The sequence below is a fragment of the Kitasatospora sp. NPDC097605 genome, assembly GCF_040302725.1.
GTDB lineage: Bacteria > Actinomycetota > Actinomycetes > Streptomycetales > Streptomycetaceae > Kitasatospora.
Genome location: NZ_JBEOSF010000001.1, coordinates 1 through 225373, shown reverse-complemented (window position 1 = coordinate 225373; position 225373 = coordinate 1). Strand labels below are relative to the sequence as shown.

At 75.1% G+C, this 225373-nt stretch carries 199 protein-coding genes, 1 tRNA gene and 3 pseudogenes (1 of these 203 cut by a window edge); 105 read left to right on the top strand and 98 right to left on the bottom strand.

What is annotated here, in order from left to right:
- The 5 genes from ABTX81_RS01015 to ABTX81_RS00995 form a co-directional block, all read left to right on the top strand.
- Nucleotides 1-48, top strand: the end of a protein-coding gene (locus tag ABTX81_RS01015) for an SflA family class IV lanthipeptide (protein WP_350540782.1). 120 nt of this gene lie to the left of the window's left edge; the window shows 48 of its 168 coding nt (coding positions 121-168); the start codon falls outside the window, past its left edge; its stop codon occupies nt 46-48.
- A gap of 140 nt (nt 49-188) precedes the next feature.
- Nucleotides 189-2753 carry a class IV lanthionine synthetase LanL gene (gene lanL, locus ABTX81_RS01010; RefSeq protein WP_350540781.1) on the top strand — a complete coding sequence of 855 codons (2565 nt, stop codon included), beginning with the start codon at nt 189-191 and terminating at the stop codon, nt 2751-2753.
- Nucleotides 2754-2844: 91 nt separating this feature from the next.
- Nucleotides 2845-2916: transfer RNA gene (locus ABTX81_RS01005), tRNA-Glu, on the top strand.
- An 83-nt stretch (nt 2917-2999) separates the two neighbouring features.
- The gene (locus ABTX81_RS01000; protein WP_350540780.1) at nt 3000-3956 is read left to right on the top strand and encodes an ornithine cyclodeaminase family protein; all 957 of its coding nucleotides are present in this window, start codon (nt 3000-3002) and stop codon (nt 3954-3956) included.
- Between the two features lie 134 nt (nt 3957-4090).
- Complete coding sequence (locus tag ABTX81_RS00995; protein ID WP_350540779.1) at nt 4091-4738, top strand: 2'-5' RNA ligase family protein; 648 nt, start codon at nt 4091-4093, stop codon at nt 4736-4738.
- A gap of 35 nt (nt 4739-4773) precedes the next feature.
- On the opposite strand, the gene ABTX81_RS00990 is transcribed toward ABTX81_RS00995, so the two are convergent.
- Complete coding sequence (locus ABTX81_RS00990; protein WP_350540778.1) at nt 4774-5127, bottom strand: VOC family protein; 354 nt, start codon at nt 5125-5127, stop codon at nt 4774-4776.
- Nucleotides 5128-5185: 58 nt separating this feature from the next.
- Nucleotides 5186-5311, bottom strand: a complete 126-nt coding sequence (locus ABTX81_RS00985) for a hypothetical protein (RefSeq protein ID WP_350540777.1) — start codon at nt 5309-5311, stop codon at nt 5186-5188.
- A gap of 142 nt (nt 5312-5453) precedes the next feature.
- Here ABTX81_RS00985 and ABTX81_RS00980 point away from each other — a divergent pair, with 142 nt between their 5' ends.
- Complete coding sequence (locus ABTX81_RS00980) at nt 5454-6182, top strand: 2OG-Fe(II) oxygenase (RefSeq protein ID WP_350540776.1); 729 nt, start codon at nt 5454-5456, stop codon at nt 6180-6182.
- Nucleotides 6172-6753 carry a hypothetical protein gene (locus ABTX81_RS00975; protein WP_350540775.1) on the top strand — a complete coding sequence of 194 codons (582 nt, stop codon included), beginning with the start codon at nt 6172-6174 and terminating at the stop codon, nt 6751-6753. The genes ABTX81_RS00980 and ABTX81_RS00975 overlap by 11 nt, the downstream gene beginning before the upstream one ends.
- Before the next feature lie 103 nt (nt 6754-6856).
- Here the strand turns inward: ABTX81_RS00975 and ABTX81_RS00970 are convergent, their stop codons facing one another.
- Both ABTX81_RS00970 and ABTX81_RS00965 read right to left on the bottom strand, forming a co-directional pair.
- Nucleotides 6857-8089, bottom strand: coding sequence for a serine hydrolase domain-containing protein (locus ABTX81_RS00970; RefSeq protein ID WP_350540774.1), 1233 nt, complete (start codon nt 8087-8089; stop codon nt 6857-6859).
- A 190-nt stretch (nt 8090-8279) separates the two neighbouring features.
- Entirely contained in the window at nt 8280-8489 is a 210-nt protein-coding gene (locus ABTX81_RS00965) for a hypothetical protein (RefSeq protein WP_350540773.1), read from the bottom strand.
- A gap of 383 nt (nt 8490-8872) precedes the next feature.
- Here ABTX81_RS00965 and ABTX81_RS00960 point away from each other — a divergent pair, with 383 nt between their 5' ends.
- Nucleotides 8873-12325, top strand: a complete 3453-nt coding sequence (locus ABTX81_RS00960; RefSeq protein ID WP_350540772.1) for a tetratricopeptide repeat protein — start codon at nt 8873-8875, stop codon at nt 12323-12325.
- 158 nt (nt 12326-12483) lie between these two features.
- The gene (locus ABTX81_RS00955; RefSeq protein WP_350540771.1) at nt 12484-13641 is read left to right on the top strand and encodes an N-acetylmuramoyl-L-alanine amidase; all 1158 of its coding nucleotides are present in this window, start codon (nt 12484-12486) and stop codon (nt 13639-13641) included.
- A gap of 62 nt (nt 13642-13703) precedes the next feature.
- Here the strand turns inward: ABTX81_RS00955 and ABTX81_RS00950 are convergent, their stop codons facing one another.
- Complete coding sequence (locus ABTX81_RS00950) at nt 13704-14828, bottom strand: PLL family lectin (RefSeq protein WP_502892680.1); 1125 nt, start codon at nt 14826-14828, stop codon at nt 13704-13706.
- A gap of 149 nt (nt 14829-14977) precedes the next feature.
- Here ABTX81_RS00950 and ABTX81_RS00945 point away from each other — a divergent pair, with 149 nt between their 5' ends.
- A complete protein-coding gene (locus ABTX81_RS00945; protein ID WP_350540984.1) occupies nt 14978-15625 on the top strand; it encodes a DNA alkylation repair protein in 648 nt (215 codons plus the stop codon).
- 22 nt (nt 15626-15647) lie between these two features.
- Here the strand turns inward: ABTX81_RS00945 and ABTX81_RS00940 are convergent, their stop codons facing one another.
- The gene (locus ABTX81_RS00940; protein WP_350540769.1) at nt 15648-16775 is read right to left on the bottom strand and encodes an oxidoreductase; all 1128 of its coding nucleotides are present in this window, start codon (nt 16773-16775) and stop codon (nt 15648-15650) included.
- A 154-nt stretch (nt 16776-16929) separates the two neighbouring features.
- On the opposite strand from ABTX81_RS00940, the gene ABTX81_RS00935 reads away from it, so the two are divergent.
- Entirely contained in the window at nt 16930-20148 is a 3219-nt protein-coding gene (locus ABTX81_RS00935) for an AfsR/SARP family transcriptional regulator (RefSeq protein ID WP_350540768.1), read from the top strand.
- Nucleotides 20149-20155: 7 nt separating this feature from the next.
- On the opposite strand, the gene ABTX81_RS00930 is transcribed toward ABTX81_RS00935, so the two are convergent.
- The 3 genes from ABTX81_RS00930 to ABTX81_RS00920 all read right to left on the bottom strand — a co-directional run bounded on the left by ABTX81_RS00930 (nt 20156) and on the right by ABTX81_RS00920 (nt 24131).
- Entirely contained in the window at nt 20156-21814 is a 1659-nt protein-coding gene (locus ABTX81_RS00930) for an AMP-binding protein (protein WP_350540767.1), read from the bottom strand.
- Nucleotides 21815-21930: 116 nt separating this feature from the next.
- Entirely contained in the window at nt 21931-22521 is a 591-nt protein-coding gene (locus ABTX81_RS00925) for an isochorismatase family protein (protein ID WP_350540766.1), read from the bottom strand.
- A gap of 143 nt (nt 22522-22664) precedes the next feature.
- Complete coding sequence (locus ABTX81_RS00920) at nt 22665-24131, bottom strand: MFS transporter (RefSeq protein WP_350540765.1); 1467 nt, start codon at nt 24129-24131, stop codon at nt 22665-22667.
- Between the two features lie 157 nt (nt 24132-24288).
- On the opposite strand from ABTX81_RS00920, the gene ABTX81_RS00915 reads away from it, so the two are divergent.
- Complete coding sequence (locus ABTX81_RS00915; protein WP_350540764.1) at nt 24289-24753, top strand: MarR family winged helix-turn-helix transcriptional regulator; 465 nt, start codon at nt 24289-24291, stop codon at nt 24751-24753.
- Nucleotides 24754-24869: 116 nt separating this feature from the next.
- Entirely contained in the window at nt 24870-25940 is a 1071-nt protein-coding gene (locus ABTX81_RS00910) for a TIGR03617 family F420-dependent LLM class oxidoreductase (protein ID WP_350540763.1), read from the top strand.
- 158 nt (nt 25941-26098) lie between these two features.
- Here ABTX81_RS00910 and ABTX81_RS00905 read toward each other — a convergent pair whose 3' ends face one another.
- Together ABTX81_RS00905 and ABTX81_RS00900 are read right to left on the bottom strand one after the other, a co-directional pair.
- Nucleotides 26099-26791, bottom strand: coding sequence for a ScbR family autoregulator-binding transcription factor (locus ABTX81_RS00905; RefSeq protein WP_350540762.1), 693 nt, complete (start codon nt 26789-26791; stop codon nt 26099-26101).
- Between the two features lie 179 nt (nt 26792-26970).
- Nucleotides 26971-27375 (bottom strand): RidA family protein, encoded by a 405-nt coding sequence (locus tag ABTX81_RS00900; protein WP_350540761.1) that lies wholly within the window; start codon nt 27373-27375, stop codon nt 26971-26973.
- Nucleotides 27376-27569: 194 nt separating this feature from the next.
- Between ABTX81_RS00900 and ABTX81_RS00895 the strand changes: the two genes are divergently transcribed.
- The gene (locus ABTX81_RS00895) at nt 27570-28166 is read left to right on the top strand and encodes a C40 family peptidase (RefSeq protein ID WP_350540760.1); all 597 of its coding nucleotides are present in this window, start codon (nt 27570-27572) and stop codon (nt 28164-28166) included.
- 14 nt (nt 28167-28180) lie between these two features.
- On the opposite strand, the gene ABTX81_RS00890 is transcribed toward ABTX81_RS00895, so the two are convergent.
- On the bottom strand, nt 28181-28678 hold the full coding sequence (locus ABTX81_RS00890; RefSeq protein ID WP_350540759.1) for a MarR family winged helix-turn-helix transcriptional regulator: 498 nt from the start codon (nt 28676-28678) through the stop codon (nt 28181-28183).
- Nucleotides 28679-28745: 67 nt separating this feature from the next.
- Here ABTX81_RS00890 and ABTX81_RS00885 point away from each other — a divergent pair, with 67 nt between their 5' ends.
- The gene (locus tag ABTX81_RS00885) at nt 28746-29156 is read left to right on the top strand and encodes a VOC family protein (protein ID WP_350540758.1); all 411 of its coding nucleotides are present in this window, start codon (nt 28746-28748) and stop codon (nt 29154-29156) included.
- Here ABTX81_RS00885 and thrS read toward each other — a convergent pair.
- The 3 genes from thrS to ABTX81_RS00870 form a co-directional block, all read right to left on the bottom strand.
- Nucleotides 29150-30460: a threonine--tRNA ligase gene (gene thrS / locus ABTX81_RS00880; protein WP_350540757.1), complete on the bottom strand. Its 1311-nt coding sequence runs from the start codon at nt 30458-30460 to the stop codon at nt 29150-29152. The genes ABTX81_RS00885 and thrS overlap by 7 nt on opposite strands.
- A gap of 219 nt (nt 30461-30679) precedes the next feature.
- Nucleotides 30680-31411 (bottom strand): leucine-rich repeat domain-containing protein, encoded by a 732-nt coding sequence (locus ABTX81_RS00875; protein ID WP_350540756.1) that lies wholly within the window; start codon nt 31409-31411, stop codon nt 30680-30682.
- Nucleotides 31412-31482: 71 nt separating this feature from the next.
- Nucleotides 31483-32403, bottom strand: a complete 921-nt coding sequence (locus ABTX81_RS00870) for an SMP-30/gluconolactonase/LRE family protein (RefSeq protein ID WP_350540755.1) — start codon at nt 32401-32403, stop codon at nt 31483-31485.
- Nucleotides 32404-32494: 91 nt separating this feature from the next.
- Between ABTX81_RS00870 and ABTX81_RS00865 the strand changes: the two genes are divergently transcribed.
- Entirely contained in the window at nt 32495-32953 is a 459-nt protein-coding gene (locus ABTX81_RS00865) for an Lrp/AsnC family transcriptional regulator (protein ID WP_350540983.1), read from the top strand.
- Between the two features lie 67 nt (nt 32954-33020).
- On the opposite strand, the gene lpdA is transcribed toward ABTX81_RS00865, so the two are convergent.
- A complete protein-coding gene (lpdA, locus tag ABTX81_RS00860; protein WP_350540754.1) occupies nt 33021-34433 on the bottom strand; it encodes a dihydrolipoyl dehydrogenase in 1413 nt (470 codons plus the stop codon).
- Nucleotides 34434-34598: 165 nt separating this feature from the next.
- The gene (locus ABTX81_RS00855; RefSeq protein WP_502892688.1) at nt 34599-36089 is read right to left on the bottom strand and encodes a M28 family metallopeptidase; all 1491 of its coding nucleotides are present in this window, start codon (nt 36087-36089) and stop codon (nt 34599-34601) included.
- Between the two features lie 230 nt (nt 36090-36319).
- On the opposite strand from ABTX81_RS00855, the gene ABTX81_RS00850 reads away from it, so the two are divergent.
- The 3 genes from ABTX81_RS00850 to ABTX81_RS00840 all read left to right on the top strand — a co-directional run bounded on the left by ABTX81_RS00850 (nt 36320) and on the right by ABTX81_RS00840 (nt 38538).
- Complete coding sequence (locus tag ABTX81_RS00850; protein ID WP_350540753.1) at nt 36320-36499, top strand: antitoxin; 180 nt, start codon at nt 36320-36322, stop codon at nt 36497-36499.
- Nucleotides 36500-36758: 259 nt separating this feature from the next.
- Entirely contained in the window at nt 36759-37244 is a 486-nt protein-coding gene (locus tag ABTX81_RS00845; protein ID WP_350540752.1) for a cation:proton antiporter regulatory subunit, read from the top strand.
- Between the two features lie 7 nt (nt 37245-37251).
- Nucleotides 37252-38538 (top strand): cation:proton antiporter, encoded by a 1287-nt coding sequence (locus tag ABTX81_RS00840; RefSeq protein WP_350540751.1) that lies wholly within the window; start codon nt 37252-37254, stop codon nt 38536-38538.
- A 55-nt stretch (nt 38539-38593) separates the two neighbouring features.
- On the opposite strand, the gene ABTX81_RS00835 is transcribed toward ABTX81_RS00840, so the two are convergent.
- Nucleotides 38594-38785, bottom strand: coding sequence for a hypothetical protein (locus ABTX81_RS00835; RefSeq protein ID WP_350540750.1), 192 nt, complete (start codon nt 38783-38785; stop codon nt 38594-38596).
- A 73-nt stretch (nt 38786-38858) separates the two neighbouring features.
- Here ABTX81_RS00835 and ABTX81_RS00830 point away from each other — a divergent pair, with 73 nt between their 5' ends.
- Together ABTX81_RS00830 and ABTX81_RS00825 are read left to right on the top strand one after the other, a co-directional pair.
- The gene (locus tag ABTX81_RS00830; RefSeq protein WP_350540749.1) at nt 38859-39482 is read left to right on the top strand and encodes a TetR/AcrR family transcriptional regulator; all 624 of its coding nucleotides are present in this window, start codon (nt 38859-38861) and stop codon (nt 39480-39482) included.
- A 50-nt stretch (nt 39483-39532) separates the two neighbouring features.
- The gene (locus tag ABTX81_RS00825; protein WP_350540748.1) at nt 39533-40885 is read left to right on the top strand and encodes an MFS transporter; all 1353 of its coding nucleotides are present in this window, start codon (nt 39533-39535) and stop codon (nt 40883-40885) included.
- A gap of 73 nt (nt 40886-40958) precedes the next feature.
- On the opposite strand, the gene ABTX81_RS00820 is transcribed toward ABTX81_RS00825, so the two are convergent.
- From ABTX81_RS00820 to ABTX81_RS00805, 4 genes are all read right to left on the bottom strand, one after another.
- Entirely contained in the window at nt 40959-41288 is a 330-nt protein-coding gene (locus ABTX81_RS00820) for a hypothetical protein (RefSeq protein WP_350540747.1), read from the bottom strand.
- Between the two features lie 118 nt (nt 41289-41406).
- Nucleotides 41407-42234, bottom strand: coding sequence for a hypothetical protein (locus tag ABTX81_RS00815; protein ID WP_350540746.1), 828 nt, complete (start codon nt 42232-42234; stop codon nt 41407-41409).
- Nucleotides 42235-42254: 20 nt separating this feature from the next.
- The gene (locus tag ABTX81_RS00810) at nt 42255-42455 is read right to left on the bottom strand and encodes a hypothetical protein (protein WP_350540745.1); all 201 of its coding nucleotides are present in this window, start codon (nt 42453-42455) and stop codon (nt 42255-42257) included.
- Between the two features lie 39 nt (nt 42456-42494).
- Nucleotides 42495-43859 carry an MATE family efflux transporter gene (locus ABTX81_RS00805; protein ID WP_350540744.1) on the bottom strand — a complete coding sequence of 455 codons (1365 nt, stop codon included), beginning with the start codon at nt 43857-43859 and terminating at the stop codon, nt 42495-42497.
- A 191-nt stretch (nt 43860-44050) separates the two neighbouring features.
- On the opposite strand from ABTX81_RS00805, the gene ABTX81_RS00800 reads away from it, so the two are divergent.
- The 7 genes from ABTX81_RS00800 to ABTX81_RS00770 all read left to right on the top strand — a co-directional run bounded on the left by ABTX81_RS00800 (nt 44051) and on the right by ABTX81_RS00770 (nt 50026).
- Nucleotides 44051-44593: a PadR family transcriptional regulator gene (locus ABTX81_RS00800; protein WP_350540743.1), complete on the top strand. Its 543-nt coding sequence runs from the start codon at nt 44051-44053 to the stop codon at nt 44591-44593.
- A gap of 252 nt (nt 44594-44845) precedes the next feature.
- Nucleotides 44846-45703, top strand: coding sequence for a class I SAM-dependent methyltransferase (locus ABTX81_RS00795; RefSeq protein WP_502892687.1), 858 nt, complete (start codon nt 44846-44848; stop codon nt 45701-45703).
- 116 nt (nt 45704-45819) lie between these two features.
- The gene (locus ABTX81_RS00790; RefSeq protein ID WP_350540741.1) at nt 45820-46452 is read left to right on the top strand and encodes a phosphatase PAP2 family protein; all 633 of its coding nucleotides are present in this window, start codon (nt 45820-45822) and stop codon (nt 46450-46452) included.
- Between the two features lie 106 nt (nt 46453-46558).
- On the top strand, nt 46559-47539 hold the full coding sequence (locus ABTX81_RS00785) for an acyltransferase domain-containing protein (RefSeq protein ID WP_350540740.1): 981 nt from the start codon (nt 46559-46561) through the stop codon (nt 47537-47539).
- A gap of 206 nt (nt 47540-47745) precedes the next feature.
- Nucleotides 47746-48636 carry an isocitrate lyase/PEP mutase family protein gene (locus ABTX81_RS00780; protein WP_350540739.1) on the top strand — a complete coding sequence of 297 codons (891 nt, stop codon included), beginning with the start codon at nt 47746-47748 and terminating at the stop codon, nt 48634-48636.
- The gene (locus ABTX81_RS00775) at nt 48633-48929 is read left to right on the top strand and encodes a hypothetical protein (RefSeq protein WP_350540738.1); all 297 of its coding nucleotides are present in this window, start codon (nt 48633-48635) and stop codon (nt 48927-48929) included. The genes ABTX81_RS00780 and ABTX81_RS00775 overlap by 4 nt, the downstream gene beginning before the upstream one ends.
- Complete coding sequence (locus ABTX81_RS00770; protein WP_350540737.1) at nt 48926-50026, top strand: bile acid:sodium symporter family protein; 1101 nt, start codon at nt 48926-48928, stop codon at nt 50024-50026. The genes ABTX81_RS00775 and ABTX81_RS00770 overlap by 4 nt, the downstream gene beginning before the upstream one ends.
- On the opposite strand, the gene ABTX81_RS00765 is transcribed toward ABTX81_RS00770, so the two are convergent.
- Together ABTX81_RS00765 and ABTX81_RS00760 are read right to left on the bottom strand one after the other, a co-directional pair.
- Complete coding sequence (locus ABTX81_RS00765) at nt 49995-50696, bottom strand: ribonuclease FAU-1 family protein (protein ID WP_350540736.1); 702 nt, start codon at nt 50694-50696, stop codon at nt 49995-49997. The genes ABTX81_RS00770 and ABTX81_RS00765 overlap by 32 nt on opposite strands.
- 187 nt (nt 50697-50883) lie before the next feature.
- Nucleotides 50884-52842 carry a glycerophosphodiester phosphodiesterase family protein gene (locus ABTX81_RS00760; protein ID WP_350540735.1) on the bottom strand — a complete coding sequence of 653 codons (1959 nt, stop codon included), beginning with the start codon at nt 52840-52842 and terminating at the stop codon, nt 50884-50886.
- Between the two features lie 294 nt (nt 52843-53136).
- Between ABTX81_RS00760 and ABTX81_RS00755 the strand changes: the two genes are divergently transcribed.
- The gene (locus tag ABTX81_RS00755; RefSeq protein WP_350540734.1) at nt 53137-53679 is read left to right on the top strand and encodes a hypothetical protein; all 543 of its coding nucleotides are present in this window, start codon (nt 53137-53139) and stop codon (nt 53677-53679) included.
- Nucleotides 53676-53915 carry a hypothetical protein gene (locus ABTX81_RS00750; protein WP_350540733.1) on the top strand — a complete coding sequence of 80 codons (240 nt, stop codon included), beginning with the start codon at nt 53676-53678 and terminating at the stop codon, nt 53913-53915. The genes ABTX81_RS00755 and ABTX81_RS00750 overlap by 4 nt, the downstream gene beginning before the upstream one ends.
- 34 nt (nt 53916-53949) lie before the next feature.
- Here ABTX81_RS00750 and ABTX81_RS00745 read toward each other — a convergent pair whose 3' ends face one another.
- Nucleotides 53950-54492 carry a TetR/AcrR family transcriptional regulator gene (locus ABTX81_RS00745; protein ID WP_350540732.1) on the bottom strand — a complete coding sequence of 181 codons (543 nt, stop codon included), beginning with the start codon at nt 54490-54492 and terminating at the stop codon, nt 53950-53952.
- Between the two features lies 1 nt (nt 54493).
- On the bottom strand, nt 54494-55195 hold the full coding sequence (locus tag ABTX81_RS00740) for a type 1 glutamine amidotransferase domain-containing protein (protein ID WP_350540731.1): 702 nt from the start codon (nt 55193-55195) through the stop codon (nt 54494-54496).
- Between the two features lie 282 nt (nt 55196-55477).
- Between ABTX81_RS00740 and ABTX81_RS00735 the strand changes: the two genes are divergently transcribed.
- On the top strand, nt 55478-56386 hold the full coding sequence (locus ABTX81_RS00735; protein ID WP_350540730.1) for a LysR family transcriptional regulator: 909 nt from the start codon (nt 55478-55480) through the stop codon (nt 56384-56386).
- A gap of 7 nt (nt 56387-56393) precedes the next feature.
- Here the strand turns inward: ABTX81_RS00735 and ABTX81_RS00730 are convergent, their stop codons facing one another.
- The 7 genes from ABTX81_RS00730 to ABTX81_RS00700 form a co-directional block, all read right to left on the bottom strand.
- Nucleotides 56394-57398, bottom strand: coding sequence for an SAM-dependent methyltransferase (locus ABTX81_RS00730; protein ID WP_350540729.1), 1005 nt, complete (start codon nt 57396-57398; stop codon nt 56394-56396).
- Nucleotides 57395-58015, bottom strand: coding sequence for a cysteine hydrolase family protein (locus ABTX81_RS00725; RefSeq protein WP_350540728.1), 621 nt, complete (start codon nt 58013-58015; stop codon nt 57395-57397). The genes ABTX81_RS00730 and ABTX81_RS00725 overlap by 4 nt, the downstream gene beginning before the upstream one ends.
- On the bottom strand, nt 58012-59139 hold the full coding sequence (locus ABTX81_RS00720; protein ID WP_350540727.1) for an isocitrate/isopropylmalate family dehydrogenase: 1128 nt from the start codon (nt 59137-59139) through the stop codon (nt 58012-58014). Before ABTX81_RS00720 ends, ABTX81_RS00725 begins: the two co-directional genes overlap by 4 nt.
- Nucleotides 59140-59198: 59 nt before the next feature.
- Complete coding sequence (locus tag ABTX81_RS00715; protein ID WP_350540726.1) at nt 59199-59732, bottom strand: EF-hand domain-containing protein; 534 nt, start codon at nt 59730-59732, stop codon at nt 59199-59201.
- A gap of 164 nt (nt 59733-59896) precedes the next feature.
- Nucleotides 59897-60778, bottom strand: a complete 882-nt coding sequence (locus tag ABTX81_RS00710) for a hypothetical protein (protein ID WP_350540725.1) — start codon at nt 60776-60778, stop codon at nt 59897-59899.
- Nucleotides 60775-62685 carry a GMC family oxidoreductase gene (locus ABTX81_RS00705; protein ID WP_350540724.1) on the bottom strand — a complete coding sequence of 637 codons (1911 nt, stop codon included), beginning with the start codon at nt 62683-62685 and terminating at the stop codon, nt 60775-60777. The genes ABTX81_RS00710 and ABTX81_RS00705 overlap by 4 nt, the downstream gene beginning before the upstream one ends.
- A complete protein-coding gene (locus tag ABTX81_RS00700; protein WP_350540723.1) occupies nt 62682-63110 on the bottom strand; it encodes a hypothetical protein in 429 nt (142 codons plus the stop codon). The genes ABTX81_RS00705 and ABTX81_RS00700 overlap by 4 nt, the downstream gene beginning before the upstream one ends.
- 325 nt (nt 63111-63435) lie before the next feature.
- Between ABTX81_RS00700 and ABTX81_RS00695 the strand changes: the two genes are divergently transcribed.
- On the top strand, nt 63436-64236 hold the full coding sequence (locus ABTX81_RS00695) for a DUF4389 domain-containing protein (protein WP_350540722.1): 801 nt from the start codon (nt 63436-63438) through the stop codon (nt 64234-64236).
- On the opposite strand, the gene ABTX81_RS00690 is transcribed toward ABTX81_RS00695, so the two are convergent.
- The 5 genes from ABTX81_RS00690 to ABTX81_RS00670 all read right to left on the bottom strand — a co-directional run bounded on the left by ABTX81_RS00690 (nt 64199) and on the right by ABTX81_RS00670 (nt 71084).
- Entirely contained in the window at nt 64199-65344 is a 1146-nt protein-coding gene (locus ABTX81_RS00690; protein ID WP_350540721.1) for an FAD-dependent monooxygenase, read from the bottom strand. The two genes, ABTX81_RS00695 and ABTX81_RS00690, sit on opposite strands and share 38 nt — an antisense overlap.
- Nucleotides 65341-67332, bottom strand: coding sequence for a LodA/GoxA family CTQ-dependent oxidase (locus ABTX81_RS00685; RefSeq protein ID WP_350540720.1), 1992 nt, complete (start codon nt 67330-67332; stop codon nt 65341-65343). The genes ABTX81_RS00690 and ABTX81_RS00685 overlap by 4 nt, the downstream gene beginning before the upstream one ends.
- Before the next feature lie 171 nt (nt 67333-67503).
- On the bottom strand, nt 67504-69372 hold the full coding sequence (locus tag ABTX81_RS00680; protein WP_502892686.1) for a S8 family serine peptidase: 1869 nt from the start codon (nt 69370-69372) through the stop codon (nt 67504-67506).
- 216 nt (nt 69373-69588) lie between these two features.
- Nucleotides 69589-70344, bottom strand: a complete 756-nt coding sequence (locus ABTX81_RS00675) for a thioesterase II family protein (protein ID WP_350540718.1) — start codon at nt 70342-70344, stop codon at nt 69589-69591.
- A 107-nt stretch (nt 70345-70451) separates the two neighbouring features.
- Nucleotides 70452-71084, bottom strand: coding sequence for an AAA family ATPase (locus ABTX81_RS00670; RefSeq protein WP_350540717.1), 633 nt, complete (start codon nt 71082-71084; stop codon nt 70452-70454).
- Between the two features lie 338 nt (nt 71085-71422).
- On the opposite strand from ABTX81_RS00670, the gene ABTX81_RS00665 reads away from it, so the two are divergent.
- The 4 genes from ABTX81_RS00665 (at nt 71423) to ABTX81_RS00650 (ending at nt 74501) form a co-directional block, all read left to right on the top strand.
- Nucleotides 71423-71608 carry a hypothetical protein gene (locus ABTX81_RS00665; protein ID WP_350540716.1) on the top strand — a complete coding sequence of 62 codons (186 nt, stop codon included), beginning with the start codon at nt 71423-71425 and terminating at the stop codon, nt 71606-71608.
- Nucleotides 71609-71780: 172 nt separating this feature from the next.
- Entirely contained in the window at nt 71781-72596 is an 816-nt protein-coding gene (locus tag ABTX81_RS00660) for an aldolase (RefSeq protein WP_350540715.1), read from the top strand.
- A gap of 1 nt (nt 72597) precedes the next feature.
- Complete coding sequence (locus ABTX81_RS00655) at nt 72598-73488, top strand: dihydrodipicolinate synthase family protein (protein ID WP_350540714.1); 891 nt, start codon at nt 72598-72600, stop codon at nt 73486-73488.
- Between the two features lie 101 nt (nt 73489-73589).
- Complete coding sequence (locus ABTX81_RS00650) at nt 73590-74501, top strand: phytoene/squalene synthase family protein (RefSeq protein WP_350540713.1); 912 nt, start codon at nt 73590-73592, stop codon at nt 74499-74501.
- A 13-nt stretch (nt 74502-74514) separates the two neighbouring features.
- Here the strand turns inward: ABTX81_RS00650 and ABTX81_RS00645 are convergent, their stop codons facing one another.
- The 4 genes from ABTX81_RS00645 to ABTX81_RS00630 all read right to left on the bottom strand — a co-directional run bounded on the left by ABTX81_RS00645 (nt 74515) and on the right by ABTX81_RS00630 (nt 82385).
- Nucleotides 74515-75090, bottom strand: coding sequence for a helix-turn-helix domain-containing protein (locus ABTX81_RS00645; protein ID WP_350540712.1), 576 nt, complete (start codon nt 75088-75090; stop codon nt 74515-74517).
- An 83-nt stretch (nt 75091-75173) separates the two neighbouring features.
- Nucleotides 75174-76169 (bottom strand): ABC transporter ATP-binding protein, encoded by a 996-nt coding sequence (locus tag ABTX81_RS00640; protein WP_350540711.1) that lies wholly within the window; start codon nt 76167-76169, stop codon nt 75174-75176.
- 67 nt (nt 76170-76236) lie between these two features.
- Nucleotides 76237-79068 (bottom strand): hypothetical protein, encoded by a 2832-nt coding sequence (locus ABTX81_RS00635; RefSeq protein WP_350540710.1) that lies wholly within the window; start codon nt 79066-79068, stop codon nt 76237-76239.
- Entirely contained in the window at nt 79065-82385 is a 3321-nt protein-coding gene (locus ABTX81_RS00630; RefSeq protein WP_350540709.1) for an FtsX-like permease family protein, read from the bottom strand. Before ABTX81_RS00630 ends, ABTX81_RS00635 begins: the two co-directional genes overlap by 4 nt.
- Nucleotides 82386-82724: 339 nt before the next feature.
- Here ABTX81_RS00630 and ABTX81_RS00625 point away from each other — a divergent pair, with 339 nt between their 5' ends.
- Both ABTX81_RS00625 and ABTX81_RS00620 read left to right on the top strand, forming a co-directional pair.
- On the top strand, nt 82725-83441 hold the full coding sequence (locus tag ABTX81_RS00625) for an ABC transporter ATP-binding protein (RefSeq protein WP_350540708.1): 717 nt from the start codon (nt 82725-82727) through the stop codon (nt 83439-83441).
- A gap of 112 nt (nt 83442-83553) precedes the next feature.
- Nucleotides 83554-83880, top strand: a complete 327-nt coding sequence (locus ABTX81_RS00620) for a putative quinol monooxygenase (RefSeq protein WP_350540707.1) — start codon at nt 83554-83556, stop codon at nt 83878-83880.
- A gap of 91 nt (nt 83881-83971) precedes the next feature.
- On the opposite strand, the gene ABTX81_RS00615 is transcribed toward ABTX81_RS00620, so the two are convergent.
- A complete protein-coding gene (locus tag ABTX81_RS00615; protein ID WP_350540706.1) occupies nt 83972-84907 on the bottom strand; it encodes a CAP domain-containing protein in 936 nt (311 codons plus the stop codon).
- 82 nt (nt 84908-84989) lie between these two features.
- A complete protein-coding gene (locus ABTX81_RS00610) occupies nt 84990-85940 on the bottom strand; it encodes a DUF5996 family protein (protein WP_350540705.1) in 951 nt (316 codons plus the stop codon).
- 390 nt (nt 85941-86330) lie between these two features.
- Between ABTX81_RS00610 and ABTX81_RS00605 the strand changes: the two genes are divergently transcribed.
- The 10 genes from ABTX81_RS00605 (at nt 86331) to ABTX81_RS00560 (ending at nt 100671) form a co-directional block, all read left to right on the top strand.
- A complete protein-coding gene (locus ABTX81_RS00605) occupies nt 86331-87368 on the top strand; it encodes an agmatine deiminase family protein (protein ID WP_350540704.1) in 1038 nt (345 codons plus the stop codon).
- Between the two features lie 30 nt (nt 87369-87398).
- Nucleotides 87399-88841, top strand: a complete 1443-nt coding sequence (locus ABTX81_RS00600; RefSeq protein WP_350540703.1) for a M20/M25/M40 family metallo-hydrolase — start codon at nt 87399-87401, stop codon at nt 88839-88841.
- Nucleotides 88842-89209: 368 nt separating this feature from the next.
- Entirely contained in the window at nt 89210-90469 is a 1260-nt protein-coding gene (locus ABTX81_RS00595; protein ID WP_350540702.1) for a phosphatidylserine decarboxylase family protein, read from the top strand.
- A 64-nt stretch (nt 90470-90533) separates the two neighbouring features.
- Entirely contained in the window at nt 90534-91391 is an 858-nt protein-coding gene (locus ABTX81_RS00590) for a hypothetical protein (protein ID WP_350540701.1), read from the top strand.
- 180 nt (nt 91392-91571) lie between these two features.
- Nucleotides 91572-92738, top strand: a complete 1167-nt coding sequence (gene wecB / locus ABTX81_RS00585) for a non-hydrolyzing UDP-N-acetylglucosamine 2-epimerase (RefSeq protein ID WP_350540700.1) — start codon at nt 91572-91574, stop codon at nt 92736-92738.
- A 122-nt stretch (nt 92739-92860) separates the two neighbouring features.
- Nucleotides 92861-93382, top strand: coding sequence for a MarR family winged helix-turn-helix transcriptional regulator (locus ABTX81_RS00580; RefSeq protein WP_350540699.1), 522 nt, complete (start codon nt 92861-92863; stop codon nt 93380-93382).
- Nucleotides 93383-93504: 122 nt separating this feature from the next.
- The gene (locus ABTX81_RS00575) at nt 93505-93984 is read left to right on the top strand and encodes a hypothetical protein (RefSeq protein WP_350540698.1); all 480 of its coding nucleotides are present in this window, start codon (nt 93505-93507) and stop codon (nt 93982-93984) included.
- Between the two features lie 65 nt (nt 93985-94049).
- On the top strand, nt 94050-94928 hold the full coding sequence (locus ABTX81_RS00570) for an NmrA family NAD(P)-binding protein (RefSeq protein ID WP_350540697.1): 879 nt from the start codon (nt 94050-94052) through the stop codon (nt 94926-94928).
- Nucleotides 94929-95297: 369 nt separating this feature from the next.
- The gene (locus tag ABTX81_RS00565; RefSeq protein WP_350540696.1) at nt 95298-99233 is read left to right on the top strand and encodes a Pls/PosA family non-ribosomal peptide synthetase; all 3936 of its coding nucleotides are present in this window, start codon (nt 95298-95300) and stop codon (nt 99231-99233) included.
- A gap of 94 nt (nt 99234-99327) precedes the next feature.
- Nucleotides 99328-100671: a M1 family metallopeptidase gene (locus ABTX81_RS00560; RefSeq protein WP_350540695.1), complete on the top strand. Its 1344-nt coding sequence runs from the start codon at nt 99328-99330 to the stop codon at nt 100669-100671.
- Nucleotides 100672-100699: 28 nt separating this feature from the next.
- On the opposite strand, the gene ABTX81_RS00555 is transcribed toward ABTX81_RS00560, so the two are convergent.
- Nucleotides 100700-102013 (bottom strand): YhgE/Pip domain-containing protein, encoded by a 1314-nt coding sequence (locus ABTX81_RS00555; RefSeq protein ID WP_350540694.1) that lies wholly within the window; start codon nt 102011-102013, stop codon nt 100700-100702.
- A 151-nt stretch (nt 102014-102164) separates the two neighbouring features.
- Complete coding sequence (locus ABTX81_RS00550) at nt 102165-103913, bottom strand: carbohydrate binding domain-containing protein (protein WP_502892679.1); 1749 nt, start codon at nt 103911-103913, stop codon at nt 102165-102167.
- 168 nt (nt 103914-104081) lie between these two features.
- On the opposite strand from ABTX81_RS00550, the gene ABTX81_RS00545 reads away from it, so the two are divergent.
- The 3 genes from ABTX81_RS00545 to ABTX81_RS00535 all read left to right on the top strand — a co-directional run bounded on the left by ABTX81_RS00545 (nt 104082) and on the right by ABTX81_RS00535 (nt 107493).
- Nucleotides 104082-105461: a serine hydrolase domain-containing protein gene (locus ABTX81_RS00545; RefSeq protein WP_350540693.1), complete on the top strand. Its 1380-nt coding sequence runs from the start codon at nt 104082-104084 to the stop codon at nt 105459-105461.
- Between the two features lie 353 nt (nt 105462-105814).
- A complete protein-coding gene (locus ABTX81_RS00540; RefSeq protein WP_350540692.1) occupies nt 105815-106678 on the top strand; it encodes a GNAT family N-acetyltransferase in 864 nt (287 codons plus the stop codon).
- Nucleotides 106675-107493 (top strand): lysophospholipid acyltransferase family protein, encoded by an 819-nt coding sequence (locus ABTX81_RS00535; RefSeq protein ID WP_350540691.1) that lies wholly within the window; start codon nt 106675-106677, stop codon nt 107491-107493. The genes ABTX81_RS00540 and ABTX81_RS00535 overlap by 4 nt, the downstream gene beginning before the upstream one ends.
- A 394-nt stretch (nt 107494-107887) precedes the next feature.
- On the opposite strand, the gene ABTX81_RS00530 is transcribed toward ABTX81_RS00535, so the two are convergent.
- Complete coding sequence (locus ABTX81_RS00530; RefSeq protein ID WP_350540690.1) at nt 107888-109471, bottom strand: MFS transporter; 1584 nt, start codon at nt 109469-109471, stop codon at nt 107888-107890.
- A 156-nt stretch (nt 109472-109627) separates the two neighbouring features.
- Between ABTX81_RS00530 and ABTX81_RS00525 the strand changes: the two genes are divergently transcribed.
- From ABTX81_RS00525 to ABTX81_RS00515, 3 genes are all read left to right on the top strand, one after another.
- Nucleotides 109628-110311, top strand: coding sequence for a TetR/AcrR family transcriptional regulator C-terminal domain-containing protein (locus ABTX81_RS00525; protein ID WP_350540689.1), 684 nt, complete (start codon nt 109628-109630; stop codon nt 110309-110311).
- A 100-nt stretch (nt 110312-110411) separates the two neighbouring features.
- Entirely contained in the window at nt 110412-111419 is a 1008-nt protein-coding gene (gene pip / locus ABTX81_RS00520) for a prolyl aminopeptidase (protein WP_350540688.1), read from the top strand.
- A 98-nt stretch (nt 111420-111517) separates the two neighbouring features.
- The gene (locus ABTX81_RS00515; RefSeq protein WP_350540687.1) at nt 111518-113068 is read left to right on the top strand and encodes an esterase/lipase family protein; all 1551 of its coding nucleotides are present in this window, start codon (nt 111518-111520) and stop codon (nt 113066-113068) included.
- Between the two features lie 12 nt (nt 113069-113080).
- On the opposite strand, the gene ABTX81_RS00510 is transcribed toward ABTX81_RS00515, so the two are convergent.
- Nucleotides 113081-113692: a MarR family winged helix-turn-helix transcriptional regulator gene (locus ABTX81_RS00510; protein ID WP_350540686.1), complete on the bottom strand. Its 612-nt coding sequence runs from the start codon at nt 113690-113692 to the stop codon at nt 113081-113083.
- A gap of 94 nt (nt 113693-113786) precedes the next feature.
- Here ABTX81_RS00510 and ABTX81_RS00505 point away from each other — a divergent pair, with 94 nt between their 5' ends.
- Nucleotides 113787-115109, top strand: a complete 1323-nt coding sequence (locus tag ABTX81_RS00505; protein WP_502892685.1) for an MFS transporter — start codon at nt 113787-113789, stop codon at nt 115107-115109.
- Entirely contained in the window at nt 115106-116113 is a 1008-nt protein-coding gene (locus tag ABTX81_RS00500; protein WP_350540684.1) for a YdcF family protein, read from the top strand. The genes ABTX81_RS00505 and ABTX81_RS00500 overlap by 4 nt, the downstream gene beginning before the upstream one ends.
- A gap of 121 nt (nt 116114-116234) precedes the next feature.
- Here the strand turns inward: ABTX81_RS00500 and ABTX81_RS00495 are convergent, their stop codons facing one another.
- Nucleotides 116235-116777, bottom strand: coding sequence for a PaaI family thioesterase (locus ABTX81_RS00495; RefSeq protein ID WP_350540683.1), 543 nt, complete (start codon nt 116775-116777; stop codon nt 116235-116237).
- A 199-nt stretch (nt 116778-116976) separates the two neighbouring features.
- Here ABTX81_RS00495 and ABTX81_RS00490 point away from each other — a divergent pair, with 199 nt between their 5' ends.
- From ABTX81_RS00490 to ABTX81_RS00475, 4 genes are all read left to right on the top strand, one after another.
- Nucleotides 116977-118530, top strand: a complete 1554-nt coding sequence (locus ABTX81_RS00490; protein ID WP_350540682.1) for an extracellular catalytic domain type 1 short-chain-length polyhydroxyalkanoate depolymerase — start codon at nt 116977-116979, stop codon at nt 118528-118530.
- 94 nt (nt 118531-118624) lie between these two features.
- Nucleotides 118625-119308 carry a DUF6445 family protein gene (locus ABTX81_RS00485; RefSeq protein ID WP_350540681.1) on the top strand — a complete coding sequence of 228 codons (684 nt, stop codon included), beginning with the start codon at nt 118625-118627 and terminating at the stop codon, nt 119306-119308.
- Nucleotides 119309-119391: 83 nt separating this feature from the next.
- Complete coding sequence (locus tag ABTX81_RS00480) at nt 119392-120843, top strand: hypothetical protein (protein ID WP_350540680.1); 1452 nt, start codon at nt 119392-119394, stop codon at nt 120841-120843.
- A 460-nt stretch (nt 120844-121303) separates the two neighbouring features.
- Entirely contained in the window at nt 121304-121810 is a 507-nt protein-coding gene (locus ABTX81_RS00475; protein ID WP_350540679.1) for an ATP-binding protein, read from the top strand.
- 13 nt (nt 121811-121823) lie between these two features.
- Here ABTX81_RS00475 and ABTX81_RS00470 read toward each other — a convergent pair whose 3' ends face one another.
- Nucleotides 121824-122462, bottom strand: a complete 639-nt coding sequence (locus ABTX81_RS00470) for an endonuclease (RefSeq protein WP_350540678.1) — start codon at nt 122460-122462, stop codon at nt 121824-121826.
- 73 nt (nt 122463-122535) lie between these two features.
- Between ABTX81_RS00470 and murQ the strand changes: the two genes are divergently transcribed.
- Nucleotides 122536-123441: an N-acetylmuramic acid 6-phosphate etherase gene (gene murQ / locus ABTX81_RS00465; protein WP_350540677.1), complete on the top strand. Its 906-nt coding sequence runs from the start codon at nt 122536-122538 to the stop codon at nt 123439-123441.
- Between the two features lie 126 nt (nt 123442-123567).
- Here the strand turns inward: murQ and ABTX81_RS00460 are convergent, their stop codons facing one another.
- The 6 genes and pseudogenes from ABTX81_RS00460 to ABTX81_RS39575 form a co-directional block, all read right to left on the bottom strand.
- Entirely contained in the window at nt 123568-123699 is a 132-nt protein-coding gene (locus ABTX81_RS00460; RefSeq protein ID WP_350540676.1) for a hypothetical protein, read from the bottom strand.
- Between the two features lie 147 nt (nt 123700-123846).
- Entirely contained in the window at nt 123847-124083 is a 237-nt protein-coding gene (locus tag ABTX81_RS00455; RefSeq protein WP_350540675.1) for a hypothetical protein, read from the bottom strand.
- 199 nt (nt 124084-124282) lie between these two features.
- Complete coding sequence (locus ABTX81_RS00450; RefSeq protein ID WP_350540674.1) at nt 124283-125548, bottom strand: sugar ABC transporter permease; 1266 nt, start codon at nt 125546-125548, stop codon at nt 124283-124285.
- Nucleotides 125545-126333 carry an ATP-binding cassette domain-containing protein gene (locus ABTX81_RS00445; RefSeq protein WP_350540673.1) on the bottom strand — a complete coding sequence of 263 codons (789 nt, stop codon included), beginning with the start codon at nt 126331-126333 and terminating at the stop codon, nt 125545-125547. Before ABTX81_RS00445 ends, ABTX81_RS00450 begins: the two co-directional genes overlap by 4 nt.
- A gap of 117 nt (nt 126334-126450) precedes the next feature.
- Nucleotides 126451-127545 carry a sugar ABC transporter substrate-binding protein gene (locus ABTX81_RS00440; RefSeq protein ID WP_350540672.1) on the bottom strand — a complete coding sequence of 365 codons (1095 nt, stop codon included), beginning with the start codon at nt 127543-127545 and terminating at the stop codon, nt 126451-126453.
- Nucleotides 127546-127731: 186 nt separating this feature from the next.
- Nucleotides 127732-127896 (bottom strand): annotated as a pseudogene (locus ABTX81_RS39575) (helix-turn-helix domain-containing protein); the annotation flags it as partial.
- A gap of 193 nt (nt 127897-128089) precedes the next feature.
- Here ABTX81_RS39575 and ABTX81_RS00430 point away from each other — a divergent pair.
- A complete protein-coding gene (locus ABTX81_RS00430) occupies nt 128090-131983 on the top strand; it encodes a non-ribosomal peptide synthetase family protein (RefSeq protein ID WP_350540670.1) in 3894 nt (1297 codons plus the stop codon).
- Nucleotides 131984-132016: 33 nt separating this feature from the next.
- Here the strand turns inward: ABTX81_RS00430 and ABTX81_RS00425 are convergent, their stop codons facing one another.
- Both ABTX81_RS00425 and ABTX81_RS00420 read right to left on the bottom strand, forming a co-directional pair.
- The gene (locus ABTX81_RS00425) at nt 132017-132412 is read right to left on the bottom strand and encodes an ArsR/SmtB family transcription factor (RefSeq protein WP_502892678.1); all 396 of its coding nucleotides are present in this window, start codon (nt 132410-132412) and stop codon (nt 132017-132019) included.
- Nucleotides 132413-132511: 99 nt separating this feature from the next.
- Nucleotides 132512-132865, bottom strand: a complete 354-nt coding sequence (locus tag ABTX81_RS00420; protein ID WP_350540669.1) for a hypothetical protein — start codon at nt 132863-132865, stop codon at nt 132512-132514.
- Nucleotides 132866-133239: 374 nt separating this feature from the next.
- On the opposite strand from ABTX81_RS00420, the gene qcrB reads away from it, so the two are divergent.
- Complete coding sequence (gene qcrB, locus ABTX81_RS00415; RefSeq protein WP_350540668.1) at nt 133240-134892, top strand: cytochrome bc1 complex cytochrome b subunit; 1653 nt, start codon at nt 133240-133242, stop codon at nt 134890-134892.
- A gap of 81 nt (nt 134893-134973) precedes the next feature.
- On the opposite strand, the gene ABTX81_RS00410 is transcribed toward qcrB, so the two are convergent.
- The gene (locus ABTX81_RS00410; protein ID WP_350540667.1) at nt 134974-135351 is read right to left on the bottom strand and encodes a cytochrome C oxidase subunit I; all 378 of its coding nucleotides are present in this window, start codon (nt 135349-135351) and stop codon (nt 134974-134976) included.
- A gap of 350 nt (nt 135352-135701) precedes the next feature.
- Between ABTX81_RS00410 and ABTX81_RS00405 the strand changes: the two genes are divergently transcribed.
- From ABTX81_RS00405 to ABTX81_RS00360, 10 genes are all read left to right on the top strand, one after another.
- Nucleotides 135702-136127, top strand: coding sequence for a hypothetical protein (locus ABTX81_RS00405; RefSeq protein WP_350540666.1), 426 nt, complete (start codon nt 135702-135704; stop codon nt 136125-136127).
- A complete protein-coding gene (locus ABTX81_RS00400) occupies nt 136124-137197 on the top strand; it encodes a polyprenyl synthetase family protein (RefSeq protein ID WP_350540665.1) in 1074 nt (357 codons plus the stop codon). Before ABTX81_RS00405 ends, ABTX81_RS00400 begins: the two co-directional genes overlap by 4 nt.
- Before the next feature lie 147 nt (nt 137198-137344).
- Nucleotides 137345-138016, top strand: coding sequence for a cupin domain-containing protein (locus tag ABTX81_RS00395; protein WP_350540664.1), 672 nt, complete (start codon nt 137345-137347; stop codon nt 138014-138016).
- Nucleotides 138013-139161, top strand: coding sequence for a hypothetical protein (locus ABTX81_RS00390; protein WP_350540663.1), 1149 nt, complete (start codon nt 138013-138015; stop codon nt 139159-139161). Before ABTX81_RS00395 ends, ABTX81_RS00390 begins: the two co-directional genes overlap by 4 nt.
- The gene (locus ABTX81_RS00385; RefSeq protein ID WP_350540662.1) at nt 139158-140333 is read left to right on the top strand and encodes a hypothetical protein; all 1176 of its coding nucleotides are present in this window, start codon (nt 139158-139160) and stop codon (nt 140331-140333) included. Before ABTX81_RS00390 ends, ABTX81_RS00385 begins: the two co-directional genes overlap by 4 nt.
- 29 nt (nt 140334-140362) lie before the next feature.
- A complete protein-coding gene (locus ABTX81_RS00380; protein WP_350540661.1) occupies nt 140363-141202 on the top strand; it encodes a hypothetical protein in 840 nt (279 codons plus the stop codon).
- 50 nt (nt 141203-141252) lie between these two features.
- Nucleotides 141253-141825 (top strand): hypothetical protein, encoded by a 573-nt coding sequence (locus ABTX81_RS00375; protein WP_350540660.1) that lies wholly within the window; start codon nt 141253-141255, stop codon nt 141823-141825.
- Nucleotides 141826-141896: 71 nt separating this feature from the next.
- Nucleotides 141897-143633, top strand: coding sequence for an asparagine synthetase B family protein (locus tag ABTX81_RS00370; RefSeq protein ID WP_350540659.1), 1737 nt, complete (start codon nt 141897-141899; stop codon nt 143631-143633).
- Between the two features lie 64 nt (nt 143634-143697).
- Nucleotides 143698-145080, top strand: coding sequence for an aldehyde dehydrogenase family protein (locus tag ABTX81_RS00365; RefSeq protein WP_350540658.1), 1383 nt, complete (start codon nt 143698-143700; stop codon nt 145078-145080).
- Nucleotides 145081-145149: 69 nt separating this feature from the next.
- Complete coding sequence (locus ABTX81_RS00360) at nt 145150-145401, top strand: hypothetical protein (RefSeq protein ID WP_350540657.1); 252 nt, start codon at nt 145150-145152, stop codon at nt 145399-145401.
- 12 nt (nt 145402-145413) lie between these two features.
- Here the strand turns inward: ABTX81_RS00360 and ABTX81_RS00355 are convergent, their stop codons facing one another.
- Entirely contained in the window at nt 145414-147033 is a 1620-nt protein-coding gene (locus ABTX81_RS00355; protein ID WP_350540656.1) for an outer membrane protein assembly factor BamB family protein, read from the bottom strand.
- A gap of 144 nt (nt 147034-147177) precedes the next feature.
- On the opposite strand from ABTX81_RS00355, the gene ABTX81_RS00350 reads away from it, so the two are divergent.
- On the top strand, nt 147178-147834 hold the full coding sequence (locus tag ABTX81_RS00350; protein ID WP_350540655.1) for an NADPH-dependent F420 reductase: 657 nt from the start codon (nt 147178-147180) through the stop codon (nt 147832-147834).
- 106 nt (nt 147835-147940) lie between these two features.
- On the opposite strand, the gene ABTX81_RS00345 is transcribed toward ABTX81_RS00350, so the two are convergent.
- Together ABTX81_RS00345 and ABTX81_RS00340 are read right to left on the bottom strand one after the other, a co-directional pair.
- Nucleotides 147941-153472 (bottom strand): non-ribosomal peptide synthetase/MFS transporter, encoded by a 5532-nt coding sequence (locus ABTX81_RS00345; protein ID WP_350540654.1) that lies wholly within the window; start codon nt 153470-153472, stop codon nt 147941-147943.
- 103 nt (nt 153473-153575) lie between these two features.
- Entirely contained in the window at nt 153576-158585 is a 5010-nt protein-coding gene (locus ABTX81_RS00340) for a non-ribosomal peptide synthetase (protein WP_350540653.1), read from the bottom strand.
- A 580-nt stretch (nt 158586-159165) separates the two neighbouring features.
- Between ABTX81_RS00340 and ABTX81_RS00335 the strand changes: the two genes are divergently transcribed.
- Complete coding sequence (locus tag ABTX81_RS00335) at nt 159166-159603, top strand: YchJ family protein (RefSeq protein ID WP_350540652.1); 438 nt, start codon at nt 159166-159168, stop codon at nt 159601-159603.
- Nucleotides 159604-159622: 19 nt separating this feature from the next.
- Here ABTX81_RS00335 and ABTX81_RS00330 read toward each other — a convergent pair whose 3' ends face one another.
- Nucleotides 159623-160543, bottom strand: a complete 921-nt coding sequence (locus ABTX81_RS00330; RefSeq protein WP_350540651.1) for a polysaccharide deacetylase family protein — start codon at nt 160541-160543, stop codon at nt 159623-159625.
- Between the two features lie 204 nt (nt 160544-160747).
- On the opposite strand from ABTX81_RS00330, the gene ABTX81_RS00325 reads away from it, so the two are divergent.
- Complete coding sequence (locus ABTX81_RS00325; RefSeq protein WP_350540650.1) at nt 160748-161296, top strand: GNAT family N-acetyltransferase; 549 nt, start codon at nt 160748-160750, stop codon at nt 161294-161296.
- Nucleotides 161283-161831 (top strand): 2'-5' RNA ligase family protein, encoded by a 549-nt coding sequence (locus ABTX81_RS00320; RefSeq protein ID WP_350540649.1) that lies wholly within the window; start codon nt 161283-161285, stop codon nt 161829-161831. Before ABTX81_RS00325 ends, ABTX81_RS00320 begins: the two co-directional genes overlap by 14 nt.
- Nucleotides 161832-162503: 672 nt before the next feature.
- Here the strand turns inward: ABTX81_RS00320 and ABTX81_RS00315 are convergent.
- Nucleotides 162504-163391, bottom strand: a complete 888-nt coding sequence (locus tag ABTX81_RS00315; protein ID WP_350540648.1) for a carbohydrate kinase family protein — start codon at nt 163389-163391, stop codon at nt 162504-162506.
- 352 nt (nt 163392-163743) lie between these two features.
- Between ABTX81_RS00315 and ABTX81_RS00310 the strand changes: the two genes are divergently transcribed.
- The 3 genes from ABTX81_RS00310 (at nt 163744) to ABTX81_RS00300 (ending at nt 167214) form a co-directional block, all read left to right on the top strand.
- A complete protein-coding gene (locus ABTX81_RS00310; protein WP_350540647.1) occupies nt 163744-165243 on the top strand; it encodes a M1 family metallopeptidase in 1500 nt (499 codons plus the stop codon).
- A gap of 542 nt (nt 165244-165785) precedes the next feature.
- Nucleotides 165786-166307, top strand: a complete 522-nt coding sequence (locus ABTX81_RS00305) for a SigE family RNA polymerase sigma factor (RefSeq protein ID WP_350540646.1) — start codon at nt 165786-165788, stop codon at nt 166305-166307.
- A complete protein-coding gene (locus ABTX81_RS00300) occupies nt 166294-167214 on the top strand; it encodes a hypothetical protein (RefSeq protein ID WP_350540645.1) in 921 nt (306 codons plus the stop codon). Before ABTX81_RS00305 ends, ABTX81_RS00300 begins: the two co-directional genes overlap by 14 nt.
- Nucleotides 167215-167264: 50 nt before the next feature.
- Here the strand turns inward: ABTX81_RS00300 and ABTX81_RS00295 are convergent.
- Nucleotides 167265-167717, bottom strand: a pseudogene (locus ABTX81_RS00295) (serine hydrolase); the annotation flags it as partial.
- Nucleotides 167612-168382 carry a serine hydrolase domain-containing protein gene (locus ABTX81_RS00290; protein WP_350540644.1) on the bottom strand — a complete coding sequence of 257 codons (771 nt, stop codon included), beginning with the start codon at nt 168380-168382 and terminating at the stop codon, nt 167612-167614. The pseudogene ABTX81_RS00295 and the gene ABTX81_RS00290, both read right to left, overlap by 106 nt.
- 92 nt (nt 168383-168474) lie before the next feature.
- Between ABTX81_RS00290 and ABTX81_RS00285 the strand changes: the two genes are divergently transcribed.
- Together ABTX81_RS00285 and ABTX81_RS00280 are read left to right on the top strand one after the other, a co-directional pair.
- On the top strand, nt 168475-169356 hold the full coding sequence (locus ABTX81_RS00285) for an AraC family transcriptional regulator (RefSeq protein ID WP_350540643.1): 882 nt from the start codon (nt 168475-168477) through the stop codon (nt 169354-169356).
- Nucleotides 169357-169406: 50 nt separating this feature from the next.
- Nucleotides 169407-169655, top strand: coding sequence for a hypothetical protein (locus tag ABTX81_RS00280; RefSeq protein ID WP_350540642.1), 249 nt, complete (start codon nt 169407-169409; stop codon nt 169653-169655).
- Between the two features lie 39 nt (nt 169656-169694).
- Here ABTX81_RS00280 and ABTX81_RS00275 read toward each other — a convergent pair whose 3' ends face one another.
- The 3 genes from ABTX81_RS00275 to ABTX81_RS00265 form a co-directional block, all read right to left on the bottom strand.
- Nucleotides 169695-171311 (bottom strand): sigma-70 family RNA polymerase sigma factor, encoded by a 1617-nt coding sequence (locus ABTX81_RS00275; protein ID WP_350540641.1) that lies wholly within the window; start codon nt 171309-171311, stop codon nt 169695-169697.
- A gap of 184 nt (nt 171312-171495) precedes the next feature.
- Nucleotides 171496-172539, bottom strand: coding sequence for a CAP domain-containing protein (locus tag ABTX81_RS00270; RefSeq protein ID WP_350540640.1), 1044 nt, complete (start codon nt 172537-172539; stop codon nt 171496-171498).
- Nucleotides 172540-172693: 154 nt separating this feature from the next.
- Nucleotides 172694-173296 carry a GNAT family N-acetyltransferase gene (locus tag ABTX81_RS00265; protein ID WP_350540639.1) on the bottom strand — a complete coding sequence of 201 codons (603 nt, stop codon included), beginning with the start codon at nt 173294-173296 and terminating at the stop codon, nt 172694-172696.
- Nucleotides 173297-173554: 258 nt separating this feature from the next.
- Here ABTX81_RS00265 and ABTX81_RS00260 point away from each other — a divergent pair, with 258 nt between their 5' ends.
- From ABTX81_RS00260 to ABTX81_RS00240, 5 genes are all read left to right on the top strand, one after another.
- Nucleotides 173555-175141, top strand: coding sequence for an ATP-dependent DNA ligase (locus tag ABTX81_RS00260; RefSeq protein ID WP_350540638.1), 1587 nt, complete (start codon nt 173555-173557; stop codon nt 175139-175141).
- A gap of 211 nt (nt 175142-175352) precedes the next feature.
- Entirely contained in the window at nt 175353-175571 is a 219-nt protein-coding gene (locus ABTX81_RS00255; RefSeq protein ID WP_350540637.1) for a ferredoxin, read from the top strand.
- Nucleotides 175572-175657: 86 nt separating this feature from the next.
- On the top strand, nt 175658-176863 hold the full coding sequence (locus tag ABTX81_RS00250) for a cytochrome P450 (protein WP_350540636.1): 1206 nt from the start codon (nt 175658-175660) through the stop codon (nt 176861-176863).
- 174 nt (nt 176864-177037) lie between these two features.
- Complete coding sequence (locus ABTX81_RS00245) at nt 177038-177199, top strand: hypothetical protein (protein ID WP_350540635.1); 162 nt, start codon at nt 177038-177040, stop codon at nt 177197-177199.
- 215 nt (nt 177200-177414) lie between these two features.
- Entirely contained in the window at nt 177415-177711 is a 297-nt protein-coding gene (locus ABTX81_RS00240) for a hypothetical protein (RefSeq protein ID WP_350540979.1), read from the top strand.
- Between the two features lie 133 nt (nt 177712-177844).
- Here ABTX81_RS00240 and ABTX81_RS00235 read toward each other — a convergent pair whose 3' ends face one another.
- The 4 genes from ABTX81_RS00235 to ABTX81_RS00220 all read right to left on the bottom strand — a co-directional run bounded on the left by ABTX81_RS00235 (nt 177845) and on the right by ABTX81_RS00220 (nt 179668).
- Nucleotides 177845-178726: a hypothetical protein gene (locus ABTX81_RS00235; RefSeq protein WP_350540634.1), complete on the bottom strand. Its 882-nt coding sequence runs from the start codon at nt 178724-178726 to the stop codon at nt 177845-177847.
- 119 nt (nt 178727-178845) lie between these two features.
- Nucleotides 178846-179130 carry a DUF427 domain-containing protein gene (locus ABTX81_RS00230; protein ID WP_350540633.1) on the bottom strand — a complete coding sequence of 95 codons (285 nt, stop codon included), beginning with the start codon at nt 179128-179130 and terminating at the stop codon, nt 178846-178848.
- A gap of 43 nt (nt 179131-179173) precedes the next feature.
- Complete coding sequence (locus tag ABTX81_RS00225) at nt 179174-179410, bottom strand: DUF6296 family protein (RefSeq protein WP_350540632.1); 237 nt, start codon at nt 179408-179410, stop codon at nt 179174-179176.
- Nucleotides 179411-179428: 18 nt separating this feature from the next.
- Nucleotides 179429-179668: a DUF2277 domain-containing protein gene (locus tag ABTX81_RS00220; RefSeq protein ID WP_350540631.1), complete on the bottom strand. Its 240-nt coding sequence runs from the start codon at nt 179666-179668 to the stop codon at nt 179429-179431.
- A 145-nt stretch (nt 179669-179813) separates the two neighbouring features.
- Between ABTX81_RS00220 and ABTX81_RS00215 the strand changes: the two genes are divergently transcribed.
- Nucleotides 179814-181085 carry an MFS transporter gene (locus ABTX81_RS00215; protein WP_350540630.1) on the top strand — a complete coding sequence of 424 codons (1272 nt, stop codon included), beginning with the start codon at nt 179814-179816 and terminating at the stop codon, nt 181083-181085.
- On the opposite strand, the gene ABTX81_RS00210 is transcribed toward ABTX81_RS00215, so the two are convergent.
- The 3 genes from ABTX81_RS00210 to ABTX81_RS00200 form a co-directional block, all read right to left on the bottom strand.
- On the bottom strand, nt 181027-181554 hold the full coding sequence (locus tag ABTX81_RS00210) for a gamma carbonic anhydrase family protein (protein ID WP_350540629.1): 528 nt from the start codon (nt 181552-181554) through the stop codon (nt 181027-181029). The genes ABTX81_RS00215 and ABTX81_RS00210 overlap by 59 nt on opposite strands.
- Before the next feature lie 87 nt (nt 181555-181641).
- Entirely contained in the window at nt 181642-182805 is a 1164-nt protein-coding gene (locus ABTX81_RS00205; RefSeq protein WP_350540628.1) for a serine hydrolase domain-containing protein, read from the bottom strand.
- 332 nt (nt 182806-183137) lie between these two features.
- Nucleotides 183138-183272: a hypothetical protein gene (locus ABTX81_RS00200; protein ID WP_502892677.1), complete on the bottom strand. Its 135-nt coding sequence runs from the start codon at nt 183270-183272 to the stop codon at nt 183138-183140.
- A gap of 79 nt (nt 183273-183351) precedes the next feature.
- Between ABTX81_RS00200 and ABTX81_RS00195 the strand changes: the two genes are divergently transcribed.
- The 3 genes from ABTX81_RS00195 to ABTX81_RS00185 all read left to right on the top strand — a co-directional run bounded on the left by ABTX81_RS00195 (nt 183352) and on the right by ABTX81_RS00185 (nt 187872).
- Nucleotides 183352-185529 (top strand): TerD family protein, encoded by a 2178-nt coding sequence (locus ABTX81_RS00195; RefSeq protein ID WP_350540627.1) that lies wholly within the window; start codon nt 183352-183354, stop codon nt 185527-185529.
- 161 nt (nt 185530-185690) lie between these two features.
- Complete coding sequence (locus ABTX81_RS00190; protein ID WP_350540626.1) at nt 185691-186239, top strand: RBBP9/YdeN family alpha/beta hydrolase; 549 nt, start codon at nt 185691-185693, stop codon at nt 186237-186239.
- A 346-nt stretch (nt 186240-186585) separates the two neighbouring features.
- Entirely contained in the window at nt 186586-187872 is a 1287-nt protein-coding gene (locus ABTX81_RS00185; protein WP_350540625.1) for a glycerophosphodiester phosphodiesterase, read from the top strand.
- A 134-nt stretch (nt 187873-188006) separates the two neighbouring features.
- On the opposite strand, the gene ABTX81_RS00180 is transcribed toward ABTX81_RS00185, so the two are convergent.
- Complete coding sequence (locus ABTX81_RS00180) at nt 188007-190388, bottom strand: transglycosylase domain-containing protein (RefSeq protein ID WP_350540624.1); 2382 nt, start codon at nt 190386-190388, stop codon at nt 188007-188009.
- Between the two features lie 210 nt (nt 190389-190598).
- Complete coding sequence (locus ABTX81_RS00175) at nt 190599-191651, bottom strand: hypothetical protein (protein ID WP_502892676.1); 1053 nt, start codon at nt 191649-191651, stop codon at nt 190599-190601.
- Nucleotides 191652-191779: 128 nt separating this feature from the next.
- On the opposite strand from ABTX81_RS00175, the gene ABTX81_RS00170 reads away from it, so the two are divergent.
- On the top strand, nt 191780-192796 hold the full coding sequence (locus ABTX81_RS00170; protein WP_350540623.1) for an SPFH domain-containing protein: 1017 nt from the start codon (nt 191780-191782) through the stop codon (nt 192794-192796).
- Nucleotides 192793-193710 carry a hypothetical protein gene (locus ABTX81_RS00165; RefSeq protein ID WP_350540622.1) on the top strand — a complete coding sequence of 306 codons (918 nt, stop codon included), beginning with the start codon at nt 192793-192795 and terminating at the stop codon, nt 193708-193710. The genes ABTX81_RS00170 and ABTX81_RS00165 overlap by 4 nt, the downstream gene beginning before the upstream one ends.
- Nucleotides 193711-193767: 57 nt before the next feature.
- Here the strand turns inward: ABTX81_RS00165 and ABTX81_RS00160 are convergent, their stop codons facing one another.
- The 8 genes from ABTX81_RS00160 to map all read right to left on the bottom strand — a co-directional run bounded on the left by ABTX81_RS00160 (nt 193768) and on the right by map (nt 200918).
- Nucleotides 193768-195684: a tetratricopeptide repeat protein gene (locus ABTX81_RS00160; RefSeq protein WP_350540621.1), complete on the bottom strand. Its 1917-nt coding sequence runs from the start codon at nt 195682-195684 to the stop codon at nt 193768-193770.
- Between the two features lie 71 nt (nt 195685-195755).
- Nucleotides 195756-196598 (bottom strand): universal stress protein, encoded by an 843-nt coding sequence (locus ABTX81_RS00155; RefSeq protein WP_350540620.1) that lies wholly within the window; start codon nt 196596-196598, stop codon nt 195756-195758.
- Nucleotides 196591-197517, bottom strand: coding sequence for a universal stress protein (locus ABTX81_RS00150; RefSeq protein ID WP_350540619.1), 927 nt, complete (start codon nt 197515-197517; stop codon nt 196591-196593). The genes ABTX81_RS00155 and ABTX81_RS00150 overlap by 8 nt, the downstream gene beginning before the upstream one ends.
- Nucleotides 197518-197676: 159 nt before the next feature.
- Complete coding sequence (locus ABTX81_RS00145; RefSeq protein WP_350540618.1) at nt 197677-198207, bottom strand: SMI1/KNR4 family protein; 531 nt, start codon at nt 198205-198207, stop codon at nt 197677-197679.
- A gap of 61 nt (nt 198208-198268) precedes the next feature.
- Nucleotides 198269-198811 carry an SMI1/KNR4 family protein gene (locus tag ABTX81_RS00140; RefSeq protein WP_350540617.1) on the bottom strand — a complete coding sequence of 181 codons (543 nt, stop codon included), beginning with the start codon at nt 198809-198811 and terminating at the stop codon, nt 198269-198271.
- A gap of 136 nt (nt 198812-198947) precedes the next feature.
- Nucleotides 198948-199499 carry a hypothetical protein gene (locus ABTX81_RS00135; RefSeq protein WP_350540616.1) on the bottom strand — a complete coding sequence of 184 codons (552 nt, stop codon included), beginning with the start codon at nt 199497-199499 and terminating at the stop codon, nt 198948-198950.
- Nucleotides 199500-199521: 22 nt separating this feature from the next.
- The gene (locus tag ABTX81_RS00130; RefSeq protein ID WP_502892675.1) at nt 199522-199962 is read right to left on the bottom strand and encodes a DNA/RNA non-specific endonuclease; all 441 of its coding nucleotides are present in this window, start codon (nt 199960-199962) and stop codon (nt 199522-199524) included.
- A 188-nt stretch (nt 199963-200150) separates the two neighbouring features.
- Entirely contained in the window at nt 200151-200918 is a 768-nt protein-coding gene (gene map, locus ABTX81_RS00125) for a type I methionyl aminopeptidase (protein ID WP_350540615.1), read from the bottom strand.
- Nucleotides 200919-201204: 286 nt separating this feature from the next.
- On the opposite strand from map, the gene ABTX81_RS00120 reads away from it, so the two are divergent.
- Nucleotides 201205-201480, top strand: a complete 276-nt coding sequence (locus ABTX81_RS00120; protein ID WP_350540614.1) for a helix-turn-helix domain-containing protein — start codon at nt 201205-201207, stop codon at nt 201478-201480.
- 60 nt (nt 201481-201540) lie between these two features.
- On the opposite strand, the gene ABTX81_RS00115 is transcribed toward ABTX81_RS00120, so the two are convergent.
- The 4 genes from ABTX81_RS00115 to ABTX81_RS00100 form a co-directional block, all read right to left on the bottom strand.
- The gene (locus tag ABTX81_RS00115) at nt 201541-202311 is read right to left on the bottom strand and encodes an SDR family NAD(P)-dependent oxidoreductase (RefSeq protein ID WP_350540613.1); all 771 of its coding nucleotides are present in this window, start codon (nt 202309-202311) and stop codon (nt 201541-201543) included.
- 91 nt (nt 202312-202402) lie between these two features.
- Nucleotides 202403-202993, bottom strand: coding sequence for a TetR/AcrR family transcriptional regulator (locus ABTX81_RS00110; RefSeq protein ID WP_350540612.1), 591 nt, complete (start codon nt 202991-202993; stop codon nt 202403-202405).
- A 101-nt stretch (nt 202994-203094) separates the two neighbouring features.
- Nucleotides 203095-203391 (bottom strand): MTH1187 family thiamine-binding protein, encoded by a 297-nt coding sequence (locus ABTX81_RS00105; protein WP_350540611.1) that lies wholly within the window; start codon nt 203389-203391, stop codon nt 203095-203097.
- 100 nt (nt 203392-203491) lie between these two features.
- Entirely contained in the window at nt 203492-204979 is a 1488-nt protein-coding gene (locus tag ABTX81_RS00100; RefSeq protein WP_502892684.1) for a SulP family inorganic anion transporter, read from the bottom strand.
- 718 nt (nt 204980-205697) lie between these two features.
- On the opposite strand from ABTX81_RS00100, the gene ABTX81_RS00095 reads away from it, so the two are divergent.
- Together ABTX81_RS00095 and ABTX81_RS00090 are read left to right on the top strand one after the other, a co-directional pair.
- Nucleotides 205698-206237, top strand: a complete 540-nt coding sequence (locus ABTX81_RS00095) for a pyridoxamine 5'-phosphate oxidase family protein (protein ID WP_350540610.1) — start codon at nt 205698-205700, stop codon at nt 206235-206237.
- A 99-nt stretch (nt 206238-206336) separates the two neighbouring features.
- On the top strand, nt 206337-206825 hold the full coding sequence (locus ABTX81_RS00090) for a glutathione peroxidase (protein ID WP_350540609.1): 489 nt from the start codon (nt 206337-206339) through the stop codon (nt 206823-206825).
- A 54-nt stretch (nt 206826-206879) separates the two neighbouring features.
- Here the strand turns inward: ABTX81_RS00090 and ABTX81_RS00085 are convergent, their stop codons facing one another.
- A complete protein-coding gene (locus tag ABTX81_RS00085) occupies nt 206880-207800 on the bottom strand; it encodes a LysR family transcriptional regulator (RefSeq protein ID WP_350540608.1) in 921 nt (306 codons plus the stop codon).
- Nucleotides 207801-207896: 96 nt separating this feature from the next.
- Between ABTX81_RS00085 and ABTX81_RS00080 the strand changes: the two genes are divergently transcribed.
- Genes ABTX81_RS00080 through ABTX81_RS00070 form a run of 3 tightly spaced genes read left to right on the top strand, consistent with a single transcriptional unit; the run spans nt 207897 to nt 211278 of the window.
- On the top strand, nt 207897-208601 hold the full coding sequence (locus tag ABTX81_RS00080) for a succinate dehydrogenase cytochrome b subunit (RefSeq protein ID WP_350540607.1): 705 nt from the start codon (nt 207897-207899) through the stop codon (nt 208599-208601).
- Nucleotides 208598-210544, top strand: a complete 1947-nt coding sequence (locus ABTX81_RS00075; protein ID WP_350540606.1) for a fumarate reductase/succinate dehydrogenase flavoprotein subunit — start codon at nt 208598-208600, stop codon at nt 210542-210544. The genes ABTX81_RS00080 and ABTX81_RS00075 overlap by 4 nt, the downstream gene beginning before the upstream one ends.
- Nucleotides 210541-211278: a succinate dehydrogenase/fumarate reductase iron-sulfur subunit gene (locus ABTX81_RS00070; RefSeq protein ID WP_350540605.1), complete on the top strand. Its 738-nt coding sequence runs from the start codon at nt 210541-210543 to the stop codon at nt 211276-211278. The genes ABTX81_RS00075 and ABTX81_RS00070 overlap by 4 nt, the downstream gene beginning before the upstream one ends.
- 70 nt (nt 211279-211348) lie before the next feature.
- On the opposite strand, the gene ABTX81_RS00065 is transcribed toward ABTX81_RS00070, so the two are convergent.
- Both ABTX81_RS00065 and ABTX81_RS00060 read right to left on the bottom strand, forming a co-directional pair.
- Nucleotides 211349-213124 (bottom strand): sulfatase, encoded by a 1776-nt coding sequence (locus ABTX81_RS00065; protein WP_350540604.1) that lies wholly within the window; start codon nt 213122-213124, stop codon nt 211349-211351.
- Complete coding sequence (locus ABTX81_RS00060) at nt 213121-213723, bottom strand: PadR family transcriptional regulator (RefSeq protein WP_350540603.1); 603 nt, start codon at nt 213721-213723, stop codon at nt 213121-213123. The genes ABTX81_RS00065 and ABTX81_RS00060 overlap by 4 nt, the downstream gene beginning before the upstream one ends.
- Before the next feature lie 86 nt (nt 213724-213809).
- Here ABTX81_RS00060 and ABTX81_RS00055 point away from each other — a divergent pair, with 86 nt between their 5' ends.
- On the top strand, nt 213810-214778 hold the full coding sequence (locus ABTX81_RS00055; protein ID WP_350540602.1) for a formylglycine-generating enzyme family protein: 969 nt from the start codon (nt 213810-213812) through the stop codon (nt 214776-214778).
- 320 nt (nt 214779-215098) lie between these two features.
- The gene (locus tag ABTX81_RS00050; protein ID WP_350540601.1) at nt 215099-215416 is read left to right on the top strand and encodes a hypothetical protein; all 318 of its coding nucleotides are present in this window, start codon (nt 215099-215101) and stop codon (nt 215414-215416) included.
- Here ABTX81_RS00050 and ABTX81_RS00045 read toward each other — a convergent pair.
- Together ABTX81_RS00045 and ABTX81_RS00040 are read right to left on the bottom strand one after the other, a co-directional pair.
- Nucleotides 215413-216351 carry an alpha/beta fold hydrolase gene (locus ABTX81_RS00045; RefSeq protein WP_350540600.1) on the bottom strand — a complete coding sequence of 313 codons (939 nt, stop codon included), beginning with the start codon at nt 216349-216351 and terminating at the stop codon, nt 215413-215415. The genes ABTX81_RS00050 and ABTX81_RS00045 overlap by 4 nt on opposite strands.
- A gap of 104 nt (nt 216352-216455) precedes the next feature.
- Nucleotides 216456-217370, bottom strand: coding sequence for a DUF2797 domain-containing protein (locus ABTX81_RS00040; protein WP_350540599.1), 915 nt, complete (start codon nt 217368-217370; stop codon nt 216456-216458).
- Nucleotides 217371-217496: 126 nt separating this feature from the next.
- Here ABTX81_RS00040 and ABTX81_RS00035 point away from each other — a divergent pair, with 126 nt between their 5' ends.
- Nucleotides 217497-218858: a HEAT repeat domain-containing protein gene (locus ABTX81_RS00035; protein ID WP_350540598.1), complete on the top strand. Its 1362-nt coding sequence runs from the start codon at nt 217497-217499 to the stop codon at nt 218856-218858.
- Between the two features lie 69 nt (nt 218859-218927).
- On the opposite strand, the gene ABTX81_RS00030 is transcribed toward ABTX81_RS00035, so the two are convergent.
- The 3 genes from ABTX81_RS00030 to ABTX81_RS00020 all read right to left on the bottom strand — a co-directional run bounded on the left by ABTX81_RS00030 (nt 218928) and on the right by ABTX81_RS00020 (nt 221874).
- Entirely contained in the window at nt 218928-219515 is a 588-nt protein-coding gene (locus tag ABTX81_RS00030) for a rhodanese-like domain-containing protein (protein WP_350540597.1), read from the bottom strand.
- A gap of 56 nt (nt 219516-219571) precedes the next feature.
- Complete coding sequence (locus ABTX81_RS00025) at nt 219572-220327, bottom strand: TSUP family transporter (protein ID WP_350540596.1); 756 nt, start codon at nt 220325-220327, stop codon at nt 219572-219574.
- Between the two features lie 128 nt (nt 220328-220455).
- The gene (locus tag ABTX81_RS00020; RefSeq protein WP_350540595.1) at nt 220456-221874 is read right to left on the bottom strand and encodes a rhodanese-like domain-containing protein; all 1419 of its coding nucleotides are present in this window, start codon (nt 221872-221874) and stop codon (nt 220456-220458) included.
- Between the two features lie 117 nt (nt 221875-221991).
- On the opposite strand from ABTX81_RS00020, the gene ABTX81_RS00015 reads away from it, so the two are divergent.
- From ABTX81_RS00015 to ABTX81_RS00005, 3 genes and pseudogenes are all read left to right on the top strand, one after another.
- On the top strand, nt 221992-222708 hold the full coding sequence (locus ABTX81_RS00015; RefSeq protein WP_350540594.1) for a maleylpyruvate isomerase N-terminal domain-containing protein: 717 nt from the start codon (nt 221992-221994) through the stop codon (nt 222706-222708).
- A 154-nt stretch (nt 222709-222862) separates the two neighbouring features.
- Nucleotides 222863-225079, top strand: a complete 2217-nt coding sequence (locus ABTX81_RS00010) for a restriction endonuclease (RefSeq protein WP_350540593.1) — start codon at nt 222863-222865, stop codon at nt 225077-225079.
- A gap of 184 nt (nt 225080-225263) precedes the next feature.
- A pseudogene (locus tag ABTX81_RS00005) lies at nt 225264-225373 on the top strand (ABC transporter ATP-binding protein); the annotation flags it as partial.

The window sequence follows — 225373 nt, the reverse complement described above, 5'->3', positions numbered from 1 at the left end:
TGGGTCACCTACGTCCCCACCCGTTTCGAGTGCGGGCTCGACTACTGACCCGCACCGAGCGGTCCGATTAGGGAGGTGACCGCCTGGCGGGCGACCGCCGGGCGGTCACGCCGTTCCTGACCGGGAGGGGCCGGACTCGGCAGCACCCGGCGCAGCAGAAGGCGGATCGCGGGAGGGGTGGCACGGCGATGGCGACAGCGGCACCACAGAGCCGGGGAGCGGCCGAGGAGGTGCGGTCCCGGATCGCGGCCCACCTGGCCGCGCCGGCCGGCGCGCGCCGCCGGCTGCATTCCGGTGACGGCTGGCTGTACCTGCACGACCCCCGGATGCCGGCCCTCGCCCACGGCTGGAAGCTCCACCTCTCCGCCCGGCCCGAGCACCTGGCGCAGCTGGTCGACCTGGTGCTCCCGGTCCTGCTCCGGCACCGCTGCGACGCCAAGTTCGCCGCCGACGCCGCCGTGCTGGGGCGGCTCAACTCCGGACTGCGCGGCGCCGCCGCCGTCGGCAAGGCGGTCACGGTCTACCCGGCGCCGGGCGGGATCGAGGCGCTGGCGGCCGAGTTGGCCGAGGTGCTGGCGGGCCGCCCCGGCCCCCGGGTGGTCAGCGACCGGCAGGTACGGGCGGACGCCCCGGTCTACTACCGGTACGGGCCCTTCCGGGCTACCGGCGACGACCCGGAGCTCGTCATGACCGGTCCCGCCGGAGAGGCCTTCCCCGGCCTCGCCGCCGGCGCCTACCGCCAACCGCCGTGGGCGGCCGACCCGTTCGCCGCCCAGGCGCCGCGGCGGGAGTCGACCACCCGGGTCGGCGACGGCCGCTACCGGATCACCGCGGGGATCACCCGCTCGCCGAACGGGCACGTCTACCGCGCGGTCGAACTCGCCACCGGGCTGGCGGTGGTGGTCAAGCAGGCCCGCGCCTTCGTCGCCGAGGACCCGTCCGGCACCGACGCGCGCGGCCGGCTGCGGCACGAGCGGCGGGTCCTCGACGCGCTCGGCGGGGTGCCCGGAGTGCCGCGACTGGTCGACTACTTCCGGCACGGCGAGGACGAGTACCTGGTGAGCACCGCCTGCGGCCCGCGCGACCTGCGCCGCGACGTCCTGGTCTCGGGCCCGTACCCGCCGGCCGGTGGGGGCGCGGCCGGTCGGGACTGGTGGGCGCTGGCGCGCGGGCTGCTGACCGTGCTGGACGCGGTGCACGCGCGCGGGGTGGTCATGTGCGACCTCAAGCCCGCCAACGTGGTGCTCGACGGCTCGGGCGGCGCCTCGCTGGTCGACTTCGGCGTCAGCTCCCTGGCCGGCGAACGGCCCGAGGGCGCCACCCGGGGCTACGGCCTGCCCGGCGCCGCCGAGGCGCGGCCCGCCGACGACTACTACGCGCTCGGCGCCACGCTGCACTGGGCCGCCACCGGACTCGACCCCGTGGTGATCGACCCCGACCCGGCCGTCAACCGCGAGCGCACCCTCACCTGTCTGGCCGGCGCCCTGCCCCCCGGCGGGCAGCAGGCGGCGGACGCGGTGGTGACCGTGGTGGCCGGACTCCTGAGCCTCGACGCCGGGGAGCGGGCCTCGGCCGCCGCCGAGTTGCGCCACGGCGCCCCCGTCCGGACGGCCGGCCCGGACCGGCGGCCGCCGGCGGTGCGCGGGGATGTGCTCGGCGAGGCCGTCCGGCACACCCTCGACCGCTGTGTCCGGATGGCGCACGAGCTGGTGGACGCGGACCCCCGGGGCGGGCGGCCGCGCACCCTGCTGTCGCTCTACGACGGCGCCGCCGGACTCGGCCTGGAGCTGCTCCAGCACCCGGACCTGCCGGAGGTCCGCGCGGCGGCCGCCGCCCTCGCCCGGTGGACGGCCGCCCACCCCGCCCTCGACCGGCTCGGCCCGGGGCTGTACGACGGCCGGGCCGGCGTCGACCTCTTCCTCGCCCACGCGGCCCACCTGCTCGGCACCGAGCGGCCCGCCGGGACGGGCGGGCTGCTCGGCGACGACCTCCCGGCCGACCAGATCTCCGGCGCCGCAGGGGTCGGCACCGCCCGACTGCTGCTGGCCCGCTCGGCCCGCGCCGACGGCCGCCCGGAGGAGGCCGAACGGCACCTGGCCGTCGCCGCCGAATGCGCCCGGCGGCTGACCGACGGCCGCTCCACCGACCCGCGGGAGGAGCCCCACCCGGGGACCGCGGCGCTCGTGGAGGGCTTCGCCCACGGCCGGGCCGGTGTCGCCCACTTCCTGCTCGCCCTGCCCGGCCCGCACGCGGAGGACGCCCGGCGCCTCGTCGACGGCCTCGCCGCCGACGTCCCCCGGCTCGCGGCGGCCGCCGGCGACCCCGGCGCGACCCGCCGCTACGGCTCCTGGTGCCGGGGGCTCGCCGGCATCGGCTCCGTACTGGTCCAGGCCGCCCGCCAGTACCGTGAACCGGCCCTGCTCGACCGCGCCGCCGAGGCCGCGGCCGCCTGCCGCATGCTCGCGCCGCGGACGGGCGCGACCGGCCAGTGCTGCGGCCTGGCGGGCGCCGGCGAGCTGCTGGTCGACCTCGCCGCGGCCACCGGGGACGAACGCCACTGGCGCGCCGCCGAGGAGCTCGCGGGCCTCGTCCTGGCCCGCGGCGGCGGGCCCTGGGGCCGCCCGCTGCTTCCCGGTCGCGACCCCGGTACCGAGTCACCCGCCTGGGCCGTCGGCACTCCCGGTGTGCTCGCCTTCCTGCGCCGCCTCCACCGCCGGGGCGGTCCGCGCCCGGGCCTGCTGTTCCCGGTCTGACCCGGCGGATTTCAATTTCTGATCATCCGTTGGTACGTTCTTCCCGTCGAGAGGGCGGGCCGCGCAGGCGGCGGGAAGCCCGGTCGGCCAGGCGTCGGTGGTGCATTGGCAGCACGCCCGCTTTCAGCGGGAAGAGTTCGTTCGATTCGGGCCCGGCGCTCCATCCCCCGGGGGCGGCAACCGTATGGCGGGTGCCGCCCCTGTTTCGCGTCCGCCGTTCCCGGTGCCGGGAGGAGACCGCTCCCCATGACCCTGTTGCTCTCCCGGGCGGACGTCGAGGCCGCCCTGGACATTCCGGCCGTGCTGGCGGCGCTCGACACGGGCTTCCGCGCCGCCGGCCGGCTCCCCGCCGATCACCCGTCGGACGACCGACCGCCGGACGACCGACCGCCCACCGCCCGACGGGTGGGCACGCGCCTGCCCGGCCCGGGAACCGCGATGTGCCTCCTCCCCGGGCTGCTCCCCGACGTGCCCGCGTACACGGTGAAGGTCAACGCCAAGTTCCCGGCCGCCACCCCCGCCCTGCGCGGCATCGTCTGCCTGCACGCGCTGGCCGACGGCGAACTGCTCGCGCTCCTCGACTCCGCCTCCGTCACCGCCTGGCGGACCGGGCTGGCCGCCGCGCTGGCCACCCACGCGCTCGCCCCGGAGCACGCCACGACGGTCGCCGTCATCGGCGCCGGCGCCCAGAACCGGACCGTGCTCCGGGCCCTGCGCACCCTGCGGCCGATCGGAGAGGTGTACGCCTACGACCTCGACCCGGAGCGCGCCGCGGCCGTCGGCCGGGTCGCGCCCACCGCGCGGGCCGCCGTCGAGGCCGCCGACATCGTGCTCATCGCGACCTGGTCGCGCGAGCCGCTGCTCGACGCCGATGTGCTGCGACCCGGCCTCCACCTCACCAGCCTCGGCTTCGACGAACCCGGCAAGACCGAACTCTCCCCGGCCCTGCTGCGCGCGAGCCGCCTCGTCGTGGACGATCCCGCCCTCGCCGCCGCCTCCGGCGTCCTGCACAGCGCCGCCCTGGAGCCGGCCCTCGCCACCCCGCTCGGCGACATCCTGCGCGGCACCGCCCCGGCCCGCCCCGACGACCGGCCCACCGTCTTCGCCCCGATCGGCCTCCCCTGGCAGGACCTCGCCCTCGCCTGGCCCGTCTACCTCGCCGCCCGTTCCGACGCCGCGACCACCTCCTTCGCCTTCCACTGACCGCTGACCGCCCCTCACCCGCGCCGGGAGGCCTACTTCTGGGACCGCCTCCCCGGCGGCTACCGTTTCCAGGACACCGACCGCCCCGAACCCGACACGCCGACCCCGCCCGCTGTGCGACGGAGGAGACGACCGTGGAGAAGTTCGTTCCGAAGTTCCAGGGCGCGCCCTGGCCCGACGGCGCCCGCGTCCTGCACGTCTACGCCGTCCCCGATCTGGGGACCGACCTCGACCTGGCACGGCTGGTCGACGAGTGCCGAGCGGCGATGCGCCCCCACCCCATCACCCCGATGGACGACGGCACGCTGCACTGCACCCTCGACATGATCGCCGACACCACCTCCGACAGGATCACGGCCGAGGAGCGCGCCGACCTCGTCGCGGCCCTGCGGGACCACCTCGCGGGCACCCGCCCGTTCGAGGTCACGGCCGGCTCGCCGATCGCCAGCCGGGCCGGGGCCTTCCTGGACCTCTCCCCCGACCACGCCCTGTTCGACCTGCGCGAGCGCGTCCGCGACGCCATCCGCCGGACCCGTGGCCCCGGCGCCCTGCTGCACGACGGCGGCCGCCCGCACATCTCACTCGGCTACGCCTGGTCCGACGCCTCCTCCGACGCCCTGCAGTCGGTCTTCCGGCGGATCTCCCCCAGCCACGTCCCCCTCCGCATCCGTGACGTCCACCTGCTCGACGTCCGCTTCCAACAGCACCCCCGCCCCGGTGACGAGACCGCCTGGCAGCTCTCCTGGTCCCCGGTGGCGATCATCCCGCTCGCCCACGGCTGATCGAACGAACGCCCCACCGCCCCCGTCCTCGGCGGTCAGGCGGGCTGCCACAGCTCGATCCGACGGCCCTCGGGGTCGGTGACCCAGCCGAACCGGCCCACCCCCTCCATGTCCTGGGTCTCCTCGTCCACCTCCGCGCCCTTGGCCCGCAGTTGCGCGAGCATCGCGTCCAGGTCGCGGACCCGGAAGTTGAGCATGGTCTGCTGGTCACGGGAGCCGAAGTAGTCCGTCCCGGACTCGAAGGCCGCGAACACCGTCGGCCCGGCCTCCTGCCGCCACAGGCCGTGGTCGTCGGCGTCCAGACCGAGGCAGTCCCGGTACCAGGCGCTCAGGGCCGCCGGATCGGCGGCGCGCAGGAAGTAACCACCGATTCCCAGCACACGTTCCATGCCCGTCATCCTGCCAGGACGGGTGCCGGGCCGCCCGGCGCCGCTCCCGTCCCGCCGGTCAGCGGTCGGCCACCCGGTCAGCCACCCGGTCGGCGTCCGGAGGCCAGTAGCCGGTGGCCACGAGGTGGTCGACGATCCGCAGCCCCTCGGCGAACGGGACGGTATCCCGGTCGGGGTACTTCACCCAGGTCTCCCTCACGGCCACGACGATCCCACGGCCTCCGAGCCGGCGGAGCCCGAGGACCGATTTCCGCCAGCCCGGCGCGGGACCGCGGGCGCACAGTGGAGGGCGTGGGACAGGCTGGACGAGGAACCGGAGGCCGCACATGAGCGTGCACACGATGATCGAGACCCCCGCGCGGCGGGTCGACGGGGCCGACTGGGCGGCGATCTCCGAGGAGGTCGGGGAGCACGGCAGCGCGCTGACGCCGATGCTTCTCGACCCCGCCGAATGCGCGGAGGTGGCCGGGCTCTACGAGGAGGCCGAGCGCTTCCGGAGCACCGTCGACATGGCGCGGCACCGGTTCGGCTCCGGCCAGTACCGATACTTCCGGGAGCCGTTCCCCGCAGCGGTCGCCGCACTGCGGGAGGCGATCTACCCCCGGCTGCTGCCGATCGCCCGGGACTGGGCGGCCAAGCTCCGCCGGCCGGCGCCGTGGCCGGACAGCTTCACCGAGTGGCTGGAGCTCTGCCACTCCGCCGGGCAGACCAGGCCCACGCCGATCCTGCTGCGCTACCGCGCCGGGGACTGGAACGCGCTCCACCGCGACCTGTACGGCAGCCTGGTGTTCCCGCTCCAGGTGGTCATCGGCCTCGACGCCCCCGGGACCGACTACACGGGCGGCGAATTCCTGACCGTCGAGCAGCGGCCCCGGGCCCAGTCGCGCGGGTCCTCGACCACCCTGCCCCAGGGCCACGGCCTGGTCTTCACCACCCAGGACCGCCCCGTCCGCTCGGCGCGCGGCTGGTCGGCGGCGCCCGTGCGGCACGGCGTCAGCACCGTGCGCTCGGGCCTTCGCCACACCCTCGGCCTGGTGTTCCACGATGCCGCCTGAGCCGCCCGGCGCCCGCGGCGCCGCCACCCCGGCCGAGCCGCACACTGCGGCCGAACTCGACGTGCTGACCGGCCTGTTGCCACGAGGCGCGTCCGTGGTGATCGGGCACGGCCGCGACGGGGCCTCCACCGCCGCCGCCCGCGCCTTCGCCGCGCGGTGGCAGGCCGACGGCGGCACCGTGCTGGACGTCGTCGACTGGCCCGAGGAGGCCGCCTCCTGGCTGCGCCAGGCGCGCCGGTTCACCGCCCCCGCGCCGGACGCCTGGGTGGTGGCCGCCGGTCCGCGCGGCTGGGCGGGCATGAGCCGACGACTGCGGCAGAGCACCAGCTGGGACCCGGCGCGGACCGTCGGCTTCGCCTCCACCGGCAGTCCCCTCGCCGTCGCGCTCGCGGGCCCCGGCACCCTGGACGGGCTGCGCGGCGCCACGGCGGACGGCCGGACCTGGCAGATCGGCGGCGACGGCGACGGCGACGGCGACGGCCCGACGGGACCTCCTCCCCCGACGGCCACGCACCGCGCACGGACCAACTCCTCGAACCCCACGGCAAGCACCTCCCCGACCGGACCCTGAGGGCGCGGCGGTCGAGCCGCCGCACCCCCCTGCACCTGTATCGACGGAGCGACCGCCCCCCACGGGACGACACCCGTTCGGGTGAGTCCGGCCCGGAGTCCGCTCAGAGGACCTGCAGCGGGTGGTCCGGCGCGAGGCGCTCGACGATGCGCGCGGCGACCTCCTGCGCGGTGTTCCCGTCCGGGCTCGCGCAGCCCGTGGTGGTGCTGACGGCGACCGCCAGGCGGGTGTCCGGCTGGTAGGCCTCGATGGCGGCGTAGCCGGAGAACGACGGGTTGGACAGGATCCAGCCGTCGCTGACGATGACGCCCAGGCCGAAGTGCCGGGCCTCCGTCTGGAGCAGGCAGACGTCCTCCGGGCAGCCGTCGGCCGGCCCGGGCAGGCCGACGGTGCCGGGGTTCAGCTGGGTGCGGAAGGACTCCGGGGAGAGCAGCGCCCCGGTGCCGACGGCCTCGATGGAGCGCCCGAAGTCGCAGATGTCGGTGGCCAGCACGGCGCCCGGGGCGGTGGTCCAGGACGGGTTCCAGAAGGTCGACTCCTCGTAGCGGCCACGCCCGGTGGTGAAGGCGTGCAGCACGGGGGCGGGAAGGTCGGGGGTGAAGCGGTTGACGGTCCGGCGCAGGCCGAGCGGCTCGAAGATCCGCTGCTCCAGCAGGTGGTCCAGGCGGGTCCCGGTGATCTTCTCCAACGCCGCGCCCAGCAGGACGAAGTTGGCGTGGGAGTAGCTCCAGTTGGTCCCCGGCCGGTACCAGAAGGGGTGGCTGGTGGAGATGCCGACCAGTTCCTCCGGGGTCCACTGGCGGAACGGATCGGCGGTGAGCGCGTCCAGGAAGCCCTGGTCGGTGACGTAGTCGGCGAGGCCGGAGGTGGTGTCGCCGAGCATCCGCAGGGTGATCTCGTCGGCGTGCGGCACGTCCGGCAGCCAGGGGGCGATCGGGTCGTCCAGGCCGATCCGCCCCTCCTCGGCGAGCTGGAGCAGCACGATCCCGAAGAAGGGGAAGGCCATCGAGCCGGCCCGGAAGTGCATCGCGGGTTCGGCCGCGACGCCGGTCATGGACTCGCCGAGCGCGCCGGTGACGATCTCGTTTCCGTCCACGGAGACGCGCAGGAGCACCGCGTTCAGGTCGAGTTCCCGCTGGACCTGGCGGGCGATGTCCAGCACCTCGCGGGCCCGGGGGTCGGCAGCGGGGTCCGAGCGGACGCAGGCGGGCGAGGACGGGGGGATCTCGGCGAGGCCCTCGGCGGCGGCCGGCGGGCCGGCGGGGAGGGCGACGGCGGTCAGCGTCGCGACCGTCAGGACGGCGGCGGCGAGCGCCTTGGTGCGGGAGAAGGTCATGCCGCACTATGTGCGGACGCCCCTCCGCCGCCCGGCACAACACTCCGCGACGTCCTCCGAGGGGCCCAGTCGCGCCCCGCACGGAACGGCCGCGCCACCCGCCGCCGGCCGGTCAGGACGGTCACGTCGGCCGGGGCGCGAACACGGGTACGCCCCGGAGCCGGAGCTCCGGGGCGTACGACGGTCGGGATCAGCCGTTGGTGCTCTCGAAGAACTCCAGCCAGCTGGCGCGCGGGCCGATCAGGCCCACGGCGGCGGAGCCGGCCACGAGGCCCGACACGGAGGAGGAGGGCTGCTCGCCCGAGTCGTGCGCCACCGCGGCGGTCGGCGCGATCACGGCCGTCGCGGCGACGACGGTGGCGATCACGGCGAACTTGCGGAGCTTTCCACGAACCGACATCTCAGGTACTCCTTGATGGAAGGTCAGCAGTCTGCGCCGGACGCCTCGCGGGACGGCCGGGCGGCACACACGTTTGCACACGAACGCGCAGAACCGGCCGCTTTCGCAACCCGACGCGGGCCGACGGGCGAGAAGTTGCGCCGGAAGGGTGAATCCGGCCGGACGGCCGTGTTCTGACGTTCCATCACACCGAAGAACGGCCACCGGGACACATCCCGGCCACGACGGACGGCCGAAAGCGGGACAACCCCGGGGCCGATTCACTACGGTCGTCCTCACGACAGCGGCACCGGCGGCACCGGACTCGTGGTCGGCGGCCCGCCGGGTGGGCGGCAGGGGGTGGCATGGCACAGGCACGGAGGCGTCTGTCGCGTGCGGAGGCGGTGCGTCAGCGCACCGGTGCGCATTTCATCGGCCGCAGAGCCCAGCTGGCGCTGTTCGCCGACAACCTCGCCCGCGACCCCGATCCCGACTCCGGGCCGGACCCGGCCGACTTCCTGTTCCATGTGCGCGGGGTGGGCGGGGTCGGCAAGTCCACCCTGCTCGCCCAGTGGCGCGAGGCGGCCCGCCGGGCCGGGGCGCTCACCGCGCTGGTCGACGAGACCGATGTGCACGGGGTCGAGACGGCGCTCACCGCGCTCGCCCGCCAGCTCGCCGAACAGGCGGGCCCGCTGCGGGAGTTCGACAAGGCCGTGGAGCAGTACCGGCGCTCGCTGCAGGCCGCGGCGGACCGCGAGCCGGAGCAGCCGCCCGGCGGCGAGGGCGCCTCCCTGCCGACCCGGCTGGTGACCCAGGCGGCGTTCGGGGCTGCCTCGGTGCTGCCGGGCGCGGGCGTGGTCGCGGCGATGGCCAACCCGGACGCCGTGGCGCAGGGCGCCGAGCGGCTGATCGCCGGGGTGCGCCAGCGCCGGCGCGGCGGCGACGTCGAGGAGTCGGCGCTCAGCCGCGCCTTCGTCGCCGAACTCGCCCGGCTGAGCGAGCGCGAGCGGGACCGGGGCCGGCGGCCGTGGGTCGTGCTGTTCCTCGACACCTGGGAGCTGACCGGCCGCTACCTCGACGGCTGGCTGCGGGAGATCCTCGACGACGCGTTCGGCCCGCTGCCGCTGGAGGTGGTCTTCGTGCTGGCCGGCCGGGACGAGCTCGCCGAGCGCGAATGGGCGCCGTGGCGGCCGGTCCTGGTGGACGTGCCGCTGGAGGTGTTCACCGAGCAGGAGGCCCGCGACCTGCTGGCGGCCCGCGGGGTGACCGACCCCCTGGTGGTCGACGCGGTGCTGCGGATGTCGATGCGGCTGCCGCTGCTGGTCGCGCTGCTGGCGGCCGCCGACCCCGGCGCGGTCGAGGAGGTCGCCGACGTCGGCGCGGACATGGTCGACCAGGCGGTGGTGCGCTTCCTGCAGTGGATCCCCGAGCAGGAGCGCCGGGAGACGGTGCTGGCGGCGGCGCTCCCGCTGCAGCTGAACCAGGACCTGTTCGTCTGCGCCGTGCCGGACGCCGAACCGGCGGCCTGGGCCTGGCTGTCGGCGCAGCCCTTCGTGACCGGGCGCGGCGACTTCCTGCAGTACCACGCCGTGGTCCGCGCCAGCATGGTGCGCCGGCGCCGGATCCACACCCCCCGGGAGTGGACGGCCGCGCACACCCGGCTCGCCGAGCACCACACCGCCGCACGGGCGGGGGTCGAGCAGTACCTGCCGGCGGCCCGGCGCGGCGCCGATCCGCGCTGGCGCCGGCCGTTGCTGAACGAGCTGTACCACCTGCTCTGCGCGGACCCGCTGGCCCATCTCGCCCTGGCGCTGGAGCACACCGCGCGCACCGCCGGGGACGCGCCGGACGCGCTGGCGCCGTGGGCGGAGATGCTCAACCAGGCGGCCCAGGACAGCGACGACGCCGAGCTGGTCCGCTGGGCCCGCCGGATCCACACGGCGGCCGGCGGCGAGCAGCCCGTCCTGGAGACGCTCGACGCGCTCACCGGCCCGGGGCTGCCGACCCGGGTCCGGGCCTGGGCGCTCACCCACCGCGGCTACCAGTACTTCGTCGAGGACCGCGACGACGACGCGCTCGCCGATCTCGACCAGGCCGTGGCGATCGCCCCCGACCTGCCGCAGGCGCTCGCCTACCGCGGGCGGGTGCTCAACTGGCACGGCCACCACGAGCAGGCCCTGACCGACTTCACCGCCGCGCTCGCCCTCGACCCCGAGTACGCCTGGGCGCTGTCCCGGCGCGGCGAGGCCCGGCAGCTGGCCGGGCTGGTCGAGGAGGCGATGGCCGACTTCACCGCCGCGCTCGCCCTGGACCCGGACGACGCCTGGGCGCTGGGCTCGCGCGGGCAGGCCCACCGGCTCGCCGGGCGGCTGGAGGAGGCGGTGGCCGACCTCACCGCGGCCATCCTGCTCGACCCGGAGTACGCCTGGGCGCTCACCCAGCGCGGCGAGGCGTTCCGGATGGCGGGCCACCCGGCCGAGGCGATCGCCGACTTCACCGCGGCGCTCGCCTTGGACCCGGACGACGCCTGGGCGCTGAGCTCCCGGGGCCAGGCGTTTCGGCAGGCGGGCCGGCTGGACGACGCGATCGGCGACCTCACCGCGGCGCTGTCGATCGGTCCGGACAACGCCTGGGCGCTCGCCGAGCGCGGCGAGGCGCACCGCCAGGCGGGCCGGCCGGAGGAGGCGGTGGCCGACTTCACGGCGGCGATCGCGCTCAACCCGGAGAACGCGTGGGCGCTCGGCTCGCGCGCGCAGGCGCACCGGCAGGCGGGGCGGCTGGACGAGGCGATCGCCGACTTCACCGCCGCGCTGGCGCTCAACCCCGAGTACGCGTGGGCCGTCGGCGAGCGCGGTGAGGCGCACCGGCAGGCCGGGCGGCTCGACGAGGCGATCACCGACTTCACGGCGGCGATCGCGCTGGACCCGGAGTACGCCTGGGCGCTCGCCGAGCGCGGTGAGGCGCACCGGCAGGCGGGCCGGCTGGACGAGGCGGTGGCGGACCTGTCGGCGGCGCTGGTCCTGGACCCGTCGGACGTCTGGGCGCTGCGGGCGCGCGGCCAGGCGCACCGGCAGGCGGGCCGGCTGGACGACGCGATCGCCGACCTCACCGCCGTCCTGGCGGTCGACCCCGAGTACGCCTGGGCGCTGGCGCTGCGGGGCGAGGCGCACCGGCTGGCGGGGGACCTGGAGGAGGCGGTCGCCGACCTGACGGCCGCGCTCGCGCTCGAACCCGACGACGCCTGGGCGCTCGGTTCCCGGGGCCAGGCGCGCCGGCAGGCGGGCGAGGTGGAGGAGGCGGTCGCCGACCTGAGCGCCGCCCTCGCCCACAACCCGGACTACACCTGGGCGCTCGCCGAGCGCGGTCAGGCGCACCGGCAGGCCGGGCGCACGGCGCAGGCGGTGGCGGACCTGTCCGCCGTGCTGGACCGGGATCCGACGGACGTCGCGGTGCGCTGCGCGCTCGCGGCGGCGTTCCGGCACGACGGGCGGTTCGAGGACGCCCGGGAGGTGCTGGAGGGGCTGCCACCGGAGGTGGCGGCGTCCTCGACGGTGCTGGTGGAGGTGGCGGTGCAGCGGTTGCTGACGGAGGGTCCGGCGGCCGCGGCGCAGGCGTGGGAGGCGTTCGTCGGCTGTCCGTACGAGGATCCGGACGATCCGTTCGAGCCGGCGGTGCGCAAGCTGCTGCACGGTCTGGTCGCCGGGGACGGCGAGCCGGAGGAGCTGGCGCGGGCCTTCCTGGCGGTGCCCGGCGCCCGGGCGGCGCGGGCGGACGTCTGCCTGTACCTCGGCGAACTCGCGCGCGCCGGGGAGCCGGTGGGCGGGCGGGCGGCGGCCGCGCTGCGGTTCCTGGCGTAGCGGGCGGCGGATGCCCGTTCGGGCAGAGGCCCGATCCGACCTTGCCGCCGGGAACGACCACTTCGATACATTCATGATCGACTTCCGGGGCTTCCGAGGCTTCGGGACTTCCGAGCAGTCAGACCGCGTTCCCCGCACGCACCGAGAGCAGGATCCCGATGACCGACCCCAGCTCCGCCCTCAGCCGCCGCACCCTGGTGACCGCCCTCGGCGCCACGGCCGCCGCGCTCGCCACCGCGCCGGCCGCGCACGCCGCCGCCCCGGCGACGCCCACCGCCCCCGCCACGCCCGGCGCCCCGTCGCCGGCCGGGCCGGCCGACCGGACCGTCACCGTGCCGGCCACCCGGGCCCGCTCCGCGACCGGGCGAGCGGCCGCCACCGCGCGCACCGACTTCCCGATCCACTACGTCGGCGTCAGCTGGGACGGCCCCCGGCGCGGCGGCGCGATCCGGCTCCACCACGAGGGCACCGGCCCGGGCGCGTGGCAGCCGCTCACCGCGGGCTGCGCCGGCGGCCCCGACCTGCCGGGCGGTCCCGGCTCCGGCGCCGCCGCCACCGGCGCGGCCGTGCTGGTCCCGGCCGGCGGCGCCGTCGGCTACGACCTGCGGCTGCCGGACGGCGCCGCCGATCTGCGCGCCACCGCCCTCGACACCACCCAGGGCCCGGCCCGCACGGCCACGCTCTCCCCGACCGCGCCGGTCACCTTCTGCGGGGTCGAGTACCTGAGCCGCGCCGCGTGGGGCGCCGACGAGTCCAAGCGATTCAAGAACGGCGTCGAGAACTCCCCCGCCAAGTACTACCCGCTGCAGACCCTGACGGTGCACCACACCGACACCCCGAACGCGGACGCCGACCCGGCGGCCACCGTGCGGGCGATATACGAGTACCACGCCGTCACCCAGGACTGGGGCGACATCGGCTACCACTTCCTCATCGACGAGGCGGGCCGGATCTACGAGGGCCGCTGGTCCGGCGACGACGGCCTCCCGGCGCACGATGCCGACGGCAACGCGGTGACCGCCTTCCACACCGCCGGCTTCAACTCCGGCAACCTCGGCATCGCCCTGCTCGGCACCCTCACCGGCCAGGAGCCGACGGCGAAGGCCCGCCGCTCGCTGACCCTGCTGCTCGCCCTGCTGACCCGCACCCACGGTCTCGACCCGCAGGCCCACGTCACCTTCGTCAACCCGGTGAACGGCGTGACCAAGCCGGTCGACCTGATCAGCGGCCACCGCGACTGGCTGGCCACCGACTGCCCCGGCGGCACCATGTACGCCACGCTGCCCGCCCTGCGGGCCGAGGTCGCCGCGCTCTGACGGCACGGCCGCCGACCCCGGGGCAGGGCGTGAAGCGCCCGGCGCCCCCGGGGTCGGACGGCTCAGGGTGCCCCGAGCGAGGCCCAGCCCGACCATCCGCCGCCGTCGAGCTGCCAGATGTGCCGGACGGTCGCGTCGGTGCAGGGGACGAAGACGTGCAGCCGGTTGTCCCCGTCCTGGGAGACGGCCGGGTCGCCGGACGGCGTGGCGCCGATCGTGCCGCCGAGCGGCGCCCACTTCTCCCAGCCCTTCCCGACCGGCCGCTGCACGGCCCGCTGCACCGAGTTGTCGGTGCCGCGGGAGAAGACCTCCAGCCGGCCCTCGGTGTTCCGGGCCGCGGCCGGGTCACCGGCCAGACTGCCGCCGAGCGACTCCCAGGTGCCGGTCCATCCGTTGTTGGCGGCGGTCTGCCACAGGTGCCAGAGGGTGTTGTCGGTGAACCGGGCGAAGATCTCCAGCCGGCCGTCGCCGTTCTGGACCACGCCCGGATCGCTCGCCACGTTGTTGCCGCCGAGCTGGGGCCCGATCTTCCACCCGTTGATCAGCGGCCGCTGGTAGGCGTGCTGGATGTTGCCGTAGCCGTCGCGGCTGAAGACCTCCAGGTGGCCGTCGGCGTTCGGGGCGGGCGCCGGGTCACCGACCGTGGAGATCTGGATGGTCCCCCACGACGACCAGCGGTTGTCGGTGCCGGTCTGCCAGATGTGCTGGACGACGTTGCCCGTGCCGTGGACGAAGACCTCCAGATGACCGTCGCTGTTCTGGGCCAGCGCCGGGTCGCCCACCATGGAACCCTCCAGCGATCCCCACTCGCCCCAGCCCGCGTTGCCCCCGGGATTCTGCCGGATGTGACGGAGCGTGGCGTTCTCCCCGCTGTGGACGAAGACCCACAGGCGGCCGTCGGAGTCCGCACCGGCCACCGGGGTGCCGGTCACGGTGCCTTTGAGCGACTCCCAGGGCGACCAGTCCTCGTCGCCGTCGGGGGCCTTCTGCCAGATGTGGTGCAGGGCGCCGTCCCCGCCCCGGACGAAGACCTCCAGCCGGCCGTCCGAGTTCCGGCCGATCCAGGAGAGCGCGGTGCTGAAAGCGGTACCGACTGCCGTAGCCATGAGCTTCCCCTTTCCGGTGTGGCGAGTGCCGACCACCGGATGCCCACCGGAGATCCGGGGGCCGCGCACCAGGCCGTTCACCGACCCATCGGTTCGCCTCCGATCCTATCCTCACCCGAAGCCCCCGTACAGTCACCGTGCGTGACTGTCGGGGCGGCATCGTAAGGTGAAACGGCAGACCCGACGGACAGGAGGCCGAGGTGACGGTGAGCGAGCAGGTGGCCGGGGTGATGGCCGAGCTGGCCGAGCTGGAGGACCCGAGGACCCGCCGGGTGAACGAGCGGCACGGCGACGACCACGGCGTGAACCTCACCAAGCTGCGTGCCGTGGCCAAGCGCCTGGGGACGCAGCAGGAGCTCGCGCGGCGGCTCTGGGCGACCGGTGACGGCGCGGCGCGCCTGCTGGCCCTGCTGGTCTGCCGGCCCAAGGACTTCGGGCCCGAGGAGCTGGACGCCATGCTGCGCGCGTCCCGCACCCCCAAGGTGCGGGACTGGCTGATCGGCTACGTGGCGGGAAAGAGCCCGCACGCCGAGGAGCTGCGGTCGGCCTGGCTGGCCGATCCGGATCCGCTGGTCGCGAGCGCCGGCTGGGCGCTGACCGCCGACCGGGTGGCGAAGCGGCCCGGGGGCCTCGACCTCGACGGGCTGCTGGACGTCATCGAGGCGCGGATGCGGGACGCCCCCGACCGGCTGCAGTGGGCGATGAACACCTGTCTGGCCCGGATCGGCATCGAGCACGCCGAGTACCGCGAGCGCGCCCTCGGCATCGGTGAGCGCCTGGAGGTGCTCAAGGACTACCCGACCTCCCCGGGCTGCACCTCGCCGTACGCCCCCGTCTGGATCACCGAGATGGTCCGGCGGCGGCACGACGGGGCGTGAGCACCCGGGGCGGTCCCGACGTTCAGCCGAGGGTCGGATAGTCGGTGTAGCCCTCCTCGCCGCCCACGTACATCAGGTGCGCGTCGCGGATCGGGTTGAGCGGAGCCCCGGTGCGCAGCCGGGTGACCAGGTCGGGATTGGCCAGGAAGGAACGGCCGAGGGAGACCAGGTCGGCGCCCTCGGCGAGCAGGCGCTCGGCGGCGGCGCGGCCGCCGTCGGCGGGCAGCGGGCCGGGCCAGGGCAGCGCCGGATTGGCGATCAGCGTGCCGGACCAGGCGGCGCGAAGGGTGTGGAACAGCGGCTGGTCCGGGTCGGCGAAGACGAGGTGCAGATAGGCCAGGTCCAGGCCGTCCAGCTCGCCGAGCAGGGCCGGGTAGACCTCCTCGACGTCGTCCTCGGCCATGCCGTTGGCGGTGACCCCGGGGGCGATGCGCACCCCGACGCGCTCGGGGCCGACCGCCTCGACGACGGCGCGGACCACCTCGACGGTGAAGCGGATGCGGTGGGCGACCGACCCGCCGTACCCGTCGGTGCGGCGGTTGGTGCGGCCGGAGAGGAACTGGTGGAGCAGGTAGCCGTTGGCGGAGTGCACCTCGACCCCCGCGAAGCCGGCGTCGACCGCCCGGCGGGCCGCGGCGGCGAAGTCCGCGACGGTGGCGCGGATCTCCTCCTCGGTCAGCTCGCGCGGCACCACGGTCTCCCGGTGCCCGGACGGGGTGAAGACCGTGCCCGGCAGCGGGACCGGCGAGGGGGCCACCGGGTGGATCCCGGTGGTCTCCGGGTGGCCGACCCGGCCGCCGTGCTGGAGCTGGAGGAACATCTGTCCGCCCGCGGCCCGGACCGCGTCGGTGACCGCGCGCCAGCCGGCCACGTGCGTGCCGTCGTGGATGGCCGGGATGTTGGGGTAGGTCGCGCCGACCGCGTTGGGCGTGGCGGCCTCCGCGATGATCAGACCGGCCGAGGCGCGCTGGGCGTAGTAGGTGGCCATGATCGGCTCCGGCACGCCCGTGGCACTCGCCCGGTTGCGCGTCATCGGGGCCATCACCAGGCGGTTGGCGAGCCGCAGCGGGCCGAGGCGGGCGGGCTCGAACAGCGGGGAGTCCGCCGCGCCGGTGGCGGTGGCCGTCCGAACCGCGGTGTCGGTGCTCATGATCGTGCTCCTTCGTCGTCCTGCCGTCGTCCGTGCCGCCGGCTTGCCGGTACGACCCTCCCGCGGCCCGCTTCGGGTCCGCTGATGCTCGGCTGACGGTCCGCCAGGAGGACGTCCCGACCGGCTGATGATCATGCTGTGTAGGGTGTGGCCCATGAGATTCGGGGTGCTCGGGGCGCTGGCGGTGTGGGACGCCGACGGCGAGCCGGTCCGGGTCCCGGAGACCAAAGTGCGGGCCCTGCTCGCCGACCTCCTGGTGCACGAGGGGCGGCCGGTGCCGCCCGACCGCCTCGTCGACGACATCTGGGGCGACGCCGTCCCCGCCAACCCCGCCAACGCACTCCAGGCCAAGGTCTCCCAGCTGCGCCGGGCGGTCGGCCGCGACCGGGTGACCCATCACCCGGCCGGCTACCGGCTGCGACTGGACGACGCCGAGGCCCAGCTCGACGCGGCCGCCTTCCGCGCCCTCACCGCGCGGGCCCGGCCGGTCGGCGAACCACGTGCCCGGGCGGCCGTCCTGGCGCAGGCGCTGGACCTGTGGCGCGGGCTGCCGTACGCCGACTTCGCCGACGAGGACTTCGTCCGCCCCGCCGCCCAGCGGCTGGCCGAGGAGCGGCTCACCGCCCTGGAGGAACTGGCCGAGGCGCGCCTGGAGTTCGACGACCCGTCGCTGCTCGCCGAGGCCGCCGAACTGGTCGAGCGCCACCCGCTGCGCGAGCGGCTGCGCGCCGTGCAGATGCGGGCCCTGTACCGGGCCGGACGCCAGGGCGAGGCCGTCGCCGCGTACGGCGCGCTGCGCGCCGCGCTGGTCGACGAGCTGGGCCTCGACCCCGGGCCGGAAGTCGCGGCGCTGCACGAGGCGATCCTGCGCCAGGACCCCGCCCTGCTGTCCGCCGCACCGACCACGCCGGCCGCGCCCCCGGCGATCGCGGTGCGGACGGCGCCGGAGCCGGGACCGTTCCACCGCTCGCAGCTGCCGGCCCCGCGAACCGCGCTGGTCGGCCGGGGCCCGGCCCTGGAGTCCCTGACCGCCCTCCTGGCCACCCAGCGCCTGGTCACCCTGACCGGCCCCGGCGGCGTCGGCAAGACCCGGCTCGCCCTGGCCCTCGCCCACCGCCTCACCGACGGTCCCGGGGCGGGCGTGCCGGACGGGGTGCGGCTCGTCGAACTCGCCGCGCTGCCCGCCGACACCACCGACCTCCCCCGGGCGGTGGCCGCGGCGCTCGGCATTCGGGAGGGCGCGGAGCCGGCGCCGGCGCCCCTCCCCCACGCCACCGACGGCCCGTCCCGGGCGCTGGCGGCCGCGCTGCGCGACCGGCGGGCGCTGCTCGTCCTCGACAACTGCGAGCACGTCGTCGAGCAGGCCGCCGCCCTGGTCTCCGCGCTGCTGGACGCCGCGCCGGGCCTGCGCGTCCTCGCCACCAGCCGGGAGTCGCTCCGGCTGCCCGGCGAAGTGCTGTTCCCCGTCCCGCCGCTCGGCCCCGACGCCGCCGCGCGGCTGTTCACCGAACGGGCCGCCGCCGCCGCGCCCGGCTTCCCCGCCCACCCCGGCGACGGGAGCACCCGGGACGCGGTCGCGGAGATCTGCCGGCGCCTGGACGGCATCCCGCTCGCCCTCGAACTCGCCGCCACCCGGGTCCGCAGCCTGGGCGTGCACGAGCTGGCGGCGCGGATCGACGACCGGTTCCGCGTCCTCGCCTCCGGGCAGCGCGGCCTGCCCGCCCGGCAGCAGACCCTGCGCGCGGTGATCGACTGGAGCTGGGAGCTGCTGTCCCCGCCCGAGCGGGCCGTCCTGCGGCGGCTGGCCGTCCCCGCCGGCGGCTGCGCGCCGCCGGCCGCGGAGGCGGTGTGCGCGGGGGCGGGGGTCCCCGGCGACGACGTGCTCGACCTCGTCGGCCGTCTGGTCGACCGTTCGCTCGTCGAAGCGGCGCACACCGCCGACGGCCCGCGCTACGGGCTACTCGAATCGGTCGCCGCCTACGCCCGCGAACGGCTCCACGAGGCCCGCGAGTCCACGGCCACCGCGGACCGGCACGCGGCGTACTTCCGCGAACTGGCCGAACAGGCCGGGGCCGGGCTGCGCGGGAAGGAACAGGGACGGTGGCTCGCCCGGCTGGACGCCGAGGCCGCCAACACCCGCGCCGCGCTCGATCACACCCTGCGCTCCGGCGATCCTGAGGACGCCGCCCGCCTGGCCGCCGCGCTCTGCCCCTGGTGGCTGCTGCGCGGCCGGCTCCACGAGGCGCGCCGCACCCTCGCCACCGTCGCCGGCGCCGCCGCCCACCCCGAGATCGGCCTCCTGCACGACGCGTTCGCCCTGCTGACCGGCCACCGCCCGGCCGGCCCGGACCGGCCGGAGGCAGCCGTCGCCGACCCCGTCCGGCACGGCCGCGCCCTGTGGCTGTTCGGGTACGGCCTCCACCACGCGGGCGACCCGGCGGCGGCCCGGTCCGTGGCACTCCGCGCCCTGGACCTCTGCTCCCACGCCGCCGACCCCTGGGGCAGGGCCGCCGCCCGGTCGCTGCTCGCCCTGACCGCGCTGGCCACCGGCGACCTGGCGCGGGCCCGCCGGGAGGGCCGCGCCGCCGCCGCGGCGTTCGGTGGACTCGGCGACGACTGGGGCGTGTTGCAGACCGTCCCGGTGCTCGCCGCGCTCGCCGAGATCGACGGCGACCACGCCGACGCCGCGGCCCGGCAGAACGAGGGGCTGCGGCTCGCCGAGGAGCTCGGCCTGGCCGTGGAGGCCTCCGCGTGCCTCGCCGGCCTGGGCCGGCTCGCGCTGCTCGCCGGCGACTGGGCGCGGGCACGAGCGCTCCACGAACGGGCCCGGAGCGCCGCCGCCGGGCAGGGCCACCTGTTCGGCGAGGTGTTCGCGGTCATGGGCCTCGCCCTCGGGGCCCGCCGCTCCGGCGACCTCGACGCCGCCGAACACCACCTGCGGGCGATGCGCGACGACTATCCGTCCTCCACCGCCGGGAAGCACCTGATCGAGGTGGAGCTCGGCTTCGTCGCCGAACTGCGCGGCCGGCCCGCCGAAGCCGCCGCCCACCAGGCCCGCGCTGTCGCGTACGCCGAGGAGCTCGGCGAACCGCGTGCCCTCGCTCTCTCCCTGGAGGGCAGCGCCGGTGCGGCGGCGGCCACCGCGGACGCCCCGGGGTCCGCCCGCGCCGCGCTGCTCCTCGGCGCGGCCGACGCCACCCGTCGCGCCGCCGGCGCCCCGCTCCCGCCCGGTGAGCGCGCCGACGTCGACCGGATCACCGCCGTGGCCCGCACGGCCCTCGGCGCGGCCGGCTTCGCCGACGCCTACCGGCGGGGAGCGGCGCTGCCCCTCCCGGACGCCGTCCGCGTCGCGGGAGGAGCGGCCCCGCCGTGAGGACCGGTCAGGCGTGCTCGATCCCGGCCGCCCCGTCCAGGCCCAGCAGTTCGACGGCCCGCTGTCGCATCTCCACCTTGCGGATCTTCCCGGTGACGGTCATCGGGAACTCGTCCACCTGGTGCACGTAGCGCGGCACCTTGTAGTGCGCGATCCGGCCCGCGCAGTACGCGCGCAGCGCCTCGGCGGTCAGCTCGGGCGCGCCGGGCCGCAGCCGGACCCAGGCCATCAGCTCCTCGCCGTACTTGGCGTCGGGCACGCCGATGACCTGGACGTCCAGGACGTCGGGGTGGGTGAACAGGAACTCCTCGATCTCGCGCGGGTAGATGTTCTCGCCGCCCCGGATCACCATGTCCTTCAGCCGGCCGGTGATGTTGAGGTAGCCCTCCTCGTCCATCACCGCGAGGTCGCCGGTGTGCATCCAGCCCTCGGCGTCGATCGCCTCGGCGGTGCGGTCGGGCTGGTCCCAGTAGCCGAGCATCACCGAGTAGCCCCGGGTGCGGAGTTCGCCGGGCGTGCCGCGCGGGACGGTCTCGCCGGTCTCCGGGTCGGCCACCTTGACCTCCAGGTGCGGGCCGACCCGGCCGACGGTGGCGACCCGCCGCTCCAGCGGGTCCTCGGCGCGGGTCTGGGTGGAGACCGGGGAGGTCTCGGTCATGCCGTAGCAGATCGAGACGTCGCGCATGCCCATCCGGTCGACGACCTGCTTCATCACCTCGATCGGGCAGGGCGAGCCGGCCATGATCCCGGTGCGCAGGCCGGACAGGTCGTGCTCGGCGAAGCCCGGGTCGTTGAGCTCGGCGATGAACATGGTCGGCACACCGTAGAGCGAGGTGCAGCGTTCGGCGGCCACCGCGCGCAGGGTGGCGGCCGGTTCGAAGGCCGGGGCCGGGATCACCACGCAGGCCCCGTGCGAGAGCGCCGCCAGGTTCCCCATCACCATGCCGAAGCAGTGGTAGAACGGCACCGGCACACAGATCCGGTCCGCCTCCGTGTAGCCGCACAACTCACCGACGAAGTAGCCGTTGTTGAGGATGTTGTGGTGCGAGAGCGTCGCGCCCTTGGGGAAGCCGGTGGTGCCCGAGGTGTACTGGATGTTGATCGGATCGTCGGGGCTCAGCCCCGCCCCGAGGACGGCCAGCCGTTCGCGGTCGCCGCCCTCCCCCGCCGCCAGCAGCTCGTCCCACCCGGGCGAGCCGATCAGCAGAACGTCCCGCAGCTCGGGGCAGCGCGGACCGGCCTCGGCGAGCATCGCGGCGTAGTCGGAGGTCTTGAAGCTCGGCACCGCCACGACCGTGCGGATCCCCGACTGCCGCAGCACGTACTCGACCTCATGGGCGCGGTAGCCAGGGTTGACGGTCACCAGGATCGCGCCGATCCGGGCGGTGGCGTACTGGGTGAACAGCCACTCGGGACAGTTCGGCGCCCAGATCCCGACCCGGTCGCCGGTGCCCACCCCGAGCCCGAGCAGCCCGAGCGCGACCCGGTCCACCTCGGCGGCGAGTTCCCGGTACGTCCACCGCCGCCCGCTCGGCACGTCGACCAGCGCCTCCCGGTCGGGGAACGCGGCGACGGCGCGGTCGAGCGCGGTCCCGATGGTGTGGTCCAGCAGCGGCACGGAGGTGCTGCCGGCGCTGATGCTGGGAGACGGGGAGGGCGAGGTCATGGTGAGGGCTCCTGGACTCGTCCGGCGCAAGTCGCCCGAGTCTACGCAGACCGCCCCTCCCCGTCACCCACGCGCGCACCACCGATTTACGGCACCGCAGACCGGGAGATGCCTGGTCAGGCGAGGACGACGGGGGATCCGGTGAGGGCGACCCCGGCACCGCGCAGGTCCTCCAGGGCGGTGGCGGTGGTGTCGGCGGCGACCCCGGCGGTGTAGTCGAGCAGGACGCGGACGGCGAAGCCCTCCCGGGCGCCGTCCAGCGCGGTGGCCCTGACACAGTGGTCGGTCGCGATGCCGACGACGTCGACCTGCCCGACGTCGCGGGCGCGCAGCCAGTCCGCCAGCGGGGTGCCGTCCGCGGTGAAGCCCTCGAAGCCGCTCTTGGAGGCGGAGCGGGCGCCCTTGAAGAAGACCTCGTCGACCGCCCCGTCCGCCACGGCGGGCGCGAAGTCGGGGTGGAACTCGCCGCCCTCGGTGCCGGCCACGCAGTGCGCCGGGAAGGAGTCCCGGAAGTCCGGGTGGTCGGAGAAGTGCGGGCCCGGGTCGATGTGGTGGTCCCGGGTGGCGACGACGTAGTCGTACTCGCCGTCCGTCGCGCGGACCAGGCCGGCGATGGCGGCGGCCCGCCCGGCGCCGCCCCTGACCGGGACGCTGCCGCCCTCGCAGAAGTCCTTCTGCACATCGACGACGATCAGGGCACGGCCCACGGCGGCTTCCCTTCCCGGAGTGGCGGTCGGTCTCCGTATGGTCGCCGCCCCGGGCCCGGGGCGGCCGGTACCCGCGCCGACCGCTCACCCGTTCGGGCGCGGGCGCGGCGGAACCCGTCCGCCGCGCCCGGTGGTACGAACCGTCAGGCGGAGGCCGCGTCGCGCACGGCGGCGTCCTTCGGCGCACCGGTGGCGGCCTTCGGAGTGCCCGGCGCGGGCGGCACCGGGATGGTGGCGGCCACCGCCGCCGCGACCAGGGCCACCCCGCAGCCGATCAGCAGGCCGACCCGGAAGCCGGTCTCGGAGGGCAGCACATGGCCGCCCGTGCTGGTGGTCAGCTGGGCGAGCACCACGCCGACCACGGCGGCCGACACCGAGGTGCCGAGCGAGCGCATCAGGGTGTTGAAGCTGTTCGCCGAGGCCGTCTCGGACAGCGGCACAGCGCTCATGATCAGCGCGGGCATCGCGCCGTAGGCGAGGCCGACACCGGCGTTGCACACCAGCGTCACGATCAGCACGCCCCAGGTGGAGCCGATCAGCAGCATCGACAGCCCGTACCCGGCGGCGATCGCCAGGGCGCCGACGACCAGCGTGAACTTCGGGCCGCGCGCCGCCGAGAGCCGGCCGCCGAGCGGCGAGACGACCATCATCATCAGACCGGAGGGGGCCATCCACAGGCCCATGGCCAGCATCGACTGGCCCAGTCCGTAGCCGGTGGCGGCGGGCAGCTGGAGCAGCTGCGGGATGATCAGCGCCTGCGCGTACATCCCGAAGCCGACGAGGACGGACGCCGCGTTGGTCAGCAGCACCCGCGGCCGGGCGGTCACCCGCAGGTCGACCAGCGGCTCGGCGATCCGCAGCTCCCAGGCGCCCCAGGCCAGCAGCAGGACGACCGCGGCGGCGAACAGGCCGAGGGTGGTCCCGTCGGTCCAGCCCCAGTCGCCGCCCTTGGAGACCGGCAGCAGCAGGCAGACCAGGCCCGCGCCCAGGCCCGCCGCGCCGACCGCGTCGAAGCGGCCGCCGGCCGGCGGGGTGGCCGGCGCGGGGACCAGGAAGCGGATCATCGCGGCGATCGCCACGGTGAGGACGGCCGCGCCCCAGAACAGCGCACGCCAGCTGGCGTACTGGGCGACCGCCGCCGAGATGGGCAGACCGAGGCCGCCGCCGATCCCCATCGAGGCGCTGACCAGGGCGATCGCCGAGCCGAGCCGCTCGGGGGGCAGCACCTCGCGCAGCAGGCTGATGCCGAGCGGGACCACGCCCATGCCCATGCCCTGCAGTCCGCGCCCGACGATCATCGGCAGGACGGAGGAGGTCAGCGCGCAGATCACCGAGCCGACCAGGAGCGGGGCGCAGCAGGCCAGCAGCATCCGCCGCTTGCCGAGCAGATCGCCGAGCCGGCCGCTGATCGGTACGAACACGGCGGCCGAGAGCAGGGTCGCGGTGATCACCCAGGAGGCGTTGGACGCGGAGGTGTCCAGGATCTTCGGCAGCTCGCCGATCAGCGGGGTGACCAGGGTCTGCATGATCGCGGCCACCGTACCGGTGAGGGCGAGCGTGGCGACGATCCCCCTGGTCCGGTCGGGGGCGGTGGTCTGGGGGGATGGCATCGGCGGGGGCTCCTCGGGTCCGTGCGGCGGGCAACGGATATGCATCCTACACATGATATGCATGATGCATATCGACTCCCCTGGGCGCACGCCTGCCATACTGTGCGGAAACACCGCAGGTCAGGGCGCCGACGCCAGGGACGGGAAGGGCGACGTCATGAGCGGACCCAGCGAACCCACGGACGACGTGGCGTTCGAGTACATGGTGCTCAGCCGGCACCACTATCTGAGCCCGGCGGGCGCCCGGCCGCACGGCAGCCGGCTCGAACGCAGCGCCTACATCCTGCTCAGCCGGATCCGGGTCCAGGGCCCGATGTCGATCGGCGAGCTCAGCGACGCCTTCGGGCTGGACTCCTCCACCCTCAACCGGCAGACCGCCGCGATGACCCGGGCCGGGCTGGTCGAGCGGATCCCCGACCCGGAGGGCGGACTGGCCCGCAAGTTCCGCATCACCGAGGAGGGCGACCGGCGGCTCGACGAGGACCGCGCGGCGCACGCCCACGCCCTCGGTCTGGTGATGGAGGACTGGCCCGCCGAGGACGTCGCGGCCTTCGCCGGGTTCCTACGGCGCTTCAACACCGGCATCGAGCGGCTCGACGGGCGGCCCTGGCCCCGCCCCTGACACCGGCCGGCACCGCGTGCCACCGCTCTGCCTCCCTCCCCGCCGCCCGGCGCCGTCGCCCCGCCTCCCGGCACCGTCGCCCCGCCGGACCCCGCCGCCCACCAGGAGCCCGACCCATGGACCGCCCGCAGGCCCCCGCCCTCCTCCTCGACGCGCTCGCGCCCGCGCACCCGGCCGGCATCCTGGACGCCGCCGAACAGGCCGAACGGCGCGGCGCGGACCGGCTGGTGGTCTCCGAGACCGCCTACGACCCGTTCCTCCAGCTGGCCCGCGCCGCCGACCGCACCAGCTCCATCGAGCTGGCCACCGGAGTCGCGGTGGCCCTCGCCCGGACCCCGATGACCCTCGCCTACCAGGCCTGGGGCCTGCACGCGGCCTCCGGCGGGCGGGCCGTGATCGGGCTCGGCTCGCAGGTCAAACCGCACATCGAGAAGCGCTTCGGAATGCCCTGGGACCGGCCCGCCGCGCGGATGCGCGACTACGTGCACGCGGTGCGGGCGATCTGGCACAGCTGGCAGACCGGTGAACGGCTGCGCTTCCGCGGCGACTTCTACACCCACACGGTGATGACACCGGTCTTCTCGCCCGACCCGGTCCCGGCCGGGGTGCCGCGGATCCTGCTGGCGGGCGTCGGTCCGCTGATGGTGCGCACCGCGGGCGCGGTGGCGGACGGCTTCCTCAGCCACCCGTTCACCTCGGTCGACTACCTGACCCGCCAGGTGCTGCCGGCGCTCGCCGAGGAGCGCGCCCGGGCCGAGGCCGAGGGCGCCGCCTGGACCGGACGGCCCTTCGAGGTCGTCGGCAGCGTGCTCACCGCGACCGGACGCACCGAGGAGGAGCTGGGCGCCAACCTGGCCGCCATCCGCGAGCGGCTCGCCTTCTACGCCTCCACCCCCGCCTACCGCCCGGTGCTGGCCCTGCACGGCTGGGAGGACCTGCACGAGGAACTGCACCGGCTGTCGCTGCGCGGCCGCTGGCCCGAGATGGCCGCGCTGGTCGACGACCGGGTGCTCGACACCTTCGCCGTCACGGGCACGGTCGAGGAGGCCGCCGCAGAGATCCACCGCCGCTACGCCGGACTGGCCACCCGGGTCTCGGTCAGCCTGCCGGAGGACGCCGCGCCGGACCTCGGCCTGGACGTGCTGGACGCCCTGCGCGCGCTGGAGCGGCCGCCCGCACCGCGCTGAGCACCGCACTGAGCACCGTGCCGAGCACGGCGCACACCGCGGCCGCCCGGCAACGCCGTGCCACCGGCGGCCCGCTGACGGCCCGTCGGGCGGTGGCGGCTACGCTCCGCAGCCGCCGTACGGCGGGCGAGCCGCTCCCGGAAACCGGACGCGCCGTATCATTCGGCGTCCGCGCCGGCCCCGTCGTCGTCGACCTCGCCCGCCGCCGCGGCGCGCGCGGCCACCATCTCCGCGTACACCCGCGCGCCGCGGTCCGGGGCCAGGTCGAGGCAGGCGAGCACCCCGGGGACGGCGATGCTCGGCATCAGGTGCCGGTACAGGACGGAAACCCGCTCGGCGAGGTCGGCCCGGTTGGTGAACCGCTGCGACTGGAGCTGCACGCCCACCCAGGACGCCGTCATCAGCCCGGCCGTGTCGGCCGGCACCACCTGCGGCAGCAGCTCGCCGCGCTCGCCCGCGGCGACCAGCAGCCGCTCCAGCCTGGCGATCCAGCCCGGCGCGGCGTCGACGCCCGGCCGCCGGTCCGCGGCGTGGTCCACCGAGAGCCGCACACCGGCGCTGACCAGCGGGTCGATCGGCACCAAATGGGTGACCACCATCCCGGTGTCCACGAACTCCTGCAGCTTGCACGGGCGTTCCGGCACGGCCTCGGCCTCGAACTGCCCCTCGATGACACCCAGCGCCAGGTCGGCCTTGGAGGCGAAGTGGAAGTAGACGGCGCCCCGGGTGACACCGGCCCGGGCGACCACCTCGCCGATGGTCGCGCGCTCGTAGCCGAACTCGTCGAACACCGAGGCCGCGGCCTCCAGAATCAGCCGCCGCGTCCGCAGCGCCCGTTCCTGTCGCGCCACCACGACCACCCCCGCAACCACACCGAAACAAAACCAAACAGCCCGTATCTTACCGGGGCCGCCAGTCGCTCCGGCGACGCTCCCCGAGGCGGTCCCCGGGCACACCGCGTCAGGGAATCGTCAGAGGATACCGACCGGAGGGCCGCCGCGCCGGACCGGCTCCCCGGCCCCCGGGCGCGTCAGCCCAGCACGGCCACCCCCTCCACCTCGACGAGCTGGTCGTGGTACCCGAGCACGGAGACCCCGAGCAGGGTGCTCGGCACGTCGTGCTCGCCGAGGTACTCGCGGTAGACGTCCCAGACGGCCCCCAGGTCCGCCTGCCGGGAGGAGGCGACGTACACCGTGGTGCGCACCAGATCGGTGAGCGCGGCACCCTCGTCCTCCAGGACGGTCACCAGGTTGCGCATCACCTGGTGGGCCTGGCCGACGAAGTCGCCCACCGCCACCGTGCGCCCCTCGGCGTCCAGCGGGCAGGCGCCGGCCAGCCAGAGCGAGCGGACCGGCGCGTCCACGGCGGCCGCGTAAGCGTAGTCGACGGCCTGGGTGAGGCGGTGATTGCGGATCAGTCTGACGGAACTGCCCATGGGTCCCTCCCGGATGATCGTTCGGTCCTGCCGCGCCCCATCGTCGGGACCGCCCGTGGCACCGTCAATCGATTTCCGGCCCGCGACCGCGGCCGACCGGGGTCCACCGCCGGCGAATTCACCGGTGCGGGTGATGGCGGGGTGCCCGCCGTGGCCGGGATCCTGGTGGTTCGCCGACGACCGAGGGGGTCCCCATGCCGTTCCCGCACTTCCCCAGGACCTGGGGCCGCCGCCGGATGCTGGGCCTCGCCCTGGGAGCCGGCCTCGCCCCCGCCGTGGGTGCCGCTCCCGCCGCCGCCCTCCCCCGGTCCGCGGACGGCGAGGCCGCGCTCGGCCGCCGGGTGGTCGCGGTGGCCACCTCGCAGATCGGCGTGCCGTACGCCTGGGGCGGCGGGGACCGGCTCGGCGCCGGCCTGGGCTTCTGCGACGAGGAGAACGGCTATCTCGACGGCCAGTGCCTGGGCGAGAGCACGGTCGGCTACGACTGCAGCGGACTGTCGCTCTACTGCTGGTACCGGGCGAGCGCCGGCGCCGTCGAGCTGGCGCACTACACCGTCGCCCAGTTCCACCGCTCCGCCCCGGTGGAGCGCTCCGCACTGCTCCCCGGGGACCTGATCTTCTTCTCCCGCCCGGACGCGCCGCTGCACCACGTCGGCCTCTGGGCCGGCGACGGCGCGATGATCCACGCCGAGCACACCGGCACGCTGGTGGCCCGGCTGGAGGGCGTGTTCGACATCCCCCGCTGGTCCCGCGAGTTCGCCGGAGCCCGCCGCCCGCTGCCCCTCGGCTGACGCCCCCGCACGCCCTACGGTGCTCCCGGCAGGTGCGCGTGGACCCGGCCGAGCAGGTCGTGCAGCACCTGCCGTTCCGCCGGGCTCAGCGGGGCCAGCACCTCCTCCTGCACGGCGTACGCCTCGGCACGCAGTTCGGCGAGCAGCGCGCGGCCGGCGTCCGTGACGGTGACCGAGACGCGGCGGCGGTCGGCGGTGTCGCGGGCCCGTTCGACGTAGCCGGCGGCGGCCAGCTGGTCGGTGACCTTGGCCATGTCGCTGGGGTCCACCCGGAGCCGGCGGACCAGGTCGCGCTGCGCGTGCGGGCCGAAGTCGGCGAGCGCGGCGAGCACCGCCATGTCCCAGAGCCGAAGGCCCCGGCGGGCCAGCCGCTCGGCCAGCCGGCCGCGGGCCGCTTTGCCGGTGCGGGAGAGCAGATAGGTACTGAGGTCCAGCAGCGTCGGCGGCGTCGAAGCGTCGGCGCCAGGGGCAGGAACGGCGGGGACGTCGGGGGCGGATTCGTCGGAGGCCATGGGACAAGTCTAGGGTCCAGCCCTATAGTGGGTGGCAACCCACTATTTCTTTCGAGGAAGCCTCGCCATGGACGCCCCGTACCACCGCCTGCTCGTCGTCGACTTCCCCGCCTGCTTCGGCTTCTACGACGCCGTCCTGCCGCCGCTGACCGGCGCCGCCCTGGTCAAGGGCTCCCCCGAGGGCCCGTACGCCACCTGGGACCTCGGTGGCCGGACCGTGCTCTCGCTGTTCGACCGCGGCCGGCTGGCCGCCGCCGTCGGCACCGCCGCACTGCCCGGCGCACCGGTCGCCGCCGCCCAGGACGGCACGATGCTGGTCCTCCGGGTCGAGGCGGTCGAGCAGGCCCTCGCCCGCTGCCTGCGCGGCGGGGGCACGCCCGTCACCGGCCCCGCCGACCGCCCGGAGTGGGGGCCGGACCTGCGCACCGCCCACCTGCGCGACCCGGAGGGCCGGCTGATCGAGCTCCAGTCCTACTGACGGCCCGGCCCGCCGCCGGGGGCCCCGGGCTCGTCCCACAGTTCCGGGGCGCAGGCGCCGACCAGCGCGCCGATCCGGGCCAGCGCCTCGCCCACCGGCAGCGGGCCGGGCCTGCGGCCGTCGCGCAGGCGCAGCGCGAGCAGGTCGTCGGCCGCCTCCCGGGGGCCGATCACCGCCTGGTACGGGACCAGTCGCGCCTCCCGGATCCGGGCACCGAGGCTGCCCCGCTCGGGCCCGGCGACCTCCACCCGCAAACCGAGGTCCAGACAGCGCCCGCGCACCCGCTCGGCCCGCTCCCGCTCCCCCTCGGAGAGCGGCAGCAGCACCAACTGGGTCGGCGCCAGCCACGCCGGGAAGGCCCCGCGGTACAGCTCGATCAGGTGGGCGACCACGCGTTCGACGCTGCCGATGACGCTGCGGTGGACCATCACCGGGCGGTGCTTGGCGCCGTCCGGCCCGGTGTAGCGCAGGCCGAACCGCTCCGGCTGGTGGAAGTCGATCTGCACGGTGGAGAGGGTGGACTCGCGCCCGGCGGCGTCGGCGATCTGGATGTCGATCTTCGGCCCGTAGAACGCCGCCTCCCCCTCGACCGCCTCGAACGGCACGCCGGAGCGCCGCAGCACCTCGGTCAGCAGCGCGGTGGCCCGCTCCCAGAGCACCGGGTCGGCCACGTACTTGCCGCCCGCGCCCGGCAGCGAGAGCCGGTGGCGGACCGGCCGGATGCCGAGCGCGCGGTGCGCCTCGCCGATCAGCTCCAGCGCGGCGAGCGCCTCGTCGGCGGCCTGCTCGGGGGTGCAGAAGACGTGCGCGTCGTTCAGCTGGATGGCCCGCACCCGGGTCAGCCCGCCGAGCACGCCGGACGGTTCGGAGCGGTACATGCCGCCCAGCTCGGCGATCCGCAGCGGGAGTTCGCGGTGACTGCGGGCCCGCGAGCGGTAGACCAGGGCGTGGTGCGGGCAGAGGCTGGGGCGCAGCACGACCTGCTCGGCGCCCAGGTCCATCGGCGGGAACATGTCGTCGCGGTAGTGCTGCCAGTGGCCGGAGATCTCGTACAGCTCGCGTTTGCCGAGGACGGGCGAGTAGACGTGGCGGTAGCCGGCGCGCCGCTCGCGGCCGCGGATGAACTCCTCCAGGGCGTGCCGGATCGCCGCGCCGTCGGGCAGCCAGTACGGCAGGCCCGATCCGATCAGCGGGTCGGTGTCGAAGAGTTCGAGTTCGCGGCCGAGCCGGCGGTGGTCGGGGGCCGCTGCGGGCCCGGCCTCGGGCTCGGACGCGGGAGCGGCCGCGACGGGGTTGCTGCTCATGGCGGTGGTCTCCACTCGGGTCGGCGGGCGAGTGGACCGGTACGGCGAAGCCCCGGGGCACTCGCCCCGGGGCTTCGGACTAGGTCAGCAGTCAGCGCGCCGGGACTCTCTCCGGCGTCGTCGTGAGGACGGCTGCGGCGCGCTTCATACCGGTCACGCTAGCAGCCGAACCGCCCGGCGGGCGAGCGGTTTTCGGTGCGGGGCCGCCCGGCGCCGTCCTCAGTGCAGGACGTGGCAGCCGCGCGCCGCCAGCGCCACCAGCAGCGCGCGGTCCGGGTCGACCGCGTTCCACCGCAGGTCCAGTTTCTCCAGCGCGGGCAGCGCGGCCGGGTCCGCCAGCCAGTCCGGCAGGCCGGTGATCCGGTTGCCGCGCAGGTCGAGCCGGCGCAGCAGCGGCAGCCCGGCCAGCACCGGCGGCACCCCGGGGAGCGCGTTCTCGCGCAGGTCCAGTTCCCGCAGCTCGCCGAGCCCGGCGAAGGAGTCCGGCAGGGCGGTCAGCGCGTTGCCGCGCAGCCAGAGTTCGCGCAGCGCGCGCAGGCCGCCGAGCGATCCGGGCAGTGCGGCGAGCCGGTTGTGCTGGGCGCGGAGTTCCACCAGGCCGGCCATCGCGCCGAGGGCGTCGGGCAGTTCGGTGAGCCGGTTCTCGCCGATGTTGAGGTAGCGCAGTCCGGTGAGCCGGCCGAGCGCCGCCGGGAGCTCGGTGAGCGCGTTGTCGTGCAGGTAGAGGAAGTCGGTGAGGCCGGCGAGGTCGCCGATCTCCGGCGGCACCTCGGCGATCCGGTTGTGGCCGAGGTCGAGGGTGCGCACCCGGTGCAGCCGGCCGATGGCGGGCGGGACTTCGGTGATGCCGGTCTCCGCGAGGATGAGCACCGTCAGGTCGGTGCGGTCCCAGACCTCGCCGGGCACGGTTCCGAGGTGCCGGCGCCAGAGGTTGAGGATGGTGTCGTTCACCCGGTCATCCTGCCGCACCGCGGCCGGGGCGGCGATGAGACCAAGCCCCCGCAGATCGTGCCGGTCGAGCGTCACGGGTGGCGGCGGACGCGGTGGGTGCCGCTCATGGAGGTCACCAGCGAGTAGAGGGAGGTGGTGGCGGTGATGAAGAGGCGGTTGTTCTTGGGGCCGCCGAAGGTGAGGTTGGAGACGGGTTCGGGGACGAGCAGTCGGCCGATGAGGGTGCCGTCCTCGGCGTAGCAGTGGACGCCGTCGCCGAAGGCCGCCGCCCAGAGCCGGCCGTCGCGGTCGAAGCGGATGTTGTCGAAGCGGTTGCCGCGGCCCTCGATGTGGACCCGGTCGTTGCCGAGGGTGCCGTCGTCCAGGATGTCGAGGACGCGGATGTGGGCGGCGCGGCTGTCGGAGACGTAGAGGCGCCGCTCGTCGTGGGAGAGGACCAGGCCGTTGGGGCCGCGGAAACCGTCGGCGGCCAGCTGGACCTCGCCGCTGTGCGGGTCGATCCGGTAGACGTTGCAGGCGCCGATCTCGCTCTCGGCGCGGTGGCCCTCGTAGTCACTGGTGATGCCGAAGTCGGGGTCGGAGAACCAGATCGCGCCGTCGGAGCGGACCACGGCGTCGTTGGGCGAGTTGAGGCGCTTGCCCCGGTAGTGGCCGGCGAGGACGGTGAGGGTGCCGTCGTGCTCGGTGCGGGTGACGCGGCGGTTGCCCTGCTCACAGGTGATCAGACGGCCCTCGCGGTCGAGGGTGTTGCCGTTGGTGTGCCCCGCAGCCGGGCGGAAGACGCCGACCGCGCCGGTGGCCTCGTCCCAGCGCAGCATCCGGTCGTTGGGGATGTCGCTCCAGATCAGCTGCCGCCACGCGGGCAGGTAGAGCGGGCCCTCGGCCCAGCGGCAGTCGCCGTGGAGCTGTTCCAGCCGGCTGTCCCCGTAGGTGCAGGGCCGGAAGCGGTCATCCAGAATCTCGTACAGTCCGAACTCGATCTCACCAGACATCATCCATGTCCCATCACATGTCGCCGAACCTCGTTCCGATGATCGCGAGTATGGCAGAACGGAGTAGGGTTCCACCATGGCGATCGAGAATCTGGACGACACCGACCGGGCGCTGCTGGCACTGCTTCAGCAGGACGCGGGGCAGGCGTACGCGGCGCTCGGGCGCGCCGTCGGACTCTCCACCGCGGCCGCCCACGAGCGGGTGCGCAAGTTGCGCGAGCGCGGGATCGTCCGCCGCACCACGGTGGAGGTGGACCCGCGAGGTCTCGGGCTCGGCGTCCTGGCGTTCGTGATGGTCGAGTCGTCCGCGTGGATGGGCGACTCGGCGCAGGCGTTCGCCGCGATCCCGGAGATCGAGGAGGCGCACATCATCGCGGGCGCCGCGTCGGTGCTGGTCAAGGTGCGCACCGCGACCACCGAGCAGCTGCAGGACGTGCTGCGGCGCCTCTACGCGATCGAGGGCGTCAGCGGGACGCGGGCGACCGTCGTGCTGGAGTCCTTCTTCGAGCGGCCGCCCTCCCCCGCGCCCGCCGCGCCCCTCAAGCCCTGAGCGACGGGAAGGGCCCGCCCGGCGGGGTGGTCCCCCGCCGGGCGGGCCCGGCACCGGAAAGGTGCGATCACATGTTGATCATGTGGCCGGCCAGTCCGTGGACGGCCTCCTTGACCGCCTCGCCCAGGGTCGGGTGGGCGTGCACATTGCGGGCGACCTCGTGCACGGTGAGGTCCCACTGCTGGGCCAGCGTCAGCTCCGGCAGCAGCTCGGTGACCTCGGGGCCGATCAGGTGGGCGCCGAGCAGCTCGCCGTGGGTGTTGTCGCAGATGACCTTGACGAAGCCGGTCGGGTGGCCGAGGCCGTGCGCCTTGCCGTTGGCCGTGAACGGGAACTTGGCGACCTTGACGTCGTACCCCAGGTCGCGGGCCTGCGCCTCGGTGTAACCGAAGCTCGCGATCTGCGGCTGGCAGTAGGTGGCGCGCGGGATCATCGCGAAGTCCACCTCCACGGTCTCCGCGTCGCCGATGGTCTCGGCGGCGATCACGGCCATCGCCTCGGCGGCGTGCGCCAGCATCAGCTTGGCGGTGACGTCGCCGATGGCGAAGATGTGCGGGACGTTGGTCCGGCCGCGGCCGTCGACCGCGATCGCGCCGCGCTCGGTCAGCTTCACCCCGGTGGTCTCCAGGCCGTAGCCGTGCACCCGGGGGGCGAAGCCGATCGCCTGGAGCACCTTGTCGGCCTCCAGCACCTGCTGCTGGCCGTCCTTGGCGGTGACGGTGACCTTGACCTTGGCGGCCGGGTCCTTGTCGTCGATCGAGTCGACCCGGGTCGAGGTGAGCACCTGGATGCCGAGCTTGCGGTACTGCTTGGCCAGCTCGGCGGAGACCTCGGCGTCCTCCAGCGGCACCATCCGGTCGAGGAACTCGACGATGGTGACCTGCACGCCGTAGTTGTGCAGCACGTAGGCGAACTCGACGCCGATCGCGCCGGCGCCGGCGATGATGACGCTGCCCGGCAGCTCCTCGGTGAGGATCTGCTCCTCGTAGGTGACCACCCGGTCGCTCAGGCTGGTGCCGGGCAGCAGCCGGGTGGTGGCACCGGCGGCGATGATGCAGTGGTCGAAGGTGACGACCTCGAAGCCACCGCCGTTGAGCGCGACCTGCAGGGTGTGGTCGTCGACGAAGGTGCCCCGGCCGTCGTACTCGGTGATGCCGTTCTTCTTCATCAGGTAGTGGACGCCCTTGACCCGGCCGTCGGCGACCGTGCGGCTGCGCTTGAACGCCTCGCTGTAGTCGAAGGTGACCTGGCCCTCGACCTTGATGCCGAAGGTCTTGGCCTCCTTGGTGACGATGTGCGCGAGCTCGGCGTTGCGCAGCAGGGCCTTGGAGGGGATGCAGCCGACGTTCAGGCAGACCCCGCCCCAGTACTTCGACTCGACGACGGCGACCTTCAGGCCGAGCTGGGCGGAGCGGACGGCCGCGGTGTACCCGCCGGGGCCGGCGCCGAGGACGACGACGTCGTAGTGCGTGCTGCTCATGGTGCTGACTCCTCCGAGGGTGTCACGGTGTCGTGATCTCGGTGCCATGGTGTCAGGCCACCGCCCGGCGCACCCATCGGACCCCCGCCGTCTGCCGCCCGACCGGGTCCCCGGCCCGGCACGCCCCGTCCGCCGTGCGGGGCAGGGGTGCCGGGCCGGAGCGCGTCAGGCCTCGACCTCGTGCGCGTGGCCCTCCTGGAGGCCGCCGCCCTCGGTGCGCTGCGGCGGGACGGGGGCGCTCAGCGAGGAGAGGTCCCAGGCGTAGGTGCCCACCGAGTCCGCGATGACGTCGATGTTGACGTCGAAGGCCTTCATGTCCAGGTTGCGGAGGTCGTCGCAGGCCTTGTGGTAGCAGGGGTCGAAGGCCTGGCCGGCGGTCCCGCCGTACCTGGCGGCCTGGGCGGCGGTCTTGATCACCTCGGCGCCGGTGTCGGTGCCGCCGGCCGGGATGCCGGCGTCGATGAACGGGCCGTAGTCGGAGCGGCCGGTGAAGTCGGTGCCCTCGTGCGGCAGGCCGCGGCGGTCGAGGTAGTCGGTGATGTGCCGCTCCAGCTGCGCGGAGCCGTCCGGACCGGGGCCGGAACCGACGTGGTCGGAGTCGTCGCCGTCGTAGACGAACTGCGCGGAGTTGGGCGAGGCGATCATGTCGAAGTTCAGGTAGAGCTTGATCTTCTTCCTGTCGGCCTCGGAGAGCGACTTCACGTACGCCGCGGAGCCGCGCAGCCCGAACTCCTCGGCGGACCACCAGGCGAACCGGACCTTGTTCTTCACCGGGCGGTTGCCGAGGTTCTTGGCGACCTCCAGGATCCCGGCCGAGCCGGAGCCGTTGTCGTTGATGCCGGGCCCGGCCAGCACCGAGTCGAGGTGCGAGCCGATCACGACGGTGTTGTCCGGGTCGCCGCCGCGGGTCTCGGCGATGACGTTCCAGGTGGTGCGCTTCTCCATGTGGGTGCGGATGTCCAGGGCGACGGTGACCGGGCCGGCCGCCGCCTTGGCGGCGAGCGCCTGTCCGGCGGCCTGGGAGATGCCGCCGACCGGGATCCGCCCGAGATCGGGCTCGCCGAGGGTGCCGTTGAGGTCCCCCTCGACGTTGTTGTAGACCACCGCGCCGAGGGCGCCCGCGTCCGCCGCCGCGGCCTGCTTGACCGCGAAGCTGCAGCCGCCGCGCCGGATCAGCGCGATCCGGCCGGTGACCGCGCCGCCGGCGTAGTCGGCGGCCTCGCAGCCGGTGGTGGCGTCGACCGGGACGACCGCGAGCGCGGCGGTCAGGCCGTTCTCCGGGCCGCCGACCGAGTAGGTCATCGCCTTGATCGCGATGTCCTCGGCCTGCGGGGAGACCACCGAGAACCGCTCGGAGAGCTCCTGGAAGAACGTGTACTCGAACTCCTGCTTGGACACCTTGAGCCCGGCCCGGCGGGCCTGCTCGTAGACGTAGCGGGCGGACTGGTCGTGGCCGGCCGAGCCGGCCACCCGGTTGCCGCCGTTGCGGCGGGCGATCCGCTGCAGCGCCTCCAGGGTGTCGTGGGCGCCGTCCGCGCTGCTCTCCTGGGCCAAACGGGTGGCCAGCTTCGCCCCCTTCCGGCCCGGATCCGGATCGGCGGCGGCGCTGCCGGTGCCGACCAGCAGCAGCGGGGTCACCAGCGCCGCCACGGCCAGTGCGGCGCCCGCCGTCCGGCGGGTGGGGGCGGTACGGGCGCGGGGGTCGGCGGCCGGGCGACCGGTCCGAGCGTTCAAGGCTTGTTCCTTCCGACGGTCCGTGGGACTCCCGATTTGACATGTTCCGCGATGTCTTGCCAAGCCCGGCGCACAAGCTGACCGGATGCGGACACCCCGGTGTGCGGCGATGCTGGGAGAGGTGGGGCCGTCTCATCCGGGAGTGTGACCACATGTCCATGTTGGAGAAGCTCAAGAGCATGCTCAAGGGCCATGAGAACCAGGCCGAGAAGGGCGTCGACAAGGCCGGCGACATGGTCGACGAACGTACCCAGGGCAAGTACAGCGGCCACGTCGACACCGGCCAGGAAAAGCTCAAGGACCAGCTGCGCGACGACCAGCCGCCGCAGTAGCCCCTGCCGTGGACCCGCGGTAGCCCCGTCCGCTCACCCGGGCCGTCTCTCAGTCTCCGGCCCGCCGCCCCGGTTCGTGTGCGCGCTTCCCAGCACGCACACGGACCGGGGCTCTGTTTTCAGACTTTACATACTCATTACTATTAGTCCGGTTGCGCGTTCGCGTGTCACACGCGGTCAGGCGCCGGCGTCCCCTGCTCCGACGCGCCCGCGCCGCGCGCAGCCTCCTAGGAGCCCCCTTGACGAGAGGACAGCCGCCGTGTCGATCGCCCGTGTCCGGACCACTCCGCTTCCTGGTGTCGGCGTCCAGTACGACCTCACCACCCGAGAACAGCGGCACCTGTCCGTGATCGCCCACCGGGACGGCTCACGCAGTCTCAACGTCTACCGCTCGGACGACCCCGACGCCTGCTCCCAGGCCTTCCGGCTGACCGCCGAGGAGTCCGCCGCCCTGGTCGACGCCCTGACCCCGGCTCACCACAACCCGGCCATGCTGCACACCACCGACCTCGGCCTGGTCGCCGAGCGGCTCCCGGTCGACGGCGCCTCCTACTGGAACGGGCGGCTGCTGGGCGAGACCCGGATGCGCACCGAGACCGGCGCCTCGATCGTCGCCGTGCTGCGGCGCACCGGCGCCGTCCCCTCCCCCACGCCGGACTTCCGGCTGGCGGGCGGCGACACGCTGATCGTGATCGGCACCCGCGAGGGTGTGGACGCGGCGGCGACGATCCTGGAGCGGGGGTGATCGGGGGGTGCACACCGCGACTGTCTTCATCGAGCTCGGCTCGGTCATCCTCGTCCTCGGTCTGCTCGGCCGGATCGCCGGCCGCTACGGCTTCTCGCCGATCCCGCTCTACCTCCTCGGCGGACTCGCCTTCGGCACCGGCGGGCTGCTGCCACTGAGCGCCAGCGAGGAGTTCGTGGCGACCGGCGCCGAGATCGGCGTCGTCCTGCTGCTGCTGATGCTGGGTCTGGAGTACACCGCCGCCGACCTCGTCACCAACCTCAAGGCCCAGTACCCGGCCGGCGCGGTCGACTTCCTGCTCAACGCGATACCCGGCGCCGTCGCCGCGCTGCTGCTCGGCTGGGGCCCGGTGGCCGCCGTGGTGCTCGCCGGCGTCACCTGGATCTCCTCCTCGGGCGTCATCGCCAAGGTGCTCGGGGACCTGGGCCGTCTCGGCAACCGGGAAACCCCGGTGATCCTCAGCATCCTGGTGCTGGAGGACCTCGCGATGGCGGTCTACCTGCCGATCCTGACGGCACTGCTGGCCGGGGCCGGCCTGGTCGCGGGTTCGGTCACGCTGGCCATCGCCCTCGCCACCGCGGGCGCGGTGCTGTTCGTCGCGCTCCGCTACGGCCGGCTGATCTCGCGGTTCGTCTCCCACGACGACCCCGAGAAGCTGCTGCTGGTGGTGCTCGGGCTGACCCTGCTGGTGGCGGGCATCGCGCAGCAGCTCCAGGTGTCGGCGGCGGTCGGCGCGTTCCTGGTGGGCATCGCGCTCTCCGGCGAGGCCGCCGAGGGCGCGCACACCCTGCTGAGCCCGCTGCGGGACCTCTTCGCGGCGGTGTTCTTCGTCTTCTTCGGCCTCAGCACCGATCCGACCAGCATCCCGCCGGTGCTTCTCCCGGCCCTGCTCCTGGCCGTGGTCACCGCGTTCACCAAGATCGCGACCGGCTACTGGGCGGCCCGCCGCGCCGGGATCGCCGCCCGCGGGCGGTGGCGGGCCGGCGGGGCCCTGGTGTCGCGCGGCGAGTTCTCCATCGTCATCGCCGGCCTCGCCGTCACCGCCGGGATCGAGCCCGGCCTCGGCCCGCTGGCCACCGCGTACGTGCTGATCCTGGTGGTCACCGGCCCGCTCGCGGCCCGCTACACCCAGCCCGCGGTGGAACGCCTGGGCGGCGTGCTGGCCCGGCGCCGCCGCTCCTGGACGCCCGAGGCGCGGATCCCCGCGCAGGGCACGGCGGCGGACGGCGTGGAGCCGGTGGAGGATCCGCTGGACGAGCAGTCCGGTCAGCCGCTCGACGGTCTGTCGCGCTGACCCGATCCTGGACGGCGCACCCGCGCGCCGGTTCGACACCCTGCCCCGGGGCGGGTCACCGCTGGTGGTCCGCCCAGGGGCTCTTTCCGTTCCCGGCGCCCTCGCGCCCCGGTTCCGCGGCCCCGGCCGCCGGCCCGCCGCTGCCGCAGTGCTCGCAGGGCCCGGGGCCGGACCGCTCGTTTCGCAGCCGCCCGCACTCGTCGCACACCCGGTCCAGCCAGCAGGCCGGTTCGCCGCCCTCGTCCATGCCGCGATTGTGCCCCCCGCCCGGCCCCGGCGCGAGTAGACAGTGTCTACTCGATCTTGATAGACACTCCTCCATGACCGAACAGGACAACGCCACCGGCCTGCGCGCCCGCCTGGTCGCGGCCGGCGTGGAACTGCTCGCCCTGGAGGGCCTGCACGCGCTCACCCTGCGCGAGATCGCCCGCCAGGCCGGCGTCTCGCACGGCGCCCCGCGCCGCCACTTCGCCACCCACGCCGAGCTGCTCGCGGCCATCGCCCGGCACGGCTTCGGTGAGCTGGCCACCGCACTGGGGCTCCAGGACGGCGCCGGCCACGCCGCGACCGCCGGCCACGATGCCGCCGAGGCCCGTGCCCGGCTCGAACGGCTCGCCCACGGCTACCTGGCCTTCGCGGCCGAACAGCCGGGCATGTTCGAGCTGATGTTCCGTCATGACGTGCTGGCGGGCAGCGGCGCCGGGCTGCGCCGCACCTCGATGCCCCTGTTCGAGGTCCTCACCCGCCTGGTCGCCGTGATCCATCCGCCCACCGGCGAGGACTGCGCTTCCCCGGCGACGGTCGCGGCGGCGCTCTGGGCCAATCTGCACGGCCTCGCCCAGCTCCGGGCCTGGGGCAGCCTCGGCCTCGCCACCGGAAGCGACGCCCTCGACCCCGTGCTGCGCGCCACCCTCGACGCCCACCTCGGCCCGGCGGCCCGGTGAACGCCCCGGGAACGGTGAGCACGGCGGGAACGGTGAACGCCTCGGGAACGGTGAGCACGAGGGGAACGCGGCGGCTGACCCTCACCGGAAGCATCCTCGGCGCCGCGATCGTCGCCCTCGACGGGACGGTCCTCACCGTCGCCCAGCCGAGCCTCCAACGCGACCTGCACGCCTCCCTGTCCGCCGTGCAGTGGACCAGTACCGCCTACCTGGTCACCGTGGCCGCCCTGCTCGTCCTCGCCGGCCGGCTCGGTGACCGCTACGGCCACCGCCGGGTCTTCGCGATCGGGGTGCTCGGCTTCGGCGCCGCCTCGGCCGGCATCGGCATCGCCCCCGGCATCGGCTGGGTGATCGGCCTGCGGGTGCTCCAGGGCGCCGCCGGCGCGCTGCTCCAGCCCGCCACCCTCGGACTGCTGCGCGCCGTCCACCCGGCCGACCTGCTCGGCCGGGCGATCGCGCTGCGCACCAGCGCGATCGGGCTGTCGGCCGCCGCCGGACCGGTGGTCGGCGGCGCCCTGACCACGCAGTGGGGCTGGCGGTCGGTCTTCTTCCTGACCGTCGCACCGGCCGCGGTCGCCGGGGTGGCCGCGCTGATGGTCCGACCGCCCGTGGCCGCCGTCACCGACCGCGCCGGCGGGCTGGACCTGGCGGGCGCGGCACTGCTCGGCGCTGCGCTGGCCTGCCTGGTGTCCGCCCTGGCCGGTCTGCCGGACCGGGGCCCGACACCGGCCGGCGGGCTCGGGCTCGCGGCCTCGGCCGCGCTCGGCGCGGTCTTCGTCCGCCATCAGCGGCGCACCCGGTCTCCGCTGCTGCCGCCGGCCGTTCTCCGGGCCCCGGCGGTGGCCCCCGCGCTGGGCGTGCTGTTCGCCGCATCGGCGGCGCTCTCCGGCACGCTCTTCCTCGCCACCTACTTCCTGCAGGACGTGCTCGCCCTGGATCCGCTCGCCAGTGCCCTGCAAGCACTGCCGCTGGCGGTGGCGATGGTGGCCGCCGCGCCCGCCTCGGCGGCCCTGGCCCGCCGTCACGGGCCGCGTCGCACGGTCGTCGCGGGGATGTGCGCGATCACGCTGGGCGCCCTCGCGGTCGCCACCCTCCGGCCGGGCACCCCTCCGCCGGTGACCGGGGTGGCCTTCCTGCTGCTGGGCGCCGGCTTCGGAGCGGTGATGGCGACGGCGACGGCCGCACTCGTCCGCGCCGTCCCGGTCCGTGCCTCGGGCGTGGCGGGCGGGCTGCAGCAGACGGCGATGAACATCGGGCCCGCCCTCGGCGTGGCCGTGGCCACCACCCTGACCGCCGGCCGCCCCCTGGCCGACGCCCTCGCGCCCGCGCTCGCCGTCCTGGCCGCCACCGCCGCCGCCGGCGCGCTGCTCGCCGTCCGCCTCCCGGGCGCGCGTACGGCGTGATCGCCGCCCAGAGGGCTCGGCCCGGACGCGCTTTCGCGGCCGGGCCGAGCGGACGGCGGTGTCCGGTCCCCCGCTACTGCGCGGCGGGGAGGCTCACCGGCGCGCCGGCGCCCGCGCCGACGGGCGACCACTGCGCGTCCGTGCCGAAGGCGGCCCAGTTGGGGTCCATACCGTCGGCGGGCCACGTCGCCCCGGTACCGGCGGCGGACCAGTCGGCGTCCGCGCCCTCGGCGGGCCACGTCGTATCCGTGCCCAGGGCGGACCAGCCGGCGTCCGTTCCCTCGGCGGGCCATGTCGCGTCAGCGCCGACGGCGGGCCAGGTGGTGCCGGTGTCGGCGGCGGCGACGCCGGTCAGGCACAGGACGGTGGCGGCGGCAGCGGCCGCGCAGAGCAGTCGTCTCATCAGAAACCTCCTCGGTGGGGTGGGAACTGCGCCAAACAGTTCCCCTACGATCCGTCCGGGTAACCGGCCAATCGCATGACCGCGTCGCACCAGGAGCCCCGTGCGGCCGGGACGCGGATCAACGGCGGGCGAAGAAGGTGGCGGTGTCGCGGTTGCCGAGCCAGCGGAGGGTGAGCGGACAGTGGGACGCGGGGTACCAGTGGGCGGCGAGTTCGGCGAAGAAGGCCCGGTCGGCGCACATGCCACCGGAGCGGTCACCGAGGTAGAGGAGGCCGGGGCCGCGGTAGGCGCGCAGGGCGTCGGCGGCCATCGGATCGCGGTGCGGGGGCCAGAGCAGGGCGAGCACCCGGTCGGGGTGGGCGGCGGCGTCCTCGGCGGCCCGTCCCGGGCGGACCTCGGCGTACTGGAAGCGGTCGGTGAATCCGTTGCGCCCGGCGCGGGCCTCGGCGTCCGTGGCCAGGACGTCGACGCCCCGGGCGCGCAGCAGCCGGGCCCAGTAGCCGCTGCCCGCACCGGCCTCCAGCAGGCCGCGGCCGTCGAGGCAGTCGGCGATCCAGTCCACGGCGGTGCGCGAGGCCAGCGCCCAGCTGTAGATCCGGGAGAGCTCCTGCCGCCGGGGCAGCGGCGGGCCGAACCCGGCGGGGAGGTGGTCGAACACGTCGATCACCGGGCGCGCGCGGTCGCCGTGGCGCAGCGCCGGGTACCAGAGCAGCGGCACCATCTGCGGGTTGTGCGCGGCGAACTCGACGTCCCGCTCGGGCAGCAGGTCACCGAGTTGGCGGAACGGCCGGCCCCACCCGGGCAGGTGCAGCTCGGGCCGGCCGTCCCAGAGGCGGATCAGCCGCTCGGCCGTTCCGGCGACCAGCAGGGCGGTGGGGTCGCCGGGTGCGGCGGCACCGCCCGAGGGGTCGCCGGGACGTTCGGGCAGCACCGTCGGTTCGGTCATGCGCGCTGTCCGGTGGCCCGTCAGAGGGCCATGTGGTCCTGGACCGCGAGCCCGTCCGGCCCGTCGGCGGGCCCGGCGAGTATGCCCAGGTGCGCCTCCACGACGATGCCGGGAGCGCCGGCGGGCTCCTGGACCGCGCTCACGCCGCCCGCCACCGCGGCGGCGGCGAGCGCCGCGGTGGCGGCACCGATCAGGGCGGTGTGACGACGGCTCGGCTCCATGGGTCCACCTTCGGCTTCGGGAGATCGATCGTGTGCAGCTTAAGCAGGTGCCTTTCGTTCGCTCAAGCGGTTTTCTGACGCCGGATCAGGGCCGTCGCCGGTGGTCCCGTCCGCCCCGGCGGCCGGTCGGGGGCGGCGCAGCAGGTGGCGGAGCAGGGCGAGTTGCACGAGCGCTCCGATCGTCATACCGGCCCAGAGGCCGTGAACGCCGAGCGGTCCGGACAGGACGGCGCCGCAGGCGAGCTGGGCGGTGAGACCGAGCAGCACGGCGAGCACCAGCGGGCGGCCGGCACCGGCCGCCTGGTGGACGCCGCCGAGGGCGACCACCAGCGCGTAGGGCAGCAGGTAGAGGCCGGCCATCCGCAGGAAGCCGACCGCCTGCCCGGCCACCGCCGGGTCGTCGGTGAACAGCCCCGCGACCGGGACCGCGGCCGCCGCGCAGAGGACGGCGGCGCCGGCGCCGAGGGAGCCGGCCAGCCTGGCGGTGTCACGGCCGAGCGAGCGCACGGCCGGGGCGGAGCCGGCCCCGGTCAGGCGGGCGGCTTCGATGGCGGCGGCCTGCCGGAGGGCGTAGAAGGCCATGGTGACGATCAGCAGGACCCGGTAGCCGACCCCGTACCCGGCCACGGCGGCCACGCCGAAGGAGGAGACCAGCGCGAGCTGCGCCGTTCCGACGCCCATCCGCGCGGTGAAGTCCAGGCCGAACGGCGCGCCGGCGGCGGTGATCGCGCGGGCCTCGGCCGGCAGTCCGCCGGCCGGTGCGGGCAGCCGGTGGCGGCGCCGGAGCAGCAGGGTGACCGCGAGGGCGACGGCCCGGGAGGCGGTCAGCGCGAGCGCGGCGCCGGTCACGCCGAGCGCGGGGAACGGGCCGGGCCCGAGGATCAGCAGCGGGTCCAGGACGAGCAGCAGGGCGTTGGAGAGCAGCGCCGTCCGCATCGGCGTCCGGGTGTCGCCGACGCCCTTGAACAGCTCGTCGGCGACGCGCTGGCCGAAGAACAGCGCGAAGGCCGGGAAGGCCACCGTGAACCAGTCGGCGGCGAGGGCGGCGGCCTCGCCGTCCAGGAAGGCTCCGGCGAGCCGTTCGCGCAGCAGGAAGCCGGGGACGGCGAGCAGCAGGCTGCCCACGGCGCAGAGCCGCCAGGCGGCGCCGGCGACCCGCCCGGCCGCGGCCGGGTCGCCGGCGCCGTGGGCCCGCGCGAGTCGCACCGTCGTCCCCGAGGCGACCACCAGGACCAGGCCGAGCAGCAGGTTCTCCACGGTGCCGGCCAGGGTGACGGCGGCGACGGCGGGCCCGCCGAGCCCGGCCACCCAATAGGTGCCGATGACCGAGGCCACCACCCCGGACAGCAGTTCGCCGTAGACCGGTCCCGCCAGTGCGACGAGCCGCGGCAGGTGCCCCCGCATGCGTCCTCCCCCATGTCCCCGCGGTTCCCGCGGTCCGTCGGCGCGCCCTTCCGGCGCTACGCCTCGAATAGAGATACATCGAATCGATGCACATCGACAAGAGGTAGCATGACACCGCACGAGGGCGCGCGGCCATCGCGGCGCGCACGCCGGTTCGGACGGAACGCCACGACGACGGAAAGGCCTCGACCGTGCTGACGCTCGCGATCCTCGGATTCCTGTACGACGAACCGCTGCACGGCTATCAGCTGAAGGCCCGGATCACCGGACTGACCGGCCATGCCCGGCCGGTCAGCGACGGCGCGCTCTACCCCGCCATCACCCGCCTGGAGAAGGCCGGGCTGCTGCGCAGGCGCAGCGAGCGGGGCAACGGCGCCGTCCCCCGGCAGGTGCTGGAGCTGACCGCCGAGGGCCGGGGCGAACTGGAACGCCGGCTGGCCGATCCGGAGCAGGTCGAGATCTCCGACCAGATCCGCTTCTTCACCGTCGCGGCCTTCCTGGACCGGCTGGACGACCCGGCCCGGCAGGCCGCCGTGCTGCGGCGGCGGCTCGCCTTCCTGGAGGCGCCGAGCAGCTTCTTCTACGACGCCGGCGGCCGGCCGGTCACCGCCGAGCGGGAGCCCAACCCGTTCCGGCGCGGCATGCTGCTGGTCGCCCGCGCCTCCGGGGCGGCCGAGCGGGCGTGGCTGGCGGAGACGATCGCCGAACTGGAGCGCGCGGAGCCGAACGCCTGAACAGCGGTGGACGCTCCGTTCCCAAGCGGTCCCGGCGGGGTGCGGCGTGACTATGATGAGCGCCCCGCACCACGGCCGATCCGTCCGGTACCACGGCACCGCCGCGCGTGACCAGGGCACGGGCCCGCCCCGCGCCCGCTCCGTCCCGTCCCGAGGGAGACCGCCGTGTCCAGTGCCGAGACCGCCGCCTCCGGCCGGCCCGCCGCCGACCCGCCCGCCGCTCCGTCCACCGCTCCGTCCACCGCCCCGGGCATGCCCCGTCCGGCCGCGCACCCGGAGTCCATTCCCGGCTGGTTCTTCCGGCTCGACCAGGAGGCCTTCCGGCACCTGCTCACCGCCCAGAGCGCGGCCGGGCTCACCGGCGACATCCTCGAACTCGGCAGCTACCTGGGGCGCAGCGCCGTCCTGCTCGGCGACCACCTGCGGCCGGGCGAGCGGCTGACGGTCTGTGACCTGTTCGACTCCGAGGCGGACGACGCCGACAACGACGCCGAGATGGCGATGTCCTACCGGTCCTCGCTGACCAGGCGCGGGTTCGAGGCCAACTACCTGGCGTTCCACCCGGAGCTGCCGACGATCGTGCAGGCGCCGACCTCGGTGCTGGCGGACGGCCGCATCCCGGACGGCAGCTGCCGCTTCGTCCATGTCGACGCCTCCCACCTCTACGAGCACGTGACCGGGGACATCGAGGTGGCGCGCAGGGCCCTGGCCGAGAACGGGCTGGTGGCGCTGGACGACTACCGCTCGGAGCACACGCCGGGCGTGTCAGCCGCGGTCTGGCAGGCGGTGTTCACCGCCGGGCTGCGGCCGGTGCTGCTGACGCCGATGAAGTTCTACGGGACCTGGGGCGATCCGGAGCCGGTCCGCGAGACCCTGCTGGCCCGGGACTGGCGGGCCGAGGGGTTCACCGTCGACGAGGACACCATCGCGGAGCGGCGGGTGCTGCGGCTGAACAACGCCGCCGCAGGGCCGGCGGCGGCGCGCTCGGGCCCGCGCCGGCTGCTGCTGGACCTGCTGCCGCCGGCGGCCACCCGCACGGTGCGGCGCGGCCTGCGGGCGCTCCGGGACCGGCGCGGGGCGCGTCCGGGCGGGACCGCCGGACCGCGCTGAGCCGGCGCTTCCCGCGGCGGCGACGGCCGATCGGGGCGGACGGCCGGGGCCGGTAGTCTGTCGGTCGTGCACCGACCGACCGCCGCCCCCGGGCGCCGTCCCGCCCGCGTCCCGCGGTGAGCGCCTTCCTCCCGCCCGAGCCCCCGGCGTTCGCCGCCGCCTCGCCGCGCGAGCGGGCGGCGCGGGTCGTCACCGAGGTACTGGCGCCCGTCCCGCTGGTGATCGCCCTGCTGCTGGTCGTCGGCGCGCACGCCGCGGACGGCTGGACCGGGGTCGGCTGGGGACTGCTGGCGGCGGCGTTCTGCGGGGTGGTGCCGCTCGGCGTCGTCGCGCTCGGTGTGCGGCGCGGCGCGCTGACCGACAAGCACATCCGGGTGCGCCGCCAGCGGGTGGTCCCGATGGGGGTCAGCCTGTTCTCGGTGGTCGTCGGCATGGCACTGCTGTCCCTGCTGCACGCCCCGGCGGAGCTGGGCGCGGTGGTGGTGGCGATGCTGGTCGGGCTGGTCTCGGCGCTGGCCGTGACGGTGTGGTGGCAGATCTCGCTGCACAACGCGGTGGCCGGGGGAACGGCGATGGTCCTGCTGCTGGTCTTCGGTCCGGCGTCGGCGGCGCTGGTGGTCGCGGCGGCGGCGCTGCCCGTGGCGGCGGGCTGGTCGCGACTGGTGCTCCGGGCGCACACGCCGGCCCAGGTGGTGGCCGGGACGGCGCTCGGCGGCGTGTGCGCACTGGTGTTCACGCTGCTGCGCTGATCCCGCTGTGCGGACGCTCCCCGACGCTCGGGCGGGCCGCCGGTAGGGTCGGCCGGTCCGCCCGTCGACCCGGCGGGCGCGCCGATCCCGCACCGTGGAGAGCGCCGTGGAACCGCGACCGCCGCATCTGCCCGACGACCCGCACCTTCCGGCCGACGGCCCGTACCCGCCCGACGGCCCGTACCTGCCCGAGGACCCGTACCTGCCGGCCGACGAGGAGCTGGCCGAGGCGCTGCTGGCGCTCGCGGTGCCGTTCGAGGAGGTGAACGGCCTCCTGGCGGCCCGCGCCGGGCTGGCCCGGGACGCGGGGCTGCGGGCGCTCTTCGAGGAGGCGCTGCACACCCAGGCGCGGGCCGTCGGGACGCTCGGGGAGCCGTCCGGGCTCGACCGCGACTGGCCGGCCGGCGTCGCGGACGGCGCGGGGCTGGCGACGCTGCTCTTCGTCGCGCTGGCCCCGTGCACCCGGGCCCACCACCGCGCGCTGGGCGTCCCGCCGGAGGTGACCCGGTCGACACTGGCCGACCTCGGCCGGCAGCTCGTGGTGAGCCGGTGGCGCGGCCACGCCGGGCTGGGCAATCCGCGCTGGCTGACGCTGCACTTCCGGGGCGAGCTGTTCCAGTTGGGCCGGCTGCAGTTCCAGCGCCGGCGGCCGGCCGGGGCGGACGCCGCGGCGGCGGCGGTCGGCGGCGAGTGGAGCCTCCAGGTGCACATCCCCGACCACTGCGGGCCGCTCTCCCCCGAGGCGTGCGAGCGGGCACTGGACCGGGCCAGGGCGTTCTTCCCCCGGCACTTCCCCGGCGAGCCGTACCGGAGCGCCCACGTCTTCTCCTGGCTGCTCGACCCGCAACTCGCCGCCTACCTGCCGGAGGGCTCGAACATCATCCGCTTCCAGCGGCGGTTCGCCCCGCTGGTGCGGCCGGACCAGCCGCCGGTGCCCGAGGACCCCAATCCGCTGCGGTACGTCTTCGGCGACGTCGAACGGCCGCTGGAGTCGCTGCCCCGGGACACCGCCGTCCAGCGCGCCCTGGTCGACCACCTGCGGGCGGGCGGCCACTGGTACGTGTGCGGCGGCCGGCTCGCGCTCTGACACCACCATGGGCGGCATTCCCGTGAATTCATCGGACTTATCTGATGGATATGACCGCGTTAACTCCAAGGAGGGAAGTTCCTTTAAAGATTTGCCCACGGAACATTAAAGAGCGCATAGTGATGGCGTCTCAGTTGGCCCTTGGAATGGCCAATTTATGGCAAAGGACCGTGCACGTCCCGCACGGGCCCCTGGCAGACGAGGAGATGGCGTTGCGTCACGGGAACCTGCACGACCACTACGGGCAGCGGCTGCGCGAGCGGATCGCCGCCCCGGGGGCGACCCCGCTCATCGGTGTCTACGACATGTACTCCGCCTCCATCGCGGCCGCGCACTACGACGGCATGTTCGTCTCCGGCTTCGGCTTCGCGGCCTCCTACTACGGCCTGCCCGACATCGGCTTCATCGCCTGGCCGGACATGGTCGCCTTCGTCGAGCGGCTGCGCGGCGCCTTCCCCGGGCACCACCTGCTGGTCGACATCGACGACGGCTACGTCGATCCCGAGGTGGCGTGCCACGTGGTGCGGCGGCTGGAGCGGATCGGCGCCTCGGGCGTCATCCTCGAGGACCAGAAGCGGCCGCGCCGCTGCGGCCACGCCGACGGCAAGCAGATCCTGCCCCTGGACGAGTACCTGGAGAAGCTGGACCAGGTGCTCGCCGCGCGCACCGACCTCGTGGTGGTGGCCCGTACGGACGCCACCGAGGAGGCCGACATCCTGCGCCGGGCCGAGGCCCTCGCCGCCACCGACGCGGACGTGGTGCTGGTCGACGGGGTCCGCAGCGAGGAGTGGATCCGCCGGATCCGCCGGGTGGTGGGCGACAAGCCGCTGCTGTTCAACCAGATCGCCGGCGGCAAGTCGCCCCGGCTCTCGCTCTCCGAGCTGGGCGCGCTCGGGGTCGACGTCGCCATCTACAGCACGCCCTGCCTGTTCGCCGCCCACCAGGCGATGGACGAGGCGCTCGCCGGGCTCAAGGTGGCGGACGGACGGCTGCCGGCCTCCGCCGGGGAGCGGCAGCAGATCGGCGTGCGCGAGTCCACCGAGCTGCTGGAACGCAACATCCCGCGACCGCAGGCCCGCGAGGAGGTGAGCGTGTGACGGTCCGGACGGCGCGATCCCCCCGCCGGACCGCGGCGGCCGGACTGGCCGGGGCCTGGGCCGTGCTCGGCTGCGCCGTCGCACCGGAGGCGGCCGCCGCCGAGCGCAGCCTCATCACGGTGATCGACAACTCCCGGGCGGACTCGATCGTCGAGATCGACCGCACGGCCGACCTGCAGATCGGGCGCGGCTCGGCCGGCAGCGATCACGACGGCGCCACCGTCCTGGCGACCGGCGGCCTGCTGGGCACGGCCACCGCGCACCTGGAAGCGGAGGAGGGAGGCGAGGAATGACCACGACCCCACAGCACCGGGCACCGCCCGCGGCGCAGGCGCGGGGCCGTCCGCCGGGCGGCGGCGAGCGGCGGCCGTGGTGGCGCGCGCTCGACCCGTATGTGGCGGCGCTGGCCGGGGCGGTGGCGCTGGCGGCGCTGCTGCCCGCCACCGGGCGGGCGGCGCGCGGGGCGGAGGTGGCCTGCGACCTGGCGGTGGGGCTGCTGTTCTTCCTGTACGGCGCCCGGCTCTCCACCCGTGAGACGCTCGCCGGGCTGCGCCATCTGCGGTTGCACGGGCTGGTGCTGGCCTCCACCTTCGTCCTGTTCCCGGTACTCGGGTCGGCCGTGGCGGTGCTCGCGTCCGGCCCGCTCCCCGAGCAGTTGCGGACGGGCGTCCTGTTCCTCTGCCTGGTGCCGTCCACGGTGCAGTCCTCGGTGGCGCTCACCGGCGCCGCGCGGGGGAACGTCCCGGCCGCGATCTGCGCCGGCACCTACTCCAGCCTGGTGGGGCTGGTGCTGACGCCGCTGCTCGCGGCCTGGCTGCTGGGGGCCCGCGCGGTGTTGTCGGCCGACGGGCTGTTGCGGATCTTCGCCCAGCTGCTCGCGCCGTTCGTGCTCGGGCAGCTGCTGCGGCCGTGGATCGGCGGCTTCCTGGGCCGGCACCGCCGGGTGCTCGCCCCGGTCGACCGGGGCTCGATCCTGCTGGTCGTCTACACCGCTTTCAGCGGCGCGGTGGCGCAGGGCGTCTGGTCCACCGTCACGCCGGCCGCACTGCTCGGGCTGGGGATCGCCCTGCCGGCCCTGCTCGCGTCCACCCTGCTCACCGTCCGGCTCGGCGCACGCCTGCTGGGCCTCGACCGGGCCTCGGGGATCGCGGCGGTGCTCTGCGGCTCGCAGAAGAGCCTGGCCGCCGGTCTGCCGATGGCCACCGTCCTCTTCGGAGCGCAGGCCGGACTGCTGGTGCTGCCGCTGATGCTGTACCACCAGCTCCAGCTGGTGGCGGGCGCCCTGCTCGCCGCCCGCTGGTCCCGGGCGGCGGCCGGCGAGGAGTCGCCTCCTCCGGCCCGCGCCTCCCCCGGGGCCCTCACCTACCGGCCACCCCCACCGGCACCGTGAGCACGTCCGGGGGCAGGACGGGCAGCGGGAAGACGGGCGGCGCCGCCCAGGCGTCGATCCCGGACGCGAAGGGGCCCGCGCGGTCCTCCAGCAGCGCGAGCGCCCGTTCGCGGGCGCGCTCGACGAGTCGGTGGAGGGTGTCGTCGACCAGCCCGAGGCGTCGTGCCTGATCGTATTCGTCCTCGTCCTTCCAGCGGTGGGCGGACAGGTCGGGGTCGACGACCAGGTCGACGAAGAGGTCGAAGGTGTCGATGCCGATCGCCGTCCGGCGGTACGGGCGCTCGAAGTTGACGTACCAGCGCAGCGGTCGCCCGTCGGGGTCGAGAAAGCGATGCACGCTGAAGTACTCGTCCGAGGTGAAGTCGCTGAGCACCACGGTGTCGCGCCAGGTCCAGGGGGCCAGCTCCCAGCGGCCGGCGACGAGGTTCTCGATGCCCCGTCGGCGGGCCGTCGGGTCGCCGGTGCGCAGCGAGGTGATCCAGGTGGTCGGGGCCAGCTTCTCGATGCCGGGGCGGGCGGCGAGGGTGAGGGTGGCGCCGGTGTCGGCGAGGACGTACAGCGGTGTGGCCGACCAGATCCTCCCGCGCGCGATGTCCCGCAGGACGGCGGTGGTGCCCGGGGCGAACCGGGAGACAGGGGCCGATGCAGGGTCCGGGGAGGTGTTCGTCATGGCGGGAGTCTGGCAGTGTGCCTCCGCCCGGGCCCCGGGGTCGGGGGTGTATTCGTCGATCGGGGGATGGGAGGGCGGAGAGGTTGACGCTTCCGGGGCGTTTGCGGGAACGGCCCCGGAATGGCGGGGGACCTCGTACCGCGGTGGGCGGTACGAGGTCCCCTGGGAGGAGCGCCGGGTGCGGGGGTCAGCTCCGCGGGGCGGCGTCGAGGGTGCGGGCGTCGCCGGCGATCAGGCGGGCGCGGTCCGCGGGGATGCTGCGGCCGGCCTGGTTCTCGGCCCAGTGGGCGAGCGGCTGGTACTGGCCCTGGCCGAGCATCACGGTCAGGGTGGCGACGGCGTTGCGGTCGGCGCCCGAGGTGAGCACCAGCGAGGCCAGGCCGGTCGGGGTGGCCGCGACGGTGAACTCGGTGGTGGTCTCGGCGCGGCCGCCGGGGCCGGTGGCCTCGGCGCGCAGGGTGTGCCTGCCGAGCGCGAGCGAGGTGGTGTCGAGGGCCGAACCGGCCGGCAGGTCCTTGCCGTCCAGGGTGAGCCGGACGGTGTCGGCGCCGTTCGCCTGGACGGCGGTCACCGGCTGCTGGGCGCGGTCCAGGGTGGCACCGGCGGCCGGCGAGGTGATCGCCACGGTGGGCGCGGCCGGCGGGGTGGTGCCGGCGCCGCCCTGCAGCCAGGCGGAGTTCCAACCGGCCAGCTCGGCGGGGCGGTTGGTGATGATGCCGTCGACGCCGGCGGCGTCCAGGGCCTTCCAGCGGGTGGCCGAGTCCACGGTCCAGACGTTGACCGCGACGCCGGCCGCGTGCAGGTCCTTCACCACGCCGAGGCGGGGCGCGAGGGCACCGTCGGACGGGTTGTAGGCGGAGAGGCCGAGCTCCTTGGAGATGGCCACCGGGTCGGCGTCGAGGTCGCCGCGCAGCAGGCCGAGGGGCAGCTCGGGGGCCAGCTCGCGGGTGTAGCGCAGGGCGTCGACCTCGAAGCTCTGCACGAAGACCCGGCCGGTCATGCCGTGGTCGCGGATCTCCTTGACGATCCGGGCGACCTCGTCACGGCTGTGCTTGCCCTTGATCTCCAGCAGGAGGTTGCCGCCGCGGGTGCGCAGGTCCTCCAGCTGGGCGGCCAGGCTCGGCACCCGGGCGCCCGCGTAGGTCGGGCCGAACCAGGAGCCGGCGTCCAGCGCGTCCAGCTGGGCGGCCGTCAGGTCGCGGATGCGGCCCTTGCCGTTGGTGGTGCGGTCGACGGTGTCGTCGTGCAGCACGTAGGGGACGCCGTCCTTGCTGGGCTGGACGTCGTTCTCGATCCACTCGGCGCCGCCGCGCCGGGCGACCTCGTCGGAGTCCAGGGTGTTCTCCGGGGCGGCGGAGGAGGCGCCGCGGTGGGCGAACACGGTGAGCGGCGAGCCGGCGGGGCGCAGCCAGCCGCCCGGGGCGAGCGCGGTCACCTTGAGGTCGTCGAAGGAGACCTTCGCGCCGTTGACGATCAGGGCCTGGCCGCCGTCGGCGGTGCGGGCGACCTGGGTGGTGCGCATCACCTCCTTGCCGTCGAATATCCAGCGGGCGGTGGTGCCGTGCACCTCGACGGTGACGCGCACGTCGCGGCCGGTGCCGGCGGCGGTCGGCGCGGAGCCCGTGTTGGTGACGTTCCAGCTGTTGGCGGGGGTGCGCTGGGCGAACTCCAGGCCGTTGGAGGCGGTGGTGCCGGAGCGCATGGTCGCGATGGACCACGGGGTGGCGCCGCTCGCGGGGACGTCCAGGCCGAGGGCGGTCCAGCGGGCGGCGTCCTGGACGCTCTCGAAGCGGGCGGTGGCCTCGATGCGGAAGTCGTTGAGGTGGCGGCCGAAGGTGATCCGGCTCTGCTGGCCGGAGTTGGCGGAGGTGCCGACCAGCCGGCCGTTCTCCACCTTCCAGTCGCCCTCGACGGCGTTCCAGCCGGCGGGGAGGGTTGAGCCGGCGAAGTGCTCGTCGACGACGACCTCACCGGCGTCCGGGGCGGCGGCCGCCGCGACGGAAGCGGCGTCCGTGGGGGCGGCGGGCTCGGCGGAGGCGGCGCTCGGAGAGGTCAGGGCGACGGTGGTGAGGCTCAGTGCGGAGGCGACGGCGGCGGCCAGCAGACCGGTGCGACGTGCCCGGTGGGGGCGGTGACTCTGTGTCATGGGCGGCACGCTAGGGATGGTGATCGAACCGGAAGCCACCACTCCGAAAACCGCTCGTGACCATTGCGCGTGCGGTTCGTGGCGGTGGCGGATTCCTTGCGGTGAATGGCCGGTTCGCTTCCGCACAGTACCCCGGGCCAATTCTCGGGGGACCGCGCCCAGCCCGCCCGGCGGACCTGCGACGTTGCACTCCGTGCAACTCGGTGGACGCCGAGCCGCGCGCCGAGCCGCGCGCCGGGGGTCGCCCCGCCCGTACGCGCCCCCGCCGCCGGCACGCGCTCCGTCGGTCGGGGGATGCACCGCAACACCACCGCCCTGGCCGCCGTGCTGCTCGCCCTGCCGGCCGGGTTCCTGACCGGCACCGCGCTGCCGACCCCGGCCCCGGCGTCCCCGGCCGCCACCTCGACCCCCGCCCCGGTCTCCGCCGTGTGCGCGGCCCAGGGCACCCCGATCTCGGAGGCCTCCGGTCGCGCCATCACCGCCGCCTGCGGCCAGGTCGCCACCAGCACCTGGTACACCTGGGGTGGCGGCCACGGCCCCACCCCCGGCGCCACCTACGGCTCGGTGGACCCGAGCGACCCCGAGCGGTCCAAGAACGACCCGTACCCGATCGGCTTCGACTGCTCGGACTTCGTCCGGCGGGCGTGGTCGCAGGCCGTCGGTACGACGCCGTCGGGCAGAAGGACGCCGCCGAGATCTTCACGCTGCCGGGCCGGCGGCTCGGCACCGACACCGGCGCGCTGCGCCCCCGGCGACACGCCGGCGCCGTGCGCTTCGCCCCCACCGACGACGGCCGGCCTCCCACCACCGTGCACCAGACCTGGAGTTCGGGGGTGAACATCCGCCCGGCCCCGTCCACCTCCGACACCCCGGTAGCCGTGCTGCCCGGGCCCGCCACGATCCGGATCCAGTGCCAGGCGCACGGCGCGAGCGTGACCGCCGAGGGCCACACCAACGACGCCCGGTCCTACCTGCCGGACTACCACGGCTGGATCAGCAACCTCTACGTCCAGGGACCGGCCTGGCTCCCCGGCGTCCCCGAGTGCGCGTTCTCGCTGTCGCCGACCCCGTGACCGGAAGTACCGGGAGTACCGGAAGTACGGGAAGTCACCGACAGCCGCCGAGGCCCGCGCAGAGGGCCTCGGCGGCGCGGGCGAGGAGCCGTTCCGGCTCCCCCGCGCCTTCCAGGCCGGCGACCAGGGCGAGACCGATGTCGGCGGCGTCCTCGGCCTCGGCCACACCGGAACCGCGCAGGACACCGACGAGCAGCCCGCGCAGCTCGGCGGTGAACGCGGTGCACACCTCGCCGAACAGCCGGGCCTCGGCGTCGAGGAGTTCGGCGGTGTGCGGGGAGTCGCCGCGCAGCCGCAGCGCCAGGCCGAGCTTGGCCTCCAGCACGCCGCGGACGCGGTCGGCCGCCGGCGCCTCGCCGGCCGCGGCCGCCCGGGCCCGGCCGAGCGCGTGGGCGTGCAGGCGCTCGGCCAGGAGCCGGAAGGCGGCGTCCTTGCCGCCGACGTACTGGTAGAGCGCCGACCGCGACACGCCCATCTCGGCGGCGATGTCGTCCATCGTCGTCCGCCGCACCCCGTACCTGGCCAGACAGCTGTAGGCGGCGTCCAGGACCTCCTCCGTGCGGTCGGCGCCGGGCACGTCAGGCGGCCAGCTTCTTCAGCAGCTCGGCGGCGAGCGGAGCGGCCGAGGCCGGGTTCTGGCCGGTCACCAGGTTGCGGTCGACGACCACGTTCGGCGCCCAGGACTCGCCGGCCTGCACATCGACACCGGCCTCGACGAGGCGTGTCTCCAGCAGCCACTTGGCCTTCGCGGCGAACCCGGACTGGGTCTCCTCGTCATTGGTGAACGCCGCGACCCGGTAGCCCTTGAAGGCGTTGCCGCCGTCCTCCCCGACGGCGGCCAGCAGGGCGGCCGGACCGTGGCAGACCACGCCGAGCGGCTTGCCGGACTGCAGTGCGCGCACCAGCAGGCGACCGGAGTCGGCGTCCACCGCCAGGTCCTCCATCGGACCGTGGCCTCCGGGGTAGAAGACCGCGTCGTAGTCGTCCAGCCGGGCGTCCGCCAGCTTCATCGGGCTCTTGAGCTCCCCGGCGGCGGCGAGCGCCTCCGCGACCTTCCGCGCGCCATCCTCCCCGCCGTTGAACTCGGGGGCGAGGCTGGCGGCGTCGACGGTCGGCACCACGCCGCCCGGGGTGGCCACGGTCACGGTGTAGCCGGCGGCCTTGAACGCCTCGTACGGCGCGGCGGCCTCCTCGGCCCAGAAACCGGTCGGGTGCTGGGTGCCGTCGGCGAGCGTCCAGTGGTCGGCGCCGGTCATCACGAACAGGATCTTCTTCGACATGGAGTGGTCTCCAGATAGCCGGATTGTCGGATGGTCGGGTGGTCGGGTGGTCGGGTGGTCGGGTTGTCCGGTGGTCGGGTGGTCGGCTCGTGTCCGCGGCGACGTCCGCCGTGCACCTCCTGACGACGTGCACCCAGAACGTCAGCGCGGCCGATGACCTCGACGGTAGGCGCGCCCGACGGTCCGCACCAATCGGAAAACCGATACCGGACATCGGCCCGTGGATGGCTCGACCTGGCCCGACAAGGCCACAACCCGGATGGGCGCCTAGGATTGGCGCGCATGAGCGATAGGAATTCCCATGGATCGGGGCCGCTGGACCTGAACCAGCTGCGCACCTTCCTGGCGGTCCACCGGACGGGGTCGTTCACCGCGGCCGCGCGGCGGCTCCAGCTGTCCCAGCCGACCGTCACCGCGCAGATCCGGTCCCTGGAGGAGCGGCTGGGCCGGGAGCTGTTCGAGCGACGGCCCCGGGGCGTCGTCCCGCTCGCCCACGCGGACGAACTCGCCGCCCGGTTGGCGGAACCCCTCGACCGGCTGGCCGATGTGGCGGGCCCCGGACCCGAGCGCGCGCCCGAGCCCGTGCACCTGGCGGGCCCGGCCGAGTTCCTCTGCACCGTCCTGCTCGGCGTCCTAGCCCCGCTCACCGCCCAGGGCGTCCGGTTGCGGGTGGCCACCGGGCTGACCGATCCGCTGCTGGCGGAGCTGCGCGCGGGGCAGCACGACCTGGTGGTCGCCACCCGCCGCCCGCGCGGGCGCTCGCTGCACGCCGAACCGTTCACCGACGAGGAGTTCGTCCTGGTCGCCGCCCCGGCCTGGGCCGACCGCCTCGCCGGGGAACCGCTGCCGGACGCCCTGGAGCGGGCGCCGCTGGTGACCTACGCCGAGGACCTGCCGATCGCCCGCCGCTACTGGCGCCATGTGTTCGACCGCCGCCTCCAGGTCCGGGCCGCCGTCACCGTCCCGGACCTGCGGGGCGTGCTGGCCGCCGTGACGGCCGGCGCGGGCTGGACCGTCCTGCCCGGCTACCTGTGCCGCGCCGAGCTGGACGCCGGTGCCCTGCGGCTGCTCCACCGGCCGGAGGACCCACCGATCAACACCGCCTATCTGGTGCAGCGGCCGGGACCGTCCGCCAACCCGCATGTCGCGCTGGTCCGCGAGCGACTGCTGTCCGCGGCGCGGACCTGGTGACGCCCGCTCACCCCGACGCGGGCTCCGGGCGGCGGGGGCCCGGCAGCGGTCCGCGCGAGGCGAAGCTCCAGCGGTTGGCCGCGAGCGCGTCGTCCGGCTCGGGGCGGGGGCCGCGGCCGTAGTGGCGGGTGAACTCGAACGGGGTGTGGGTCGTGGTGGCCCAGCCCCGGGCGGCCAGGTCGGCGGCGGTGTCGGGCCGGGGCTCGTCGTCGAACAGGACGAGCAGGTCGATGCCGAGCCGGTCGCGGGCCGCGAGGTAGACGGGGTTGCGGCGCACGGCGGTGGGCTCCATGCCGAGCTTCACCTCGTAGGCGAGGCTGCTCCCGGCGGCGCTCAACCGGTCCACCGTGGCGATCAGGCGCCGCTCGGCGGCGGCGGGCAGGTAGAGCAGCAGGCCCTCGGCGAGCCAGGCGGTCGGCTCCCCCGGACGGAAGCCCGCGGCGGCCAGCCCGGCGGCCCAGTCGAGGCGCAGGTCGCAGGCGACCGGCACCCGCCGCGCCGTCGGCCGCGCGCCGATCCGGTCCAGGACCTGCTGCTTGAACCCGAGGACCCGGGAGCGGTCGAGTTCGAAGACGGTCGTGCCGGACGGCCAGTCCAGCCGGTGGGCCCGTGCGTCCAGCCCGGCGCCGAGCAGCACCACCTGGCGGGTGCCGAGCTGGGCGGCACGCAGCAGGTGGTCGTCCAGGGCCCTGGTCCGCAGCGCGAAGTAGCCGCCGAGGCGCCCCCAGAGCGGATCGTCCGCCCCGTCCGCGCCCGGCGGGACGTCCCGGGGGTGGAGCGGCCAGTGCGCGGACGCGCGGGCGGCGCGGACGAAGTGCTCGGCGAGCGGGTCCCGGGCCAGCGCGTCGGGGCGGCGGCTCTCGATCGCCCGGGCGGCGGCGACCAGCAGGGCGGTCAGTCCGACGCCCTCGTCGACACCGGAGCCTGCGGCGGCGGCGACACCGGTCGAGACACCGGTCGTTCCGGCGGTCGCGACGCCGGCGGTCGCGGGGGCGGCCGCGGTGGGGGTCATGGGCGCTCCAGGTGCTCGGGAAGCCGTGTCCAGACGGCGGGTCGGTCGTGGGTGGTGACGCGGGCGCCGTAGACGCGGCCCATGAAGCGCAGGACCTCCTCGTCCGGGTAGTGCAGGGCGGCGGTGCAGTCCCGGAGCACCGTCACATGGAGGCCCTTCTGGAAGGCGGTGCGCGCGGTGCTGTCCACGCAGACGTCGGCGAACACGCCCGCGAACACCAGGTGCCCGATCCCGCGCCGGGTGAGGTACGGGCCGAAGCCCTCGCCGAGGAAGGCGTCGAAGCAGGCGTACTTGGTGAACACCGCCTCACCGGGCGCCGGCACCACGCTGTGGAACTCGGCCCCCCAGCTCCCGTCGAGGCACTTGGGGCGCTTGCCCAGCGCGGCGTCCCGGTGGCGCCAGGCGGCGCCCTGGTGCTCGGGGTCGCCGAGGAAGCGGACGAAGAGCACCTCGGTGCCGTGCGCCCGCGCCGTCTCGACGGCCCGGGCGGAGTTGGCCGCCACGGTGGCCAGCCGCTCCGGATCCCCGGGGTAGCGGGCGGCGGCGACGGGGCCGGCGCAGAAGTCGTTCTGCAGGTCGACCACGACCAGCGCCGTCCGGTCGGTCCCGGCGCTCACGGGCGGTCCGCCGGCGTGGCGACGGGCAGCGGCGCACCGGCGGAGCGCGGGCCGCCGATCGGCGGCCGGGCGTCGGCGGCCCGCGTGGTCAGGGCGTCGAGCACGGCGTCGGCCACGGCGGTGGTGGAGTCCCGGCCGCCGAGGTCGGGGGTCCGTACGCCCCGCCGCTCGGCGGCGGCCAGGGCGGCCTCGACCTCGGCCACCGCGCCCGGGCACCCCGCGTGCCGCTCGGCGATCGCGGCGGCGGCGCGCAGGGTGGCGACGGGATTGACGGTGTCCTTGCCCGCGAGGTCGTCGGCGGAGCCGTGCACGGTCTGGTACTCCACCAGCTCGCCCAGTTCCGGGTGCAGGTGGACGTTCTCCGTGCAGCGGTTCTCCTGCCGCTCGCCGCCGAACCGGTCGAGCAGGACGACGTGCATGATGTCGGCCCATTCGTTGCCCGCCACGAGGACCGTACGGTCGCCGAGGCCGTGCGTTATCAGGTTGCGGTTGACGGTGTCGGGCTGGAACAGCCGCACCTCGACGCCGAGCCCGCGCGCGAGGTCGCCCACCCAGTCGTCCAGGGCGCCGTCGAGCAGGTGGAACTTGTAGGCCATCACCACCCGGGCCGGCCCGCCGTCGGGCCACTGCCGCCAGGCCCGCCGGACGGCGTACTCCAGCACCTTGCCGGTGATCTCCCGGCTGAACTCCATGGTGCGGGTGACCACGCCCGGGGTGTGCCGGTTCTCCCCGGTGTAGAAGCCCTGCGCCTCGTCCCTGACCAGCAGCAGCGCGGCGTCCCCGGCGGCGATCGGCTCGACCTTGACGGCCTGCAGGCGCCGGCGGACCAGGTAGAGCGACTGGGCGTTGACGGCCGTCCGGAAGACGGCCGTCGTGCCGAGCCGGGCCCGCTCGCGGCAGAACCGCTCGTAGTGGGCGGCGTCCTCCTCGGTCAGCGCGCGGATCCGCCCGGTGTCGCCCACCTCCTCGCGGAGCGAGACGTACGAGTGGTAGGTCCGCGGGGACCTGACGATCTCGATCCCGGCGCCGTGCAGGGCCGCGATCCGGTGCAGGGCCCGTTCGAAGACGGCCGCGAGCTCCGCGCCCGTACCCCGGCCCACGGCGAGTCCGACTGCTGTTTTCACACTGCTCCTCGGCTGGTCGTCGTTCGTCCGGTACGGGCGGGGGCCGCGGGCCGGACGGATCAGGTGGTCGGGTCGCCCACCAGCTGGTCGCCCGGGATGCCGGCCTTCTCCGGCGCGTAGTAGTCGCGGATGCCCTCCGCCCAGGTGGCGACCGGGATGCGGTCGTCGACGGTCGGTTCGAAGGCGTCGAAGAGGGAGTCGATGTTGGCGTGCCCGAAGCCGATCGCGGTCATCAGCGCGACGAACAGGGGGCGTTCGACCAGGCCGTCGCCGTCCGGGTCGCCGAGCGCGGCCAGGGCGTCGGCGAACTGTGCGATCGTCGGGCCGAAGCGCTCGGGCGACAGGACGAAGCCGCGGAACTCCTCCCGGGTCACCACGCCGTCCCCGTTGGCGTCCAGCTCGGTCTCCAGGGTCACCCAGTAGCGCCGGAAGGCTGCGCGGATGGCGTCCTTGGCCGCCTCGTCCGAATCCACCGCTGCCTCGACCACGCGCTTGGACATCAGGTCGAAGTCACCGATGTCGATCACACCGTTGCCGTTGGCGTCGAACAGGCGGAAGACCAGCTCGATCCGCTGGGTGGCCTCGGTCCGCATGTGCCGCTCCTTCTCTCCGTATGTCGGGGCGCCCGGCGCCCGATCGATCTCCCACTATCGGCGAGCGGCGGCCAAGCGGACGAGCCGCCGCCGCCTGCTTCACCTGATGGAGTGAAGTTCGCGGGCTCGCCCGTCAGTTGGCGCGACGCCGGGCCCCATCCGGGTCAGCGGACGTAGTAGGGGCGGTGGTGGGCGGCGACCGGGGCGGACTGGTACGTCCACACCCCGGAGGCGGGCGCGTCGCCGACCAGCCGGACGAGATCGGCGGCGGCCTCGCGGCTGCGGTCCCCCGGCTCCGGGGCCGGTCCCCGCCCCGACGCCGGCCGTCCGGGAGTGAGCCGGATCCGGTCGGCGGTACGGGCGTCGAGCGGGTGGAAGCGGTAGGGCTGGTGGACGGTCAGCGGGCCGGCGAGCAACCGCCCGTCGGGGTCGGTGCCGTAGCCGGTGACCGGGGTGTTGACGACCGGCTCGCCGTCCAGGCCGGCGAGGTCCGCCTCGACGGCGAAGAGCTCCTCGTCGTACCGCCGCAGGCCGTCCGGCCCGAGGCCCGCGCGGTGGCAGACGAAGGACCAGCGGTCGTGCACGGCGGCCGCGTTGAGCGAGGGCAGGACGGTGGTGAACCACCCGGGGTGCTTGGGTTCGGCGTAGAGCCGGGTGCCCGCGTCGATGGCGAGCGGGTTGTCGCAGAGCACGTGGAGGCGGGCGATGCCGAGCAGCCTGGTCTGGTCATGACCGCGGGCGTACTGGCCGTAGTCGACGGCCGGCAGCCGGTCGGCGGCGGACGTCGGGTGGGCGATGACGTTGATCTCCACCTCCTCGGTGATCCCGCCGCCGGTCGGGTACTGGGCGAAGTAGAGCTGGTAGTTGAGCGAGACGCAGGCCCGGCCGCCGAAGTCGGCGGCGGCCAGCGCGGGATGCCGGTCGGCGAGCAGGGAGCGCACCGGTCCGGGGTCGACCAGGAAGTCCACGCCGATGTTGTGCAGCGCGCCGTAGTGGAACGGCAGGTGGTACGGCTCCGGCACGGGCGGCAGCGGCAGACCGGTCACGAGGGCTCCCTGGACGACGACGAGGACGGGGACGGGGACGAGGACTCGGACGACGGGGACGGGGACGGGGACGGGGTGGACGGTGCCGGATCGGCGGCGGTGAGCCGGACGGGCCGGCGCAGCGCCGTCAGCTCGCGGTGGATGCGGTCGGCGCTGCGCAGCGCCAGCGCGGCCATGGTGAGCGAGGGGTTGGAGGTGCCGAGGGAGGGCATCGAGCCGCAGCCGACCGCGTAGAGGTTGGGATGGTCCCAGCAGCGCTGCCACTGGTCGACCACGGAGCCGCCCGGCGCGTCGCCCATCACATGGGTGCCGCCGGCGTGGCCGGCGCCCCGGTAGCCGTAGACCCGGCCCCGGTGTTCGAGGCGCCCGGGCCAGCCGGGGCCGGCGTCGTAGCGGGTGTGGTCCTCGGCGCCGAGCAGGGCGAACAGCTGGTCGGAGACGGCCCGGGCGGAGGCCATGCCGTCCCGGACGTAGCCGGAGAGGTCGTAGTGCAGGGCGGGGCGCGGCAGTCCGAGCCGGTCGCGGCGGCTGTGGTCGAGGGTGACCCGGTTGGCCGGGTCGGCGGGCTGCTCCAGTTCGAACTGGAGCGAGAACTGGCGGCCGATCCGGTCGCCGAGGCGCGCGCGGAGGTCCTTGCCGCGCAGCCCGGCGCGCAGCAGCCGCGCGGTCTCGACCTGCGGCGGACGGCCGGCCCAGGACCAGCCCCAGTTGCCGATCTCGATCCGGAAGGGGGCCCGGCGGGCGCGGGCCGGGCCGAACCGGAAGGCCTCCAGGCCGCTGGTGGAGCCCGGTCCCCGGTAGGGGCCGGTGGGCCGCGGCAGCAGGCCCCAGGTGAGCAGCGCCGGGTGGTCCATCAGATTGCGGCCGACCTGGTCGCTGCGGTTGGCGAGGCCGGAGAGGAGCAGCAGCCGGGCGTTCTCGATGGCGTGGGCGGCGAGCACGACCAGCCCGGCGCGGGCCCGGTGGGTGGCGCCCCCGGTGTGGTACTCGACGCCGGTGGCGCGGCCGCTGCCGTCGACGAGGACCCGGCTCACCACGGCGTCGGTGCGCAGCCGGACGCCGGGTGCCCAGCGGGCCTGGGTGCGCAGCGGGGTGTACTTGGCGCCGGTGGGGCAGACCGGGACGCACGCGGCGGCGCCCTGGCAGAGCGGACCGGCCGGGTGGGCCGGGGTACCGTCCTGGGGGTGGGCGCCGGCGGGCCGGGTGGGCGGGGCGTTGCGGGCGTGCGGGGTGGCGCTGACGGCGAGGAGGGTGTCCTGGTCGGCGGCCGGGTCGCGGACGGTCCGGCCGTCGAGGGCGCGGGCGACCGTGCGGTCGAGGTGGCTGGCCGGGACGGGGCGCATCGGGAAGGCGTAGTCGTCGGGGATGGGCAGGCCGACGGCGTGGCGTTGCTGGGCGGCGTCGGCGGCGACGCCGAGTTCCTGTTCGGCCTGGCGGTAGTACGGTTCGAGGTCCCGGTAGCCGATCGGCCAGGTGCGGCCGTGGCCGAGGTCGGCGGTGCGGAAGTCCTCGGGGTGCATGCGCGGGGTGAGGCCGGTCCAGAGCAGTCCGGTGCCGCCGTTGGCCCGCAGGTAGCCGCTGGCGTAGGGCAGCGGGCCGTGCTGGACGAGGTGGCCGGTGGCGGTGAAGCCGCCGTCGGGCAGGCCGGTCAGGTCGTCGACGTCCGGGGAGGGGGCGTCCGCGCTGCGCGGGTAGGGCGAGGTGGGGGTGCCGCCGCCGGCGGCCCGGTAGGCGGTCGCGGTCGCGGCGGCGCCGGGGACGGCGTGGCCGGCTTCCAGGACGAGGACGCGGTGGCCGTGTGCGCCGAGGCGGTGGGCGACCAGGGTGCCGGCGAGGCCGGCGCCGACCACGACCGCGTCCCAGGGGTGCTCGCCGTCGGCGTGGCGGTGCAGCGGCGGGCGGCTCACCGGTCGCCTCCGCCGTGCGGGGGCTCGGCCCAGCTGCCGTGTCCGGGGGCGGTGCTGCCGGGGGCGGCGCCGTGGAAGGTGCGCCACATCAGGCCCCGGTCGTGGGCGCGGGGCGAGGAGGGCGGTTCGTCCGGCCAGGCGCCGACGTACCAGAGGTGGAGCAGGGCGTGTTCGTCGCGGACCCGGTGGGCGAGGACGGTGCGGTGGTGCTCGCGCGCCATGCCGGTGTCGCGCAGTTCCGTCTCGTCGAAGCCGGTGAGCTCGGCGGAGGTGCGCAGGAAGGCGTCGAAGTCGGTGAGGTCCGTGCGGTCGGTGAGGTCGGTGAGGTCCGTGAGGTCCGTGAGGTCCGTGAGGTCGGCCGGGGCCGGCGGGCCGTCCCCGCCGACCGGGTCGGACAGGTGGTCGTGGTCGAAGATCGCCGGCAAACCGGCACCCCCCTGGTGAAAGCGCCCCGAACATGACAGTCGATCGGGCGGGGACCCGCTCGACCTCGGAGCGATGCTGCCCTGCCGACCGCCTCCGGAGGGGTTTCGACCGAAATCGTTCGGACCCGCTCGCTTCCTGTCCGTCGTGCCACCGATTGGCAGCTACCCGCTTGTCGGATCGGATGCCGAAATGACCGGAGCGGACCACCCGGACGCCCCCGAACGGAGCAGCGCGACGCGCGGGCAGCGGGGCGCGGCTGCGATGTTCGGGGTACGCGCGTCTTCGTCGCGCCGTCCGCCCGGTGCCGAGACCTGGAGGCCCCCGATGTGGCAGGCTCCCCCCGAAGCCGCCCGTTACCCGTCCGAGTGGCTGCCCCCGCTGGACCTGCCCGCCCCCGGGCCGCAGAACCGGCTGACCGTGCTGCTGCGGCTCCTGCTGCTGATCCCGCAGTTCATCGTGACCTGGGTGCTGTCGGTGGTGGCCTTCGTCGTGGCGGTGATCGGCTGGTTCGGCGCGCTGGTCCTGGGCCGCCTGCCCGGCTTCGCCGCCGACTACCTCACGGCGTACCTGCCCTACGAGACCCGGGTGAGCAGCTACCTGCTGCTGACCCACGACCGCTATCCGCCGTTCGCGTTCCGCACCCCCGACTATCCCGTCCGGGTGGAGCTGCGGCCGGGCGGGCTCAACCGTCTCGCGGTGCTGTTCCGGCTGATCCTGGCCATCCCGGCGGCCGTCGTCCAGGGGCTGCTCTTCGCCGGCTGGTGGGTGGTCGGCTGGATCAGCTGGCTGGTGGTGCTGATCCTCGGGCGGATGCCGCAGCCGCTGTTCGAGGCGACGGCGGCGGTCCTGCGCTACCGGATGCGGTACATGGCCTACCTGCTGATGCTGACCCCGGCCTACCCGAAGCAGCTCTTCGGCGACGAGCCCGGCTCGGAGCCGGGCGGGCCGGTGTCGGCGAGCCGCCCGCTGGTGCTGAGCGGCGCGGGCCGCGGCCTGCTGGTGGCCTTCCTGCTGCTCGGTCTGCTGTCGGGGGCGACCGGCTCCATCACCACCAACGTCGACTCGGACGACGACGAGGTCAAGCAGGTCACCGGCCCGCCGCTGCCGGGTCCGCCGGCCGGCTGAGCGCCGCGTCCGGGCCGGTCGGGTGGCGGCGCCGCCAGAACGGCCGGCCGGGCCAGCGCCGTTCGAGGCCGTAGTAGGTGGCGTGGTTGCGCCGGTAGGCGGTGACGACGTCGGCGACGGCCGCGGCGTAGCGGTCCAGGGCGCGCGGGTCGCCGGCCAGGTGGGCGTCCACCGCGAGGCCGGCGGCGCGGCCGGTGTAGAGGGCGGTGAGGATGCCCTGGGAGGAGAGCGGGTCGAAGGCGGCGGCGGCGTCCCCGGCGGCGGTCCAGCCGTCGCCGTGCACCCGGTCGAGGCGGGCGGTGTGGGCCGCCGCGCGGGCGGGCGCGGCCGAGGGCGGGAACGGGCGGGCCCCGGCGCGGGCGGCGGTGGGGCCGGTGGCGGCGAGCCGGTGGCGCAGCAACCGCGGGTCGGTGCGGGCGGCCGGCAGGTCGGCGTCGGTGAAGGTGACGAGCAGCAGCCGGCCGGCCGGCAGCGGCGCGCTGTACCACCAGCCGTCGGGGACGGCCTCGACCAGGGTGGTGCTGTCGACGGGGCCGGGGGCCGCTCCCAGCACCAGGTGCAGGCCGACCAGCCGGTCCCCGACGAGCCGGCGGGCGCCGTGGGTGGTGGCGACGGCGGCCCGGCGGCCGGTGGCGTCGACGATCCAGCGGCAGCGGACCCCGGCGCCGGGGCCGGCCGCGGGACCGCCGCCGTGCAGGGTGAGCGTCCAGCCGTCGGCACGCCGCCCGGCGGGGCGCGCCGTCGCCGCGCGGACCTCCGCCCCGGCCGCCGCGGCGGCCTCGCGCAGCCGCCGGTCGAACAGCGGCCGGTCGAGGTGCCAGCCGGGCCCGTGCGGGTCGCGGATGCCGTCGAGCGAGGCCGGCACCGCCGACCCCCACACCGAGCGGTTGGCGTAGCAGGGCAGGTGCCCGTCCCCGGGGACGGTCGCGGCGGCGCCGAGGTCGCGCAGCAGCGTCCGGGCGGCGGCGGGCAGTGCCTCGCCGACCGCCGGCGGCCCGCCGGGGGCGTCGGCGAGCAGGACGGCGCGCCCCCGGCCGGCCAGCGCGAGGGCGGCGGCCGCACCGGCCGGACCGCCGCCCACCACGACCACGTCGTACGACGGCGTCACGAGCCGCCCTCGGCCGGCTCCCCGGCGTCCTCGCCGAAGGGGTCGATCTTGCTGAAGTAGCCGATGACGACGTCCTCCGGGGCCAGGCCGGTGTGCTCCAGGACCGCGCTCGCCGTCTGCGCGACGAAGGCGTCCTGGGCGGCGGCCGCGGCGGGGACGTGGATGGCCATCAGGTTGCGGTTGTCGGAGACGCCCGTGAGGTCGAAGCCGGGGACGGACTCCACCTGGATCCGCTCCGGGAAGCGCCCGTCGCCCACGGTGTACGGGCGGACCTCGACGATGCCGAACTTGTACCACTCGGTGGCGGCCTGCATGAGCTGCTCGTCGTGGTCGGGGCTCTTCAGGCCGCGCAGCCAGGAGGCCCTCCGGGCGAACGCGGCCTCGCGGCCGTCCTCGTCGGTCTGGGTGATCTCCTTGTTGACGATCCGGAAGTCGCTCTCCTTCAGGACGTGGTTGGGCACCCGGGCGGGCCAGAAGGTCGGCAGGTAGGGGTCGTAGCGCGGGCCGAGGTTGTTGACGGACTCGTAGCCGGAGCGGCAGCTGGCGGTGTCGGTCTGCCAGGGCACGGCCATCCAGCGGGTCAGGTCGCCCGGGCCGGACTGGTGCAGCGGGCCGTCCTCGCCGAGCGCCCTGGCCTGGCTGAGCGTGTCGCCGTAGTCCGGTTCGACGGTGCCCTCGGCGCGCGGGCGGATCCGCAGCGGTCCGCTGTACATCGTGGCGTGCCGGATGGGCCAGGTGACCTCGCAGCCGGGGTGGAAGGCGTCGGCGAGGCAGAAGTCGAGCGCGGCGCGGTCCAGCAGGTCCGGCTGGTCGGCGACCGGAGCGTCCGCCAGGTGCTGCGGGAAGCCCGCCCACGGCTTGGTCTCGAAGTTGCCCTTCATCCACTCCAGCAGGATGCGGTCCTGGGTCGGGGAGAGCGTCAGGTACTGCAGCAGCGCGGTGCGGGCGGGCTTGCCCTTCATGCCGTCGCCGTAGATCCAGGGCCAGGGCACCGGGGAGATGCCGTCGCGGTTCGGGTCGCGCAGCGAGGTGTAGATCTGGCGGCGCAGCTCCTCGTAGGTGGCCGAGGGGTTGCCGAGCCTGGCGAGGTGGTCCGGGGCCAGGAAGTGCTCGGGGCCGCCGAAGCCGAAGTGGGTGGCGAAGCCCTTGTTCACCCATTGGAGTTCGCAGAACCGGTGCAGGATCGGCTTGACGTCGCGGTCGAAGTTGACGACTTTCGGCGGCTCCAGCTTGCCCTCGGTGACGAAGAGGTCGTAGAGCACGTCGTACAGGGTCCGCACGGTCTTGATGTCGGGCGCGTAGTTGGGCGGGGCGACCACCACCCAGGCCGGGTCGACGCGCACCGCCTTGCCGGCGACGGTGACGGTGGCGGTGACCGGGCCGTCGGAGGTGTCGTCGCACCAGCCGTCGTTGTTGCCGTAGTTGTGGAGTCCCTCGCCGTTGGGGCTGCGGGACGTGCCGAGACCGCCGAGCACCACCAGGCGGCCGGCCTCGTCGGTGTGCATCCGGCCGAGCGGGACGGGCTTGCCCAGGAAGGAGCCGCCGTCGAACGCCACCACGTCCTTGGTGCCCGCCGGCAGCTTCCTGGGGCCGGGGTCGACGACCAGCTTCGCGCGGTCGGCGCCGTGGAGCGCGGCGTTGCGCCGCTTCTCGGGCTTGTCCTTCATGTCGGGGATGTCCAGCGGGAGGCTGAACTCGTACCAGGCGGCCTTCTTGTTGGCCACGTGCACCGACCACTCGATCGTCACCTGCGGGTCGGCGACGGTCAGCTCGCGCACGGCCCGGCCGTCGGCGGTGTAGCCGTAGATCCGGAAGCGGGCGGCCTGGCGCTTGATCGCGCCCTGGTCGTCCTTGTAGAAGCCGGGCTGTTCGGCGGGCGGGTCCGGGACCTCCGGGCCGTAGAACCAGCCGTCGTCATGGGCGCTGTTGCCGACCCGGGCGATGCCGATGGCGGGGTGGATCCTGGCGTAGGCGATGTCGTCGGTCAACGGACGGTCCTCTTCTGCGGCCGGGGGCGCGCGGTCCGGGGGGCCGGATTGCCCCACTGTCCTGGTTCTTCGGTAGACGAACCAGGACAGTGGAGGGCGCACCCGGGTGAAGCGCGCGCCGCGCCGGGCGCCGTCCGCGCTGCCCGCCGGACGGAGTAACCGTCAGGGGGTTCAGAAGGTGAGGTTCCAGGCGTCGACGATGCCGACGTCACCGGAGGCGCCGTCCTTGACCCGCAGCTTCCAGGTGCCGTCGGCCGGGCTCGCGGTGGCGTTCACCAGGTAGGTCTTGGCGACGTTGTCGGCGCTGTCGCCGTTCGGGAAGTCCTCCAGCAGGTGGACGGTGCCGTTCGGGGCGACCAGGGAGAGGACCAGGTCGCCGCGGTAGGTGTGCTTGACGTCGACGCCGACCTTGAGGGTGGCGGGGGCGTTGCCGCCGACGCCGGTGACGGTGAGCGGGCTGTCCACCGTGGCGTTGTCGGTGATCGCCACGTCGGTCAGGGTCTCGAAGTACGGGCCGGCCGGCGGGGTGCCGCCGCCGACCGCCTTGAGCGCGTCGACCTGGCCCTCGCCGAAGAAGGCGTTGACGGCGGTGGTGCCGGTGCAGCGGCCGTCGGAGGCGGGGCAGGCCACGTCGTTGGCCTGGGAGGCGAGCCTGGCGCGCAGGTCGGCCGGGGTGGAGGCGGGGTTGGCGCTCGCGATCAGCGCCGCGACGCCGGCCACGTGCGGGGAGGCCATCGAGGTGCCGCTCTTGGTGCCGTACTTGCCGCCGGGCAGCGTGGAGTAGACGCCGCTCGCGCCGTCCCCGCCGGGCGCGGCGACGTCGATGACGCCGCGGCCGTAGTTGGAGTAGGAGGCCTTGGCGGTGCCGCTGCCCATCGCGGAGACGGTCACCACGCCGGGCAGTTCGGTCGGGATGTCCAGGCAGGCGTTGGTGATGGTCCGGGTGACCGGGGTGGAGTCGTTGGGGCTGGCGCTGTCGGTGGTCTTGTTGGCGAGGTCGTAGTTTGAGTTGCCGGCCGCGGCGACCTGCAGCGAGCCCTTGCCCTCGGCGTACTCCTGGGCGCGGCGGACGCCCTCGATGATGGCCGCCTGGTCCAGGTTGTCCGGGCAGTTGAACTGCCAGGGGTCGGTGTAGTAGCTGTTGTTGGTCACCTTGAAGCCGTGGTCGCCGGCCCAGACGAAGCCGCAGACGGTGTTCTCGGCGTAGAACAGCGTGCTGGTCGGCTCGGCGATCCGGACCGAGGCGATCTTCACACCGGGGGCGACGCCGATGACGCCCTTGCCGTTCTTCGCGGCGGCGATGGTGCCGGCGACGTGGGTGCCGTGGGTGTCGACGTCGCGCCAGGCGCCGGCGCGGGTGTCGGGCTTCCCGTACGCGCAGGAGACCGAGTCGGCGGCGTCGAAGTTGGGCGCGAGGTCCTGGTGCTGGTCGTCGACGCCGGTGTCGAGCACGCCGACCTTGACGGTGGGTGAGCCGGTGGAGACGGCCCAGGCCTGGTCGGCCTTGATCTGGGTCATGTCCCAGCGGTTGGTCTCGGTGAGGGTGGTGGCCGACTGGGCCGGGTTGGCGGGCAGCGCCGGGTTGTAGGCGTCGGCCGGCACGTCCGTGGTCCGGGTGGCGCCGACCTGCTGGATGCCGGGCACGGCGCGCAGCGCGGCGGCGAAGGTGCCGGCGGTGGCGTGGGCGACGACGACGCCGATCGCGTCGTAGCTCGCGAAGACGGTACCGCCGTTGGCGCTCACCGCGGCCTTGGCGGCGGCGACGCCGGCGGGGGCGCTGATCACCAGGTAGGCGCGGGTCCCGGCGGCCCAGCCGGCGGCGGCCCGGGGGGCGTTCGCGGCGGCCGGGGCCTGCGGGGCGGGGGCGGCGGCGGCCGGGACCGCGCCGGCCGGGGCGGCGGGCGCCGCGGTGGCCAGGGTCACCGGGGCGGCGGGCGCCGCGGTGGCCAGGGTCGCGGGAGCGGCCAGGGCCGCGGCGGCGAGGAGGGCGAGGGCGGCGGTGGGGCGGCCGGCTCGCCGGGATATCAGGCGGGACAACATCTGGGGCGACACGTGCGTCCTCCGATCGGCCCGTGCTTGAGGGGATCACACGGGGATTGAACGCAACATGCCAGAACCGTGAGCGCTTGGGGAAGGCTTTACGCATGACCCGTTGTCACAAACGTGTCAACTTCTGATGTCCCCGCCCCGGCTCGACCGCCGCCCACGCCGGTCACGGGTGCGGGCGCGGGCGGCGGCCGGGGCCCGCCGGGGTCGTCAGGCCCGCAGGTGGGCCGTCACGACGTCCAGCACCGCGCGGCGCTCCCGGGTCAGATAGAAGTGGCCGCCCGGGAAGACGTGGACGTCGAGGGCGGCGGTGGTGTGCCGGGCCCAGCCATGGACCTGCTCGACCGTCACCCTCGGGTCGGCGTCGCCGGTCAGGGCGGTGACCGGTACCGTGACGGTCTCCCCCGGCCCGGCGACGTACGTCTCGATGGCCGTGTAGTCGCCGCGCAGCGACGGCAGGATCAGCGCCTGCAGCTCCGGATCGGCCAGCAGCCGCTCGTCGGTGCCGCCGAGCCGGCCCAGCTCGGCGATCAGCCCCGCGTCGGACAGCCGGTGCACCCCGGAGTCGCGGGAATCGGACGGCGCCCGGCAGCCCGAGACGCACAGCCGCACCGGTCCGCCCACGCCGTCGCGCTCGAAGCGGCGCGCCACCTCGAAGGCGACCGCCGCGCCCATGCTGTGCCCGAACAGGACGAGCGGCCGGTCGGCCCACGGCCGCAGCTCGGCGAAGACGCGCTCGGCGAGCTCGGTCAGCGAGGCGACGGCCGGCTCCTCGATCCGGTCCAGCCGGCCGGGGTACTGGACGGCGAGCACGTCGGCGTACGGCGAGAGCGCGGCCGACCAGTCCCGGTAGAACCCGGCCGAGCCGCCGGCGTGCGGGAACATCACGACCCGGGCCGGCGCCGCGTCGAACGGATGGAATCGGCGGAACCAGAGATTGTCGGTGACGGCGGTGCGGCCGGACATGGGGGCACTCCCTCGCGGCTGACGGATCGACAGGATCATCTTCGGGGCACAGTCTCCCCGGCCGACCCGCACCCGCGTCAACCGTCCACCGGGCCCGCCGCGGCCCGTCAGCCCTCCGCCGCGGCGCCCGCGCCGGCTCCGAACCGCGCCTCGGCCGCCCGCGACCGGGAGGCGCCGTCCAGCAGCAGGACCGACGCCGCCTCGGGCACGGGGGTCGCGGCGGCGCCGCGGGCGTGCGCGGTGAGCGCGGCGAGCAGCCGGCCGAGGCCGCGCCGGTGCCGGGCGAAGGCCCGCCGTGAGGCCCAGCGGCCGCGCGCCCGCTGCCCGGCCAGGGCGGTGGCCTCGCCCACGTCGAGCAGCACGAGGTGCAGTCCCCTGCCCTGCCGGGCGGCCTCGCGGGCGAGCCAGCGGCGCATCCACGCCCTGCTGCCGCAGTCGTGCACCAGCAGCGGCCCGCCCCGCCGCACCGAGCGACGCAGCAGACGGAAGTGCTCCAGCCGCGCCCAGGGCCGGTAGACCGGGTACGGCAGGCGCTCCGGCATGACGGCGGCGCAGGCCTCGTGCACCGCCCGCGGATCGACGGTGGCGGCGCGCGGGGCGCGGGCGGACCAGCGGTGCAGCAGGGTGCTCTTGCCGCTGCCGGGCAGCCCGGAGACCACCACGACCGCGTCGCCCGGGTAGTGGACGGCGAACGGCGCGCCGTGCTCGCCGCGCAGGTCCACCAGACCCCGCGGCTCCATCCCCGCCTCCGCCGTCCGGCCCGCACCCGCGCCCGCACCCGGCGGGACCGCCCCCGACCCGTCCGCGACGGCCGACCTGTCCATGCTGCTCTCTCATCCCGTCCGTGTCCGACCCGGAACGATAACAATCCACGCCGCCCGACCCCCGCGCGGTTCCGGGTCGCGCCGCCGGCCGTCCCGCCGACGGGGCCGGCGCGCGCCGGCGCCGGCCGGGGCGCGCGGCGCGGTCCGACGCGCCGTTCGCGCCTCGTCCGCCCGCGGAGACTCGATCCGCCGGGCCGGTCTGCCGATGTTCCCGGCGACACGTCCTCACGCCGTCCCCTCTGGAGGCACCTTCCGTGACCTGGCTCCGCGTCCTCACCGCCCTGGGCATCCTCGCCGCGGCGGCGAGCGCCCTGCTCGTCTTCGCGCGCTGCACGGCGGCGGCCGGCGGCGGCCGGACCGCCCGGGACGCCCCCGGCGGTGATCTGCGCTCGGACGCCGAGCACTCCGGACTGATCCGCCGCACGGACGGCGACGACTGACCCGCCATCAGCACCTTCGCCCGACCATGCCGTCGACAGCAGGACACAAGGTGTCCTATGGTGAACAACGTGTTCAGCGGCTCGGTCCCCCCGGCCGCGGGGCACCGGCATGCCGCCCGCCCCAGGGGCCCTGCGGCACGCCGCCCCCACCGGACGAAGGAGAAACCCCGGCATGGCCGACACCATGACCACCGCCAAGGCGGACCTGGTCGACCTCGCACACCGCAGGATGCGCACCGCCATCCCCGACAACGGCTGGACCACCCGCCAGAAGCTCGCCCTCACCTGCCGGATCCTGTTCGACGCCGGCCACGACTCCGGCCTCGCCGGTCAGATCACCGCCCGCGCCGAACGCCCCGGCACCTACTACACCCAGCGCCTCGGCCTCGGCTTCGACGAGGTCACCGAGGACAACCTGCTGCTGGTCGACGAGGACCTGGAGGTACTGGAGGGCGAGGGCATGGCGAACCCCGCCAACCGCTTCCACAGCTGGGTCTACCGGGCCCGCCCCGACGTCGCCTGCATCATCCACACCCACCCGCCGCACATCTCGGCGCTGTCGATGCTCGAAACGCCCCTGGCCGTCTCGCACATGGACCTCACCCCGCTGTACGACGACTGCGCCTTCCTGGCGAGCTGGCCCGGCATCCCGGTCGGCAACGAGGAGGGCGAGATCATCTCCGCCGCGCTCGGCGACAAGCGCGCCCTGCTGCTCGCCCACCACGGGATGCTGGTGGCCACCGGCGGCGTCGAGGAGTCCTGCACCCTCGCCGTGCTCTTCGAACGGGCCGCCCGGCTCCAGTTGCTCGCCTCGGCGGCCGGCCGGATCCGGGAGATACCCGAGGCGCTCGCCCGCGAGGCCCACGACTGGACCTCCACCCCCAAGCGCAGCCAGGCCAACTTCGCCTACTACGCCCGCCGCGCGCTGCGGGCCGGCCACGGCGACGCGCTCGGCACCGCCGGCGCCCGCGGCGAGGGAGGTGCCTGAGATGGCCGGACCCGTCCTGGAGGGGATCATCGCCTACCCGGTGACCCCGTTCGCCCGCGGCGAGGCGGGCGGCGTCGACACCGCCGCGCTCACCGCCCTCGTCGACCGGCTGGTCGACGCCGGATGCCATGCCGTCGCCCCGCTCGGCTCCACCGGCGAGAGCGCCTACCTGGACGACCAGGAGTGGTACACCACCGCCGAGACCGCGCTCGCCGCCGTCGCCGGCCGGGTGCCCGCCGTGGTCGGCGTCGCCGACCTCACCACCCGCAACGCCGTGCGACGCGCCCGGTTCGCCGAACAGGCGGGCGCGGACGCGGTGATGGTGCTGCCGCAGTCCTACTGGAAGCTCGGTGAACGGGAGGTCGTCCGGCACTTCACCGAAGTCGCCGACGCCGTCTCCGTGCCGGTGATGATCTACAACAACCCGGCCACCAGCGGCGTCGACCTCTCCCCCGAGCTGATGGTCTCGCTGGTCCGGCGGGTGGAGAACATCACCATGGTCAAGGAGAGCAGCGGGGACGTGCGGCGGATGCACCGGCTCTCCCAACTCACCGACGGCGAGCTGCCGTTCTACAACGGCAGCAACCCGCTCGCGCTGGAGGCCTTCGCCGCCGGCGCGGCCGGCTGGTGCACCGCCGCGCCCTGCCTCATCCCCGGCCCGGTGCTCGCACTCCACCGCGCCGTGCGCGCCGGCGACCTGGACACCGCCCGCGAGGTCTTCTACCGCCAGCTCCCCGTCCTGGAGTTCATCCTGGGCGGCGGCCTGCCGACCACGGTCAAGGCCGGCCTGGGCCTGCTCGGGCTCGACGCGGGCGCCCCGCGTCCCCCGCTGCTGCCCCTCGACGAGCCCGGCACGGTCCGCCTCGCCGAGCTGCTCGCCGCCATGGCCTGAGACCCACCCGCACCGCCCGGGCACCGAATGGGTGTCCGGGCGGTGCGCTGGTTAGGCTCGGGCCTTTCGACGTGCGAGGGACGAGAGGAACGGTGGGCCGGGTGGGCAGGTGGGAGCGGGCGCTGGACGCGGCGGGGGTCCGGGAGCCCGGACTGCGGGCGGAGTACGGGCGGCAGCGCGAGCAGGTGACCCGCTACCGGCGGGAGGTCGCGGTGGCGGCCGGGCTGCTGCTCCCGGAGCGCACCGTGCCGCACGTGATCGCCGCGGCCGCGTTCATGCACCGCACGGACACCCTGCTCGACAGCGGGCCGGTCGAGGGCCGGCGGGAGGCCGCCGCCCGGTGGCGGCGGGAGGTCACCGAGGGGCTGGCCGCCGGCCGCGCCGACGATCCCGGGCTGCGCCCGCTGCTGAACAGCGCGGCCGCCCATCCGGTGCTGCGCGACCGCGTCCTGGAGTACCTCGCGGCGGCGGACGCCGACCTCGACTTCACCGGGTTCGACACCGAGGAGGACTACCAGCGCTACGTCGACGGGTACTCGCTGCCGGGCTTCATGGTGGTCGCCGCGCTGCTCGGCCCGCCCGGCGACCAGAGCGCCTACCGGGCCGCCTGCCGGACCTTCATCGACGGCAGCCAGCGGCTCGACTTCGTCAACGACCTCGCCGAGGACCTCGCGGACGGCCGGCTGACGATCCCCGCCCGGCAGCTGGAGCGGCACGGCGTCACCCGCGCCGACCTGGAGCGGGCCCGCGACCTGCCGGCCGTCCGGGCCCTGCTCGGCGAACTGCTCGACACCGCGGACCGCACCCTCGCCGAGGGACGGGCCGTCATCGGCCTGGCGCCGCCCGCGCACCGGCCGATGGTCCGCTGCGTCGTCGAGGTGGAGGCGCTCACCAGCGCCGCCGCGCGCGCCGACCTCCCGGCGCTGCTGCACCGCTCAGCGAGCCCGGCCAAGCCCGCCGCGCTGCGCCTGCTCGCCCGCGAGTACCTGCGGGCCCGCCGCCACCGCGGCTGAGGCCGCGCCGCGCTCAGGGCAGGGTGGGGACGCGGTCGCCGGGGCCGGACGGGTCGTCGTGGATCACCACGAGGATCGCGGCCGGCGCCCCGCCGGTGGAGCGGCAGCGGTGCGGCAGGGCGGCGTTGAAGTAGACGCTGTCCCCCGGCGCGAGGGTGACCGTCCGCTCCGGGAACTCCAGTTCGGCGGTGCCCTCGTGGACGAAGAGGAACTCCTCCCCCGCGTGCGACTTGAACGGCGCGTCGGCGGGCTCCAGCGGAGGGTGCATCATGAACGGCACCATCTGCTTGCCGGGCAGCCCGGTGGCGATGCCCTCGTAGCGCGCGGCGCCCGGGTCGGTCCGCCCGGCCATCGGGGTCCGCTCACCGGCCCGCACCACGGTGACCAGCTCGGGCTCGACCTCGTCCGAGAAGAGCCGCCCGACGTCCACGTTCAGCGCGTGCGCGAGCTTGAGCGCGGTGGAGATGGACGGGTCGCTGAGGCCGCGCTCCACCTTGGAGAGATAGCTCTTGGTGACGCCGACCTGCGCCGCCAACGCCTCCAGGCTGAGCCGGTTCTGCTTCCTCAGCACCCTCACCCGGCTGCTCATGGGCCGCCCCTCACCACCTGTCGCCACCGCGGAACGTTCCGGTCCAGTATCCCAGCCCCGGAGCGCCCGCCGGTCCGCGCCCGTCAGTGGCCTTCGAGGTCGTCGGGGCGCACCGCGATGTGGTCGGGGGCGAGTTCGACGGCGACCCGGTGCTCCATGCCGAGCGCCTCCAGGAACTTGGCCGGGAGCTGGACGCGTCCGGTGCGGTCCAGCATCACGTACTCGGTCTCGTTCACCGACTCCTCGCCGTGCTCGTCGGTGGTGGTGCGGCGGAGCACCTCGCTGCTGGTGCGGCCGTCGCGGATGGCGACGGTGCGGCGGACCTCGCCGGCCACCATCGGGTCATGGGTGACGATGACGACGGTGGCGCCGAGGTCGCGGTTGACGGTGCGGAAGGCCTCGAAGATGCTCGCCCCGGTCTCCGAGTCCAGCTCGCCGGTGGGCTCGTCGGCGAGCAGCACCGGCGGGTCGTTGGCCATGGCGACGGCGATGGCGACGCGCTGCTGCTGGCCGCCGGACATCTCGTTCGGCCGGCGGCGCGCGAGTTCGCCGATCTCCAGGGCCTCCAGCAGCTCGGCGACCCTGGCGGCCTGCCGGCGCGCGCCGCCGTTGGCCTTGCGGCCGCCGCGCAGCTGCATCGGCAGGGCGATGTTCTCGGCGGCGGTGAGGAAGGGCAGCAGGTTGCGGGCGGTCTGCTGCCAGATGAAGCCGACCACCTCGCGGCGGTAGCGCAGCCGCTCGCGCGGGGACATCTCCAGCAGGTCGCAGCCGGCGACGGTGGCGGTGCCGGCGGTCGGCACGTCCAGCCCGGCGAGGATGGTCAGCAGGGTGGACTTGCCGCTGCCGGAGGCACCCACCAGCGCGACCAGGTCGCCCTGCCGGATGGTCAGTTCGAGGCCCTGCAGGGCCTGCACCTCGACGCCCTGGGCGCTGAAGATGCGCACCAGCCTGTCGCAGACGATGGCGGCGTCCGCGCCGTGGGCGGCCCTGGGTCCGGCCGCGGCGGCGCGCGCCCGCTCCTGGAGTTCCTGGAAGGTGGGGGTCTGGGCGGTCTGCTGGTCCTGGGCGCTGCCGTTCACCGCGGCTCTCCTCTCGTCGGCGCTGTGCGGGTGGTGGTGTCGTGGTCGGGCCGGGGCGCTCGGGTCGTCACTGGTCCCCCGCCCGCAGTTCGGTGGTGATCTGGCGCCGGCCCGCGATCAGCGCCTCGGCGACGATGCCGGCCGAGACCAGCCCGGCGAGGCCGAACGTCGGCAGCAGGACCGCCGGGACGGAGACCGGCAGGCCGCGCGCGACGTCCGCGCCGACCAGGATCGACAGATCGAAGGAGGGGCCGAGCAGGGCGACCGCGGCGAGCGCGACGAGGCCGCCGCCGACGGCCGCGACCAGCGTCTGCGGCAGCGTCTCCACCAGGATCAGGCTCAGGCCCTGCCGGGGACGCAGGCCCATGGTGCGCAGCCGGGCGAGCACGGCGGTGCGTTCGGGAGCGGCCCGGACCAGGGTGAGCAGGGCCGCGATCAGGGCGAGCGAGCCCGCGCCGAGCACGGCGGTCCAGAACAGCCGGGCGGCGGAGCGCTGGAGCGGGTCGTCGCCGAGTTCGGCGGTGACGGCCGCGCTGGTGCGCACGGTGTACCCGTCCGGCAGGGCGCCCGTGCCGGACTCGCCGGCGGCGCGTTCGGTGCCGGTGACGACCTTCTCCCGCACCAGGCGCCGCAGCTCGCCCAGGTCGACGGAGCCGGTGGCCAGCCAGAGGTTGGCGCGGCCGAGTTCGGGGGCGAGGGCGACGGCCGGGCCGGCCGGCAGGACGACGAACAGCCGGTCGTCGCCCTGGAGGGCGGGGGTGGCGTCGACGGTGCCGGCGGTGGCGGCGAGCAGTTCGCCGCCGTTCGGGAGCCGCAGGCGGTTGGTGGGCGCCGGGCCCAGCTTCTCGGCGAGCGCCCTGGAGAGCAGGGCGGGCACGGGGGCGTCCGGACTCCCGGTGCCGCCCGACAGCGCGGCCGGGTCGAAGGCCCCGCGTCCGAGCGAGCGGGAGATCTCCGCGTAGGCGGCCGGGTCGGCGACCACGGCGAAGACCCGGGTGGCTCCGTTGTTGTCGCCGAGCACGAACACCTCGGTGTCGGCCCAGATCCGGGCGGAGGCGCGGATGCCGGGGAGCTTGGCCGCCTCGTCGGAGAAGTCGGACGACACGGTGACGCCGATCGGGACGACCACGGAGGCGTCGCCGCCGACGCTCAGCCGGGCGGCGGCGGTGCGCGCGGTGTCGACGGCGCCCAGGATGGTGGCGCCGAAGCCGGCGGTGGTGACGGCGAGCAGCAGTGCGAGCAGCGGCAGCACGGAGGGGAGTCCGCCGCCGGAGCCGCGGGCGGCGCGGGCCAGACCGAGGAAGCCGATGGCGCCGGGCCGGCGGGCGGTCGTGCGGGCGAGTGCGCCGAGCAGCAGCGGCTGGAGGCGGGCGAGCAGCAGACCGCCGGTGAGGGCGAGCAGCAGGGGGGCCGCGACCAGCAGCGGGTCCGCGCCCGCGCCGACGGGGGCCACGCCGCGCCGCCGGACCTCGGCCACGGCGGCGATCGTCAGCCCCAGGACGGCGAGTTCGCCGACCACCCGCCGCCGGGCGCCGCCGGGCCGGGGGCGGGACCAGAGCCGGGCGGCGCGCAGCGGCAGCGCGAGCAGGGAGAACAGGGTGACGGCCGTGGCGGCGAGCACCGCGGCGCCCCAGCGCGGCGTGGGCAGCAGCACGAGCGCGAGCACGGCGGCGAGGGTCGCGGCGGGCAGGACGGTCACGGCGCCCTCGGCGAGCAGGCGTCGCAGGACCCCGGTCCGGGAGCCGCCGCGGGCCTGGAGCAGGCGGAGTTCGGCGAGCCGCCGGTCGCCGGCGAGCGCGGCGGCCAGGCAGAGCACGACCACGCCGACGCCGGCCAGCCCGGCCGGGCCGATCGAGGCGAGCGGGGCCGCGGCCTCCTGCCGGGCGACGGCCTGGCGCAGCAGCGGGGGAAGCGGGGAGCTGATCCGCAGGCCGGGGCGGCCGGTGTCCTTGGCCAGCGCGTTGGCGGTGTGGCCGGTGAGGTAGGAGGCGAGTTCCCGCTCGGTCGCGGCCATCCGGTCGGCGCGCAGGCCGTCGACGTCGACGGGCAGCCGCCAGAAGTCCTGCGCGCCGGTCTGCCAGGTCTTGATCCGCTGGAGGGCGGAGGCGTCGACGAGTCCGGCGGTGTGCCAGTAGGCGGCGGGCCGCTTGCCGGTGGTGAACTTGAGGCAGGCCCGGTTGGGGCAGGGCAGGTCGCTCCAGTAGGGGTCGTTCTGGTCGGTGACGTCGACGATGCCGACCACCTTGGCCTGCGGCGCGGTGTCCTCGGCGGAGGTCGAGACGGTCTTCAGGATGTCGCCGAGGTGGATGCCGACGGTCTCCGAGACGTTGCGGCTGATCGCGATCGGGACGGGCCCGTCCGGCGCAGGGGGGCCCGGCCAGTCGCCCTCGGCGAGCGTCACGTGGTCGCGCAGGCCCTGCACGTAGAGCAGGGCCATGTCCGGGTCGGCCTCGTCGGGTCGGGCCAGGCCCGGATTGGCGAGGAAGCGCGCCTTGCCGCTGCGGGCGCCGTAGACCGGTCCGCCGGGGCCCACGCCGAGGATGCCGGTGCGCGCGACCAGCCGGGCGGCGTCGTCGTCGAGCGTCTTGGCGCTCTCGTTCAGCCCCCCGGCGTTGCCCGGGTCCCTGGGGTCGCCGCCGAGGTCGGCGGTGGCGAGGATGCTGGTCGCGGCCGGTCCCCGGTCGTGCAGGAAGTCGCGCAGGCCCTGGTCGGCGGTCCGGTCCAGCAGTCGCGGGAAGGCGGCCGCCAGGAAGACGGTGCCGAACGCGAGCACGGCGGTGAGCAGGGCGGCGAGCGGGGCCGCGCGCAGCCGGGTGCGTACCCAGGCGGCGGGGCGGTGGGCGGCCTGCGGGCCGGTGTCCGCGGGCCGGGCGGGCGCGGTGTCGGCCGGGCCGGTCACATCTCCTCCAGGTGACGCAGTCGCTGGGCCACATCGCGCCGGCGGCGGCCGCCGAGCAGGGCCGAGAGCAGGGGGACGGCGGCGATCGCGGCGGCCAGCAGCACGGCGGTGCCGAGCGGCAGGTCGACGACGGCCTCCGGGACGGGGCGGCGGGCCGCCGGGGTGAGGACCACGAGCGGCACGATCAGCCGGACGATCAGGGCGCCGAGGGCGAGGCCGACGACGGTGCCGAGGCCGACCAGGACGGCCTGTTCGGCGGCGGCGGCGCGGACCAGGCGGCGCCGGGGGGTGCCGAGGGCCAGCAGCAGCGCGGAGTCGCGGGCCCGTTCGCCCGCGGCGGCGGCCGAGGCGGCGCCGAAGCCGATCGCGGCGAGCACGGTGGTGACGACGGCGATGGCGGCGAGCGCGTTCTGCGGGGCCGCGCTGAGCGGGTCGCCGAGCAGGTCGGCGGCGACCTCGTCGCGGAGTTGGAGTCCGGGGGTGTTGGGGGCTTCGCGCAGGGCGGCGGCCGCCCGGGCGGGGGCGGTGTCGTCCGGGCCGGTGGCGGGCAGCCACCATTCGGTCGGGACGGGGGTCTCGCGTCCGGCGGCGGCGAGCACCCGGCCGACGGTGCCGAGGTCGACCAGCAGGGCGTTGTCGCCGACGACGGGCAGCGACTCGACCTCGCCGGTGATCCGCACCTGCACGGTGGCGAGGCCGAACGGCACCCGCACGGTCGATCCGACGGCGGAGCCGGTGGCGGCCAGGTAGCCGCGGGTGGCGACGCCGTCGATCTCGGCCTGCGGCCGGGTGCCGGCCGGGGTGATGACGGCGCGCCGGTTGCCGGCGCTGTTGGAGGCGGACGAGAAGCGCACGCTCAGCAGCCGCCGCTCGTCGGAGGGGTCGGCGGAAACGTCCACCCGGGCGTCGCGCGCGGTGCCGTCGCCGGTGTTGGCCCAGGCGAGGCCGGCGGGAACGGCGGCGGGGGCGGCGGGGCCGCTCGCGTCGTCGGCGGCGGCGAGCCGGCGGACGGTCAGCGTGCCGCCGTCGGCGGGTCCGAAGGAGAGGGTCAGGCCGATGACGGTCAGCGGCGCCGACACCGAGCCGGCGTTGTCGGTGAACGCGGCGAGGTCGGCGGTGGCGCGGCCCTCGCCGGAGGAGGGGATGCCCTTGAGCGGGACGACGAAGGAGACGTCGTGGCGGTCGCGCAGCAGCAGCCAGGCCTCCGGGGCCTTGACCGGCGGCGGGAGGGGCTCACCGGGGACGGCCCACCGGGGGTCGGGCGTGAAGGTGACCTCGGCCTCGATGCGCTGCGGGCGGCCGGGCAGCGGGACTCCGGTCCCGGCGCCGGTGGGCGCGGCCGCGGCGAGCGGGGTGAACAGCCGCTTCGGGTCCTGGCCGTCGAGCAGGTCGGGGCGGACCGGGACGCGCTCGGCGAAGGCCGCCGCGTTCAGGGCGAGGATCTGGCCGTGGCCGTTGTCGGGCAGGTACTGCTCCTGGCGGCTGACCGGGATGATCCGGTCGCCGCCGGGCAGGCCGGCGAACCGGCTGCCCTGGCCGAGCGGGGCGGTGTGGGCGCCGTGGATGCGCAGGCCGCCGGCGGTGACGAAGGAGGCCTGGTCCTGCTGGGAGGTGTTCCAGGTGGCGTGCTGGCCGAGCGCCAGGACGCCGGTGGAGACGCCGAGGACCAGCAGCAGGACCGGTCCGCTGGAGCGGCCGGGGCGGCGGGCGAGCTGCCAGCCGACCAGGGCGGGCCCGAGGCCGCGGCCGCGTGCGGCGATCCGGGATCCGAGCCGGGCGGCGAGCGGCAGCAGCCGCAGCGCCAGCAGGGTGCCGGCGCCCAGGGCCAGCGTGGGGGTGGCGATCAGGACCGGGTCGAGGCCGAGGTGGCCGTCCGCGTCCGGGGACAGCCCGCCGCTGTACTGGGAGAGCTGCTGGTAGGCGAGGACGGCCAGGGCGAGCAGGGCGAGGTCGGCGCCGGAGCGGGCCGCGCCGGCGGCCATCGCCTGGCGGCTGCCGGCCCGGCGCAGGACGGCGGCGCCGGCGCCGCGCAGCAGGGCGGGCACGGCGGCGAGCAGGACGCAGCCGAGGGCGCAGGCGATCGCGACCGGCCAGAGGGTCCAGTGCAGCGAGGTGTCCAGGGCCACGTGGCGCAGCGGGCCGAAGCCGCCGAGGACGCGCAGCATCGGCGGGGTGAGCAGCGGGGCGAGCAGGGCGGCGGGCAGCGCGAGCAGCAGGGCCTCGGTGGCGGAGAAGCCGCCGAGGCGCAGCCCGGAGGCGCCGCGGGCGGCGAGCAGGGCGTTCTCGGCCTGCTGGCGGCCGGCGATGAGGTGGACGACCAGCAGCAGGGCGGCGGAGGCCAGCACGATCAGCTGCAGGGCGCCGATCAGCAGGGTGGAGCGGGCGACCATGGCGCTGGAGTCCAGTTCCCGCAGCAGGTCGGGCAGTTCGGTGCGGGCGACCAGTCCGGCGTTCTTGTCGAGCTGGTCGCGGGCCGGGGTGATCCGGCCGCGCAGGTCGTCGACGGCGGTGGCGCCGACACCGGTGAAGTCGGCGTCGAGCAGCCAGCTGCGGCCGTTCTGCGGGATGCCGGCGGCGGTGAAGGCGGTGTCGTCGACGAGCAGCGGGCCGTAGGTGGTGAAGCCGCCGACCAGGATCTCGCGGCCCTGCACCGGGTCGAGCCGCCAGTAGAGGTCGGCGGGGTCGTTGGCGCGGTAGACGCCGGTGATCCGGACGGCGAGCGGCGCGCCGCCGTAGCGGTCGGTGAGCCGGACCTCGGCGGGGAGGGCGTCGGCGGCGAGGCCGAGACGGGTGAGCACGGCCTGCGGGACGGCCGCCTGGACGGGGCCGGGGTTGCCGGGCGCGGCGGCGGCGGGCCAGCTGCCGGCGAGCAGGCCGACGTACCGGCGGTCGAGGGCGGCGAGGAGGGTGAGGTCGTCCTCCTTGGCGGTGACGGGCTGCGCGGCGTCCGCACTGCCCGCCTGCTTGCCCGCCGGGGCAGCCGCGGCGGCTCCCGACGGCGCACCCGGCATGCCGTAGGAGCGGCTGCGGGACAGGCCGCGGCTCTCCGTCGGCAGGTCGCCGAAGAGGGCGCGGGCGTAGTCGCCCACCGCCGCGTCGTCCGTGGCCCGCTGGTCCAGCCCGTGCTCGGAGTTGACCACCACGGTGGTCCTCGGGTGGCCACGGCCCTGGAGGGCCTGGCGCTGTCCGACCTCGCCGACGGTGCGCTGGAAGGCGACCAGCGCCGTGAGCACTGCCGTCGTGATCAGTACGGTGAGCAGGGCGGCGGCGGCCAGGGGCAGTCGCCCGCGCAGACGGCGCACGACGAAGCCGAGCATCCTGTTCCTCCCCCGGTCCTCATGTCCTGAAGGTGTCCGCGCCGCGCCGCCCGGACCGGGCGCACGCCTCCCACTGCGCGGATGGGCGCCGCAGGGGCGCCTGGTGATCACCGGCACTTGATCACCGGATAGCGGACGATGCTGTCAGATCCGGTCAAAGAAAGGAAGGGACTTGCGCGAAGGATGAAAGTAATGAGCAAATGCTCCGATACCGCGGCCGGAGCGATCCTGACGGTACGTCAGATAGGCCGGTTTTGCGAAGCCATGAACACTTCAACGAATTCCCGGTGCCGTCCCGTCGGCGGGGCGTTCCGGGGCGCACCCAGGGGGGACGCCGCAATGACGCAGCAACCGGCCGGCACCGTGACCGCTCCCATGGTGGCCGTCACCGATGTCCACCGCAGTTTCGGCACCGGGGAACGGGCCGTGCACGCCCTGCGCGGCGTCTCCTTCACCATCGGCCGGGGCGAACTCACCGCGCTCAAGGGCCGCTCCGGCTCCGGCAAGACCACCCTGCTCAACCTGGTGGGCGGCCTGGACAGCCCGTCCGGGGGCACCGTCACCCTGGACGGCACCGACCTCGGCGGCCTGGACGAGGAGGGCCGGCTCGCGCTGCGCCGGGACCGGCTGGGCTTCGTCTTCCAGTCCTTCGGCCTGCTCCCGGTGCTCACCGCCGCCGAGAACGTCGGCGTCCCGATGCGGCTGCGCAAGGTGCCGGCCGCCCAGCGCGAGGAGCGCGCCCGCACCCTGCTGGCCCTGGTGGGCCTGGCCGACCACGCCAACCAGCGCCCCGGCGAGCTCTCCGGCGGCCAGCAGCAGCGCGTCGCCATCGCCCGGGCGCTGGCCAACGAACCCGACCTCATCATCGCCGACGAGCCGACCGGCCAGCTGGACTCGGAGACCGGCCGCGCGATCATGGAGCTGCTGCGCGCCGTGGTGCGCAGCGAGGGCGTCACCATCCTGGTCGCCACCCACGACCCCAATCTGATGGAACTCGCCGACCGGGTGGTCGAACTGCGCGACGGCCGGGTCGTCGAGGAGGCCACCGCCGGCTGACGCTCCACGGCCCGGGGGCTCCCGGGTCGCAGATCACCCGCCTGACCTGCGACGATGGTCATGGCGCCGCGCCGACCGGCCGCGTGCGCCGGTGGAACGAGAGGAAGCCTCCATGATCTTCATCACCGTCAAGTTCGCGGTCCGCCCGGAGCGTGCCGACGACTGGCTGGCCCTGGTCGACGACTTCACCCGGGCCACCCGCGACGAGCCCGGGAACCTCTTCTTCGAGTGGTCCCGCAGCGTCGAGGACGCCAACGAGTTCGTCCTGGTCGAGGCGTTCCGCGACGGCGACGCGGGCAAGGCGCACGTGGAGTCCGCGCACTTCGTCAAGGCGATGGAGGACATGTCCTACGCGGTGGCCGCCAAGCCGCGGATCGTCTCGATCGAGATCCCGGGCATGGACGGCTGGGGCGAGATGGGCGAGATCACCCCCCGGTGACCTGCGCGAACCGCCGAACGGCCGGTCGATCCCCGGATCGACCGGCCGTCGCCGTTCCCCGGCCCGTGGCGTGCGGACCGCGGCCGGCCTGCTAGCGGCCGGCGAAGTCGGCGTTCCAGGAGGCCGCGCCCACGTGGGAGAGGCCGACCTCGGTGTAGTTGCCGATCATGATCCCGAAGTGCAGGGACGAGTTGACCCAACCGTCGAAGGCGGCGTCGACGGAGGTCGGACCGTAGAAGGCGATCTCGCCCCAGCCCCCCGTCCAGGTGTATCCGAGGCTCTTGGCGACGGCGGCCGAGTCGCAGAAGTGACCGGAGACGTGGCGCTGGTCCATCTGGCCGGCGTTGCACCGGGCGGCCTGGGCGAGCGTGGCGTTGAGCCGCACCGGTGCCTTGCCGTACCGGGCGCGCAACTCGTTGAGGCGCTGGAGGAAGCGCTGCTCGGCGGAGGACGGCGGGGGGACGTCGGTGGCGCCCACCAGGTCGAACCGCTGGGACATGCCGCCGTCGCAGTTCTCGACGGTGACCTCGCGGTCCAGGCCCTGGTAGGTCAGGCAGCGGCCGGCCCGGGCGTTGTGCACATAGGTGCCGCCCTCGACCGCGTTCTCCAGGGTCCACTGCTGGTTGTCGCCCGCCCACCAGGAGATGAACTGCGTGCTCCGGCCGTCGTTGAGGTCCATCTCGATCACGCGCTCGGTGCCGTTGACGGAGCGGACGAAGTCGACCCGTCCGCCCGGCTTGTCGGAGATCCGGAACCGGGTGGAGGCGTCCTGGTAGCCGCGCGCGACGATCCGGGAGCCCTCCCCGTCCGCGCCGGCCAGCGCGTGGTGGTTCCGGTGGTCCTGGATGGTGATGGTCTGCTCGACCACGGCCGTGGACGCGGCGCGCGCCGGGGCGGCGTTGGCGGGGGCGGCGCTCGCCGGCCCGACGGACAGGATGAGCGCGCTCACGGCGACCGCGCACGCGGCGAGCGCCGTCCTCACCGGCCGGCCGCGGCGGCCGGCGGCCCGGGCGGAGGTGTCTGACACGGGGTTCTCCTTCAGCTCGACGGCCCGCGGCCGGTCACGGCCACGGGCCCGAGCAGGACACCAGGAGCGTGTTTACGGAAGGTCAGCGATCGGTGGACGTCCGGGCGGCCACCGGGTCGGTGATGCCGCCGGGCGAGGCCTCGCCGCCGGTGTTCCAGCCGGCGAGGCGGGCCGCGGGCTGGTAGACGGACTCGTAGAAGTCGAGGACGGCGGCGCGCGGATCCCGGCCGCCGCGGACCTCGTCGTACTCCAGGACGGCCAGGTGGCTGCCGCCGCGCTCGACCCAGCGGGCGGCCTCGGGCCGCAGCGGGCAGTCGGCCAGGCCGGCGGGTTCGGGCGCCGCGTAGGAGTAGAAGGCCGGCCCGGGGAAGGCGTCGTCGCCGAACCAGAAGCCGGAGCTGATGACCTCGCGGGAGTAGGCCTCGCGGGTCACCGGGTCGACGGTCGGGGGCTGGTCGATCGCGCGGCCGGAGAAGCGGGTGACGGCGATGTCGAAGGTGTGCCAGAAGTGGTGCACCGGGCTGATCTTCCCGCAGAAGCGGGCGGCGAACTCCTCCAGGACCAGGCCGACCTGGCCGAGCACCTGCCAGTAGCGGTTGACCCAGAACGGGTCGTAGGCGGCGTGCTCGGTGTCCTCGGCGAACGGCCGGCCGGCGTCGGGCAGGTCGAACGGGTGCGGGCGCGCGAGGGAGACCGGCACGCCGACCGCGGCGAGGGCGTCGAGCGTCCGGCCGTAGAACGACGCCACGGACTGCCCGGTGAGCGGGAACGAGGCCCGGCGGCCGTCCGAGGAGCAGACCACCAGCCGGTGGTCGACGAAGTCGAAGTCGACGCAGAACGTCCCGCCCCCGTCGGCCGTCGCCATCGGGCGGGTGGTGATGCCGCGCCCGGTGAGGTAGTACGGGACGTTCCACCAGTGGTTGCGCCGCACGCTGCGCGCCAGCCGGACCTTGCCGACGACCTGGGCGAACCGGTGCACCGTCGCCTTGGAGTCCTGCCACCGCGCCAGCGGGATCGGGGGGAACAGCTCCATGGCGTCCACGCTAGGCCCGGGGCCGCGGACCCGCATCCGCGCCCCGGCCCGCGCTCACCCGGCGTCACCGGGCCCAGGGAGCGGCGTCCGGTGGTCAAGTCCGTTGGGCGCTACCCCTGGTGACCGCCGCCGGGGCGGGTACCGCCGGCCACGCGCGGGACGGGGGCACCTCCGGGTGCGTCGACGGGCAGGCTTCCTACGATGGAAGGAGGGGGGCGCATGGGGATGGCGGGGGGCGAACACCATCGAGAACCAGGCTCGGCGAATTCCCCGCCGCTGCTTCGACGTCGGCGTGGAACCGTCCGCGTGGAACCGTCCACACGGGGCCGTCCGCACGGGGCCGTCCGACGGGACCGTCCGCGGGGTGCCGCCGAGCGGGACGGAGGAGCGATGAACGCCCGGGAGACCGGTACGTGGCGGATGCCCGCCGAGACCGAGCCGCAGGAGCGGACCTGGATGGCCTGGCCGGCCCAGTGGTACCCGCCGGATTCGCAGCCCGACGAGATGCGCGGGGCGTGGGCCAGTGTGGCCAACGCGATCCTGGACCACGGAGGCCAGCCCGTCACGATGCTGGTGACGGAGGAGGAGAAGGCACAGGCCGAGAAGTGGGTCCCCCGCGCGACGATCACCGTGGTCAGGCACGACGACGGCTGGGCCCGGGACACCGGGCCGACCTTCGCCGTCGACCCCAGCGGCACCCGGCTGGGCGCGGTCGACTGGGTGTTCAACGCCTGGGGCGCCCAGCCCTGGACCAGGTGGGCCTGGGACGACCGGGTGGCGACCGCGATCGCGAACCAGGTGAACGCCGAGATCATCCCGTCCGAGCTGGTGACGGAAGGGGGCGACATCCACACCGACGGGCAGGGCACGTTCATGGTCTGCGAGACGGTGAAGCTGGACCCCTACCGGAACCTGGGCTGGACCCGGGAGCGGGTGGAAGGGGTCTTCGAGGAGATCTTCGGCGAGTGCAAGCTGATCTGGCTCTCCCGGGGCCTGACCGCCGACTACTCGCCCTACGGCACCCGCGGACACACCGACATCGTCGCGACCTTCACCGCGCCGGGCCAGGTCCTCGTGCACAGCCAGGAGAACGAGGAGCATCCCGACCACGAGGTGTCGGACCGAGTCGTGAAGCTGCTGAGCGAGTCCACCGACATCCACGGGAAGCCACTGACGGTGACCAGGGTGCCGGCGCCGACGAAGCCGAAGGACGAAGCCGGGGAGTGGCTCGACTGGAGCTACATCAACCACGTGGTCTGCAACGAAGCCATCATCGCGTGCAACTTCGACGACGAGAACGACAAGCAGGCGAACGACATCCTCCAGAAGGCGTATCAGCGCGATGTCGTCGGCATCGACGCCAGGCCGCTGTTCGAGCGCGGCGGCGGCGCCCACTGCATCACCCAGCAGCAGCCGCGACTGAAGTAGCCGGCGCCCTCGTCCTGAGGAGGCGGGAACATGGGCAACGACGATCTGGCTGTCAAGATCAACCAGTTGAAGAAGGGCCTGATCGACGATCTGAAGGATTTCATCCAGATCCGGTCGGTCTACGACACGGCCGACCTGACACCGGTGAAGGCCGCCGCCGACTGGTGCCAGCAGAAGCTGACGGACCGGACCTTCAATCTGGAACACGTCCGCGTGGAGCAGAAGAACATCGGCGACGTCACCAAGAACGCCCCCCTGATCCATGCCACGTGCGGACCCGACGGCGACACCGCGGACCTGCCCACGGTGCTGCTGTACGCCCACTACGACGTCGTCAAGGCAGGTGAGTGGGGCGAGCAGGCGTGGCACCCGGAGTTCGTCGAGAACGACACCCGGCTGCAGGGCCGGGGCGCCGCCGACGACAAGTCGGGGGTCATGATGCACATCGGGGCGCTCCGCGCGTTCGAGGGCAAGCCGCCGGTTCCACTGAAGATCGTTCTCGAAGGGGAGGAGGAGTACGGCGACACCCTCGACGGCTACGTGCTGGACCCCAAGAACAAGGACCTGTTCACCGCGGACGTCATCGTCATCGCGGACAGCGGCAACCAGGAGCTCGGCCAACCGACCTTCACCACCAGCCTGCGCGGCGCGGTGGCGGTGGACGTCACGGTCAGCACGCTGCAGAAGCCCAAGCACAGCGGGGTGTACGGCGGCCCCGCGCCGGACGCCTTCATGGCGCTGGTGCGCATCATCGCCGCGCTCGTCGACGACAAGGGCGACGTCACCGTCCCGGACCTGGTCCGGGAGCACTGGGCCGGCGAGGAGCCCACGGAAGCCCACTTCCGGGAGGAGGCGGGAGTCCTGCCGGGCGTCCACCTCATCGGCAGCGACACGCTGGGGAGCCGGCTGTACGACCGGCCGTCCGTCAACGTCGTCGCGCTGAGCGGGCCGCCGACGTACAAGGACGGAGCCGTCAACCAGCTGACCGCGACGGCGAAGGCCCGGGTCAGCCTGCGCACCGCCCCGCTGGAGAAGCCGGAGGAGGCGATCGCCAAACTGAAGCGGTTCATCCGCCGGCCCGAACTCAACCCCTGGAACGCCACCATCACCGTCGACACGGTGGACACCGCTCCCGGCTTCCAGGCCGACACCACCGGGCACGGCTACGCCCTGGCCAAGCAGGCCATGGAGCACGCCTACCCCGGCAAGCGGACCCTGCTCACCGGCGACGGGGGCACGATTCCGCTGATCAGCGAGCTCCAGCAGATCAACCCCGGCGCGACGGTGCTCGTGATCGGCTGCCAGGAGCCGTTGTGCAACATCCACTCCTCGCCGGAGAGCGTGAACCTCGGCGAGTTCGCGGCGATGACCCTCGCCGAGTGTTACCTGTTGCGGAACGTGAGCCTGCCCCGGAGCGAACAGCCCGCCGGCCTGGAGGCCATGGGCCCGACAGCGGTGCCCGTGGCGCCGTAGCCACCTCCCGCGCCGGGCGCCCCCGACCTCTCCGGTCGGGGGCGTTCGGCCGCTCCACGGCGGTGGGCAGGAAGGGCGCTACGCCATTCGAGTGGCCGGTCGGGCGACTTCGCACCGTGCACGGGTGAGCGGTGGTGCCGGGAGCGGACTGCGCCGCAGGGCGGCCCGGGTGACGCCGTGTGAGCGCCGACAAGCCAGGACCGGCCAGCCCTGGCCACCCGCCCGCCCTTGTGCCTACGGTGGAAACACCAGGGCCCGCCCACTCTCCGCGCTCCGCCGGACACGGGCAGGGACTGCGGCTCACGACCGTCATGGAAAAGCAGCGGCCGCCCCGGGCGGGGCCCAGACATCCAACGGGTGAGGAAATCATGGAACTGTACTCCACGGTGCGCAAGGGCGGGTGGCTCCCGTCGGACCACGACGTCCTACGGCGTTGGCTGGACGACCTCATCGCGAGCGTCGACGGGGGCGGGGCCAGGACGGGGGAGCTGAAGCCCTCGGTCGCCGCGCTCCAGGATCTGATCAACACCGACCCGAAGATCTACATGCTCTTCAACGACATGCTGTTGCAGCTCTCCCACCGGGAGACGCCGACCGGCTTCCCCCAGGTGAAGGACGTCCCCACGCTGATGCGGCTGTTCAACGCGGCCATCCAGAAGGCGCCCGAGTTCGACAAGTCCGGACTCGTCGGCTTCCCCGTGAACGCGATCCTCAACTGGGCGATGGGCACCCAGGCCGGCTTCGCCGCGTTCCTCGACGACAAGGTGAACGCACACCTCAAGGCCATGCTCGACGAGTGGAGCGTGTACCTGAAGAGCCCCGAGTCGACGTACGTCCTGGACTCCGAGGAGGGCCACTGGTTCAGCGAGGACGCCCTCGCCGCGCTGAACAAGTCCGCCGGGGGAAGGTTCGAGGACCTCTACGTCTGCAACCCCAAGGACCCCCACTACGGCTTCACCTCCTGGGACGACTTCTTCACCAGGGAGTTCAAGCCCGACGCACGACCCGTCGCCACCGACCCGAAGACCATCGCCAGCGCGGCCGAGTCCGTCCCCAACCGACTGGCCCACAACGTCCAGGAGCTCAACACCTTCTGGCTGAAGGGCCAGCCGTACGCCCTCGACTTCCTCCTCGACGCCGCCCACAGGGGCCCCGACGAGCCGGCCCCCGGGACCTTCCAGGGCGGCACCGTCTACCAGGCCTTCCTCAGCGCCCTCAACTACCACCGCTGGCACACCCCCGTCGACGGCACCGTCGTGGCCGTCCGCAACATCCCCGGCACCTACTACTCGCAGACCCCCGCCGCCCTGTGCGACGTCGCGGCCCCCGACCTGTCGCAGGGGTACATCGCCCACCTCGCGGCCCGCGCGGTGGTCTACATCCGGGCCACGCAGCCGGACGTCGGCCTGATGGGTTTCGTCGCCATCGGCATGGCCGAGGTCTCCTCCTGCGAGGTCACCGTCTCCCCCGGGCAGACGGTCCAGCGCGGCGACCAGCTCGGCTCCTTCCACTACGGCGGCTCCACCCACTGCCTGATCTTCCGGCCGGGCGTGGACCTGACGTTCATCCCCGACGTCCCGGGCGACGCCAACGTCTACGTCAACGCCCCGCTCGCGACGCTGAAGTAGCTCCGCCGCCGGCCGAACGCCCCTGACCGGACGCCGCGGCCCGGAGCAGGCCGACCCCTTCGACGTGCTCGAAGGGGTCGGCTCGCTCCGGGCCGCCCTGGAGGACGGGCGCACCACCGCCGCCGAACTCGGCCAGGCCGCCGCCGACGACGACGGCTGGCTGCGGGCCTGGCGCGCCGAACGGCCCGCCGACCCGGACGACGCCGCCGTCCACGCGTGCGCGCTGGTCCGGCTCGCCTGGAAGCTGCGCGGCGCCGCGTTCGCCGAGTACACCAGCGAGGAGCAGGCCGAAGGCTTCCACCGGGTGCTCGGCGGGGCTCCCGAGGCCTGCGCCGAGGCGCGGCGGCTGGCTCCCGGGGACCCGGTCCCGTGGATCATCGAGCTGTGGGCCGGCATCGGCCTCGGTTACTCCCGGGAGGAGTTCGACCGGGTCTGGGCCGGCGTCACGGCGCGCGACCCGCACCACTACGCCGCCCACTACGCGGCGCTCCAGTACCACTGCGCCAAGTGGTACGGCTCCGCGCAGGAGGCCCACGCCTTCGCCGACCGGGCGGCCACCGCCGCCCCGGAGAACAGCCTGCTCGCCGGTCTGCGGCTGGTCGCCCTCCACGAGCACGAGCCGGACGGCGCCGAGGGCGAGCACTGGTCGACCCCGTACGCCCGCACCGCCGTCGACGACGCCCGCCGCGCGGTGGACACGGCGCGGCCCGGCGACGCCCGCGCCGCCGAGATCCGCCACCTGCTCGCCTGGTGCTGCACCATCACCGAACGCCCCGTCGAGGCGCTGAACCACTTCCGGCTCGTCGACGGCTACGTGGACGCGCTCCCCTGGCGCTACAGCGACACCCCCGCCGCGTCCTACTGCCACGTCCGCGCCATCGCCGCCAAGTACGCCGCCGACCAGCTGGCGGCCACCGCCTGACCGCCGCCGGCCGGTGCCGGCACCGCCTCCGCGGCGCCTGGTCGACGGACGACCGTCCGCCCGCGCGTTGGGCCACTGGGGGGACGTTGCCGTGGTCCCGATTCATTCGCCGTACTTCGCGGCCTTCGCTGTGGCGATACTGCACCAACGCAGCCCCGGCACCTCTCGAATCGGAGAACCATGTCTTCCGCCGATGTCGCCCTGGTCCTCGGAACCCGGCCGGAGATCGTCAAACTCGCCGGCGTCGCCCGGCTTCTCGGCAGCCAGGCCAGGATCGTGTGGACCGGCCAGCACTGGGACGCCAACCTCACCACGTGCTTCTTCGACCAGTACGGCCTGCCCCGCCCCCATCACCGCCTCAAGGGCGTCGGAGGAGAGGCCCGCGGCCGGCAGATCGGCCGCATGGTCGCCGCCCTCAGCGACCACTTCACCAGGCGGCCTCCGGCCGCGGCCGTCGTCCAGGGAGACACCAACACCGCCGCGGCCGGAGCACTGGCCGCGCACTGCGCGGGCATTCCCGTCGTCCACGTCGAGGCGGGCCTACGCTCGTTCGACACCGACATGCCCGAAGAGGCGAACCGGCGCGTGATCGCACCGCTCGCCGACCTGCACTGCGCCCCGACACCGGCAGCGGCCGCGCACCTGCTCCGTGAGGGGATCGAGACCGAGCGCGTCCTGATCACCGGGAACACCGTCGTCGAGGCGACACTCGAATCGCTGCCCACCGACGTCGAGGCCGGCAGGCTGCTGGCCCGGCACGAGGTGGACGAAGGCGCGTACGTGCTCGCCACCATCCACCGCCCGGAGAACACCGACGACCCGGTGCGCCTGACCCGGCTTCTCGACCAGCTCGCCGCCGTCGACCTGCCCGTGCTGATGCCCCTGCACCCGCGCACCCAGGCCGCGATCGACCGGCACGGCCTGCACCGGTCGACCGCCCGGCTACGCCTGATCGACCCGCTCGACCACGCGACCTTCCTGGCCCTGGCCCGGCGGTGCCGCCTGCTCGTCTCCGACTCCGGCGGCGTCCAGGAGGAATGCACCGTCCTCAAGCGGCCGCTGATCGTCGTCCGCAATTCCACCGAGCGCCCGGAAGCCGTCCGGGCCGGCTTCGCCCGCCTGGCCCGGCCGGGCCAGCAACTCGCGCTCGCCCTGCGCGAAGCGCTCTCCGACACCACCGCCGCCGAGCGCCTGGCCCAGCTGCCCTCCCCGTACGGCGACGGCAGCGCCAGCGACGACATCGTCGCCGCCATCCGCCACCGCTACCTCGTCCCCGACCCGGCGGCGGCCGCGCTGCTGCCGGCACCCGGCACCCACCCGGCACTCGCCGCCACGGGAGCGAGGTAGCACGCACCGCCCCCTTCCCGAGCCGGATGGCGCGGCCACGGCGCGATCCGCCGCGGCCGTTCCGGCGGACCGTCGCCCCGCGCCGCTTGACCCGGCATCTGATTAGCCGCCATATTACTTCCATGGCACAGCAGCACGAGGCCGGCGACGGCGCACCCACGCTCGACCAGGCCCGTCGACAGCTCTCCCGGTACGGCCTGTCGGCCGACCCCCAGGCGGTCCTGGTCGCGGCGCGGCTGATGGCCGCCGGGTCCCGGCTCGGCCAGGCCGGTGAGGCGCACTTCGCGCGCTTCGGCCTGTCCACCGGCCGCTACCGGCTGCTGGCCGAACTGGAGGACCACGGCGGCGAGAAGTCGCCCTCGCAGCTGGCGAGCGCGCTCGGGGTGTCCCGTGCGACCGTGACCGGCCTGGTCGACGGGCTGGAACGGGACGGCCTGGTCGCCCGGCGCCCGTCCACCGAGGACGGGCGGGGCAATGTCGTGGTGCTGACCGCGCACGGCGCCCGACGGCTGCGCGAGATGGCGCCCGAGCACTTCGAGCGGATGCAGGCGATGGTCGGCGGCCTCTCGGTCGAGGAGCGCACGCTCTTCCTCGACCTGCTCGCCCGACTGGTCGAGGGCATGTCCGCCCTGACCGACGACTGACCGGGCCTTCCACTCCCCCGCCCCCGGCGGCCCGCCCGGGCCGCGGCCGGGGCTCCTCATGCCCCCATGGTCAGCCACCTGAACACTTGTAATTAGCCTCCTAATCACTTGGAGCCGATCCCATGCCCGTCACCACACCCACCGAGCAGCGGCCGCCCGCCGCTCCCGCAGCCGCCCCGCCGCGCTTCGTCCTCTGGCGCGAGGTGCTCGTCTCCTACGCGGCGCCCGCCGTCACGGCCGGGGTCGGCGGCCTCGTCAGCCGGCAGCCCGAGCTCACGCTCGCGGCCGTCACCACCATCGCCGGCGCCTCGGCCACGGTCGCCGCCCTGATCGGCGCCCGGCACCGCCGCCGACCGGAGGGCTCCTGGGCGGAACGCGGACCGCGCGTGCTCGTCACGGCCCTGTTCGGCCTCGGCGCCGCCGCCCTCGCGCTGGCCCTCGGCCTGGCCGGCGCGCAGCTGCTGCCCCGGATCCCGGCCCTGGCCGACAGTCCATGGCCGGGCCGGCTCCGCTTCGACCTGCCGGTCTCCGCCGCGATCGCGGCGACCGCGATCACCTGGCGCTGGCGCGGCACCCGCCCCCGGCGCCGCCGGGCCCGCTGATCGGGCCGGCCCGGCACTCCGCGACCAGACCCCGCACCACCACTCCGGAAGAAGAGAGATCCCGCATGATCACCGTCATGGGCGCGTCCGGCGCCACCGGCGGCGCCACCCTGCGCAGCCTCACCGCCCAGGGTGTCCCCGTCCGCGCGCTGAGCCGCGACCCGGGCCGGCTGCTGGCCGGCCTGGACGCCCACACCCACCCCCTGGTCGAGGCGGTCTTCGCCGACGCCGACGACCCGGACTCGCTGGACACCGCCCTCAAGGGGACCCGGCAGCTCTTCCTGACCATGGCCAACGGCCCGCGGCAGGTCGGGTACGAGCTGCTCACCGCCGACCTCGCCGTGCGCGCCGGCGTGGAGCACATCGTCAAGGTCTCCGCACCGGCCGCCGAGCCGGACTCCCCGGTCGAGGTCTCCCGCGGCCACCACCTGATCGAGGAGCGGCTGCGCGCCCTCGGCGTCACCACCACCGTGCTGCGGCCGTACGCGTTCATGCAGAAGCTGCCGCTGCTCGCGCCCGGCATCGCGGCGGCCGGGCTGATCCACGGCGCGATGGGCACGGCCCGGTGCAACTACGTCGACTGCCGGGACATCGGCGACGTCGCCGCCACCGTGCTCACCCGTCCGGAGGCGGCCGGCGGCAGCCTCCCGCTCACCGGCGGCCGGGCGTACAGCCACCCCGAGCTCGCCGGGCTGCTGAGCGAGCTGCTCGGCCGGCCGGTGAGCTACGTCGACCTGCCGCCCGCCGAGTTGCGCGCCCACCTGGTCGCCCGCGCCGGGATGCCGGACTGGCTGGCCGCCCATGTGGTGGAGATCCAGCGGCTCGCGGTCGAGCGTCCGGAGGCGCCGGACGACGCCGCCGAGCGGCTGACCGGGCGGCCTCCGCGCACGCTGGAGGCGTTCCTCAAGGAGCACGCCGACCGCTTCCGCCACCCCTTCCACTGATCCCCCGGGAGGCCCGCAGGGCCCGCCGCACCCCCGTACGGCGGGCCCGTCACCCCGAAGGAGCAGCGTTCGATGTGGCATGGGTCACGGTCGGAAAATCGACCTGACGGTCCGTCAAAACGACTGATGGTTCGTCACATCCGACACACGGAGCCTCAGTTGTGAGCTGATAGGTCGTCAGATTCGGCCACTGTCGGGCCAGTTGGGCGGAGTGTCGGCCGATCCGGTGTTCACCGCCGCGGGCTACCATCGGTCGGGTTGTCCGCTCCGGCCCCGGAGTGGGGTCACCCGGACAGGCGAGTGCTCCCACCGCCCCCAAGGGTCGGACATCGATCGGGACGGGGCGAGGACAAGGAGCACACGGCAGCCATGACAGCCGAACCCAGCCGGGAACCGGGCCCGGACGCCGCCGAGCGGCCCGCCGCCGAGCAGGCCGAGAAGCAGGCCCGCTACCCCGGCCGCCCCGCAGCCGCCCCGCGCACCCTGATCGACATCCTCGACGCGACCGCCCGCCGGCACCCCGGCGAGCCCGCCCTCGACGACGGCCGCACCGTGCTCAGCTACCGCGCGCTGGCCGCCGAGGTCGAGCAGCTGCGCCGCCGCCTCGCCGCCGCCGGCATCGGCCGCGGCGACCGGGTCGGCGTCCGGGTGCCCTCCGGCACCAACGACCTCTACGTCTCCGTGCTCGCGGTGCTCGCCGCCGGCGCCGCCTATGTGCCGGTGGACGCCGAGGACCCGGACGAGCGCGCCCAGCTGGTCTTCGAGGAGGCCGCCGTCGCCGCCGTGCTCGGCGCCGAGCGCGCGCTCACCCCGGTCGGGCCGGCCCGCCCGCCGCTGACCGACCAGCCGCTCGCCGGACAGGCGCCCGCCGACCGGCGCCCCGCCCCGGAGGACGACGCCTGGATCATCTTCACCTCCGGCTCCACCGGCCGCCCCAAGGGCGTCGCCGTCACCCACCGCAACGCCGCCGCCTTCGTCGACGCCGAGGCCGCGCTCTTCCTCCAGGAGGAGCCGATCGGCCCCGGCGACCGGGTGATGGCCGGCCTGTCCGTCGCCTTCGACGCCTCCTGCGAGGAGATGTGGCTGGCCTGGCGGCACGGCGCCTGCCTGGTGCCGGTCCCCCGCTCCCAGGTGCGCTCCGGCGCCGACCTCGGCCCCTGGCTGGCCGAGCAGGAGATCACCGTGGTCTCCACCGTGCCGACGCTGGCCGCGCTCTGGCCGGCCGAGGCGCTGAACGAGGTCCGGCTGCTGATCTTCGGCGGCGAGGCCTGCCCGCCCGAGCTGGTCCAGCGCGTGGTCACCGAGGGCCGCGAGGTGTGGAACACCTACGGCCCCACCGAGGCCACCGTGGTCGCCTGCGGGGCACTGCTGACCGGCGAGGGCCCGGTGCGGATCGGCCTGCCGCTGGACGGCTGGGACCTGGTCGTGGTCGACGAGGCCGGCGAGCCGGTCGCGCCCGGCGGCACCGGCCAGCTGGTGATCGGCGGCGTCGGCCTGGCCCGCTACCTGGACCCGGAGAAGGACGCCGAGAAGTACGCGCCGCTGCCCTCGATGGGCTGGGAGCGCGCCTACCGCAGCGGCGACCTCGTGCAGGCCGACCCGGAGGGCCTGCTCTTCCTGGGCCGCGCCGACGAGCAGATCAAGCTCGGCGGCCGGCGGATCGAGCTCGGCGAGGTCGACGCCGCGCTGCAGGCGCTGCCCGGCGTGGCCGGCGCCGCCGCGGCCGTGCGCACCGCGCGCGGCGGCAACCAGCTGCTGGTCGGCTACCTGGTGACCGGCGAGGGCTGGGACCGCGAGCAGGCGGTGCAGCGGCTGCGCGCCGAACTTCCGGCCGCGCTGGTGCCGCTGCTGGCACCGGTCGACACCCTGCCGACCCGGACCTCCGGCAAGGTGGACCGCAACGCGCTGCCCTGGCCGCTGCCCGATCTGGAGACCGCCGGGCCGACCGAGCAGCTCTACGGCACCGAGGCCTGGCTGGCCGAGCAGTGGACCGAGATCCTCGGGGTGCCGGTGAGCGGCCCCCGGGAGGACTTCTTCGCGATCGGCGGCGGCAGCCTGGCCGCCGCCCGGCTGACCACCCTGCTGCGCACCCGCTACCCGAACGCGGCGGTGCTGGACATCTACCAGCAGCCGACGCTGCGCAAGCTCGCCCGCCACCTGGAGCGCACGGCCGCCGGCACCGGCGAGGCCCGCACCGTCGAGCCGGTGCCGGCCCGCGCCAAGCTGCTGCAGCTGCTCCTGCTGATCCCGCTGTTCACCGTGGTCGGCCTGCGCTGGACGGTGGCGCTGCTGGCGCTCGGCAACCTGCTCTCCCACCTGGACGGCTACGCCTGGGCCCCGACCGCCTCCTGGTGGGCGGTCGGGGCCGGCGCGGCGGTGCTGTTCACCCCGGCGGGCCGGCTCGCCCTCGCGGCCGGCGGCGCCCGGCTGCTGCTGCGCGGCCTGCGCCCGGGCAGCTACCCGCGCGGCGGCGGCGTCCACCTGCGGCTGTGGGCCGCCGAGCGGCTGGCCGAGGTGAGCGGCGCGACCTCGCTGTCCGGCTCCTGGCTGGTGCGCTACGCGCGGGCGCTCGGCGCCAAGGTCGGCGAGGAGGTGGACCTGCACGCGCTGCCGCCGGTGACCGGCATGCTCAAGCTGGGCCGGGGCTGCGCGGTGGAGGCCGAGGTGGACCTCAGCGGCTACTGGCTGGACGGCGACCGGCTGGAGGTCGGCCAGCTCAAGGTCGGCTCCGGCGCCGTGGTCGGCACCCGCTCGACCCTGCTGCCGGGCGCCCGGGTCGGCAAGCGGGCCCAGGTGGTGGCCGGCTCCAGCGTCACCGGGCACGTCCCGACCGGCCAGCGCTGGGGCGGCGCGCCCGCCGTCAAGCTGGGCCGCGCCGAGCGGAGCTGGCCCAAGGAGCGCCCGGTGCGCCGGGCCCGCTGGTCCGCGCTGTACGGGATCAGCGGTGCGGCGCTGAGCCTGCTGCCGCTGCTGCCCGCGGTGGCCGGCCTGGCGGTGCTGGCCCCGTTCGTCGACCCGGCGGACGGTCTGGGCGGCGCCCTCGGCGGCGCCCTGCTCGGCCTGCTGCCGGCCGTCCTGGCGTACGGGGTGGTGTACGCGGCGCAGCTGGTGGCGGCGGTGCGGCTGCTGTCCGTCGGCCTGGTGCCCGGGGTGCACCCGCTGCACGGCCGGGTCGGCTGGCAGGCCTGGACGGTGATGCAGCTGATGGACCAGGCGCGGGAGGTGCTCTTCCCGCTGTACGCGGGTCTGGTGACCCCGCTGTGGCTGCGGGCGCTGGGCATGCGGGTCGGGCGGCACGCGGAGGTGTCCACGGTGCTGGCGCTGCCGAGCCTGACCACGGTCGGCGACGGGGCGTTCCTGGCCGACGACACCCTGATGGCGCCGTACGAGCTGGGCGGCGGCTGGGTGCGCCTCGGGGAGGCGAAGGTCGGCGACCGGGCGTTCCTGGGCAACTCGGGGATGACCGCGCCGGGCCGGTCGGTGCCCAAGCGCGGCCTGGTGGGCGTGCTGTCGGCGACGCCGGAGAAGGCGAAGAAGGGCGGCTCGTACCTGGGCATGCCGCCGGTGCGGCTGCCGCGCTCGGCCGACCAGGCGGACCAGAGCCTGACCTACGAGCCGCCGGCGCGGCTGCTGTGGGCGCGCGGGCTGGTCGAGGTGGCCCGGCTGCTGCCGGTGCTGGCCTCGGGGGCGCTGGGCGCGCTGACCCTGGCGGCGCTGTCCTGGCTCTCCGTCGCGTGGTCCCCGGTGGCGGCGGCGCTGGTGTCCGGCCCGGTGCTGCTGGCGGCCGGCACGGCGGCGTGCGCGGTGGCGGTGGCGGCGAAGTGGCTGCTGGTCGGCCGGTTCCGGGCGGTGGAGCACCCGCTGTGGAGCGGCTTCGTGTGGCGCAACGAGCTGGCGGACACCTTCGTGGAGGTGCTGGCGGTGCCGTGGCTGGTCGGCGCGGTGCCGGGCACGCCGGTGCTGAACGTGTGGCTGCGGGCGCTCGGTGCCAAGGTCGGGCGCGGCGTGTGGTGCGAGAGCTACTGGCTGCCGGAGGCGGACCTGGTCACGCTCGGGGACGGGGTGTCGATCAACCGCGGCTGCGTGGTGCAGACCCACCTCTTCCACGACCGGATCATGCGGATGGATACTGTCGTCCTCCGCGAGGGCGCCACCCTGGGGCCCGGCGGCATCGTGCTGCCCGGCAGCACGGTGGGCGCGCGCAGCACGCTGGGCCCGGCCTCGCTGGTGATGCGCGCCGAGTCCGTGCCCGCCGACAGCCGGTGGCTCGGCAACCCGATCGAGGTGTGGCAGCCCACCTCCTGACCGCCGTCCCCCAGGGGGGCCGGCCGGGGTGCGCCCCGTCCGGCCCTCCGGCCGTCCCCCGTCCAGTCCCGTGTTTCCAGGAGCGTACGACCCGGTGAACCCCCGCCCGGCGCAGTCCCCGCAGCCCCCGCAGCCCGTCGCCCCGCCGGACCCCTACTTCCCGAACAGCGGTGATCCGCGCTACCGGGTGCACCGCTACGAGCTGGCGCTGGACTACCGGCCCGGCCCGAACCGGCTGGGCGGCGCGGCCCGGCTGAGCGCCGTCGCCGTGACCGCGCTGACCGAGTTCGCGCTGGACCTCGCCGAGTTCCGGATCGGCCGGGTGCTGGTGGACGGCAAGGCGGCCCGCTACACCCACCGGGCGGGCAAGCTGCGGATCCGCCCGCCGAAGGCGCTGGCGGCCGGCGCGGCGTTCACCGTCGACGTGCACTACACCGGCAATCCCCGGCCGGTGCGCAGCCCGTGGGGCGGCCTGGGCTGGGAGGAGCTGACCGACGGCGCGCTGGTGGCCAGCCAGCCGGTCGGGGCGCCGTCCTGGTTCCCGTGCAACGACCGGCCGGCGGACAAGGCGACGTACCAGATAGCGGTCACCACGCCGTCCCCGTACACGGTGGTGGTGGGCGGGCGGCTGCTGACCCGGACCACCGGCTCGTCCAGCACCACCTGGGTGTACGAGCAGTCCGCGCCGACCTCGACGTACCTGGTGACGGTCTCGATCGGCCAGTACCGGCCGGTGGTGCTGGCCGAGCACCCGCAGGTGCCGCAGACCGGGTACGTGCCGGAGCGGCTGGCGGGGGCGTTCGCCGGGGACTTCGGGCGGCAGCCGAAGATGATGGCCTACTTCGGGGAGGTGTTCGGCCCGTACCCGTTCGGCGAGTACACGGTGGTGGTCGCCGACGAGGAGCTGGACGTCCCGGTGGAGGCGCAGGGGGTGGCCACCTTCGGCACCAACCACCTGGGCGGAGGCTGGGAGCGGGAGCGGCTGGTCGCGCACGAGCTGGCGCACCAGTGGTTCGGCAACAGCGTGTCGATCGGCGACTGGAGCCACATCTGGCTGAACGAGGGGCTGGCGAAGTACGCGGAGTGGCTCTGGTCGGAGCGCTCCGGCGGGCCGGCGGCGGGCGCCCGGGCCGCGTACGCGCACCGGCTGCTGGCCGGGCTGCCGCAGGACCTGCGGCTGGCCGACCCGGGCCGCAAGCTGATGTTCGACGACCGGCTGTACCAGCGGGGCGGTCTGGTGGTGCACGCGCTGCGGCTGGCGCTCGGGGACACCGCCTTCTTCCGGATGCTCCGGGACTGGGCGGCGTTCCACCGGCACGGGGTGGTGACGACGGCCGACTTCCGCGCCCATGCCGCCCGGTACGCGCGGGGGCCGCTGGACGAGCTGTTCGAGGCCTGGCTGTGGCGGCCGGAGCTGCCGCCGCTGCCGGCGGGCTGAGGTCCCCCGCGGTGCGCCGTCCCCGGGCTCAGGCGAGCTCGGGGACGGCGCGGTGCAGGCCCTTGCGGTCGTAGTAGCGGGCCGTCAGGAAGCCGAAGAGCAGGGCCGCGACGGTGCCGATGCCGATCCAGAGCCAGGCCCGGGCGAGGCCGGCGTCGGCCTGGGCGTCGAAGAAGAGGATGGCGCGCACGCCGTCGGTGAGCTGGCGCATCGGTTCGAACAGCGCGAGGAACCTGTAGAACGACGGCAGGGCGTCCAGCGGCACGGTGGCGCCGGAGGACGGCAGGCCGAGCACGATGAACACGAACATGCTGACCAGCAGGCCGAGGCTGCCGAAGGCCGCGTTGATCGCCTGGACGCCGAGGCCGACCGCGCTGCTGGCGCAGACCGAGAAGATCCACAGCAGCGGCAGGTGCGCGGCGTCCATGTCGAGGATCACCACTCCGGCCAGCATGATGAGCGACGAGGTGAGCAGCGCCAGGCCGACCGACATCACGCACTTGACGGCGAGGGTGCTGGTGCGGCTGATCGGCACCACCGGATGGCGGGCCCGCCAGGGGCCGACCTCGTTGTCGGCGTAGCCGAGGGCGACGTCGACGCCGTTGCCGATGATGTTGGCGCCGAAGAAGCCGGCCAGCACCAGCAGCAGGGTGTAGTAGAAGGCGGAGAGCCCGAGGCCGCTGCGGTGGCCGATCGGGTGGCCGACGGAGGTGCTGAGGGCGACCGGGTCGGCGATCAGCAGCCGGGCCGCGTCGTCCAGGCCCTGGGCCTGCGGGAGGGCGGAGAGCCGGGCGCCGAGGGCCAGTGAGGCCTGGTGGACGGCCTGCTGGCCGATCTGGGCGGCGAGCGAGGAGCCGAGGCTGCCGACGCCCGGGTTGGTGTACTGGAGCACGGTGGGGCGTGCGGGCTTGGCACTCGCGCCGCCGAGGGCGGCGACCGTGGCGGTGAACCCGGGCGGCACCTGGAGCGCCCCGTAGAGCTTGCCGGAGGCCAGCTGCTGCTTCGCCTGCGCCTCGTCGAGCCGCCGCCAGGAGACGGTGTCCCCCTGGCCGGGGGCGGTGGCGATGCCGGTGACGAGCTGCTCGCCGAGGTTCTGCGGCTGTCCGGCGACGTCGGCGCCCCGGTCGGAGTTCACCAGGGCGATCGGCAGGTGGTGCAGGTCGCCGCGGGGGTCGAGGATGCCGCCGAGGTAGAGCAGCGACATCAGCAGGCTGAGCAGGCCGACCAGCAGGGCCGGGACGGCCCAGACCTTGGGGTTGCGGAGCACCCGGCGGGCCTTGACGCCGGTGGGCGGCTCGGGCCGGCGAGGCTCGGGAAGGGTCGGCTCGCGGTGGGAGGGCATGACGCTCCGTGGGGTGGGATCGCACAGACCCTAGGAGCGGGGCGGGAGCCCGGTGTGGCGCCACGCCGCCGGGGTCACCCGGCCGTGCGGCGGCGACGGCGCGGCCCGGCCCCTCCGCCGGGGGGCCGGGCCGCGGTACCTCGAGGGCGCGTCAGCCGGTGAAGCCGGCCGTGATGGAGGTGAACTGCCAGTCGTTCTGGGCGATGCCGGAGCAGGTCTCCTGCTGGCCGCCGCCCGGGCAGCCGCGGTCGCGGTTGACCGACCAGAAGGCCATCCGGGCCAGGTGGTGGCTGTTGGCCCAGTCGCGGATCGCCGTCCAGTTCTGGACGGTGGTGATCTCGCCGGTGTCGCTCAGACCGTTCATGCCGGAGATGCCGATGTGCGCGTAGGCGGTGGCGTCGTCCCAGCCGAAGACGGACTTCAGCTTGGTCTTCAGGCCCTCGGCGGCGCTGACCGTGGCGGCGTACATGTCGGTGGACGCGTTGCCGAAGTCGAACGGCATGATGGTGAAGACGTCGATGTCCGCGCCGATCGCCTTGGCCTGCTCGATCAGCCGGTTGCCGTAGTAGGTCGGGCCGCTGATGGCGGTGCCGAAGGTCACGATGGTGCGCAGACCGGGGTTGTTCTGCTTGACGATCTTGAGCGCGCCGAGGATCCGGTCCTGGACGGCGGTGTTCTCGAACTCGTCGGTGTTCTCGATGTCGACGTCGATCGCCTTGAGGCCGTACGCGTCGATCACCTTCTGGTAGGCGGCGGCGAGGTCCGCGGTGGTGGCGCAGTTGGGGCCGAGCTTGTTGCCGCTCCAGCCGCCGATCGACGGGACGACGTCGCCGCCGGCCGCGCGCACCGCGTTGACGGTGGCCTGGTCGACGCCGTTCAGCAGCGGCCGCTGGCTGTCCCAGGTGGGGTTGCAGCCGTTCTGGGCCAGGACGAACGCCAGGGTGAACCACTTGATGCCGGTGGCGTTCATGACGGTGGTGGCGGCCGGCGGGTTGCCCCAGCCGTTGTAGAGGTAGGGCGCGGCTTGCTTGAAGCCGCCCGGGGTCGGGCCGTTGGCGTCGGTGGTGACGGTCACGGCGGCGGAGGCGGCGGAGGCGTTCCCGGCCGCGTCGCGGGCCTTGACCGTGAAGGTGTAGGCGGTGGACGCGCTCAGGCCGGGGACGGTGGCGGTGGTGCCGGTGGCGCTCGCGACCTTGGCGCCGCCCTGGTACACGTCGTAGCCGGTGACGCCGACGTTGTCGGTGGCCGCGTCCCAGGCCAGGGTCACGCTGCCGGCGGACTTGCCGGTGGCGTGCAGGTTGCCGGGCACGGTCGGGGCCTGGGTGTCGGCCGGCGGGGTGCCGCCGCCGGGGCCGTCGAAGACGATGTCGTCGGCGTAGTAGGTGCCCTGGCCGTACCAGCCGTTGACGTAGACCTCGGCGCTGGTCTGGGTGGCGCCGGTGGTGAACGAGACGCTCAGCTTGCTGTAGTCGGCGGCGGAGGTCCAGGCGGAGCCGCCGCCGGTGACGCCGAGGTACACGTAGTTGCCGCGCACCCAGCCGGAGAGCGAGTAGGTGGTGTTGGGCTTGACCGCGACGGTCTGCACGCACTTGGCGGTGTCGCTCGCGGTGGCGGCGCCGGCGAGCGCCTTGCCGCCGCCGTGCACGGGGGTGGTGACGACCGAGCCGAGGCCGCCCGAGCAGGTCCAGCCGGACAGCGTGCCGGTCTCGAAACCGCCGTTGGTGAGCTGGTCGGCCGCGTGGGCGACGGTGGGCGCGGTGAACGCCGCGGCTGCGGCGAGCAGCGCGGCGGCGCCGGCGGCGGGCAGTCGGGTGCGCTTGTGCACCGATGACCTCCAGTGGGGGATGTGGGGGGTGGAGGTGCGGGGAGGGCCCCAAAATGGACTGGACCAATTGCTCATGTCAAGCGATGTCCGCCGGACGGACGGTGAGGGCGTGTCGGGCGGAGGCGAACCGATCGGGCGAAAATGGGTGGAACGACCCGCCGGGCCCGAACTAGGTTGGCCGCGGTGCCATGGCATTGCGGCACCAACCCGTGCGAAGTCGACCGAAAGACGTCAGAGGATCAGATGACCGACCTGTCCGACGAACTGCTCCCCACCACCCGCCGCGCGCTGCTGCACCGTCTGGCCGTCGCCCAGTCCGAGGGCCGCACCCCCTCGATGGTCGCCGCCGTGGTCCGGGACGGACGGCTGGTCTGGAGCGGCGCCCGCAGCATGGTCGACGGCCACGCGCCCACCACCGACGTGCAGTACCGGATCGGCTCGATCACCAAGACCTTCGCCGCCGTCCTCGTCATGCGGCTGCGCGACGAGGGCCTGCTCGACCTCGCCGACCCGGTCGAGCGCCACCTGCCCGGCACCCCCGCCGACGGCGCCACCGTCGCCCAGTTGCTCTCGCACTCGGCCGGCCTCGCCTCCGAGACCCCGAGCCCGTGGTGGGAGCGGACCGACGGCGCGCTGCGCCCGGCCCTCGCCGACCTCCTGGAGGAGGAGCGGCCGCGCCGCCACCCCGTCGGGCGGCTGCACCACTACTCCAACCCCACCTTCGCGCTGGTCGGCGCGCTGGTCGAGCGGCTGCGCGGCGAGCCCTGGGGCGAGGTGCTGCGCCGCGAGGTCCTGGAACCCCTCGGCATGGACCGCACCACCCTGCTCCCCGAGCAGCCGCACGCCGGCGGCTTCGCCGTCCACCCCTGGGCCGACGTGATGCTGCCCGAGCCGCTCACCGACAACGGCCTGATGGCCCCGGCCGGCCAGCTCTGGTCCACCGCGGCCGACCTCGCCCGCTGGGCCGCCTTCCTGGCCGGCGGCAACGAGAAGGTGCTCTCCGCCGACACCCTGGCCGAGATGCGCCGCCCCGCCGTCGCCCCGGACACCGACGACTGGACCGAGACCTACGGCCTCGGCCTCCAGCTGATCCGCCGCGACGGCCGCACCCTGTTCGGGCACGGCGGCTCGATGCCCGGCTTCACCGCCGGCCTGTGGATCAGCGAGGCCGACGGCCTGGCCGCGCTCGCCTTCGCCAACGCCACCCACGGTTCCCGCACCGGACAGGTCGCCACCGACCTGATCGCCATCACCGCGCAGCACGAGCCCCGGTTCCCCGAGCCGTGGCGCCCGCTGCCCGAGGTCGACGAGGAGCTCCTCGCCCTCACCGGCCCCTGGTACTGGGGCGCCGCCCCGCACGCCCTGCGGCTGGCGGCCGGGCGGACGCTGGAGCTCGCGCTGCTCGCCGACGGCGGCCGCGGCTCCCGGTTCCGCCCCGAGGACGACGGCACCTGGACCGGCCTCGACGACTACTACGCGGGCGAGACGCTGCGCGTGGTGCGGGCCGCCGACGGCTCGGTGAGCCACCTGGACATCGGCTCCTTCGTGTTCACCCGCGAGCCCTACGGCCCGGCCGAGGTCATCCCGGGCGGCCTCGACCCGCGGGGCTGGCAGGCCTACTGACCTCCCCTCGGCCCCGCCGCGCCCCGCCCCGCCGTACCCCGGCGGGGCGCGGCGCACCGGGGTCCCGGTCATGCCGCCGGCGAGGCTCCAGCAGAGTACCGCCCCCGGAATCCACCCCATCCGGCGGAGGACGGGGCGGCGTCCTGGTGCCCGGCAGATGACGCGCACGCGTCGGGTGGCCGCATTCAGCAGGTGCACATCTGCGCTCCGCCGAACCGCAACGTGGACGCCAGCCGACTTGGAGAGACATACGGGTGCCGGTTCGCAGTCCCGTCAACCGTACGGGCCTGGCCGGGCCGGTGCCACGGAAACCCCGTGGCCGCCGTCGTCCGTGCTGCCCTGGAGGGTCCGCCATGACCACTGTCCCTTCGTACGCTCCGTCCGCAGTCACCCCCGCCCCGGCCGCCGCGGTGCCCGCCCCGCGCCAGGAGGGCGCGGCCGGCTCCGCCTCGGCCGTCTACACCGTCTCCCTGGCCCGCGACGAGGACGACGTCCGTGCCGCCCAGCGGCTGCGCCACCAGGTCTTCGCCGACGAGCTCGGCGCCTCCCTGCACAGCACCGTGCCCGGCCTGGACGTCGACCCGTTCGACGAGTTCTGCGACCACCTGCTCGTCCGCGAGGGCGAGGACGGCGCGGTCGTCGGCACCTACCGCCTGCTGCGCCCCGAGGCCGCCCGCCGGGCCGGCCGGCTCTACTCCGACGGCGAGTTCGACCTCACCGGACTCGCCCCGCTGCGCGACGGCCTGGTCGAGCTCGGCCGCTCCTGCATCGCCGCCGAGCACCGCGGCAACGGGGCCGTGATCAACCTCATGTGGGGCGGCATCGCCCGCTACCTCGCCGACACCGGCAACACCTGGGTGGGCGGCTGCTGCTCGATCTCCCTGGACGACGGCGGCGCCACCGCCGCCCGGGTCCGGGACACCGTCACCGCCAAGCACCTGGCCCCCGAGCAGTACCGGGTCACCCCGCACCGCCCCTGGGACGCCACCGGCGTGGCGCGGGCCCGGAAGGCACCGCTGCCGGCCCTGCTCCGCGGCTACCTGCGGCTCGGCGCCTGGGTCTGCGGTGAGCCCGCGTACGACCCGGACTTCAACTGCGTCGACCTGTACGTGCTGCTCTCCCTGGAGCGGACCGACCCGCGCTACCTGCGGCACTTCCTCTCCGGCGTGGGCGGCGTCGGCACGGCGGCGGCGCCGGCCACGGAACAGGCCTCATGAGCGTCTGGCTGCCGACGGCCTCCTGCACCCCGGAGGCCTGCCTGACCGACCCCGCGCCCACCGTCGCCCTCCCCCGGCGGGTGCTGCGGCTGGCCGCCTGCCTGGTGGTGCTCGCGGCAGGGGTCGCGCTCTGCCTGCCGGCGCGGGCACTGCCGCGCGGGACGCGCGAGCGGCTCGCCCGGTTCTGGGCGCGCGGCCTGCTCGGCTCGCTGGGGGTCGCGGTGCGGATCGAGCCCGCCCCCGGGGCCGGCGCCGGGGACGGGGCGCTGCTGGTGGCCAACCACGTCTCCTGGCTGGACATCCCGCTGATCGCCGCCGCCCGCCCCGGCCGCTCGCTGGCCAAGACCGAGGTGCGCCACTGGCCCGTGCTCGGCCCGCTGATCGCCTGGGGCGGCACCGTCTTCCTCGACCGCGACCGGCTGCGCACCCTGCCGGCGACCGTCGCCGAGGTGGCCGAGGGGCTGCGGGCCGGCCGGCCCGTGATCGTCTTCCCGGAGGGTTCCACCTGGTGCGGCCGGGAGAGCGGCCGCTTCCGCCCGGCCTTCTTCGAGGCCGCCGTCCAGTCCGGCGCCCCGGTCCAGCCGGTGGCCATCCGCTACCGGCTGGCCGACGGCCGCCCCACCAGCGCCCCCGCCTTCGTCGGCGAGGACGGCCTGCTCACCTCCCTGGCCCGGGTCGTCGCCGTCCGGGGCCTGGTCGCCGAGCTGGCCTTCCGCCCGGCGCTCCCGGCCCCGCCCACCGACCCGGCCCACCCCTGGGAGGCCCGCAGGACCCTGGCCCGCACCGCCCAGAGCGCGGTGGAGGGAATCCGCTGAACGACGGCGGCCGAGGCGACCGAGGGGAGCCGTCCGGTGAACGCACCCCTTCGGCCGCCGCACGCACTCCCGGATCCCGCTGCTGCCGCGCCGGCCGCGTCCGACGGCCCGGTGGTCGAAGGACCCACGGCGGCGGCATCGGGTCCGAGGCGGAGGAGCCATCGGTGGTGGCCGGCTCCGAACTCGCCGACCTGCGACCCGTCCTCGACCAACCGCGCCAGGACACCTGGACCCGGCTGAAGCCGGAGCACCAGGGCACCGTGACGGCCGGCGCCATGACCGACTCCGGCCGCACGATCCAGGGCTGGAACCCCGCTGCGGGCAGCGCTGGACGTCCACGCGACCGCCGTCTTCCGCCGACCGGCTGTCTCCCTCCCCCGCGCGCCGTCCGTGCTCAGCTCGTCCGCGCCCGGCTCGTCCGCCCGCCCGCCGGGGTCTGCGCGCGGGAGCGGGCGGCGGGCGGCGCCGGCGGCCGGCCGGAGCCGCGGAGCAGCAGGGCGACCAGGACGGCGGCCGCCGCCAGGGCCGCCGAGCCGCAGCGCAGGGCGAGCTGGATGCCCTCGGTGAAGGCGTGCTCGACGGCCTGCCGGACCGGGGCGGGGACCGGGTCGCCCGGGGCGGTGGTGACGGTGGCCAGGGTGTCGGTGGTGCGGCCGAGGGCGTCCGGCGGGAGGCCGAGGCCGGTCAGCGAGGCGGTCAGCCCGGTCGTCAGGCGGTGGGTCAGCACGGCTCCGAGGACGGCGATGCCGAGGACGCCGCCGAGTTCGCGCAGGGTGTTGACGGTGGCGGAGGCGGTGCCCATCCGCTCGGGGGCGACCCGCTGGAGGACGGCGATGGAGACCGGGGTGAACGTCATCCCCATGCCCAGCCCGAGCACGAACAGCGTCCACAGGTACTCGGCGTAGCGGGCCTGCTCGCCGTACAGGGAGAGGCCGGCGAGGCCGAGCGCGCACAGCGCGGTGCCCAGCACCAGGGGAAGCCGGGGGCCGTGACGGCCGGTCAGCCGGGCCGAGAGGGGGCCGGCGACGACGATCATCGCCGTCATCGGCAGGCCGGCGAGGCCGGCGGCCGTCGGGGACCAGTCCAGTACGCCCTGCATCAGCAGCGGCAGGAAGAACAGCGCGCCGAACATCCCGAAGCTCACCGTGAACCCGCCGAGCAGCGCGCCGCCGAGCACGCCGTCGCGGAACAGCCGCAGGTCCAGCATCGGCTCGGCGATCCGCCGTTCGAGCAGGAGGAAGCCGGTCAGCAGCAGCACCGCGAGCACCGCCGTGGTGAGCACCCGGGGGTCCATCCAGCCGCGTTCGGGGCCCTCGACGAGGGTGTGGACGGCGGCGCCGAGGCCGGCCGCGGAGAGCACCAGGCCGCCGAGGTCGACGCGGCGGGCCCGGCCCGGGACCGCGGGCAGCACCCGGCCGGAGAGGACGAGCGCGGCTGCGCCGATCGGCACGTTGATCCAGAACACGCTCGCCCAGCCGAAGGCCTCGACCATGGGCCCGCCGACCACCGGGCCGACCGAGAGGCCGAGCGCGGAGACCCCGGACCACGTCCCGATCGCCCGAGTGCGCTCGCGCTCGTCGGTGAACACGTGCCGCAGGATCGCGAGGCTGCCGGGGGTCAGCAGGGCGGCGCCGACGCCCTGGAGCATCCGCGCGGCGACCAGCGCGCCGACGGTCCCGGCGAGCGCGGCGGCGGCCGAGCCGACCGTGAACAGGGCGAGGCCGAGCCGGAAGACGGCGGTGCGGCCGTAGCGGTCGCCGAGCGCGCCACCGGTGAGCAGCAGGGCGGCGAAGACCAGGCTGTAGCCCTCGGCCACCCACTGGAGGCCGGTGATGCCGGCGTCGAGGTCCCGGCCGATGCGGGGCAGGGCGTTGTTGACGATGACGTTGTCCAGCATGGACATGAACATGGTGATGCAGAGCGTCGCGAGCGCGAGCCGGCGGCGCCGGGCGCCCGCGGGCCCCTCGGTCTCCCCCATCGGATGGTCCTCCCGGTTCCACGGCCTTTTCGCCGGCCTGTTCGACAGTGAGTCCCTAACGGTGTTAGGGACCGGTTTCGACGGAGGACAGCGTGCACCTAACGGTGTTAGATTGCAAGTGCGATCGCAGCCCGCCCGAGGAACAGCGAGGGACCCATGCCGGCCGACGAGGACGACGACGCCCAGCCCGGACTCACCCGCGAGGCGCTCGCCCGGGCCGCGCTGCGGGTGCTGGAGCGCGACGGCCTGGCCGGCCTGTCGATGCGCAAGGTCGCCGCCGAGGTGGGGGTCAAGGCCGCCTCGCTGTACTGGCACGTCCGCAACAAGGAAGAGCTGCTGGACCTCCTCAACGACGCGTTGATGGCCGACGTCGAGGCCCCGCCGCGCACCGGCGACTGGCGCGTCCAGCTGCGCGGCTACTGCGAGCGCTACCGCGCCCACCTGCTCGGCCGGCGGGACGCGGCCAAGGTGGTGGCGGGCCGCCTCGCGCCCGGCCCCAACCTGCTGCACCTGATGGAGGACCAGCTCGACCGGCTGCGCGTGGCCGGGTTCTCGGCCGCCGACGCCGCCATGGTGTCCTACCTGCTCGGCGCGTACGTGCAGGGCTTCGTGCTCCAGGAGCAGTCCCCGATGGCGGCGGCCGAGACCACCGGCACCGGCCGGCGCGAGCTCGCGGACGCCGCCGCCGAGCGGTTCCGGGCGCTGCCGGCCGCCGAGTTCCCCCGCCTGGTCGCGATGGCCGACGACCTCACCGGACCCGATCTCGACGCCCGGTTCGCCTTCGGTCTCGAACGCATCCTCGACGGGCTGGCGGCGCTTCTCCCGTCCGAGCAGCGCTGACCGTCCCGGGCGGCGACCGAAACCCGTTCGACCGTCGCCGCCGGGACGGCTAGGGTCGCGGGGCGCCCGGCACGACAGGTCCCCCCGAGGAGGCACCCGCATGACCGTGTTCCACCCCTTCGGCGAGCCGTACGCGGAGGGCCTGCTGGACGTCGGCGACGGGCAGCGGATCCACTGGGAGGTGTCCGGCAACCCGGACGGCAAGCCGGCCGTCGTGGTGCACGGCGGACCGGGATCCGGGCTCAACGCCCGCAATCGGAAGTACTTCGACCCCGCCCGCTACCGGCTCGTGCTGTTCTCCCAGCGCAACTGCGGCCGCAGCGAGCCGCACGCCGCCGACCCGGCGACCAGCCTGGAGCACAACACCACCGCGCACCTCGTCGCCGACCTGGAGCGGCTGCGCGAGCACCTGGGCATCGAGCGGTGGCTGATGTTCGGCGGCTCCTGGGGCTCCACGCTGATCCTCGCCTACGCCCAGGCACACCCCGGGCGGGTGTCGGAGATCGTGCTCAGCGCCGTCACCACGACCAGGCCGGAGGAGATCGACTGGCTCTACCGGGGTGTCGGACGGCTGCTGCCCGGCCCCTGGGAGGCCTTCCGCGACGCGCTGCCGCCCGAGGACCGCGACGGCGACCTGCTCGCCGCGTACGACCGGCTGCTGAACGACCCGGACGAGTCCGTCCGCCGCGCGGCCACCACCGCCTGGGCGACCTGGGAGGACGCGGTGATCGCCCACGAGACGACGGGCTCCCCGAACGCCTACACGGCCCGGCCCCCCGAGGCGCTGACGGCCTTCGTCCGGATCACCGCGCACTACTTCTCCCGGCGGGCCTTCCTGGAGCCCGGACAGCTGCTGCGCGACGCGCACCGGCTGGCCGGCATCCCCGGCGTGCTGATCCACGGCGCGCTCGACCTCGACAGCCCCCTGGACACCGCCTGGGCGCTCGCCAAGGCCTGGCCGGACGCCGAGCTGACGGTGATCCAGGACGCCGGGCACACCGGCTCCCCCGCCACCGGCGAGGCCGTCCTCGCGGCGATCGAGCGCTTCGCCGACCGGTCGGCCCGCACGGGCAGTGACGGGCCCTCAACGGTCCGCAGCCAGGGGTGACAGGCCGGCGCCGGCCGCCGACACTGGGGGGAGAGGTTCCCATCCCAACGGGTCGGCCGGTGCCGGCCGGTGCCGGCCGCGGAGAGGGCAGGCCGGCCATGAGCACGCCGTCCGCCGGGCTCCCGATCATCTACGTCCGGGGATACGCCGGAGGCACCCCCGGGATCGAGAAGGCCGTGACGGATCCGTTCTACGGATTCAACCAGGGCTCGACGCACATCCGCGTCGGCCGCCAGGACAACCCCGTTCTCTACCAGTTCGAAAGCCCATTACTGCGCCTGCACCTCGACGAGGGCTACCACATCGTGGTCGAGGGCGGCCCGCGGGCGGAGAAGGAGGAGGCCCCTCCCCCGGAGAGCATCTGGATCCACCGCTTCTACGACGTCTGCTCCGGCAGCTGGGGCGGCCAGGCCCGGTCGTTCGACCTGGAGACCGCCGCCCGGGACCTGCTGAAGCTGATCGACCACGTGCGGGAGCGCACCGGCGCGCGCCGGGTGAACCTGGTCGCCCACTCGATGGGCGGGCTGATCTGCCGCTGCCTGCTGCAGAAGATCATCCCGGTCGAGCGCGGCCAACGCGCCACCGACTACGTGGCGAAGCTGTTCACCTACGGAACGCCGCACGGCGGCATCACCTTCGCGGTCGGCTTCGGGGTCCCGGAGGCGCTGCGCGACCTGTTCAACATCAACGGCTCCGACATCTTCGGCCCCGAGCGGATGTACCAGTACCTCACCCCGGACCCCGACCCGGACGGGCCGCCGGACGGCTGGCGGGCGGTGGACGTCCCCGACGACGACGGCAGCGGCGGGCCCGCGGACGCCGCCGGCCGCTTCCCGCTCGACCGGATCTTCTGCATGGTCGGCACCAACTCCCGGGACTACGACGTCGGACACGGCGTCTCGGCCGAGGCGGTCGGCCCTCGCAGCGACGGCCTGGTGCAGATCGAGAACGCCCAGGTCACCGGCGCCCACCGGGCGTTCGCGTACCGCAGCCACAGCGGCTCCTACGGGCTGGTCAACTCCGAGGAGGGCTACCAGAACCTGCGCCGCTTCCTGTTCGGCGACCTGCGGGCCGCCACCGATCTCGTCGATGTACGGCTGCCCGAGGAGGACGAGGTCACCTGGCAGGCGGAGGTCCGGCTCACGGTGCGCGGACTGCCGGTGCTGATGCACGAACGATCCGCCCCGCACTGGTGCCCGGTCCAGCTCTCCGACCCGACCGAGGCGAGCGTGCGGGCGCGGGCCGCCACCGCCGGGGACGGCGCCGTGCCGCTGGCGACCGCCTTCCTCGCCAGCCGGCTCCGTCCGGAGGAGGCGGGACCGCTGCGGTTCGTCCTCGACCTGAACCTGCTCTCGCTGCGCGAGACCCACGGGCTCTTCGGCTTCGGCGACCACCTGGAGCAGACCGCAGACTTCTCGGACACGCTGATCGTCGACGTGGACACCGGCGGCCCGCGGCCGGCCGCCTGGGCGCACTGGAACTCGGAGGTGCCCGGGGCGATCCGGGACCTCACCCCGACCGGCGACCCGCTGCCCGACGAGGACCCTCGGGCCGGCGCCTGGCTCGCCCACGTCCCGCTGCCGGCCACCACCCGGCCGATCCTCGGCCCGGACGCCCGGATCCGCCTGACCGTCGGGCCCTGGAACTGACGGGCCGGCGCCTCAGGCGTGCCGGCCCCCGGCCTCCTGGCGGTCGGCCCCGGTCCCAGCCCCAGCCCCAGCACCGGCCCCGTCACCGGCCCCGGCCTCCGGTGCCGGCTGCTCGGCGGCCAGCAGGACGCGGCGCAGCAGGTCGGAGAGCTGGCGCCGCTCGGCCGGGGTGAGGACGCCGAGCAGGCGCTGCTCCTCGCGGCCGACGACGTCCAGCGCCTTCCGCCAGGCGAGCCGGCCCGCCTCGGTGAGTTCGACGTCGACCCGGCGGCGGTCGTCGCTGGAGGGGGTGCGGACGAGGAATCCGCGCCGTTCCAGCGCCTCCAGACGGCCGGTCACCGAGGCCGGCGCCAGGTTGAGGTCGGCGCGCAGTTCGGAGGGGGTGGCCCGGCCGCCGCGGCCGGCCAGCCCGTGCAGGGTGTCGAACTCGTGCTTCTGCAGGCCGTAGTCGGCCACGCCCTGCTCGCGGACCCGGCCGAGGTGGCGGGTGAGCTTGCTCATCCGGGTGACGGCGCCCTCGACGTCCGGGTCGAGCTGCGGCAGCACCGGCCGCCAGCGTTCGACGTGGCCGTCGGTCCAGTCCCGGGGCCGGTCGGCCACCGCCCGGTGGGTCGCGCGTGTCATGCCCCGAGTCTAGGCGTCCGTGAGCTGCGGATTTCGGGCCGCTGATATTTCGTTGCCGAAATTTCGGTACCGAAATACAGTCCCGTCCGTGACCCTGAATCAGCACCCGCTACGACTGCGCGACTTCCGGCTGCTCTTCCTCGGCCGGACGGTCTCCACCCTCGGCGACGCCGTCGTCCCCGCCGCGCTCGCCCTCGCCGTCACCCGGGCGACCGGCTCCTCCGGCGCGCTCGCCCTCGTGCTGGGCTGCGCGATGGTGCCGCGCCTGCTGCTGCTCCCCCTGGGCGGTGTCGTCGGGGACCGCGTCAACCCCCGGCTGGTCGCGCTCGTCACCGACCTGGTCCGGGCCGCCGCCCAGGTGGCCGTCGGCCTCGAACTCCTCGCCGACCAGCCCCGGCTGGCGCCGATCGCGGCCGCCGAGGCGCTCGGCGGGATCGCCTCCGCGTTCGCCATACCGACGGCGACGCCGCTGGTCGCCGCCACCGTGGAAGGGCCGCAGCGGATGCGGGCCAACGCGCTGCTCGCCTCGGCCGCCAACGCCGCCCGGCTCGGCGGTCCGGCGCTCGCCGGGGTGCTGGTCTGGACGGCCGGCGCCGGCTGGGCGTTCCTGCTGGACGGCGCCTCCTTCCTGGTCAGCGCGGCGCTGCTGACCCGGCTGCAGGTCCGGCACACCCCCGGCGAGCGCCGCTCGCTGCGCACCGACCTGCTGCGCGGGTGGAGCGAGGTGCGCTCGCGCGACTGGTACTGGACGAGCCTGGTCGGCCACGGCGTCTGGAACGGCGCGGCCGCCGTCCTGCTCACCCTCGGCCCGCTGATCGCCACCCGGCGGCTGGGCGGCGAGGGCGTGTGGATCGCCATGACCCAGGCCGCCGCGTGCGGGGTGCTGGCCGGATCGCTGCTCGCCGGCCGCTACCGGCCGCGGCGGCCGGTGCTGGTCGCCAACCTGGGCCTGGCGCTGTACGCCCTGCCGCTGGCCGCGCTCGCGGTGGCGGCGCCGGCCCCGGTCACGGTGGCCGCGTACACCCTGGCGATGACGGGGCTCGGCTTCCTCAGCCCGGTGTGGCAGACGGTGGTTCAGCAGGAGTTCCCGCCCCAGGTCCTGGCCCGGGTGACCTCCTACGACTGGCTGCTGTCGCTGGCCGCCGCTCCGCTCGGGTACACGCTCGCGCCGCTGGCCGCCGACGCCTGGGGCAGCACCGGGCCGCTGCTGGTCACCGCCGCGCTGGTCGCGCTCGCCTGCGCCGGGACGGCGGCCGTCCCGGGCGTCCGCCGGGTCGGGCGGACGGGCGGAACGGACGGTGCGGGAAGCCCCGACGTCGCGGACGGAGAGGCCGAACCGGACATTTCCGGCATGCGGCCCACCGACCGGGAGGCCCCCGCCGACCCGGTCCGGCGGAACCCTACGATACGGGCATGATCGCCTATGCCCCCGCGGCCTTCTTCTTCCTCCTCTGCGGGATCGGAGTCCTTCGCGACCGCCGCCGGTTCAGCAACGCCGTCCTGCTCGGCATCGCGGTCTCCTTCCTCGCCCTCGCGCTGATCGCCGAGCTGCGCCGGGCGCCCACCCTGGTCGCCGAGCTGGCCGTGGCCGTGATCGCCCTGCTGCCGACCGCCGGCACCGTCGCCCTGGTCTGGTTCCTGCTCTCCAACGGGCTGACGATGATCCGCAAGGAGGGGTGGCGCCCGGCGAACCTGCTGTCGCTGCTGGCCGGCCTCGGCATCCTCGGGCTGATCGCCCTGTTCGCCGCGGCGGTGATCACTGACTCCGAGCGCCTCGGCATCCTCGCCGCGACGGCGCTGCTGGTGGTCGGCTACCTCTCCTTCCTCTTCGTCTGCTTCGTCGGCTACGCCTTCCTCTACCAGCGCCACCGGCCGCGCGGCGACGTCGACTTCGTGGTGGTGCTGGGCTCCGGGCTGATCGGCGGGGAGCGGGTGCCGCCACTGCTCGCCAGCCGGCTGGAGCGCGGCCGGGAGGTCTACGAGAAGCAGGCCGCGCGCGGCAACCCGCCGGTGCTGATCACCTCGGGCGGCCAGGGCCCGGACGAGAAGCTGCCGGAGTCCCACGCGATGGCGGACTACCTGGTGGAGCGCGGCTTCCCGGCCGAGCACCTGGAGCGCGAGGACCGCTCGCGAACCACCGAGGAGAACCTGCTGTTCAGCAGGACGATCATGGAGCAGGCCAAGCCCGACTACCGCTGCGTCATCGTCACCAACAACTTCCACGCCTTCCGGGCCGCCCTGATGGCCCGCAAGACCGGCGTCACCGGCCAGGTCTTCGGCTCGCCCACCGCCCGGTACTACTGGCCGAGCGCGACGATCCGCGAGTTCGCGGCCGTCTTCCTCTCCCACAAGCTGGTCAACCTGGGGATCTGCGGCTTCCTCGCCGTCGTCGGGCTGCTCGCCGCGACCTTCGGAGCCTAGTGAGGCGCTGAGCGAAGTGAAGCTCTGAGCGCCGCCCGAGTGCGGCGGCGCGGCCGACGGGCCCCGGTGGCCGTCCGCGCGTCCTGGTGCGCGGGTGACCACCGGGGCCCGTGCGCGTGCGTCAGCCGGCGCCGCGCGGGGCGAGGACGGCGCAGGTGGTGGTCGCGTGCGCGAACAGCCGGCCGTCCTGGCAGCCGAGGATCCGCGCCTCGGCGGTCGCCATCGTCCGGCCGACGTGCAGCGCGACGCCCTCGCAGCGCACCGGCCCCGAATCGGCGAACAGCGGCCGCACCATGTGCACGTTCAGCTGGGTGGTGGTGTAGCCGACGCCGGCCGGCAGCCGGCTCATCACGGCGCAGCCCAGCGCCGAGTCCAGCAGGGTGGCCAGGTAGCCGCCGTGGACGGTGTTCATCGGGTTGAAGAGGTGGTCGCCGAGCTCGCCCTCGAAGACGGCCGTCCCGGGCCCGGCCTCCACCAGCCGGAAGCCCATGGTGCTCCCGATGGCCGGCTGCGGGATCCGGCCGGCGATCATCTCCCGGAGGATCTCCTCGCCGGTGAGGTGCGGGAACGCGGAGATGGGCGGACCGGCCCGCCACTCGTGGGTGCGGGTGCGCGGCTCCCCGTCGGCCGACGGGCCGGCGGGATCGATCTCGAAGGTGGTCATGCCACCACCTTTTCCCCTCGCCCGGCGCGCGATCAAGGGTGACCCCGACCTCGTTCACGCTCCGCCCGGACGGCGCGCCATGGCGGCGTCGGCCATGTCCGGGCGGTCGAGGAGGGACGCCCGCCACATGGTGACGGGCCGCCGGCTGCGCCACGCTGCCCGACAGCGTCCGTGCTCCTCCCCCACCTTGGAGTCCCCGATGGCCGTGTCCCCCACCGTGTCCCCCACCGCGCCGCCCGTCCTCCGTTCCGCCCGCCGTTCCGCCCGCCGTTCCGTCCGGCCCGTGCGGCGGATCGCCGGTGCCCTGCTGGCCGCCGCCGCGTTCCTGCTTCCCGCGGCCTCCGCCCGCGCGGTCGCCGTCCCCGCCCCCTCCACCGTCTTCGTCCCCTCCGCCGTCCCCGCCGCGTCCGGCGTGTTCCAGCAGGTCACCGGTTTCGGCAGCAACCCCGGCAACCTGGCGATGTACACCTACGCCCCGGCCGGCCTGCCCTCGGGCGCACCGCTGGTGGTGGCCCTGCACGGCTGCGTCCAGAGCGCCGACGACTACTACCGGCACTCCGGCTGGCCGGAACTCGCCGACCGCTACGGCTTCGCCGTGGTGTTCCCGCAGACCGGCCCGGCCAACAACCCGCTCTCCTGCTTCCGCTGGTTCGACGCCGCCCAGTCCGCCCGGGGCGTCGGCGAGGCCGCCTCCGTGGTGCAGATGGCCGCCAAGGCCGGCTCGCTGTTCGGCTCGGACCGGCAGCGGGTGTTCGTCGCCGGCCTCTCCGCCGGGGGCGGCCTGGCGGCGGACCTGCTGGCCGACTACCCCGACGTCTTCGCGGGCGGCTCGATCGCCTCCGGCCTGCCGGCGCACTGCGCGACCACGCAGTCCGCGGCCTCGTCCTGCCAGAACAGCGACCAGGGCCTCAGCCCCGCCCAGTGGGCGGAGAAGGTCCGCCGCGCCTACCCCGGGTACGCCGGGCCGTGGCCCCGGGTGGCGATCTGGCAGGGCACGGCGGACACCACCGTCCGGCCGGTCAACGCCAGCGAACTGCGCGACCAGTGGACGGAGGTGTGGGGCATCGGCCGCACCCCGTCCGGCACCCGCAGCCTGCCCGGCGGCACCACCGAGACCAGCTATCCGGACGCCTCCGGCCGCACCGCCGTCGCCGTGTACTCGATCGCGGGCATGGGGCACGGACTGGCGGTCGCCCCCGGCGCGGGCACCGACCGGTGCGGCGCCACCGGCCCGTACTTCCTCGACACGATCTGCTCCGGTTACCACACCGCGCGGTTCTGGGGCCTCACCGGCGACGGACCGACCGTCCCCGAACTGCCCGCGCCGACCGGCCTGACGGCCACACCCACCGACGGCACCACCGTCGCGCTCGGCTGGCAGGCCGTCAGCGGCGCCGCCTCCTACCAGGTGTTCCGGGACGGCGTCCTGGTCGCGCGCCCGACCGGCACCGCCCACACCGACGGCGGGCTGAGCGCCGGCACCTCCTACGGCTACGCGGTGGCGGCGGTCGCCGCCGACGGCACCGTCGGCGCCCGCTCGGCCACCGTCACCGTCACCACGCCCGGCGGCGGCTCGCCGTGCTTCACCACCGACAACTACCACCAGGTGGCGGCCGGCCGGGCGACGCAGGCCGGCGGACTGGTGTCCGCACGGGGCTCCGGGCAGGCGATGGGCCTGTGGAACACCTTCACCGTGCACACCCTGCGGCAGACCGGCCCCGACTACTACGTCCTCGCCGACGGGCAGTGCTGACCCCAGTCACGCTTCCGCCGACGGCGGTGACTTTGACGAAAGGTTGACCTGCTCACGGCAGAACGTTGGGGGCGGCGAATCCTATGGTCAGCGCATGCCTCCACTGTCCGCCGGACGGACCGCCCCCCTTCCCGTCCTGCCGTACCGCAAGCCCACCCCCGGCCGCGACTACTGGGTGTTCGACGACGTGCTGCCGGACCCGGACGCCGTCCGGCGCCGCTGTCTCGACCGGAACGACTGGGCCGAGGGCTACCCCTACCGCCCGGAGACCTGGCCCGGGCTGCGGACCATGCCCGGCCTCGACGCGGCCGAACTGGCCCGGGTCGAGGCGCTCGTCCGCAAAGCCACCGGGGCGCCGCGGCTCTGGGTGCAGAGCGCCCCGGGCGGCGGCACCCTGAACCACAACTGCGTCCAACTCGTCGGCGCCGCCGAGTCGGAGCCGCGCCCGCACACCGACTCCCGGGCGCTCTGCCGCTACGCGGCCGTCCTCTACCTGAGCCCCGGCGCCCCCGAGGGCGCCGGCACCGGCTTCTACCGGCAGCGGTTCCCCGGCGGGCGCCTCGGCGGCAACCTGGTCACCGCCCCGCACAGCAACCTGGTCGAGGCCCTCGGCACCCGCCGCGTCCCCGCCGACGCCTTCACCGAGGACGTCCGCGTCCCCAACCGCTACAACCGCCTGCTGGTCTACCACGCCAACCTCATCCACAGCGCCACCTCGTACCACGGCCTGACTCTGGAGGACCGGCGGATGACGGCGGTCTTCTTCTGGATGGCCTGAGCTCGATGGCCTGAGCTCGATGACCTGACCTCGATGGCCCGAGCGTGGACGCGCGCCCGCCGGGGACCGGGCAGGATGTCCGGGTGATCACCGTGCTCCACCCCGACCGCGTCCTGTGCGGCCTCGCCGCCAACCCCGCCCTGCCCGCCGAGCCGGTCGACCGGCTGATCGCCCTCGCGGCGGCCACCACCGACCCGTCGCTCGCCGAGGACCTCGCCCACGAGCTCACCGACCGGGAGGGCCTCGACCGTCCGCAGCTGCTGGCACTCGCCGCAGCCGGCGAGGACGCCGCCGCCTGGCTCGCCCAGGACGGCCGGCTGACCGCCGGGGACGTCGACCCGGAGGCCCGGCCCGACGCCGCGCTCGCCCTGCTGGAGCGCGGCGAGGGCCGGCCGCACTGGGCGCGGCGGTTCGCGGCCGACCCGGACCCCGGGCGGCGCGGACGGCTCGCCGGCTGCCCCGACCTGCCGGACGACGTGCTGCGGCGCCTCGGCGAGGACCAGGACCCGGACGTGGTCGCCGAACTCGCCCTCGCGGCCCCACCCGCGCTCACCGCGCAGCTCGCCCGCCACCCGCACACCGCCGTCCGCCGCGCGGTCGCCTTCAACGACCGGACGCCGCCGGCGGTCCTGGCGGAGCTGCTCACCGGCGACGACGGGTCCGGCCGGGAGGGGATCACCGTCGCCGTCCTCGCCCACCCCGCCCTGCCCGCGTCCACCGCCGCGGGGTACGCCGACGACCCCTCACCGCTGGTGCGCGCCGAACTCGCCGCCCGCACCGATCTGCCGGCCGAGCCGTACCGCCGGCTCGCCGCCGACCCGGAACCGGTCGTGCGCCGCGCGCTCGCCGGGAACCCGGCGATCGACGAGGAGGTGATCCGCGTCCTGGCCGAGGACGAGGACGGCGACGTCGGGCGGCAGCTGTGCCGCCACCCACGGCTGCCGCTCGACGTGCTCACCGGACTGGCGGCCCGGGCTCGGAGCCTGCCGATCCTGCTGCCCCGGGTCGCGGCCGCCTCCCCCGCCGAGGTCGCCGAACTCGCCGTCTCGGCGGAACCGGCCGTCCGGATGCTGGTCGCCGAACGCCGCGACCTGCCACCCGCGATCCGCGACGCCCTGGCCGCCGACCCGGACGCCGAGGTGCTGAAGGCGATCGCCCCGCACCCCGGCCTGCCCGAGCCGCTGCTCCGCGCCATGCTCACCCGGCACGGCGTGCGCGTCGCCGCCCGGATGGCCACCAATCCGGACGCCTCCCCGGCCCTGCTCACCGACCTGGCCCACCACCGCCCGCCCGTGCGGAAGGCGCTCCGCGAGATCGCCCGCCATCCCTCGGCCCCGCCGCCCGCCCTGGCCGCCTGCCTGGCCGACGGCCAGGCCCGCCCGATCGCCGCAGCCCACCCGTCCCTCCCCCGGTCCCTCCTCCTCGACCTGCTCACCGGCGACCACCCCCACCTCGCCGAAGTCGCCGCCGCCCACCCGTCCCTCCCCACCGAGATCGCCCGCGCCCTGGTCACCCACCTGACCCCCACCCCCTGATCCGCCTCCGCTCGCCACCCGCCGATCCGCCTCCGACCACTGATCCCCGGGTCGTATCACGGCGACCACTCAGCCGCCCCCGGACCTCCCCATCTGCCGAACCAGCCCACTACTATCGCCCACCCGAGCGTTACGGCCGAGCCCCTCCCCGTCGGGCCGGATTCCCTCCTCGGCTGCCGTGCTCACGGCCGGCTCGCAGAGGTGCACAGGTGAAGGGTGAGGATGTGGCCGTGGTCGAGGCGCCCGGGCCGGAGCCGGAGTGGGAGACCGCGTCGTCATACCAGCGTGGGACGCGCAATCCCTCGTTCCGGTCCGGGTGAAGCGATCGGAGGAGGACACTGATACGGCGCTCGGTGTCGGCCGTGAGGCACCCGCGTTCACGGCGGGAGGAAACGGGCTTCGACCCCGGCGGTAAGGTGGCGAACGGGACGGCTGCTGGGACATCGGGGAGGGAAGCCGGTTGCCGAAGCTTCACATCATCACCGGTGCGCCGGGGGCCGGGAAGTCGACGCTCCTGCGGCACCTGGGGGCGTACCCGTTCGGCTGTGCCGACTTCGACGAGCTGCCGGAGCCGGACGGCCGGCTGCTCGGGGTCGACATCACCTCTCCCCCGGCGAGCCCCGTGTGGCCCGCCTACAACCGGCTCTGGGTGAGGATCGCGGCCATGATGCTCCGGGCCGGCGGGCCCGTCGTGATCCTCTGTCCCCTGACGCCGGGCGAATGGCAGGACGCGTCCGGGGACGCCGTGGAGCCGCCGCGCGCCGTCTGGGCACGCCTCGACTGCGCCGACGCGGACCGACGGGACCGCCTCGCCGCCCGTGGGTGGGATCCGGACCGGATCGAGGACGCGGTCAAGGACGCCGAGGAACTCCGGTGCATGGTGGAGCGGGAGTTCACCACCACCGGCCGGAGTCCTGCCGAGGTCGCCGCCGCCGTGGCGGCCTGGACCACCGACGGCTCGGAGTAGCACTCCGCACGGGCTACGCCGCGAGCAGCTCGCCGGGGCGCGTGTGGCTCAGGCTGGCACGGGTGAGGGCGGCGGCGAGGCGGGCGAGGTCGTCGGGTGGGGTCAGGGCGGCGAGGGTGGAAGGGGTGTCAGGCAGGCCGAGGTCGGCGGCCGCTCGCAGGGTGCGCTCGTCGAAGGAGGGGCGCAGGCTCGGCCAGACGGCCTGGGCCTCCCGGCAGAAGATGCCCGCGCCGACCGGGCCGATCCGGGGGAACTCGCGGAGCAGGTCGGCGATCCGGGCCGGGTCGCCGTCGGCCTCGTCGCGGAGCCGGCGGAGGTCGCCGTGCCAGCGGTCGAGCAGCAGGTCGGCGCCGCGGCCGAGGGCGGTCGCGGTGCTCTCGTCGTAGCGGACGTAGTGGGCGCGGCCGAGGGCGTCCACCCTGGCCTGCCAGCGGGAGGCGGCCATGGCCTTCGGGGTGCGCAGGCCGGCCGCGGAGAGTTCCCGCGCGGCCGCGACGGCGAGGTCGGCGCTGATCCGCACCGAGCTCAGCGTGGTGAGCACCAGCAGCCGGTAGAGCGGGGCCGGTGTGTCGCGGAGCGTGATGCCCGCCTCGTCGGCGTAGGTGCGGCCGAAGCGTTTCAGCAGGGCGGCGACCGTCTGCTCGTGGCCCATGGCGGGCCTCCCTTCCTGGCCTGCCTGGCACCTGCCCGGGTTGGCGGCGGTCATGCGCGGGGAGGGAGGCGGTATGGAGAACGCCGATCGTCCGGCCACCGAGGAGGTGCGCCCGGAGTGGGCCGGCCTCGACCGGCTGGGGACGCTGGAGCTGCTGCGGCTGCTGAACGCCGAGGACCGCACGGTCGCCGGGGCGGTGGCCGGGCAGCTGCCGCGGATCGCCGCCGTGGTGGACGCGGTCGCCGCGCGGATGGCCCGGGGCGGGCGGCTGGTCTACGCGGGCGCCGGGACGGCGGGGCGGCTCGGGGTACTGGACGCGAGCGAGTGCCCGCCGACGTTCAACACCGCCCCGGGCCAGGTGGTGGGGGTGATCGCGGGCGGCGCGCCGGCGCTGGTGCGCGCCGTGGAGGGCGCGGAGGACCGCCCGGAGCTGGCGGCCGCCGACCTGGACGCGCTGGCGCTGACCGGCGAGGACACCGTGGTGGGCGTCTCCGCCTCCGGCCGCACTCCGTACACGGTGGCGGCCGTGCGCCGCGCCCGCGCCGCCGGGGCGCTGGGCGTGGGGCTGGCGGGGACCGCCGGGTCACCGCTGGTCGCGGCCGCCGACCTGGGCATCGAGGTGGTGACCGGGCCGGAGGTGCTGGCCGGTTCGACCCGGCTCAAGGCGGGGACGGCGCAGAAGCTGGTGCTGAACCTGCTCTCCACGGCGGTCATGGTCCGCCTCGGCAAGACGTACGGGAACCTGATGGTGGACGTCCGCGCGGGCAACGCCAAGCTGCGCGAGCGGGCGCGGCGGATCGTCGTCGGGATCACCGGCGCGGACGAGGAGACGGCGCGGCGGGCGCTGGCGGCCACCGGCGGCGAGGTGAAGGACGCCGTCCTCGTCGTGCTCACCGGGGTGGACGCCCCGTCCGCCGCCCGGCTGCTCGCCGCAGCGGACGGCCGGCTGCGCGAGGCCCTGGAGCTGGCGCGGGGCTGAGGCGGGCGGACCGGCGCACTGGCGCACCGGCGTACCGGCGTACCGGTCAGGAGGGTGAGCCGGCCCTCCAGCCGCTCGATCCTCCCTCGGAGCTCGGCGCACCGCGCGAGCCCGCCGGCGGCGTCCTCAGGTCCCGGCCGTGGCGCCGGTCGCGGTGGTGACCGCGCCGAGCGCCACCTCGGCGGCCGTCGCGGTCGCGAACAGCGCGGTGCGGGCTCCGCGCTCCGGTCGGCGGGTGAGCCGGCGCACCACCGTCATGTCGATCCCTTTCCGTGGATGCCACGCCGGGTCGGAGGGCGTCTCCGACCGGCGGTGATCACCCTGCCGGACAGGGTTCGGGGGCGATTACCCCGGAGGTCATGCTCGCGCCGCCGCCACCGGACGGCGCCGCGCCGCGGCCGGCGGTCAGACCTCGTGGGCCTCCAGCCAGTGCAGCAGGACGGTGCGCTCGGTCTCGGTGCCGACCCGGCTGGCCGGGTCGAGCGCCCAGTGGCGGATCCGGCGCAGCGTCTCCGCGTCGAGGTCGTGGTAGAGCCGCCAGTGGGCCTGCGGGTGGCAGTCGGCGTCGCGGGGTTCGCCGCACTCCTGGCAGTGGGTGAAGAAGGCGTCGACCAGACGGTGCACGATCGTCTCGACGGGCATGGGCGGCGTACGTCCTCACTCACTCGGCTACCGGGCTTCGCTGCTGGGGCCGCCCGTCCGGGTGGAGCGGCGGGCCCGTCATTCCAGGGTGCGGGCCCGGTCCGACGGGCGGCAGGGACCAACGTCACCTCCGGGACGGGTGGGGCCCGGTCCCCGTGGGGGTGGGGACCGGGCTGTTCGGGGTGGCGGGGCGGCCGGTTCAGCCCCGGCCGGCGGACTTCTGGGTGCGCCGGGAGACCGAGTCCAGCACCACGGCGGCCAGCAGCACCGCGCCGGTGATCATGTACTGGATGGCCTGGGCGGCGTGCACCATGTCCAGCCCGGTGGTGATCGACTGGATCACCAGCATGCCGAGCAGGGCGGACCAGGTGCTGCCGCGGCCGCCGAACAGGCTGGTCCCACCGATGACGGCGGCGGCGATGGCGCTCATCAGGACGTTGCCGCCGCCGAGCAGCTTGTCCGCGGAGCCCTGCTGCGAGGCGATGAACAGACCGCCGAGGCCCGCCAGTGTCGCGGAGGCCATGAACACCGCGATCCGCACCCGGGCGACGTTGATGCCCGCCCGGCGGGCCGCCTCGATGCCGCCGCCGACCGCGAAGACCTGCCGGCCCCAGGCGGTGCGGCGGAGCACGAAGTCGGTCAGCACGACCACGCCGAGCAGCACCACCAGCGGCAGCGGCAGACCGCTGTCCTGGTTGAGCGTCCAGGCGCCGGCCAGCGCGACCACGGCCAGCGCGCCGGTGCGCAGCGCGATCTCGCCGGCCGGCCGGGCGGGCAGGCCGGCGGCGGTGCGCCGGCGGGCGGTGAGCAGCTGGGCGGCGAGGAAGCCGCCGACGGAGAGCACGGCGAGCAGCCAGGCGAAGACGATGTCGCCGTCGCCGAGGAAGTGGTTGTCCAGGTGGGCGACGACTCCCTCGTTGAGGTTGTTGACGGTGCCGAGCCGGCCGAGCACATAGTCCTGCAGGCCGCTCCAGGCGAGCATGCCGGCCAGGGTGACGACGAAGGCGGGCACGCCGATCCGGGCGAAGAAGAAGCCGTGCAGGGCGCCCATCGCGGCGGCGGCGAGCAGGCCGAGCAGGATGGCGAGCCATTCGTCGACGCCCTGCCGCACGGCGAGCACGGAGGTGATGGCGGCGCAGGCGCCGGCCACCGAGCCGAGCGAGAGGTCGATCTCGCCGAGCAGCAGCACGAAGACGACGCCGACCGAGATCAGGCCGTAGCCGGCGATCCACTTGGTGATGTTGGTCAGGTTGTCGGCCTGGAGGAAGTGGCCGGTGACGCTCTGGAAGACGACCGCGATCAGGATCAGGCCGAGGACGACGGGCAGCGAGCCGAGGTCGCCGCTGCGGATCCGGCGCCGCAGGTCCTCGGCGTAGCCGGCCGCGCCGCCGCGGCGCACCAGCAGGCGGGGGTCGGCGGCGGGGGCCGGGGCGTTCCCGGCGGGGGTGGTCCGGCCGGTGCTCACTGGGTTTCCTCCGCGATGCGTGCCTGTTGCCGGGTGACGGCGTTGTCGGTGGCGCCGGTGATGGCGGAGATGACCTCCTCGGACGAGGTGCCGGCGACCGGGAACACCCCGTTGTTGCGGCCGAGCCGCAGGACGGCCACGGTGTCGGCGACGGCGCGGACGTCCGCCAGGTTGTGGCTGATCAGGATGACGCCGAGGCCGCGTTCGCGCAGCCGCTCGACGAGGTCCAGGACCTGCGCGGTCTGCTCGACGCCGAGCGCGGCGGTCGGCTCGTCGAGGATGACGATCCTCGGGTCGCCGACCAGGGCGCGGGCGATGGCGACGACCTGGCGCTGTCCGCCGGAGAGGGCGGCCACCGGGATCCGGACGCTGGGGATGCGGATCGACAGGGTGTCCAGGAGTTCCTTGGCGCGCCGTTCCATGGCGACCTCGTCCAGGGTGGCGCGGCGGCGCAGCTCGCGGCCGAGGAAGAGGTTGGCGACGACGTCGAGGTTGTCGCAGAGCGCGAGGTCCTGGTAGACGGTGGCGATGCCGAGCGCCTGGGCGTCCTGGGGGCGGCCGATCCGCACCGGGCGGCCCTCCCAGCTGATGGCGCCCTCGTCGACGGGGTGGACGCCGGCGATCGTCTTGACGAGGGTGGACTTGCCGGCGCCGTTGTCGCCGACCAGGGCGAGGACCTCGCTGGCGTGGACGTCGAGGTCGACGGCGGTGAGGGCCTGGACGGCGCCGAAGCGCTTGGAGACCGCGCGCAGCGCCAGTACGGGCGCGCCTGTCACGTGAACCATCTCCTGCGGGGTGTGCGGGGCGAGGAACGGGCTGGGCGAGGAACGGGCTGGGCGGGGAACGGGCACGCGCGGGCGGCCCGGTCGGGCGCTCTGCCGCCCGCCGGGTCCGCCCGGGCGTCACTGGAGACCGGCGGCGGCGCAGGCGGCGGCGTAGTCGGCGGTGCAGATCTCGGCGACCCGGTAGAGGCCGTCGGCGATGACGGTGTCCTTGATGTCGGCCGTGGTCACGACCTTGGGCTCCAGCAGCTTGGCGGGGATGCCCTGGTCGGTGGCGCTGTCCACGCTGCCGGTGGCGATGCCCTTGACGTCCTTGCCCCGCAGCAGGTTGACGGCCAGTTCGGCGGCGCTCTCGGCGAGCGGCTTGTACGCCTTGTAGATGGTGTAGGCCTGGTCGCCGGCGACGATGCGCTGGATCGCGTCGAGGCCGGCGTCCTGGCCGCCGACCGGGACGCTGATGCCGGCGGCCTTGAGCTGGGTGATGATCGCACCGGCCATGCCGTCGTTGGCGGAATAGACGGCCTGGAAGCCGTCCTTGCCGAGCTGGGTGATGGCGGCGCCCGTCTTCTGCCCGGCGACGGTGGGCTTCCACTCGCCGGACTGCTCGTAGACCACCTTCTTGACCTTGCCGTCGAGGACCTTGTGGGCACCGGACTTGAAGAGCGCGGCGTTCGGGTCGGCCTCGTCGCCGTTGATCATCACGATGTTGGCCTCGGCGGCCCTGGCGCCGAGGGCGTCCAGCAGGGCCCGGCCCTGGAGTTCGCCGACCTTCTCGTTGTCGAACGAGACGTAGGCGGCGACCGGGCCGGTGGCCAGCCGGTCGTAGGCGATGACCTCGACGCCCTTGGCCGCCGCCTCCTTGACCCACGCCTGGGTGGACTTGGCGTCGAAGGCGTCCAGGACGATCACCTTGACGCCCTCGGCGATCAGGGTGTCGAACTGCTGCTTCTGCTTGGCCGCGCTGCCCTCGGCGTTGCTGTAGCGGACCTTGCAGTCGGGGCAGAGCGAGGCGACCTTGGCCTCGATGAACGGGCGGTCGAAGGACTCGTAGCGGGTGGAGGAGGCGTTCTCGGGCAGCAGCAGGCCGATGGACCTGGTGTCTCCGGAGTCCGCGCCGTCCTTCTTGTCCCCGCCCGCCTTGCCGCAGGCGGCAAGGGTCAGGGCCATCGAGACGGCGGCGGTGGCGGCGAGGGCACGACGCGTCGTTGCGTTCATGGGAAGCCTCCGTGACAGGGCCGCATCAACGCGGCGAGGTGGCAGGAGTTAACCCGGACATGTCATATGGCGTCAATAAGTAAATCCGCTCCCGGGACGATCCCGACCTGTTCGTTGTCTTCGTGAACGCCGACGGCCTGTTGAAACCTGGAGGATCCTCCGAGGATTCAAGAGTTTGATCATCCGTCAGCGAAGTTGGGCGAAGTCCGCGGCCATCCGTTCCCGGTAGCGGCCGGGCATCGTCCCGAACTGCCGGCTGAAGGCGCGCGACAGCGCGTACGGGGTCGCGTAGCCGACCCGGCGGGCGATCGCCTCCAGCGGCTCGGCGGTCTGCTGGAGCCGGGCGGCCGCCCGGCCGACCAGCAGCCCTGACCGGGACGTGCCCGGGACGCCCGGGACCGGGGCGCGGGCCGGCCCGGGCGGAAAAGCGGGCCGGGTAGCGGCCCTCGCCCCAGGCGGTCGGGACACCGGGCGGCCGACCTTGGAGGTCACGCCCGGTCGGCGCACCGGGCGGCCGTATCCGCCCGACCCAGGGAACCCCCTCATGACCGCAGAGTCCGTCCTGTCCGCCGTACTCCTCGATGCCCGCCGCTCCCGCTGTCTGCCCGACCTCCTCCGCGCCCAGGCCGCCGCCCGACCGGACGCCACCGCCGTGACCGGCGACGGCGGCCGGCTCAGCTTCGGCGAGCTCGGCGCCGCCGCCGACGCGCTCGGCGGGCGGCTGCACCGGCTGGGGGTGGCCGCCGACGACTGCGTCGGCCTGTACACCGAGCCGTCGCTGGAGCTGATGACCGGCGCCTGGGGCATCCTGCACGCGGGCGCCGCCTACCTGCCGCTGTCCCCGGAGTACCCGCAGGAGCGGGTGCGCTGGATGATCGAGTCCAGCGGGACCCGGGTGATCGTCACGCAGGAGCACCTGCGGGCCCGGCTCGCCGAGCTGGTCCCGCCGGGCACCCGGATCGTCGTCGCCACCGACGTCCCCCAGGACGCGGAGCACCCCGACGCGCACCCCGACGCGCACCCGATCCCGCACCAGAGCCAGGGCCCCGCCGACCCGAGCCCGGAGACGCTGGCGTACGTCATCTACACCTCGGGCTCGACCGGCCGCCCCAAGGGCGTGATGATCGAGCACCACAGCATCGTGTCCCAGCTGCGCTGGCTGGCCGAGGCCGGGCACCTCGGCCCGGACACGACCATCCTGCAGAAGACGCCGATGAGCTTCGACGCCGCCCAGTGGGAGATCCTGGCGCCCGCCGCCGGCGCGCACGTGGTGATGGGCGCGCCGGGCGTCTACCGCGACCCGGAGGCGCTGATCGACACCGTGCTCGCGCACGGGGTGACCGCCCTGCAGTGCGTGCCCACGCTGCTCCAGGCGCTGCTGGACACCGAGCGGCTGACGGAGTGCACCACGGTGCGCGGCCTGTACTCCGGCGGCGAGCCGCTGTCGGTGCGCCTGGCGCGGGCGCTGACGGCCGCGCTGCCGGGCGCGGAGCTGGTCAACCTCTACGGCCCCACCGAGTGCACCATCAACGCGACCGCCCACCGGGTGGACCCGCAGGCGCCGGGCGACGCGGGCGGATCGGTGCCGATCGGCGTGCCGGTGGACCGCACCGGCTGCTTCGTGCTGGACGAGGAGCTGGCGCCGGTGGAGGTCGGGGCGGTGGGCGAGCTGTACATCGGCGGCGTCCAGCTGGCCCGGGGCTACCTCAACCGGCCGGACCTGACGGCGGAACGGTTCGTCGCCTCGCCACACCTGCCGGGCGAGCGGCTGTACCGCACCGGCGACCTCGCCCAGTGGAACCCGGACGGCACGCTGCAGTGCGCGGGCCGGGTGGACAACCAGGTCAAGCTGCGCGGCTACCGGGTGGAGCTGGACGAGATCGCGCTCGCGATCGAGGAGCACACCTGGGTGCGCCGGGCGGCCGCCGTGGTCACCGACGACGCGCGGACGGGGCACCGGAACCTGGTGGCCTGCGTGGAGCTCAACCCCAAGGAGGCCGCCCTGATGGACCAGGGCAACCACGGCGGCCACCACCAGTCCAAGGCGAGCAAGCTCCAGGTGAAGGCGCAGCTGTCCAATCCGGGCGTGCGCACCCCGGCCGAGCTGGCCGGGCGGCCGGTGGTGGAGCTGCCGGGGCGCCGGGAGACCGGGCGGCAGCGGCGGGAGACCTTCGCCCGCAAGACCTACCGCTTCTTCGAGGGCGGCCCGGTGACCGGGGAGGACCTGCTGGCGCTGCTCGCCGCCCCGCGCCCGGCGGCGGCGCCCGTCACCCGCGAGCACGACCTCACCCTCGCCGAACTGGGCCCGGTGCTGCGCTGGTTCGGGCAGTTCCACAGCGAGGAGCGGCTGCTGCCGAAGTACGCGTACGCCTCCCCGGGCGCGCTGTACGCCACCCAGCTGTACCTGGAGACGGACGGCTCGCACGGCCGGGCCGCGGGCGTGTACTACTACCACCCGGTGGAGCACACCCTGGTCCGGGTCGGCGAGGCCGCGCCCGGGGGCGTGCCGCTGGCGCTGCACTTCCTGGGCCGGCGCGGCGCGATCGAGCCGGTGTACCGGAACAACATCCAGGAGGTGCTGGAGTTCGAGACCGGCCACATGCTGGGCGTGCTGGAGGAGGTGCTGCCGGAGTACGGTCTGGCGGTGCGTCCGCTGGGCCACGAGCCGGACGTGCAGCACCGGCTGGACGTCGCCGAGGAGGACTTCTACCTGGGCAGCTTCACCGTCGTCGCGGACGACGGGCGCCCGCCCCGGGACGACACCGAGCTGTTCGTCCAGGCCCATCCGGGCGGGGTCGAGGGGCTGCCGGCGGGCCTGTACCGGTACGGGGGCGACTCCGCGGGCGGCGAGCTGGTCCGGATCTCGGACGAGATCGTGGAGTCCCGGCACGTCATCGCGATCAACCAGCAGGTGTACGCGCGGGCGGGGTTCGGCGTCACGGCGGTGAGCCGGGCCGCCGAGCCGTGGCTGGAGTACATCGGTCTCGGCACCCGGCTGCACCACCTGCAGCGCAACGCGCTGGGCTTCGGGTTCATGTCCTCGGGCTACAGCTCGAAGAGCGGCCACCCGCTGCCGTCCGCCCGGCGGATGGAGGCGGTGCTGGCCGGGTGCGGGATCCCGGGCGGGGCGTCGTACTTCTTCCTCGGCGGGCGGGTGAGCGAGGAGCAGGTCCGCAGCGAGGGCATGCGGGAGGACGCCGTGCACATGAAGGGCCCGGCGGAGCTGATCAGGGACGAGCTGGCGGCGGTGCTGCCGGACTACATGGTCCCGAACCGGGTGCTGGTGCTGGACGAGCTGCCGCTGACCGCCAACGGCAAGGTGGACGCCAAGGCGCTGGCGGCCGCCGAGCGGGTGCGGGACGCCGGCACGGGCGCGCCGTTCGTGGCGCCCTCGACGCCGACCGAGCGCCGGCTGGCCGGGGTGTGGGCGGCCGCGCTGAAGTACGAGGCCGTCTCGGCGGCGGACGAGTTCTTCGCGGCGGGCGGCAACTCGCTGATCGCGGTGGCGCTGGTCAACCGGGTGAACCGGGAGTTCGGCACCCGGCTGCCGCTCCAGGTGCTGTTCGAGTGCCCGGGGCTGGCGGACCTGGCGGCGCGGATCGACGCCGCCCGGGCCGGCGGGGCGGCGGACGCACCGGTCTCCCGGCTGGTGCCGCTGCACCGCGACGGCGCGGGTGATCCGGTGTTCTGCTGGCCGGGCCTCGGCGGCTACCCGATGAACCTGCGCCCGCTCGCCGGGCGTTCGGGCCGGCCGTTCTACGGGGTGCAGTCGCACGGCATCAATCCCGGGGAGACGCCGTACCCGACGATCCGGGAGATGGCCGCCGCCGACGTGGCGGAGATCCGCCGGGTCCGGCCGCGGGGCCCGTACACCCTGTGGGGGTACTCGTTCGGCGCCCGGGTGGCCTTCGAGGCGGCCTGGCAGCTGGAGCGGGCCGGGGAGCGGGTGACGGACCTGCTGCTGATCTGCCCCGGCAACCCGGAGGTGCGGCGGGCCGACGGGGAGCGGTACGGGCGCGAGTCCTCCTACCGCAACCCGGGGTACCTGACGATCCTGTACTCGGTGTTCGCGGGCTCGATCGCCGGGCCGGAGCTGGAGCGGTGCCTGGCCGAGGTGCGCGACGAGGCCGGCTTCGCCGCCTTCGTCCACCGGCTGCTGCCGGACCTCGACGAGGAGCTGATCACCCGGATCGCCCGGATCGTCGGGGAGACGTACGAGTTCGAGTACAGCTTCCGCGAGCTGGCCGAGCGGCGGCTGTCGGCCCCGGTGACCGTCTTCAAGGCCACCGGTGACGACTACTCCTTCATCGAGGGCAGTTCCGGCTGGTCGGCGGACGCGCCGGGGACGGTGCGGCTGGCCGGCGACCACTACGGGGTGCTGCGGGAGCCCGGTGTGGCGGAGCTGGCCGCCGCGATCGCGGCCGTGTCGCACGGCTGACCCGCCCGCACCGGAGCGCCGTCCGGGGCCCGGCTACCGGGTCCCGGACGGCGGCGGCCCGGGCGGCGCCGGCTCGGACGGCGGCGCCTCGGCGAGGGCCTTGATCCGGGCCGGCCGCCGCTCCCAGTCGGCGGCGAGGCCGGCCATCCAGCGGGCCGTGTCGTCCAGGGCGGCCGGGCGGACGGCGTAGCGCACCTCGCGGCCGGACCGGTGTCCGGCGACCAGGCCGGCGGCGTCCAGCACCGCGAGGTGCTTGACCACGGCCTGCCGGGAGACCGGGAGCCGCCCGGCCAGGGTGGTCGCGGTGGCCTCGCCCTGGGCGGCGAGCAGGTCGAGCAGCCGGCGGCGGGTCGGGTCGGCGAGGGCGCCGAGCACGCCGTCGACCATCTCGCCGCCGGGGCTCCGGTCCATCGTCGCGGCGTCGTCCATGGGGCTGCTCCTCGGCCGTCACCGGCAGTTGCCACCAATAGTTGCAACCTCATGGTTGCACGTGGCCGGGACCAGGGGCAATCCGGCGACCGCCCGGGGTCAGCCCCACCACTGCTCGGGGACGGCGGCCGGCTCGCGCTCCGCCGCCTCCGCCCCGTCCGGCGCGGCGGCCGCCCGGACCGGACCGCCGGTGACGAGCAGTCCGTCGGGGCCCTCCTCCGCCAGCCGGTAGCCGGACTCGCGCAGCACCGCGGCGACGGCGCCGGTGACCGCCGCCCGGATGCCCTCGGCGGGCGGCGGGTCGCCGGCCGCCCCGTCGGCGGGCGGCCAGCCGATCACCACCCCCCGCGGGCCCGGGTCGATCCGCAGGCCCGAGGGCCCGCGCCCGGTGTCGAAGCCGGCCCTGGTCAGGTCGGCCGTCACGTCCTCGAAGAGTTCCCGGTGTTCCACCATTGGCGCAGCGTAGGCCCGGTCCCGCACCCTCCCCGGGCGCGGCACGCGCCGAAACGCTTCTCCGTGCCGCCAACAGCACCCGAGCGCAGCATCGGCGTCGCGGCCGGGCCCCGGACCGGGGCGGCGGGCCCCCGGACGGGCCGACACGAGCGGCCGGACGGGCCGATGGACGTGCACAGTCGGCGCGCTCCCGACAGCATGACAGAGTAAGCGCTCCATCACTTTGAGCAACGGGGCGGCGGGTCGCCGGATCCGCGCGCCGGCCTGCCCGGCACCCCCGTATCGAGAGGTCCGATGATCACATCACTCCATCGGCCGGCCGTTTCGCGGCCGGGCGCCCGGGTCGTGCCGCTGCGGACGCCGGGGAGCCCGTCGTGAGGGCCGAGCAGCAGCCGACCCCGGGACCGGTCACCAGTACCCGCGCGGCGCCCGCCAACAAGGCCGAGGCCCTCGCCGACTGGACCGACGGACGCCTCGGCATCTACGCCCTGTCCAAGTCCAACCTGCGCAAGATCTTCCCGGACCACTGGTCCTTCATGCTGGGCGAGATCTGCCTCTACACCTTCCTCATCATCATCCTGACCGGCGTCTGGCTGACCCTCTTCTTCGTGCCCTCCATGGGCGAGGTGACCTACGAGGGCAGCTACATCCCGCTCAAGGGCATCCGGATGTCGGAGGCCTACGCCTCCACGCTGAACATCAGCTTCGAGATCCGCGGCGGCCTGCTGCTCCGCCAGATCCACCACTGGTCCGCGATCGTGTTCGTGGCCGCCATGTTCGCCCACATGTTCCGGGTCTTCTTCACCGGCGCGTTCCGCAAGCCCCGTGAGATCAACTGGCTGTTCGGCGCGGGCCTGCTGATCCTCGGCATGTTCGACGGCTTCATGGGCTACTCGCTGCCCGACGACCTGCTCTCCGGCACCGGCATCCGGTTCATGGAGGGCGCGGTGCTCGCCGTGCCGATCATCGGAACGTACTTCGAGATGTTCATGTTCGGAGGCCAGTTCCCTGGCTCCATCATCATCCCGCGGCTCTTCACCGTGCACATCCTGCTGATCCCGGGCATCATGCTGGGCCTGCTGGTGGCCCATCTGATCCTGGTCTTCTACCACAAGCACACCCAGTTCGCCGGGCCCGGCCGGACCAACGAGAACGTGGTCGGCATGCCGCTGATGCCGGTCTACATGGCCAAGGCGGGCGGCTTCTTCTTCCTGGTGTTCGGCGTGGTCGCGGCGATGGCCGCGATCGCCACCGTCAACCCGATCTGGGCCTACGGCCCGTACCGCCCGGACCAGGTGTCCACCGACGCCCAGCCGGACTGGTACATGGGCTTCTCCGAGGGCCTGATCCGGATCATGCCGGGCTGGGAGATCGGCCTCTGGGGCCACACGCTCGTGCTGGGCGTGTTCGTCCCGCTGATGATCTTCCCGCTGGTGCTGGTGGCGATCTGGGCCTACCCGTTCCTGGAGGCCTGGATCACCGGCGACAGGCGCGAGCACCACATGGCCGACCGGCCGCGCAACGCGCCGGTGCGCACCGCGTTCGGCGCCGCCTGGATCACCCTCTACCTGATCCTGCTCGCCGCCGGCGGCAACGACCTGCTGGCCACCCACTTCCACCTGTCGATCAACGCGATCACCATCGCGGCCCGGATCGGCTTCTTCATCGGCCCGGTGATCGTCTTCGTGATCACCAAGCGCTGGTGCCTGGGCCTGCAGCGGCGGGACAAGGAGAAGGTGCTGCACGGGCGCGAGACCGGCGTCATCAAGCGGCTGCAGCACGGCGAGTTCGTCGAGGTGCACGCGCCGCTGCCGCAGGACCGGCTCTACACGCTCACCTCGCACGACCAGCCGCAGCCGGTCGTGCTGCCGCCGGAGGTGGACGAGAACGGGGTGGCCCGCAAGGCGTCGATCTGGACCCGGACCCGGGCCAAGCTCTCCCGCGGCTTCTACGGCGAGGGCGCCCAGATCGCCAAGCCGACCGCCGAGGAGCACCGGGAGGTCGGCAGCGGCCACGGCCACCACTGAGGACCGCGCGCCATGCGCACGGGCCCGCCGCGCACCCCGAGGGGTGGGCGGCGGGCCCGTGCGCATGGCGCCGGCGGTGCGTCAGGCGCGCAGCGCGACCGGGAGGACGGCGAGCAGCGCCGCGGCGAGGGCCACCGACAGGCAGACCACCGCCCAGCGGGCGCAGATCCGGCGGCACTCGGCGCGGTAGCGGGCGGCCAGTTCGCGGCAGCGGCCGACGGCCCGGTCGACGACCTCCTCGGCGTACCGGAGCCGGTCGTCGGCGTAGGCGCGCTCCAGTGCCTCGCGGTCGTCCGCCGGGAGCCAGCCGAAGCGGTCGGCGAAGGCGCGGGCGTCCCGCTCGGCCGCCGCGACCTCCGCCTCCCAGGCGAGGTAGCCCTCCAACCTCGCGATCTCCGCTCCGGTGTCCACCACCGACCGGACGTTCCGCGCCTTCGGCGGACGCTGCCTGCCACCCATGACCGCTCCCTGTCCCGTGCCGTGCCGCGCCGTCCCGTCCGGGTTCCCCACGGGTCCGCGACCAGGCCATCACTACCAGTGACCGGACGGTGGCCGACGGTCGACTCGCCGGACCGCCGCGGCACGCCCCCGGGAGCCGCCCGACCAGCGGGCGGCGCACGGTCCGCGTCGCACGCCGGGGCGACGGCGGCGCACCACGGCACGCGCGCGCGGTGGGCACCACCCCGTGCCGCCATGGACACGCTCCGCACACAGCCGTGTACCATCGGCGATCGAGGCGGCGCCCTGCCCGGCGCCGGACCGGCCCGTCGTCCCCGGCCCCGTCCGGGACGCGAACCAGGAGGTCAGCCATGCCCGACGCCGGTCGGTTCAGCGAGTTGGGCGAGCAGGGCTCGCGCGCGGTGATGGAGGCGGCGGCCGTCCTGGAGCGCGAGCTGGCCGCCGGACTCGCCGACGCCGACGTGGTGACGGAGCGGCTGACCGCCGAGCACCGGGTCGACCAGGAGGAGTTCGACCAGCTGGTGCGCCGGGTCTCGGAGAACACCCACCAGCTCATCGACGCGGTCAGCGAGCGGGTGCTCGCGAGCACCACCGGCGACGTCTCCGAGCACACGCAGCGGCTCACCGCCAACGCCCACGACGTGCTCGACCTGCTGCTCCGTCTCGGCTCGCTCGCCCCGGGCCTCGCCAACCGCGGCCTGCAGGACGCCTTCGGACCGCAGCGCGCCGCCCCGCCGGACGAGGACGCCGAGCCCGACCACCGGCCGCAGGCGTGACGGCCCCGGCCACCGCCCTCGGCGCGCCGCTGGTCGAACAGGTCCTGGCCCGCTACCGCGAGCGGACCCTCGCCGAACTCCTGCGCCACATCCCCGCGCAGAGCCCGCCCTACCTCTACGACCTGGCCGCCGACTACCCGACCCGCCCCTGCAAGGGCCTGCGTGCGGCGCTCTGCCTGGTCACCTGCGCGGCCTTCGGCGGGCGGCCCGAACGGGCCCTCAACCCGGCCGTCACCGTGGAGCTGTTCCACAACGCCTTCCTCGTCCACGACGACATCCAGGACGGCAGCGAGCTGCGCCGGGGCGCGCCCACCCTCCCCGCCCGCTACGGCGTCGAGGTCGCGCTGAACGTCGGCAACGCGACCCACCTGCTCGGCCTGCGCCGGGTGATGGCCAACCGGCGGGAACTCGGCGCGGAGCTGGCCTGGCGGCTGTTCGAGGAGACCGAGCTGATGTGCCGCCAGTCCCTGGAGGGCCAGGCCCTGGAGATCGCCTGGATCCGGGACAACGTCTGCGCGCTCAGTGGCACCGACTACTACCGGATGTGCCTGAAGAAGACCTCCTGGTACACCTTCCTCTACCCGTGCCGCTCGGGCCTGCTGGTCGCCGAGGGCGCGGGCGGCGACGCGAACCGGCTGGACCGGTTCGGCTGGTACCTGGGCGCCGCCTTCCAGATCCAGGACGACGTGCTCAACTTGACCGGGGAGGCCGAGGAGTACGGCAAGGAGATCGCCGGGGACCTCTGGGAGGGCAAGCGGACGTTGATGCTGATCCGGCTGCTGGAGCGCGCCACGCCCGCCGAACGGGCCCGGGTGGTGCGCCATCTGAGCCTCACCCGGGCGCAGCGCGGTCCCGGGGCGGCGGCGGAGGTGGCCTGGCTGCTGGAACGGATGGCGGCCTACGACTGCGTGGCGCACGCCCGGGAGGCGGCGGCCGGGCTGGTGGCGGCCGCCGGGCGGGAGGTCGAGGCGGTGCTGGCGGGGGCGCCGGAGCCGGCCGACGAGGAGGCCGCGCAGGCGCTGGCCTTCCTCGCCGCGCTGCCGGACTTCGTGGTGGCCCGCGGCCGTTGAGCCCGCTGTTCAGGCTCCGTCCTGGGCGTTGTCACCCCGGTTGCGTAAGATCCGCGACGTCGGTCCCGGACGGCGGGAACCGGCCGCGCGGCGGCCCGCGTCACCGGGGGTGACGTCGCACAGGTCGAGGTGGGGGTGGGGTGGCCGATGTCCGTACGGTCCGGTCTGCGGGAACTCGAACGAATCGCCGGGCGGCTGCCGGCCGGCGCCGAGCTGTACCGGCTGCGCCCGGACGGCCGCGTCCTGCTCGCGGACCGGGACGGCGCGCGGGAGTTGGGGCCCGACGCGGTGCACGGCCCGGCCGGTGAGGAGCTGCTGCGGTTCATCGACGAGGGCCAGTTCGCCCACTACCTGGTCGGCGACGCCAAGACCTCGCCGGAGCGGCCGTCGAACGCCACCTACAAGCTCGGCATCGTCGCGCCGCGCAGCGCCTTCACCCCGCACGCGCACGGCGGCGAGCACCTGGTGCTCAGCCTGGGCCACGCCGCCTGCGGCCTGTACGACGCCGAGCGGCGCCGGGTGGTCAACCTGCCGCTGACGCCCGGACTGCTGATCCGGATACCCGAGCTGATGCCGCACTCCTTCGCCAACCGGGGCCGCGAGCCGCTCAACATCCTGGCCGCCAACACCGGGTACGGCATCGACCACGAGGACTACGCGATCACCGCGGCCGAGGCCGAGCGCCGCTCGGAGGACGAACTCGCCGAGGCGCTGCGGGCGGTGGAGCGCGGGCAGCGGATCGGACCGGTCGCACGGCGGGAGCGGCTGGCGGCCGGGCTGCGCAAACTGGCGGCGGCGCTGGAGGGGGCCGCGCGATGATCTGCCCGCGCTGCGAGGCCCGGCTGCTCGCCCGCGAACGCACGGCCCTGACCTGCGGCCGCTGCCGGCAACCGTTCGCCCTGGAGCCGAAGCTGACCAAGGGTCTGCAGGACCTCCGACTGACGCGCACCGTCGAGCGGCTCGGCGACGAGGGGCGGATCGTGGTGACGGTCGAGCAACTCCGCTGGGCGTTCCAGGAGCGGGGGCGGCCGGCGGCCCTGCCCCGCGAGGTGCCGCCGGGGCGGCCGCACTCCCCCTCCTTCGACGGCGTCGGCGAGGTGGTCACCGGCCTCACCATCGGCGTCGTCCTTCTGGCCACCGCCTTCCTGCTCGCCGTCCACGTGCCCGGCGCCGTCATCGTCGTCGTCGTGACCGCCTTCATCGGCCTGGTCGTGACCGGGGGGATGGCGCGACCGGCGTTCCGGCTGCTGCGGCGCCGGCGGATCGAGGAGCGCTGGAAGCAGGCCCTCCGCGCCTGGGAGCAGCTGCGGGACGCCCTGTGGCGGGAGCAGGACGAGTGGACCGCGCCGCTGGCCGACCGGACCCGCTGGAGCGTCGGGGAGTTCCAGGGCATGGTCGTGAACCGGTGGAACCAGGTCTACGGCGGCCTCCCGGCGGGCGTGGTCGAGGACTCCGCCGTCACGCCCGTCGTGCCGCAGGACCCGCCGGCCCTCGCGGTGCTCTGCCCCGACCCGACGGTGACCGCCTTCCTGCACGCCAACGCCTTCCCGGAGCGGCACGGGGCACTGATCGCCGCCACGCCCGGGGAACTGCCCGAGGACCTGCCGGTGGTGGTGCTGCACGACGCCTCGCCGCAGGGCTGTCTGCTGGTCGCCGAGGTCCGCGCCGCGCGGCCGGACCACCCGGTGGTGGACGCCGGACTGTCGGCGCGCGCCGTCCTGACGGCGGGGGACCGCGCCGTCCAGCTGTACGCGCACCAGCGGCGCGAGCCGCTGGAGGAACTGCTGCACGGGCTGCCGCGGCTCACCGGGGCGGAGCGCGACTGGCTCGCGGCAGGCCTGTGGAGTCCGCTCGCCGCCGTTCCGCCCAAGCGGCTCCTGGCGATGGCCGAGCGGGCCGCCGAGCGGGCGCTGAACCGCCATGTCGGATTCCTCAGCTGGCCGGTGCCGGAGGTGCCGCGATGATCTGCCCGCACTGCTCTAAGAACCTGCTCCAGCGCCAGCGCCCGAAGCGCCGGTGCTCGTACTGCCGCGCGGAGTTCGCGCTGGACCCGAAGCTCGACGGCGTCGGCCTGCACGACCTGCGGATCCGCAAGGTGACGGAGAAGCTCTCCGACGGAGGCCGGCTGACCGTCACCAGCGGGCAGTTGAACTACGCCCTGCAGCACCGGGGCCGGCCGCCGCAGAAGTTCCGGGGCGACAAGGGCAACGCCGTCTCGATGATCGGCTTCGGCCTGATCGGGCTGCTGGTGGGCACGGCGCTGCTGGACGAACCCGGCTTCGCGCTGGTGCTGGTACTCGTCGCGCTCACGCTGATCGGCTTCGGCACGCGCAGCTGGATCCTGTCCGGGACGCCCGCGCCGGACACCTCGGTGGAGTCGCGCTGGACCCAGGAGGTCTTCCGGGACACCGTGCTGAACCGCTGGCGGGCGGTCTACGGCGCGCTGCCGGCCGGACTGGTGGAGGACACGCTGGTGCCACCCGGGCCGCCGCCCGCCGACCCGGCGTTCGCCCTGCTCTGCCCGGACCTCACCGTCCGCGTGTTCCTGCGCGCCAACGGCTACCCCGAGCGTCACCGCGCGCTGATCGTCAACAACCTGCGGGCCGTCCCGGCGGGCCTGCCGCTGGTGGTGCTGCACGACGCCTCGCCGCAGGGGCACCTGCTGGTCGCCGAGGCCCGGGCCGCGCGCCCCGGCCCGCGGGTGCTGGACGCCGGGCTGTCGGTGCGCACCGTGCTGGTCGACGAGCACAAGTACACGCTGCTGCGCGACCTGTACCGCTCCGAGGAGTCGCGGCTGCGGCTGGAACGCGCGGTGCCCGAGCTGACCGGCAGCCAGCGCGACTGGTTCGCCGAGGGCTGGTGGAGCCCGGTGGCCGCGCTGCCGCCCAGGCGGCTGCTGGCGCTCGCCGAACGGGCCGCCGAGCGGATCACCGCGCCGCCGGCGCCCCGGGACCCGGCCGCGCGCCGCACCGGGCCGGTGCGCTCCCCCGCGGCGGGCCGACCGGAGACCCCGGTCGAGACCCGCCGGCGGGCGCTCGCGGTGGGCTTCATGACCTGGCCCGAGTCCGGGCCGGACGACACGGCCGGGAACGGCGGCCGCCCGGGCGGGCCGGACCTCGGGAAGGGCCCCGCATGACGGCGGGCACGACGAGAGGCAGGAACCGAATGACGCTGCGTCCGCTGCTGGACGGCGCGCTGACCGTCGCCGCCGCCCGGGCCGGGGCGCCCGGCGGGCTGCGGTACACCGAGCGCCAGCTCTACTACGAGCTGTGCCGGGTGCTCCAGCCGCTGCACGCCGGACCGCGCCGGATCCCGTACACGCTGGCGCCGCCCGTCCGGTACGCCCGGTTCGCCGCCGCGCTCGCCACGCGCCGCGAGGAGCTGCCCGGCCTGCTGCCGCCGCCCGCGCCCCGCCCGGCCGGCCCCCGGGCCGCCGCCGCGGAACCCGACCTCTACGACTACGGTCTGCCCCGGCTGCTGGTCTGCCAGAGCCGGGAGATCACCGCGATGCTGCTCGCCAACGACCTGCACCTGGAGGCCGCCTGCCCGATCGTCGCGGCCGGCGACCTGCCGCTCGACGACCGGCTGGTGGCCGGTCTGGAGCGGGCCGGGGACGCCGTCGTGCACGTGCTGCACGACGCCAGCCCGTCGGGGCTCGCCTGCTTCGAGGAGGTCCGGGCCGCGTACGGACCGGGCGCCGCGCGGAACGTCCGGGTGCGCTCGATGGGCCTGGTGCCCCGGCACGCCGCCGCCCTGCACCTCACCTCCGGGCGCGGCCCGCACGGCTACCGGGGACCGCTTCCCGCCGGGCTGCGCCCCGAGGAGCGGGCCTGGCTGGGCAGCGGCCGCACCATCGAGCTGGCCGCCGTCGCCCCGGCCCGGCTGCTGCACACCGTGATCCGCCGGCTCCGCGGCGCGGGCACGGCCGGCCCGCGCCGCACCCCGCTGCGCCGGCGCGTGCGCACCGCGCGCGGCAGCGGCTTCCTCAGCTGGCCCACGGGCTGAGCGCCCGACCCCGCCCGACTCCCGTCCCGATCCGTGAGGACCCCGCACCCATGAGCAACGCACGCCACCTCGGCTACCGCGACGAACTGCTGGCGGACGGCCAAGTGCACCGCCGGTACGAGGACGGCCGCAGCGAATGGCGCCGGCGCGGCACCGACCGGCAGATCCACTGGCACGACAGCCTCGGCCGTTCCGGCACCGACGAACCCCTGGGGCGCGACCTGGTGAAGCGCCGGTACGCGGACGGCGCCACCGAGTACGGCCGCGACATCGGCTACGGCCGCACCGTGTGGGGCGGCGGGCTGGTCACCCTCAACCGCAGCTCCTTCGGCGGGCGGCTCGGGGTCGTGGTCGGCGCCCTCGGCGTGGCCGGCGTCGCCGCGATCACGGCCGCGCAGCTGCCGCCGGACGCCCTGTCCGAGGACGAGGAGGAGGAACTGCGCGCGCAGGCCCGACAGCAGGCCTCCACCTCCTCCGACAGCGGTGGCGGCGGGGGCGGTGACGCCGGCGGGGAGGCGGCGGTGGGCCACGACGACCCTGCGGCCGGCGACCCGGCCGACGCCGACGACTTCGGCGACTGGAACGACTCCGACGACGGCTGGGACGGCGACGACTTCGGCTGAGCCGCCACCGGAACCCGGCCCCGGCCCCGCCCCGGCGCGGGCCGCCACTCGACGAAAGGCACCGCACCACCATGCCCCGCTGCTGCGCCTGCGCCGGCCCCGACGCCGGCCGGGCCCGCGCCCACCTCGCCGCGCTCACCGGCGCCCCCGCGCCCGAGGGCGCGCAGGCCGCCCTGCTCCCCGCCGAACCCGGCTTCGCCACCGGCCCGTTCACCGTCGACGGCACCACCGCCGTCGGCGAGGTCACCCTGCACAACCGGCCCGAGCTGCTCGCCGCCCTCGCCGCGGCCGGCTCCCCCGCCCCCGACGGCTGCCCGGACGGCGAGCTGCTGCTGCGCCTGTGGCTGCGGCTCGGCGCGGACGGCCTGCGGCGGGCCGACGGCATGTTCGCGCTCGCCGTCGTGGACGGCGCCGACCTGGTGCTGGTCCGCGACCACACCGGCACCCGCACCCTGTTCTACGCCCGCGCCGACGGCTGCTGGGCCGCCTCCACCTCGCTGCGCGCCCTGCGCCACTGGCCCGCGCTCGGCACCGGCCTCGACCTGGCCGCCGTCCGCTCCTTCCTCACCTTCGCCTACCTGCCCGGCGAGGAGACCCTGCTGCGCGGCGTCCACGAGGCGCTGCCCGGCCGGGTGCTGCGCCTCGCCGCCGACGGCGGCGCCCGCCAGGAGCCGTTCTGGGAGCCCGCCGAGCGGCTGCCCGACGGTGCGGCGCCGCCGGCCGGGGTGTACGCGCGGGAGCTGCGCGGCCTGCTCGAACAGGCCACCGCGCGGCGGCTGCCGGCCGGCGAGGCGGTCGGGGTACTGCTGTCCGGCGGCGTCGACAGCTCGCTGGTCACCGCGCTCGCCGCCAAGCTGCACGACCACCCCGTGCACACCTACTCGATCAGCTTCGGCGACCGGCTGCCCAACGAGCTGGGCTACTCCGGGCTGGTCGCCGACCACTGCGGCACCCGGCACCGGATCCTCACCGTCTCCGGCGAGGAGGTCGCCGCCCGGCTCGCCGACACGGTCGCCCTGCTGGACAGCCCGGTCGGCGACCCGCTGACCGTCCCCAACCTCATGCTCGCCGAGGCCGTCGCCGCCGACGGGCTCACCGTCTCGCTCAACGGCGAGGGCGGCGACCCGGTGTACGGCGGGCCGAAGAACCTGCCGATGCTGGTCCACGAGATGCACCGGGACGATCCGGCCCCGGAGGCGCGGGCCGAGGCCTATCTGCGGTCCTACCGCAAGTGCTACGAGGACCTGCCCCGGCTGCTCACCGCCGACGCCCTGGGCGCCCTGGCCGGCGAGCCGCACCCGCGCCGCTTCGTCGCCCCCTACCTGGCGCCCGGGCCGATGCGGGCGCTGCTCAACCAACTGCTGCACTGCAACCTGCGGACCAAGGGCGCGCACCACATCCTCACCAAGGTCGAGCGGCTCACCGCCTCGCGCGGGGTGCAGGGCCGCTCGCCGCTCTTCGACCGGCGGGTCGTCGACCACGCCTTCGCCACCCCGCCGACCCTCAAGCTGCGCGGCACGGTGGAGAAGTGGGTGCTCAAGGAGGCCGTGCGGGACCTGCTGCCCGAGGCGGTCGTGGACCGGCCGAAGAGCGGCATGCGGGTGCCGGTCCAGCAGTGGCTGCACGGGCCGCTGCGCGAGCTCTCCGGCGAGCTGCTGCTCGGACCCACCGCCCGCGAGCGCGGACTGGTCCGCCCCGACACCGTCCGCACCTGGATGCGCCGCGAGGGCACCCTGCTGCCGCGCCAGGGCGGCAAGCTCTGGCTGGTGCTCACCCTCGAACTCTGGCTGCGCGCCTACGACCTGTGACCCCGTCGACCGTCCCGTCCCCTGCTGCCCAATCCCCTGCTGCTCCGGCCCGGGAGGCCCCGCCATGGCACCGACCACCGACTCCCCCGACTCCCCCGCAGTGCCCGAGGCGTCCGAAGCGCCCGAGCTCCACCTGACCGACCCGCGCACCGGCCACACCCGGGGCACCCTCGTCCCGGCACGCGCCCGGCAGGTCGCCGGAACCGTCGCCCGCGCCCGGGCCGCCGCCCCGCGCTGGCGCGCGCTCACCCCGCGCGAGCGCGAGCGCCGCCTGGACGCGCTGGCCGACCTGATCGAACGCCACCTCACCGAGTACACCGTGCTGGAGCAGGCCGGCACCGGGAAGCCCGAGGCGGAGGCCGCCGCCGAGATACGCGAGGTCGCCGACCTGTTCCGGTTCTACGCGGGCGCCGCGCGCGCCGGCACCGCCCCCGCCGCCGGCCGCTACCTGCCCGGCCACGAGAGCTGGGTGCGCTGGGAGCCGGTCGGCGTGGTCGCGGCCGTCGTGCCGTGGAACTACCCGCTGCTGATGGCCGCCTGGCGCGGCGCCCCGGCGCTCGCGGCCGGGAACACGGTGGTCGTCAAGCCCGCCGAGACCACCCCGGACTCGGCGACGCTGCTGGCCGCGCACGCCGCCGAGGCGCTCGGCGAGGGCGTGCTCACCGCCCTGCCCGGCGACCGCGGGACCGGCCGGCTGCTGGTCACCGCCGACGTCGACCTGATCGCCTTCACCGGCAGCGCGGCCGCCGGCGCCGACATCACCGCCCGGGCCGGCCACCGCCGGGTCAGCCTGGAACTCGGCGGCAACAGCCCCGTGCTGGTCCTGCCGGACGCCCCGGCGCACACCTGGTCCGCGCTCGCCGCCGCCTGCACCTACAACGCCGGGCAGAGCTGCGCCGCACCCGCCCGGGTGATCACCCTCACCGAGCACTACGAGCGGACCGTCGAGGCCCTCGCCACCGCGCTCGGCGCACGCGAGGCAGGCCGCGACTTCGGCCCGCTCAACAACCCCGACCAGGCCGCCCGCTACGACCGGATCGTCGCCGCCTCGGCCGCCAAGCGCTCCCTGCCCGCCCCCGGCCGCGGCGACGGCCTCTGGCGCCCCGCCCGGCTGCTCGCCGACCTGCCGGACGACGACCCGGCGGTGGTCGGGGAGGTGTTCGGCCCGCTGCTCACCGTCCAGCACGCCCCGACCCCCGACGCCGCGCTCGCCCTCGCCAACGCCGTACCGCAGGCGCTCGGCGCCAGCGTGTGGACCGCCGACCTGTCCGCCGCCCTCGACCTGACCGCCCGGCTGGACGCCGGCGAGACCTGGATCAACTGCCACCTGGCGCAGACCGCCGAACTCCCGCACGGCGGCCGCGGCGCCTCCGGCCAGGGCACCGACCTGTCGGTCCTCGCCCTGCACGAGTACCAGCGCCCCAAGACGGTGACGGCCCGGCTCTGAGCACTCCGCGCACCCCGTTCCGGGTCCGCCGCCTGCCCGGCAGCGCGTTTGCCGGGCAGGATCGGGGCCATGACGAGGACAACGGCCCCGGGGCGGGGCGCACGGTGGCGGGTGCCGTCACGGTCGACCCTGGTCACCACGGCGTGCCTGCCGTTCGTCCTCCCGCCGCGCGGGTTCGCCGAGATGATGACCGACCCGTGCCACGATCCGGGCTGCTGCCCGCAAACCCACACCGGCCGCCTGCTGCTGGCCGCCCCCGCCCCGGGCGCCGCCCTGCCGGCGCTGGTGGTCGTCCTGTTCGGCGTCCGAGCGGGGACCTGATCCGGCCCTGCCTCAGGCGAACGCGGAGGGGCGGCCGAGGGCGACCAGGTGGTGGTCCTTGGTGCCGACGTAGACGCGGCCGCGGTCGGTGGCGGGGACGGAGAACTTGCTGACGGTGCCGATCGGGAAGGAGCGGCGCAGCTTCAGGGTGCCGTCGACCGGGACCGGGTCGTAGGCGCGCAGCTCGCCGCCCTCGCCGTACTTGCCGGTGCCGGACCAGATGACCCAGACCAGGGCCGAACCGGTGCGGGTGCCGTCGGAGGTGACGACGGGTGAGCCGGACATCTTGAGGTACTCCTCGGCGCTGGTGCCGGCGCTGGTCAGCCGCGGCAGGCCGGCGGCGCTCACCGAGTACTTGAGGGCGCGCAGCCTGCCGTAGTTCTCGACGGTGTAGACGTAGCCGCCGTCGCCGCCCCAGACCGCCGGGTGGCCCCAGACCCCGCCGTAGGGGCCGGTGAGGCCGACCACCTTGTCGGTGCCGTCCGGGCCCTGGCCGGTGCCGCCGAGGTCGTCGCGGTCGAGCAGGAAGATCCGGCCGTCCTTGCCGACCTGGACCAGCAGCCTCGGGTGGGCGGGGGTGCCGAAGGAGGACGGCAGGGCGACCGGGCCGCCGGAGCCGAGGTCGGTGTCCCTGCGGTCCAGGGTGGCGTTGTCCACCGGGCTGAAGAAGTCCTCGGGGGCGAAGCCGCCGTCGGGCCGGACGCCGAAGCGGATCACCGACTCGCCGAGGCCGCCGGGCGGGCGGTTCCCGGGTCCGGGGGCGGGCGAGGCGCCGGAACCCTGGCCGTTGGCGGTGGTGAGGAAGAACCGGCCGGGGCCGTCGGAGACCAGGCCGCCGCCGGACATCCAGACCGAGGCCCGCTGGGTGTCGGAGCCGGCGACGGTGGCGAACAGGGTGAGCTCGCGGGTGCGGGTGTCGAGGCCGGCCACCGTGCCGATGTAGTCGCCGATGCCGCAGAGCGAGCCGAAGCCGAAGTAGAGCCGGCCGTCCAGGAGCAGCAGGCCGGTGCGCTGGAGGGAGCGGTAGGCGTTGAACGGCTTGCCGGGGGCGTTGACCGGGTCGCCCTGGACGGTGACCGGCCAGCCGCTGCGCTCGGCGCCGGTGCGGGCGTCGACGGCGTGCACGTAGTAGTGCGGGTGGTGGTCGTCCGGACCGTCGTCGACCTTGCCGGTGAGGTAGACGGTGCCGGTGGCGGGGTCGTACACGGGGGTGGAGGTGGTGCCGACGTTGGGGCCGGGGTCGGAGCAGCCGATGGCGGCGGACGCCCAGGCCGGGCCCGTCTCGCGGTGCCAGACGATCCTTCCGGTGTTCGCGGCGACGCCGTACACGTGGTTGGTCTCGGTGGCGACGACGACGATGTCGCCGATCACCAGCGGCTGGGCGAAGACCTGGCCGTTGAGCTGGGTGGAGAACCGGACGCCGAAGTCGGACCGGTCGACCTCGGCGGGGCTCAGCAGCGGCTCGGCCCGGTCCCAGGCGGTGCGGTCGGTGCCGAAGGAGATGGTGGTGACGTCGGCGCGGGCGGTGCCGGCGGCGAGCGGGCCGAGCAGGGCGAGGCCGGTGAGCAGCGCGGCGGCGCGGGCCGGGTAGCGGGACGGGCGGCGCCGGGACGGGCGGGCGGTGCGGTTCATGGCGCCATGGTTCGGCGGCCCGGTCGCCGTCACCAGCGGGCTGCTCCACTCGGCGGTCGGCCGTTCGCCGGTTTCACCGGACGCACCGGCCGGAGTGATCTAGGGTCGGTCCGGCAGAGGTCCGAGTGACAGGGGGTACGGAAGGTGCGGTACGGAATCATCGGGACGGGCGGGGTCGCGCGCACGATCGCGGACAAGCTGGTGGCGCTGGGCCACGAGGTGACGCTCGGTTCGCGGAGCAAGGACAACGAGGCGGGCGCGGCGTGGGCCGGGCAGGCCGGGGCGGGCGGCCACCACGGCACCTTCGCGGACGCCGCGGCGTTCGGCGAGGTGGTCCTGAACGCCACCCCGGGCACGGTGGCCGTGGAGGCGCTGCGGGCGGCGGGGGCGGAGCACCTGGCCGGCAAGCTGCTGATCGACCTGTCCAACCCGCTGGTCTTCTCCGCGGAGGGCGAGGTGACGCTGGATCCGGTGAACACCGACAGCGTCGGCGAGCGGATCCAGCGGGAGTTCCCGCGGGCGCTGGTGGTGAAGACGCTCAACACGCTGACCGCGCCGCTTATGGTGGACCCGGCCCGGCTGGAGGGCGAGCACAACCTGTTCGTGGCCGGGAACGACGCCGACGCCAAGGCGCGCACGGTGGCGCTGCTGGGCACGTTCGGCTGGCCGGCGGAGTGGGTGATCGACCTGGGCGACATCACGGGTGCCCGGGCGATGGAGATGATGATGCCGTTCTGGATCCGGATGATGCGGGCCCTCGGCACCACGGAGTTCAACTACGCCTTCAAGCGCGCCCGGTAGCGTACGGCGCCCGGTGGCGTACGGCGGCGCCCCCGCCCCCTCCGGTGCCGGAGGGGGCGGGGGCGCTTCGGTGGTGGTGCGGTGGTCCGGCGGCGGTGCGACGCTCCTACCGGCGGCCGGTGGAGGCGTGCACCCGGTCGTCCGAGTCGTCGTCCTCGACCGGCTCGGGCGTGCCGGCGGGGTGCGGCACCCGGACGGCCCGGGGAGCGCGGCGGCCCTTGCGGGCGGCCTCGGCGAGGGCGAGCTGCCGGTCGGCCTCGGCCTGGATGGCGTCCTTGTCGCCGATCTCGGCGTCCGGCAGCGCGTCCGGGAGGATGTCCTCCAGCAGGCGCAGCGGCCGGTAGGCGAGACCGAGCAGGCCCCAGACGAAGAGCACCAGGCCGACCACCACGAGCAGCAGGCCGGCGCCGCGGCCCGGGCCGGTGCCGAGCACCAGGCCGACCGTGTCGGCGAGCGCGCCGCCGGGACGCATCAGCGGCTCGAAGACGTGGTCGGAGAGCGGGCCCGCGGTGAGGAAGCCGAGCGGCATCATCGACATGGCCAGCATCTGGTTGGTGGCCAGGACGCGGCCCTGGAGCTCCATCCCGACCTTGGTCTGGATCAGCGACATCCAGTGCGAGTTGAGGATCATCATCGCCGCCCAGAGGACGAAGAGTCCGCAGGCGGTGAGGGCGGTCTCGGGGCGGCTGCCGGTGAGGACCGCGGCGATGCCGACCACCGAGGTGAAGCCGATCATGCCGATGGTGCGGCGGCGGGTGCCGCCCCAGAGCCCCATGACCAGGGCGCCGATCATCGCGCCGAGGCCGCCGAGGGCGGTGATGACGCTGAGCTGGAACGGCGTTCCGGTGGCCAGCACCATCGGGGTGATCAGCACCGTGGCGACGGCGAACAGGTAGTTGAACACCACGAAGAAGACCACCATGGCGACCAGGCTGTGCCGGCGCGCGATGTACCGCCAGCCGGTGACCACCTCGCGCAGCAGCGGCTCCTCCTGCTTGTCGAACAGGGCGTCCGGGAAGCGGACCAGCAGCAGGCAGGTGACACCGATCAGGAAGGTGGCCATGTCGAACAGCACGACGCCGTGCAGGCCGACCATGGAGACCAGGACGCCGCCCGCCAGGATGGCCATCATGTCGCCGGCGCCGGTGCCGAGCTGGGCGAGGCCGTTGGCCTGGCCGAGGTAGCGCTTGGGCACCAGTTGGGTGATCGCGGCGAGGTAGGCGGGCCGTTGGAAGGCCCCACAGGTGGAGCCGATGCAGGCCACGACGTAGATGTGCCAGATCTGCAGGAGATCGGCCCAGAGCAGCACGCCGAGGCTGAGCATGCCGGCGGCGGCCACGGTGTCCGTGGCGATCATGATCTTGCGCCGGTCGACCCGGTCGGCCATCGCGCCGGCGATCGGCAGCAGCAGGACGGCCGGCAGCACCGCGATGAACGAGATCATCGCGAAGTCGAAGGCCGAGTTGGTCTGCTGGTAGACCCAGACGCCGAGCGCGAAGGTGGAGAGGCTGGTACCGATCATCGAGACGAACTGGCCGATCGCCACCTTGGCGAAGATGCCCAGCTCGGCCCGGGCGGCCGGGCGCTTGACCGCGGCCGGGTCGGATATCTCTCCGGTGGCGGCGAACTCCGCGAGCACCCGGGCGAGTTCGTCGGCCTGGTGCTTGAGGAAGTAGTGCCCGGCGCGCGGCACGACGGCGAGCTCGACGCTGTCGCCGAAGTGCTCCCACTCGGCGTAGCGCTCCTCGTACAGCTGGGTGGCGCGGTCCTTCTCGCCGACCACGCACAGGATCGGGGCGTCGATCTTCTCGGGCCGCCCGTCCCCGTAGGCGCGGGTGTAGAAGTCCTCGGCCTGCCGGACGTCGTGGCGCAGCGCCCGGACCAGGAAGTCCTGCTCGGCCTGGTCGTAGACGTCGGTGAAGCCGCCCATGGCGCGCAGGTACTCGAGGTAGCCGCGGTTGGACAGCACCCGGTCGCCGGGCATTCGGCGGGCCATCCACTCGGCGAAGCGGCCGGGCAGCCGGGCGGCCGGGAAGGTGCCGCCGAGCGCGAGGCCGCGCAGGTCGACACCGGCCGCCTCCAGCCGGGAGCCGAGGGCGGTGGCGAGCGCGCCGCCCAGGCAGTGGCCGTAGAGCAGCACCGGGCCGTCGACCCGCTCCAGCACCTGGGCGGTCAGGGTGTCGGCGAGCGTGTCGAGTTCGGCGAGCTCGTCGTCGGGGCGGCTCGGGTCGTGGCCGGGCAGCTCGACGGCGAACAGCCGGTGCCCGGCGGGCAGCGCGTCGGCGAGCGGCTGGAAGGTGATCGGGCTGCCGCCGCCGTAGGGGACGCAGACCACGTTGATCTCGGCCGGGGCGTTGCCGCGGGTGAGCTTGTGCAGCAGGGTGCGCGGGCCCTCGTCGGCGGTGCCGCCGGCCCGGGCGTCGATCAGCGCGGCCAGCTCGTGCACGGTGGGGTGCTGGAACAGGTCGATGACCGACAGGCCGTTGCCGATCAGGCGCACGGCGCGCACGGCGGAGAAGGAGTCGCCGCCGAGCGCGAAGAAGTCGTCCGCCGCGCCGATCTCCGCGGCCTCCAGCACCTGCCGGTAGACGTCGGCGACCGCGTGCTCGGTGTCGGTGGTCAGCTCGCCGCCGCCGGAGACCGGCTGGGCGGCGACCGGCTCGGGCAGGGCGGCCCGGTCGACCTTGCCGTTGGCGTTCAGCGGCAGGGCGTCCAGGACGACCAGGGCGGCCGGGACCATGTAGTCGGGCAGCCGGGTGCGCAGCGCGGCGCGCAGCTCGCCCGGGTCGGGCGCGGCGGCCGGGTCGGCGGGCACCAGGTAGCCGACCAGCGAGCGGGCGGCGCCCTCGCCGCGGGCGACCACGACGACCTCGCGCACCTCGGGACGGGCCGTCAGCTCGGCCTCGACCTCGCCGATCTCGACCCGGAAGCCGCGGATCTTGACCTGGTGGTCGATCCGGCCGAGGAACTCGACGGCGCCGTCCGCGCGGCGGCGGACCAGGTCGCCGGTGCGGTAGCAGCGGCGGCCCTCCACCTCCAGGAAGCGCTCGGCGGTGAGGTCGTCGCGGCCGAGGTAGCCGCGGGCGACGCCGCCGCCGGAGACGTACAGCTCGCCGGGGACGCCGACCGGGACGGGGCGGAGGCGGGCGTCCAGCAGGTGGGCCCGGACGTTGCCGAACGGCCGGCCGAGCGGCGCGGTGGCCGCGTCGCCGAGGTCGTCGGGCACGGGCGTGCCGAGCATCGAGACGGTGGTCTCGGTGGGCCCGTAGTGGTTGTGCAGCGGCAGGTCCGGCCGGGCGGCGCGGATCCGGGCCACCAGGTCGGGCCGCAGCGCCTCGCCCGCGCAGATCAGCAGCCGGGCGGGGAGGATCGCGCCGAGGCCGGTGCCGTGCGCGGCCAGGCCCTCCAGGTGGCTGGGGACCAGCTTCATGGCGTCGATCCGGTGCTCGGCCGCGTAGGCGGCGAAGGCGTCCGGGTCGGTGGCCTGGTCGCGGGTCAGCAGGTGCAGGCAGCCGCCGCCGGTGAGCGCGCCGAACACGTTGGTGGTGCCCAGGTCGGCGGCGAAGGTGGAGACCAGCGCCCAGTTCCAGCCCTGCTGGTCGCCGCCGATCCGCTCGCGCAGACCGTGTAGGTAGTTGCGGTAGTTGCGGTGCTCGACGGCGACGCCCTTGGGGGCGCCGGTGGAGCCGGAGGTGAAGATGAGGTAGCAGAGGTGCTCGGGGCGGACGTCCGCCTCGGGCGCGTCGGCGCGCTCCTCGCCGTCCGGGACGACCACCGGCAGGTCGCCGGTGAGCCGCTCGCGCAGGTCGTCGGTGGTGACGACGGCGGCGGCCCCGGAGGCCTCCAGCAGGCCGTGGATGCGCCCGTCCGGGTAGACCGGGTCGAGCGGCAGATAGGCGCCGCCGGCCTTGAGGATGCCGAGCATGCCGACCACCAGGGCGGCGGAGCGCTCGACCAGCAGGCCGACCGGGCGGTCCGGGCCGACGCCGTGCGCGCGCAGCCGGTGGGCCAGCGCGTTGGCGCGCCGGTCGAGTTCGGCGTAGCTGAGCACGCCGTCGGCGCCGCGCACGGCGGGCGCGTCGGGGGTGCGGCGGGCCTGCTCCTCGACCAGGCCGTGCAGGGTGCCGTCGAGGTCCCAGCCGCGCAGGGTCTCGTCGTCCCAGGCGGCGAGCTGCCGCTGCTCGGACGGGGTGAGCAGGGGCAGGTCGGCGAGCGGGCGGTCGGGGTCGGCGGCCATCGCGTCGAGCACCGTGGTGAGGTGGCCGAAGACCCGGCGGACGGTGGCCTCGTCGTACAGCTCGGTGCGCCAGACGAGGTCGGCGGCGAGCTCGCCGCCGGTGTCGACGACGGCCACCGAGAGGTCGAACTTGGCGGTGTCGGTGCCGATCGGCTGCCAGTGGACGGTGTGTCCGGGCAGCTCGGGGCGGGCCTCGGCCTGGTTGTGGACGTTGAGCAGGACCTGGAACAGCGGGGTGTGGGCGAGTTCGCGCTCCAGGCCGAGGGCGTCGATCAGCCGCTCGAACGGGAGGTCCTGGTGGCCGTAGGCGCCGAGGGTGGCGTCCTTGACCCGCTCCAGGAGCTCGCGCACCGTCGGGTCGCCGGAGAGGTCGGTGCGCATCGCCAGGGTGTTGACGAAGCAGCCGACCAGCGGCTCGGTCTCGCTGCGGGTGCGCCCGGCGATCGGGGTGCCGACGGTGACGTCCTCGCTGCCGGTGTAGCGGCCGAGGACGGTCTGCAGGGCGGCCAGCAGCACCATGTAGACGGTGCTGCCGGTCTGTTCGGCGAGGGCGCGGACCCGGCGGCTGCGCTCGGCGCCGAGCTCCTCGGTGAACCGGGCGCCCGCGGTGCCGGCGACGGCGGGCCGCGGCCGGTCGGCGGGCACCGTGACGGTGGCGGTGGCGCCGCGCAGGCGCTCCTGCCACCAGGCCTGCTGGCGGTCGAGTTCGGCGGCGAGTTCGGTCTGCTGCCAGTGCGCGACGTCCGCGTACTGGACGGGCAGCGGCTCGAACGCCGGGGCGGCGCCGGTGCGCCGGGCGCCGTAGGCGGTGGCGAGGTCGCCGAAGAGCACGCCGATCGACCAGCCGTCGGCCGCGATGTGGTGCAGCACCAGGCTGAGCACGGCGCCGTCGCCGGTGCGCAGCAGGGCGGCGCGCAGCGGCAGGTCGGCGGCGAGGTCGAACGGGCGGCGGGCCTCGGCCTCCAGCCAGGCGTCCACCTCGTCGGCGGGGACGTCCGCGGTGGTGAGGGTGAACCGGTCGGCGGGCAGCGCCTCGGGGCGCACCTCGCCGTCGAGCTCCGGGTAGACGGTGCGCAGCACCTCGTGCCGGGTGAGGACGTCGGTGAGGGCGGCGCCGAGGGCGGCCTCGTCGGGCTCGCCGTCCAGGTGGACGGCGAGCGGGATGTGGTAGGCCGCGCTGTCCGGCTCGTACTGGGCGAGGAACCACATCCGGCGCTGGGCCGAGGAGAGCGGCACCGGGGTGCCCTCGGGGCGCGGGGTGATGGTGTGGCGGTCGGTGCCGGCGGCCGCGGCCGCCGCCTTGGCGGCCTTGGCCTTGGCGAGGCGGCGGCGCAGCAGTTCCTGCCGTCTGGCGGCGGGATCCGGTTCCGGGACGGTCCCGGCGGTGTGCTGGTCGGTCATGCGGTCTCCCCCGTTCGGGCGCCGGTGTCGCCGGCGGCCGGGCGTGCGTTCTTGTTTCCGGACTCTCCGGTGTCGCCGGTGGTTCCGGATTCGGTGCGATGGGTCACTGGGCGCTCCCGGCGGTCTCGTCGAGGGCGAGGCCGTCGAGGTCGTCGCCGAGGTCGTCGAGGTCGTCGATCTCCTCCAGCAGGCGCTCCTCGACGCGGCGGGCGAGGGCGGCCAGGGTCCGGTCCTCGAAGACGACGCGCAGCGGCAGCTCGGTTTCGAAGGTGTCCCGGATCCGGGCGAGCAGCCGGGTGGCGAGCAGCGAGTGGCCGCCGAGCGCGAAGAAGTCGTCGTGCCGGGAGACCCGTTCGACCTTGAGGACCTCGATCCACAGGTCGGCGAGCAGTTCCTCGCAGTCGCCCTCGGGCGGGGCACCGGCGCCGCCGAGCTGCGGCACGGGCAGGGCGGCCCGGTCGACCTTGCCGGCCGGGGTCAGCGGCAGGGCGTCGAGCAGGACCAGGCCGGCGGGCACCATGTAGTCGGGCAGCCGCTCGATCAGGGCGGTGCGCAGCGCGTCCTCGGTGAGGCCCGGGGCGACGGCGTAGCCGGCCAGGGCCGGGCCGGCCGGGGTCTCGACGAGCTTGGCAGCGCCCGCGGTGACGCCGGGGACGGCGGTGAGCGCGGCCTCGATCTCGCCCAGCTCGATGCGGAAGCCGCGGAGCTTGACCTGGGCGTCGACGCGGCCGTGGTACTCCAGGCGGCCGTCGGCGCGGCGGCAGGCGAGGTCGCCGGTGCGGTACATCAGGGCGCCGTCGGTGCGGCCGGGTTCGGCGGTGAACCGTTCGGCGGTCAGGTCGGGACGGCCGTGGTAGCCGAGCGCGACGCCGGCGCCGGCGATGCACAGCTCGCCGATGCCGTTGACCGGCACGGGCTGCCCGGAGGGGCCGAGCAGGTGCAGCCGGGTGTTGGCGACGGGCGCGCCGAGGGCCACCACGCCGCCGTGGGCGACGACGTCGGGGGTGACCCGCTGGACGGTCGACCAGACGGTGGTCTCGGTCGGGCCGTACAGGTTCCACAGCGCGCCGACCCGGCCGAGCAGGGCGCTCGCGAGGTCGGCGGTGAGCGCCTCGCCCCCGCACAGGGCGGTCAGCCCGGGGCGGCCGGCCCAGTCGGCCTCCAGGAGCATCCGCCAGGTGGCGGGGGTGGCCTGGACGTGGGTGACGCCCTGCTTCTCGATCCAGGCGCCGAGCGCGGCGCCGTCGGTGGCGGTGGCGCGGTCGGCGATCTCCACCCGGGCGCCGGTGATCAGCGGGAGCCACAGCTCCAGGCCGGCGATGTCGAAGGTGACGGTGGTGACGGCGGCCATCACGTCCCGCCCGGTGAGGCCGGGTTCGCGGCCCATCGAGGTCAGGAAGTTGACGATCGCGCGGTGCGGCACCGCGACGCCCTTGGGCGTGCCGGTGGAGCCGGAGGTGTACAGCAGGTAGGCCGGGTCCTCCGGGCCGACGGTGACGGCCGGCGCCCCGGCGGGGGCGGCGGCGTGCTCGGGGCCGTCCACCAGGACGCTCTCGCGGCCGTGCAGCAGCTCGTCGCCGGCGGTGGCGGTCTCGGCGACCAGCAGGGTGACGCCGGCGTCGTCGAGCACGCCCCGGTTGCGGGCGAGCGGCTGGTCGATGTCGACCGGCAGGTAGGCGGCGCCGCTGCGCAGCACGCCGAGCAGGGCGGCGGGCAGCAGGCGGCCGCGCCGCACCGCAACGGCGACGAGGCTGCCGGGGCCGGCGCCGCGGGCGGCCAGCAGGTGGGCCAGCCGGTTGGCGGCGGCGTCGAGTGCGGCGTAGTCCAGGGTGCCGTCGGCGGCGGACACGGCGGGCGCGTCCGGGGTGCGGGCGGCCTGGGCGGCGACCAGCTCGTGCAGCCGGGTGTCGGGGATCGGCGCCTCGGTGCGGTTGGCCGGGTCGTCGCCCGCCCCCTGCCCGTGGACGCCGTCGGCGGCGGAGAGCATGGCCAGCTCGGCGAGCGGGCGGTCGGGTTCGGCGACGGCGGCGGCGAGCAGCGTGACCAGGTGGTCGAGCGCGGCGCGCACGGACCGCTCCTCGTAGCGGGAGGTGCGGAACTCGGCGGACAGCAGCGGGCCGTCGGCCGGGAACTCCAGGAACAGCGAGAGGTCGGTCTTCGCGGTGCTGTTGCACACCTCGGCGACGAACGTCAGGTTCAGGCCCGGCAGTCGGACGCCGGCCACCGGGTGGTTCTGGACCGCCAGCAGCACCTGGGAGATCGGCGAGGCGGTGAGGCCGGCCGAGCCGCCGGAGCGGCGGGCGTGGTCGACGAACGGGTGGCCGCTGTGCTCGGCGGCCTCCAGGACGGTCGGGCGGACCCGGGCGAGCAGTTCGCGGAAGGTGTCGGTACCGGCCACGTCGAAGCGCAGCGCGACGGTGTTGATCAGCGAGCCGAGCACCGTCTCCAGCTCGGGCACCGGGCGGACGGCGAAGGGGCTGAGCACGGCGACGTCGGTGCGGCCGGTGTAACGGTGCAGCACGCCGCCGAGTGCGGCGAGCACCGCCATGTAGAGGCTGGCGCCCTCCTGGGCGGCCCACTTCTCGACGCCGGTGACGAGCTCCGCGTCGAGCCGGCGGGCGATCCGGCGGCCGGCGATGTCCTGCGGGTTGGGGTGCGGGCGGTCGCCGGGCAGGTGCTGGTCGCCCTCGATGCCGCGCAGCCGCTCGCCCCAGCGCTCGGCGGCCTCGCGGCCGGCGGCGACGTTGAGCTCCTCCCAGCGGGCGACGTCGGACAGCTGGAGCGCGGGCTCGGGCAGCTCGCCGTCCTGGTGGGCGCGGGCGACCTCGGCGAGGAACAGCCCGGCGGCCCAGCCGTCCATCGCCGCGTGGTGCACGGTGAACAGCAGTTCGTGCCGGTCCTCGCCGGTGCGCAGGGCGAGGGCGCGCAGCAGCCGGCCGCCCGGCAGGTCGAGCGGGCGGGCGGCCTCGGCGCGCAGCGCGTCGTCGATCGTCTCCTCGTCGGGCACCGCGCCGTCGGGCCCGGTGAGGTCGAGCAGCGGGACCTCGACGGGGTAGGGCGGGCGGACCTCGGCGGTGACCGGGTCGTGCTCAGTGGGGATCGCGGCCCCGTTCAGGGCGGTGCGCAGCGCCTCGTGGCGGCGGACGACCTCGGTGAGCGCGCGGCCGAGGGCCTCGCGGTCGAGGGCGCCCTCGGCGCGGATCCGCAGCGGCACGTTGTAGAGCGGGCTGTGCGGCTGCATGGACTCGTGCAGCCACAGCTCGTGCTGGAAGTCGGTGGCGCGGGCGGGCAGGTCGGCCTGGCGCCGGGGCGGCTCGACGGAGGCCCGTCCGCCGCCGCCGTTGGCGACCCGCACGGCGAGGGAGGCGACGGTCGGGGCGGCGAAGAACTCGGCGAGCGGCACCCGGGTGCCGAACTCGCGCTCGATCCGGGCGAGCAGGCCGGCGGCGAGCAGCGAGTGGCCGCCGAGGTCGAGGAAGACGTCGTGGACGCCGACCTCGGGGACGCCGAGCAGGCCCTGCCAGAGTTCGGCGATCCGGGTCTCGACGGGCGTGCGGGGGGCGACGAACAGCTCGTGCCCGGCGCGGCTGCGGGCGACCGGGGGCAGCGCCTTGCGGTCGGTCTTGCCGTTGGGGGTGAGCGGCATCTCCTCCAGCACGGCGACGGCCAGCGGCACCATGTAGCCGGGCAGGGCGGCGGCGCAGTGGGCGCGCAGCTCGGCGGGCGTCGGCTCGGCGGCGCCGGGGGCGGGCTGGACGAAGGCGGCCAGGTAGTCGCCGGCCTCGTCGCGCTGGACGACGGCGGCGGCGGCCTCGACGGCGGGGTGGGTGGCGAGCACGGCCTCGATCTCGCCCAGCTCGACCCGGAAGCCGCGGACCTTCACCTGGTGGTCGACGCGCCCGTGGTACTCCAGGTCGCCGTCGGGCAGCCGGCGGACCAGGTCGCCGGTGCGGTAGCAGCGCAGGCCGTCGACGTGGACGAAGCGCTCCTCGGTGAGGTCGGGGCGGCCGTGGTAGCCGCGGGCCAGGCCCTCGCCGGAGAGGTAGAGCTCGCCGATGCCGCCGTCGGGCACCGGGGTGCGGTGCTCGTCGAGGACGTGGCCGAGGGTGCCGTCGAGCGGGCGGCCGATGACCGGCTCGCCCTCCGCGTCGCGGGCGACCAGCGACCAGGTGGAGTAGACGGTGTCCTCGGTGGGCCCGTAGAGGTTGTAGAGGCGCTCGACCAGGGGCTGCGCGTAGACCTTGTCCGCCAGGTGGCGGGGCAGCGCCTCGCCGGCCAGGTTGACCACGCGCACGGTGCCCGGCAGACCCCCGCCGCCGGGAAGGCCGTCGCCGCGCAGCAGCGCCGCCATGGCGCTGGGCACGGTGTTGACCAGGGTGACCTCGTCCCGGGCGGGCAGCTCGGGCAGGGCGAGGACGTTCTCCGCGACGATGATCGTGCCACCGACGGAGAGCGGGAGGAACAGCTCGTACACCGAGATGTCGAAGCACACGGAGGTGCCGAACAGCACGCCGGCGAGGTCGGCGGCGGTGTAGGTGCCGGCGGCCCAGCGGAGCATGGCGTTGACGCCGTGCTGGGTGACCGAGACGCCCTTGGGGCGGCCGGTGGAGCCGGAGGTGTAGAGCACGTAGGCGAGCGCGTCGGTCTCGGCGTCGCCGGTGGTGGGCCGGGCGGCGGCGGGGTCGAGCGGGGCGGAGGGGCTCTCGCCGTCGACGTACAGAAGGGTGGCGCCGGCGCCGTTCAACAGGTGCTCGTGGGCGCGGTCGGTGACCACGACCGGCGCCTGCGCGTCGCCGATGACCAGCTCCAGCCGGTCGCGCGGGTACGCCGGGTCGAGCGGCACGTACGCTCCGCCGGCCCGCAGGACCGCCAGCAGGCTGACCACGAGGTCCGCCGTCCGCGGTAGGCAGACCCCGACCAGCGTCTCGGCGCGCACGCCCGCGGCGGCCAGCCGGCCCGCCACCGCGTCGGCCGCGGCGTCCAGCTCACGGTAGGTCAGCCGGCGCGTGCCGTCGATCACGGCGGTCGCGTCCGGAGTCCGTTTGACCTGCGCGGCTATCAGGGCGGCCAGTGGTGCGGCCGGATCCAGCGAGGGAAGTTCCGTCGAACTCATCACTCTCTCCCGAGGGGTGCTGCTGCTGCATCGACTTGTGGTCGGCGAGAAATTGGCGGTGTGCCCTGGGAGATGGTGGGGTAAAGATCTACGAATCACCAGCACATTTCCGTCACTCGTTCGATATGCCGGAAAGATCACCCCCTTCTCCCCCGCCAGCGGTACTGAAGCGTGACGGTTCGTTGACGATTTCTTACAGATTGTCAGCCCCCTCGGCTCCCCCTTGGCAGGGTCAGTTCGGACCGCTACGGTTCTCGCCAACGGTCCGTCAGCTCCGGCACCCGTGTGTCCTGCCGATGCCGCAAGCAGATTTCCGGACTTTACATTGTCCGAGGACAGTCAATGGACGGGGTGGTGGGTGAGGCCTCCGGGACGGGTGCGGGCGGGACCGCCGCGCCCGGCGCGCACCGGGCGTGCCTCCCAAGGTCCGTCACCCGCCGTCCCGGGCGCCTGGGGCATCGGCCGTGTTCCGGCCCCGCCCCGCACCCGCCCCGTCCCGGGCGACCGCCCGGGACGGTCCGGGACGACCCGGACCGGGCGGCCGGCCCGCGCCACCCCCGGGAGGCGCCAGAATGGACCCATGTCCCGACGCCGTTCCGCCACCCGCGCCGCCGCCCCCGCGCCGCGCCTGCTGCCCTCCTCGCCCTGCCCCTGCGGCCTGCCCGCCAGCTACGCCGAGTGCTGCGGCCGGCTGCACCGCGGCCAGGCCGCGGCGACCACCGCGGAGGCCCTGATGCGCTCGCGCTTCAGCGCCTTCGCCGCCCGCGACGAGGCCTATCTGCTGCGCAGCTGGCACCCCGACACCCGGCCGGACTCGGTGGACTTCGACCCGGGGCTGCGCTGGCTGCGCCTGGAGGTGCTCTCCACCACCGAGGGCGGCCCGTTCCACGCCGAGGGCACGGTGGCCTTCCGGGCCCACTACGCGGACGGACGCGAGGAGGGCGTGCTCACCGAGCACAGCCGGTTCGTGCGGCACGAGGGCGCCTGGGTGTACCTGGACGCCCTCTCGCTCGACTGACGCCGCCCGCCGCCCGCCCCTACAGGTAGTCGTCGAGGCGGGCCAGCGCGAAGCCCTGCGCCGTCACCTCGTCGACCACCTTGCGCAGCAGATCGGGCATGGTGCCGGGCCACAGGTCGGTGCCGCGGAAGTGGGTGAGGATGATGTCGCCCGGGTGGAGCCGCTGGTCCTCGTAGCGGTACTCCACGCGGTCCGGGAACGCCTCCTCGTTCCAGAGCGGCACCGCCTCGATGCCGCAGGAGGCGGCGGCCCGCAGGGTGTCCTCGTTGTACTCGCCGTACGGCGGGCGGAACAGCCGCGGGCGGACGCCGATCTGCTCCTCCAGCTGGTCCTGCTGGCGGCAGATCTCCTCGCGCTGGGTGGCGTAGCCGAGCACCTTGAGGTTGCGGTGGTTGATGGTGTGGTTGTTCACCGCGTCGCCCTGGGCGGCGAGCCGGCGGAAGTAGCCGTAGTCGGAGCGGGCCAGGTAGTCCGCGACGAAGGTGGACAGCGGGATGCCCAGTTCGGCGGCCATCCGGTTGAACTCCGGGTCCTTCTCGGCGCCGTCGTCCACGGTGAGGAAGACGATCCGCTCGTCGGTCGGCACCCGGTAGACCACCGGGGGCAGCCCGTCCGCGAGCTTGACCCCCTGGGCGGCGAACAGCTCGGGCCGGCTCGCCGGGCGCGGCGGGGCGGGCAGCGGCGGGCGCGCCAGGCCCCAGCGCGCGGCGGTCTCCAGCGCCGCCCTGGCGGCCGCCGCCTTGCGCGCCACGGCCTCGCTGCCGGCCTCCTCCTCGGCCCGGGCCGGCCCCGGCAGCACCAGCGGCGCGGCGGCCGGCCGGGGCACGCCCCGGTCCGCCGCCGCGCTCGCCCCGGTCCGCTCCGCCGACGGCGCCGCCCCGCCCGCGCCCGGCCCGCCGCACCCCGCGACCACGGCGGCCAGGCAGACCGCCGCGACCACCCCGGGCCCCCGCCCGCGCCGCCCCCTCCGGTGCCTCCGCCCCGCCGACCCCCCACTAGTACGACTATCTGATGACCTGTCCATAGCCCCACTGCTCCCCCGCCACGCCGACCGGCCAATCCCCCCGTCACCCGCCCGGCCCACCGGGGCGGCCATGATCGAAAAGGGCTCGCGGCGGGGCGGCGAGCCGTCGATAATGCGCGCATGACCATCAGCACGCAGCGCGGTACGACCGAACCCCGGCCGACCGACTCCTGGGCGATCGCGCCCGCCGACGTCGGCTCCGCGGAGGCGCTGGCGCTGCTGCGGGACTACTACATCGACGTCGCCAACAGCTACTACCGGCTGCACCTCGGCCGGGAGGGGACGGCGGAGGAGATCGAGACCGGGCTCGCCGGCGCCCCCAGCGACGACCTCGCGCCGCCCACCGGCCTCTTCCTGCTCGGCCGGTACGACGGCGAGGCCGCCGCCTGCGCCGGGCTTCGGGTCGTCGACGCCACCACCGTCGAGCTGACCCGGGTCTACGTCCGCCCGGCGCGGCGCGGCACCGGCGGCGGCAAGCGGCTGATGGCCGCCATCGACGAGGCGGCGCGGGCGCTCGGCGCCGAGCGGATCGTCCTGGACACCCGGCTCGACCTGGTCGAGGCCCGCACCCTGTACACCCGGCACGGCTACCGGGAGATCCCCGCCTACAGCGACCGCCGGTACGCCGAGGTCTGGTACGCCAAGGACCTCGTCCGTGCAGACGGTTGAGCTGCTCTGCGACCCGCCGCTCGACCGCGCCGTGCGCGCGGTCTGGCGGCAGCTCGCCGACGGCGGCGTGGACAGCCTCGCCCACAACCCGCACCCCGGCCACCGCCCCCACCTCACCCTGGCCGCCTGCGCCCGGATGCCCGCCGGGGCGGCCGAGCGGCTGGACGACCTGCTCGCCGACGCCCTGCCGCTGGACGTCCGGCTGACCGGCCTGCTCTCCGTCGCCGCTCGCAGCCGGCGCCGGGTGCTCGGCTGGTCCGTCGTCCCGACGCTCGAACTGCTGCGGCTGCACCAGCGCGTCTGGGAGGTGCTGGAGCACGCCGAGGAGCCCGATCCCCACTACGTCCCCGGCCGCTGGTCCCCCCACCTCGGGCTCACCCGCCGCCTCCCCCCGGACGCCGTCACCCTCGCCCACGCCCTCCTCGGCCGCCACCCCGACCTCACCGGCACCCTCGACACCGCCCGCAGCTTCGACTCCGGGACGCAGCGGACCCGCCCCCTGGGCGGTGCCCGTCCAGGGGTGACCCCGCTCTGACGCCGGCTGACCGGGCCGCGGCAGCCGGGCCGGCGTTCGAGCCGGAGCCCGCCGGGATGGCCGCGCGGGCGAGCAGGACGGCGGTGAGCGCCGCGAACTCGCCGTCGGAGCGGTCACCCCGGACACCGTCGCGCCGGGCCGGTGTCGTGCCGGGCCGGTGTCGCGCCGTCATGCCCGAACGCTCCACAGGTCGGTCCGGAGCCGGGAGACGAGGACACGGACCGGTCGCGCCCCTCCGGGCACAACCCGTGCTGCTCCGCTCGACCTGAGCCGGCCGCCGGCGCGGGTGGCCCAGGTCGACCAGGTCGACCGGGGCGAGCGGGGCGGCTGCACGGGCTCGTCCAGCACGGCCCAGGTGTCGTGGCGGACGCGCTGTCGACGTCGCCGCCGCGCGCCGGGCCCTGAACTCCTCCAGCGCCTCCCCGATGCCCGCCCGCCCGTCCAGGCAGTCGGCGAGCACCACGCCGTCCTCGATCGCCAGCCCGGCGCCGTACCCGAGTGCGGGGGCGTGGCGTGCGCCCCGTAGCCGACCAGCACCACCCGCCGGCCCGCCAGCCGCTCCCGCACCCAGACCGGCACCCCGGGAGCCCCTTGCCGGCAACGGCCGTCGGGCGCGGGTCAGGTGCCGGCGGACAGCGCGGAGAGGGTCGTCGCGCCGCCCGGGCGGGGGGGTCAGGCGTCGAGGGCGGCGGTGAGTTCGGTGGTGGTCGGTGGGGTGGCGCCGGGGCGGGTGACGGTGAGGGTGGCGGCGGTGGTGGCGTGGGTGAGGGCGGTGGGGAGGTCGGCGCCGGTGTGCCGGGCGTGCAGGAGGGCGGAGGTGAAGGCGTCGCCGGCGCCCACGGTGTCGGCCACCTCGACCCGGCGGGCCGGGGCCTCGGCACGGCGGCCGTCGGCGGTGAGGGCGAAGGCCCCGGCGGGGCCGCGGGTGACCGCGACGGTGGCCGGGCCGAGGCCCAGCCAGTGGCGGGCGGCCTCCTCCGGGGTGCGGTCGGGGTAGAGCCAGCCGAGGTCCTCGTCGCTGGCCTTGACCAGGTCGCTGAGCGCCACGCAGCGCTCGACCCGGCGGACGGCCTCGGCGTGCTCGCCCATCAGCGCGGGCCGCACGTTCGGGTCGTAGCTGATCGAGGCCCGGCCGCGCCACCGCTCGACCAGGGCGAGCACGGCCGCCGCGCCGGGCGCGGTGACGGCCGCGATCGAGCCGAGGTGCAGGTGCCCCGGCGGGAAGGGGAGGTCGACGGGCGGGAGCGTCCAGCCGATGTCGAAGGTGTAGTGCGCCCGGCCCTCGGCGTCGAGCCGCACCACTGCGGACGGCGTGCGCGGAGCGCCGTTCGACGGCTCGCGCAGCAGGGCGACGCCGGCCGACTCCAGGTGGCCGCGGATCAGCCGGCCGTACGGGTCGTCGGCCAGCTCGGTGAGCAGCGCGACCGGCTCCCCCAGCCGGGCCAGCCCGTACGCGACGTTGGCCGGGCTGCCGCCGGGGTGGACGGTGCCGGGCGCGCCGTCGACGCGGACGACGTCGGCGACGCACTCGCCGATCACCACGAAGTGCGGGCTGGTCACGGGGCTCGCTCCTGCCGGTCCGGTGCGCCGGCGGGGCTGCGGGCGGCCGGCGCGGCTGCCCAGCCTACGAGGTGGCGGGGGCGGCGGGCACAGCGTGCGGGCATGAGTACGGCCGCCGGTCCTGGCCAGGCGCTCCGGCGGCCGTGGCCCCGTCCGTCAGGGGGCGGGACTCCTCGACGGTATGACACCGCGCAGCCGCCCGGCTACCCCAGTGGTCCGTCCGGGCGACGCCGCGTGTCGGCCGGATTGTCGGCACCCTCTGCTACGGTCCGTGCCCGGAGGATCGCTCAACGGAACCGGGCCGGTCCCGGGACCGAAGGCGGGTCCGTACGACACGAGAGAGGTGATCACCTTGTCCTGGCACCGTTCCGTCCTCGCCGCCGCGCTCGCGCTGGCGGCGCTCCCGCTCGGGCTGGTCCCGGCCGCGGGCGCGCCGGTCGCGGGCGCCGGGGACCCCGTGTTCCCCTCGCTCGGCAGCACCGACTACGACGCGCTCGCCTACGACCTGGCGTTCGACTACCGCCCCGCGACCCGCACGGTGGACGGCACCACCGTGCTGACCGCCCGGGCGCTGACCCGGCTGGCGGAGCTGGAGCTGGACGCGCTGGGCCTGGACGTGCGCGCCGTCCGGGTGGACGGCCGCCCGGCCGGGTTCCGCACGCACGACGAGAAGCTGACGGTGCGGCCGGCCCGGCCGGTGCGGGCGGGCACCGTGCTGCGGGTGGAGGTCGAGTACGGCGCCGACCCGCGCACCCCCCTGGCGCACACCGGCTGGGTGGTGACGCCCGACGGCTTCGCGGTGGCCGGACAGCCGGACAGCGCGCACACCGTGTTCCCGTGCAACGACCGGCCGGGCGACAAGGCCCGCTTCACCATCGCCGTCACCGCGCCCGACGACCTCCTCGGTGTGGCCAGCGGCCTGCTCACCGCCACCGAGCCGCACCCCGACGGCACGACCACCCGGCGGTACGTCTCGCGCGAGCCGATGGCCACCGAGCTGCTCCAGGCCTCGGTGGGCCGCTACACGGTCCGCGGGAGCCGGGGCCCGGACGGGCTGCCGCTGCGCGACGTCGTGCCCACCGCGCGCGCCGCCGACCTGGAGCCGGCGCTCGCCCTGACGCCCGGCCAGCTGGACTGGGCCGAGCGGCACCTCGGGCGGTTCCCGTTCGAGACGTACGGGCTGCTGCCCGTCGACACCGACGACCCGGCGGCGTTCGGCTTCACCGGGCTGGAGACCCAGACGCTGACGCTCTACAAGCCGAACTTCCTGCGCCAGCCGGAGCGCCTCATCGGCTCGCACATGATGCACGAGCTGGTGCACTCCTGGTTCGGCGACAGCGTCACCCCGGGCACCTGGGCCGACCTCTGGCTCAACGAGGGCCATGCCGACTTCTACGGCCTGATGTACCGCTACGAGCGCGGCTGGCCGGACTCCGGCGGCTTCACCACGCTCACCGACCGGATGCGCAGCGTCTACGCCCAGGGCGACCAGTGGCGCCACGACTCCGGCCCGGTGGCCGCGCCGACCGCCGCGACGCTGTTCGACAGCCAGCGGTACACCGGCGGCGCGCTGGTGCTGTTCGCGCTGCGGGAGCGGGTCGGGCCCCAGGTGTTCGACCGGATCGAGCGGGCCTTCCTGCGCGGCCACCGCCATGGGACCGCCACCACCGCCGACTATCTGCGCACGGCCGAGGAGGTCTCCGGGGAGCCGCTGGACGGCTTCCTGCGCGACTGGCTCTACGGCGAGCGGACCCCGCCGATGCCCGGTCACCCCGACTGGACGGTGGACCCGGTGGATCCCGGCGCCGCCGCTCGGACGGGAGGTGCGCCGCGCGGGTCGGGCACGCTCTGAGCGGAGCCGGGAGGGCACGGCAGCGGGGCGGCGGACGGGCGGCGTGCGGGGGACGGGCCACCCGGCCCGGCGCGCCCTGCCGGTGCCCCCGGGCGCCCTTCGCGCGCCCTTGGCGGGGGCCGGCGGGGGGCGGATCGTGGTGGCACGGCCCGCCCGCCGCCCGGCCGAGTCCCGGCCGGCTCGCGGGCCGTCCAGCGTCCACGCGCGGCCGCCCCGCGCCGCCGGCCCGGCACCCCGCGCGGCCCGACCGGACCGGCCCGACCGGACCGGCCCGACCAGCCCCAGTCGGCCTGGCAGAGAACGGCCCGGAGGACGGCCCGCGAAACGACCCGCGAAACGACCCTGGGCACCGGCCCGGGACGGCGGCCCGGGAAAATGGCCCCGCAGGCCGGGCAACCCGGCGCGGACCCCAGCGCGTTCAGCAGCCGTGAGAACGACAGCGAGGACCCGGCGGCCACGGCCGACCGGCAGGACCGCCGCCACCGACGTGGCGGCACGGGTGACGGAGACGGCGGCGGGCACGGCATGGCAGGGGCGGCGGGATGAGGAACGCGACACCGGACTTCGAGGAGTTCGTCGCCGCCCGCAGCCCCCGGCTGCTCCGGATGGCCTGGCTGCTGACCGGCGACCCGCACCTGGCCGAGGACCTGCTGCAGACGGCCCTCGCCAAGGTGTGGCCGCGCTGGGAGCAGATCTCCATCGACCGGCCCGAGGCGTACGTCCGCCGGGTGCTGGTGAACTCGCACGTCTCCTGGTGGCGCCGCCGCTGGCACGGGGAGCTGCCGCACGAGCAGTTGCCCGAGCCGCCGACGAACGCGGACCCGTTCGACGACGTGGTGACGGGCCAGGTGGTGGCGGCCGCCGTCCGGGCGCTGCCGGCCCGGCAGCGGGCGGTGGTGGTGCTGCGCTTCTTCGAGGACCTCAGTGTGGAGGACACCGCCGAGGCGCTGGGCTGCACGACGGGCACCGTCAAGAGCCAGACGCACCGCGCCCTGCAGGCGCTGCGCGGCCGGCTGCCCGCCCGGGAACTGCTCCTGGACGGGGGTCGTCGTGACGGAGCCTGAGTTCACCGCGCGCGACGCCCGGGCCCGGGAGGCGGACGGGGATCGCGAGGTGGCCGAGGACCGCGAGGTGGCGGACGAGCTGCGGGTCCTGCTCCAGCTCGCCGCCCCGCACCTGGCGGCGCCCGAGGACCGGATGGAACGCGTGCTGGCCCGGGCCGCCCGCACCCGCCGGCGCCGCCGCCGGGCCGCCCTCGCAGGCGGACTGGCCATCGGCCTGACCGCGGCCGCGCTGGCCGCGGCCCCCGCGCTGGCGCCGGGACCGGGAGGCGGCACCGCGCTGCACCCGGCCGCCTCCGGCCCGGTCATCGGCGCGGCCCCGCCCGCCGGCGGGTCGCCGAGCCCGTCCCCGGCCCCCGTGCCGGAGGGCGGAGCCGACGACACCAGGACGGTGCGGTTCAGCACGCTCGACGATCTGGTGGTCGACGCCCCGGGCGGCTGGTTCGACCTCACGGCGCCGCCCGGCCCCGGACAGCCCGACCCCGTCGGCTACCTCGCCTCCCAACGGATCTCCCTCTCGGCCGGCTGCCCGAAGCGCGACGCCGGGCCGGACGCGGTGTGCCTGACCTCGGGGACGCTCCTCGACGACGGCGCGCTGGTCTCGCTGCGGCTGATCCGCGACCAGAACGACCTCGGCAAGTACCCGGGCGAGGCGGAACGGCTCCAGGCCATGCCGCCCGAGAAGGAGTGCAGCGTGCGGGGCGGCACCCAGCAGATGCGTGGGCACCGGACGCTCCTGCTGGGCGGCCAGGAGGAGATCATCCAGCTGACGGGCTGTCTGCGCCTCCCCTCGAAGGCGACCCTCATGGCGTTGGAGACGACGATCGCCTCGATCCGCCCGGCCTGGGCGGCCCTGAACAAGCCGCTCCCCTCGGCCACCCCGGTCACACCGCTCACCGGGACGAAGTGACCCTCGGGCGCGCCGGCGGCCCCGGCGCGCCCCCACCCCGGAACTGTCGGTCAGCGCAGCCCGCCGTAGGCGGCCGTGACGATCTCCATGCCGCGGTCGTCCTTTTGCCGGTCCCGGTCGATCATCCGGTTCATCACATAGGCCACCGTCATCCGCGCGCCGGGATCGCTCACGACCAGCGAGCCGCCCCAGCCGCCCCAGCCGAAGGTGTGACCGAAGCCGCCGAAGCCCACCGTCCAGCACATCGGGGTGCCCAGCACGCGGTCCTCGCCGCGGAACACCTCCTGCCAGGCGGGTTCGCACCCCCGGGCGGACAGCAGTCGCACGCCGCCGGCCGAACCCCGGTTCGCCAGGACCGCCTGGGCCAGGGCGACCGAGCGGGCGTTGCCGAAGCCGTTCACCGCGGGAAGCTGCGCACGGCGCCAGGCCGGGGAGTTGACGTCCTCGACCCGGATCGCCACACACCCGTGCCCTGCCTGCGGGTGCCGTCCGGTCCGAGCGGCGCGTCGGCGGTGTACTCGTCGGTCAGTGACGGCGGCGGGATGAGCGGTGCGACGCGGTGGTCGTGTTCGGCGGCGAGTCCGATGTGGAAGTCCGCGCCGAGCGGTCCGGCCACCTCCTCGGCGAAGAACGCGCCGAGACCGCGGCCGGTGACCCGGCGGACGAGCTCACCGACCAGGAAGCCGAAGGTGAGCGCGTGGTAGCCGGCAGCCGTTCCCGGCTCCCAGGCGGGCGCCTGCGCGGCCAGCCCCGCCGTCACGCCCTCCCAGTCGTAGAGCTCCTCGACCCTCGTCGGCCCGGCCAGGTCCGGCAGCCCGGCGGTGTGCGACAGCACGTGCCGCACCAGCACCTTCTCCTTGCCGGCGGCGGCGAACTCGGGCCAGTAGGCGGCGACCGGCGCGGACAGGTCGAGCTCGCCCCGGTCGGCCAGCAGCAGCGCGCACAGGGCGGTCATGGTCTTGGTCGTCGAGTTCACGCCGGTGAGGGTGTCGCGCTCCCAGCCGACGGAGCGGTCCGCGTCCGCGTACCCGCCCCAGATGTCCACCACCGGCTCGCCATCGAGGTAGACGGCCGCCGAGGCGCCCACGTCGTCCCTGCCGAGCAGATCCCCGAGGGCCGCCCGGACGGCCTCGAACCGCGGCTCGCAAAGCCCCTTAACATCGCTCATGGGTGTCAGCCTGGTGCGACGCCGGGGCTTCCCGCCCGACAGTTCCCGTACCGGTTTTGTCGGGCGGGGCGCGATCGACAGGACGGACAGGCGTGCTGGAGCGGCTGAATCAGGCGCTGGACCACCTCGAGACCCGCCTCGACCGGGACATCGACATCGCCGAGGTGGCCCGGATCGCCGCGGTGTCGGAGTACCACTTCCGGCGGCTGTTCTCCGCGCTCGCCGGGATGCCGCTCCCGGTCTACGTGCGGCGGCGGCGGATGACGCTGGCCGGCGCCGACGTGCTGGCCGGGGAGCTGACCCTGCTCGATGTCGCGGTGCGGTACGGGTACGGCTCGGGCGAGGCGTTCGCCCGGGCGTTCCGGTCGGTGCACGGCATCGGGCCGGGCGAGGCCCGGCGCACGGGTGCGGTGCTCACGGCGCAGCCGCGGATGTCCTTCCGGGTGGTCGTCGAGGGCAGTACGACCATCCGCTACCGGATCGTGGAGAAGGAGTCGTTCCGGGTCCTCGGCCGGAAGGCCCGGCTCCCGCTCGTGCACGAGGGGGCCAACGCGGCCGCCGCGGCGCACCTGGAGGGCCTGGAGCGGCGGGCGGTCGTCCGGATGAAGGAGCTGGCCGGCCAGGAGCCGGACGGGATCCTGTCGGCGGTGGTGTACCTGACCGACAGCCGGGAGGAGGGCGCCGAGGCGGACTACTGGATCGGCGTGGTGACCGCTCCCGGGGTGGCGGCCGGGGAGCTCGACGCCCTCGACGTGCCGGCCGGGACCTGGGCGGTCTTCGACAGCCGCGGGCCCTATCCGAGCGCCCTCCAGGAGCTGTGGCGGGACGTGTTCACGCAGTGGTTCCCCTCGAACCCGTACACCAGCCGGACCGGTCCGGAGCTCCTGCGGACGCGGCCGGTGGAGATCGGCGCGCCGACCGACTCCCAGCTGTGGATCCCGGTCGAGCGGGGTGGCGGGAACTCCGGGAGGTGAAAACGGCCGTCGGGCCGTAACCCGGGTGGCGGAATGTCGTTGGACGGGGCATGAAGAAGCGCAGCATGCTCGCCGTCGCCTCGCTCGCCGTCGGCGTCGTGGCCTCCCTGACCGCCCCCAGCGCCCACGCCGCCGCCCTCCCCGGCCCGGGTGACCTGACCGGACCGCTCCAGGGCGGGGCCCTGGCCTCGGTGCCGGACGCCCTGCCGGGCCAGGTCGGGAACGCCGGCACGGTGCTCGACCAGGCGTTCGGCCATGTCACGGGCGAGGCGCCCGGTCTGGTCGGCCTGACGGGCTGATGGCCTGACGGGCCCAGGGGTCGGCCACGGCTGTGGTGGTCAGCCGAGCGGGGTGCCGAGGTCCTGGGTCCAGTAGAGGCCGCCGGGGCCGGTGGCCACACCGACGCCGACGTCCTTGAACGCGCAGTCCAGCATGTTCGACTGGTGGATGCCGCCGTCCATCCAGCGGGAGAAGACCACGGCCGGGGCGCTCGGTCCCCGGTCGAGGTTCTCGCCCCACTGCGACCAGCGGTAGCCGACGGCCGTCAGCCGGGCATCCGCCTGGCCGCCGTCGGGGGCCGCATGGTCGAAGTAGCCGCGGGCGGCCATGTCGTCCGAGTGCCTCTGGGCCGCCGCACGCAGCTTCGGGTCGATCCGCAGCGGGGCACAGCCCCGCCTGGCCCGCTCGGCGTTGACCAGGTCGACCAGCTGGCGCTCCAGGTTGGCCGCGGCGGCCGGGGCCGTGCTCGGCCGGGCGCTGCTCGGGCTCGTGGTCGGAGTGACGGCCGGGGCGGGCACCGCGGCCGCCGGCGGCGTCGCGCTCGGGGTGGGCGCGGGCGGCTGGGCGGCCTCCGGGGTCGGTGCCGCGGTGCTCTCGGGCGTCGGTGCCGGGGCGTCCGGGGCGGTGGCCGGGGCGGCCGGTTCGGGGGCGGGACCGCCCGGCCCGGTCTGCTGGGGCCAGACCATCGCCAGCGTCGCCGCGGCGAGCACGGCCGCCGTCCCGCCCGCCAGCACGGTCTTCCGGCGGGCGAGCCCGGCCCGGCCGCCCGCCCCGCCGGCCGGGTCCGCGGGCGGAGCGCCCGTCGCCGCTCCGGACGCGCCCGAGGTACCGCCGGACCCGCCGGCGGCCCCCGGGGACCCGCCGACCGCCGCGCCCGCGGCCTGGAAGGCGAGCCCGCCCGGGGCGTCCATCGGCACGGGGACCAGCGCCAGCCCGGCCAGCAGCCCCTCGGCCGGGAAGAGGTCGCGCCCCAGCCCGTCGCAGGCGGCGCACCCGCGGATGTGCCGGGCTATTCGCTTGCGCCAGACCGAGTCCGGTGTGCCGTCCCAGCCCGTCGTCAGCTCGGCGAGGTCCGGGCAGCGCGGGTAGGCGGTGAGCGCGCGGACCACCACCCGGCCGGCCTCCAACTGCTTCTTCATCCGCTGGACGCGCACCGCCGCGTGCTGCGGCGTCAGGTCGAGCGCCTCGGCGAGTTCGGCGCGGGTGAGCTCACCGCCCGCCTCCAGCCACCACAGGGCGAGCAGTTCCCGGTCGTCCGCGTCCAGCCAGCGGGTGGCCTCGGCGACCTCCCGGCGCTGGCCGGAGAGCCCGAGCCGGAGGATGGTCAGGTCGGTGAAGTCGGCGCGCGGGTCGGCCAGCTCCCAGCTCTCGTCCAGTCCGCCGACGGCCGCCTGCTGCTGGCCGGTCGAGCGGCGGCGGACCTGGTTCATGGTGATGGCGACCAGCCAGGACCGGAACGCCTCCGGATCGCGCAGGCCCTCCAGGCCGTCCAGGGCCCGGATCATGGTCTCCTGGGCGATGTCGTCCACGTCCGCGTGGCCGTTCAGCGCCCGGCCGGCGACGTTGTAGACCAGCGGGAACCAGGCCGCGACCAGCGCCTCGCGCGCCTGCGGGTCGCCCGCCTGGGCCGCGAGCACCAGGGTCGTCCCGGTCCTGCTCTGCGCGTCAACGTTCATGGGTCCGCACTCCGTCTTGCTGTCGTCCGTCCGCCGCTGCCTCCTCGGAGACCTCTGGGGAGAGCTCAGATAACAACAATTCACGCTGATTCGGAAAATCGAGGTCCCGCCGCCCTCCGGGGCGGGCCCGGACGGGGCGGGACGGCGACGGGACGGCGGCGGGACAGGGGCGGAACGACCGTGGTCAGGACGGCGCGGCGAAGACCTGCGTCCACCAGGGCCCGCCGGAACCGGTCCGGACGCCGACGCCGATCTGCTTGAAGGAGCAGTTGAGGATGTTGGCCCGATGGCCGGGGCTGTTCATCCAGGACTCCATCACCGCCGCCGGGTCCTTCTGGCCGCGCGCGATGTTCTCGCCCCAGGTGCTCCAGCGGTAGCCGGCCGCCTCGATGCGGTGGTCCGCGTGGTAGCCCTCGGGGCTGGCGTGGTCGAAGAAGTCCCGGTCGGCCATGTCGTCGCTGTGGACCTGGGCCGCGGTGGTCAGCCGGGAGTCGACGGTGAGCGGTCCGCAGCCGGCCTGCGAGCGCTGGACGTTGACCAGGTCGACCACCTGCTGGGCGAAGGAGCCGTTGGACGAGCCGCCCGGGTTGGCGGTGGCGGTCCGGCGCGGGGCGCTCGCGGAGGGCTTGGCGGTGGCGGTCGCCGGGGCCGGGGCGGAGGCCGGCGCGGTGGCCGGCGCGGTCGGCTGCTGCGGGCCGGCGGCACCGGTGCCGCCGGGCGCCGGGCTCGCGGCCGGGTCGCCCGGCGCGGCGGAGGCGGTGCCGGGGGCGGCGGAGGCGCTCCGGCCCGGGGCGGCGGCCGGGGGCGTCGTCGGGGCGGCCGGCACGGTGGCGGGAGCCGTGGAGGGCGCGGGGCCGGCCGTGGCCGCGTGGGCCGGGTCGGTCCCGGCCGCCGGGACCTGGTCGGGGCCGCCGGCACCCGCGCCGGGCACCTGGATGCCGCTCCGGTCGCCGGCCTCCGCGGCGATCACCGGCTCGTAGGAGACGGCCTGCGCGGCGGAGTCGGCCCCCTCCTCGCCCCGGTACACCGCGTAGCCGGCGCCGGTCAGCGCGGCGATCACACCGGTCCCGGCGACGGCCGCGACCACGGCCACCACCGGCCCGATGGCGCCGCGGCGGCGCCGTCGGCCGTGGCCGCGCCGCCGGTCCGCGGCGCGTCGCGCGGAGCGCCCGCCGGGGCCGGGGTGCCCGTTCGCGGGGAGGATGGTGGTCCGGTCTTCGCTGTTCACCTGCGCACGCTTCCTGGATTCGGGACCGTCGGGTCCGTCGGAGGGTCCGTCGGACGGGTGCCGACACCTCGGAGACCGGCGTGCGGTGACCGGATAACGGAAAAGTGCGAACTGATTTCCGAACAGCGGCGGCGGGGCGGCCGCGGTGGTCCCCTCAGCGGCCGGCCGGGGGCATGTCGTAGGTGACGAACCCGGTGCGGGTGGCGACCTGGTCGTACTTGCCGCGGGCGCGGTAGTTGTCCTCCGAGGTGATCCAGCGGATGGCGGTCCAGCCGCGCTCGGCGGCGATCCCGCGCAGCCGGGCGAGCAGCAGGTCGACCGCGCCGGTGCCCCGGGCGGCGGGGGCGACGTAGAGGTCGTCGAGGAAGCCGGCGACCGCGCCGTGCAGCGGGCGGACGAAGGGCCGGTAGTGGGCGAGCCCGACCGGGGTGCCGTCGGTGTCGCGGACCAGCAGTCCCTCCAGCTCATGGGCCGGGTCGGTGAGCCAGGACCAGACCAGCCGGGCCTTCTCGTCGGGGATCGGCACCCGGTAGAACGCGCAGTAACCGCGGAACAGCTCGCGCCAGGCGGCGAAGTCGGCACCGGTGGGCGCCTCGACGGTCCAGCGGGCGGCGGACGGGTCGGCGGACGGGTCGGCGGACGGGTCGGTGGACGGGTCGGCGGACGGGTCGGTGGACGGGTCGGTGGGCAGGTCGGCGGACGGGTCGGTGGACGGGTCGGTGGGCAGGTCGGCGGACGGGTCGGTGGCGGCGGTCATGGGGGCTCCCCGGGGATGGGTGGGCGGCGTGGCGGGATGCGCGCCAGCATGACGACCCGTCGGCTCCGCGCCGATCGACGGTGCGGCCAAGAACGCCGCGCTTCCACGCCGGTCCGGCAGGCCGGCGGGTACGGAGCGTCCCGGTGGGCACGGAGCGTCCCGGTGGCCCGACGCGCGCCGACGGCCCGGATCGCCGATCCTGGACGCCCGGCCCGCCCGGCCCCCACGACCGGGCCCGCCCGCCCGAGGAGGCCCGCCTTGCCGCTCCACCGCCTGGCCCTCACCTCGCGCGCCGTGGCCGCCGAGCCCGGCCGCCGGGCCAAGACCGGGCTGCTCGCCGACTGCCTGCGCGAGCTCGGCCCGGACGAGGCGCCGGCGGCGGTCGCGCTGCTGTCCGGCGAGTCGCAGCGGCTGCGCACCGGCCTCGGCCCGGCCGCCCTGCGCGACCTCCCGCCGCCCGCCGCCGAACCCCGGCTGGGGGTGCGGGAGACGGAGCGGACGCTGGAGGCGATCGCCGCCGTGCACGGGCCGGGCGCCCGGGCGGAGCGGCGCCGGCTGCTGACCGGCCTGTTCGAGCGGGCCACCGGCGCCGAGCAGGCGTTCCTGCGCGCCGTCCTGGTCGGCGACCTGCGCCAGGGCGCGCTGGACGCGGTGGTCGCGGACGCGGTCGCGCAGGCCGCCGGGGTGCCGGCGGCCGCGGTGCGCCGGGCGCTGATGTTCCGCGGCTCGGCGCGGGCGGTCGCCGCGAGCGCGCTGGCCGGCGGGGAGCCCGGACTGGCCGCGTTCCGGCTGGAGGTGGGACGGCCGGTGCGGCCGATGCTGGCGGCCTCGGCACCGGACGTCGGCTCGGCGCTGGAGCGCCTCGGCGCCCCGGCGGCGCTGGAGTGGAAGCTGGACGGCATCCGGGTGCAGGTGCACCGGGACGGCCGGGACGTCGGCGTCTTCACCCGGTCGCTGGACGACATCACCGCCCGGGTGCCCGAGGTGGTGGAGGCGGCGCTGGCGCTGCCGTTGCGGTCGGCGGTGCTGGACGGCGAGGCGATCGCGCTCGGGCCGGACGGCCGGCCGCGGCCCTTCCAGGAGACCGCCGCCCGCACCGCGGCCCGCCGGGACCCGGAGCGGCTGCGGGACGAGGTCCCGCTCAGCGCGCACTTCTTCGACCTGCTGCACCGGGACGGCGAGGACCTGGTGGACCGCCCCGGGCGGGAGCGCTGGGCCGCGCTCGCCGAGGCCGTCCCGGCCGGGCTGCGGGTGGCGCGCACCGAGACCGCGGACCGGGACGAGGCGCTGGCGTTCTTCCGGGCGGCCCTCGCGCGCGGCCACGAGGGGGTGCTGGTGAAGGACCCGGCGGCCGGCTACCGGGCCGGGCGGCGCGGCGCCGGCTGGGTCAAGGTCAAGCCCCGGCACACCCTGGACCTGGTGGTGCTGGCCGCCGAGTGGGGCAGCGGGCGGCGGCAGGGCTTCCTCAGCAATCTGCACCTGGGCGCGCGGGCCGGCGGGGAGCCGGGGCTGGGCCCGTGGGTGATGCTCGGCAAGACCTTCAAGGGACTCACCGACGAGACGCTCGCCTGGCAGACCGGGGCGCTGCTGGAGCGCGAGGTGGAGCGGGACGCCTGGACCGTCCGGGTGCGCCCCGAGCTGGTCGTGGAGATCGCCTTCGACGGCGTCCAGCGCAGCCCGCGCTACCCGGCGGGGCTGGCGCTGCGGTTCGCCCGGGTGGTGCGCTACCGGCCGGACAAGAGCGCGGCGGAGGCGGACACCGTCGCCGCCGTCCGGGAGATCGCCGCCGCGGAGGGGACCGGTCCGGCCCCCGGGCCGGCCGGCGATCCCGGACACCCCGGCTGACGGCTGAGGCGACCGATACGGCTGACGGCTGACGGACAATCAAACTCATATTTTTGCAAAATGGTTCACGAGCAGCGCCATATCGGCCATTCTTCGACGGGTGGCCGTCCACTCTTCGTGTGCGACAGGAGGCGGGGATAGCTTGACCATGACAGCGGAGGGCGGTCCGTCCCGAGCGGAACCGGTGCCACACCACGGAAAGGTGTCCCACATGCAGGTGAACGTCGACCGGGACCGCTGCTGCAGCTCCGGACAGTGCGTCATGACGGCGCCCGAGGTCTTCGAACAGGACGAGCGGGACGGCCTGGTGACCCTCCGTCTGACGGCCGTCCCCGCCGCGCTGTTCGCCGATGTGCGGCTCGCCGCCGATCTCTGCCCGGGCGGCGCGATCGCCGTCACCGAGGACGAGGGGCCCGGCAGCACCGTCTGACCACCGCCCGGGCCCCCACGGCCCTCCCGCCGTCTCCCACCGCCTGCCACGTGCCTCACCTGTCACGCGAGGAGACCACCTTGAGCATGTCCACCGTTCCCGTCACCCCGATCCCGGCCCGGCACGACACCTCCTGCCCGTTCGCGCCGCCGCCCGCGTACACCGAGGCCGCGAGCAGCGGCCCGGTCAGCCGCGCGGAGCTCCCCGACGGCAGCCCCTGCTGGCTGGTGACCGGCTACCAGGAGGTCCGCACGGTGCTGTCGGACCGCCGGTTCAGCGCCGACGCCCGCCGGCCCGCGTTCCCGTTCCTGACCCAGGGGCGGCGCGAGCTGGTCGCCGCCAACCCGTCCTTCCTGCGTCTCGACGACCCCGAGCACGCCCGGCTGCGCCGGATGGTCACCGGGGACTTCCTGGTCAAGCGGGTGGAGGCGATGCGCCCCGGCATCCAGCAGATCGTGGACGAGGCGCTCGACCGGATGACGGCCGGGGGCGCCCCGGCCGACCTGGTCGCCGACTTCGCGCTGCCGGTCCCCTCGCTGGTGATCTGCCTGCTGCTCGGCGTCCCGTACGAGGACCGGGAGGCGTTCCAGGCCAACAGCCGGCTGCTGCTCACCACCGACGCCGACGACCGGGACGTCGCCCGGGCCCAGGCGGCGCTGCTCGACTACCTGGCCGAACTCGCCGAGCGGAAGAGGTCCGAGCCCGGCGACGACATCCTGAGCCGGCTGGCGGTGCGCGAGGACCTCACCGTGCGGGAGATCGCCTCGACCGGCGTCCTGCTGCTGGTCGCCGGGCACGAGACCACCGCCAACATGATCGCGCTCTCCACCGCGCTGCTGCTGCGCCACCCCGAGCAGGCCGCCCGGCTGGCCGACCCGGCGGCGGTGCCCGGGGCGGTGGAGGAGCTGCTGCGGCTGCTCACCATCGTGCACACCGGGGTGCCGCGGCTGGCGGTGGAGGACGTCGAGCTGGGCGGCACCCTGATCCGCGCCGGGGACGGCGTGATGGCGATGCTGTCGACGGCCAACCGGGACGACGGGCTGTTCGGCACCGAGGGGCACCTCGGCGTCGACGAGGTCGACCTCGGCCGGGAGGCCCGCCGGCACGTCGCCTTCGGCTTCGGGGTGCACCAGTGCCTGGGGCAGCCGCTGGCCCGGGCGGAGCTGCAGATCGCGCTGGCCACGCTGTTCCGGCGGCTGCCGGGGCTGCGGTGCGCCGTCCCCCCGGAGGCGCTGGAGTTCCGCACGGAGGCGCTGATCTACGGGCTGAGCTCGCTGCCGGTCGTCTGGTGACGGCCGGGCCGGCGGGGCCCGCCGTTGGCGCCGCACCGGCCCGGTTGGCCCTCGCCGGGGTGCGGAGGCAGGCTTGAGGGGCGACACACCGAGCACCGGCCCGGCGGCCGCCCGGCACCACGGCGTACCGCGGCGGGCCCGGTCGCCCCGGCCGACCGAGGAGAGGAGCCCGCGATGACCGACATGAGCGCACGCTCCGAGGTGAGCACCGACCGGGACGAGGACGTCCGCGCGGTCGACCCCGAGGAGGGCATCACCTCGATGCAGAACCTGCACGCACAGGAGACCTCGCAGGCGGAGGGCGAGCCGGAGGAGGAGCCGAGGGCGGGGTCCTGACCCGTTCCGACACCGCTTCGACCACGTCGACAGTCGAGTTCACCAGGCCGCCCGACCACAGGGGCGGCCTTCGCGACCGCCGGTGTCGCCGCCCGGGCGGCGGCGGACCGGCGGGGGAGGATGGGCGCATGACCGAACAGCAGCAGGGCACGGCAGGACAGGTTCCGGGCCCGGCGGGCGGGCCGGGCGGGACGGCGGGGCGGGTGGAGCCCCCGCTGGATCCCAGGGCCTCGTGGGCCACCTGGACCACCCAGTCGATCATCAGCGGGCCCGGCGGGGTGACCACCGTCGAGGTCGGCCCGATCTCGGGCGACCTCACCGTGCACACCACCTGGGCGGACGGCGAGGCGCGGCTCACCGTCCAGTACACCGGGGCGCTGGACTGGTACTCGGTGGCGGGCAGCCCGGTCCCGGCGGCCGACGAGACCACGGCGCGGGCGGTCCACCAGGCGATGGTGAACGCCGTCAAGGCGGGGCGGGGCGCCGGGGCCCCGCAGACACCGGGCGGCTGACCCCGGTACCTACCCCCGGTACCCCGGCGGACCGGGACACCGCGTCGCCGCCGCGGGCCGGACCGGCCGGTCCCTCCCGGAGCCGGCCGGTTTCGCGTGGGCGTCCCGTTCGCGTGGGCGTCCGCGGCGGCAGTCAGTCGCCGCGCGGCGGGCGCGGAGCCGGCGCGGCGGCCTCCCAGTACCCCGGGTCCGCCGGAGCGAGCTCGCGCAGGGAGGCACGGATCTCGCGGGCCACCTTGCGGGTGTCGCGCAGGTTGATCGTGGCGCCGATGCCCGCGCCGACCAGGAGCGGGGTCAGCGACGGCAGCCGGCGCAGCGAGCTGCGGGTGAGCCGGCGGCGCACCTGCTGGCGCACCTCGCTGCCGAGCGCCATCGCGGCCAGGCCGGCCGGCTTGGCGAGCAGGGTGGGGTCGATGCCGCGCCGGTTGGCCCAGGCGCCGACGTAGGCGCCGGCCCGCTGGGTGGCGGTCCCCTGGGCGGGGAAGCCGTAGACCTCGTGCAGCTCGGCGATCAGCTTGATCTCGACGGCGGCGACGGCGATCGTCTCCGCCGCGATCTCCACCGGCATCGCGGGCGGCACCGGGAGCATCGCGGCGGCGCCCACGCCGGCGCCGAGCGCGCTGGAGGCCCGGCTCGCGCCGGTGATCAGCAGGTCGGCGAGCTTCTCCGGGTCGGCGGCGCCGGGGTGCTGGGCGCGCAGCGTGGCGAGGTTGCGGACCGGGATGCGCGGGGCGGTCTGGAGCAGCTGCTCGGTGAGGGCGCGGCCGCCGACCGCGGCGCCCTTGGCGGCGGCCCGGCCGCCGGTGCCGAGCCGGCGGGCGATCGCGGTGACCAGCCGGGCGCCGCGCCGCCGGCCGCGCTCGGTCTCCGCCCGGTACTCGGCGAGCTCGCCGAGGCCTCCCTCGGCGGGCTCGCCGGGTTCGAGTTCCTCGACCAGTCCGGCCAGCTCGTCGGCCACGAGGTCCGGGGTGGGCTCGGGCTGCCCGGGGCGTCCCGGTTTCCTGAAGATTGCCATGGTGTGGCCGTACCCGGCGGTGCGAGGCGATACGCCCCGGGGGTGTCCCGGTCCTGCGACAGGAGGACGAGGCCGTGTCCCGGCGGGCCGTCCGGCGGATCGGCCGCCTCCGGGCGGGTTCAGCCGGTGATCTCCACGCCCCGCCAGAAGGCGACCCGGCCGCGGATGTGCTCGGCCGCCGGGTCGGGGTCCGCGTAGTACCAGGCCGCGTCGGGGTTGGTCGCGCCGTCGACGTGCAGCGAGTAGTACTCCGCAGTGCCCTTCCAGCCGCAGACGGTGGTGGTGTCGGACGGGCGCAGGTACTCGGTGCGCACGGAGTCGGCCGGAAAGTAGTGGTTTCCCTCGACGACGACGGTGTCGTCGCTCTCGGCGACGACGATGCCCTGCCAGCGTGCTGTGGTCATGCCGCGAGTGTGCCCCACCGGGCGCGGCGCTGTCAGCAGGGCGTCAGGGCAGCGGCTGGGCGTGCATCGGGCAGTGCGGCGTCTGGTGGCCGCCGCTCGCGAGCATCCGGACCTCCCCCGCGTCGCTGATCTCCGCCCGGACGATGCCGCTGGCGTCCTCGTACACCGGGTGACCGCCGGGCCCGGTGGCGCTGGTGCGCTCCACCACGACCACGTCCTGCGGGGCCTGGGTGCCGGGGGTGCCCGGGAAGGTGAGTGCGTAACGGGTGACGGAGCTCATCGCCGACCTCCTGGCCCCCTAGACAGCGGCGGCCCGGGCCGGACGGGTGGAGGCCCCGCGGACCTCCAGTTCGGCCAGCAGGCGTTCGGTGGCCTCGGCGACGGCGTCCACGGCCCGGTCGAAGGCCTCACGGTTGTGCGCGGCCGGGGCCCGGAAGCCGGACACCTTCCGCACGTACTGGAGCGCGGCCGCCCGGTAGTCCTCCTCCGTGGCATCGGGCGTCACGGGCGGTCTCAGCGTCTTGATACTGCGGCACATGACCCCAGTCTCCCGCGCGGACGCCCGGGTGGCGACCCCCGTCCGTCACCGGGCCGCCTCGCGCACCACACGGGCCGGTCATCCGGTCCGTTTAGGATTCCGGTCGAACGATCCCGGCTCGTCCCGTTCCTCCCGGAGTACCCCCTTGCCTCTCGCGCTGGTCGCCCTGGCCGTCACCGCGTTCGCCATCGGAACCACCGAGTTCGCCGCCATGGGGCTGCTCCCCCAGGTCGCGGACGGCCTGGACGTCTCGATCCCGCAGGCCGGCTGGCTGATCTCGGCCTACGCGCTCGGCGTGGTGATCGGGGCGCCGCTGCTCACCGCGCTCGCCTCCGGGCGCCCCCGGAAGGCGGTGCTGGTCGCGCTGGCCTCCTTCTTCGCCTTCGGGAACCTGCTCTGCGCGCTCGCCCCCGACTTCTGGACGCTGGCGGCCGCCCGGCTGGTGACCGGGCTGCCGCACGGGGCGTTCTTCGGCGCCGGGGCGGTGGCGGCGGCCGAGCTGGCGGCCCCGGACCGGCGGGCCCGGGCGGTCGCGGTGATGTTCTCCGGCCTGACCCTGGCCAATGTGGTCGGGGTGCCGGCCGCGACGCTGCTCGGCCAGCACCTGGGGTGGCGGGCGACCATGCTGGTGGTGGTCGCGATCGGCGCGGCCGGGGCGGTGGCGATCGCCCGGCTGGTGCCGGCGCTGCCCTCCCCCGCCCGGGCGGGCCTGCGGCACGAGCTGGGCGCGTTCCGCAACGGGCAGCTCTGGCTGGCGCTGGCCACCGTGGTCCTCGGCTGCGGCGGCTTCTTCGCCTGCTACTCCTACATCACCCCGCTGCTCACCGAGGTGTCCGGCTACGCCACCGGCTCGGTGACGCTGGTGCTGGCGCTGTTCGGGGTGGGGATGACGATCGGCAACCTGCTCGGCGGGTACGCGGCCGACCGCGCGCTGCGACCGACGGTGTGCGGCGCGTTCGTCCTGCTCGCGGCGGTGCTGGCGCTGTTCGCGGTGACCGCGGGCGCCGAGTGGTCGGCGGCGGTGACGGTGGTGCTGGTCGGGCTGTTCGGGTTCGCGATCGTGCCGGCGGTGCAGACGCTGGTCATGCGGGAGGCGCGCGGCGCGCCGACGCTGGCCTCGGCGACGGTGCAGGGCGCGTTCAACCTGGCCAACGCCCAGGGCGCGTTCTTCGGCGGGCTGGCGCTGGACGCCGGGCTGGGCTGGACCTCGCCGCCGCTGGTCGGCGCGGGCCTGGCGGCCTCGGGCGCGGTGATCGCGGTGGCCGCCTGGGCCCTCGACCGCCGGCGCGGGTCCGCGCCGACGGCCGTGGTCGCGGCGGGCCTGGTACCCCGGCCCGCGGCGGCCCCGGACGACCGGGTTACAGCGGCCGCAGATTCCGGTGGCCGTCGGCCAGCAGCAGGTAGCCCTCGGCGTTGAACTTGATGCCGGCCCGCTCCTCCTCGGTCAGCTCGCGGCGGACCTTGGCCGGCACCCCGGCGACCAGCGAGCCGGGCGGGACCACCATGCCCTGCGGCACCACGGCGCCCGCCGCCACCAGGGAGCCCGCGCCGATCCGGGCGCCGTTGAGCACCGTGGCGTTCATCCCGACCAGGACGTCGTCCTCGATCACGCAGCCGTGCAGCACGGCGTTGTGGCCGACCGAGACCCGCTCCCCCATCACCAGCGGGAAGCCGAGGTCGGCGTGCAGGGTGCAGTTGTCCTGGACGTTGCTGCCCGCGCCGACCGTGATCGCCTCGGCGTCCCCGCGCAGCACCGCGCCGTACCAGACGCTCGCGCCGGCGCCGACCGTCACGCTGCCGACCACGACCGCGTTCGGCGCGACGAAGGCGCCCGGGTCGACGGCGGGCACCCGGCCCCCGACTTCGGCGATCAGCGGCTCTGCCATCTCTCGTCCTCCTCGTGACGACGGTCCCTCAGGTGCGGGCCATGATGGCATCCCCGCCGGGCCGGTCCGGGGGCCGGGTGGCCCCCGTCAGCCGGCGCAGGTCCCGGCGGCGAGCAGCTTCCCGAAGGCCTCGCTGGTGGCCGGCGGGGTCGAGACGCCCTGGGCGTTCATCGAGACCGCGAGCTGGCGGTGGAGGTCGGCGCTGGTGTACAGGACGGTGTTGTAGCCGGGGATGCCGCCCGTGTGGCCCCAGAGCACCCCGCAGTCGCCGGTCGCCCGCTCCAGGCCGAGGCCGTACCGGCCCCCGCTCTGCGGGGTGGCCGTCATCATCTCCGCGAGCTGCGGCCGGGGCAACAGCCGCCCGCCGATCAGGGCCGCGATGAAGGTGTTGAGGTCGGCGGTGGTCGAGATCCCGGCACCGGACGCGCCCGCCATGCTCGGGTCCAGCTCGGTGACGTCGGCCGGGCCGGTGGGCAGGTCGAAGTAGCCGTGCGCGTGGGGGCCGGGGACGCTCGTCTCGTGGGCGGGCATGAAGGTGCCGCTCAGGCCCAGCGGGCGGATCACCCGGCGTTCCACCTCCTGCTGCCAGCTGCGGCCGGTCACCCGCTCGATGATCTGCCCCACCAGGACGTAGTTGGTGTTGGAGTAGTGGAAGTCCTGGCCGGGTGCGAAGTACGGCGGGTGGGCGTTGGAGAGCGCGACGAGCTGCTGCGGCGTCCAGCGGGTCCAGCGGCCGGACTCCAGCCATTGCTCGACGACGCCGGGCCGCTCGATGTCGAAGGACTCGTCCTCGGTGTAGTTGAACACCCCGCTGGTGTGGTCGAGCAGCTGGCGCAGGGTGATGTCCGCACCGTTCGGCACCGCGCCCGGCAGCAGCGTCTCCACCCGGTCGTCCAGGCCGAGCCGTCCCTCGGCGACCAGCTGGAGGGTGACGGTGGAGACGAAGGTCTTGGTCACGCTGCCGATCCGGAACCGGCCGGCCGGGGAGGCCGGGTCACCGGTGGTGCGGTCGGCGACGCCGTCGGCGCCCTTCCACAGGGTGCGGCCGTGGTCGCCGACCCGGGCCAGCGCCGCGGAGACGCCCCCGGAGTCGACCATGCCGCTCAGCGCGGCGTTCAGGGCCCTGGTGTCGACGCCCTTGCGCGGTCCCCGGCCGGCGGTGTCCGGTGCCACTCCCTCCTGGGTACCGGTCACCGTCACCGCCCCCGCCGGTTCCGCCCGGCCCAGGGCGCCGGCCGTCGGGGCCGTCACGCCCACCAGGCCCGCGCCCGCGAGCGCGAGCGCCACCAGGCGCGCGGCCGGGCGGCGCCGTCGGCGCCCCGTGCCTCCGCGAGCTCCCGGATCCGTTCCGTCCCTCTGCTCCACCATGCCCATGCGCTCTCCCGTGTCCGTGCCGACTGGTGCCCACAACACCACTGCTGTTCTCGGCACTTGACACTCTGACAGGCGAGGGCGGGGAGGTCGTCCGCCGCTGGTCCGAGCCGCGTCCGGCGGGTCGCTCCCCCTCAGGGAGGGGCCGCCCCCGAGGTCCGCTCAGGGGGCACCCCCGAGCGCGTCTCAGGGGTGGCCGCTCCTCCCGGCGGTCAGGCGACCGGGGCCTTGACCCTCAGGACCTCGATGAACGCCCGCAGCCACGCCGGGTGGTCGGGCCAGGCACGGGCCGAGACGACCACCCCGTCGACCACCGCCTCGCCGTCCACGTACGGCGCACGCCCCATCGCGCGCGCCCCGGGCGGGTCGGCCGAGGTCCGGGAAACCCGGGTGCGGGGATCCGCGCGGCTCTGGGATCATGCCGGGATGTCCCAGCGTCTCGAATCCCTGGTCGTCCGGCACACCCTCCGCCTGCCCACCCCCGACGGTCCGGCCGGGAACGGCGAGGCCGCGGCGCGGCAGTTCGACACCGCGCTGATGTCCGTGGGTTTCAAGCTCTCGGCCGAGTCGCTGGAGCGGCTGTCGGGGCTGAGCCCGCAGACCGTCCACGACACGGCCGTCCGCACCCTGACCACCGTGCGCGAGCTGGTCGGCGACCACGTCCGGCACAACGCCTACTTCATCGACTTCCCGGCCAACGTGCCGGACACCGTCCACTTCTGGATGCGCTGCATCGGCGAGGCGCTCGCCGACGACGACGACACCCGCGAGCACACCCTCGCCCAGCTCGACGACGTCGCGGTCGACCTGCTGACACTGCCCCGCTACGGCCGCTACCAGCACACCTACGCCGAGCTGCTGGCCGCCCACGACGAGCTGATCGCCGCCGCCGGCGACCGGATGACCGTCCTGCACCCGGGCGGCGCGCTGGAGGACGAGGTCACCGCCCTGTACCTGGCGCTCGCGGGCAGCACCACCCCGCTGGGCGAGGAGGCCCTGAGCGACCTCGGCGAACTCGCCGGGCACTGCGTGCACGGGCCGCAGCCGGAGGCGATCCCGGTCCGGGAGAACCGCGCCGTGGTCAACCGGGCCCGCCTGGACGCCGGCGGGGACCTCCTGCTGGACACCGTCACCGACGTGCTGCGCCTGGCCTGCGCCCTGTCCGACGGGGACGTCACGCTCGCGCGGCCGACCCGGTTCCGCCCGTTCCCCCGGCCGGTGCGCCGGGCGCTGCTCGCCGGTCTGGACGCGGTGGTCGCCGCCGCCCCCGCCAAGCTCGGCGACGTCGGCGCGCACCGCGAGATGTTCAAGCGGCTCGGCGAGCGGCTGCACCCGCACGAGTACCCGCGCTGGCCGCACGCCGCCGAGGTGTTCGCGGTCGCCCGGGGCGAGCGGGAGGCCCCGTCCTTCGACAGCCGCGTCGAGCGGGCGCTCGGCGCGGGCGACGTCGCCGCGGCGGTGCGGCTGCTGTCCGCCGCCCCGGGCAAGCTGTTCCGCGCGCTCGACCGCCTGCTGCGCGCCTGCGCCACCGAGGAGCAGCGCGCGGCCGTGGTGGCCGCCGCCGAGGCGGCGGCCGGGCAGGTGGCCGGCCGCCTGCTGCTGTCGGTCCGCGAGCACCTCCAGAACCGCCGCGCCGACGGGGCCGCGGGACGCCGGGTCTTCGTCAACCGGGCCGGCCGCGGCCGGGTCACCGCCGACACCCGGCCGCCGCTGCCGGCCGCCGAGCGCGCGCGCCTGATCGCCGCGCTGGACGCCGAGGTGGGCCGCCGGCTCCCGGATCCCGGGCACCTGCTGGTCGACCCGGCGGTCCTGGACGTCGCCCTGCCGCTCAGCGGCAACGCGACGTCCGCGGGCCTGGGTGTGCTGCCCCGCGGCTCGCTCTGCGCGGTCGACGGCGAGCTGCTGCGCTTCTTCATGTACTGGAAGCAGCGCGAGCGGCGCACCGACCTCGATCTGACGGCGCTGATGCTGGACGAGTCGTACGACACCGTCTCCTGGCTCTCGTACACCTCGCTCACCGAGATCGGCGGCGAGCACTCGGGCGACGTCACCTCCGCGCCCGAGGGCGCGTCGGAGTTCATCAACCTGCGGCTCGACACGGTGCGGGGGGCGTTCATCGTCCCGCAGGTCGACGTCTACGCGGGCGAGGGCTTCGAGGAGGTCGAGGAGTCGTTCTTCGGCTTCATGCTGCGCGACGGCGAGCAGGCGGGGCGTCCCTTCGAGCCGCGCACCGTGCGGATGAAGTCGGACCTGCGCGGCCCGGGACGGGTGGCCCTGCCGCTGGCGTTCCTGCGCGGGGCCGACGGACGCTGGCGCGCCAAGTGGCTGCACCTGCACCTCATCGGCCTGCCCAGCGCCAACCGGGTCGAGGAGAACCAGGTGTCGGTGGCGACGCTGCTGCGCGGCGTCGTCGAGCGCGACTACCTCACGGTCCGCCACCTCACCGGGCTGATGCGGCGGCGGGCCTCCGCCGTCACCCTGTGGGACGGCGCGGCGGTCCCCGCCGGGCCGGTGACCTACATCGGCCTGGAACGGCCGGAGGGGCTGCACCCTGACTCCCGGGTCGTCACCCCCGGAAATCTGCGCGACCTGATCCCCGCCTGACTGGTAGCGTGAGCCTCGGCGAGGCCATGAAGGGGCTTCCTTCTCACTCCTATTGAATCCAGTCCCTTCGCTCTCCTCGCCGTCGACCCAACGCCGGGGTGCGGTTTCCGCGCCCCGGCGTCGTCGTGTCCGTGACTGTTCCCCGGAGGGACCCCGCGCCGATGTCCGACCGCACCACCTATCTCGTCCTGCCCGGCTACCAGAACTCCGGACCGGCCCACTGGCAGAGCCACTGGGAGGCCGCCGACCCGGCGGCGTTCGTCCGGGTGCCGCAGGAGGACTGGGACCACCCGGAGCCGGACTCCTGGGTGGCCCGGGTGGACGCGGCCGTCGCCGCGGCGGCCGCCGACGGCCCGGTGGTGCTGGTGGCGCACAGCCTCGGCTGCGTGACGGTGGCGCGCTGGGCGGCCTCGGCGCCGGCCGGGCGGACGGCGGCCGTCCGGGGCGCGCTGCTGGTGGCGCCCGCCGACGTCGACCACGCGGACGTCCCCGAGCTGCTGGGCTTCCGCCCGGTGGCGCTGTCCCGGCTGCCGTTCCCGGCCACCGTGGTCTCCAGCACCGACGACCCGTGGGTCACCCCGGAGCGGGCCCGGCGGTTCGCCGACGCCTGGGGCGCGCGCTACGTCGAGCCCGGCGCCTTCGGGCACCTCAACTCCGACTCCGGGCTGGGCGACTGGCCGCTGGGGCGGGAACTGCTCGCCGGGCTCTGAGCCCGGGGCGGGAGTCCCCGGCATCCCAGATTCCGGGGATGGCCCGGCGGCCGGGCGGCCGAGCAGAATCGATGCCGATCCACCCTTCCGAGGGACCACCTCCCGAAGCTCCGCCGGTCCGGCCCGACCACGGCCGACCGGCCGGGAGGCCCCGCACAGGTCCGCCACCCAGGACCGGAGGCCGGCCGCGGTGCGTGACCGCGACCGGCCTCCCCGCGTTCCTGGGCGGTGGGTACGGGAACTTCTCCCGCAGTTCGCCCACCGGCCACCCGGCCGGGCGCCGCGGCTCCTAGTCTGCGGGCGGCACCCCACACCGCGACGCCATCAGCGCGAGCTAGGAGCATCCATGACGTACCGTCCGTCCGACGGCAGCACCCCGGCGGAGTCCACCGACGCCACCGCCTCCTCCCGCCGGTCCTTCCTGCGGGCCACCGGTGCGGCCGGGCTCGGCGCGGCGGCCTTCGCGGCCGGCGCCGGCGAGGCCTTCGCCGCCCCCGCCGGGGACGAGCCGGGCGACGAGCAGTACGGTGCCGCCGACGAGCGCGGCGTCGCCGCCGGCCGCCCGACCGGCACCCGTCCGCCGGTGCGCACCGGCACCGGCCTGGACCGCCTGCCGCACCCGCTGGTCGTCGGCCACCGCGGAGCCTCCGGCTACCGCCCCGAGCACACCCTGGGCTCCTACGACCTGGCCCTGCAGATGGGCGCCGACGTCATCGAGCCCGACCTGGTCCCCACCAAGGACGGCCACCTGGTGGTCCGCCACGAAAACAACATCACGGAGACCACGGACGTCGCGGACCACAAGGAGTTCGCCGACCGCCGCACCACCAGGACCATCGACGGCGCGGCCCAGACCGGCTGGTTCACCGAGGACTTCACGCTCGCCGAGCTGCGCACCCTCCGCGCCAAGGAGCGCCTGCCGCAGCAGCGCCAGCGCAACACGCTCTACGACGGCCGCTGGGCCGTGCCGACCTTCCGCGAGGTGGCCGACTTCGCCCGCAAGCGCGGCCGCGAGCTGGGCCGGGACGTCTGGGTCTACCCCGAGACCAAGCACCCGAGCTACTTCCGCTCGATCGGCCTGCCGCTGGAGGAGCGCCTCGCCGACGAGCTGCGCCGCACCGGCCTGGCCGGGCGCAACGGCCGGGCGATCCTGCAGTCCTTCGAGCCGAGCAGCCTGCAGCGGCTCGCCAAGCTGGTCGACAACCCGAAGGTCTTCCTGCTCAGCGGCCCGACCACGCAGCCGTACGACTTCGTGCTGTCCGGCGACAAGCGCACGGTGGCCGACCTGGTGAAGCCCGAGGGCCTGCGCTGGATCTCCTCCTTCGCGCACGGCATCGGCCCCACCACCACCCTGATCGCGCCCGTCGACGCGACCGGCAAGCTGCTGACGCCGACCACCCTGGTCAAGGACGCGCACGCGGCGGGCCTACTGCTGCACCCGTACACGGTGCGCAACGAGAACTCCTTCCTGCCGCTGGACTTCCGCCGGGGCACCGACCCGAACGCGTACGGCGACGCGATCGGCTGGGCGAAGTACCTGTACGAGCTCGGTGTGGACGGCTTCTTCACCGACCAGACGGACACCGCCGTGCTGGCCCGCCAGGACTTCTGGGCGGCCAAGGGCGTGCACTGACCCACCCGGTGGGCGTGCACTGACCCACCCGGTCGGCGTGCGCCGGCCCACCCCGCCCGGCCACGACCGCGCCCCGGGACGTCCGGCGACGTCCCGGGGCGCGGTGCCGGGTGCGGGCGTGGTGCCGCGCGGGCTCAGCCGTCCTGGTGCTGCTCCTCGGGCTGCTGCGCCGGCTCGCCCTGCGGCTGCTGCTGCTCCTGGGGCTGCTCCTCCTGCCGGGGCTGCGGCTCCGGCTGGGTGGGCCGGGGGTTCGGGTTGGGGTTGCGCGACGGCCGGGCGGGCGTCTGGGGGCGTCCGGGCCAGGTCGTGGCGGCGTCGGTCGACGAGCCGCCCGGGGTGCCGCTGCCCGAGCCGGGGCTCGCCGAGGGGTCGCGCTTCGGCGCCGGGTTGGGGATGTAGACGGTCTCGAACTCCTTCTCCGGCATGCCCCGGACGGCGTCGTTCATCGCCATCTGCCAGATCGGCCCGGGGCCGGTGGCGCCGAAGACCTCGTCGAACCACTTGCCGCCGATCCGGATGTTCCGCATCTTCACACCGCCGGCCGGGCCGCCCAGCCAGACCGAGGCGGCGAGGTTGCCGGTGTAGCCGCTGAACCAGGCGGACTTCTTCTCGTCGGAGGTGCCGGTCTTGCCGGCGATCTGGCGGTCGTCGTCCAGTCCGAGGTCGCGGGCGGTGCCGCCCTTCTCGGTCACGCCGAGCAGCACGGTGTTGATGACGTCGGCGGTGCTCTCGGAGAACACCCGCTCGCACTTGGCGGGGCTGACCGGGACGTCCTTGCCGTCCATCGTGATGATGCCGCTGATCGCGACCGGCGTGCAGTAGGTGCCGCGGTTGGCAAAGGTCGCGTAGACGTTGGCCATCACCAGCGGGCTCACCTCCTGGGTGCCCAGGCCCAGGGCGGGCAGCTCCTCCAGCGGCTTGCCGCTCGCCTTGGTGAGCACGCCGAGCTTGTTGGCCATCTGTTTGACCGCGCAGAGGCCGATCTCCTGCTCCATCTGCACGAAGTAGGTGTTGACCGAGAGCGCCATCGCCTCCTTGAGCTCGTACGGGCCGACCTCGCCCGCCGACTCGTTGGGGATGGTGCCGCCCTTCTTGCCCTTCTCCAGGTTCTTCCAGGTGCCCTCGCAGGTGCTCATCGTCGGCCAGTCCATCTTGTTCGGCGACGAGTAGGCCTGGGTGGAGGTGAGCCCCGCCTCCAGGCCGGCGGCGGCCACGATCGGCTTGAAGTTGGATCCGGGCTGGAAGCCGTTGCCGCCGCCCATCGCCGCGTCCACGTTGTAGTTGACGACGGTCTGGTTCTTGCCCGGGTCGATCCCGTACGGGCGGGTCTGGGCCATCGCGAGGATCTTTCCGGTGCCCGGCTCCACCATGGTGATCGCCGCCGACACGTCGTCGGTGACCTTCACCCTGCTGGTCACCGCCTTGAGCGCGGCCGCCTGCTTGACCGGGTCGAGGGTGGTGCGGATGGACAGGCCGCCCATGTCCCAGAGCTTCTTGCGCTCGGCGGCGGTCTTGCCGAAGACCGGGTCCTGCTTGATCACGTGCTTGACGTAGTCGCAGAAGAAGCCCATGCCGGCGTCTGCGGTGATGCAGCCGTTCTGCGGCGGCTGGTAGTGCAGCACGACCGGGCCGGTCTTGGCCTCCTTGGCCTGCTCCGCGGTGAGGTGCTTGTTCTCCACCATCTTGTCGATCACCACGTCGCGGCGCTTGCGCGAGGCCTCGGGGTGGGCCTTGGGGTCGAACTGGGAGGGGTTCTGCACCAGTCCGGCCAGGGTGGCCGCCTCGGCGACGGTGAGGTCCTTGGTGTTCTTGCTGAAGTAGCGCTGGGCCGCCGCCTGGATCCCGTACGCCTGCTGGCCGTAGTAGGTGATGTTCAGGTAGTTGGTGAGGATCTGCTCCTTGGTCAGCTCCTCCTCCAGCTTGATGGCGTACTTGAGCTCCTGCACCTTGCGGCCCAGGGTCTTGCGCTGGGCCTCCCGCACGGCCGCCTTGTCGTCGCCGGCCTTCTCGACGTTGACGTTCTTCACGTACTGCTGGGTCAGCGTGGACGCGCCCTGCAGGGCGGTGCCGCTCTCCGCGTTCTTGCTGAGCGCCCGCAGGACGCCCTTGAGGTCGACGGCGCCGTGCTCGTAGAAGCGCGCGTCCTCGATGTCCACCTGGGCCTGGCGTATCAGCGGGCCCATCTCCTCGGCGGTGATCACCCGGCGGTCGCGCTCGTAGACCTTGGCTATCTGCTGGCCCTTGGCGTCGAATATCCAGCTGGCCTGGGTCAGCGGCGGGGTCTTCAGGTCGTCAGGGATGGTGTCGAACTCCTCCACGGTGCCCTTCATGCCGAGCCCGAGCGCGCCGGCGGCCGGCAGGGCGATGCCCGCCAGCAGCACGCCGGCGAGGGTGCTGTAGCCGAGGAACTTCACGCCGTGGCCGAGCAGGCCGAGCGGGGTCTCGCGGCGCCGGGGGCGCGGCACCCAGGTGTCGAGGGGCTCCGGGGAGGGCGTGCGGCGGCTTCTCCGTGACATAGTCGGAACACTACGTCCACGAAAACCGCCTGTGGGGCCGGTGTTGGCCAACCTTTGTCACAAATCGGCGACAGATCGGCACCGTTGGGCATGGCCCGGCGGGCGGCCCGGGGTCCGGGCGGGTAGGAACGGGGTCGTTCGCCGACGTCCGACCCGGTGCGGTGCGGCCGGTTCGACGGGTGCGCCGCGGCCTTCCGGGCAACGCCGGGATCAGCTGTCGCGCTTCCTGCGCCGCAGCCCGAAGATCGCGCCCGCCACCGCGAGCAGGAACGCCACGCCGAGCGCCTGGTCCCCGCCGTCGGCCGGGGACGACGAGGGGCCGGCCGCGGCGCCCTCCGACGGCGGGGCCGCCGCCCCGGAGGACGGCGGGGCGGAGGGGGTGGGCGTGGCGGTGGGCAGCGGCCTGACCGAGTCCGGCAGCCGGTCGCCGTCCAGCGGCGCGCGCCAGACCGGGCTGTCCTTGCCCTCGGTGCCGTAGAGCAGCGCCCGGCCGTCGGCACTGAAGGTGACCGACTCGCCCTGGCGCTGGAACGGCGTGCTGAGCGACTCGCCGCCGCTCGGCGCGCCGTCCTTCCAGCGGTAGAGGGTGGCCGAGAAGTAACCGCGCAGCACCAGCCGGCTGCCGTCCGGCGAGAAGGCGCCGTCGGTGGTCCACGGGGCGTCGGCAATCCGCCGGAAGGTGTTGACGCCGTTCGGGGAGAGCTGCTCGGGGCCCTGGTAGAGGCCGCCGCCGCCCTGCTTCTTGCTGGCGATGTAGGCGCGGCCGGTCACCGGGTGGACCATCAGGGCCTCGGCGTCGCGCGGGCCGTCCTCGTAGCGGACCTTGTAGCGGGTCACCTGCACGGTCTGGTCGCGCAGTTCGGCGGGCTCGGCGAAGGCGTAGATCCAGACCTCGGGCCACTTGCCGCCGAGGTTGTCGCCGATGTCGCCGACGTAGAGCCGGCCGTCCGGGCCGAGCGAGATCGCCTCGACGTCGCGCGGCTCGATCCCGCGCAGGGTGACGGTGGCGACGGTGCGGCCCTGGGAGTCGACGGCGTAGACGTAGGGCCCGTCGTCGCTGTCGTTGTGCGTCCAGTAGACGCCGGGGTGCTGCCGGCTGGCCGCGAGACCGCTGGACTCGGTGATCCGGGGGTCCCCGATGGTGAACGCCTCGCCGCCGTCCGCCGCGCGGGCCGGCCGGGCGCCGAGCGTGGCGGTGGCCGCGACGGCGGCGGTCGCGCAGGCCGCGGCCAGCAGTGCGGCGGGGAGCCTCGTCGTTCGCATCCTCAGCACCGGTCGATCCTCCCACGGCGCCCGCGCCGGAGTCGGCGGGGCCCACATGGCCATTTTTCGTCATCTTGACGAAAATCGGCTCCGGCCAATATCGTCATCTCGACGATAAGGAGCCGCTCATGGCCGACATCACCAAGCGCTTCGGGCTGCGCCACCTGCGCGCCCTGCCCACCGCCCACATCCGCCACGTCAAGCGCGGACGCCTCGCCCACGACGGCACCGGCCTCGCCTTCTGGTTCCGCCCGCTCACCGCCGTGCTCTCCGAGGTCCCGGTCGACGACCGCGAGCTGGCCATGGTCTTCCACGCCCGCACCGCCGACTTCCAGGACGTCACCGTCCAGGGCACCCTCACCTACCGGATCACCGACCCGGCCACCGCCGCCGCCCGCGTCGACTTCGGCATCGACCCCGACACCGGCGTCTGGCGCTCCGCCCCGCTCGACCAGCTCGCCACCCTGCTCACCGAGACCGCCCAGCAGCACGCGCTCGGCCTGCTCGCCCGCACCCCGCTCGCCACCGCGCTGGCCGACGGCGTCAGCGCCGTCCGCGAGCGGATGGCCGCCGGTCTCGCCGCCGAAGCCCGGCTGGCCGAGACCGGGCTCGCCGTCATCGCCGTCCGGGTGGTCGCGCTGCGCCCCGAACCGGAGGTGGAGCGCGCGCTGCGCACCCCCGCCCGCGAACTGGTCCAGCAGGAGGCCGACCGCGCCACCTTCGAACGGCGCGCCGTCGCCGTCGAGCACGAGCGCGGCATCGCCGAGAACGAGCTCGCCAACCGGATCGAACTCGCCCGGCGCGAGGAGCAGCTGATCACCCAGCAGGGCGCCAACACCCGGCTGCAGGCCGAGGACGAGGCGGCCGCCGACCGGATCCGCACCGACGCCGAGGCGCAGCGCCGCACCCGCCTCGCCGGCGCCGAGGCCGACACCGCCCGCGCCCTCGGCGAGGCCAAGGCCGCCGCCGAGGCCGCCTGGCTGGCCGCCCACCAGCAGGCCGACCCGGCCGTGCTGCGGGCGCTCGCGCTGATGCGCCTCGCCGAGCACCTGCCGCGGATCGACAGCCTCACGCTGACCCCGGACGTGCTGACCGGCCTGCTCGCCAAGCTGGGGGCGACCGGCGGCGAGGGGGCGGCGCGATGACGCTCGCGCCCCGGGTGGTCCTGGTGCACCGCCGCACCGAGTACCAGGAACTGCTGGCCCACCACGGCACGCCCGGCCAGGCCGCGTACTTCCTGAGCAGCCGGGGCCGGTCGGTCGAGGAGATCGAGCTGCGCCACCGGCGGCAGGGCCTGGCGCTGGCCGGGGCGGCCGGCGCGGTGCCGCTGGACTGGCGGCGCACCCGGGTCGAGCGCGCGGACCTGCCGCGCTTCCTGTTCGAGCCGGAGGACGTGGTGGTCGTGGTCGGCCAGGACGGACTGGTCGCCAATGTCGCCAAGTACCTGGACGGCCAGCCGGTGATCGGCGTGGACGCGGAGCCCGGCCGCAATCCGGGTGTGCTGGTGCGGCACCGCGCGGAGGACCTGCCGGGGCTGCTGCCGGCCGCGGTCGGCCCGGGCGCCGGGCGGCGCACCGAGGAGCGGACCATGGTCGAGGCGGTCGCCGACGACACCCAGCGGCTGCTGGCGCTCAACGAGGTGTACGTCGGCCAGCCCGGCCATCAGACGGCCCGCTACCGGCTGGCCGTCGAGGAGCGGCCGGGCGGCGCCGCGGACGCGGGCGAGCCGCAGGCCTCGTCCGGGGTCCTGGTGGGCACCGGGACGGGCGGCACCGGCTGGTGCCGCTCGGTCTGGCTGGAGCGCGGCGGCCCGCTCGCCCTGCCCGAGCCGGGCGCCCCGGCGCTCGCCTGGTTCGTCCGCGAGGCCTGGCCCTCCCCCGCGACCGGCACCGGCCGGGTGCACGGGCTGCTCGACGCGGGCCGGCGGCTGGTCCTGACGGTGGAGTCGGACCGGCTGGTGGCGTTCGGCGACGGTGTCGAGGGCGACGCGCTGGAGCTGGCCCGGGGCCAGAGCGTGCGGGTGGGCGTGGCCGCCACCCGGCTGCGGCTGCTGGGGTGACTCCCCGATCCAGGTCCCGGCCCGGGTCCCGCTCCGGGTCCCGGGCGGCGCGTGCGGTCAGGCGGTCGCGGCCAGGTCGGCGGCCGCGGCGGCGGTGTCCGGATGGCCCGGGCCGAGCACCCGGGTGCGGGCCGCCACGACGGCGGCCAGGAGTTCGCCGGCCCGCGCCGACCGCCCCTGGGCCCGGAGCGCCAGCGCGAGGTGGTGCCGGGTGCGCAGGGTGTCGGGGTGGTCGTCCCCGAGGACGCGCTCGCGGACGTCCAGGACGGCGCGGTGCTCGGCCTCCGCCTCCGCCGGCCGTCCCATCTCGCGCAGTGCGACGGCCCGGTTGTCACGGCTGAACAGGGTGAACGCGTCCTCCGGGCCCCGGGCCTCGGTCAGCAGCGCGAGGACGGCCCGGTGTTCGGCCTCCGCCTCCTCGACCCGGCCCAGGTCGCGCAGGACATTGGCGAGGTTGTCGCGCACGATCAGGGTGTCGGGGTGGGTGGGCCCGAGCGTGGCGGTGCGGGCGGCGGCCACCGCGCGGTGCTCGGCCAGGGCCTCGGGGAGCCGCCCGAGCCGTCGCAGGGCGCGGGCGGCGTTGTTGCGGCTGTTCAACGCGTCCGGTCCCGGCACGGCGGCGGCCCGCCGCCAGCCCTCGACGGCCAGCTCGTAGCGCCCCTGGGCGTAGGCGGTGGAGGCCGCGCGCTCCGCGTCGGCGGGGTCGGCTCCGGCCACGACCAGCCGCACGACCGGCTCGGGAACGAGGTCGGCCGGTCCGGCGGCACGCTGGGTGACGTCCAGCAGGTAGTCGAACACCCCCACCCGGTCGGCGGACTGCTGGAGCAGCGCGGTGGTCGCCCGGCGGGGGCGGGTGGCCCATGCCCAGGCCTCGTCCGGTTCTTCCGGCCGCAGCCGCTCGCCGCCGCGCTGTTCCAGGTAGTGGGCGTGCGCGGCCTCGACCAGCGCGCGGGGCATCCAGGCCGAGTGCCCCGCCCGCCGGATGTCCACGGCGGCCGACACCAGCGCCGCCGCCCGGGGGTGCCCGGGCGCGTGCGCGCTGGTGTTCGGGCTCCAGGCGTCCTGCCAGAGCCGCAGCAGCTCGGGTCCGGCCGCGAGGTACTCGGCGAGACCGTACCCGCCGCCCAGGGTGAGCGCGCTGTCGATGCGCGGGTCCCAGGCGCGCAGCCGGGCCCGGTCGGTCTCGGCGGCGCTGAACAGCCGGGGCAGGTAGACCCGGTGGGCCTGGCGGATCACCTCCGCGGCCTGCTTGGGGGCGCCCCGGTCGTCGTCCTCGCCGGTCAGCAGGGCCTCCTCGGCGGTGCGCAGGGTGGCCAGGACGACGCGGTGGTGGCCGTCCTCGCCGAGCAGCCGTCCGAGGTCCTCCCGCCGCAGCCCGCCGGCCCCCAGATAGCCTTCGAGGTCGTTCAGCCACAGCACGCAGCGGCGTTCCCGCGCGGCCAGCGCCACGATCACCGGCAGGGTCTCGCGGTCCTTCGGCGCGAGCAGCAGGTGGTCGCCGAGCGTGGCCCGCATCGCCTCCCAGGCCGACCGCGACTTGCCCGCCGTCGAGTCCCCCACCAGCAGGACGAACCCGCCCCGGGCCAGCGACTCGCGCAGCTCGCCGTCGGCGTCCCGGGGCACATAGGCGGGGACCCGGTCGACGGCGCCCTCGTCGGACTGGAGGGCGAGCGCCGGATGCACGCCGAGCAGCACCGGGTCGGCCACGTCCCGGACCCGGACCAGCGAGCCGTCCGCCCGGGCCAGGGCACCGTTCAGGACCCGGGTGCGGTCGTCGTCGGCCTGCTTGACGGCCTGCTTGTAGCGCTCCTGCCACAGTGCCAGCACCGCCACGACGCCCGCGGCGGCGGCGCTCACCGTCGAGACCAGCCAGGGGCTGGTGATCCGGAACGCGAGGATCACTCCCGGAGCCGCCGTCAGCGCGCCCAGGCCCGCCACGATCACCATCAGCCGCCCGTGCCGCCGCTCCCGCATGCCTCCTGTTCTGCGCGGCGCGGGGCCGCCCAAACCTCCCCGGGCCCGCGCCCGGGGAGGTTCTGTGCCGGTCAGACGTCCGCCGTGCGTTCCTCCGGGTGACGGACCACGACCACCGGGCAGTGCGCGTGCTGGATCATCGCCTGGCTGGTGGAGCCCAGCAGCATGCCCGCGAACCCGCCCCGGCCGCGGGCGCCGACCACCAGCAGCTGCGCCTCCCGGCTCGCCTCGATCAGCGCCGGGCGGGCGTGCGCCTCCACCACCTCGGAGCGCAGCTCGACGTCCGGGTACTTCTCCCGCCAGCCGGCCAGCGCCTCGGCGAGCACCCGCTCCTCCTGGTCCGGCCAGCTCGTGCTCGGGTGCGCGATGTGCAGGGCGGTCAGCGGGGCGCGGCGCGCGGAGGCCTCGGCGAAGGCGAAGCCGAGCGCCTCGGCGCCCACGCCGGTGCCGTCCACCGCCGCCAGCACCGGCCCCTGCGGGTCCGGCCGGCCCCGGACGATCAGCACCGGGCAGTCGGCGTGCGCGGCGAGGTGCACCGCCACCGAGCCGATCAGCAGGGCGCCGAACCGGCCGAGCCCCCGGCTGCCGACCACCACCAGGGCGGCCTCACGCGAGTGGCGGGCCAGCACGGTCAGCGGCTCGCCGGTGACCAGCTCGGTCTCGACCTCCAGCCCCGGGTCCAGCTCCTCGGCGCGGGCCCGGGCGTCCGCCAGGAAGCCCTCCGCCTGGTGCCGCAGCCCGCCCTCGGGCGGACCGTCCTGGGCCGGCCCGAGCGGCACCCGCATCAGCGGCCAGATGAACGCGTGCACGATCCGCAGCCCCGTGCCGCGCAGCCGCGCCTCACGGACCGCGACGTCCACGGCGGCCAGGCCCGCCTCCGAGCCGTCGACACCCACCAGCACCCGGTCACGCATCGCCGGCCTCCTGCTCCCGCTTCTCGTCCCGCTCGTAGGGAACGACGGCGACCGGGCAGGGCACGTGGTGCAGGACGGCGTGCGCGACGGCGCCGACGTGCGCGCCCAGCGGCGAGCGGCGGACCCGCCGCCCGATCACCACCAGCTCCGCGCCCGCCGCGCGGTCGGCGAGCATCTTGGCCGGGCGGGCGTTCACGGCCTCCTCGACCACCTCCACCTGCGGGTGCTCCTCCCGCCACGGCTTGACCACCCGGGCCAGCTCGCCCTTGGCGTACACCAGCATCTCGCCGGTCACGTCGACGCTGGCCGCGATCCCGGCGTACTGGTACGTCGCCGGCAGCGTCCAGGAGTACACGGCCCGCAGCGGAAGGCCGCGGCGCTCCGCGACCTCGAAGGCGTGGGCGAGCACCGCGTCGGCGCCCTCGAACGGGTCGACGCCGACCACGACCTCGCGCGGACCGGCCGCTTCCTCGCCCTCCTCGCCCCGGCGCACCAGCACCACCGGGCAGTCCGTCCGGGCGAGCACCCGCTGGCTCACCGACCCGACCAGGAACCCGGCCACCGCGCCGAACCCGCGCGAGCCCAGCACCAGCAGCTCCGCCGGCGCCCCGTCCGGCTCCTGCGCCCCGCTCACCTCGTCCACCAGCGCCCGCACCGGGTCGTTCGGCACCTGCACCGCCTGGACGACCAGCTCGGACCACCGCTCCTTCACCCGCAGCTCGGCGTCCCGCAGCGTGACGTCCGCCTGCCGCCGCGCCAGATCCGCCGTCCCCAGCACCGACAGCGGCGTCACCACGGGCGGCCACGCCAGCACCACCTTCAACGGCACCTCGCGCCGCGCCGCCTCCTCCGCCGCCCAGTCCAACGCGGCAAGGCTCTCGGGCGAACCATCGACACCGACGACGACGGACCTTGGCATGACGACCTCCGGCAGTTCTCGAACAGGACGCGGCCGGGCGGGGTGGAAGCCCGGCCGCAACCACCACCCTTCCCGCCCCCGACCAGCACACCCAGGGTCCAAGGTCCCCGCAACCCGACCGACGGTCCCGCGCCGCGCAGGCAGCCCCCGCACAGGGTGTCAGCCGAGCGGCGAACCTTCGATCGGCGCCCAGGCCGGCTCGAAGACCGGCCATCCCGGGGGAAGCTCGCGCTCCGAGAGCACCCCGGCGATGAACCTGGTGAAGCCACCCTCGTAGAGCCTGACGCAGGCCAGCTGCCGAAACACGACGAGGATGTCCCACTCGCCCCCGTCACGTGGCACCAGGAGGCAGTCGTCGCCGTCCCAATTGGAGTAGCCCCAGGGAACCAGCCCCGCCGGATCGAAGTCGAGCTGCCCGACGTCCTCGACGTAGTCGGGCAGGACCGCCGCGAGCTTGCGCCGCCCCCGCCTCATGAAGTCGACCATCGGGTCGACGCCCTCCGGGTGCGGGACGGCGAGGTGCCCCGCCACGAGGCCGTCGCCGTAGAGGCCGACGAACTCCTTGAAGTCCTCCGGAAGTCCGACGCCCACCCACTCCTCGACCGCGTCCCACGACCTGTGACCCGGCTCCCGAAGCCTGGGCGCGACACCGACCAGCTCCCGGAAGCCGCCGTTCGTCATGCCAGTCACATCAACCTCCGTCGGGGGCGGGAAGAACCAAGCAGAGCACCCACCCGGTCCTCCCGAGCCGTCAGCCCTGCCGCAGGTTCCGGAATTCGTGCGGCGGCAGGTTCCAGGACCCGTCGCTGAACGGATTGGGCAGCGTACCGTCGAGCGCACCGGCGAGAAACTCGCCGAAGCCCATCCCGTACCGGCGCCACGGCTCGGTCCCGTACGGCACCTGGCGCCTGAAGACCGCGACGTCCCAGCTCTCGGGATCGAGCGAGTCGCAGATCCAGAACGCCACATCACCGTTCGCGGTCGTCGCGAACGGAAGCAGCCTGCCCTCCTCGGACAGTTCCTCCACGCCCGCTTCCCCCTCCGACGGCGGCGCGTCCCGCGGATCGAACCCCAGCCCCTCCAACAGCAGACCGTCGGGAAGGCCCTCCGCCGGCGGCACCCGCACCGCGAGGTACTCGTTCAGTTCCCCACCCCCGAACACCGCGACGAAGTCCCGGTAATCGGCGGGCAGGCGCAGACCCGTCTCCCTCTCCAACTCGGCCCAGTCGACAACGTTCCCGTGGGCTCCCGAACTCCCGAGGACATCAGCCAGCCGCCCGGCCGCCGGATTCACGCCATACATCCATCTTGCCGCCGCCGACACCTACCAAGAAGCCGCAGCCGGGCGAAGCGGGAGCCCGGCCGCGGCCACCACCCGTCCCGTCCTCGTCCGCCCAGCCAACGGGTTTCGCGCCGGTGCCACAGCGAAGCTAACGCACCCAGTTCCAATCGCCCTGATGCACCCAGAGCGGTTCCTCTGGACTCACCGGCGCAACCTCATCGGCATAAGGGTATGACCCATCGAGAACGCCGATGATGAAATCAGAGAAACCACCATCGAAGCGGTCCCATTCCCCCAGGCTTCGATACCAGGCAACAATCACCCAAGAGTCCGGATCATCGCCTTCGGGCAGCCAGAAGAACTGATCCGCATTGAGATTGGAACCCCATCCGAGGATCCCGCCGGGCTCCGGGTAGACCGGATAGGGACAATCCTCGTCGGCCGCCAGTTCGGCAGCGATTCCATGCGTTGTCATACGCACGAATCCCGAGAAACCGACATCAGGTCCACCGTCATAGGATCGGAGCGTAGGCACCAAGACCGACATCTCGCCGTTGATCCGAACGGATCCGTACCGATCGACAAATTCCCGATAGTCCGCGGGAAACTCGAAGCCGACCTCACTGGGCGAGCGTTCCCACGGTGTCCTCCCCAGCCCTCCCATGGCCTCACCCATCAGACTCCACAGCCGGTCACTCACCACAATAACCCCTCACCCAGAGTCAGTTGCCAAGATGGACAGTCGCGCCATTATACAGCCTAGAGTTGTCCACATAGGAATACTCCATCATGTCCGGAGTGCCATTCCGGAACTGACTATAGGCCATCAGCGAGAATCCGTACGGAATGGTACTTGCAGGAGTGCAGTAAAGCGGTATGACCGTGTAGTCAACAATCTGCTTTTCGCGCAAGAAATCCCCGACATGCTTCTCGAACTCCCGGAAACTGTTCATTTCACCCACATTCGTACCCTGCCGGAAGCATGGAGCGAGATTCTTTCCCTCGGTGCCGCTCCCGCCGAATTCCCGAGCAATGAAATGGCAGCGCGCCAGAGGGTTCGAAGCCGAGGGGAATCCGGCCGCGCTCGCGATAGCCTGCGCGTCGCTCCAGCCGGTGATGTTGCCGCCGGCACGGGTTCCGCGTCGGCCGCTGGGAGCGCCCACCAAACACGCGTTTGCCCCCGTCGGACGCATGACGCTGGGAGCGCCTCCCCAGGTTCCAGTAGTCGATCCACCCTCGCTGTCCGCCATTGTCACTCACCGCACCCGCAGGCCGACGACCAAGGCTCATAGGTGTAGGTGACGGCGCCGTCGCTGACCAACCATGAACAGGTGTGCGCGGGGACGGCGGTTCAGGGGAGGGTGAGGATGCGGGGGCCGGAATCGGTGATGGCGACGGTGTGTTCGATGTGGGCGGCTCGGGTGGAGTCGGTGGTGCGGAGGGTCCAGCCGTCGGGGTCGGTGGTGTGGGTGTCGGTGCCGCCGGCGATGAGCATGGGTTCGATGGCCAGGACCAGGCCGGGCTTCAGGGGGTAGCCGCGGCCGGGGCGGCCCTCGTTGGGGAGGTGGGGGTCCTCGTGCATGCGGCGGCCGATGCCGTGGCCGCCGAAGCCTTCGAGGAGGCCGTAGCCGGCGCTGCGGGCGACGGTGCCGATGGCGTGGGCGATGTCGCCGGTGCGGTGGCCGGCGACGGCGGCGGCGATGCCCGCCTGCAGGGCGCGGCGGGTGGTGTCGATCAGGTGGACGTCCTCGGGGCGGGGCGTGCCGACGGTGAAGCTGACGGCGGCGTCGCCCGCCCAGCCGTCCAGGACGGCGCCGCAGTCGATGCTCACCAGGTCGCCGTCGCGCAGCCGGTAGCCGTTCGGGATGCCGTGCACCACGGCGTCGTTGACGGAGGCGCAGATGACGGCCGGGAACGGCACCGGGGCGAAGGCCGGCCGGTAGCCGAGGAACGGCGAGGTCGCCCCAGCCTTCCGCAGCACCTCCCGGGCCACCTCGTCCAGCTCCAACAGGCTCACCCCGACGCCGGCCGCCCGCTCCACCTCCGCCAGCGCCGTGGCGACCACCCGCCCGGCCTCGCGCATCGCGGCCAGCGCCGCCTCCGACTTGAGCTCCACCATGAGGTGCTCCGACCTGCTCGATCCAATTCTTATACCGGTATTTGTATCACGGCCGTCGGATGGGGCCCTCGCGAGTGAGCGGGCGGCGGAGAAGGACGGCCGCCCGCTCCCCGGCGACCTGCGCCGACGAGGGCCACGAGGCGGAGCCGCGGCCGATCGACGTGATAGCGCTGGTGACGGTCCGGCGGTCGGTCCGCCGGCCGGCCGCCGAGGGCGGGTGCCCGACGGTGCTACGGATGACCCGTCCAGCGGAGCGCCCTGGCGGCCGTGGCCTACCATCGGGGGCATGGTGAGGACTCCGCTGACCCCCGGGGAACGCGAGCGCGGCGAGCGCTTCGGCGCGCTGCTGCGCGAGGCCCGGGGCGAGCGCAGCATGGTCGAGGTGGCGGCGGCGGCCGGGGTGTCGGCCGAGACCCTGCGCAAGATCGAGACCGGCCGGGCGCCGACACCCTCGTTCTTCACCGTGGCGGCCCTGTCCTACGCGCTCGGGCTCTCGCTGGACGAGCTCGCCGCCGCCTGCGCGCTCCCGGCCGAGGACGAGGGCGAGGCGCTGTCGGCCTGACACCGCGCCCGCGCCCGCGCCCCCGCCCCGCCCCGCCCCCGCCCCGCCCCCGCCGATGGTTCAGGCGGTGATGCCGCCGTCGAGGACGAGGTCGGCGCCGACGGTGAAGGCGGACTCCTCGGAGGCGAGGTGGAGGACGGCGGCGGCGACCTCCTCGACGGCGCCGGCGCGGCCGGCCGGGACGCTCCCCTTCATCCGGTCCGCCTTGTCGGAGGCGCTCTCGCCGGGCCGGGTGGACATCGTGGTGTCGATCGGACCGGGGCTGACCAGGTTGATCCGCACGCCGTCGGCGATGTGGTCGCGGGCGGCGCTGCGGGTCAGGGTGGCGACGGCGGCCTTGGAGACGGCGTAGGCGCCGAGACCCTCCGCCCGCATATGGGTGCCGAGGTTCGAGGAGATGTTGACGATCGCCCCGCCGCCGTTGGCGCGCAGATGGGCGATCTGGTGCTTCATCGCGTGCCAGGTGCCGTGGAGGTTGATGTCGATCAGCCGCCGCCACTCCTCGTCGGCGACGTCGGCGATCGGGCCGAGGCCGCCGAGGACACCCGCGTTGTTGACCGCGACGTCCAGGCCGCCGAGCCGTTCGACGGTCTCGCGGACCAGGCGGGCGGCGTCGGCGGCGTCGGACACCGAGCCGGTCAGGGCGACGGCGGTGCCGCCCTCCCGCTCGATCAGGGCGACGGTCGCGTCGAGGGCGCTCGCGGTGCGGCCGGCGACGGCGACCCGGGCGCCCTCGCGGGCGAAGGCGAGGGCGACGGCGCGGCCGATGCCACTGCCGCCACCGGTGACCAGGACGGACTTGCCGGTGAAGCGGGTGGTGCTGCGGGTCATGCGAGTGCTCCTCGATCGAGGGTCTATATTGACCGTTCGGTTCAGAATAGGGACAGAAAAAAGCGTCGAGCGGGACGAGCGGGGACCGGGGTCAGTCCAGCAGCGCGAGGGCCTGGTCAGCGGCGGCGCGCAGCCGGGCCGAGCCGTCGCCGGCCTTGCCGATCACCCGCATGCCCTGGAACAGCACCAGCAGCATCCGGGCGATCCCCTGCGGGTCGCGCCCCTCGGGCAGTTCGCCCTGGGCCTGCGCGCGGACCAGCGCCGCGGTCAGGACGGTCTCCAGGTGGAGCAGGTTGGCCTCCACCCGGCGGGCGGCGCCCCGGTCGTGCGGGGCCAGCTCGACCGCCGTGTTGGTGACGAAGCAGCCGCGCCGCGGGCCGCCCTCGCCGTCCGCGGCGGACTCGTCGGCGAAGCGGCGGACCAGGGCGCGGACCGCCGGCAGGACCGGGCCGGGCTGCGACAGCTCGGCCAGCAGGACGGGCTGCTGCTGGTGGCCGTAGCGTTCCAGCGCGCGCAGATAGAGCTCGCGCTTGCTGCCGAAGGTGGCGTAGACACTGGCGCGGGCGATCCCGAGGTGCTCGACCAGGTCAGCCATCGAGGTGGCCTCGTAGCCGCGCCGCCAGAACAGCTCCAGTGCCGACTGGAGTGCCGCGTCGGGGTCGAATTCCTTGGTTCGCGCCATGCCTGAAAGGTAGTCGATTCCAGATCGAACGGTCAAGAAAGAAGGAGCGAAGGCCGGTCCACCGCCGAGGGAGGCCGCCCGGCCCGGCCGCCCCGGGCGGTTCAGTCGCCGGCGAGGTGGCGTTCCACCGTGGCGACCTTGCTGGTCAGGCCGTCGGTGACCCCGGCGCGGTCGTCGATCTTGATGACGGTGCTGACCCGGTTGCTGTAGGCCTTGACCGCCTCGATCGCCTCCCGGATCACCGGCATCACCTCGTCCCACTCCCCCTCGATGCTGGTGAACATGGCGTCCGTGCGGTTGGGCAGTCCGCTCGCGCGGACCACCTTGACGGCGGCGGCGACCGCCTCCCCCACGTCCTCGCCGACCCCGAGCGGGGTGACCGAAAAGGCTGCGATCACGGCTCTTTCTCCTCCCAGTGCGGCCTGCCGGCCCGGTGGCCCGGTCGACCACCGGGCCACCGGGCCGGCAGGCGAGCGGACCACCAGGCTAGCGAGTCGCTCAGACCACGGTCGGCAACGGCGGGTCGACCGCCAGCGGGGCGGAGCTGCGGGCGCGGTGCTGGGCCGCCCAGGTGGTGAGCGCGACCGTGCAGGCGTGGTCGAGGTGGCGCAGCCCGGACCAGTCCAGCTCGACCGGACGGTCCGCCGGGAGGCGTTCGAGGGTGTCCAGCAGCCGGGGCAGCCGCAGGAAGGTGGCGTTGCCGCTCAGCCGGACCCGCAGCGGCCGCTCCGGCGCGCCGGGGACGGACGGCGGTTCCTCCACACCGATCTGCAGGTGGGAGGTCTGCCAGGCGGACTTGACCACGGCGAGGCCGACGCCGATCAGCACCCCCTCGAACAGGTCGGTGGTGATGACCGAGACGGTGGTGACGACGAGCACCGCCGCCTCCCCCCGGTGGTCGCGGCAGAGCGCGGCGATCCGCCGCACCGGGATGAGCTTGGCGCCCGCGTGGACCAGCACGGCGGCCAGCGCGGTCAGCGGGACGAGTCCGAGCACGCCCGGCAGCAGGGCGGTGAACAGCAGCAGCCAGCCGCCGTGCAGCACCCGGGAGGCCTTGGTGCGGGCGCCGGCCTGGACGTTGGTCGCGCTGCGGACGATCACGGCCGTCATCGGGAGCGCGCCGAGCAGGCCGCAGAGGGCGTTGCCGACGCCCTGGGCGGTGAGTTCGCGGTCGTAGTGGGTGCGCGGGCCGTGGTGCATCCGGTCGACGGCGGCGGCGCTGAACAGCGTCTCGGCGGAGGCGATCAGGGTGAAGGCGAGGATGGTGCCGACGCCCGCGGTGGTGGCCAGGGCCCCGAGCGCGGCGCGGTCGGGCAGCTGGACGACGTCCAGCAGGCCGGCCACCTCGACCCGGGCCACCGGCAGGTCGGCGACGGCGGTGACGGCGGCGGCCAGGCCGACGGCGCCGAGCGGGCCGGGCAGCGCGCGGGAGAGGCGGGGCGGCAGGTACTTCCAGGCGACCAGCACCAGCAGGGTGGCCGAACCGAGCGCCACCGCGCTGGGGTTGGCGGCCCCGGCGACGGCGTCCCGCAGCAGCGCGGGCAGGCCGGCGATCTTCTCCGGCCCGGCGCCGGGGGCGCGGCGGTCGGCGAGCGCGTACAGCTGGCCGAGCACCAGGGTCAGACCGATGCCGGCCAGCATGCCATGCACCACGGAGGCCGACATGGCGCGGAACCAGCGGCCCAACCGCAGGGCGCCCATGGCGAGTTGGAGCAGTCCGGTGAGCAACACCAGGACGCCGAGGGCGCCCGCGCCGTACTGCTGGACGGCTTCGTGGACGAGGACGGTCAGCCCGGCGGCCGGGCCGCTGACCTGGAGGCTGCTGCCGGGCAGGGCGCCGACCACCAGGCCGCCGACGATGCCGGTGACCAGGCCGAGTTCGGCGGGCACGCCGGAGGCGACGGCGACGCCGACGCAGAGCGGGAGGGCGACCAGGAAGACCACCAGGGAGGCGGGCAGGTCGTGGCGCCAGGGCACGGCGCGCAGGACGGCGGCCGGCCCGCGACGGGGGCGGACGCGGCGGGGCGGAGCGTTCACCGGCGCACCGCCCAAGGCGCGGCGGGGGCGGCGGGAGCCGTGGGAGCCGTGGGGCAAGCGGAAGCGGTATCGGTAGCGGCGGGGCAGGCGGGCAGGGCACAGCGTCGAGGCATGGGGAGGTTCCTTCCGCGCACCCGGCACGGCGGCGCGCCGCGGGCGGCGCATCGCTGCGGGTGCGTTGCTGCGGGTGCGGTGCTGCGAGATGCTGCTGGTGGCTGCGGTGCTGCGGTGGCGGCTGGGACGCGCGGGACGGGCCGGCCGGCGCGGCGCGGGCGTGCTGCCCGGGACCCGACGGCCGGAGCGACCCCCGCTCCTCCGACGGTCCCGGACCCCCTTGCCGTGACCCCCTGTTGAACATGGCAACCATGACGGGTCCGGCGTGCCACCGACGGTACCCAGCGGCCCGGAGCCGGCCAACCTCGCACACCATCCCTTCACGCGAGCGGCACACCGGCGGCGCTTCCGGGCCGGAATCCCGACCTCGGACGGGTACGGACGTTCGCCCGTCGAGCGGGCGGACGAACAGCGCACGCCCGCCGCCCCGCCACCGGCCCACCGCCGCCGGGCGTTCCGTCCGCAGGCCGTACGGGTACGTACCGAGAACCGACCGCGCGCGACGTCCGCGCGCGGACCTTCCTGCCCGGGAGGCCCCACCGTGTCCTTCGCGATGACCCCTACCGCGTGCGAGCGCTTCCTGGCCGGCGTGCACGTCGGCGTCCTGTCCGTCGCCGGTACCGCGCCCGGCCAAGCCCCGCTGACCGTACCCATCTGGTACGCCTACCGACCCGGCGGACTGGTCACCGTGCTCACCGGGCGGACGTCCGTCAAGGCGCGCCGGATCCGGACGGCCGGCCGGTTCACGCTCTGCGCCCAGCAGGAGGACCCGCCGTGCCGGTACGTGAGCGTCAGCGGGCCGGTGGTGGCGATCGAGGACCGGGTCGACCCGGACGAGCGCGCCGCGCTGGCCCACCGCTACCTGCCGCCCGCCACCGCCGCCGCCTATCTGCTGGCCACCGCCGAGCAGCTGACGGCGGACGTCACCGTCCGGATGCGGCCCGAGCGGTGGCTCAGCGCGGACTTCGCCGCCGTCACCGAGCAGATAGCCGCCCTGGAGCAGTCGGCTGCCCCGGAGCAGTCGGCTGCCCCGGAGCGCTCGGCCGCCCCGGGCCGGCCCCCGCTGGAACAGCCGCCGTCCGGGCGCGGTTGAGCAGGTGGGCGTGCCGGGCGGGATACCGTACCCGCGCGGGCCCGCCCGCCACCGCACCACCGACGACGACCTACGACCCGCTCCGAAGGGGACCCCACCGTGAGCCTGTACGACATCCCGCTGCGCACGCTGTCCGGCGAGGCCGCCTCGCTGGCCGACTACAAGGGCAAGGCGCTGCTGATCGTCAACGTCGCCTCCAAGTGCGGCCTGACCCCGCAGTACGCCGGCCTGGAGCGGCTCCAGGAGCGGTACGCCGGGCGCGGCTTCACCGTGCTGGGCTTCCCGTCGAACCAGTTCGCCGGGCAGGAGCCGGGCAGCGCCGAGGAGATCCGGACCTTCTGCTCGACCACCTACGGCGTGACCTTCCCGCTGTTCGAGAAGACCGATGTGAACGGCGAGGACCGGCACCCGCTGTACGCCCGGCTGACCGAGACGGCCGACGCCGAGGGCCAGGCCGGGGACATCTCCTGGAACTTCGAGAAGTTCGTGGTGGGCCCGGACGGCACCGTGGCCGCCCGGATCCGGCCGCGCACCGAGCCGGAGGCGCCCGAGGTGATCGCCGCGATCGAGGCCGTCCTGCCCGGCTGAGCACGGCCATGACCGGGGGCCCGGGGCGCGCGACGCGTCCCGGGCCCCGCCCGTCTACAGCAACAGCCGTGTCCCCGGCGGGAGTTCGCCGTCCCGGGCGGCGTCGTGCAGGTGCGCCAGCAGGGTCGCCCGCAGCGCCTCGGCCGCACGGGTCGGCGGCACCTCGTGGCCGTGCGCGACGGCGATGGTGCGGCCCAGGCCGGGGCCGGCGAAGGGGGTCACCGCGAGACCCGAGCGGTGGGCGACCATGCCGGGCAGGACGGCCGGCCCGAGCCCGGCCCGCACGAAGCCGAGCACCGCGTCCATCTCCCCGCCCTCGACGGCGAACTCCGGCTCGAAGCCGGCCGCCCGGCAGGCCGCCAGGGTGGCCTCCCGCACGTCGTAGCCCTCCCGGAACATCACCAGCGGCCGGCCGCGCAGCTCCGCCACCCGCACCGTGCGCCGGGCCCGCCGCTCCGCCGAGACCAGCACCAGGTCCTCGTGCAGCAGCTCGGTGACGGCCAGCGCGGGCGCCGCCTCCCCGCGCGGCGGGGTGATGATCAGCGCGAGGTCCAGCTCCCCCGCCGCCAGCGAGCGCACCAGGTCCCGCGAGCCGCCCTCGCGCACCATCAGCGCCACGCCCGGGTAGCGGTCCCGGAAGACCCGCAGGACGTCCGGCACCAGGCTGGTGCACAGGCTCGGCGGCGCGCCGAGCCGCACCCGGCCGCGGCGCAGCTGGACGGTCTCCTGGACGGCGAGGCGGGCGCTCTCGGTGTCCGCGAGGATGCGCCGGGCGAGCGGCAGCAGGGCGTCCCCGGCGTCGGTCAGCGCGATGTTGCCGCGCGTGCGGTGGAACAGCTCGGCACCCAACTCCCGCTCCAGCGCCCGGATCTGTTGCGAGAGGGACGGCTGGGCGACATGGGCCGCCTCGGCCGCGCGGGTGAAGTGGCGGGTCTCGGCGACGGCCACGAAGTAGCGGAGTTGCTGGAGCTGCACCCGGCCAGGATAGCCCGCGTCGATAGGTGGTACCTATGGTGGCCAGCCGCAGCATGTCTTGGACGCACCGTCGCCCGCCTCCTTACCGTTGTCGCCATGACAACCGCGACTCGGACGGCCCGGCACCCGTCCACCCTGGCGACCCTGTGGCGGTCGACCGTCGGCAAGAAGGCGGTCATGGCCGTCAGCGGACTGGTCATGCTGCTGTACCTGGTCGCCCACATGCTCGGCAACCTCAAGGTCTTCTTCGGCCCGGACGACATCAACGGCTACGCGGCCTGGCTGCGCACCCTCGGGCAGCCGTTCCTCGGGCACGAGTGGTTCCTGTGGATCGCCCGGGTGGGCCTGCTGGCCGCCGTCCTGCTGCACGGCGTGGCCGCCTACCAGCTGAGCCGGCGCGACCTCGCCGCCCGCCCGCGCAAGTACGCCCACCAGCGGCGACGGGCGAGCTACGCGACCCGGACGATGCGATGGGGCGGGGTGATCCTGGCGCTGTTCATCGTCTGGCACATCCTGGACCTGACCACGCTGACCGTGAACCCCAACGCCGAGCACGGCAAGGTGTACCAGAACATCGTGGCGTCCTTCGGCACCTGGTACTCGTGCGTGATCTACATCGTCGCGATGCTCGCCGTCGGCCTGCACATCCGGCACGGCTTCTGGAGCGCGGCGCAGACCCTCGGCGCCAACAACGCCCGCCGCGACCGCGCGCTGAAGCTCACCGCCAACGGCCTGGCGCTGGTGCTGACCGCGGGCTTCCTGTCCGTCCCCGTGGCCGTGATGACCGGAGTGGTGAGTTGAGCGAGTACCCGGACTACACCGTCGGCGACCCGATCGCCGACACCCGGGCCCCCGAGGGGCCGATCGAGCAGCGCTGGGACCAGCGGCGCTTCGAGGCCAAGCTGGTCAACCCGGCCAACCGGCGCAAGCACACGGTGATCGTGGTCGGCACCGGCCTGGCCGGCGGCGCGGCCGGCGCCACGCTCGCCGAACAGGGCTACCACGTCGTCCAGTTCTGCTTCCAGGACTCTCCCCGGCGGGCCCACTCGATCGCCGCCCAGGGCGGCATCAACGCCGCCAAGAACTACCGCAACGACGGCGACTCGATCCGCCGGCTGTTCTACGACACGGTCAAGGGCGGAGACTTCCGGGCCCGCGAGTCCAATGTGCACCGCCTGGCGCAGGTGTCGGTGGAGATCATCGACCAGTGCGTGGCCCAGGGCGTGCCGTTCGCCCGCGAGTACGGCGGCCTGCTGGACACCCGCTCGTTCGGCGGCGTGCAGGTCTCCCGGACGTTCTACGCCCGCGGCCAGACCGGCCAGCAGCTGCTGCTCGGCGCCTACCAGGCGCTGTCGCGGCAGATCGCCGCCGGGAACGTGGAGATGCACGCCCGCACCGAGATGCTGGACCTGCTGGTGATCGACGGCCGGGCGCGCGGCATCGTCGCCCGCGACCTGGTCACCGGCGAGATCACCAGCTACACCGCCGACGCCGTGGTGCTGGCCTCCGGCGGCTACGGCAACGTCTTCTACCTCTCCACCAACGCCAAGAACTCCAACGCCACCGCGATCTGGCGGGCGCACCGGCGCGGCGCGTACTTCGCCAACCCGTGTTTCACCCAGATCCACCCGACCTGCATCCCGCGCTCCGGCGACCACCAGTCCAAGCTCACCCTGATGAGCGAGTCGCTGCGCAACGACGGCCGGATCTGGGTGCCCAGGGCCAAGGGCGACACCCGGCCGCCGGCCGAGATCCCCGAGGAGGAGCGGGACTACTACCTGGAGCGGATCTACCCGGCGTTCGGCAACCTGGTGCCGCGCGACATCGCCTCCCGGGCCGCCAAGAACGTCTGCGACGAGGGCCGCGGCGTCGGCCCCGGCGGGCAGGGCGTCTACCTGGACTTCGCCGACGCCATCCGCCGGATGGGGCGGGACGCGGTGGAGGCCAAGTACGGCAACCTGTTCGAGATGTACGAGCGGATCACCGCCGAGGACCCGTACCGGGTGCCGATGCGGATCTTCCCGGCGATCCACTACACGATGGGCGGACTCTGGGTCGACTACGACCTGCAGACGACGATCCCGGGCCTGTTCGCGATCGGCGAGGCCAACTTCTCCGACCACGGCGCCAACCGGCTCGGCGCGAGCGCGCTGATGCAGGGCCTGGCGGACGGCTACTTCGTGCTGCCGCCGGTGCTCAACGACTACCTGGCGCGCGAGAAGCTGCCCGCCGTCCCGGCCGGCCACGAGGAGGTCGCCTCGGTGGAGGCCGAGGTCGCCGACCGGCTCAACCTGATCCTCGCGGTGGACGGCGACCGCACGCCCGACTCCTTCCACCGGGAGCTCGGCGAGCTGCTCTGGGACGAGTGCGGGATGGCCCGCGACGAGGCGGGGCTGCGCCGCGCGCTGGCCCGGATCCCGAAGCTGCGGGACGAGTTCTGGCGCCGGATCAAGGTGCCCGGCACCGGCCAGGAGCTCAACCAGTCGCTGGAGAAGGCCAACCGGCTGGTCGACTACTTCGAGCTGGCCGAGCTGATGTGCCTGGACGCGCTGCACCGCGCCGAGTCCTGCGGCGGCCACTTCCGCACCGAGAGCCAGACGGCCGACGGCGAGGCCGCCCGGCGGGACGAGGAGTTCTCCTACGCCGCCGCCTGGGAGTTCACCGCCACCGGCCAGGCACCCGTCCTGCACCGCGAGCACCTCGACTTCGAGTACGTCCACCCCACCCAGCGGAGCTACGCGTGAACCTCACCCTTCGGATCTGGCGCCAGGCGGGCCCCGACACGCCCGGCTCGATGACCACCTACCAGGTCAGCGGGATCAGTCCGGACATGTCCTTCCTGGAGATGCTGGACACCCTCAACGAGGAGCTGATCACCCGGGGCGACACCCCCGTCGCCTTCGACCACGACTGCCGCGAGGGGATCTGCGGCGCCTGCGGCATGGTCATCAACGGCCAGGCGCACGGCCCCGAGCGGACCACCACCTGCCAGCTGCACATGCGGCACTTCCAGGACGGCGACACCATCGACGTCGAGCCGTGGCGGGCGGCGGCCTTCCCGGTGGTCAAGGACCTGGTGGTGGACCGCTCCGCCTTCGACCGGATCATCGGCGCCGGCGGCTACATCACCGCCCCGACCGGCAGCGCGCCCGAGGCGCACGCCACGCCCGTCCCCAAGGAGGTGGCCGACACCGCCTTCGAGCACGCCGAGTGCATCGGCTGCGGGGCCTGCGTGGCGGCCTGCCCCAACGGCTCGGCGATGCTCTTCACCTCCGCCAAGGTGGTCCACCTCAATGTGCTGCCGCAGGGCGCGCCGGAGCGCAGGTCCCGGGTGCGCGACATGGTGGCCACGATGGACGCCGAGGGCTTCGGCGGCTGCACCAACACCGGCGAGTGCGCGACGGCCTGCCCCAAGGGCATCCCGCTGCCCAGCATCGCCGCGATGAACCGCGAGTTCCTGCGCAGTTCGCTGGGCTGACATCGCGGACGCAGGGCGCCCCTCCCTTTCGAGGAGGGGCGCCGTCCCGCGGTTACACGCCGTCCCGCGGTTACGCGCCGGCCGGCAGCGCGGCCAGGGCGCCGGCGAGGGCCTGCAGGTCCGCCGGGCGCAGCGACGGGCCCATGGCGGCGAGCCGGAACGGGGAGATCCCGCCGAGCATCGCCTGCAGTCCGGGGTTGTCCAGCATCGGCAGCCGCGCCAGGACGGCCTCGCGCGCCCCCTCGTCGGCCAGCAGCGCCCGCAGCGGGGTGTGCACCGAGAGCGGGCCCTCGGCGAAGTCGGCCGCCTGCGGCAGCGGCTCGGTGGCGGCGAGCGCCTGCGGGCGCTGGGCGCGGGCCAGCAGGTGCTCGGCGGTGACCGGCCCCTCCGCGGGCAGGCCGAGCCGTTCGAACTGGTCGGCGGGCGCGTCGCCCTCGCGCAGCGCCTCGGTGAGCAGCGCGGCCATCCGCAGCTCCAGCTCGTCGTCGACCAGCGGGTGCTCCTGCGCCGGGTCGGACTCCAGGTCGAACAGCAGGGTGCCGAAGGCGTACGGGTTGCCCCAGGAGGACGCCGGCATCCGCAGCACCGGCACGCCCTTGGTGAACGGCAGCGGGTCGGCCAGGGTGGCGCCGGCCAGCTCCTGCGGGGTGAAGTGGCCGCGCATGTGGGTGGGCATCAGGGTGTGCTCGAACAGCGGCCGGTTGGACGGGTCCTTGCAGGCGCGCATGTAGACGTGGCGGCCGTCGGTGATGCTGACGTGCCCGCCGAAGACGCCGAACAGGCCGTGCTCGCGGACCGGGGCGTCGTGGGCGACCGTGTCGACGAGCGGGCGGCCCTGCATGTCGGCGGTGCGCGGGACGTCGAAGTACTCCAGGAGCGTCGGGCCGAGGTCGACGGTCTGGACGAGGGATTCGCGCCGGCCGGTGGCCCGGCTGCGCGGGTCCCAGACGAACAGCGGGGTGTGGATGTTCTCGTCGTACCAGGGCTGGATGTTCTTGCCCCACCAGCCGCGCTCGCCGAGCAGCAGGCCGTGGTCGGTGCAGACGATCAGCAGGGTGTCGTCCCACAGGCCGTGCTCGTCGAAGGCGTCCAGGACGCGGCCGAGCGAGTCGTCGCACATGGTGAGCAGCGCGGCGTACTCGTTGCGGCCGTGCTCGACGGCCTCCGGGCTCTCGGTGACCCGCTTGTAGTCGGGCCAGTCGAAGTGCGGGCCGTCCCAGTCGTGCGGGTAGTGCTTCTTGTGCTCGGCGTAGGAGTAGAACGGCTCGTGCGGGTCGAAGCACTCGATCTGCAGGAACCAGTGGTCCTGCTCGCGGTTGGTGGCGATGAACTCCAGGCCCGCGTCGAAAGTGCGGGTCTGCGGGTGGTCGGCGACGTCGGCCAGGTACTGGCGGTTGACCCAGTCCTGGCGCCAGGCCGGGCCCTCGCGCCAGGAGAGCGTCTCGGGGATCTCCGGGTCGGCGACGTGGCCCTTCCACTTGTCGCCCTCCTGGCCGCGGAAGAACTCGTAGCTGTCGTAGCGGTTGTGGTAGGTGGCGCCGCCGTCCTCCCAGTAGTGCTGGTGGTCGGTGACCAGGTGGGTGTAGACGCCCGCCTTGCTCAGCAGGTCGGGGACGGAGTCGTCGAAGGGCTCCAGCGGGCCCCAGGAGCGGTGCAGGAAGTTGTAGCGGCCGGTGTGCATCTCGCGGCGGGCCGGCATGCAGGGCATCGAGCCGCCGTAGCAGTTGTCGAAGGTGGCGGCGCGGGCGGCGAGGCGGGCGAAGTTCGGCGCGACGGTCCAGTCGCAGCCGTAGGGCGGCAGGAACCGGCGGTTGAGGCTGTCGAACATGACCAGGACGGCTTTCACCGGGGCGTCTCCTCGGGGCTGGTGGTGCTGGTGGTGGGGATGGTTCCGTCGGCGAGCAGCCGGCGGACGCGCTCCAGCCAGTCGATCCAGGCGTCGACGGCGGAGGTGCCGTACTCGTGGGTGAGCTCGCGGATCATCCGCAGCCGCCGCACGTCCGCCTCCGGCGTGCCCTCGGCGAAGGACAGCGACCGGTCCCGGGGGCGCATGAGCGTCACCTGGCGGCGGCGGTAGTCGAGCTCGGTGTCGATCAGCGGGAGCAGCTGCTCCGGTGCGAGCTGGGCGGAGAAGTAGAACCGGGCCATGAAGTCCGGGTCCTGGAAGCGGCTGGCCGGTTCGAACGGCGAGCGGGCCTCACGGATCAGCTCGGCCCGGCCGGCGTCGGTCAGCCGGTAGACCTTGGCGTCCGGGCGGCCGTCGCGCGGGTCGGTCTCGAAGACCACCCAGCCCTGGTCGGCCATCCGCTTGAGCAACCGGTAGATCTGGCTCGGGTGCGCGTGGGAACGGACGAACTGCCCCTCCCCCGCCAGCCACTCCTTGAGGTCCCAGCCGCTGCGCGGATGGATGGCCAGCAGGCCCAGCAGGACGTGGTCGAACTTCACCGGTGCCCTCTCCCCGGCTCTCGCCGGTTCCTCGGATCTCGCTAGGTGCATTCTCACCTAGGTGCAAAGTGCTATAGGCTGGGCTCATGAGTCAAGCCCCCGCCGCACGCGCCTGCTGCCTGCCGTCGGCCCCGGCCGGCTCCGGACCGGCCCCGCTGCCGCTCCTCCCACGGACCGCGGCGCGGCGACCCGAGCACCCCGAAGTGGCGCTTCCCGGCGGGGTGTTCGCGATGGGCGACGGGTTCGGGGAGGGGTATCCGGCGGACGGCGAGACGCCGGTGCACGAGGTGGAGCTGGCACCGTTCACCATCGACACCGAGCCGGTGACCACCGCCCGGTTCGCCGCCTTCGTCGAGGCCACCGGCCACCGCACCGACGCCGAACTGGCCGGCTCCTCCGCCGTCTTCCACCTGTTCGTCCTCGCCGGCCCCGCCGACGTGCTCGGCCGCTCCCCCACCGCGCCCTGGTGGATCGAGGTGCGCGGCGCCGACTGGCGCCACCCCTACGGCCCGCTCGGCGACGCCGAGGACCTCCGGGACCACCCCGTGGTGCACATCAGCCACCGCGACGCGCTCGCCTACTGCCACTGGGCCGGGCGCCGGCTGCCCACCGAGGCCGAGTGGGAGTACGCCGCCCGCGGCACGCTGGCCGGCCGGCGCTACCCGTGGGGCGACGAGTTGCGCCCGGACGGCGCGCACCGCTGCCGGATCTGGCAGGGCCGCTTCCCCGACCTGCCGACCGGCGAGGACGGCTGGTACGCGACCGCGCCGGTGGGCTGCTACCCGCCGAACGGCTTCGGCCTGCTGGACGTGGCCGGGAACGTCTGGGAGTGGTGCGCCGACCGCTTCGACCCGGCGTACTACGCGCGCTCGCCGCGCTTCGACCCGCGCGGGCCCGCGGACGGGGAAGGCCCCGGAGACGGGCGGCGGGTGCTGCGGGGCGGCTCGTACCTGTGCCACGACTCCTACTGCAACCGCTACCGGGTGGCCGCGCGCACCGGCAACACCCCCGACTCCACGAGTGGCAACTGCGGCTTCCGCACGGTGGCGCGCTGAACGGGGGGCGCACCGGAGCGAACCGGGGGCGCCTTCGAACGGCCGTGCGCGGCGCACGGGTTCGGCACACGCGCCCCGCTTCTTCGACCCATCGTCAGGATCGGTGCTGACACCCCGGATTTCGCGCTACCGTGGTCCCCGCCGAGAAGGAGTGTGCATATGCCCGAGGTTCAGGCCTGCTCCGGGTGCGGCGGGTCCGGGGGGACCCAGAAGACCGAAGCCACGGTCGAACGGGACGAGGAAGGAAGCATGGTGCCCAAGATCCACGTCTTCTGGTCGCCCTGCGGTCGGTGCCACGGATCCGGGACGGTGATCGTCGGATGAGACTGGTCTTCGAATGCGTCGAGTGCGGCAGCCACTACCTGCCGCCGGAGGCGATGGCGTACCCGGACGGGCCCGCCTCGCCGATCTGGTGCGCCCGCTGCCAGGCCGCGAAGCGCGCGGCGGGCGTCCGGGAGGACCCGCTGCTGGCGCGGATCGCGCTGGCGACCGCCCGGGCAGCGCGCGCCGCGGGCGCGTGCGCCGGAGCGAGCGCCGAGGAGCCGGTGGGAGGACGGCCGGATGTCCGGCCGTCGCGGCCGCCGGTGTCACGCCGGTCCCGCTCCGGGCCGGGCGCGGTGCGCAGCAAGCTGGGCTAGGACCGGCCCCGGACCGCGTCGTCCGTCTCCGCGAGGAAGCGCAGGAGGTGGTCGGCCACCGCGTCCGGGGCGTCCTCCGGGCTGTAGTGGCCGACGCCCGGGAGTTCGACCACCCGGCCGTGCGGGAAGGCCTCGCGGAACAGCGGCAGGAAGTGCCGGGCGTTCAGCGTGCGGTCGGCGGTGCCCCACAGGGCCAGCGCCGGGAGGGCCGCCAGCGCGGCGCGGGCCGCCGCGTCCGGCTCCTCGAAGCGGTGCGCGCCGGTGGCGAAGCCCCGGGCCCAGCCGATCGCGCCGAGGCTCTCGGCCGGGGTCGGGAACGGCGCGCCGTACGCCCGCAGCCAGGTGTCGGTGGCGAGGGCGGGGTTCTCGAAGCCGTTGAGCCTGAGCATGCTGAGGACGGTGACGTCGAGGGAGCCGAGTACCGCCTCCAGCGTGCCGTCGGCGTGCGCCCGGGCGATCCAGCGGAACCACGGGGAGTCGGCGGCGTTGGCGGCCAGCGCGGCACCGAGGCCCGGCTGGCCGAACGGCGTGGGCCCGTTGACGCCGACCACCCGGGCGATCAGCTCCGGCCGGCGGGCCGCGAGGCCCAGGCCGACCGGCCCGCCGAAGTCGTGCCCGACCAGGGTGATCCCGCGCAGGCCGAGGTCGAGGACGAACGCCTCCAGGTTGTCGACGTGGTCCTGCAGCCGGTAGCCGCGGTCGGCGGGCGTGGCGCTCTTGCCGAAGCCCATGTGATCGGGGACGACGACCCGGTGGGTGGGCGCGAGGCGGCGCACGACGTCCCGGAAGAGATAGCCCCAGGTGGGCTCGCCGTGCAGGCAGAGCACCACCGGGCCGGCGCCCTCGTCGACGTAGTGCATCGGGAAGCCGGGGGCGGCGGAGAAGTGCGGGCGGTAGGGGAAGGTGCCGTCGAAGGTCTCGTGGGCGGGGATCATGGCGGGCCTCTCGCACAGGTGAGGTAGCAAAGTGAAACCAGGCATGCCCGAGCCTAGGGGTGACGGTTTTAATAGGCAACCGCCGAGGTCGACGGCTCACCGGGTCAGAACAGCGCCTCCTGGGTGTCCGGCTCCGCCGGCCGGACCCGCTCGGTCAGTGCCAGCCCCGAGGACGGCCGCCCACCCGCCGGGGCGAGCGTCCAGCCGGTGAGCAGCCGGGTGTCCAGGAGCAGCGGCGCGCCGCCGTCCGGCTGGTCGAGCAGCAGGTGCCGGCCGATCGGCGGGCGCAGCCGCCCGGCCAGCACCGCGCCGTCGGCCAGGGCGTCGACCGCCCGGTAGACGGCGGGGGCGCCGCCGGTCAGCCCGAAGACCTCGATGTGGTCGGTGACCGGGTGGTCCGCCAGCAGCTCCACGCCGTGCCCGCGGAGCAGCTCGTGCGCCCTCGCCCGCGCGTCGGCGAGCAGCGCGCGACGGTGCTCCGCGTCACCGTGCTCCCACCAGTGATCCACCTTCACCCGGCTCTTGAACCGCTCCCGGGCCAACCCGGAGGCGGCGACGGTCAGTTCGGCCCGGCGGACGGAGGGCAGCGAGCCCCGGGCGGCGAACGTCCAGGCGAGCGCGCCCTGTTCGAGCAGCCGGCTGGTGCCGCGCTGCTCGGCGGTCAGCCCGACCTTGAGCAGCCCCTCGCCGAACCAGGCGAGGTAGAGCCGGTAGGTGCGGCCGTCGTCGAGGATCTGGTCCCGGGCCAGCGCCAGCCCGCGGTCCACGCTCTGGCAGGACCCGCACTGCACGGCGGCACCGTCCGGCGCGATCACGGCGTGGTGCGGGCACGGCGTGCGCTCGTCCTGCCCCTCCAGCCACGCCCCGATGCACCGCCGCGGCCCGCCGAGCAGCCAGCCGACCTCCACCCCCGGCACCACCTCGCGCTCGTGCACCCGCCGCCCGTGCACCGCACTCAGCACCGCCCGCCCGTCCCGCCACCCCAACCCGGTGGAGACCCACCCACCCACCACGCTCACCCGCCACCTCACCGCACACCGTCCGACCCGCCGAGGCTACCGGGAGCCACCGACAGCCGGGAAAACCCGGCGCGGGACCGGCCGCGATAGGGCTACCCTGCCGCCCGACGGTTCTCCAGGGGGGTTGTGGCGACGGAACAGCGGCGGACGCCGGACGAGCGGCTGGTGGCGGCGGTCACGGCGGGGGACGCCGCCGCGGTACGGGCCCGCCTGGAGGAGGGCGCCGATCCGGACGCCCCGGGGCCCGACGGGCTGCCGCTGCTCTGCCTCGCGGTGGCGCGGTTCGACCGGGAGACCGCCGAGGCCCTGACCGACGCCGGGGCCGACCCCGACCGCGAGCTGCCGGACGGCACCACGCCGATGCTGCGGGCGGTCGACACCGGCTCTCCCGGGCTGGTCGCCGCCGTGCTCGGTGTCGACCCGGCGTTGCGGATCCCCGCACCGGCCAAGCAGCGGCTGCTCGACCTCGCCCGGTACTGGTACGAGGCCGGTGCGGAGGAGGAGCTGCGCCGGCGCACCGGGGCCGGCGGTCCGGCCGTGCGGCGGCGGGTGGAGGACGAGGACTGCTCGATGGTCGAGGAGCTCGCCCTCGGCGGGCACGTCGTCCGGGCCGGCCACGGCACCATCCTCACCCTCCTGGAGCTGTGGTTCGGCCTCTTCCCGCCGGTCGTGGAGGTGGTGGCCCGCGGCGTCCGCCGTCCGGACGACGACGGGCTGTGGTTCGCCGCCGCGTACGCCCTCGCGAACCGCCGGAGCGAACGGGCCCACTCCGAGCTAGCGCCACTGCGGCACCACCCGGACCCCGTCCACCGCCTCTTCCTCGCCGATGTGCTGTGGCACCGGCTCCTCCTGCCCGGCGCCGCCGTGGACGGTTCCGCCGACAGCCGGGACGTCGGGTTGCTGACCGCCTGGGCGCTCGACGAGCCCGACGGCCGGGTGCTCGGCAAGGTCCTGTCGGCGCTCCTCGGCCGCCGCCACCCCGCCGAGGAGGCCGTCGGCCTGCGCCACGCCGATCATCCGGATCCCCGGGTGCGCCGCGAGGTCCCGTACCTGCTGAGCCCCGAGCGAACCGAACCCGGCGAGGCCGCCACCGCCGCCCTCCTCGTCCTGGCCGGCGATCCGGACGCCGCCGTCCGGGTCGCCGTAGCCGAGGTCCTCGGGACCCCGGGCGAGTTCGCCCCGGAGGTCCGGGAAGCGCTGCTGCGCCTGCTCCAGGACCCGGACATCGATGTGCGGGCCCGCGCGGCCGCCTCCCTCTCCGGCTCGGGCGACCGGACGGCCGTGGTGACCGAGGCCCTCGCCGCGCTGCTGGACGAGGAGCACCGGTCGCTGCGGTTGGAGGCCGCCTGCGCGCTGGCCCGGCGGGACGATCCGCGCACCGAGGAGGCCTACGCGCGGGTCGGCCCGCTCGGCCCCGGGTTCGAGCACGACCACCGGGTGAGCGCCCACTGGCAGTACCGGGCCCGCAAGCGGTCCGGCGAGGGCTGACGGCGGGGGCACGACCGACGCGACCCCGCCGCCGGCCCTCGGGTGAGGGTCGGCGGCGGGGCGGCGGGGTCAGCGGGCCTCGGCCAGGGTGGCGAGGGTGGTGTCGAGGTCCTGGGTCTGGCCCGGGCGGGGGCGGTTGTGCGGGAGGCGGGAGAGGAGGTTGCCCATCGCGCAGGTGTTGGTCACCGCCGAGAAGACCAGGCCCGCGCCGACCGCCGCCGAGACCCAGCGGGTGCCGGGCAGGGCGAGGTCAACGAGCAGGCCGGCCAGGACCAGACCGCCGGCCGTGAAGCGGACCTGCCGGTCCATCACCCACGGCGCCCGGGCCGGGGCGCCCTCGGGGCGCTGGACCTCGTGGCCGGCGGCGGCCCAGGCGCTGGTGCCGCCGACCAGGGTGGCGGCGGGGATGCCGGCCGCGGCCAGCGACTCGCAGGCCCGGCCCGAGCGGTTGCCGGAGGCGCAGACGATGAGGAGTTCGCCGCGCGCGGCGACGGTGCGCAGCGCGGGGAGGGCGCGGTCGAGCTGGTCGAGCGGGACGTTCACGGCGCCGGGGACGTGGCCCGCGGCGTACTCGCCCGGGGTGCGGACGTCGACGACGGTGAGGGCGGCGAGGCGGGGGTGCGCCTGGGCCGGGGTGATCTCGGTGAGCGTGGCCATGGGGTCTCCTTGCGAAGGGAAAGAGGGGGGAAGGGAGTAAAGAGGGGGGGAAGGGGTCAGAGCACGGCGTCCGCGCCCATCACCGCGGCGACGGCGAGCAGCAGGCCCGCGAAGGTCCGCTGGAGCACCGCCCCGGAGAGGCGGGCGGCGAGCCGCTTGCCGTCCCAGGCGCCGAGCACGGCGGCGGCGGTGAACGGGGCGATCACCGCCCAGTCCAGTCCGGCCGCGCCGCCGCCCCGGGTCGCCAGCGAGGCGGAGGCGTTGACGGCGATCACCGGGAGGCTGGTGCCGACGGCGGCCTCCATCGTCAGCCCGACCGCGCCGACCAGGGCCGGCACGGCCAGGAAGCCGCCGCCGACGCCGAGCAGGCCGGTGAGGGCGCCGAGTCCGGCCCCGGAGGCGACCGCCCGGCCGGGGCGGGCACCGGGCGCCGGAGCGTCGGCCGCAGCCGGGCGCGGCGGGCGCAGCATCCGGACCGCGGCGAGCGCGGCGACCACCGCGAAGGCGGCGGTGAGTACGTTCTGCGGCAGCTCGGCGGCGGCCGCGCCGGTGAGGGCGGCGGGGAGCAGCCCGGCGGCGGCGAAGGCGAGCGCGGTGCGCCAGCGGATGGTGCCGGCCCGCATATGGGCGACGATCGCGGAGATCGAGGTGGCGAGGACGATCAGCAGGGCGGCGGTGGTGGCGGCGGCCGGGGAGAGTCCGAGCAGGTAGATCAGCGCGGGGACGGCGAGGATGCCGCCACCGCCGCCGAGCCCGCCGAGGACCAGCCCGACCACCGCCCCGGCGGCGAGCGCCAGCAGCAGCGTGGTCATCGGCACCACCCCGGGAGGCGGGCCGTCGTCCGGTGGGGGCCTGCGGGGTGCGCGGGTATGCGGGTGGTGGGTGCGGGGTGGTGCATGGTGGTGCTCCTGCGGGGGTGGTGCCGGGCCGGGCGGGGAGGTCAGGCGGTCACGACGGTGAGGCCGGCCTCGGCGGCGGAGGTGAAGGCGTCGTCGACGGCGATCACCTCGCGTCCGGCCGCGTCCAGCAGGGAGGCGGCGATGGCGGCCCGCATGCCGCCGGCGCAGTGCACCCAGACGGGGCCCTCCGGCAGTTCGGTGCTGCGGCGGTGCAGCTGGTGCAGCGGGATGTGGTGGGTGCCGTCGAGGTGGGCGGCGGCGCGTTCGGCGGCGCGGCGGACGTCGAGCACGACCGGGGCCGGTCCGCCGTCGCCTCCGTCGCCTCCGTCGGCAGCGGCGGCAGCGGCGGCAGCGGCGGCCGTGAGGGCGGCGGCGAGCTCGGCGAAGGTGGCGCGGCGGAAGGTGCGCGGCTGCTCGCCGGGCGGCAGCCAGTCCTCGGGACCGCCGGTGGCGGCCGCGGCGGGGCAGTCGATGCCGACCCGGGCGAGTTCCCGCTGCGCGGCGGCGAGCTGTTCGGGGCTCTCGGCGAGCAGGGTGACCGGTTTGCCCCACGGGATCAGCCACGCCAGGTAGGTGGCCAACTGCCCCTCGGCCTCGATGTTGAACGACCCCGCGAGGTGCCCGGCCGCGAAGGCGGTGCGGGCGCGCAGGTCGACGACCCACTCGCCGGCGGCGAGGCGGCGGGCGAGTTCGGCCGCGTCGGCGGGGGCCGGCGGGGTGAGGTCGAGGGGGGCGGGGCCGGCGGCGTTGACCGGGCCCATGTGGGCGTAGTAGGCGGGGATGTCGTCGAGTCCGGCGAGCAGGTCGGCGACGAAGGTGTCGATGTCCTTGACCAGGGCCTCGTTGCGGTGCCGCTCGGCGCCGATGGTGGTGGCCGCACCCGCCGTCCGACCGGCGGAGCAGAAGCTGCCGAAGCCGTGGGTGGGCAGCACGGCCACGTCGTCGGCGAGACCGTCGGCGAGCCGGTGGGCGGAGGCGTGCTGGGCGCGGGCGAGGTCCTCGGTGAGCCGGGGCTCGACCAGGTCGGGGCGCCCGACGGTGCCGATGAGCAGCGAGCCGCCGGTGAACGCGGCGACCGGGCGGCCGGCCTCGGCGAGCACGTAGGAGGTGTGGTGCGGGGTGTGGCCGGGGGTGGCGACGGCCCTCAGGGTGAGGCCGGCGGGGTCGACGTCGAACTCGTCGCCGTCGTGGACCAGCACCCGCCGGTAGGAGACGGCGGCGTCGGCGGGGACGAGGTAGTGGGCACCGGTGACCCGGGCGAGTTCCAGGCCGCCGGTGACGTAGTCGTTGTGGACGTGGGTCTCGGCGACGTAGGCGATCCGCACGCCCCGGCGGGCGGCCGCGGCGATGACCTGGTCGATGTCGCGCGGCGGGTCGATGGCGACCGCTCCGCCCGGACCGCCGGCCAGGTAGCTGCGGTTGCCGAGGCCCTCGATCTCCAGGGTGTCGACGAAGAACACGTGCCTCTCCTTCTCAGAGCCGTTGTACCCCCCGGGGTATCTGTCATCGACTGTAGCAGAGATACCCCCCGGGGCATCGAACAGCGCCGGCGCACCCGACCGGGTAGCGTCCCGCGCATGATCACCACCGATCCCGAACCGACGACCGGGCCCGCGACCACCGACGGGCCGGCCCCCGCCGACCCCACCGCCGCCGGCCCCACCCCCGACGACCTGGCCGCCGTGCTCCGGCTCGCCGTGAACACCCTGCGCGCCGCCCCCGCCGACGCCGACTGGTCCCGCTCCGCCGGCGCCCTCGACTGGGACTGCTGGAACACCGTCGAACACCTCGCGGACGACCTGCTCGCCTACGCCGCCCAGCTCGGCCCGGAGCGGCCGCCCCGCGACCGCTACGTCCCCTTCGTCTCCCGGCGCCCGTTCCCCGGCGGCCCGAACAGCTTCGTCTTCGCCCGGCGCGAGGACGGCCCGCAGGGCCTGCTGGAGGTCCTGGAGGCGAGCGGCGGGCTGATGGTCGCGATCGCCCGGACCAGGACGCCCGAGGTTCGCGCCTTCCACCCCTGGGGCCTCGCCGACCCGGCCGGGTTCGTCGCGATGAGCCTGGTGGAGACACTGGTGCACCTGCACGACGTCGCCGAGGGGCTCGGGCTGCCCTGGGAGCCGCCGGCCGAGGCCTGCCGCCGCACCCTCGCCCGGCTCTTCCCGGACGTGACCCCCGACCCGGCCGACGACCCCTGGCCGACCCTGCTCTGGGCCACCGGCCGCGCCGCACTGCCCGGCCGCCCGCCGCGCACCGACTGGCGCTGGTACGCGGACGTGCGGGAGCCGACCGCGTAGCGCCCGCCTGACGCCGCCTCAGCCCCGGCCGACGCCGCAGGTCGCAGGGCCTTTGCGCACTCCCCCGGTGCACGTTCTATTGTGGCGGGCGCGGCGGCGCCGCGGCCGGGAGGCGGGCGCCGCGGCGGACCGGCGGTGGAACGAAGGGGTGGACGTGGCGGGGCGGCGGAACGACGGGGTGCTGGCGGTCTGGGCGGAGACACAGCGGCAGGAGCAGCGCCGGGAGGAGGCCCGGTGGCGCGCCCAGGCCGCCGAGCAGCGCCGGCGGGAGCGGGAGCAGCGCGAGGCGCAGAAGGCGGCGGCCCGCACCGAGCGCGAGGCGCAGAAGGCGTACCAGCAGTCCCGGGAGGCCGAGGCGGCCCGGCGGACGGCCGAACTGGACGGCCGGGTCGAGGAGTTGCGCGGACTGCTGGCGGCCGGGCTGGGCGGGCCGGCGTTCCGGGCGCAGAGCCTGCTGGCCCCGCGCCCGGTGCCGCCGTTCGAGCCGGGGCGCCTCGGCGAGCCGGTGCCGATGCCGGACCAGTCCCGCTACCAGGTCCCGCCGCCGGACCCGGTGCAGGCCCGCAACCCGGGGGTGTGGCAGCAGTACGAGCAGTACGTGGCGCAGGCCCGGGCCCGCTTCGAGCAGGACTGGTACGCGGCCCAGGCGGCGGAGGCGGACCGGCAGCGCCGGCTGGCCGAGTACCACGGGCAGTACCTGGAGTGGGTGGCCCGGTTCCGCCGGGAGGACGAGCAACGGGCCGCGCGGACCGAGGAGTTGCTGCGCCGGCTGCGGTCGGGTGAGGCCGAGGCGGTGCAGGAGTACTTCACCGCCGTGCTGTACGCCTCGGCGGGCTGGCCGGAGGGCTTCCCGCACCGGCTGGTGGCGGCCTGGGAGGCGTCGAGCCGCCAGCTGGTGGTGAACTGGGAGCTGCCGGGCGCGGACGTGGTCCCGGCGACCGCCCGGGTGCGGTACGTGAAGTCGGACGACCGGGAGGCCGAGGTGGCCCGCCCGGCGACCGAGCGCAAGGCGCTGTACCGGGAGGTGCTGGCGCAGACCGCGCTGCGGGTGGTGGCCGAGCTCTACCGCGCCGACGGGGACGGGATGCTGGCCTCCGTGGTGCTGAACGGCTTCGTGCGCGGCATCGACCCGGCGACCGGCCGGGAGGCCGAGCGGTTCCTCACCACGGTGACCGTCGACCGGGGCGAGTTCGCCGGGCTGGCGCTGGACCGGGTGGCGGCGGTGGAGTGCTTCCAGGGCCTGGGCGGGGTGCTCTCGGCGCGCCCCGAGCGGCTGGACGAGGTGCGGCCGGACCGGCTGCCGGAGACGGTCGGCGGCAGTGTGGCCGGGCAGGGCGGCGAGGACGACCCCGACCTCTTCGCGATGGACCCGATCGAGTTCGAGGAGCTGATCGCCGAACTGTTCCGGCTGCGCGGCTTCCGGGTGATGACCACGGCGCGCAGCGGCGACGCCGGGGTGGACGTGGTGGCCGAGGACCTCGATCCGGTGACCGGCGGACGGATCGTCATCCAGGCCAAGCGCTACCGCTCGACGGTCTCCCCCACCGCGGTGCGCGACCTCGACTCGACGGTGCGCCACCACGGCGCGATCAAGGGCATCCTGGTCACCACCGCGGGCTTCGGGCCGGGCTCCTACGAGTACATCCGCAACAAGCCGCTGACCCTGGTGAGCGGTCCGGAGCTGGTGGAGCTGCTGGCGGAGCAGGGCCTGCGCGGACGGCTGGGCGAGCGGCCGAACGGCGGCGACGCGAACGGCGGCACGAACGGCAGCGGCGCCAACGGCAGCGGCGCGAACGGCAACGGCGCGAACGGCAACGGGTCGGCGGCCGGACGGGCACCGGGCGCGACCGCCGCGGCCACCACCACCCTGGCGCTGTCCTGGCGCAGCCGCACGGCCGGCGGGGACCCGGTGGAGCTGGACGTCTCGGCGTTCCTGTGCGCCCACGGCCGGGTGCTGGACGACGAGCACTTCGTGTTCTTCAACAACCCTCAGGACCCGCACGGCGCGGTCCGGCTGCACCCCACCCGCTCGGTGCCGGGCGAGCCGGTCCGGCGCGCCGAACTCACCCTGGAGCCGGGCCGCTTGGCGCCGGAGGTGGACGAGGTGGTGGTGGCCGTGTCCACCGAGGAGGAGGAACCGCCGGTGCTGCCGCTCGGCTATGTGCACGGGCTGGCGCTGACCGGCGCGTACGGGCCGGAGGCGGAGGGTCCCGCCGAGTGGTCGGCGCAGACCGGCGGGGTGTCGCAGAGCGCGATGGTCCTCGGGTCCTTCCAACGGCGCGGCGGTGGCTGGCGGTTCACGCCGAGCGGGACGCCGGTGCAGGACGGGCTGGCCGGGCTCGCGGTGCGCTGGGGCGTCGCGGTCGAGTAGTCGCCGCACCGTATCTCAGGGTCGGAGGTCATACCTGAGGAGGAGGATCACCCCCGCCGGACCGCCGGGACGGCGGGGGGAGCCCGTACCCGGGAGCGACAAACCGGACGGGGGCCGGTGGGGAGAATGTAAAGGGAAGGCAATCTTCCGCATTCTTGTACGTCCAGCTTCAGGGAGCCCCCTCGTGACGATACCCACGACCGCCGTCCGTACCGGCCGGGCGGCCGCCCGCGCCACCGGCCTGAACAAGGTCTACGGGGAGGGGGAGACCCGCGTCGTCGCCCTCGACAACGT

Coding starts and splice junctions, on each gene's coding strand:
- lanL (WP_350540781.1), top strand. CDS start 189: ATGGCGACAGCGGCACCACAGAGCCGGGGAGCGGCCGAGGAGGTGCGG.
- ABTX81_RS01000 (WP_350540780.1), top strand. CDS start 3,000: ATGACCCTGTTGCTCTCCCGGGCGGACGTCGAGGCCGCCCTGGACATT.
- ABTX81_RS00990 (WP_350540778.1), bottom strand. CDS start 5,127: ATGGAACGTGTGCTGGGAATCGGTGGTTACTTCCTGCGCGCCGCCGAT.
- ABTX81_RS00980 (WP_350540776.1), top strand. CDS start 5,454: ATGAGCGTGCACACGATGATCGAGACCCCCGCGCGGCGGGTCGACGGG.
- ABTX81_RS00975 (WP_350540775.1), top strand. CDS start 6,172: ATGCCGCCTGAGCCGCCCGGCGCCCGCGGCGCCGCCACCCCGGCCGAG.
- ABTX81_RS00970 (WP_350540774.1), bottom strand. CDS start 8,089: ATGACCTTCTCCCGCACCAAGGCGCTCGCCGCCGCCGTCCTGACGGTC.
- ABTX81_RS00965 (WP_350540773.1), bottom strand. CDS start 8,489: ATGTCGGTTCGTGGAAAGCTCCGCAAGTTCGCCGTGATCGCCACCGTC.
- ABTX81_RS00955 (WP_350540771.1), top strand. CDS start 12,484: ATGACCGACCCCAGCTCCGCCCTCAGCCGCCGCACCCTGGTGACCGCC.
- ABTX81_RS00945 (WP_350540984.1), top strand. CDS start 14,978: ATGGCCGAGCTGGCCGAGCTGGAGGACCCGAGGACCCGCCGGGTGAAC.
- ABTX81_RS00940 (WP_350540769.1), bottom strand. CDS start 16,775: ATGAGCACCGACACCGCGGTTCGGACGGCCACCGCCACCGGCGCGGCG.
- ABTX81_RS00935 (WP_350540768.1), top strand. CDS start 16,930: ATGAGATTCGGGGTGCTCGGGGCGCTGGCGGTGTGGGACGCCGACGGC.
- ABTX81_RS00930 (WP_350540767.1), bottom strand. CDS start 21,814: ATGACCTCGCCCTCCCCGTCTCCCAGCATCAGCGCCGGCAGCACCTCC.
- ABTX81_RS00920 (WP_350540765.1), bottom strand. CDS start 24,131: ATGCCATCCCCCCAGACCACCGCCCCCGACCGGACCAGGGGGATCGTC.
- ABTX81_RS00915 (WP_350540764.1), top strand. CDS start 24,289: ATGAGCGGACCCAGCGAACCCACGGACGACGTGGCGTTCGAGTACATG.
- ABTX81_RS00910 (WP_350540763.1), top strand. CDS start 24,870: ATGGACCGCCCGCAGGCCCCCGCCCTCCTCCTCGACGCGCTCGCGCCC.
- ABTX81_RS00900 (WP_350540761.1), bottom strand. CDS start 27,375: ATGGGCAGTTCCGTCAGACTGATCCGCAATCACCGCCTCACCCAGGCC.
- ABTX81_RS00895 (WP_350540760.1), top strand. CDS start 27,570: ATGCCGTTCCCGCACTTCCCCAGGACCTGGGGCCGCCGCCGGATGCTG.
- ABTX81_RS00890 (WP_350540759.1), bottom strand. CDS start 28,678: ATGGCCTCCGACGAATCCGCCCCCGACGTCCCCGCCGTTCCTGCCCCT.
- ABTX81_RS00885 (WP_350540758.1), top strand. CDS start 28,746: ATGGACGCCCCGTACCACCGCCTGCTCGTCGTCGACTTCCCCGCCTGC.
- thrS (WP_350540757.1), bottom strand. CDS start 30,460: ATGAGCAGCAACCCCGTCGCGGCCGCTCCCGCGTCCGAGCCCGAGGCC.
- ABTX81_RS00870 (WP_350540755.1), bottom strand. CDS start 32,403: ATGTCTGGTGAGATCGAGTTCGGACTGTACGAGATTCTGGATGACCGC.
- lpdA (WP_350540754.1), bottom strand. CDS start 34,433: ATGAGCAGCACGCACTACGACGTCGTCGTCCTCGGCGCCGGCCCCGGC.
- ABTX81_RS00850 (WP_350540753.1), top strand. CDS start 36,320: ATGTCCATGTTGGAGAAGCTCAAGAGCATGCTCAAGGGCCATGAGAAC.
- ABTX81_RS00835 (WP_350540750.1), bottom strand. CDS start 38,785: ATGGACGAGGGCGGCGAACCGGCCTGCTGGCTGGACCGGGTGTGCGAC.
- ABTX81_RS00830 (WP_350540749.1), top strand. CDS start 38,859: ATGACCGAACAGGACAACGCCACCGGCCTGCGCGCCCGCCTGGTCGCG.
- ABTX81_RS00820 (WP_350540747.1), bottom strand. CDS start 41,288: ATGAGACGACTGCTCTGCGCGGCCGCTGCCGCCGCCACCGTCCTGTGC.
- ABTX81_RS00815 (WP_350540746.1), bottom strand. CDS start 42,234: ATGACCGAACCGACGGTGCTGCCCGAACGTCCCGGCGACCCCTCGGGC.
- ABTX81_RS00810 (WP_350540745.1), bottom strand. CDS start 42,455: ATGGAGCCGAGCCGTCGTCACACCGCCCTGATCGGTGCCGCCACCGCG.
- ABTX81_RS00805 (WP_350540744.1), bottom strand. CDS start 43,859: ATGCGGGGGCACCTGCCGCGGCTCGTCGCACTGGCGGGACCGGTCTAC.
- ABTX81_RS00795 (WP_502892687.1), top strand. CDS start 44,846: ATGCCCCGTCCGGCCGCGCACCCGGAGTCCATTCCCGGCTGGTTCTTC.
- ABTX81_RS00780 (WP_350540739.1), top strand. CDS start 47,746: ATGGCGTTGCGTCACGGGAACCTGCACGACCACTACGGGCAGCGGCTG.
- ABTX81_RS00770 (WP_350540737.1), top strand. CDS start 48,926: ATGACCACGACCCCACAGCACCGGGCACCGCCCGCGGCGCAGGCGCGG.
- ABTX81_RS00765 (WP_350540736.1), bottom strand. CDS start 50,696: ATGACGAACACCTCCCCGGACCCTGCATCGGCCCCTGTCTCCCGGTTC.
- ABTX81_RS00760 (WP_350540735.1), bottom strand. CDS start 52,842: ATGACACAGAGTCACCGCCCCCACCGGGCACGTCGCACCGGTCTGCTG.
- ABTX81_RS00755 (WP_350540734.1), top strand. CDS start 53,137: ATGCACCGCAACACCACCGCCCTGGCCGCCGTGCTGCTCGCCCTGCCG.
- ABTX81_RS00740 (WP_350540731.1), bottom strand. CDS start 55,195: ATGTCGAAGAAGATCCTGTTCGTGATGACCGGCGCCGACCACTGGACG.
- ABTX81_RS00735 (WP_350540730.1), top strand. CDS start 55,478: ATGAGCGATAGGAATTCCCATGGATCGGGGCCGCTGGACCTGAACCAG.
- ABTX81_RS00730 (WP_350540729.1), bottom strand. CDS start 57,398: ATGACCCCCACCGCGGCCGCCCCCGCGACCGCCGGCGTCGCGACCGCC.
- ABTX81_RS00715 (WP_350540726.1), bottom strand. CDS start 59,732: ATGCGGACCGAGGCCACCCAGCGGATCGAGCTGGTCTTCCGCCTGTTC.
- ABTX81_RS00695 (WP_350540722.1), top strand. CDS start 63,436: ATGTGGCAGGCTCCCCCCGAAGCCGCCCGTTACCCGTCCGAGTGGCTG.
- ABTX81_RS00680 (WP_502892686.1), bottom strand. CDS start 69,372: ATGTTGTCCCGCCTGATATCCCGGCGAGCCGGCCGCCCCACCGCCGCC.
- ABTX81_RS00675 (WP_350540718.1), bottom strand. CDS start 70,344: ATGTCCGGCCGCACCGCCGTCACCGACAATCTCTGGTTCCGCCGATTC.
- ABTX81_RS00670 (WP_350540717.1), bottom strand. CDS start 71,084: ATGGAGCCGCGGGGTCTGGTGGACCTGCGCGGCGAGCACGGCGCGCCG.
- ABTX81_RS00660 (WP_350540715.1), top strand. CDS start 71,781: ATGGCCGACACCATGACCACCGCCAAGGCGGACCTGGTCGACCTCGCA.
- ABTX81_RS00655 (WP_350540714.1), top strand. CDS start 72,598: ATGGCCGGACCCGTCCTGGAGGGGATCATCGCCTACCCGGTGACCCCG.
- ABTX81_RS00645 (WP_350540712.1), bottom strand. CDS start 75,090: ATGAGCAGCCGGGTGAGGGTGCTGAGGAAGCAGAACCGGCTCAGCCTG.
- ABTX81_RS00630 (WP_350540709.1), bottom strand. CDS start 82,385: ATGCTCGGCTTCGTCGTGCGCCGTCTGCGCGGGCGACTGCCCCTGGCC.
- ABTX81_RS00625 (WP_350540708.1), top strand. CDS start 82,725: ATGACGCAGCAACCGGCCGGCACCGTGACCGCTCCCATGGTGGCCGTC.
- ABTX81_RS00620 (WP_350540707.1), top strand. CDS start 83,554: ATGATCTTCATCACCGTCAAGTTCGCGGTCCGCCCGGAGCGTGCCGAC.
- ABTX81_RS00610 (WP_350540705.1), bottom strand. CDS start 85,940: ATGGAGCTGTTCCCCCCGATCCCGCTGGCGCGGTGGCAGGACTCCAAG.
- ABTX81_RS00605 (WP_350540704.1), top strand. CDS start 86,331: ATGAACGCCCGGGAGACCGGTACGTGGCGGATGCCCGCCGAGACCGAG.
- ABTX81_RS00600 (WP_350540703.1), top strand. CDS start 87,399: ATGGGCAACGACGATCTGGCTGTCAAGATCAACCAGTTGAAGAAGGGC.
- ABTX81_RS00595 (WP_350540702.1), top strand. CDS start 89,210: ATGGAACTGTACTCCACGGTGCGCAAGGGCGGGTGGCTCCCGTCGGAC.
- wecB (WP_350540700.1), top strand. CDS start 91,572: ATGTCTTCCGCCGATGTCGCCCTGGTCCTCGGAACCCGGCCGGAGATC.
- ABTX81_RS00580 (WP_350540699.1), top strand. CDS start 92,861: ATGGCACAGCAGCACGAGGCCGGCGACGGCGCACCCACGCTCGACCAG.
- ABTX81_RS00575 (WP_350540698.1), top strand. CDS start 93,505: ATGCCCGTCACCACACCCACCGAGCAGCGGCCGCCCGCCGCTCCCGCA.
- ABTX81_RS00570 (WP_350540697.1), top strand. CDS start 94,050: ATGATCACCGTCATGGGCGCGTCCGGCGCCACCGGCGGCGCCACCCTG.
- ABTX81_RS00565 (WP_350540696.1), top strand. CDS start 95,298: ATGACAGCCGAACCCAGCCGGGAACCGGGCCCGGACGCCGCCGAGCGG.
- ABTX81_RS00555 (WP_350540694.1), bottom strand. CDS start 102,013: ATGCCCTCCCACCGCGAGCCGACCCTTCCCGAGCCTCGCCGGCCCGAG.
- ABTX81_RS00550 (WP_502892679.1), bottom strand. CDS start 103,913: ATGAGCAATTGGTCCAGTCCATTTTGGGGCCCTCCCCGCACCTCCACC.
- ABTX81_RS00545 (WP_350540693.1), top strand. CDS start 104,082: ATGACCGACCTGTCCGACGAACTGCTCCCCACCACCCGCCGCGCGCTG.
- ABTX81_RS00540 (WP_350540692.1), top strand. CDS start 105,815: ATGACCACTGTCCCTTCGTACGCTCCGTCCGCAGTCACCCCCGCCCCG.
- ABTX81_RS00535 (WP_350540691.1), top strand. CDS start 106,675: ATGAGCGTCTGGCTGCCGACGGCCTCCTGCACCCCGGAGGCCTGCCTG.
- ABTX81_RS00530 (WP_350540690.1), bottom strand. CDS start 109,471: ATGGGGGAGACCGAGGGGCCCGCGGGCGCCCGGCGCCGCCGGCTCGCG.
- ABTX81_RS00525 (WP_350540689.1), top strand. CDS start 109,628: ATGCCGGCCGACGAGGACGACGACGCCCAGCCCGGACTCACCCGCGAG.
- pip (WP_350540688.1), top strand. CDS start 110,412: ATGACCGTGTTCCACCCCTTCGGCGAGCCGTACGCGGAGGGCCTGCTG.
- ABTX81_RS00515 (WP_350540687.1), top strand. CDS start 111,518: ATGAGCACGCCGTCCGCCGGGCTCCCGATCATCTACGTCCGGGGATAC.
- ABTX81_RS00510 (WP_350540686.1), bottom strand. CDS start 113,692: ATGACACGCGCGACCCACCGGGCGGTGGCCGACCGGCCCCGGGACTGG.
- ABTX81_RS00500 (WP_350540684.1), top strand. CDS start 115,106: ATGATCGCCTATGCCCCCGCGGCCTTCTTCTTCCTCCTCTGCGGGATC.
- ABTX81_RS00495 (WP_350540683.1), bottom strand. CDS start 116,777: ATGACCACCTTCGAGATCGATCCCGCCGGCCCGTCGGCCGACGGGGAG.
- ABTX81_RS00490 (WP_350540682.1), top strand. CDS start 116,977: ATGGCCGTGTCCCCCACCGTGTCCCCCACCGCGCCGCCCGTCCTCCGT.
- ABTX81_RS00485 (WP_350540681.1), top strand. CDS start 118,625: ATGCCTCCACTGTCCGCCGGACGGACCGCCCCCCTTCCCGTCCTGCCG.
- ABTX81_RS00470 (WP_350540678.1), bottom strand. CDS start 122,462: ATGGGCCACGAGCAGACGGTCGCCGCCCTGCTGAAACGCTTCGGCCGC.
- murQ (WP_350540677.1), top strand. CDS start 122,536: ATGGAGAACGCCGATCGTCCGGCCACCGAGGAGGTGCGCCCGGAGTGG.
- ABTX81_RS00460 (WP_350540676.1), bottom strand. CDS start 123,699: ATGACGGTGGTGCGCCGGCTCACCCGCCGACCGGAGCGCGGAGCCCGC.
- ABTX81_RS00455 (WP_350540675.1), bottom strand. CDS start 124,083: ATGCCCGTCGAGACGATCGTGCACCGTCTGGTCGACGCCTTCTTCACC.
- ABTX81_RS00445 (WP_350540673.1), bottom strand. CDS start 126,333: ATGGTTCACGTGACAGGCGCGCCCGTACTGGCGCTGCGCGCGGTCTCC.
- ABTX81_RS00440 (WP_350540672.1), bottom strand. CDS start 127,545: ATGAACGCAACGACGCGTCGTGCCCTCGCCGCCACCGCCGCCGTCTCG.
- ABTX81_RS00430 (WP_350540670.1), top strand. CDS start 128,090: ATGACCGCAGAGTCCGTCCTGTCCGCCGTACTCCTCGATGCCCGCCGC.
- ABTX81_RS00425 (WP_502892678.1), bottom strand. CDS start 132,412: ATGGACGACGCCGCGACGATGGACCGGAGCCCCGGCGGCGAGATGGTC.
- ABTX81_RS00420 (WP_350540669.1), bottom strand. CDS start 132,865: ATGGTGGAACACCGGGAACTCTTCGAGGACGTGACGGCCGACCTGACC.
- ABTX81_RS00410 (WP_350540667.1), bottom strand. CDS start 135,351: ATGGGTGGCAGGCAGCGTCCGCCGAAGGCGCGGAACGTCCGGTCGGTG.
- ABTX81_RS00405 (WP_350540666.1), top strand. CDS start 135,702: ATGCCCGACGCCGGTCGGTTCAGCGAGTTGGGCGAGCAGGGCTCGCGC.
- ABTX81_RS00395 (WP_350540664.1), top strand. CDS start 137,345: ATGTCCGTACGGTCCGGTCTGCGGGAACTCGAACGAATCGCCGGGCGG.
- ABTX81_RS00390 (WP_350540663.1), top strand. CDS start 138,013: ATGATCTGCCCGCGCTGCGAGGCCCGGCTGCTCGCCCGCGAACGCACG.
- ABTX81_RS00385 (WP_350540662.1), top strand. CDS start 139,158: ATGATCTGCCCGCACTGCTCTAAGAACCTGCTCCAGCGCCAGCGCCCG.
- ABTX81_RS00380 (WP_350540661.1), top strand. CDS start 140,363: ATGACGCTGCGTCCGCTGCTGGACGGCGCGCTGACCGTCGCCGCCGCC.
- ABTX81_RS00375 (WP_350540660.1), top strand. CDS start 141,253: ATGAGCAACGCACGCCACCTCGGCTACCGCGACGAACTGCTGGCGGAC.
- ABTX81_RS00370 (WP_350540659.1), top strand. CDS start 141,897: ATGCCCCGCTGCTGCGCCTGCGCCGGCCCCGACGCCGGCCGGGCCCGC.
- ABTX81_RS00365 (WP_350540658.1), top strand. CDS start 143,698: ATGGCACCGACCACCGACTCCCCCGACTCCCCCGCAGTGCCCGAGGCG.
- ABTX81_RS00360 (WP_350540657.1), top strand. CDS start 145,150: ATGACGAGGACAACGGCCCCGGGGCGGGGCGCACGGTGGCGGGTGCCG.
- ABTX81_RS00355 (WP_350540656.1), bottom strand. CDS start 147,033: ATGAACCGCACCGCCCGCCCGTCCCGGCGCCGCCCGTCCCGCTACCCG.
- ABTX81_RS00345 (WP_350540654.1), bottom strand. CDS start 153,472: ATGACCGACCAGCACACCGCCGGGACCGTCCCGGAACCGGATCCCGCC.
- ABTX81_RS00340 (WP_350540653.1), bottom strand. CDS start 158,585: ATGAGTTCGACGGAACTTCCCTCGCTGGATCCGGCCGCACCACTGGCC.
- ABTX81_RS00335 (WP_350540652.1), top strand. CDS start 159,166: ATGTCCCGACGCCGTTCCGCCACCCGCGCCGCCGCCCCCGCGCCGCGC.
- ABTX81_RS00325 (WP_350540650.1), top strand. CDS start 160,748: ATGACCATCAGCACGCAGCGCGGTACGACCGAACCCCGGCCGACCGAC.
- ABTX81_RS00305 (WP_350540646.1), top strand. CDS start 165,786: ATGAGGAACGCGACACCGGACTTCGAGGAGTTCGTCGCCGCCCGCAGC.
- ABTX81_RS00290 (WP_350540644.1), bottom strand. CDS start 168,382: ATGAGCGATGTTAAGGGGCTTTGCGAGCCGCGGTTCGAGGCCGTCCGG.
- ABTX81_RS00280 (WP_350540642.1), top strand. CDS start 169,407: ATGAAGAAGCGCAGCATGCTCGCCGTCGCCTCGCTCGCCGTCGGCGTC.
- ABTX81_RS00275 (WP_350540641.1), bottom strand. CDS start 171,311: ATGAACGTTGACGCGCAGAGCAGGACCGGGACGACCCTGGTGCTCGCG.
- ABTX81_RS00265 (WP_350540639.1), bottom strand. CDS start 173,296: ATGACCGCCGCCACCGACCCGTCCGCCGACCTGCCCACCGACCCGTCC.
- ABTX81_RS00255 (WP_350540637.1), top strand. CDS start 175,353: ATGCAGGTGAACGTCGACCGGGACCGCTGCTGCAGCTCCGGACAGTGC.
- ABTX81_RS00250 (WP_350540636.1), top strand. CDS start 175,658: ATGTCCACCGTTCCCGTCACCCCGATCCCGGCCCGGCACGACACCTCC.
- ABTX81_RS00245 (WP_350540635.1), top strand. CDS start 177,038: ATGACCGACATGAGCGCACGCTCCGAGGTGAGCACCGACCGGGACGAG.
- ABTX81_RS00235 (WP_350540634.1), bottom strand. CDS start 178,726: ATGGCAATCTTCAGGAAACCGGGACGCCCCGGGCAGCCCGAGCCCACC.
- ABTX81_RS00230 (WP_350540633.1), bottom strand. CDS start 179,130: ATGACCACAGCACGCTGGCAGGGCATCGTCGTCGCCGAGAGCGACGAC.
- ABTX81_RS00225 (WP_350540632.1), bottom strand. CDS start 179,410: ATGAGCTCCGTCACCCGTTACGCACTCACCTTCCCGGGCACCCCCGGC.
- ABTX81_RS00220 (WP_350540631.1), bottom strand. CDS start 179,668: ATGTGCCGCAGTATCAAGACGCTGAGACCGCCCGTGACGCCCGATGCC.
- ABTX81_RS00210 (WP_350540629.1), bottom strand. CDS start 181,554: ATGGCAGAGCCGCTGATCGCCGAAGTCGGGGGCCGGGTGCCCGCCGTC.
- ABTX81_RS00200 (WP_502892677.1), bottom strand. CDS start 183,272: ATGGGGCGTGCGCCGTACGTGGACGGCGAGGCGGTGGTCGACGGGGTG.
- ABTX81_RS00195 (WP_350540627.1), top strand. CDS start 183,352: ATGTCCCAGCGTCTCGAATCCCTGGTCGTCCGGCACACCCTCCGCCTG.
- ABTX81_RS00190 (WP_350540626.1), top strand. CDS start 185,691: ATGTCCGACCGCACCACCTATCTCGTCCTGCCCGGCTACCAGAACTCC.
- ABTX81_RS00185 (WP_350540625.1), top strand. CDS start 186,586: ATGACGTACCGTCCGTCCGACGGCAGCACCCCGGCGGAGTCCACCGAC.
- ABTX81_RS00180 (WP_350540624.1), bottom strand. CDS start 190,388: ATGTCACGGAGAAGCCGCCGCACGCCCTCCCCGGAGCCCCTCGACACC.
- ABTX81_RS00175 (WP_502892676.1), bottom strand. CDS start 191,651: ATGCGAACGACGAGGCTCCCCGCCGCACTGCTGGCCGCGGCCTGCGCG.
- ABTX81_RS00170 (WP_350540623.1), top strand. CDS start 191,780: ATGGCCGACATCACCAAGCGCTTCGGGCTGCGCCACCTGCGCGCCCTG.
- ABTX81_RS00165 (WP_350540622.1), top strand. CDS start 192,793: ATGACGCTCGCGCCCCGGGTGGTCCTGGTGCACCGCCGCACCGAGTAC.
- ABTX81_RS00160 (WP_350540621.1), bottom strand. CDS start 195,684: ATGCGGGAGCGGCGGCACGGGCGGCTGATGGTGATCGTGGCGGGCCTG.
- ABTX81_RS00155 (WP_350540620.1), bottom strand. CDS start 196,598: ATGCGTGACCGGGTGCTGGTGGGTGTCGACGGCTCGGAGGCGGGCCTG.
- ABTX81_RS00150 (WP_350540619.1), bottom strand. CDS start 197,517: ATGCCAAGGTCCGTCGTCGTCGGTGTCGATGGTTCGCCCGAGAGCCTT.
- map (WP_350540615.1), bottom strand. CDS start 200,918: ATGGTGGAGCTCAAGTCGGAGGCGGCGCTGGCCGCGATGCGCGAGGCC.
- ABTX81_RS00120 (WP_350540614.1), top strand. CDS start 201,205: ATGGTGAGGACTCCGCTGACCCCCGGGGAACGCGAGCGCGGCGAGCGC.
- ABTX81_RS00115 (WP_350540613.1), bottom strand. CDS start 202,311: ATGACCCGCAGCACCACCCGCTTCACCGGCAAGTCCGTCCTGGTCACC.
- ABTX81_RS00110 (WP_350540612.1), bottom strand. CDS start 202,993: ATGGCGCGAACCAAGGAATTCGACCCCGACGCGGCACTCCAGTCGGCA.
- ABTX81_RS00095 (WP_350540610.1), top strand. CDS start 205,698: ATGACCCCTACCGCGTGCGAGCGCTTCCTGGCCGGCGTGCACGTCGGC.
- ABTX81_RS00080 (WP_350540607.1), top strand. CDS start 207,897: ATGACAACCGCGACTCGGACGGCCCGGCACCCGTCCACCCTGGCGACC.
- ABTX81_RS00055 (WP_350540602.1), top strand. CDS start 213,810: ATGAGTCAAGCCCCCGCCGCACGCGCCTGCTGCCTGCCGTCGGCCCCG.
- ABTX81_RS00050 (WP_350540601.1), top strand. CDS start 215,099: ATGAGACTGGTCTTCGAATGCGTCGAGTGCGGCAGCCACTACCTGCCG.
- ABTX81_RS00045 (WP_350540600.1), bottom strand. CDS start 216,351: ATGATCCCCGCCCACGAGACCTTCGACGGCACCTTCCCCTACCGCCCG.
- ABTX81_RS00030 (WP_350540597.1), bottom strand. CDS start 219,515: ATGGCCACGCTCACCGAGATCACCCCGGCCCAGGCGCACCCCCGCCTC.
- ABTX81_RS00025 (WP_350540596.1), bottom strand. CDS start 220,327: ATGACCACGCTGCTGCTGGCGCTCGCCGCCGGGGCGGTGGTCGGGCTG.
- ABTX81_RS00015 (WP_350540594.1), top strand. CDS start 221,992: ATGATCACCACCGATCCCGAACCGACGACCGGGCCCGCGACCACCGAC.